General features: G+C 61.7%; 195 protein-coding genes and 1 other RNA gene. 85 read left to right on the top strand and 111 right to left on the bottom strand.

The annotated features are described in order from the left end of the window. Nucleotides 1–10 precede the first annotated feature (10 nt). Genes HX814_RS09450 through HX814_RS09440 form a run of 3 tightly spaced genes read right to left on the bottom strand, consistent with a single transcriptional unit; the run spans nucleotide 11 to nucleotide 2,546 of the window. Nucleotides 11–913: a transporter substrate-binding domain-containing protein gene (locus tag HX814_RS09450; protein WP_087693232.1), complete on the bottom strand. Its 903-nt coding sequence runs from the start codon at nucleotides 911–913 to the stop codon at nucleotides 11–13. Between the two features lie 27 nt (nucleotides 914–940). Then, on the bottom strand, nucleotides 941–1,294 hold the full coding sequence (locus tag HX814_RS09445) for a RidA family protein (RefSeq protein WP_177009105.1): 354 nt from the start codon (nucleotides 1,292–1,294) through the stop codon (nucleotides 941–943). Nucleotides 1,295–1,304: 10 nt separating this feature from the next. Further along, nucleotides 1,305–2,546 carry a D-amino acid dehydrogenase gene (locus HX814_RS09440; protein WP_177009104.1) on the bottom strand — a complete coding sequence of 414 codons (1,242 nt, stop codon included), beginning with the start codon at nucleotides 2,544–2,546 and terminating at the stop codon, nucleotides 1,305–1,307. 108 nt (nucleotides 2,547–2,654) lie between these two features. On the opposite strand from HX814_RS09440, the gene HX814_RS09435 reads away from it, so the two are divergent. Beyond that, on the top strand, nucleotides 2,655–3,557 hold the full coding sequence (locus tag HX814_RS09435; protein WP_003216829.1) for a LysR family transcriptional regulator: 903 nt from the start codon (nucleotides 2,655–2,657) through the stop codon (nucleotides 3,555–3,557). On the opposite strand, the gene HX814_RS09430 is transcribed toward HX814_RS09435, so the two are convergent. Continuing rightward, nucleotides 3,552–4,169 (bottom strand): hemolysin III family protein, encoded by a 618-nt coding sequence (locus HX814_RS09430; protein ID WP_008434116.1) that lies wholly within the window; start codon nucleotides 4,167–4,169, stop codon nucleotides 3,552–3,554. The two genes, HX814_RS09435 and HX814_RS09430, sit on opposite strands and share 6 nt — an antisense overlap. A gap of 235 nt (nucleotides 4,170–4,404) precedes the next feature. Between HX814_RS09430 and HX814_RS09425 the strand changes: the two genes are divergently transcribed. From HX814_RS09425 to HX814_RS09415, 3 genes are read left to right on the top strand one after another with little or no spacing between them, the layout of a single operon-like run. Then, a complete protein-coding gene (locus tag HX814_RS09425; protein ID WP_003216826.1) occupies nucleotides 4,405–4,971 on the top strand; it encodes a chromate transporter in 567 nt (188 codons plus the stop codon). Next, a complete protein-coding gene (locus HX814_RS09420; protein ID WP_177009103.1) occupies nucleotides 4,971–5,513 on the top strand; it encodes a chromate transporter in 543 nt (180 codons plus the stop codon). Before HX814_RS09425 ends, HX814_RS09420 begins: the two co-directional genes overlap by 1 nt. 37 nt (nucleotides 5,514–5,550) lie before the next feature. After that, nucleotides 5,551–6,465 (top strand): LysR substrate-binding domain-containing protein, encoded by a 915-nt coding sequence (locus HX814_RS09415; protein ID WP_003216822.1) that lies wholly within the window; start codon nucleotides 5,551–5,553, stop codon nucleotides 6,463–6,465. Between the two features lie 156 nt (nucleotides 6,466–6,621). On the opposite strand, the gene madM is transcribed toward HX814_RS09415, so the two are convergent. The 18 genes from madM to pilG form a co-directional block, all read right to left on the bottom strand. After that, complete coding sequence (gene madM, locus HX814_RS09410) at nucleotides 6,622–7,386, bottom strand: malonate transporter subunit MadM (RefSeq protein ID WP_003216820.1); 765 nt, start codon at nucleotides 7,384–7,386, stop codon at nucleotides 6,622–6,624. 1 nt (nucleotide 7,387) lies between these two features. Continuing rightward, complete coding sequence (madL, locus tag HX814_RS09405; RefSeq protein WP_003216818.1) at nucleotides 7,388–7,801, bottom strand: malonate transporter subunit MadL; 414 nt, start codon at nucleotides 7,799–7,801, stop codon at nucleotides 7,388–7,390. A 246-nt stretch (nucleotides 7,802–8,047) separates the two neighbouring features. Continuing rightward, nucleotides 8,048–8,953 (bottom strand): malonate decarboxylase subunit epsilon, encoded by a 906-nt coding sequence (gene mdcH / locus HX814_RS09400; protein WP_177009102.1) that lies wholly within the window; start codon nucleotides 8,951–8,953, stop codon nucleotides 8,048–8,050. After that, a complete protein-coding gene (locus HX814_RS09395; RefSeq protein ID WP_102604129.1) occupies nucleotides 8,950–9,546 on the bottom strand; it encodes a malonate decarboxylase holo-ACP synthase in 597 nt (198 codons plus the stop codon). The genes mdcH and HX814_RS09395 overlap by 4 nt, the downstream gene beginning before the upstream one ends. Next, complete coding sequence (mdcE, locus tag HX814_RS09390) at nucleotides 9,540–10,316, bottom strand: biotin-independent malonate decarboxylase subunit gamma (RefSeq protein ID WP_177009101.1); 777 nt, start codon at nucleotides 10,314–10,316, stop codon at nucleotides 9,540–9,542. The genes HX814_RS09395 and mdcE overlap by 7 nt, the downstream gene beginning before the upstream one ends. Beyond that, nucleotides 10,313–11,155, bottom strand: coding sequence for a biotin-independent malonate decarboxylase subunit beta (locus HX814_RS09385; RefSeq protein WP_102370090.1), 843 nt, complete (start codon nucleotides 11,153–11,155; stop codon nucleotides 10,313–10,315). Before HX814_RS09385 ends, mdcE begins: the two co-directional genes overlap by 4 nt. Next, the gene (locus tag HX814_RS09380; RefSeq protein ID WP_003216806.1) at nucleotides 11,148–11,447 is read right to left on the bottom strand and encodes a malonate decarboxylase subunit delta; all 300 of its coding nucleotides are present in this window, start codon (nucleotides 11,445–11,447) and stop codon (nucleotides 11,148–11,150) included. Before HX814_RS09380 ends, HX814_RS09385 begins: the two co-directional genes overlap by 8 nt. Beyond that, nucleotides 11,447–12,295, bottom strand: coding sequence for a triphosphoribosyl-dephospho-CoA synthase (locus tag HX814_RS09375; RefSeq protein ID WP_008434131.1), 849 nt, complete (start codon nucleotides 12,293–12,295; stop codon nucleotides 11,447–11,449). The genes HX814_RS09380 and HX814_RS09375 overlap by 1 nt, the downstream gene beginning before the upstream one ends. Beyond that, the gene (gene mdcA, locus HX814_RS09370; RefSeq protein ID WP_023659312.1) at nucleotides 12,296–13,966 is read right to left on the bottom strand and encodes a malonate decarboxylase subunit alpha; all 1,671 of its coding nucleotides are present in this window, start codon (nucleotides 13,964–13,966) and stop codon (nucleotides 12,296–12,298) included. Nucleotides 13,967–14,293: 327 nt separating this feature from the next. Beyond that, the gene (locus tag HX814_RS09365; protein WP_003216800.1) at nucleotides 14,294–14,722 is read right to left on the bottom strand and encodes a hypothetical protein; all 429 of its coding nucleotides are present in this window, start codon (nucleotides 14,720–14,722) and stop codon (nucleotides 14,294–14,296) included. Next, nucleotides 14,685–15,314 (bottom strand): nucleotidyltransferase domain-containing protein, encoded by a 630-nt coding sequence (locus tag HX814_RS09360; RefSeq protein WP_003216798.1) that lies wholly within the window; start codon nucleotides 15,312–15,314, stop codon nucleotides 14,685–14,687. The genes HX814_RS09365 and HX814_RS09360 overlap by 38 nt, the downstream gene beginning before the upstream one ends. A gap of 62 nt (nucleotides 15,315–15,376) precedes the next feature. Continuing rightward, a complete protein-coding gene (locus tag HX814_RS09355; protein ID WP_177009100.1) occupies nucleotides 15,377–15,703 on the bottom strand; it encodes a DUF6124 family protein in 327 nt (108 codons plus the stop codon). A gap of 495 nt (nucleotides 15,704–16,198) precedes the next feature. Next, a complete protein-coding gene (locus HX814_RS09350) occupies nucleotides 16,199–16,654 on the bottom strand; it encodes a chemotaxis protein CheW (RefSeq protein WP_003213725.1) in 456 nt (151 codons plus the stop codon). After that, complete coding sequence (locus tag HX814_RS09345; protein WP_177009099.1) at nucleotides 16,647–22,487, bottom strand: Hpt domain-containing protein; 5,841 nt, start codon at nucleotides 22,485–22,487, stop codon at nucleotides 16,647–16,649. Before HX814_RS09345 ends, HX814_RS09350 begins: the two co-directional genes overlap by 8 nt. A 198-nt stretch (nucleotides 22,488–22,685) precedes the next feature. After that, a complete protein-coding gene (locus tag HX814_RS09340) occupies nucleotides 22,686–24,737 on the bottom strand; it encodes a methyl-accepting chemotaxis protein (RefSeq protein ID WP_008434142.1) in 2,052 nt (683 codons plus the stop codon). Further along, entirely contained in the window at nucleotides 24,734–25,258 is a 525-nt protein-coding gene (locus HX814_RS09335) for a chemotaxis protein CheW (protein WP_003213731.1), read from the bottom strand. The genes HX814_RS09340 and HX814_RS09335 overlap by 4 nt, the downstream gene beginning before the upstream one ends. 12 nt (nucleotides 25,259–25,270) lie before the next feature. Beyond that, a complete protein-coding gene (pilH, locus tag HX814_RS09330; RefSeq protein WP_003213734.1) occupies nucleotides 25,271–25,636 on the bottom strand; it encodes a twitching motility response regulator PilH in 366 nt (121 codons plus the stop codon). 47 nt (nucleotides 25,637–25,683) lie between these two features. Further along, nucleotides 25,684–26,091: a twitching motility response regulator PilG gene (gene pilG / locus HX814_RS09325; protein ID WP_003213736.1), complete on the bottom strand. Its 408-nt coding sequence runs from the start codon at nucleotides 26,089–26,091 to the stop codon at nucleotides 25,684–25,686. A gap of 239 nt (nucleotides 26,092–26,330) precedes the next feature. On the opposite strand from pilG, the gene gshB reads away from it, so the two are divergent. The 7 genes from gshB to HX814_RS09290 all read left to right on the top strand — a co-directional run bounded on the left by gshB (nucleotide 26,331) and on the right by HX814_RS09290 (nucleotide 32,211). Next, on the top strand, nucleotides 26,331–27,284 hold the full coding sequence (gene gshB, locus HX814_RS09320; protein WP_003213738.1) for a glutathione synthase: 954 nt from the start codon (nucleotides 26,331–26,333) through the stop codon (nucleotides 27,282–27,284). A gap of 77 nt (nucleotides 27,285–27,361) precedes the next feature. Continuing rightward, entirely contained in the window at nucleotides 27,362–28,261 is a 900-nt protein-coding gene (locus HX814_RS09315) for an energy transducer TonB (protein ID WP_003213740.1), read from the top strand. 67 nt (nucleotides 28,262–28,328) lie between these two features. After that, a complete protein-coding gene (locus tag HX814_RS09310) occupies nucleotides 28,329–28,898 on the top strand; it encodes a YqgE/AlgH family protein (RefSeq protein WP_003213742.1) in 570 nt (189 codons plus the stop codon). Beyond that, nucleotides 28,898–29,335 (top strand): Holliday junction resolvase RuvX, encoded by a 438-nt coding sequence (gene ruvX / locus HX814_RS09305; protein WP_003213744.1) that lies wholly within the window; start codon nucleotides 28,898–28,900, stop codon nucleotides 29,333–29,335. The genes HX814_RS09310 and ruvX overlap by 1 nt, the downstream gene beginning before the upstream one ends. Before the next feature lie 72 nt (nucleotides 29,336–29,407). Then, nucleotides 29,408–29,914, top strand: a complete 507-nt coding sequence (gene pyrR / locus HX814_RS09300; RefSeq protein WP_003213746.1) for a bifunctional pyr operon transcriptional regulator/uracil phosphoribosyltransferase PyrR — start codon at nucleotides 29,408–29,410, stop codon at nucleotides 29,912–29,914. A gap of 24 nt (nucleotides 29,915–29,938) precedes the next feature. Next, the gene (locus HX814_RS09295; protein WP_003213748.1) at nucleotides 29,939–30,943 is read left to right on the top strand and encodes an aspartate carbamoyltransferase catalytic subunit; all 1,005 of its coding nucleotides are present in this window, start codon (nucleotides 29,939–29,941) and stop codon (nucleotides 30,941–30,943) included. Then, a complete protein-coding gene (locus HX814_RS09290) occupies nucleotides 30,940–32,211 on the top strand; it encodes a dihydroorotase (protein ID WP_003213750.1) in 1,272 nt (423 codons plus the stop codon). The genes HX814_RS09295 and HX814_RS09290 overlap by 4 nt, the downstream gene beginning before the upstream one ends. Before the next feature lie 134 nt (nucleotides 32,212–32,345). Here the strand turns inward: HX814_RS09290 and HX814_RS09285 are convergent, their stop codons facing one another. After that, nucleotides 32,346–32,774, bottom strand: a complete 429-nt coding sequence (locus HX814_RS09285; protein WP_003213752.1) for a TM2 domain-containing protein — start codon at nucleotides 32,772–32,774, stop codon at nucleotides 32,346–32,348. 250 nt (nucleotides 32,775–33,024) lie between these two features. Between HX814_RS09285 and HX814_RS09280 the strand changes: the two genes are divergently transcribed. Then, nucleotides 33,025–33,660, top strand: a complete 636-nt coding sequence (locus tag HX814_RS09280) for a C40 family peptidase (protein WP_023659314.1) — start codon at nucleotides 33,025–33,027, stop codon at nucleotides 33,658–33,660. A 131-nt stretch (nucleotides 33,661–33,791) separates the two neighbouring features. Here the strand turns inward: HX814_RS09280 and HX814_RS09275 are convergent, their stop codons facing one another. Further along, entirely contained in the window at nucleotides 33,792–34,826 is a 1,035-nt protein-coding gene (locus HX814_RS09275; RefSeq protein ID WP_177009098.1) for a type IV pilus twitching motility protein PilT, read from the bottom strand. A 57-nt stretch (nucleotides 34,827–34,883) separates the two neighbouring features. On the opposite strand from HX814_RS09275, the gene HX814_RS09270 reads away from it, so the two are divergent. From HX814_RS09270 to HX814_RS09230, 9 genes are all read left to right on the top strand, one after another. Then, on the top strand, nucleotides 34,884–35,570 hold the full coding sequence (locus HX814_RS09270; RefSeq protein WP_008434154.1) for a YggS family pyridoxal phosphate-dependent enzyme: 687 nt from the start codon (nucleotides 34,884–34,886) through the stop codon (nucleotides 35,568–35,570). A gap of 33 nt (nucleotides 35,571–35,603) precedes the next feature. Further along, nucleotides 35,604–36,422 carry a pyrroline-5-carboxylate reductase gene (gene proC, locus HX814_RS09265; RefSeq protein WP_177009097.1) on the top strand — a complete coding sequence of 273 codons (819 nt, stop codon included), beginning with the start codon at nucleotides 35,604–35,606 and terminating at the stop codon, nucleotides 36,420–36,422. A 24-nt stretch (nucleotides 36,423–36,446) separates the two neighbouring features. Then, complete coding sequence (locus HX814_RS09260; protein ID WP_003213764.1) at nucleotides 36,447–37,034, top strand: YggT family protein; 588 nt, start codon at nucleotides 36,447–36,449, stop codon at nucleotides 37,032–37,034. A 230-nt stretch (nucleotides 37,035–37,264) separates the two neighbouring features. Next, on the top strand, nucleotides 37,265–38,404 hold the full coding sequence (locus HX814_RS09255) for a homoserine O-acetyltransferase (RefSeq protein WP_177009096.1): 1,140 nt from the start codon (nucleotides 37,265–37,267) through the stop codon (nucleotides 38,402–38,404). 7 nt (nucleotides 38,405–38,411) lie between these two features. Beyond that, the gene (gene metW / locus HX814_RS09250; RefSeq protein WP_003213768.1) at nucleotides 38,412–39,032 is read left to right on the top strand and encodes a methionine biosynthesis protein MetW; all 621 of its coding nucleotides are present in this window, start codon (nucleotides 38,412–38,414) and stop codon (nucleotides 39,030–39,032) included. A 21-nt stretch (nucleotides 39,033–39,053) separates the two neighbouring features. Then, on the top strand, nucleotides 39,054–39,488 hold the full coding sequence (locus HX814_RS09245) for a DUF4426 domain-containing protein (RefSeq protein ID WP_003213770.1): 435 nt from the start codon (nucleotides 39,054–39,056) through the stop codon (nucleotides 39,486–39,488). Further along, entirely contained in the window at nucleotides 39,485–40,081 is a 597-nt protein-coding gene (rdgB, locus tag HX814_RS09240; RefSeq protein WP_008434161.1) for an RdgB/HAM1 family non-canonical purine NTP pyrophosphatase, read from the top strand. Before HX814_RS09245 ends, rdgB begins: the two co-directional genes overlap by 4 nt. Next, entirely contained in the window at nucleotides 40,078–41,280 is a 1,203-nt protein-coding gene (gene hemW / locus HX814_RS09235; RefSeq protein WP_256343980.1) for a radical SAM family heme chaperone HemW, read from the top strand. Before rdgB ends, hemW begins: the two co-directional genes overlap by 4 nt. Before the next feature lie 19 nt (nucleotides 41,281–41,299). Next, nucleotides 41,300–41,623: a DUF3392 domain-containing protein gene (locus HX814_RS09230; protein WP_003213776.1), complete on the top strand. Its 324-nt coding sequence runs from the start codon at nucleotides 41,300–41,302 to the stop codon at nucleotides 41,621–41,623. Between the two features lie 143 nt (nucleotides 41,624–41,766). Here HX814_RS09230 and trmB read toward each other — a convergent pair whose 3' ends face one another. The 4 genes from trmB to HX814_RS09210 form a co-directional block, all read right to left on the bottom strand. Continuing rightward, nucleotides 41,767–42,492: a tRNA (guanosine(46)-N7)-methyltransferase TrmB gene (gene trmB / locus HX814_RS09225; protein WP_003213778.1), complete on the bottom strand. Its 726-nt coding sequence runs from the start codon at nucleotides 42,490–42,492 to the stop codon at nucleotides 41,767–41,769. A 9-nt stretch (nucleotides 42,493–42,501) separates the two neighbouring features. Beyond that, the gene (locus HX814_RS09220) at nucleotides 42,502–43,296 is read right to left on the bottom strand and encodes a thiazole synthase (RefSeq protein WP_093204048.1); all 795 of its coding nucleotides are present in this window, start codon (nucleotides 43,294–43,296) and stop codon (nucleotides 42,502–42,504) included. Between the two features lie 65 nt (nucleotides 43,297–43,361). Continuing rightward, nucleotides 43,362–43,562, bottom strand: coding sequence for a sulfur carrier protein ThiS (gene thiS, locus HX814_RS09215; protein ID WP_008434168.1), 201 nt, complete (start codon nucleotides 43,560–43,562; stop codon nucleotides 43,362–43,364). Nucleotides 43,563–43,633: 71 nt separating this feature from the next. After that, nucleotides 43,634–44,011, bottom strand: coding sequence for a DUF423 domain-containing protein (locus tag HX814_RS09210; RefSeq protein WP_003213781.1), 378 nt, complete (start codon nucleotides 44,009–44,011; stop codon nucleotides 43,634–43,636). Nucleotides 44,012–44,085: 74 nt separating this feature from the next. On the opposite strand from HX814_RS09210, the gene mtgA reads away from it, so the two are divergent. Beyond that, nucleotides 44,086–44,808, top strand: coding sequence for a monofunctional biosynthetic peptidoglycan transglycosylase (mtgA, locus tag HX814_RS09205; RefSeq protein ID WP_087693250.1), 723 nt, complete (start codon nucleotides 44,086–44,088; stop codon nucleotides 44,806–44,808). Between the two features lie 135 nt (nucleotides 44,809–44,943). Here the strand turns inward: mtgA and rpoH are convergent, their stop codons facing one another. The 4 genes from rpoH to ftsY all read right to left on the bottom strand — a co-directional run bounded on the left by rpoH (nucleotide 44,944) and on the right by ftsY (nucleotide 49,030). Next, entirely contained in the window at nucleotides 44,944–45,798 is an 855-nt protein-coding gene (gene rpoH / locus HX814_RS09200; RefSeq protein ID WP_003176698.1) for an RNA polymerase sigma factor RpoH, read from the bottom strand. A gap of 129 nt (nucleotides 45,799–45,927) precedes the next feature. Then, complete coding sequence (ftsX, locus tag HX814_RS09195; protein ID WP_003213783.1) at nucleotides 45,928–46,950, bottom strand: permease-like cell division protein FtsX; 1,023 nt, start codon at nucleotides 46,948–46,950, stop codon at nucleotides 45,928–45,930. Next, nucleotides 46,947–47,618, bottom strand: a complete 672-nt coding sequence (gene ftsE / locus HX814_RS09190; protein WP_003213784.1) for a cell division ATP-binding protein FtsE — start codon at nucleotides 47,616–47,618, stop codon at nucleotides 46,947–46,949. The genes ftsX and ftsE overlap by 4 nt, the downstream gene beginning before the upstream one ends. Continuing rightward, nucleotides 47,615–49,030 carry a signal recognition particle-docking protein FtsY gene (gene ftsY / locus HX814_RS09185; RefSeq protein WP_102370103.1) on the bottom strand — a complete coding sequence of 472 codons (1,416 nt, stop codon included), beginning with the start codon at nucleotides 49,028–49,030 and terminating at the stop codon, nucleotides 47,615–47,617. The genes ftsE and ftsY overlap by 4 nt, the downstream gene beginning before the upstream one ends. A gap of 232 nt (nucleotides 49,031–49,262) precedes the next feature. Between ftsY and HX814_RS09180 the strand changes: the two genes are divergently transcribed. From HX814_RS09180 to HX814_RS09165, 4 genes are all read left to right on the top strand, one after another. Further along, nucleotides 49,263–50,618 carry a pitrilysin family protein gene (locus HX814_RS09180; protein WP_003213786.1) on the top strand — a complete coding sequence of 452 codons (1,356 nt, stop codon included), beginning with the start codon at nucleotides 49,263–49,265 and terminating at the stop codon, nucleotides 50,616–50,618. Continuing rightward, nucleotides 50,611–52,101: a pitrilysin family protein gene (locus HX814_RS09175; protein WP_177009094.1), complete on the top strand. Its 1,491-nt coding sequence runs from the start codon at nucleotides 50,611–50,613 to the stop codon at nucleotides 52,099–52,101. Before HX814_RS09180 ends, HX814_RS09175 begins: the two co-directional genes overlap by 8 nt. After that, nucleotides 52,101–52,706 carry a 16S rRNA (guanine(966)-N(2))-methyltransferase RsmD gene (gene rsmD, locus HX814_RS09170; protein WP_003213788.1) on the top strand — a complete coding sequence of 202 codons (606 nt, stop codon included), beginning with the start codon at nucleotides 52,101–52,103 and terminating at the stop codon, nucleotides 52,704–52,706. The genes HX814_RS09175 and rsmD overlap by 1 nt, the downstream gene beginning before the upstream one ends. A gap of 130 nt (nucleotides 52,707–52,836) precedes the next feature. After that, nucleotides 52,837–53,832 carry a hydrolase gene (locus HX814_RS09165; protein WP_177009093.1) on the top strand — a complete coding sequence of 332 codons (996 nt, stop codon included), beginning with the start codon at nucleotides 52,837–52,839 and terminating at the stop codon, nucleotides 53,830–53,832. A gap of 47 nt (nucleotides 53,833–53,879) precedes the next feature. Here HX814_RS09165 and HX814_RS09160 read toward each other — a convergent pair whose 3' ends face one another. Beyond that, nucleotides 53,880–54,734: a sulfurtransferase gene (locus HX814_RS09160; protein WP_008438971.1), complete on the bottom strand. Its 855-nt coding sequence runs from the start codon at nucleotides 54,732–54,734 to the stop codon at nucleotides 53,880–53,882. A gap of 39 nt (nucleotides 54,735–54,773) precedes the next feature. Continuing rightward, complete coding sequence (locus tag HX814_RS09155) at nucleotides 54,774–55,445, bottom strand: TetR/AcrR family transcriptional regulator (RefSeq protein ID WP_003213791.1); 672 nt, start codon at nucleotides 55,443–55,445, stop codon at nucleotides 54,774–54,776. 146 nt (nucleotides 55,446–55,591) lie between these two features. On the opposite strand from HX814_RS09155, the gene HX814_RS09150 reads away from it, so the two are divergent. The 5 genes from HX814_RS09150 (at nucleotide 55,592) to HX814_RS09130 (ending at nucleotide 60,251) form a co-directional block, all read left to right on the top strand. Beyond that, nucleotides 55,592–57,019, top strand: a complete 1,428-nt coding sequence (locus tag HX814_RS09150; protein ID WP_003213793.1) for a coniferyl aldehyde dehydrogenase — start codon at nucleotides 55,592–55,594, stop codon at nucleotides 57,017–57,019. 28 nt (nucleotides 57,020–57,047) lie between these two features. Further along, nucleotides 57,048–57,593 (top strand): twin-arginine translocation pathway signal protein, encoded by a 546-nt coding sequence (locus HX814_RS09145; RefSeq protein WP_177009092.1) that lies wholly within the window; start codon nucleotides 57,048–57,050, stop codon nucleotides 57,591–57,593. A gap of 33 nt (nucleotides 57,594–57,626) precedes the next feature. After that, entirely contained in the window at nucleotides 57,627–59,222 is a 1,596-nt protein-coding gene (locus tag HX814_RS09140) for a GMC family oxidoreductase (protein WP_003213795.1), read from the top strand. A 114-nt stretch (nucleotides 59,223–59,336) separates the two neighbouring features. Continuing rightward, nucleotides 59,337–59,816, top strand: coding sequence for a pantetheine-phosphate adenylyltransferase (coaD, locus tag HX814_RS09135; protein ID WP_003176711.1), 480 nt, complete (start codon nucleotides 59,337–59,339; stop codon nucleotides 59,814–59,816). Nucleotides 59,817–59,999: 183 nt separating this feature from the next. After that, the gene (locus HX814_RS09130; protein ID WP_003213796.1) at nucleotides 60,000–60,251 is read left to right on the top strand and encodes a YfhL family 4Fe-4S dicluster ferredoxin; all 252 of its coding nucleotides are present in this window, start codon (nucleotides 60,000–60,002) and stop codon (nucleotides 60,249–60,251) included. Nucleotides 60,252–60,384: 133 nt separating this feature from the next. Here the strand turns inward: HX814_RS09130 and mutM are convergent, their stop codons facing one another. Together mutM and HX814_RS09120 are read right to left on the bottom strand one after the other, a co-directional pair. Further along, entirely contained in the window at nucleotides 60,385–61,197 is an 813-nt protein-coding gene (mutM, locus tag HX814_RS09125; RefSeq protein WP_008438968.1) for a bifunctional DNA-formamidopyrimidine glycosylase/DNA-(apurinic or apyrimidinic site) lyase, read from the bottom strand. Nucleotides 61,198–61,218: 21 nt separating this feature from the next. Continuing rightward, complete coding sequence (locus tag HX814_RS09120) at nucleotides 61,219–62,031, bottom strand: HDOD domain-containing protein (protein WP_177009126.1); 813 nt, start codon at nucleotides 62,029–62,031, stop codon at nucleotides 61,219–61,221. A gap of 313 nt (nucleotides 62,032–62,344) precedes the next feature. Between HX814_RS09120 and HX814_RS09115 the strand changes: the two genes are divergently transcribed. The 4 genes from HX814_RS09115 to ilvD all read left to right on the top strand — a co-directional run bounded on the left by HX814_RS09115 (nucleotide 62,345) and on the right by ilvD (nucleotide 67,819). Continuing rightward, nucleotides 62,345–63,541, top strand: a complete 1,197-nt coding sequence (locus HX814_RS09115; RefSeq protein WP_003213799.1) for a class I SAM-dependent rRNA methyltransferase — start codon at nucleotides 62,345–62,347, stop codon at nucleotides 63,539–63,541. Nucleotides 63,542–63,773: 232 nt separating this feature from the next. Then, complete coding sequence (locus HX814_RS09110) at nucleotides 63,774–64,970, top strand: MFS transporter (protein WP_003213800.1); 1,197 nt, start codon at nucleotides 63,774–63,776, stop codon at nucleotides 64,968–64,970. Between the two features lie 218 nt (nucleotides 64,971–65,188). After that, nucleotides 65,189–65,647 carry a transposase gene (locus tag HX814_RS09105; protein ID WP_003213801.1) on the top strand — a complete coding sequence of 153 codons (459 nt, stop codon included), beginning with the start codon at nucleotides 65,189–65,191 and terminating at the stop codon, nucleotides 65,645–65,647. Nucleotides 65,648–65,977: 330 nt separating this feature from the next. Continuing rightward, entirely contained in the window at nucleotides 65,978–67,819 is a 1,842-nt protein-coding gene (gene ilvD, locus HX814_RS09100; protein ID WP_134327477.1) for a dihydroxy-acid dehydratase, read from the top strand. A 193-nt stretch (nucleotides 67,820–68,012) separates the two neighbouring features. On the opposite strand, the gene HX814_RS09095 is transcribed toward ilvD, so the two are convergent. Further along, complete coding sequence (locus HX814_RS09095) at nucleotides 68,013–69,071, bottom strand: phosphorylcholine phosphatase (RefSeq protein ID WP_003213803.1); 1,059 nt, start codon at nucleotides 69,069–69,071, stop codon at nucleotides 68,013–68,015. A gap of 241 nt (nucleotides 69,072–69,312) precedes the next feature. On the opposite strand from HX814_RS09095, the gene HX814_RS09090 reads away from it, so the two are divergent. Further along, nucleotides 69,313–70,704: an L-cystine transporter gene (locus HX814_RS09090; RefSeq protein ID WP_003213804.1), complete on the top strand. Its 1,392-nt coding sequence runs from the start codon at nucleotides 69,313–69,315 to the stop codon at nucleotides 70,702–70,704. A 94-nt stretch (nucleotides 70,705–70,798) separates the two neighbouring features. On the opposite strand, the gene HX814_RS09085 is transcribed toward HX814_RS09090, so the two are convergent. After that, the gene (locus HX814_RS09085; RefSeq protein ID WP_177009091.1) at nucleotides 70,799–71,311 is read right to left on the bottom strand and encodes a dihydrofolate reductase; all 513 of its coding nucleotides are present in this window, start codon (nucleotides 71,309–71,311) and stop codon (nucleotides 70,799–70,801) included. Between the two features lie 90 nt (nucleotides 71,312–71,401). On the opposite strand from HX814_RS09085, the gene HX814_RS09080 reads away from it, so the two are divergent. Together HX814_RS09080 and HX814_RS09075 are read left to right on the top strand one after the other, a co-directional pair. Then, entirely contained in the window at nucleotides 71,402–72,781 is a 1,380-nt protein-coding gene (locus HX814_RS09080) for a DUF2868 domain-containing protein (RefSeq protein ID WP_177009090.1), read from the top strand. After that, entirely contained in the window at nucleotides 72,774–74,147 is a 1,374-nt protein-coding gene (locus tag HX814_RS09075; protein WP_003213808.1) for a DUF3482 domain-containing protein, read from the top strand. The genes HX814_RS09080 and HX814_RS09075 overlap by 8 nt, the downstream gene beginning before the upstream one ends. Here the strand turns inward: HX814_RS09075 and HX814_RS09070 are convergent. The 7 genes from HX814_RS09070 to HX814_RS09040 form a co-directional block, all read right to left on the bottom strand. Next, entirely contained in the window at nucleotides 74,144–74,698 is a 555-nt protein-coding gene (locus HX814_RS09070; protein WP_003213809.1) for a phosphonate degradation HD-domain oxygenase, read from the bottom strand. The two genes, HX814_RS09075 and HX814_RS09070, sit on opposite strands and share 4 nt — an antisense overlap. Continuing rightward, on the bottom strand, nucleotides 74,698–75,822 hold the full coding sequence (locus tag HX814_RS09065; protein ID WP_177009089.1) for a TIGR03364 family FAD-dependent oxidoreductase: 1,125 nt from the start codon (nucleotides 75,820–75,822) through the stop codon (nucleotides 74,698–74,700). Before HX814_RS09065 ends, HX814_RS09070 begins: the two co-directional genes overlap by 1 nt. A 125-nt stretch (nucleotides 75,823–75,947) precedes the next feature. Continuing rightward, nucleotides 75,948–76,964, bottom strand: a complete 1,017-nt coding sequence (locus HX814_RS09060) for a putative 2-aminoethylphosphonate ABC transporter substrate-binding protein (protein ID WP_177009088.1) — start codon at nucleotides 76,962–76,964, stop codon at nucleotides 75,948–75,950. Nucleotides 76,965–76,987: 23 nt separating this feature from the next. Next, nucleotides 76,988–78,712, bottom strand: a complete 1,725-nt coding sequence (locus HX814_RS09055) for a putative 2-aminoethylphosphonate ABC transporter permease subunit (protein WP_177009087.1) — start codon at nucleotides 78,710–78,712, stop codon at nucleotides 76,988–76,990. A 1-nt stretch (nucleotide 78,713) separates the two neighbouring features. After that, entirely contained in the window at nucleotides 78,714–79,778 is a 1,065-nt protein-coding gene (locus HX814_RS09050) for a putative 2-aminoethylphosphonate ABC transporter ATP-binding protein (RefSeq protein WP_023659299.1), read from the bottom strand. 225 nt (nucleotides 79,779–80,003) lie between these two features. Beyond that, complete coding sequence (locus tag HX814_RS09045) at nucleotides 80,004–80,867, bottom strand: LysR family transcriptional regulator (protein ID WP_008438952.1); 864 nt, start codon at nucleotides 80,865–80,867, stop codon at nucleotides 80,004–80,006. A 16-nt stretch (nucleotides 80,868–80,883) separates the two neighbouring features. Then, nucleotides 80,884–83,154, bottom strand: a complete 2,271-nt coding sequence (locus HX814_RS09040; RefSeq protein WP_177009086.1) for a heavy metal translocating P-type ATPase — start codon at nucleotides 83,152–83,154, stop codon at nucleotides 80,884–80,886. 85 nt (nucleotides 83,155–83,239) lie between these two features. Between HX814_RS09040 and cadR the strand changes: the two genes are divergently transcribed. After that, nucleotides 83,240–83,689 (top strand): Cd(II)/Pb(II)-responsive transcriptional regulator, encoded by a 450-nt coding sequence (gene cadR, locus HX814_RS09035; RefSeq protein WP_003213819.1) that lies wholly within the window; start codon nucleotides 83,240–83,242, stop codon nucleotides 83,687–83,689. 124 nt (nucleotides 83,690–83,813) lie between these two features. On the opposite strand, the gene HX814_RS09030 is transcribed toward cadR, so the two are convergent. From HX814_RS09030 to HX814_RS09020, 3 genes are all read right to left on the bottom strand, one after another. Continuing rightward, nucleotides 83,814–84,647: a thymidylate synthase gene (locus tag HX814_RS09030; protein ID WP_008438950.1), complete on the bottom strand. Its 834-nt coding sequence runs from the start codon at nucleotides 84,645–84,647 to the stop codon at nucleotides 83,814–83,816. A gap of 51 nt (nucleotides 84,648–84,698) precedes the next feature. After that, nucleotides 84,699–85,511 carry a prolipoprotein diacylglyceryl transferase gene (lgt, locus tag HX814_RS09025; protein WP_003213823.1) on the bottom strand — a complete coding sequence of 271 codons (813 nt, stop codon included), beginning with the start codon at nucleotides 85,509–85,511 and terminating at the stop codon, nucleotides 84,699–84,701. Between the two features lie 66 nt (nucleotides 85,512–85,577). Then, on the bottom strand, nucleotides 85,578–86,360 hold the full coding sequence (locus HX814_RS09020) for a sulfite exporter TauE/SafE family protein (RefSeq protein ID WP_003213825.1): 783 nt from the start codon (nucleotides 86,358–86,360) through the stop codon (nucleotides 85,578–85,580). Nucleotides 86,361–86,449: 89 nt separating this feature from the next. Between HX814_RS09020 and HX814_RS09015 the strand changes: the two genes are divergently transcribed. Next, on the top strand, nucleotides 86,450–87,196 hold the full coding sequence (locus tag HX814_RS09015) for an NRDE family protein (RefSeq protein WP_003213826.1): 747 nt from the start codon (nucleotides 86,450–86,452) through the stop codon (nucleotides 87,194–87,196). A gap of 137 nt (nucleotides 87,197–87,333) precedes the next feature. Here HX814_RS09015 and ptsP read toward each other — a convergent pair whose 3' ends face one another. Together ptsP and HX814_RS09005 are read right to left on the bottom strand one after the other, a co-directional pair. Further along, nucleotides 87,334–89,613 (bottom strand): phosphoenolpyruvate--protein phosphotransferase, encoded by a 2,280-nt coding sequence (gene ptsP, locus HX814_RS09010; protein ID WP_003213828.1) that lies wholly within the window; start codon nucleotides 89,611–89,613, stop codon nucleotides 87,334–87,336. 22 nt (nucleotides 89,614–89,635) lie between these two features. Further along, nucleotides 89,636–90,115 carry an RNA pyrophosphohydrolase gene (locus HX814_RS09005; protein WP_003176750.1) on the bottom strand — a complete coding sequence of 160 codons (480 nt, stop codon included), beginning with the start codon at nucleotides 90,113–90,115 and terminating at the stop codon, nucleotides 89,636–89,638. 143 nt (nucleotides 90,116–90,258) lie between these two features. Between HX814_RS09005 and HX814_RS09000 the strand changes: the two genes are divergently transcribed. Beyond that, complete coding sequence (locus tag HX814_RS09000) at nucleotides 90,259–90,915, top strand: HAD family phosphatase (RefSeq protein WP_177009085.1); 657 nt, start codon at nucleotides 90,259–90,261, stop codon at nucleotides 90,913–90,915. A 106-nt stretch (nucleotides 90,916–91,021) separates the two neighbouring features. Here HX814_RS09000 and HX814_RS08995 read toward each other — a convergent pair whose 3' ends face one another. Together HX814_RS08995 and ilvA are read right to left on the bottom strand one after the other, a co-directional pair. Next, nucleotides 91,022–91,435 (bottom strand): DUF2269 family protein, encoded by a 414-nt coding sequence (locus HX814_RS08995; protein WP_102370118.1) that lies wholly within the window; start codon nucleotides 91,433–91,435, stop codon nucleotides 91,022–91,024. A 40-nt stretch (nucleotides 91,436–91,475) separates the two neighbouring features. Beyond that, nucleotides 91,476–92,990, bottom strand: coding sequence for a threonine ammonia-lyase, biosynthetic (gene ilvA / locus HX814_RS08990; protein WP_003213834.1), 1,515 nt, complete (start codon nucleotides 92,988–92,990; stop codon nucleotides 91,476–91,478). A 136-nt stretch (nucleotides 92,991–93,126) separates the two neighbouring features. Here ilvA and rpiA point away from each other — a divergent pair, with 136 nt between their 5' ends. Continuing rightward, the gene (rpiA, locus tag HX814_RS08985) at nucleotides 93,127–93,798 is read left to right on the top strand and encodes a ribose-5-phosphate isomerase RpiA (protein WP_003213836.1); all 672 of its coding nucleotides are present in this window, start codon (nucleotides 93,127–93,129) and stop codon (nucleotides 93,796–93,798) included. Between the two features lie 118 nt (nucleotides 93,799–93,916). On the opposite strand, the gene HX814_RS08980 is transcribed toward rpiA, so the two are convergent. From HX814_RS08980 to HX814_RS08965, 4 genes are all read right to left on the bottom strand, one after another. Beyond that, nucleotides 93,917–94,831: an SdiA-regulated domain-containing protein gene (locus HX814_RS08980; RefSeq protein ID WP_003213837.1), complete on the bottom strand. Its 915-nt coding sequence runs from the start codon at nucleotides 94,829–94,831 to the stop codon at nucleotides 93,917–93,919. A gap of 117 nt (nucleotides 94,832–94,948) precedes the next feature. Next, on the bottom strand, nucleotides 94,949–95,878 hold the full coding sequence (locus HX814_RS08975) for an SdiA-regulated domain-containing protein (RefSeq protein WP_134327490.1): 930 nt from the start codon (nucleotides 95,876–95,878) through the stop codon (nucleotides 94,949–94,951). 246 nt (nucleotides 95,879–96,124) lie between these two features. Further along, a complete protein-coding gene (locus HX814_RS08970; protein WP_003213842.1) occupies nucleotides 96,125–96,790 on the bottom strand; it encodes a fumarylacetoacetate hydrolase family protein in 666 nt (221 codons plus the stop codon). A gap of 22 nt (nucleotides 96,791–96,812) precedes the next feature. Beyond that, nucleotides 96,813–98,207, bottom strand: a complete 1,395-nt coding sequence (locus HX814_RS08965) for an FAD-binding oxidoreductase (RefSeq protein WP_003213844.1) — start codon at nucleotides 98,205–98,207, stop codon at nucleotides 96,813–96,815. Nucleotides 98,208–98,411: 204 nt separating this feature from the next. Here HX814_RS08965 and serA point away from each other — a divergent pair, with 204 nt between their 5' ends. After that, the gene (gene serA, locus HX814_RS08960) at nucleotides 98,412–99,641 is read left to right on the top strand and encodes a phosphoglycerate dehydrogenase (protein ID WP_177009084.1); all 1,230 of its coding nucleotides are present in this window, start codon (nucleotides 98,412–98,414) and stop codon (nucleotides 99,639–99,641) included. Between the two features lie 61 nt (nucleotides 99,642–99,702). Here the strand turns inward: serA and HX814_RS08955 are convergent, their stop codons facing one another. Then, nucleotides 99,703–100,143, bottom strand: a complete 441-nt coding sequence (locus HX814_RS08955) for a DUF4399 domain-containing protein (RefSeq protein ID WP_003213848.1) — start codon at nucleotides 100,141–100,143, stop codon at nucleotides 99,703–99,705. Between the two features lie 134 nt (nucleotides 100,144–100,277). Here HX814_RS08955 and HX814_RS08950 point away from each other — a divergent pair, with 134 nt between their 5' ends. Continuing rightward, nucleotides 100,278–101,057 (top strand): transporter substrate-binding domain-containing protein, encoded by a 780-nt coding sequence (locus tag HX814_RS08950; protein ID WP_003213851.1) that lies wholly within the window; start codon nucleotides 100,278–100,280, stop codon nucleotides 101,055–101,057. A 109-nt stretch (nucleotides 101,058–101,166) separates the two neighbouring features. On the opposite strand, the gene HX814_RS08945 is transcribed toward HX814_RS08950, so the two are convergent. Further along, nucleotides 101,167–101,661: a DUF523 domain-containing protein gene (locus HX814_RS08945; protein ID WP_043226180.1), complete on the bottom strand. Its 495-nt coding sequence runs from the start codon at nucleotides 101,659–101,661 to the stop codon at nucleotides 101,167–101,169. Nucleotides 101,662–101,663: 2 nt separating this feature from the next. After that, nucleotides 101,664–102,296, bottom strand: coding sequence for a 2OG-Fe(II) oxygenase (locus HX814_RS08940; protein WP_003213854.1), 633 nt, complete (start codon nucleotides 102,294–102,296; stop codon nucleotides 101,664–101,666). A 131-nt stretch (nucleotides 102,297–102,427) separates the two neighbouring features. On the opposite strand from HX814_RS08940, the gene HX814_RS08935 reads away from it, so the two are divergent. Continuing rightward, the gene (locus HX814_RS08935; protein ID WP_008438922.1) at nucleotides 102,428–103,180 is read left to right on the top strand and encodes a DUF2059 domain-containing protein; all 753 of its coding nucleotides are present in this window, start codon (nucleotides 102,428–102,430) and stop codon (nucleotides 103,178–103,180) included. Between the two features lie 104 nt (nucleotides 103,181–103,284). Here the strand turns inward: HX814_RS08935 and HX814_RS08930 are convergent, their stop codons facing one another. Further along, a complete protein-coding gene (locus tag HX814_RS08930) occupies nucleotides 103,285–104,226 on the bottom strand; it encodes an alpha/beta hydrolase (protein ID WP_134327491.1) in 942 nt (313 codons plus the stop codon). A gap of 111 nt (nucleotides 104,227–104,337) precedes the next feature. On the opposite strand from HX814_RS08930, the gene HX814_RS08925 reads away from it, so the two are divergent. The 4 genes from HX814_RS08925 to HX814_RS08910 all read left to right on the top strand — a co-directional run bounded on the left by HX814_RS08925 (nucleotide 104,338) and on the right by HX814_RS08910 (nucleotide 107,022). Beyond that, the gene (locus HX814_RS08925) at nucleotides 104,338–104,922 is read left to right on the top strand and encodes a DUF6436 domain-containing protein (RefSeq protein WP_003213861.1); all 585 of its coding nucleotides are present in this window, start codon (nucleotides 104,338–104,340) and stop codon (nucleotides 104,920–104,922) included. Nucleotides 104,923–105,029: 107 nt separating this feature from the next. Continuing rightward, nucleotides 105,030–105,386, top strand: a complete 357-nt coding sequence (locus tag HX814_RS08920) for an EamA family transporter (protein WP_003213864.1) — start codon at nucleotides 105,030–105,032, stop codon at nucleotides 105,384–105,386. Then, the gene (locus tag HX814_RS08915; RefSeq protein ID WP_003213866.1) at nucleotides 105,386–105,799 is read left to right on the top strand and encodes a multidrug efflux SMR transporter; all 414 of its coding nucleotides are present in this window, start codon (nucleotides 105,386–105,388) and stop codon (nucleotides 105,797–105,799) included. The genes HX814_RS08920 and HX814_RS08915 overlap by 1 nt, the downstream gene beginning before the upstream one ends. Further along, a complete protein-coding gene (locus HX814_RS08910) occupies nucleotides 105,796–107,022 on the top strand; it encodes a DegT/DnrJ/EryC1/StrS family aminotransferase (protein ID WP_177009083.1) in 1,227 nt (408 codons plus the stop codon). Before HX814_RS08915 ends, HX814_RS08910 begins: the two co-directional genes overlap by 4 nt. Here the strand turns inward: HX814_RS08910 and HX814_RS08905 are convergent. Next, a complete protein-coding gene (locus HX814_RS08905; protein WP_003213870.1) occupies nucleotides 107,019–107,894 on the bottom strand; it encodes a hypothetical protein in 876 nt (291 codons plus the stop codon). The genes HX814_RS08910 and HX814_RS08905 overlap by 4 nt on opposite strands. Then, on the bottom strand, nucleotides 107,891–108,976 hold the full coding sequence (locus tag HX814_RS08900) for a GNAT family N-acetyltransferase (protein WP_177009082.1): 1,086 nt from the start codon (nucleotides 108,974–108,976) through the stop codon (nucleotides 107,891–107,893). Before HX814_RS08900 ends, HX814_RS08905 begins: the two co-directional genes overlap by 4 nt. A 239-nt stretch (nucleotides 108,977–109,215) precedes the next feature. On the opposite strand from HX814_RS08900, the gene HX814_RS08895 reads away from it, so the two are divergent. Then, entirely contained in the window at nucleotides 109,216–111,579 is a 2,364-nt protein-coding gene (locus tag HX814_RS08895; RefSeq protein WP_177009081.1) for a penicillin acylase family protein, read from the top strand. Nucleotides 111,580–111,710: 131 nt separating this feature from the next. Here HX814_RS08895 and HX814_RS08890 read toward each other — a convergent pair whose 3' ends face one another. Beyond that, on the bottom strand, nucleotides 111,711–112,613 hold the full coding sequence (locus HX814_RS08890) for an AraC family transcriptional regulator (protein ID WP_177009080.1): 903 nt from the start codon (nucleotides 112,611–112,613) through the stop codon (nucleotides 111,711–111,713). Nucleotides 112,614–112,712: 99 nt separating this feature from the next. On the opposite strand from HX814_RS08890, the gene HX814_RS08885 reads away from it, so the two are divergent. Next, nucleotides 112,713–113,066, top strand: a complete 354-nt coding sequence (locus tag HX814_RS08885) for a carboxymuconolactone decarboxylase family protein (RefSeq protein ID WP_008438910.1) — start codon at nucleotides 112,713–112,715, stop codon at nucleotides 113,064–113,066. Here the strand turns inward: HX814_RS08885 and HX814_RS08880 are convergent. Further along, nucleotides 113,044–114,009 (bottom strand): GlxA family transcriptional regulator, encoded by a 966-nt coding sequence (locus tag HX814_RS08880; RefSeq protein WP_177009079.1) that lies wholly within the window; start codon nucleotides 114,007–114,009, stop codon nucleotides 113,044–113,046. The two genes, HX814_RS08885 and HX814_RS08880, sit on opposite strands and share 23 nt — an antisense overlap. Nucleotides 114,010–114,276: 267 nt before the next feature. Between HX814_RS08880 and HX814_RS08875 the strand changes: the two genes are divergently transcribed. Continuing rightward, a complete protein-coding gene (locus HX814_RS08875) occupies nucleotides 114,277–114,918 on the top strand; it encodes an HD domain-containing protein (RefSeq protein ID WP_003213877.1) in 642 nt (213 codons plus the stop codon). 144 nt (nucleotides 114,919–115,062) lie between these two features. Here the strand turns inward: HX814_RS08875 and HX814_RS08870 are convergent, their stop codons facing one another. The 8 genes from HX814_RS08870 to HX814_RS08835 form a co-directional block, all read right to left on the bottom strand. Continuing rightward, nucleotides 115,063–115,950 (bottom strand): ABC transporter permease subunit, encoded by an 888-nt coding sequence (locus HX814_RS08870; protein ID WP_008438909.1) that lies wholly within the window; start codon nucleotides 115,948–115,950, stop codon nucleotides 115,063–115,065. After that, the gene (locus tag HX814_RS08865; RefSeq protein ID WP_003213882.1) at nucleotides 115,947–116,867 is read right to left on the bottom strand and encodes an ABC transporter permease subunit; all 921 of its coding nucleotides are present in this window, start codon (nucleotides 116,865–116,867) and stop codon (nucleotides 115,947–115,949) included. Before HX814_RS08865 ends, HX814_RS08870 begins: the two co-directional genes overlap by 4 nt. Next, on the bottom strand, nucleotides 116,864–118,006 hold the full coding sequence (locus HX814_RS08860) for an ABC transporter ATP-binding protein (RefSeq protein ID WP_003195240.1): 1,143 nt from the start codon (nucleotides 118,004–118,006) through the stop codon (nucleotides 116,864–116,866). Before HX814_RS08860 ends, HX814_RS08865 begins: the two co-directional genes overlap by 4 nt. 75 nt (nucleotides 118,007–118,081) lie before the next feature. Beyond that, nucleotides 118,082–119,176 (bottom strand): polyamine ABC transporter substrate-binding protein, encoded by a 1,095-nt coding sequence (locus tag HX814_RS08855; protein ID WP_102370128.1) that lies wholly within the window; start codon nucleotides 119,174–119,176, stop codon nucleotides 118,082–118,084. Between the two features lie 165 nt (nucleotides 119,177–119,341). After that, the gene (locus tag HX814_RS08850; protein WP_177009125.1) at nucleotides 119,342–120,436 is read right to left on the bottom strand and encodes a polyamine ABC transporter substrate-binding protein; all 1,095 of its coding nucleotides are present in this window, start codon (nucleotides 120,434–120,436) and stop codon (nucleotides 119,342–119,344) included. A gap of 207 nt (nucleotides 120,437–120,643) precedes the next feature. Beyond that, nucleotides 120,644–122,008, bottom strand: coding sequence for an aspartate aminotransferase family protein (locus tag HX814_RS08845; RefSeq protein ID WP_003213889.1), 1,365 nt, complete (start codon nucleotides 122,006–122,008; stop codon nucleotides 120,644–120,646). Between the two features lie 58 nt (nucleotides 122,009–122,066). Further along, on the bottom strand, nucleotides 122,067–123,425 hold the full coding sequence (locus tag HX814_RS08840; RefSeq protein ID WP_003213891.1) for a glutamine synthetase family protein: 1,359 nt from the start codon (nucleotides 123,423–123,425) through the stop codon (nucleotides 122,067–122,069). A gap of 39 nt (nucleotides 123,426–123,464) precedes the next feature. Next, entirely contained in the window at nucleotides 123,465–124,244 is a 780-nt protein-coding gene (locus HX814_RS08835; RefSeq protein ID WP_003213893.1) for a gamma-glutamyl-gamma-aminobutyrate hydrolase family protein, read from the bottom strand. A gap of 278 nt (nucleotides 124,245–124,522) precedes the next feature. Between HX814_RS08835 and HX814_RS08830 the strand changes: the two genes are divergently transcribed. Continuing rightward, entirely contained in the window at nucleotides 124,523–125,899 is a 1,377-nt protein-coding gene (locus HX814_RS08830) for a glutamine synthetase family protein (RefSeq protein WP_003213894.1), read from the top strand. A 252-nt stretch (nucleotides 125,900–126,151) separates the two neighbouring features. Beyond that, on the top strand, nucleotides 126,152–126,790 hold the full coding sequence (locus tag HX814_RS08825) for a TetR/AcrR family transcriptional regulator (RefSeq protein ID WP_003213896.1): 639 nt from the start codon (nucleotides 126,152–126,154) through the stop codon (nucleotides 126,788–126,790). A gap of 171 nt (nucleotides 126,791–126,961) precedes the next feature. Here HX814_RS08825 and HX814_RS08820 read toward each other — a convergent pair whose 3' ends face one another. From HX814_RS08820 to argE, 10 genes are all read right to left on the bottom strand, one after another. Then, nucleotides 126,962–127,177 carry a molybdopterin-binding protein gene (locus tag HX814_RS08820; protein WP_003213899.1) on the bottom strand — a complete coding sequence of 72 codons (216 nt, stop codon included), beginning with the start codon at nucleotides 127,175–127,177 and terminating at the stop codon, nucleotides 126,962–126,964. A 29-nt stretch (nucleotides 127,178–127,206) separates the two neighbouring features. Next, entirely contained in the window at nucleotides 127,207–128,013 is an 807-nt protein-coding gene (gene ssuB, locus HX814_RS08815) for an aliphatic sulfonates ABC transporter ATP-binding protein (protein WP_003213901.1), read from the bottom strand. After that, nucleotides 128,010–128,798 (bottom strand): aliphatic sulfonate ABC transporter permease SsuC, encoded by a 789-nt coding sequence (gene ssuC / locus HX814_RS08810; protein WP_008438905.1) that lies wholly within the window; start codon nucleotides 128,796–128,798, stop codon nucleotides 128,010–128,012. The genes ssuB and ssuC overlap by 4 nt, the downstream gene beginning before the upstream one ends. A 9-nt stretch (nucleotides 128,799–128,807) precedes the next feature. Continuing rightward, nucleotides 128,808–129,956: an FMNH2-dependent alkanesulfonate monooxygenase gene (ssuD, locus tag HX814_RS08805; RefSeq protein WP_003213905.1), complete on the bottom strand. Its 1,149-nt coding sequence runs from the start codon at nucleotides 129,954–129,956 to the stop codon at nucleotides 128,808–128,810. A 25-nt stretch (nucleotides 129,957–129,981) separates the two neighbouring features. Continuing rightward, entirely contained in the window at nucleotides 129,982–130,950 is a 969-nt protein-coding gene (locus HX814_RS08800) for a sulfonate ABC transporter substrate-binding protein (protein ID WP_003213907.1), read from the bottom strand. Nucleotides 130,951–131,058: 108 nt separating this feature from the next. Next, nucleotides 131,059–131,652: an NADPH-dependent FMN reductase gene (gene ssuE / locus HX814_RS08795; RefSeq protein ID WP_177009078.1), complete on the bottom strand. Its 594-nt coding sequence runs from the start codon at nucleotides 131,650–131,652 to the stop codon at nucleotides 131,059–131,061. 317 nt (nucleotides 131,653–131,969) lie between these two features. After that, nucleotides 131,970–132,608, bottom strand: a complete 639-nt coding sequence (locus HX814_RS08790) for a peroxiredoxin (protein WP_003213910.1) — start codon at nucleotides 132,606–132,608, stop codon at nucleotides 131,970–131,972. 273 nt (nucleotides 132,609–132,881) lie between these two features. After that, the gene (locus tag HX814_RS08785) at nucleotides 132,882–134,240 is read right to left on the bottom strand and encodes an OprD family porin (RefSeq protein WP_003213912.1); all 1,359 of its coding nucleotides are present in this window, start codon (nucleotides 134,238–134,240) and stop codon (nucleotides 132,882–132,884) included. A gap of 593 nt (nucleotides 134,241–134,833) precedes the next feature. Then, nucleotides 134,834–136,132: an amino-acid N-acetyltransferase gene (gene argA, locus HX814_RS08780; protein WP_010167865.1), complete on the bottom strand. Its 1,299-nt coding sequence runs from the start codon at nucleotides 136,130–136,132 to the stop codon at nucleotides 134,834–134,836. Between the two features lie 136 nt (nucleotides 136,133–136,268). After that, the gene (gene argE, locus HX814_RS08775; protein ID WP_003213916.1) at nucleotides 136,269–137,417 is read right to left on the bottom strand and encodes an acetylornithine deacetylase; all 1,149 of its coding nucleotides are present in this window, start codon (nucleotides 137,415–137,417) and stop codon (nucleotides 136,269–136,271) included. A 158-nt stretch (nucleotides 137,418–137,575) separates the two neighbouring features. Here argE and HX814_RS08770 point away from each other — a divergent pair, with 158 nt between their 5' ends. After that, nucleotides 137,576–138,943 (top strand): inorganic triphosphatase, encoded by a 1,368-nt coding sequence (locus HX814_RS08770; protein WP_008438903.1) that lies wholly within the window; start codon nucleotides 137,576–137,578, stop codon nucleotides 138,941–138,943. A 57-nt stretch (nucleotides 138,944–139,000) separates the two neighbouring features. Here HX814_RS08770 and HX814_RS08765 read toward each other — a convergent pair whose 3' ends face one another. Next, the gene (locus tag HX814_RS08765) at nucleotides 139,001–139,471 is read right to left on the bottom strand and encodes an Lrp/AsnC family transcriptional regulator (RefSeq protein ID WP_003213920.1); all 471 of its coding nucleotides are present in this window, start codon (nucleotides 139,469–139,471) and stop codon (nucleotides 139,001–139,003) included. 127 nt (nucleotides 139,472–139,598) lie between these two features. On the opposite strand from HX814_RS08765, the gene HX814_RS08760 reads away from it, so the two are divergent. The 7 genes from HX814_RS08760 (at nucleotide 139,599) to HX814_RS08730 (ending at nucleotide 145,679) form a co-directional block, all read left to right on the top strand. Beyond that, a complete protein-coding gene (locus HX814_RS08760) occupies nucleotides 139,599–139,937 on the top strand; it encodes a hypothetical protein (protein WP_102604088.1) in 339 nt (112 codons plus the stop codon). An 84-nt stretch (nucleotides 139,938–140,021) separates the two neighbouring features. Further along, nucleotides 140,022–141,725: a GspE/PulE family protein gene (locus HX814_RS08755; protein WP_177009077.1), complete on the top strand. Its 1,704-nt coding sequence runs from the start codon at nucleotides 140,022–140,024 to the stop codon at nucleotides 141,723–141,725. A gap of 56 nt (nucleotides 141,726–141,781) precedes the next feature. Then, nucleotides 141,782–142,702 carry an SPFH domain-containing protein gene (locus tag HX814_RS08750; RefSeq protein WP_003213925.1) on the top strand — a complete coding sequence of 307 codons (921 nt, stop codon included), beginning with the start codon at nucleotides 141,782–141,784 and terminating at the stop codon, nucleotides 142,700–142,702. A 10-nt stretch (nucleotides 142,703–142,712) separates the two neighbouring features. Next, on the top strand, nucleotides 142,713–143,159 hold the full coding sequence (locus tag HX814_RS08745) for an NfeD family protein (protein WP_008438897.1): 447 nt from the start codon (nucleotides 142,713–142,715) through the stop codon (nucleotides 143,157–143,159). A 69-nt stretch (nucleotides 143,160–143,228) separates the two neighbouring features. Next, nucleotides 143,229–143,546, top strand: coding sequence for a DUF2388 domain-containing protein (locus HX814_RS08740; protein WP_008438896.1), 318 nt, complete (start codon nucleotides 143,229–143,231; stop codon nucleotides 143,544–143,546). A 160-nt stretch (nucleotides 143,547–143,706) separates the two neighbouring features. Beyond that, nucleotides 143,707–144,378 (top strand): outer membrane protein, encoded by a 672-nt coding sequence (locus HX814_RS08735; protein ID WP_087693280.1) that lies wholly within the window; start codon nucleotides 143,707–143,709, stop codon nucleotides 144,376–144,378. A gap of 158 nt (nucleotides 144,379–144,536) precedes the next feature. Beyond that, on the top strand, nucleotides 144,537–145,679 hold the full coding sequence (locus tag HX814_RS08730; protein ID WP_177009076.1) for a DegT/DnrJ/EryC1/StrS aminotransferase family protein: 1,143 nt from the start codon (nucleotides 144,537–144,539) through the stop codon (nucleotides 145,677–145,679). Nucleotides 145,680–145,718: 39 nt separating this feature from the next. Here the strand turns inward: HX814_RS08730 and gcvH are convergent, their stop codons facing one another. The 9 genes from gcvH to HX814_RS08685 form a co-directional block, all read right to left on the bottom strand. Further along, entirely contained in the window at nucleotides 145,719–146,102 is a 384-nt protein-coding gene (gcvH, locus tag HX814_RS08725; RefSeq protein WP_087693282.1) for a glycine cleavage system protein GcvH, read from the bottom strand. Between the two features lie 51 nt (nucleotides 146,103–146,153). Further along, a complete protein-coding gene (gcvT, locus tag HX814_RS08720) occupies nucleotides 146,154–147,236 on the bottom strand; it encodes a glycine cleavage system aminomethyltransferase GcvT (protein WP_003213938.1) in 1,083 nt (360 codons plus the stop codon). 156 nt (nucleotides 147,237–147,392) lie between these two features. Then, a complete protein-coding gene (locus HX814_RS08715; protein WP_003213940.1) occupies nucleotides 147,393–149,009 on the bottom strand; it encodes an iron ABC transporter permease in 1,617 nt (538 codons plus the stop codon). Nucleotides 149,010–149,206: 197 nt separating this feature from the next. After that, a complete protein-coding gene (locus HX814_RS08710; protein WP_008438892.1) occupies nucleotides 149,207–150,211 on the bottom strand; it encodes an extracellular solute-binding protein in 1,005 nt (334 codons plus the stop codon). A 95-nt stretch (nucleotides 150,212–150,306) separates the two neighbouring features. After that, nucleotides 150,307–151,524, bottom strand: a complete 1,218-nt coding sequence (locus HX814_RS08705) for a 2-octaprenyl-3-methyl-6-methoxy-1,4-benzoquinol hydroxylase (RefSeq protein ID WP_177009124.1) — start codon at nucleotides 151,522–151,524, stop codon at nucleotides 150,307–150,309. A 9-nt stretch (nucleotides 151,525–151,533) separates the two neighbouring features. Continuing rightward, complete coding sequence (locus HX814_RS08700; protein WP_003213946.1) at nucleotides 151,534–152,019, bottom strand: DUF4442 domain-containing protein; 486 nt, start codon at nucleotides 152,017–152,019, stop codon at nucleotides 151,534–151,536. Then, nucleotides 152,012–153,199, bottom strand: coding sequence for a 2-octaprenyl-6-methoxyphenyl hydroxylase (gene ubiH / locus HX814_RS08695; RefSeq protein WP_177015410.1), 1,188 nt, complete (start codon nucleotides 153,197–153,199; stop codon nucleotides 152,012–152,014). Before ubiH ends, HX814_RS08700 begins: the two co-directional genes overlap by 8 nt. Further along, on the bottom strand, nucleotides 153,196–154,518 hold the full coding sequence (gene pepP, locus HX814_RS08690; protein ID WP_102370134.1) for a Xaa-Pro aminopeptidase: 1,323 nt from the start codon (nucleotides 154,516–154,518) through the stop codon (nucleotides 153,196–153,198). Before pepP ends, ubiH begins: the two co-directional genes overlap by 4 nt. A 20-nt stretch (nucleotides 154,519–154,538) precedes the next feature. Then, the gene (locus HX814_RS08685; RefSeq protein ID WP_003213952.1) at nucleotides 154,539–155,096 is read right to left on the bottom strand and encodes a YecA family protein; all 558 of its coding nucleotides are present in this window, start codon (nucleotides 155,094–155,096) and stop codon (nucleotides 154,539–154,541) included. Between the two features lie 139 nt (nucleotides 155,097–155,235). On the opposite strand from HX814_RS08685, the gene HX814_RS08680 reads away from it, so the two are divergent. The 4 genes from HX814_RS08680 to HX814_RS08665 all read left to right on the top strand — a co-directional run bounded on the left by HX814_RS08680 (nucleotide 155,236) and on the right by HX814_RS08665 (nucleotide 156,654). Next, a complete protein-coding gene (locus tag HX814_RS08680; RefSeq protein WP_003213954.1) occupies nucleotides 155,236–155,445 on the top strand; it encodes a TIGR02449 family protein in 210 nt (69 codons plus the stop codon). Then, a complete protein-coding gene (locus HX814_RS08675; RefSeq protein WP_003213956.1) occupies nucleotides 155,442–155,759 on the top strand; it encodes a cell division protein ZapA in 318 nt (105 codons plus the stop codon). Before HX814_RS08680 ends, HX814_RS08675 begins: the two co-directional genes overlap by 4 nt. A 30-nt stretch (nucleotides 155,760–155,789) precedes the next feature. Beyond that, a non-coding RNA gene (gene ssrS, locus HX814_RS08670) (6S RNA) lies at nucleotides 155,790–155,968 on the top strand. A gap of 56 nt (nucleotides 155,969–156,024) precedes the next feature. Next, complete coding sequence (locus tag HX814_RS08665) at nucleotides 156,025–156,654, top strand: 5-formyltetrahydrofolate cyclo-ligase (RefSeq protein ID WP_087693301.1); 630 nt, start codon at nucleotides 156,025–156,027, stop codon at nucleotides 156,652–156,654. A gap of 7 nt (nucleotides 156,655–156,661) precedes the next feature. On the opposite strand, the gene HX814_RS08660 is transcribed toward HX814_RS08665, so the two are convergent. Further along, nucleotides 156,662–156,811 (bottom strand): hypothetical protein, encoded by a 150-nt coding sequence (locus tag HX814_RS08660; RefSeq protein WP_003213959.1) that lies wholly within the window; start codon nucleotides 156,809–156,811, stop codon nucleotides 156,662–156,664. Nucleotides 156,812–157,007: 196 nt separating this feature from the next. Between HX814_RS08660 and HX814_RS08655 the strand changes: the two genes are divergently transcribed. The 4 genes from HX814_RS08655 (at nucleotide 157,008) to HX814_RS08640 (ending at nucleotide 162,400) form a co-directional block, all read left to right on the top strand. Beyond that, nucleotides 157,008–157,457, top strand: a complete 450-nt coding sequence (locus tag HX814_RS08655; RefSeq protein WP_003213961.1) for an EVE domain-containing protein — start codon at nucleotides 157,008–157,010, stop codon at nucleotides 157,455–157,457. Between the two features lie 140 nt (nucleotides 157,458–157,597). Beyond that, a complete protein-coding gene (locus HX814_RS08650; protein ID WP_003213963.1) occupies nucleotides 157,598–158,563 on the top strand; it encodes an HlyD family secretion protein in 966 nt (321 codons plus the stop codon). Continuing rightward, nucleotides 158,560–161,280: a ribosome-associated ATPase/putative transporter RbbA gene (gene rbbA / locus HX814_RS08645; RefSeq protein ID WP_177009074.1), complete on the top strand. Its 2,721-nt coding sequence runs from the start codon at nucleotides 158,560–158,562 to the stop codon at nucleotides 161,278–161,280. The genes HX814_RS08650 and rbbA overlap by 4 nt, the downstream gene beginning before the upstream one ends. A 1-nt stretch (nucleotide 161,281) precedes the next feature. Then, nucleotides 161,282–162,400 (top strand): ABC transporter permease, encoded by a 1,119-nt coding sequence (locus tag HX814_RS08640; protein WP_003213965.1) that lies wholly within the window; start codon nucleotides 161,282–161,284, stop codon nucleotides 162,398–162,400. Between the two features lie 118 nt (nucleotides 162,401–162,518). Here HX814_RS08640 and HX814_RS08635 read toward each other — a convergent pair whose 3' ends face one another. Next, nucleotides 162,519–162,926: a flagellar basal body-associated protein FliL gene (locus tag HX814_RS08635; protein ID WP_003213967.1), complete on the bottom strand. Its 408-nt coding sequence runs from the start codon at nucleotides 162,924–162,926 to the stop codon at nucleotides 162,519–162,521. Nucleotides 162,927–163,075: 149 nt separating this feature from the next. Here HX814_RS08635 and HX814_RS08630 point away from each other — a divergent pair, with 149 nt between their 5' ends. The 3 genes from HX814_RS08630 to glpT all read left to right on the top strand — a co-directional run bounded on the left by HX814_RS08630 (nucleotide 163,076) and on the right by glpT (nucleotide 166,305). After that, entirely contained in the window at nucleotides 163,076–164,053 is a 978-nt protein-coding gene (locus tag HX814_RS08630; RefSeq protein ID WP_003213968.1) for an NADPH:quinone oxidoreductase family protein, read from the top strand. Nucleotides 164,054–164,129: 76 nt separating this feature from the next. After that, nucleotides 164,130–164,747 (top strand): flagellar basal body-associated protein FliL, encoded by a 618-nt coding sequence (locus HX814_RS08625; RefSeq protein WP_177009073.1) that lies wholly within the window; start codon nucleotides 164,130–164,132, stop codon nucleotides 164,745–164,747. A gap of 220 nt (nucleotides 164,748–164,967) precedes the next feature. Then, a complete protein-coding gene (gene glpT / locus HX814_RS08620; protein ID WP_003213972.1) occupies nucleotides 164,968–166,305 on the top strand; it encodes a glycerol-3-phosphate transporter in 1,338 nt (445 codons plus the stop codon). On the opposite strand, the gene HX814_RS08615 is transcribed toward glpT, so the two are convergent. Next, on the bottom strand, nucleotides 166,302–166,955 hold the full coding sequence (locus tag HX814_RS08615) for a gamma-glutamylcyclotransferase (protein ID WP_003213974.1): 654 nt from the start codon (nucleotides 166,953–166,955) through the stop codon (nucleotides 166,302–166,304). The two genes, glpT and HX814_RS08615, sit on opposite strands and share 4 nt — an antisense overlap. 40 nt (nucleotides 166,956–166,995) lie before the next feature. Further along, complete coding sequence (locus HX814_RS08610; protein ID WP_008438880.1) at nucleotides 166,996–169,389, bottom strand: TonB-dependent siderophore receptor; 2,394 nt, start codon at nucleotides 169,387–169,389, stop codon at nucleotides 166,996–166,998. A gap of 329 nt (nucleotides 169,390–169,718) precedes the next feature. Between HX814_RS08610 and HX814_RS08605 the strand changes: the two genes are divergently transcribed. Next, on the top strand, nucleotides 169,719–170,195 hold the full coding sequence (locus HX814_RS08605) for a sn-glycerol-3-phosphate transporter (RefSeq protein WP_177009072.1): 477 nt from the start codon (nucleotides 169,719–169,721) through the stop codon (nucleotides 170,193–170,195). 150 nt (nucleotides 170,196–170,345) lie between these two features. Here HX814_RS08605 and HX814_RS08600 read toward each other — a convergent pair whose 3' ends face one another. The 6 genes from HX814_RS08600 to HX814_RS08575 form a co-directional block, all read right to left on the bottom strand. Continuing rightward, nucleotides 170,346–171,314: a CDP-6-deoxy-delta-3,4-glucoseen reductase gene (locus HX814_RS08600; protein WP_003213981.1), complete on the bottom strand. Its 969-nt coding sequence runs from the start codon at nucleotides 171,312–171,314 to the stop codon at nucleotides 170,346–170,348. Beyond that, nucleotides 171,314–172,780: a 4-hydroxy-3-polyprenylbenzoate decarboxylase gene (gene ubiD, locus HX814_RS08595; protein WP_008438879.1), complete on the bottom strand. Its 1,467-nt coding sequence runs from the start codon at nucleotides 172,778–172,780 to the stop codon at nucleotides 171,314–171,316. The genes HX814_RS08600 and ubiD overlap by 1 nt, the downstream gene beginning before the upstream one ends. 89 nt (nucleotides 172,781–172,869) lie before the next feature. Then, entirely contained in the window at nucleotides 172,870–174,855 is a 1,986-nt protein-coding gene (locus HX814_RS08590) for an acyltransferase family protein (RefSeq protein WP_177009070.1), read from the bottom strand. 156 nt (nucleotides 174,856–175,011) lie between these two features. Continuing rightward, nucleotides 175,012–176,271: a transcription termination factor Rho gene (gene rho, locus HX814_RS08585; RefSeq protein WP_008438874.1), complete on the bottom strand. Its 1,260-nt coding sequence runs from the start codon at nucleotides 176,269–176,271 to the stop codon at nucleotides 175,012–175,014. 234 nt (nucleotides 176,272–176,505) lie between these two features. Beyond that, complete coding sequence (gene trxA / locus HX814_RS08580) at nucleotides 176,506–176,835, bottom strand: thioredoxin TrxA (protein WP_003213989.1); 330 nt, start codon at nucleotides 176,833–176,835, stop codon at nucleotides 176,506–176,508. A 121-nt stretch (nucleotides 176,836–176,956) separates the two neighbouring features. After that, nucleotides 176,957–177,652, bottom strand: coding sequence for a FadR/GntR family transcriptional regulator (locus HX814_RS08575; RefSeq protein WP_003213991.1), 696 nt, complete (start codon nucleotides 177,650–177,652; stop codon nucleotides 176,957–176,959). Nucleotides 177,653–177,907: 255 nt separating this feature from the next. Here HX814_RS08575 and HX814_RS08570 point away from each other — a divergent pair, with 255 nt between their 5' ends. The 4 genes from HX814_RS08570 to HX814_RS08555 are packed head-to-tail and all read left to right on the top strand — an operon-like array spanning nucleotide 177,908 to nucleotide 180,755. Beyond that, the gene (locus HX814_RS08570) at nucleotides 177,908–178,693 is read left to right on the top strand and encodes a transporter substrate-binding domain-containing protein (RefSeq protein WP_003213993.1); all 786 of its coding nucleotides are present in this window, start codon (nucleotides 177,908–177,910) and stop codon (nucleotides 178,691–178,693) included. Between the two features lie 22 nt (nucleotides 178,694–178,715). Continuing rightward, a complete protein-coding gene (locus HX814_RS08565) occupies nucleotides 178,716–179,384 on the top strand; it encodes an amino acid ABC transporter permease (protein WP_003213995.1) in 669 nt (222 codons plus the stop codon). Continuing rightward, nucleotides 179,381–180,031 carry an amino acid ABC transporter permease gene (locus tag HX814_RS08560; protein WP_177009069.1) on the top strand — a complete coding sequence of 217 codons (651 nt, stop codon included), beginning with the start codon at nucleotides 179,381–179,383 and terminating at the stop codon, nucleotides 180,029–180,031. Before HX814_RS08565 ends, HX814_RS08560 begins: the two co-directional genes overlap by 4 nt. Next, complete coding sequence (locus HX814_RS08555; protein WP_003213999.1) at nucleotides 180,018–180,755, top strand: amino acid ABC transporter ATP-binding protein; 738 nt, start codon at nucleotides 180,018–180,020, stop codon at nucleotides 180,753–180,755. Before HX814_RS08560 ends, HX814_RS08555 begins: the two co-directional genes overlap by 14 nt. Before the next feature lie 4 nt (nucleotides 180,756–180,759). Here HX814_RS08555 and HX814_RS08550 read toward each other — a convergent pair whose 3' ends face one another. From HX814_RS08550 to HX814_RS08535, 4 genes are all read right to left on the bottom strand, one after another. Then, the gene (locus HX814_RS08550; protein ID WP_177009068.1) at nucleotides 180,760–181,350 is read right to left on the bottom strand and encodes a hypothetical protein; all 591 of its coding nucleotides are present in this window, start codon (nucleotides 181,348–181,350) and stop codon (nucleotides 180,760–180,762) included. Further along, nucleotides 181,316–183,820, bottom strand: coding sequence for a fimbria/pilus outer membrane usher protein (locus tag HX814_RS08545; protein ID WP_256343978.1), 2,505 nt, complete (start codon nucleotides 183,818–183,820; stop codon nucleotides 181,316–181,318). Before HX814_RS08545 ends, HX814_RS08550 begins: the two co-directional genes overlap by 35 nt. A 7-nt stretch (nucleotides 183,821–183,827) precedes the next feature. Continuing rightward, nucleotides 183,828–184,544: a fimbria/pilus chaperone family protein gene (locus HX814_RS08540; RefSeq protein WP_218173584.1), complete on the bottom strand. Its 717-nt coding sequence runs from the start codon at nucleotides 184,542–184,544 to the stop codon at nucleotides 183,828–183,830. Between the two features lie 120 nt (nucleotides 184,545–184,664). Next, complete coding sequence (locus HX814_RS08535; protein WP_008438866.1) at nucleotides 184,665–185,324, bottom strand: DUF1120 domain-containing protein; 660 nt, start codon at nucleotides 185,322–185,324, stop codon at nucleotides 184,665–184,667. Nucleotides 185,325–185,796: 472 nt separating this feature from the next. Between HX814_RS08535 and ppx the strand changes: the two genes are divergently transcribed. Beyond that, nucleotides 185,797–187,299: an exopolyphosphatase gene (gene ppx, locus HX814_RS08530; protein ID WP_003214007.1), complete on the top strand. Its 1,503-nt coding sequence runs from the start codon at nucleotides 185,797–185,799 to the stop codon at nucleotides 187,297–187,299. A 186-nt stretch (nucleotides 187,300–187,485) separates the two neighbouring features. On the opposite strand, the gene ppk1 is transcribed toward ppx, so the two are convergent. Beyond that, the gene (ppk1, locus tag HX814_RS08525) at nucleotides 187,486–189,714 is read right to left on the bottom strand and encodes a polyphosphate kinase 1 (protein ID WP_003214009.1); all 2,229 of its coding nucleotides are present in this window, start codon (nucleotides 189,712–189,714) and stop codon (nucleotides 187,486–187,488) included. An 18-nt stretch (nucleotides 189,715–189,732) separates the two neighbouring features. Next, nucleotides 189,733–190,746, bottom strand: coding sequence for a porphobilinogen synthase (hemB, locus tag HX814_RS08520; RefSeq protein WP_003214011.1), 1,014 nt, complete (start codon nucleotides 190,744–190,746; stop codon nucleotides 189,733–189,735). Between the two features lie 229 nt (nucleotides 190,747–190,975). Between hemB and HX814_RS08515 the strand changes: the two genes are divergently transcribed. Beyond that, on the top strand, nucleotides 190,976–191,614 hold the full coding sequence (locus HX814_RS08515) for a DedA family protein (RefSeq protein WP_177009066.1): 639 nt from the start codon (nucleotides 190,976–190,978) through the stop codon (nucleotides 191,612–191,614). Here HX814_RS08515 and HX814_RS08510 read toward each other — a convergent pair. Further along, entirely contained in the window at nucleotides 191,595–192,830 is a 1,236-nt protein-coding gene (locus tag HX814_RS08510; protein ID WP_010167970.1) for a sterol desaturase family protein, read from the bottom strand. The genes HX814_RS08515 and HX814_RS08510 overlap by 20 nt on opposite strands. 115 nt (nucleotides 192,831–192,945) lie before the next feature. On the opposite strand from HX814_RS08510, the gene elbB reads away from it, so the two are divergent. Beyond that, on the top strand, nucleotides 192,946–193,611 hold the full coding sequence (gene elbB, locus HX814_RS08505; RefSeq protein WP_003214018.1) for an isoprenoid biosynthesis glyoxalase ElbB: 666 nt from the start codon (nucleotides 192,946–192,948) through the stop codon (nucleotides 193,609–193,611). Here the strand turns inward: elbB and HX814_RS08500 are convergent. Continuing rightward, nucleotides 193,608–194,060, bottom strand: a complete 453-nt coding sequence (locus tag HX814_RS08500) for a YaiI/YqxD family protein (protein WP_003214020.1) — start codon at nucleotides 194,058–194,060, stop codon at nucleotides 193,608–193,610. The genes elbB and HX814_RS08500 overlap by 4 nt on opposite strands. 2 nt (nucleotides 194,061–194,062) lie before the next feature. Then, the gene (locus HX814_RS08495) at nucleotides 194,063–195,958 is read right to left on the bottom strand and encodes a cytochrome c/FTR1 family iron permease (RefSeq protein WP_177015409.1); all 1,896 of its coding nucleotides are present in this window, start codon (nucleotides 195,956–195,958) and stop codon (nucleotides 194,063–194,065) included. 306 nt (nucleotides 195,959–196,264) lie between these two features. Here HX814_RS08495 and HX814_RS08490 point away from each other — a divergent pair, with 306 nt between their 5' ends. Genes HX814_RS08490 through HX814_RS08475 form a run of 4 tightly spaced genes read left to right on the top strand, consistent with a single transcriptional unit; the run spans nucleotide 196,265 to nucleotide 199,414 of the window. Continuing rightward, complete coding sequence (locus HX814_RS08490; RefSeq protein WP_003214023.1) at nucleotides 196,265–197,662, top strand: COG3014 family protein; 1,398 nt, start codon at nucleotides 196,265–196,267, stop codon at nucleotides 197,660–197,662. A 10-nt stretch (nucleotides 197,663–197,672) separates the two neighbouring features. Further along, on the top strand, nucleotides 197,673–198,044 hold the full coding sequence (locus HX814_RS08485) for a YcfL family protein (protein ID WP_008439304.1): 372 nt from the start codon (nucleotides 197,673–197,675) through the stop codon (nucleotides 198,042–198,044). 35 nt (nucleotides 198,045–198,079) lie between these two features. Further along, nucleotides 198,080–198,667, top strand: a complete 588-nt coding sequence (lpoB, locus tag HX814_RS08480) for a penicillin-binding protein activator LpoB (protein WP_003214026.1) — start codon at nucleotides 198,080–198,082, stop codon at nucleotides 198,665–198,667. Between the two features lie 3 nt (nucleotides 198,668–198,670). Next, nucleotides 198,671–199,414 carry a penicillin-binding protein activator LpoB gene (locus HX814_RS08475; protein ID WP_087693297.1) on the top strand — a complete coding sequence of 248 codons (744 nt, stop codon included), beginning with the start codon at nucleotides 198,671–198,673 and terminating at the stop codon, nucleotides 199,412–199,414. Nucleotides 199,415–199,428: the final 14 nt, after the last annotated feature.

Genomic DNA, 199,428 nt, shown 5'->3' with positions numbered 1-199,428 from the left:
TTGCACTCCGCTACTCCACCGGGTCACTCACAGGCGTCGCAATAATCGCCTTCAATTCACTGGTCATCGGGAATTCCAGGTTCAAGCCCTTGGGCGGGATCGGCTGCTCAAACCAGCGCTGGTAAATCCCGTTGATCTCCCCCGAGCTGTACAGCCCGGCCAGGGTCTCATTGACCACCGCGAGAAACTGCGGGTCGTCCTTGCGCACCATGCAGCTGTAGATTTCCCGCGACTGTTCTTCCCCGACCACCACCCACTTGTGCGGGTCCCTCGCCTTGGCGCGCTCGCCGTAGAGCAACGCGTCATCCATGTAGAACGCCGCCGCCCGGCCGGATTGCAGCATCTGGAAGGCTTCGCCGTGGTCCTTGGCGCTGATCACCGACATGTTCAGTTTGTGATCGACGTTGTAGCTCTTGAGGAACCGCTCGTTGGTGGTACCGGCGGTGGTTACCACGTTCTTGCCTTGCAGGTCGGCGAAGCTTTTGATGCCGCTATCGTTGGCGGTCAGCAACTGGCCCTTCACGTAGATAAACCCGTAGGAAAACGCTACCTGCTTCTGCCGCTCGGCGGTCACGCCGGTGGAACCGCATTCCAGGTCCACGGTGCCGTTTTGCACCAGGGCTATGCGGGTCTGGGAAGTCACCAGGTTGTACTTCACGTTGAGCTTCGGCACACCGGTTTTCTGCTGGATACGCTCGACGATCTTGTTCGCCAGCTCCACCGAATAGCCCATGGGCTTGCCGCTGTGATCCCCCACATAGGAAAACGGCACCGAGGCATCGCGGTAGCCGAGGGTGATGCTCCTGGCATTGGCGATCTTGCTCAGCGTGCCGTCCAAGGGGGCCTCGGTGGCATGGGCCTGAGCCCCCAACAACAGCCCCAGGGTGCAGCCGATCAACGTGATTTTTTGCATTGTTATTCTCCGTTGTTGGTTAAAGGTTCAGGTACGGCGCACTGCAATGACACTGATCTCGACCAGCACGTCCGGTCGCGCCAACTGCGCCTGCAACGTGGTACGCGTCGGTGCCTGCCCCGGCGATAGCCAGGCGGACCAGACTTCATTCATCGGCGCAAAACCCTCCTGGATATTGTTCAGGTAGATGGTCGCATTCAGCAGATGATCCTTGTCGCTGCCGGCCTCGGCCAGCAGCGCATCAATCCTGGCCAGCACCTGTTCGGTCTGGGTCTTCACATCGCGGCCTTCGCCCGGCACCTGGCCGGACAGGAACACCAAATTCTGAAAAACCACGGCGCCAGACAAGCGGCTGTTGCTGTTGATTCGGGTGATGGTCATCGAAATATCCTCAAGCGGCACGGGGCGCGAAGCCCTGCATATCAATGGAAGTGGTGTGCCGGCCAATCAACTCGGCCAGTACCTGGCCGCTGCCGCAAGCCAGGGTAAACCCGAGGGCGCCGTGGCCGAGGTTAAGCCACAGGTTGCTGTAGGCGCTGGCACCAATCAACGGCACGCCGGTCGGCGTGGCCGGGCGCATACCGGCCCATTCGACCGCGTGCTGGTAGTCACCGGCCAGCGGGAACGTCTCAAGTGCCTGGCGTTTAATCAGCGCCAGGCGCTTGGGTTCCAGGCGGGTGTCGAAGCCGACAATATCCACCATCGCCGCCACCCGCAGTTGCTCACCGATGCGCGCGTAGACGATCTTGCGGTCGTAATCGGTGATGCTGATGTTCGGCGCCTGATGCTGCGCGCCAATCGGCACGCTCAGGCTGTAACCCTTGAGGGGATACAGCGGCAGTGACATACCCGGCAAGGCCAGCTCGGGGCTGCGGTGCCCGGCGGCCAGCACCAGGTGCTGCACCGGCAAGACTTCACTGCCCATTTCGATAGCCTGCACGGCGCCTGCGCGGTGACGAATCGCCGTCACCTTGCGCCCCAACAGGAACGTGCAACGCCCCGACGCTTCAAGGCGCGCCGCCAGTTGTTGGCAGAACCCATGGCAGTCGCCGACCTCCTCATTGGGCGTATAGATGCCGCCGGCAAAACTGGCGCTGTCCAGGGTCGGTTCCAGCCGTGCGCAGTCCGCCGCCGAGAGCACTTGCTGTTGCAGCGGGTCGGTCACTTTATTCAAGGCGCGTTCATAGCTGTCGAGGCTGCGAAAGGTCACCAGCTTGCCGTTGCGCCGCCAGTGGAAACCGCCCAGTTGGTCTTCTTCACGCCAGCGTTGCAGGGTGCCCTGGCTCAAGGACGCCAGGCGCAGCAGGTGGGCCGCATTGCGCTGGTTCACCGAGCCACGGCAGGCGCCCAGGAACGAGGCCATCCAGCGCCACTGCGCCGGGTCCATGCGCGGGCGCAGCTTCAGCGGCGAGTCACCGCGCAGCATCCAGCCGATGGCTTGCAACGGTACGCCCTTGTCGGCCAACGGCGCGACATAGCGGTAGGACAGTTGCCCGCCGTTGGCGAAGCTGGTCTCGCTGCCCAGGGTTTCCCGGGCTTCGACCACCGTCACCTGCATGCCGGCACGCACCAGCGCGTAGGCACTCGCCAGGCCGATAACCCCGCCACCGATGATGCAAACCTGCTGAGCCATGTGCGTCCCTTAACCGTGCGATGTCAGGCTTGAAGGTTAGAGGCAGGTGACAGCGGCGGGACAATGAATAAAGATGGGTCACCCATAAACAAAGGTTATGGACTGCCCATGCGCTTGCGTCATATCGAAATCTTCCAGGCCATCCGCCAGACCGGTTCCATCAGCGCCGCCGCCCAGTTGCTGCATGTCTCGCAGCCGGCGGTGAGCAAGGTGCTGCAGCACGCCGAGTTGCAGTTGGGGTTCCCGCTGTTCCTGCGTATACGTGGCAAGTTGCAGCCGACGCCGGAAGCGTTGGCGCTGGAACGCGAAGTCGACAAGGTCACCGAAAGCCTGCAAGGCGTGCGGCGCCTGGCGCAGAACCTGCGCCGCGAGCCGGGCCAGAGCCTGCGTATCGGCGCAACACCCGCGCTGGCCTTGTCGTTGCTGCCGCCGGCCATCCGCGAATGGACCCAACGCTACCCGGACATCGCCTGCGAGCTGTCCAGCGCCCACAGCCGCGAGCTGGTACAAAACCTGTTGATGCGTGAGGTCGACGTGGCGCTGACCCTGCAACCGCCCGATCACCCGGGCCTGACCGCCCAGGCCCTGGCCCACGGCGTGCTGGTGGCGTTGGCGCCGCAGGGTTACTGGAAGGAAAACGAGCTGGGCAAACCGTTGCCGCTGATGGCCCTGGCGGGCGCGCCGTTGATTGGCCTGTCCAGCGCCGACCCGTTGTCGGCGAAGCTGGACAGCTACCTGGAAGCGGTCGACCCGCCGCCACGGGTCAGCATCGCGGTGCAGACCTATTCCCTGGCCAGGGCCATGGTCGAATCCGGCGCCGGGCTGGCGGTGATTGATCCGTTCACCGCCCTCGGCGCATCACCGGCCACTACTTGCATTCGCCCCCTTGCGCCGCCGCTGCCAATCACCTTGTACGCCCTGACCCGCGCCGACGAACCGCCGCCGCATATGCTGGCGAGCCTGTTGGAGATCTTCGGCAGCCGGGCCCAGGAGCAATTGGACCGGCTATAACACGTACCCCATGATCGCTACGAAATGCAGCAGGCTGCCGCCAATCACGAACAAATGCCAGATCCCGTGGGAGTGCCGCAAGCGGTCCTCCAGGGCAAAGAAAATAATGCCCACGGTGTACAGCACCCCGCCCGACGCCAGCCAGGCAAACCCGGTAGGCCCCAGCGCAGCAATCAGCGGCTTGACCGCCACCAGCACGATCCAGCCCATCACGGCGTAGATCACGATCGACAGGATCCGCGCCTCGGAGCGTGGCTTGATCTCCTGCAGGATGCCGATCACCGCCAGCCCCCACACAATCCCGAACAGCGTCCAGCCCCACGGCCCGCGCAACGTCACCAGGCAAAACGGCGTGTAACTGCCGGCAATCAGCAGGTAGATCGAAAAGTGATCCACCTTCTGCATGATCGCTTTCTTGCGCCCGCGCACGCTGTGGTAAACGGTGGACGCGCTGTACAACACCAGCAATGTGAAACCGTAGATCGCTACGCTGACAATCTTCCAGGGGCTGCCGTCCATACCGGCCACCACCAACATCCATACCGCACCCACAAAAGCCGCAACCGCCCCGAGCAAGTGGCTCCAGGCGTTGAATCGTTCCCCGTGATACATGTGTCACTCACCTCGAATAACGGTTATCACCTCGACCATTCTGACGTCACCCACCCAATATCAGGTAACAACCTTTCTTCATTTGCCCAAATACACATGCCGATGGATGATTCGCTTCATCCTGTGGGAGCTGGCTTGCCGGCGATAGCGGTGTATCAGCAGCAGATGCATGTCTGACCCACCGCTATCGCAGGCAAGCCAGCTCCTACATAAAAGCCCCTCATCGGTAACGCCCATGCCCGACCTCGAACCTGCCCAGCCCCACCCGAGTCTGTGGCAATTGTTTTACAACTTCGCCATGGTCGGCCTGTTCGGCTTTGGCGGCGTGATGCCCTGGGCGCGGCAGATGATGGTCGACCGCAGGCAGTGGGTCAGCGAACAAGGCTTCAACGAGTTGCTGACCACCGGCCAATTCTTTCCCGGGCCGAATATCGCCAACGTCGGCATCATCTACGGTCGGCGCCTGCACGGTTTGCCGGGTGCGGTTGTGACCGTGGTCGGCCTGTATCTGTTCCCCTCGCTGATCACCGTGCTGGCCGGCTTCGCCTATGCCAAATGGTGGAGCCATGACGTGGTGCAGCAGATCTTCGGCGCGGTGATGCCGATCGCCACCGGGCTGATGCTCGGCACCACCTTGCGCCTGCTCAAGGCCATGCCGCGGACCCTGGCCAACTACAGCGCGTTCGTCCTGACCTTCGTATTGATGGCGGTGCTGGTGCTGCCGTTGTGGATGGTCCTGCTGATCTGCATTCCCAGTTCGTTGGCCTTGAGCTTCATGGGCAAGCAGAAGGTGGCCGGCTGATGCAGAGCGTGCTGTTTCACCTGATGATCCAATGCGCGCTGTGGTCGCTGATGGCGATTGGCGGCAACACCGTGGCCCTGAGCGATATCCACCGCTACACCGTCACCGACATGAACTGGATCACCGACGCCCAGTTCGTCGCCTTCTTCGCGCTGTCCCAGGCATTGCCCGGGCCCAATGGCATGTTCCTGGTATTTATCGGCCAGCAAGCCGCCGGGTTGCCCGGCGCCCTGGTGGCCCTGACCGCCAAGCTGGTGCCCTGCTCGGTACTCACCTACCTCGGCGCCGGCTGGCTGGAAAAACACACCAAGACCCCGTGGGTGCAGCGGGTCAAAGGCAGCCTGCTGCCGATCTCCATCGGGCTGATCCTGGCCGCCAGCTACATCCTGATGAACAGCCTGGAAAACAACGCCACCAGCCTGGTACTGACCCTGGCCAGCGCTGCCGTGGTGTATTACACAAGGCTCAACGCAATCTGGCTGATCATCCTCGGCGTGGTGTTGGGCCTGTGCAGCGCATGGCTGGGAGTGAACTGGTTTTAGGGGCACAATCGACGGCATTCGAACAAGAGTCACGCCCATGCTGATCGACGAAGAGTTCACCCTCAAGAAGCTGGAAATCTTCCTGGCGTTCATGCGCACCGGCAACCTGGCGCGGGCGGCGGCTGAATTGCAGACCAGCAACGTCAGCGTGCACCGGGCGATCCACTCCCTGGAAAACGCCCTGCGCTGCCCGCTGTTCAAGCACGAAGGGCGCAACCTCACGCCGCTGGAAAGCGCCTATGTGCTGGAAGAGCGCGCGCAGAAGCTGGTGCAGGATGTGGTCGACAGCGTGCGGGTCACCCGCGAGGCCGCCGGCTTTTCCGCCGAGCGCTTCAAGCTGGGCTCGCTGTATTCGCTGACGGTGAAGACCGTGCCGCAGTTGATCATGGGGCTGAAGATTCGCCGCAGCGAGCTGAATATCGACCTGATCCTCGGCTCGAATTTCGACCTGCTGTACAAGCTGAAGAACATGGAAGTCGACGCGATCCTGATCTCCCTCGACGAACACGCCAACGATCCGGACTGCGAGCAGATCGCGCTGTTTTCCGACGACATCTTCCTCGCCACCCCAGCCGATTCACCCTTCGACCGCGAACAGGAAATCGACCTGGCGGACGTGCGCGACGCCACCTTCATCACCCTCACCCAAGGCTTCGCCACCCATCAGGATGGCAACCGCGTATTCAAGCAGGCAGGGTTCGAGCCGAAGGTGGCGATGCAGGTCAACGACATCTTCACCCTGCTGAGCATGGTCAGCTCGGGGGTGGGTTATGCGCTGCTGCCGGGGCGGATTGCGGCGGTGTATGAGAACCGGGTGAAGCTGATTCCCCTGCAACCGCGCTACCGTTTGCAGCAGCACATTGGCGTGGTGTTTCTGAAAGCAAAGGAGCGCGACCCGAACCTGCTCGCGCTGTTGGCGGAGTGCCGGATGTATGCGAACCGCCAAACCTGACAATGATCCCCTGTGGCGAGGGAGCTTGCTCCCGCTCGGCTGCGCAGCAGTCGTAAAATCAGCGCCCGCGTTGTTTCAGGAAGAATGCATTGGGACCGCTTCGCGCTCCAGCGGGAGCAAGCTCCCTCGCCACAAAAGCGGTCGACACATCTCGGGTCAGCCGACGATCCCGCGCACGATGAAGTACAGCACCGACGGCCCCAGCAAACACCCAAGTCCGGTGTGAAAGGTGGCGGTCAGTGCGCCATACGGCACCAACCGCCGGTCCGTCGCCGCCAGGCCTGCCGTCACGCCGCTCACCGTACCGGCCAGGCCGCCAAACACCATCGCCGAGCGCGGGTTATCCAGGCCCATCCAGCGTGCCGCCATGGGCGTGCCCACCATCACCAGGATCGCCTTGATCAACCCAGTCGCGATGGACAGCGCCACCACATCCGAGCTTGCACCCAACGCCGCCCCGGTCACCGGCCCGACGATGTAAGTCACCGCGCCCGCGCCGATGGTGGTCATGCTGATCGCATCGCGATAACCAAACGCCCAGGCGATACTCGCGCCCACAATAAACGGCAACACCGTGCCCAACAGCAAGGCAATTGCACCAATCAAGCCGGCCTTGCGCGCCTCGGTGGCCTGTACTTCAAACGCCGTGGCCACGATGGCAAAGTCCCGCAGCATGGCGCCGCCCATCAAGCCGATCCCGGAAAACAGCGCCACGTCCGCCAGGCCTTTCTGCCCGCCGGTCAAGGTGCCGCCCACCCAGGCCAGCACCAGCCCGATCACAATCGCGATGGCTGAGCCGTGGATGCGCCCGAAGGTCAGGCGCTTGGACAGCACCACCGAAATCCACATCACCACGCCAACAAATGCAAAGGCGGTGACCAGGCCGTTATTTGCCAGGCCTTTCTCGATGAGTTCCCACATATCAGCGACCTCCCGCGACAGGTGCAGCCGCAATCAGCGGCTCTTCATCGGGCAGCGGTTCGCCCTTGTGCGTGCGGCTGATCAAGGCAATCGTGCAACCGCACACCACTACCGAACCAATCGCCGCCAGCACCGCCACCGGGCCGCCGTGCAGCGCGGTCACCACGTTCTGTTGCGCCGCCATCGCCACCACCACCGGGATGTACATGGCACCCCAGAAGCCGACACCCATCTCGCATTCCTTGGTCATGCCGCCGTGTTTGTGCATCCACAACCGTGCGCAGATCAGCAGGATCATCGCGATCCCCACCCCGCCCACGTTGGATTTGACTCCCAGCAACACGCCGAGCATGTCGCCCAGAATCACGCCGGCCAACATGCAGATCGCCAGCAACGCCACACCGTAAATAATCATGATGGTTGTCCTCAAAGTGCTTCATCGAAATTGTTGTTTTTGTGCTTCGAAAGCCTTGGGCGGCAATGCCGATCCGATAAAGATGAATACCGTACCTGTGGCGAGGGAGCTTGCTCCCGTTGGGCTGCGTAGCGGCCCTGAAATCCTCGGAGCGCTGCGCACTCCAACGGGAGCAAGCTCCCTCGCCACAGGTCATTGGTGACCCGCTCTATCTCTTGACCGACCAGCATCAACCTTGGTGGAGCTCTATCGGTGATGATTTCCCTCCTCTCGCAGCAAGGCCTGCAAGGTGTCCAGGCGGGCGCCTTCGAAGGCGATGACGGTGCCTTGCTCGAACACCCGGCGCGCGAGGCCCGTGAGCACGGCACCGGGAGGCAGTTCGATATGCAGGCGCACACCGCGCTCGAAGGCGCTTTGCACGGTGCCGCGCCAGTCGACGATGCGGCACATGTTGAAGGCGAGGTCGTCGCGCAGGTGTTCGCTGTTGTGGATCGGCCGGGCGCGGGTGCTGCTCAGGTAGGTGATGCTCGGCGGTTTCAGTGTCACTTGGGCGAATGCTTCGGCCAGGGCCTCGGCGGGTTTTTCCAGCAGTACGCAATGAGACGGCACGCTGACGGCCAGGCGTTTGGCGACGCCGTTGCCGCGCACCAGATTGGCGACCGCCTTCATGGCCTCATCGCTGCCGGCGATGACCGTCTGGTTGTCGGCATTGATATTGGCCAGGTAAACCGGGGTTTGCGGGCTGTGGACCTGAGCAAGCAAGGCTTCGACGGTGGACAGGTCCGGGCCGATAAGGGCGGTCATGCCGTAGCCGTGGGGATACGCGTGTTGCATCAATTCGCCGCGCAGGCTGACGAGTTTCAACGCGTCGGCAAAGTCCAGGGAGCCAGCAATTACAGCGGCTGGATAGGCGCCGATGGACAGGCCGGCGACGTAATCGGGGGTGTGTTCCAGCAAACGCGCACTGACCACACCGGCAATCAACAGGCAGAGCTGCACGGCACGGGTCGAGGCCAGCGCTTCGGCAGAATCCAGGGTAAGCACATCCTCATTGAGGGCAGCACTGGCTTCGTCCAGCACCGCACGCGGCAGTTGCTGGAGCATGCCGGGACGCTGGGCGCCCTGCCCCGGGAATGCCAGGAGGCTGCTCATGCCAAGGCCTGCCACGGGTCGAGCACCAACTGCGCGCCACCGGCATTTTTCAGCAGCACGCGACGCGAACCACCGGCCCATTCACGCAACGCGACCGCGCCAAAAGGCGTTTGCAGTTGCAGGTCCACGGCGCACACCGCCGTATCCAGTATCGCCAGCAGGTCCTCTGCATCGCTGCGTTCAAGGCGCTCGGGCGTGCGCAGAATCAAATCCAGATCGCTCTTGGCATGCAACGCTTCGACGCCGCTGGCCAACTCGAAACCCGCACTGCCGGTGACGCCCCAACTCTCTCCCGCCAGCACCGGTCGCAACTGAGCGAGGGCCTGCAACGCCGGCAAATCCCTTGGCGAGATCACACCGCGCAGGTCTTCCGGCACCACGCGCCGCTGCACCGCCGCCATCGGCATCACGGCGGCGAAGCGCTGCTCGCGCAAGCGCCCGCGTACCCCCACCGCTACCTGGCCCGGCGACGCGACGGCACGCCGCACCACCACCGGATGCCCAGCGGCCAATGCTTCCAGCACCCAGGCCGGCGCATCAGCGGGCGCATGCGCCGGGGTCATGCCCCAGAGCAAGTCGTGAGCGTTCACCATTGCTCCCGCAGCAGTTGGCGCACGTGGCTGGAGGCCGCGCGGTTAGTGGCGCCCAGGCGACCGCTCAGGTCCCGACCGCCGGCCTGCACATCCTTGATCGCCTGCACCAGGCAATCGCTGACCCGCGCCACATCTTCGGTGGTGGGCTGCTCGATCTGGCTGACCGACAAGGTCTCCCAGAGCAAGCCGAGGCTGGCATAGCTGTCGATGTCATAGGCCATCGGCGGCACGCTGGCGGCCAGGGTTTCAAGCTCTTCAACACTGCGCAGGGTTACCCGCGCCGCCGAAGCCTTGCCCATGGCATGCACCATCACGCCAGGGTCGCGCAGGGCAATCAGGCGGTTGGCCTGGTAACCATGGGCGAGGAAGGCGCCGGACATCGCCTTGCCCACCAGCAGCGCGATCACCGGGTGACCGGCCAGGCGGGCACGGGCGTAGCTGTCGGCAGCGGCGGCCAATGCCTGGTGAATGCCCAAGGCCTCTTCGCGACGACCGTAGGCCTGGCTCGGCACATCCACGATGGCAATCAGCGGACGCTTGTCGCCGGTGTTGATCGCCTCATCAACGGCCTTGGCCAAGCCCCAGCCTTCCAGCAAACCGACTTCACCGTTGCGAGCGCGAGGGAAGCGGTTTTGTGGGTCGGTGACCACCGCGATAAAGCGCACTGGCTGATCACCGAGCACACCGTCGGCAACTTTCAGCGAGTTCGGCAAACCGCTCACTGGCGCTGCGTCGCCGCTCAATGCGTTGAACCACTGCAAACCTCTCATGAGCGTTCTCCCTGATACAGATCGCGAACCGTCGCCGGGTCGATTTGCGGTTCGGCGTTCAGTGCGGCCAGGCGTTCCAGATAGTGATCAACCTGACGGCTGCGCTGGTTTTCCGGCAAGCCTTGTTGCAGCAGCTCAGTGATCTGCTGCTGAATCTGCGCCACGTCGTCGGCCACATACCGGTCGGCCAAGCCACTGTTGAAACGCTGCTCACCGCCGGTCAGGCTCCAGATGAAGGGCCGGTCACGGGAGTCGTATTCTTCAAGGCCGGCTTCCTGCTCGATCACCTGCGGGCCGTTCAGGCCAAGGCGCGCCTCACGGGTCACCAGCAGATAACTGCACAAGCCTGCCGCGATGGACATGCCGCCAAAGCAACCGACGCTGCCCGCCACCACGCCGATCACCGGCTGGTACTGGCGCAGGTCGACAATCGCTGCGTGGATATCGGCGATGGCAGCCAAGCCCAGGTTGGCTTCCTGCAAGCGCACGCCGCCGGTTTCCAGCAGCAGGATGGCGCGCGTCGGGATGCCGTTGCGGTTGTCTTCAGCAGCCAACTCCAGTGCACCGGCCATCTTCGCGCCGCCGACTTCACCGAGACTGCCGCCCTGGAAATTGCCTTCGATGGCCGCGATGACCACCGGCAAGCCGGCGATGCTGCCCTTGGCGATCACCACGCCGTCATCTGCCTGCGGCACCACGCCCTGGCGGCTCAGCCACGGCGACATGACGCGCTGGAACGGGTCTATCAGTTCGCGATAGCTGCCCGCGTCGAGCAAGGCCTTGGCCCGTTGCCGGGCGCCGAGTTCGACGAAGCTGTGTTTGTTCAGCAAGTCAGTCATGACCGATCTCCTCGAAGCCTTGCTCCAGGCGCAAGCGCACCACGCCGGGTGTGGCGCCGAAGTCGTGGATATCGATGTTCAATGCGGGGGGTGTCTGTTCCTGGAAGATCCGTTCAAACAGGTGCTGCCAACGTAGCTGCGCACCATTGACCGAGGTTTGCACCTGAATCGTCAAGGTGCCGGCGGTGCCCGGTTCCAGCAGCACTTCGAGGTCACCGGAGCCGACGCAACCCACCAGCGCGCGGCCCTTGGCAGGCTGCCCGGCGGGGAATTCAAAGGATAAGGTTTCCATCACAGCGCTCCGTCGAGGCGGTCGATAAACAGGCAGGCGGCCAACAGGTCGGCGGCGCCACCGGGGGAGGCATTCAGCGCCAGCAGTTGCTGGTCCAGCTCATGCAGTTGGCGGCGGCCGGCGAGGCTTGCGCTGCCGCCGGCGTCCAGTACCGCTTGGGCGCCCTGCTGCATGGCCTGCAAGCCTTCAGGACCGGCGCGGTAGAGCACGCAGGTGTCGGCCAGGTCGGTCATGATCGCCAGCAAGGCGTCGAGGCGCGCGTTCTGTTCGCCGTGTTGCTGCAGGCGGCTTTTCTTCAGTTGGGGCAGGCCGCGTTGCAGCACCGACGGGAAGCCCAGTTGCGCCTCTTCGCGAGCACCGCGTGCGCCGTAGCGTTGTGCGACCTGGGCGCCGTGGCTCAGCGGCTGCGGTGCGTAACGGTCGTTGAGCAAGGCCAGGCGGGCGGCGCGCAACGTCACCGCGCTGGCAGTGCAGGATTCCGGTTGCAGTGCGGCGGCGGCGACTAACAGGCCGAGGGCCCAGATCGCGCCGCGATGGGTATTTACGCCGCTGGTGGTGACGAGCATCGCCTGTTCACCTTCGCGACCGATGCGCCCGAGGGCTTCACGCAGGGGCAAACCGACTTCGCCAAATTCGACAGCGGCCTCGGCCATTTCCTTGAACGCCGGCCACAGCGACAGCGCCGAGGCGTGCATCAAGCCGAGGTGCAAATCGGTATGGGCGCCGTTGCCGCGACGGTCTACCAGGGCGGGTTTCGGCGACAGGTCCGCCTCATCGATCAACGCGTCGACGGCCATGTCGGCCAGGCGTTCGGCCAGTGTCAGGTCGTGCAGTTTGAGTGCGTGCATTTACCAGCTCCTGAACTTGGCGGGCGGGTTGTACAAGCCACCGGACCACTCCACCAGATCGGCCACGCTCTTGGCGGCCAGCAGCTCGCGGGTGGCATCGGTGCGGCGGATGCCGAGGTCTTCGGGCAGCGCAATCAAGCCTTCGCGACGCATGCGTGCGGTGTCCTTGGGGTTGTGGCGCAAGCCGATGGCGGTCACCCCGGCCACGGCGGCGATCATCGCCTGGCGCTCTTCCAGGGAACGGGCCTTGTACAGGTAGGCGATGCCTTCTTCGGTGAGCAGGTGCGTGACGTCATCGCCGTAGATCATGATCGGCGCCAGGGGCATGCCGCTTTTGCGGGCGACTTCCACCGCGTCGAGGGTTTCGACAAAGGTGGGTTTGCCGCCTTCCTGGAAGGTCTCGACCATCTGCACCACGAGCTTTTTGCCGCGTTCGAGCAAGGCTTCCGGGGCGTCGTCGTGGCGCATGTCGAGCCAGGCGGGTGTGCCGTGGCGGCGACCGCGTGGGTCATGGCCCATGTTCGGCGCACCGCCAAAGCCGGCGAGGCGGCCACGGGTGACGGTGGAGGAATGCCCGTCCCCATCGACCTGTAAGGTGGCGCCGATAAACAGGTCCACCGCGTATTGGCCGGCCAGTTGGCAGAACATCCGGTTGGAACGCAGCGAGCCGTCGCGACCCGTGAAGAACACATCCGGCCGGGCGGCGATGTAGTTCTCCATGCCCAGTTCGGTGCCGAAGCAATGAACGCTTTCGACCCAGCCGCTTTCGATGGCCGGGATCAGGGTTGGGTGCGGGTTGAGGGTCCAGTTGCGACAGATCTTGCCCTTCAGGCCCAGGGATTCACCGTAGGTCGGCAGGATCAATTCGATGGCGGCGGTGTTGAAACCGATGCCATGGTTCAGCGACTGAACGTTGTGTTTTTCATAGATGCCGCGGATCGCCATCATCGCCATCAACACATGCACGGGCTTGATGTGGCGTGGGTCGCGGGTGAACAGCGGTTCGATGTAGAAGGGCTTGTCAGCGACCACTACGAAATCGACCCAGCTCGCGGGGATGTCGACGCGCGGCAGGTCGGTGACGTCATCCACCAGTTGGTTGACCTGGACGATGACGATGCCATCGCTGAAGGCGGCCGGCTCGATCAGCGCGGGTGTGTCTTCGGTGCTCGGGCCGGTGTAGATATTGCCGGCGCGGTCGGCCATGAAGCCGGCCGACAGGACCACGTTGGGGATCAGGTCCACCACCAGCCGTGCGTAGAGTTCGATGTAGGTGTGGATCGCGCCGATTTCCAACAGGCCGTCTTCCAGCAACTGGCTGATGCGCAGGGACTGGGTGCCGGCAAAGGAGAAATCCAGCTTGCGGGCGATGCCCTTTTCAAACAGGTCCAGGTGCTCGGAGCGGCCGACGCTGGGCATGATCATGTGCAGGTCGTGGAGCTTGGCTGGGTCGGCCTTGGCCAGGGAGCGCGAGAGGAAATCGGCCTGCTTCTGGTTGTTGCCCTCCAGCACCACGCGGTCGCCGGGGAGGATCAGGGCTTCCAGGGCTTCGACAATGCGCTCGCTGGGGAGCACGGCGCCATCGGCGAAGGATCGCACCAATGCGAGGCGGCGCTGCTTCTCATCGCGCCGCCGCGTCCAGCGCGAGTCGGGGGAAGTTGTTGTTGTCATGGTCGCTCCACGGGATTTGCTGTCGTGGGCTGTACCTTAGGAGGGTATTGGGGGGGCATCAATCAAGCTGGGCGGTGAACCGTTACGATTGGAGTAATGGTTCATTAGCAAACGCTGAGGCTCGGGCTCAACACAGTTCAAATGTGGGAGCGGGCTTGCTCGCGAATGCGGTGGGTCAGTTGATAAATCGGGTACTGACACACCGCATTCGCGAGCAAGCCCGCTCCCACATTTGCTCAGCGCTGTTCGGGAGAACGTGCGCAGAAGTCCCAAAATGGGAACGATCAGTCCCTTTTTGGGACTGATCTCGCTTTATCACCCAAGCCGCTATTTCTGGTTAGTCACCCACTGTTCGACCTCCTTCAATAGCGCTTGAGTATGCGCAATCAGTTGCTCCAACAACCCCTCATCCTCATCCATATACCCTTCATATTCCGCCAGGTTGCGGCGCTCGTGGCATAGCGCAAACAGTCTTACCTGAACCTTGTTGGCTGCGGTGGTATGAAGCAGGCATTGGAACACCAGATAGCGCTTGTCCGAGCGATAGCCGTGCAAGCGCAAGGCTGTGAGGGCGATTGCGTGGGCCGCGTTGTAAGCCAAATCAAAACGGCTGGCGAAAGATAATTGCGGGGTTTTGGCGTCCTTCAATCGATCACGGGCAGAGCGCATCAACCCATCACATTCCGTGCGATCCGGCGGCTCAGCCTTCAAGCCACCACTACGTTGCAGGTTCTCCAGGTTTGCCTTGCTGTCCATCCTTGGACTCCACGGGGTTTTCCCCAATCAGGTTGATCTTGTCCTGCTCCGCCACCCGCTGCACAAAACTATGACCGGCATTCCATTTGCCGATCCAGTCTTCGGGGGTATAGAGCGTCGGGTTGATGGTGCGGCCCAGTTGCTCTTCCAGCGGCATGAGCTGCTCCATGACTTCACTGTAGTTGAGGCTTTCGCCGATCAGCATCAGATCTATGTCACTGGATGAGTGCGCCTCGCCCTTGGCGATGGAACCGTAGATAAATGCCCACTTCAGTTGCGTGGCAAATGGAGCCAGTGCGTTTCGCAATGGCTCATCCAGGCTCAGGGTCTTGCGCACGATGGCCAACAGCTCCGAGTAAACGGGGCACTGCGGGTTGGCCTGGTAGTGGGTTTGGTTGCCCTGGCGCGTCACCGTCAGGATGCCTGCCAACTGCAAACGCTCCAGCTCGCGGGTCAGGCTGCCCTTGCCCACCTTTGCCCAGCGGGCGATTTCATTGGTGAAGAAGCTATGGTCGGGCTTGCCAAAGAGCAAACCCAAGACTTTCTGCTGAGTCACGGTGAATAGCGCAGTGCTAAGGGGCAGGGTTTGCATGGCAGCGACCGAAGAGTCCCAAAAAGGGAACGATAGGTCCCTTTTTGGGAACGATCAAGTTTTTAGGCTGTGCAAGAAGGAGCAACCTGCTCCAGTGCCTGATCAACCAGTAACTGCCCCAGCTCACTCATCTGCTGAATGGCCAGCACAACGCCGCGCTGGGAACCTTCCAATTCAAAGGCCAGGTTGGAAGTCAGGGCGTTGAGTGAGGCAAAGGTTTCAGAAGCGTTGGCCAGCAGGGCTTCGGTGGATTGAGAGGGGGTGACGGTAAAGAGTGAAGATGAAGCCGAAGGCGGAAAGTAATGATCCATGGCACGCTCGGCGGCGGCCTGGAGTTTGCGGTGTTCGATTTCAGCGCTGTGGGGCGGATTGGGGGTAGGTTTGAACATGATGTGCAGCTCCGATATGTATTAGGGAAGCTGACACCATCCGCTTGCACGCGAATAAGGTGGCAGCTGTGCGCAGGTGTGCAAGACCGGGCATATCGGACCCCGGCAGACCCCAAGGGATCTCCCACGCACAGCCGCCATAAGAAATACAGCAGGCATAAAAAACGCCCGTTGAATGGCTATGGGCGTTGGTGCGCCGACATGTAACCGGACTTGCACGTCCGTGTCACCGTTTTTTGCGATGACGGACGAAGACTAGGCGCGATCGCAGGGCACAACAAGTTCATGCACAGCGCGAGAGGTTGCAGGAAAAATCCGAAGTCAGTGATAAACAATGTGGCGAGGGAGCTTGCTCCCGCTGGGCTGCGCAGCAGCCCCAATAACTGCGCCGCATTCCTCCAGGTAATACACGCTGCAGGTTTTGGGGCCGCTTCGCAGCCCAGCGGGAGCAAGCTCCCTCGCCACAAGGGTCATCGTTGGGGTTGGGAAATGCGTTCAGGCCAATCCGGCTTCGACCAACAACGCCTCCAACCCCATCAAATCCGGCACCCTGGCCACATGCTCCCCCACCTGCACCGCCGCCAACTCCAGCGGGCACAACGGCACGTCCACATAACTCAACTGGCTATCGAGCTTGTACGAACGCGGAATCCCCTGGATCACCAACGCAATAAACTTCAACGTCGGCCGTCCTCCGAGGGTGTTCAACACCACAATCCGCGCCCGCTCTCCCACCACGCCCGACTCGCCACACGCGGCCTCAAAGCTGATCAACGGCAACTGCCGATCCCGCCAGGTAACCTGCCGCAAATACCACGGCGGCGCATCACTGGCCGGTTCGCCGCGCTGGAAGTCGATCAGCTCGGCCACGGCGACGTTGGGCAACAACAGGTGACGGTCGGCCAATGGCAGCAGCAAGCCGGTGAGTTGAGTTGCGCGGTGATCAAGCACGGGACTTGCTCCAGTAAGCGATGCTTTCCAGCAGCACCGACTCTTGATAAGGCTTGCCGAGGTAGTCGTTGACGCCAATCGCCATCGCACGATCACGGTGTTTTTGCCCGGTGCGGGAGGTGATCATGATGATGGGCATGCGCATCAGCCGCGGGTCGTCGCGCACCTGGATGGCCACTTCGAAGCCGTCCATGCGCGGCATTTCGATGTCGAGCAGCATCAGGTCCGGGGTGTGCTCTTCCAGCACGGCCATGGCGTCGATGCCGTCCTTGGCGGTGAGCACGTTCATGCCGTTGCGCTCCAGCAGGCGGCTGGTGACTTTGCGCACGGTGACCGAGTCGTCCACCACCAGCACCAGCAGCGGGCGCTTTTTCAGCGGGTCGTTGAGGATCAACGGAGCGTCCGCCGCCTGGGCCGGCAACGCCGGTGGCCGGGCGCGGATATGCGCCATCAGGTCGATGATCAGCACCACGCGGCCATCGCCAAGGATGGTTGCGCCAGACACGCCCTTCACCCCGGCAAACTGCGGCCCCAGGCCCTTGACCACGATCTCCCGGGTGCCGGCCATGGCGTCCACTTGCACCGCCACGCGCCGTTCGTTGCATTGCACCAGCAGCACCGGCAGCGGCTGGTACTGGCCCAGCAGGTTCGGCCGGCCGACGGTGTGCAGCAGGTCGCCGAGGTAGAACAGTTCGTAGCGTTGGCCGGCGTATTCGTAGCGCGGCGGGTCCTGCTGATAGTGCCCTTCCAGCTCATGGGGCATGACCCGCACCAGCCCTTCGATGGTGTTCAGCGGGATCGCGTATTGATCGTCGGCACACTGCACCATCATCGCCCGGTTGACCGACACGGTGAACGGCAGGCGAATGCGAAAGTGCACGCCCTCTCCCGGCGTCGAGTCGATGACCATCGAGCCGCCCAGCTGGCGCACTTCTTCATGCACCACGTCCATGCCCACGCCACGCCCGGAAATCTGGGTGATTTTTTCGGCAGTGGAAAACCCCGGTTGCAGGATGAACTGCAACACGTCGCGGTCGCTGATTTCCAGGTTGGGGTCGAGCAAACCGCGCTTGATCGCCTTGCGCCGAACCGCTTCAAGCGGCACGCCGGCGCCGTCGTCGCGCATGTCGAAAACGATGTCGCCGCCTTCGTGGGTCAGGTCCAGGGTGATCCGGCCTTTTTCAGGCTTGCCCGCCAGCAACCGCGCATCGCGGGATTCCAGGCCGTGGTCGACGGCGTTGCGCAGCATGTGTTCCAGCGGCGCGACCATGCGCTCCAGCACGTTGCGGTCCATCTCGCCTTCGGCATTGCCGACGATAAATTCCACGTCCTTGCCCAGCTCGCCCGCCACCTGCCGCACGATGCGTTTAAGCCGTGGCAGCATGCGTTCGAAGGGCACCATGCGCGTGCGCATCAGGCCTTCCTGCAACTCGGTGTTGATGCGCGCCTGTTGCTGCAGCAGGTTGTGGGCGTCCTGGTTGCGGCGGTCGAGGGTTTCCTTGAGGTCGAGCAGGTCGGAAGCCGATTCGAACAAGGCCCGGGACAGTTGTTGCAACTGGGAATGGCGGTCCATTTCCAGCGGGTCGAATTCTTCGTAGCCCAGGCGTTCGGCCTCGGCCTGCTGGCGGCTGAGGATGCGGCCCTGGGTCTCGGTGTCGAGGCGGCGCAGTTGATCGCGCATACGCTCGATGGTGGTTTCCACCTCGTTGAGGGCAACGCTCGCATCGTTGACCTGCTGCTCGATACGCCCACGGAAGATCGAAGTTTCACCCGCCAGGTTGACCAGGTCATCCAGCAAGTCGGCAGAGATCTTCACCATGTCGGCGGCCGGGTCGCTGGCCGGCACCGCCTCGGTTTTGGTTGCCGTCAACGCCACCGGTGCGTCCGTCACTTCAGCCGGACGCACCAGGCTCTTGATGCGCTCGATCAGCAGGTCCACCGAGCCCACCGGCATTCCCGCCGCCACCGCATCGATCATCTGCGCCAGGCGGTCGTGGCAGCCTTGCAGCAAGGCGAACAGCTCCGCCGAGGGCGCCAGCAAACCTGCCGACAAGCCCTCATAGAGAAACTCCAACTCATGGGCCAGGTCGCCAATCGGGCCGATCTCGACCATGCGAGCGCCGCCCTTGAGGGTGTGCAGGTCGCGCAGCAGTGTCTCGACTTCCTGGCGATTTTTCGGCTCGGCCTGCCAGCGCAACAGCGCGGCGCCGGAGCTGTCGAGGATGTCGGCGGCCTCTTCGAGAAAGATATCCAGCAGCTCGGGATCACTGCCCGGCGTCTCGACTTCGGCGGCCGCTGCGGGCGCCGCTTGTCCAGTGCCTTGGCGCAACTCACGCAAGTGGCTGATCAGGTCGGAGGAGTCGCTCAACGGTTGCTGGTGTTGCAGTTGCTCAAGCAACAGCGCCAGCCGCTCATGACTGGCCATCAACACATTGGCGAGCTCGCTGGAATAGCTATAGCGCCGGTCCACCAAACCTTCGTAAAGGTTTTCCAGCTCAAGGGCCAGGTCGCCCACCGCGCCGATTTCAGCCATGCGCGCGCCACCCTTGAGGGTGTGCAAATCCCGCTGCAACGATGACAGCGGCGCTGCGTTATCCGGGTCCAGCAGCCAGCGTTTCAAGGACTGGCCGGCGCTGTCGAGGATGTCCACCGCTTCCTCAAGGAAGATCTCGACGATTTCGTCATCCACCGCGAAGCTCTGGTCGAGCTTCGCCGTAGCGGCGCCCAGCTCGGAGATGCTCAGCGCGCGGCTGCCATCGGTCTTGATCAGGCCGGTGGCGGACGGGTCGAGGCCTTCATCCAGCAGCTCGCGCAGGGCGCGTACCCGGGCCGGCGCCGCGCTGATTTCCTGGCCGGCGGCCAGTTGGTCGAGCATGTTGATCAGGGCTTCGTGGGCCTGTTCGGCCTCGTGGAAGAAGCGCTCGCTGACCGCCAGGCTGCTTTCTTCCACTGCGCCGTAGAGGTCGAGCAAGGCTTCGCACAATTCGTCCATCGGGTGCAGGTCGGCGAGGTGCGCGCCTTCGCCGAGGGTGGTCAGTTCGTCCAGCAGCGCGCTCAGTTCCTGGCGTTCGCCGGGGTGCTGTTGCCAGCGGCGCAGCAGGCTTTCGGCGTCCAGCAGGATGTCCATGCCCTGGGCCAGGAAGTTGGCGATCAACTGCGGGTCGCGCTTGATCCGCAGGCCGGTGTTGGGCGCATTCAGCAAGGCTTCAAGCTGGCTGTTCAGCAGGTTTTGCGTGCGCTCGATCAGCCCTGCTGCACCATTGATGGCCGCGTGAGGGTCACTGTCCAGCTGGCGCACGCCGCGCTGGAACAACGCCTCGGCCTCCAGCAGCAATTCGATTTCATCCAGGTCCAGCGGCAGGCGGTGGGCCTTGTATTCGCGGGTCAGGTGATCCAGCGGGCGCGCCAGTTCGGCGATGGGCAACACACCGGCCATATAGGCGCTGCCTTTGAGGGTGTGCAGTGCGCGTTGCAGTTCATCACTGACTTGCAGCGGCAGGTGCTCGGTGGCCTGTTGCAGGAAGTGGTTGAGGCTGTCGAGGTGGCTCTGGGCTTCGTTGCGGAAGATTTCCAGCAACTGCGGGTCCAGGGCGGCCGGGTCTGTGGCCGACGGTTCGACACGGCTGGCCAGGGCGTGCGCGCGTGCCGCCAGTTCGTCTACGTCATCACGCTGGCGCTGGGCATCGTCGGCAAAATCGGTGATCAGCTCCGGCAGCAATTCCAACACGTCATCCAGCACCGCTTGCACATCCGGGCCCGGCGCGACGCTGCGTTCCAGCACGCGGTTGAGCAGGTTTTCCACGGCCCAGGCCAGCTCCGCCAACACCAGGGCGCGCACCATGCGGCCACTGCCTTTCAAGGTGTGGAAGGCGCGGCGCATTTCGCTCAGGGTGGCCTTGTCTTCCAGGCTGGCGGTGCCGGCGGGCACATAGCGATGCAGCACATCGAGGACTTCGGCGATTTCTTCGAGGAAGACTTCCCGCAGTTCATCATCGATGGCTTCTTCACCGGCGGGCGGCGGCAGCAGGCTGCCGGGACGCTGGAGTGCCGGCGGGTTGAGGCGCGAGGTGGGGCTGGCCAACGCATCGGCGAGGAACGGGGTTTGCTCCGTGGGCGTATCACCCTGCTCAAGCAGTGCCTGGCGCCAGGGTTTCTCGGCCGGCAAATAGCCCAGCGCGGCCAGGCCTTCAGCGGCGACTTCCAGCACCCGTTCGCCCGGGGCGTCGTGGTCCTGGAGCATGCGTTCCAGGTAGTACTCGAGGCTGGTGAGCACGTCGGCAAAATGCTCAAGCTGCGCCTCGGAAGGCGCGGCGTCGCCGACCATCAGTTGCTCGTTGACGTAGTCATTGCAGCCACGCATCAGGCTCGCCGCACGGGGCAGCGGAATCATCGCCAGCGCGCCGCGCACCTGGGTCAGCAACTCGGGCAGCGACTCCAGGCGCTGGCGGTCCCAATGGGCCTCAATGCAGTCGATCACCAGCTCTTTGGCCTGGGTCAGGCACTGGCAGGATTCGCGGATGACGAGGTGGTGGATCTGCGTCAGGTCGGTGGTAGGCAGGCGGCTTTCTTCGCGGCGTTCCGGCTCGACAGTGCCGACCATCCCGGCCAGCGTGGCCTCGACGTAGAGCAACGCACCGGCAACGTCCATCAATACCGCATCGTTGGGTTCGCGCTGCCCCTGGGCCAGGCCGAGTACCACCGCCAGTTGGTCGATGATCACTTTGCGCGGCTGGCCGAAGCCCAATACGGCGAGGGTATCGGCGATCTGCCGCAGCGGCGCCAGCAACGCCTCAAGGTCCGAGGCGTGCTGACGGTCGCTGCGTACGAACAGGTCCAGGCGTTCCTTGACCCGCACCAGCTCCTCGCACAACGCGCCGAGCACCGAGCCCATCGCGTCGCGGTCCGGGCCGGCCAGGCGGGCGCGTTCGGCGTCCACCACGGCGCTGTCGGGCAAAGCTTCATCGAGGCCATATCGTTCTTTCAAACTTTGCATCCGTGGAGTCGGTCGGGTGACTTTGGCGACGTAGAACAACAGGCTCTTGAGCAGCTCATCCGGGGCCGGGGTGTTGATGCCGTTGATGCCCTGGATCAGCAGGCGCTTGAGTTGCTTGTCGCAGGCCTTGAGCAAACTGCGCAACGCCGGGCTGTTGGCAACCACGCCAATGAGCATGCCTTCCACCAGCGCCGAGGTCACCTGCCACAACGGTAACAGCGGCGCACCATGGCACAGGGCTTCGAGGCGGGCGAAGACCCGCGCCATGTCTTCCAGGTTGCTGGGGCCGTGGTCTTCGCGCAGCAAACCGACCAGCGCCTGTTGCAGCATCTGCCGCCACTGGCGCAGCAGCTCGGGGAAATCCTCTGGCGTGCGCTGGGCCAGGGCGTCTTCGGGCAGCGGCGGGATCACCAGCAGTTGCGGGCTGAACAGGCTGGTTTCCGAGAGCAGGCTTTCGCCGCGCACGCTGCGCAGGTCGTTGAGCAGCGGCAGCACCACCAGGGGCAGGTCGCGTCGGGCGCTGTGTACGCGGTCGAGGTACAGCGGCAGTTGGCCAAGGCCCTGTTGCAGCAGGCGAATGCCTTCGTCGCGCTGGCTGACGCTCGCGCCTTGCAGGGCGAGGGCCAGTTGTTCCATTTCTTCAGCGAACAGGGCCGCGCCGTAGAACTCGACCATCAACAGGCTGCCATGCACCTGATGGATGCATTCCAGGCACTGGCCGATGGCCTCGCTGCTGCTTTCTTCAACATAGGCGTCCAGCGCCGAGCGGGCCTGTTTCAGGGTTTCGGCAATTTCGCCCTTGACCCATTCGAGGGCCACGTAGTCGTGCCGATCAACCATAACCGCTCCCGTCTGAATTCATGAGTTGCTGGTAGTGCTGGGTCATGCGTACACCGATCTCAAAACAAAGGAGATCAACTGTGGGAGCGGGCTTGCTCGCGAATGCGGTGGGTCAGACAAAGCGTCGGCGACTGACACACCGCATTCGCGAGCAAGCCCGCTCCCACATGGGCTCGGTGGGGTTCTTGAGGGCGCATTTCACTCATCCACCCGCTTCGCCGCCGGCAAGGTGAACCCCGACACCGACCGCCGCAACTGACTGGCCATTTTTGCCAGGTTGCCGATGCTCTCGGCAGTGGCCGTAGAGCCCGACGAAGTCTGAGTGGTGATCTGCTGGATCACGTTCATCGTCAGGGAAATCTGCCCTGCCGACGACGTCTGCTGCTGCGCCGCGTTGGAGATACTCTGGATCAGCGCCGCCAGGGTTTTCGACACGCCTTCGATCTCTTCCAGCGCAACCCCGGCGTCCTGGGCCAGCCGCGCACCGCGCACCACTTCGGTGGTGGTCTGCTCCATGGAAATCACGGCTTCGTTGGTATCCGTCTGGATCGCCCGCACCAGGGTTTCGATCTGCCGGGTCGCCGCCGAAGAACGCTCAGCCAGGCGCTGTACCTCATCGGCCACCACCGCAAAACCACGCCCGGCATCACCGGCCATGCTCGCCTGGATCGCGGCGTTGAGCGCGAGGATGTTGGTCTGCTCGGCGATGTCATCGATCAGGCTGACGATGTCGCCAATTTCCTGGGACGATTCCCCCAGGCGCTTGATGCGCTTGGCGGTGTCCTGGATCTGTTCGCGAATGTTGTCCATGCCGTGGATGGTGTTGTGCACCACCTCGTTGCCCTTGTTGGCAATCTCTACCGAACGCTCGGCCACTGCCGAAGATTCGGCGGCGTTGGCCGACACCTGGTCGATGGACTGGGCCATCTGGTTGATCGCCGTGGACGCTTCGGCAATCTGCTGTGCCTGATGCTCCGACGCTTGGGCCAGGTGCATGGCGGTGGCCTGGGTGTCCTGCACCGCACCAGCCACCTGGCCGGCAGTGAGGTTGATGGTGGCCACCAGGTCGCGCAGTTGGTCCACGGAATAGTTGATGGAGTCGGCAATGGTGCCGGTGAAGTCTTCGGTGACCGAGGCGGTGACGGTCAGGTCGCCGTCGGCCAAGTCTTCAATCTCATCCAGCAGGCGCATGATCGCGTTCTGGTTGCGCTCGTTCTTCTCGGCGGTTTCCCGCAACTGGCGGTTGGTCTCGCGGACCATCACCAGGCCGATCAGGATGATCGAGGCCAGCGCCAGCAAGCCCAGCACGTAGCCGCCGATGGTGTCGAAAGTGCGCCCGTCCGCGAGGTTTTCAAAGCCGGTGGCCAGGTGCGAGGCTTCGTCCAGCAGGGTTTGCGACAGGTTGAAGATATTGCTCGCCGAGGCGCGCACCTGGAACAGCTGCGGCGAGGTTTCGAGGATTTCGTCCACGGAGCCCGAGACGAATTCGAACAGCTCGGAAATCTCCGCCAACCGGGCGCGGGCGTCGTGGTCTTCAACCTGGGTGATGCGCAGCCCGGGATTGCCGTTGAGCATGCCGCTGAGCACCACGCCGAAACGGTTGGCATCGCGGCCGAAGGCATCGGCGGCCTGCACGGCAGTCTCGTCCCCCGCCAGCACGGTGTTCACCGCCCCCAGGATGCGTTCGGCCAGCAATGACTGGCGCTGGGCCAACGCTACCTGGCTGGCCGGTGCGCCGCGTTGCAGCAGAATATCGACAACCTTTTCCGACTCCATCTGCAACTGCGGAACGGTTTCCGCCAGGGTCGCGGCCACTTGATGCAACGACAGCACCGTTTGCTCGCTGGCCAGAATCGCATCGGCGTTTTTCAGCAGCGCTTCCCAGTCGGTCTGCACGGCGCGCATTTCTGCACGCACGGCGGTGGGTGCAGCGGGCAGGCCGGTGGCCGGGTCGCCTTTTTTCAGGTAACCCCAGCGCTGGGCAAAATCGTTGCGCGCATCCCCCAGCAGCTTGAACGCCGCCGCCTTGCCGGCGGCAGCCTCGGTGGCGTTCTTGGCGATGCGCTGGGACAGCACCCGCAGCTCACCGGCGTGGCCGATGTACTGTTTGTCGTAGGTGGACTGGGTGTTGAGGTACGCGAAGTTGGCGAACAGCAGCATGATGAACACGATCAGCGCGATAAACAGCACGATGATCTGCGAGCGGCTGCGGGAGGCTTCCTGGGGTTTGACCGGGGTGACGGTACTCATGCGGCGACATCCATGAAACCTGGAGCCTGGGCCAGGGCGAAGGGGCTGAAGACCTGCCACAGCTGGTCGCCGTCGAACTGGCCCTGGATAAACGGCGCGCCGCCTGCGGTGCTCGTCGACAACGCGTCTTGTGCGAAATGCTGCATGCCCACCACCTCGTCCACCAACAGGCCGACAAACACGTCCTGATACTCCACCACCAGCACCCGCCGTTGTTTGCGCGCCACTGACAGCTCAAGGCCAAGGAAACCGCCCAGGTCCATCACCGGCAGCAAGCGCCCGCGCAGGTTGGCCACGCCCTTGATCCACGGCTTGACCCCGGGCATCAAGGTACAGCGCGGTTCGTGCAGCACTTCCGCCACCTCGCCCATGGGCGCCACGTACCAGTGTTCGCCCAGGCGAAACCCGATCCCGCTCCAGCTGAGCAGCCGGGTTTCCTGGGACGGCAGGTCGGCAGCCAGCAAGCGGCAGCGGCGGTCGATGTCCAGCAGCAGCTCGAAGGCGGTTTGCGACTCGGTCATGGGAACGTGCCGTCAGCCGGCCAGCACCTTGTTCAGGGTGGCGATCAGGGTTTCTTCGTCCACGGGCTTGGTCAGGTAATCCTTGGCGCCCTGGCGCTCGCCCCAGATCTTGTCGGTTTCCTGATCCTTGGTGGTGATGATGATCACCGGGATGTGGCTGGTCTCGGCATCCTTGGTCAACTGACGAGTGGCCTGGAAGCCATTGAGGCCCGGCATCACGATATCCATCAGCACCGCATCCGGCTTTTCCTGACGGGCCAGCGCAACGCCATCGCCGCCGTTCTGGGCCTTGAGGACGGTGTGACCGTGCTTTTCGAGCATTTCGGTCAGTTTGTACATTTCAGTCGGCGAATCGTCGACGATCAGAACACGTGCCATGGTTTTCCCCACTTATCTAGTAGACGCAAGCCCTCGTGGGGCCCCCGTCAGTGTGCTTGTTCTACTGCGGCGAAGCCCGGTACATAGGCCTTGATCGCGCTCAGCAGTTCTTCCTTGCTGAAAGGCTTGGTCAAAAACTGATCAGAGCCGACGATGCGCCCCTTGGCCTTGTCGAACAGACCATCCTTGGAGGACAGCATGATTACCGGGATCGACTTGAACGCCGGGTTGTTCTTCACCAGCGCGCAGGTCTGATAGCCATCCAGGCGCGGCATCATGATGTCGACAAAGATAATGTGTGGATGATGGTCAACAATCTTGGCCAGGGCATCGAAACCGTCGATGGCCGTGATGACGTCGCACCCTACGTTCTTCAACAGTGTTTCGGCCGTGCGGCGAATCGTTTTCGAATCGTCGATCACCATCACTTTCAAGGCGTTGGAATGCTGTTCCATATCTGCTCTACCATCGCCACAGCGAATAGGTTTTCGGTGTGTACTGCCTGATGTTGCACAGGACGAGCGCCAAAAGCCTCGGAATTCAAGGGCTGATGTGCCATGGCAGCCTTTTTAGCACAGTCTCAGAACGCAATCTATCGGCCGACCCGCGTGGTGGTTTTTCCTTGACCCACAACAGCCGCAGCGCCACTCTGACGCCACTTTTATGCGCCCTTATTTGCTAGAGGAAATCCCCCATGAGCGTTCGCGTCGGCATTGTCATGGACCCTATCGCCAGCATTTCCTATAAAAAGGACAGCTCGCTGGCCATGCTGCTGGCCGCCCAGGCCCGCGGCTGGAGCCTGTTCTATATGGAGCAGCCGGACCTTTACCAGGGCGACGGTGAAGCGCGGGCGCGGATGCGTCCCCTGCAGGTGTTTGCCAACCCCGAGAAGTGGTTCGAGCTGCAAGACGAAATCGACAGCCCCCTGAGCGACCTCGACGTGATCCTGATGCGCAAGGATCCGCCGTTCGACATGGAGTTCGTCTACTCCACCTACCTGCTGGAGCAGGCCGAGCGCGCGGGCGTGCTGATCGTCAACAAGCCCCAGAGCCTGCGCGACTGCAATGAAAAGCTGTTCGCCACGCTGTTCCCGCAGTGCACGCCGCCGACCGTGGTCAGCCGCCGCGCCGATGTGCTGCGCGAATTCGCCGCCAAGCACGGCGATGTGATCCTCAAGCCGCTGGACGGCATGGGCGGTACCTCGATCTTCCGCCACCGCGCCGGCGACCCGAACCTGTCGGTGATCCTGGAGACCCTGACTGCGCTGGGCACCCAGCAGATCATGGGCCAGGCCTACATTCCGGCGATCAAGGACGGCGACAAGCGCATCCTGATGATCGACGGCGAGCCGGTGCCTTACTGCCTGGCGCGCATTCCGGCCGCCGGCGAGACCCGCGGCAACCTGGCCGCCGGTGGCCGGGGTGAAGCCCGCCCGCTGACGGACAAGGATCGCTGGATTGCAGCCCAAGTCGGCCCGACCCTGCGCGAAAAAGGCTTGCTGTTCGTAGGCCTGGACGTAATCGGCGAGAACCTCACCGAAATCAACGTCACCAGCCCGACCTGTATTCGCGAGATCGACAACGCATTTGGCACGAACATCGGCGAAATGCTGATGGCTGCGATTGCCGCCAAGCTACAAGCCAAGTGACATAGAACAGCCGGACACAAACCAACATTGCGTTATCATGCGCCACCTGTGAAACGCGCGATGTTGGTTTTCTTGTCATGACGCTCCCGTCCGATCTGCCCCCCGAACTCTCCCACAGCGGCGTGCGCCCGGCTGATCGGCTCGGATTTACCCTGTTTCTGGCGGCGTTGATTCACCTGGCGTTGATCCTCGGCCTGGGTTTCACCTTTGCCGAACCCAAGCAGATCACCAAGACCCTGGAAATCACCCTCGCCACGTTCAAAAGCGAAAAGAAGCCCGAAAAAGCCGACTTTCTCGCCCAGGACAATCAGCAAGGCAGCGGCACCCTCGACAAGAAGGCCGTGCCCAAGACCACTGAAGTCGCGCCATTCCAGGACAACAAGGTCAATAAGGTCACGCCACCGCCGGCGCCCAAGCCGGAGGTGAAACAGGCCGCCCCCAAGGCGGCGGTCACCACCGTGGCGCCCAAGCCGCAAAAAGCCCCGACCCAGCGCGAAAAGGCCAAGACCGAACCCACGCCTGCCCCGCCGGCCCCGACTTTTGACAGCTCGCAACTCTCCAGTGAGATCTCCAGCCTGGAAGCCGAACTGGCCCACGAACAACAGCTGTACGCCAAGCGCCCGCGGATCTACCGCCTCAACGCCGCCTCCACCATGCGCGACAAAGGCGCCTGGTATAAGGATGAGTGGCGCAAGAAGGTCGAGCGCATCGGCAACCTGAACTACCCGGACGAAGCCCGTCGCCAGCAGATCTACGGCAATTTGCGACTGCTGGTGTCGATCAACCGCGACGGCACCTTGTACGAGGTGCAGGTGCTGGAGTCCTCCGGCCAACCGCTGCTGGACCAGGCAGCGCAACGCATCGTGCGGCTGGCGGCGCCTTTTGCGCCGTTTACCGGGGACCTGAACGACATCGATCGCCTGGAAATCATTCGCACCTGGCGCTTTGCCAAGGGTGATCGGCTGTCGAGCAATTGATGCTGGCGGTGATTTCCTGCGCATCCTCAGCTTGTCAGTTCGCCCCTCCAACGCCACACTAGCGGACATGAAAAATGTCAGCCCGACCTACCTCAAGCACCAATTCCTGATCGCCATGCCCCATATGGCCGACCCGAACTTTGCGCAAACCTTGACCTACATCGTCGAGCACACCGCCAATGGTGCGATGGGGTTGGTGGTCAACCGCCCGCAAGACCTGAACTTGGCCGATATCCTCGAGCAACTGCGCCCGGACATCGACCCACCCGCCAGCTGCCAGCACGTACCGATCTACATCGGCGGGCCGGTGCAGACGGACCGGGGTTTTGTGCTGCACCCCACCGGGCCGAAATTCCAGGCGACCGTGGACCTTGAAGGGTTGTCCCTGTCCACGTCCCAGGACGTCCTGTTCGCGATTGCCGACGGCGTAGGGCCTGATCAAAGTGTGATCACCCTCGGCTACGCCGGCTGGGAAGCCGGGCAACTGGAGGCGGAGCTGGCGAGCAATGCCTGGCTGACCTGCCCGTTCGATGCCGACATCCTGTTCAACACCCCCAGCGAACTGCGCCTGGAAGCGGCCGCCGCCAAGCTGCGGATCAACCTCAGCCTGCTGACCAGCCAGGCGGGGCACGCCTGATGGCCTTGCGTCTGATCCTCGGTTTCGACTACGGCACCAAACAGATCGGCGTCGCCGTCGGCCAGGTGATTACCGGCCAGGCCCGCGAGCTGTGCACCCTGAAGGCCCAGAACGGCGTGCCAGACTGGAACCAGGTCGAAGCCCTGATCAAGGAGTGGAAGCCCGACGCCGTGGTGGTCGGCCTGCCGCTGAACATGGACGGCACCCCGAGCGAGATGTGCCTGCGGGCCGAAAAGTTCGCCCGCCGCCTGAACGGCCGCTACAACCTGCCCTTCTATACCCACGACGAACGCCTGACCACGTTCGAAGCCAAGGGCGAGCGTCGCGACCGTGGCGGGCAGAAAGGCAGTTACCGCGACAACCCGGTGGATGCCATCGCCGCGGCCCTGCTGTTGCAGGGCTGGCTGGATGAAAACACCGCTTTATTTGAATCCTGACTGACGCGGCTTGCCGCGTCTTCTTACGTTTGAGCCCGGACCTTGCCTGCGCGAGGCCTAGAAGGAGCACCCATGAGCCTGCCCAATCCCGCCGACCTGATCAGCCAGATGGCGATCCGCCTCAAGGCGCACCTGGAACACCGTGCCATCAGCGAGCCGCGCTTTATCGGCATCCGCACCGGTGGCGTCTGGGTGGCCCAGGCGCTGCTGGAAGAACTGGGCAGCGACTCGCCCCTGGGCACCCTGGACGTGTCTTTCTACCGTGACGACTTCAGCCAGAACGGCCTGCACCCGCAAGTGCGCCCCTCGGCCCTGCCCTTCGAGATCGAAGGCCAGCACCTGGTGCTGATCGATGACGTGCTGATGAGCGGTCGCACCATACGTGCCGCGATGAACGAACTGTTCGACTACGGCCGCCCGGCCAGCGTGACCCTGGTCTGCCTGCTGGACCTGGACGCCGGCGAATTGCCGATCAGCCCGGACGTGGTCGGCGCCACCCTGTCCCTGGAAGCCCACCAGCGGGTAAAATTGTCCGGTCCCACGCCGCTCGAACTCGAACTGCAAGACCTTGCCCTTTAAACCGCCTTGTAAAGAGTCCCCGCGATGACGCCTCTAGATGCCAAGCGCCCGCTGCAGCTCAATGCTCAGGGCCAGCTGCAACACTTCCTGTCCCTCGACGGCTTGCCCCGCGAACTGCTCACCGAAATCCTCGACACGGCCGACTCGTTTCTCGAAGTCGGCGGCCGGGCGGTGAAGAAAGTCCCGTTGCTGCGCGGCAAGACCATCTGCAACGTGTTCTTCGAGAACTCGACCCGCACCCGCACCACCTTTGAACTGGCGGCCCAACGCCTGTCGGCTGACGTGATCACGCTGAACGTGTCCACCTCGTCGGCGAGCAAGGGCGAAACCCTGCTCGACACCCTGCGCAACCTGGAAGCCATGGCCGCCGACATGTTCGTGGTGCGCCACGGCGATTCCGGTGCTGCGCACTTCATCGCCGAGCACGTGTGCCCGAATGTGGCGATCATCAACGGCGGCGACGGCCGTCACGCCCACCCGACCCAGGGCATGCTCGACATGCTGACCATCCGGCGGCACAAGGGCAGCTTTGAAAACCTCTCGGTGGCCATTGTCGGCGACATCCTGCACTCGCGGGTTGCACGCTCGAACATGCTGGCCCTGAAAACCCTGGGTTGCCCGGACATCCGCGTGATCGCCCCCAAGACCCTGCTGCCGATCGGTATCGAGCAGTACGGCGTGAAGGTCTACACCGACATGGCCGAAGGCCTGAAGGATGTGGACGTGGTGATCATGCTGCGCTTGCAGCGCGAGCGTATGGCGGGCGGCCTGCTGCCGAGCGAAGGCGAGTTCTATCGCCTGTTCGGCCTGACCACCGCACGCCTGGCCGGCGCCAAGCCGGACGCCATCGTGATGCACCCGGGGCCAATCAACCGTGGCGTGGAGATTGAGTCGGCGGTGGCCGATGGCGCGCAGTCGGTGATTCTCAACCAGGTCACGTACGGCATCGCCATCCGCATGGCGGTGTTGTCCATGGCCATGAGCGGGCAAACCGCGCAACGTCAATTCGAGCAGGAGAACGCCCAGTGAAGCTCAGCATTCTCGGCGCCCGAGTCATCGATCCGGCCAGCGGCCTGGATCAAGTCACCGATCTGCACCTGGAAGCCGGCAAGATCATTGCCATCGGCGCCGCACCCGCAGGCTTCAGCGCCAGCGAAACTATCGACGCCAAAGGCCTGATCGCCGCGCCTGGCCTGGTTGACCTGAACGTCGCCCTGCGTGAGCCGGGCTACAGCCGCAAGGGCAACATCACCAGCGAAACCCGCGCCGCCGCTGCCGGTGGCGTGACCAGCCTGTGCTGCCCGCCCCACACCAAACCGGTGCTGGACACCTCGGCGGTGACCGAACTGATCCTCGACCGCGCCCGCGAAGCCGGCAACTGCAAAGTGTTCCCCATCGGCGCCCTGAGCAAAGGCCTGGACGGCGAACAACTGGCCGAGCTGATCGCCCTGCGCGACGCAGGCTGCGTGGCCTTCGGCAACGGCCTGGAGAGCTTTCGCAGCACCCGCACCCTGTGCCGTGCGCTGGAATATGCGGCGACTTTCGACCTGACCGTGATTTTCCACTCCCAGGACCGTGACCTGGCCGAAGGCGGCCTGGCCCACGAAGGCGCCACCGCGAGCTTCCTCGGCCTGCCGGGCATCCCGGAAACCGCCGAGACCGTGGCCCTGGCCCGCGACCTGCTGCTGGTGGAACAAAGCGGCGTACGCGCGCACTTCAGCCAGCTGACCAGCGCTCGCGGCGTGGCCCTGATCGCTCAGGCCCAAGCCCGCGGATTGCCGGTGACGGCGGATGTGGCGCTGTATCAGCTGATTCTGACGGATGAGGCGCTGATCGACTTCTCCAGCCTGTATCACGTGCAGCCGCCACTGCGTACCCGCGCTGACCGTGACGGTTTGCGGGCGGCGGTGAAGTCCGGGGTGGTTTCGGCGATCTCCAGCCATCACCAGCCCCACGAGCGGGATGCCAAGCTGGCGCCGTTCGGCGCGACGGAGCCAGGCATCAGCAGCGTCGAGCTGTTGCTGCCGCTGGCAATGACGTTGGTGGAAGATGGTTTGCTGGACCTGCCGACCCTGCTGGCGCGTCTCAGTGCGGGCCCTGCCGAGGCGCTGCGCCTGCCGGCGGGCAAGCTGGCGGTGGGCTCGGCGGCGGACCTGGTGCTGTTTGATCCGGCCAGCTCCACGATTGCCGGGGAACACTGGCTGTCCAAGGGTGAAAACTGCCCATTCATCGGCCATAGCCTGCCGGCGACTGTGCGTTACACGCTGGTGGATGGGCGGATCAGCTACCAGGCTTGAATCCAATCCAGAGTGGGCACAGTAAATGTGGGAGCGGGCTTGCTCGCGAAAGCGGTGGGTCAGTCAATAGAGATGTCGACTGACACATCGCATTCGCGAGCAAGCCCGCTCCCACATTTGGATCTTCACACATCTTATCGGCCGCCGTTGCGCTCGGCATTGCGGATCGAAATCTGCGTATTCAGCGTCCAGAAGTCATACAGCACCCCGATCAGGAACAAGCCCCCGGTCAGCAGGTAAATGATCCCGCTGATCCATTTGCCCTGATACATGCGGTGCAAACCGAACACACCCAGGAACGCCAACAGAATCCAGGCCACGTTGTACTCGATCGGCCCGGCGGTAAATCGCAGGTCCGCTTCGCGGTCCATTGCCGGAATCAGGAACAAGTCGATCAACCAGCCAATCCCGAACAAACCGAAGGTGAAAAACCAGATCGTCCCGGTCACCGGCTTGCCGTAATAAAAGCGGTGAGCACCGGTAAAACCGAAAATCCAAAGCAGGTAGCCGATCACCTTGCTGTGGGTGTCTTGTTGCGAAACATCCTGTCGATAGGTGTTCATGGAGTACCTCTTTAGCCTCGATAGATAAATATTTCTGGTTTCTTTGTGACTTTTTTACGGGCGCCCGACATGCGGCAAATGGTATCTTCGCTTCCCTCAAAGCCTTATACCGCCTGACTTGTGTAGGACAATCGCGGCAATTCGTCACGGTTTTCCTGAATTTGACCCCAGGGTTCAGTCGACAAACGGCCTTAGCACGACACAAAAAGCTGTTATAAAGTTGCGCGCAAACCAAAAAGAGCCACGCCTAATGCGACCATTTTTCAAGACATGGCTAACCATTTGCCTATTAATGCCACTGGCCGCCCACGCCACCAATCGTGAGCAACGACTTCCCAACGTTAACGGTTTCACCCCTAAAGTTCACGCCACCACCAGCTCCGCCAAATCGGTAAAGCTGACCGTGAAGCGCCCGACTCAACTGAGCAAGGCCCACGGTAATGCAGCGCCAGGGCTGATGGCCGTCAACACCAAGCAAAGCAGCAACGTCCTCAGCCGTGCCGTCAACGTGCTCGGTACTCCTTATCGTTGGGGCGGCAGCAGTCCAAGTAAAGGGTTCGACTGCAGTGGTTTGGTGAAATATGCGTTTAACGACGTAAAAGCCGTGGATTTGCCGCGCACTTCCAACGCCATGGCCGCCGGCCACGGGCTGAAGGTTGAGCGCAAGGATTTGAAACCGGGTGACCTGCTGTTCTTCAAACTGAAGAGCCGCCAGGTGAACCACGTTGCCATCTACCTGGGCAACGACCGTTTCATCCACGCACCGCGTCGTGGCAAGTCCGTGAGCATCGATACGCTGAAGAAGCCGTTCTGGGACAAGAACTACGTGATTGCCAAGCGTGTCCTGCCTAAAGAACAGAACAACCTGCGGATTGTGCAGCGCTAATTGATCGTTCCCACGCTTGATCGTTCCCACGCTCTGCGTGGGAATGCCTCACTGGACGCTCCGCGTCCGCTCTTGTGACGCAGAGCGTCACGGGCTGCGTTCCCACGCGGAGCGTGGGAACGATCATGATCTTAAATATCCCCAGGCACCCTCGCCTTCTCCCGGGCATGTTCCCGGCTGATCAGCCCCTGGCTGACCAACGCCTTCAAACTCATGTCCAGCGTCGTCATCCCCAGCGCCCCGCCGGTCTGGATCGCCGAATACATCTGCGCCACCTTGTCCTCGCGGATCAAATTACGAATCGCCGGTGTGCCGAGCATGATTTCGTGAGCCGCCACCCGCCCGCCGCCGACCTTCTTCACCAGCACCTGAGAGACCACCGCCTGCAATGACTCCGAGAGCATCGAGCGGACCATGGTCTTTTCCCCCGCCGGAAACACATCCACCACCCGGTCCACGGTTTTAGCCGCCGACGTGGTGTGCAACGTGCCAAACACCAGATGCCCGGTTTCCGCCGCCGTCAGCGCGAGCCGAATGGTTTCCAGGTCCCGCAATTCGCCAACCAGGATCACATCCGGGTCCTCCCGCAATGCCGAACGCAGGGCAGCCGAGAAGCTGTGGGTATCGCGATGCACCTGTCGCTGGTTGATCAGGGCATTTTTCGGGTGGTGGATAAACTCGATCGGGTCTTCAAGGGTGAGGATGTGCTGACGGCGATGGGTGTTGAGGTAATCAATCATCGCCGCCAGGGTCGTGGACTTGCCGGAACCGGTCGGCCCGGTGACCAGTACCAGCCCCCGTGGCAGGTCTGCGATGCGCCGGAACACCTCGCCCAACCCCAGGTGTTCCAGGCTCTGCACCGTTGAGGGGATGGTACGAAACACCGCGCCCATGCCCCGGTGCTGCTGGAACACATTCACCCGAAACCGCGCCACCTCGGGCAACTCGAAGGCAAAATCCGTTTCAAGAGATGTTTCGAAATCCTTTTGCTGGTGATTGTTCAGCAAAGGGCTGAGCAACGCCGCCACTTGCACCGGCGCAAGTACAGGCCAATCGAGTGGCCAGACCTCGCCATCCACTCGCAGCATCGGCGCCAACCCCGCCGACAGATGCAGGTCGGAGGCCCGCAGGCGTACGCCGGCGGCCAGCAGTTCAGTGATATCCATAGGGCTTTCCATTTCCAGTAGAATGCCGCGGACTCCATATCCACGGGCGCAACTTGAATGTCGACCATAGCAGACAACATCGGCCTGGTTTCCGAGCGGATCCGGGCAGCCGCCGAGGCCGCGCAGCGCGACGCAGGCAGCGTGCACCTGCTGGCCGTGAGCAAGACCAAACCCGCACAGGCCGTGCGCGAAGCCTATGCCGCCGGGATGCGTGACTTTGGCGAGAACTATCTGCAGGAAGCCCTGGGCAAACAGGCCGAATTAACCGACCTGCCCTTGAGTTGGCACTTCATCGGCCCCATTCAATCGAACAAGACTCGTGCGATCGCCGAGAATTTCGCCTGGGTGCATTCCGTGGACCGCCTGAAAATCGCACAACGCCTGTCCGAACAACGCCCGGCTGACCTGCCGCCGCTGAATATCTGCATCCAGGTCAACGTCAGTGGCGAAGCCAGCAAGTCCGGCTGTACACCCGCCGACCTGCCCGCCCTGGCCGAAGCCATCAGCGCCCTGCCGCGCCTGAAGCTGCGCGGCCTGATGGCGATTCCCGAGCCGACCGACGACCGTGCAGAGCAAGACGCAGCCTTCGCCACCGTGCGCGACCTGCAAGCGAGCCTCGACCTGGGGCTCGACACACTTTCCATGGGCATGAGCCATGACCTTGAGTCGGCCATCGCCCAAGGGGCCACCTGGGTGCGGATCGGTACCGCCCTGTTTGGTGCCCGCGACTATGGCCAGCCGTGAAATGGCTGACTTCCATCTGAGTAAGGACCTGTCATGAGCAACACGCGTATTGCCTTTATCGGCGCCGGCAACATGGCGGCCAGCCTGATCGGCGGCCTGCGGGCCAAGGGCCTGGAAGCACAACAGATTCGCGCCAGCGACCCGGGCGCCGACACCCGCGCCCGCGTCAGCGCCGAGCACGGCATCGACACCTTCGCCGACAACGCAGAAGCGATTGAAGGCGTGGACGTGGTAGTGCTGGCGGTCAAGCCACAAGCCATGAAAGCCGTGTGCGAAAGCCTGCGCCCAAGCCTCAAGCCCCATCAACTGGTGGTGTCCATCGCCGCCGGCATCACCTGTGCCAGCATGAACAACTGGCTCGGCGCCCAGCCGATTGTGCGTTGCATGCCCAACACCCCGGCGCTGCTGCGCAAGGGCGTGAGCGGCTTGTACGCCACGTCCGAAGTCACTGCCCAACAGCGCGACCAGGCACAAGAGCTGCTGTCCGCCGTAGGTCTCGCCGTGTGGCTGGAACAAGAGCAGCAACTGGACGCCGTCACCGCCGTCTCCGGCAGTGGCCCGGCGTATTTCTTCCTGCTGATCGAGGCCATGACCGCCGCTGGCGTGAAACTCGGCCTGCCGCAGGAAGTCGCCGAGCAACTGGCCGAGCAGACCGCACTGGGCGCCGCGCAGATGGCCGTGACCAGCGATGTCGACGCGGCCGAGTTGCGCCGTCGCGTGACCTCGCCGGGCGGCACGACCCAGGCGGCAATCGAATCATTCCAGGCCGGGGGCTTTGAAGCCCTGGTGGAAAAAGCACTGGGTGCCGCAGCACATCGTTCGGCCGAAATGGCCGAGCAGCTGGGCAAATAGTCGTCCCCCACATAGGAATCAAACATGCTCGGAATCAATGACGCTGCCATTTTCATCATCCAGACCCTGGGCAGCCTGTACCTGCTGATCGTGCTGATGCGTTTTATCCTGCAACTGGTGCGGGCGAACTTCTACAACCCGCTGTGCCAGTTCGTGGTAAAAGCCACGCAGCCGCTGCTCAAGCCTCTGCGCCGGGTGATCCCGAGCCTGTTCGGCCTGGACATGTCGTCGCTGGTATTGGCGCTGCTGCTGCAGATCCTGCTGTTCGCGGTCATCCTGCTGCTCAATGGCTATCAGGCCACCACGCTGCTGTTGCTGCCGTGGGCCTTGATCGGGATCTTCTCGCTGTTCCTGAAGATCATTTTCTGGTCGATGATCATCAGCGTGATCCTGTCCTGGGTCGCTCCGGGCAGCCGCAGCCCGGGTGCCGAACTGGTGGCACAGATCACTGAGCCGGTGCTGGCACCGTTCCGTCGCCTGGTACCTAACCTGGGTGGCCTGGACATCTCGCCGATCTTCGCGTTTATCGCGATCCAGTTGCTGCAAAGCTGGGTGATTCCACGTTTGGCGTTCTATGCATTCATGCCCAAAGAACTGTTCGGTCTGATCTGACGACAATGTGGCGAGGGAGCTTGCTCCCGCTGGGCTGCGCAGCAGCCCCAAAACGGCCGACCGCGTTGCATATACAAAATCGCGGCAACCGGACCGGGACCGCTTCGCGCTCCAGCGGGAGCAAGCTTCCTCGCCACAAAAAGCCTTAAAAACACCAGCCGCAGGCCTTTGCTTGCCGCTGGGTGCAGCGGTCTTTAGACTTACGCCTCATTTAAACGAGAGCAGGGTCGATGCCAACTGCCTTCCCCCCCGATTCTGTTGGACTGGTCGTGCCCCAATTGGCGCACTTCAGCGAACCGCTGGCCCTGGCCTGCGGCCGTTCGCTGCCCGCCTACGACCTGATCTATGAAACCTACGGCCAACTGAACGCTACGGCCAGCAACGCCGTGCTGATCTGCCACGCCCTGTCCGGCCACCACCACGCTGCGGGTTTCCACAGCATGGACGAGCGCAAGCCCGGCTGGTGGGACAGCTGCATCGGCCCCGGCAAGCCCATCGACACCAACAAGTTCTTCGTGGTCAGCCTGAACAACCTCGGCGGCTGCAACGGCTCCACCGGCCCCAGCAGCCTCAACCCGGAAACCGGCAAGCCGTTTGGCGCCGATTTCCCGGTGCTGACCGTGGAAGACTGGGTGCACAGCCAGGCGCGCCTGGCCGACGTACTGGGCATCGCCCAATGGGCCGCCGTGATCGGCGGCAGCCTGGGCGGCATGCAGGCCCTGCAATGGACCATCACCTACCCGGACCGCGTGCGCCATTGCCTGGCCATCGCCTCGGCCCCCAAGCTGTCGGCGCAGAACATCGCCTTCAACGAAGTGGCGCGCCAGGCGATCCTGACCGACCCCGAGTTCCACGGCGGCTCGTTCCAGGAAGCGGGCGTGATCCCCAAGCGCGGGCTGATGCTCGCGCGCATGGTCGGGCACATCACCTACCTGTCGGATGACTCCATGGGCGAAAAATTCGGCCGTGGCCTCAAGAGCGAAAAGCTCAACTACGACTTCCACAGCGTCGAATTCCAGGTCGAGAGCTACCTGCGTTATCAGGGCGAGGAGTTTTCCGGGCGTTTCGACGCCAACACCTACCTGCTGATGACCAAGGCCCTGGACTACTTCGACCCGGCGGCGAATTTCGACGATGACCTGGCGCGCACCTTCGAGGCGGCCACCGCCAAGTTCTGCGTGATGTCGTTCACCACCGACTGGCGCTTTTCCCCGGCCCGCTCGCGGGAATTGGTGGATGCGCTGATGGCCGCCAAGAAAGACGTCTGCTACCTGGAGATCGACGCACCGCAAGGCCACGACGCCTTCCTGATACCGATCCCGCGTTACTTGCAGGCCTTTAGCAATTACATGAACCGAATAGCACTGTGAGAACGCCATGAGAGCCGACCTGGAAATCATCCAAGACTGGATCCCCGCCGGCAGCCGCGTGCTCGACTTGGGTTGCGGCGATGGCGAACTGCTGAGCTGGCTGCGCGACAACAAGCAAGTCACCGGCTATGGCCTGGAAAACGACCCGGACAACATCGCCCAGTGCGTGGCCAAGGGCATCAACGTGATCGAGCAGGACCTGGACAAGGGCCTCGGCAACTTTGCCAGCAACAGCTTCGACATCGTGGTCATGACCCAGGCCCTGCAAGCCGTGCACTACCCGGACCGGATCCTCGACGAAATGTTGCGCGTCGGCCGCCAGTGCATCATTACTTTCCCCAATTTCGGCCACTGGCGCTGCCGCTGGTACCTGGCCACCAAGGGCCGCATGCCCGTGTCGGACTTCCTGCCGTACACCTGGTACAACACGCCCAACATCCACTTCTGCACCTTTGAAGACTTCGAAGCGCTGTGCGGCGAGCGCGAAGCCAAAGTCATCAACCGCCTTGCCGTCGATCAACAGCATCGTCACGGCTGGGCGAGTAAGCTATGGCCCAACCTGCTGGGTGAGATCGGGATCTACCGGGTCAGCAGCCCGGGCCTGACGGACCACCAGATTGCCGTCTAACCATTTTCAAGGAGGACGATCATGAGTCGCCTGGCTGTTTTTCTACTCACCGCGTGCCTGAGCGTCAGCGCTATGGCGGCGGATGTTATCGATGGTAATCGTCAGAAAGAATTCGGCGATATCACGGTGCACTACAACACCCTGACCACCAGCTTCCTGACGCCGGAAATGGCTCAGGAAGCCGGGATCGTACGCAGCAAAGAGCTGGGCATGATCAATGTGTTCGTAAACAAGGGCGTCGAATCGATAGACGCCACCGTTACCGGCACAATCAAGGATCTGGGCGGCAAGAGCGAGATGCTGACGTTCAAGAAAATCACCCAGAAAGGTTCTACGCTTTACGTCGCCCAGTACCCGGTGCCGCAGCAGGAAACCAAGATTTTCACCATCAACGTTGAAACCGGTGGCAAAGCCCACGGTTTCAGTTTCAACCAGGAACTGTTTCCGGCGCAATGATGAACCTTACTCAACTCGTACTGGCCAGCCATAACGCCGGCAAGCTCAAAGAACTCCAGGCCATGCTCGGCGACTCGGTGCAACTGCGCTCGATTGGCGAGTTCAGCCAGGTAGAGCCGGAAGAGACCGGCCTGTCGTTTGTCGAGAACGCCATCCTCAAGGCCCGCAACGCCGCGCGTATTTCCGGCCTGCCGGCACTGGCTGACGATTCGGGCCTGGCCGTGGACTTCCTGGGCGGTGCGCCTGGCATCTACTCGGCACGTTACGCCGACGGTAAAGGCGATGCGGCCAACAACGCCAAGCTGCTGGACGCCCTCAAGGACGTGCCCGACGCGATGCGCGGCGCGCAGTTCGTCTGCGTGCTGGCCCTGGTGCGTCACGCCGATGATCCATTGCCGATCCTCTGCGAAGGCTTGTGGCACGGTCGCATCCTGCATGCGGCCAGCGGCGAGCACGGTTTCGGTTATGACCCGTTGTTCTGGGTGCCGGAGCGCAATGTCTCCAGCGCCGAATTGAGCCCGGCCGACAAGAACCAGATCAGCCACCGCGCCCGCGCAATGGATTTGCTGCGCCAGCGCCTGGGCCTGAAATGACTCAGAACACCTCCGCGCAGCCACTGATTCTCGGTGGCGCGCAAACACCTCGGGCGGCCCTGCCTCACCTGCCGCCCCTGGCGCTGTATATCCACATCCCGTGGTGCGTGCGCAAATGCCCCTATTGCGACTTCAACTCCCACACCGCCAGCAAGGTGCTGCCGGAGGAAGAGTACGTCGACGCGTTGCTGGCCGACCTCGATCAGGACCTGCACGCGGTGTATGGCCGTGAGCTGAGTTCGATCTTTTTCGGCGGCGGCACCCCAAGCCTGTTCAGCGCCGTTGCCCTGGGCCGGTTGCTCAAGGGCGTGGAAGCGCGCATCCCGTTTGCCGGCGATATCGAGATCACCCTGGAAGCCAACCCCGGTACCTTCGAGCAAGAGAAGTTCGTGGCGTACCGCAAGCTGGGGATCAATCGGCTGTCGATTGGCATCCAGAGTTTCCAGCAGGAAAAACTCGAAGCCCTGGGCCGCATCCACAACGGTGACGAAGCCGTGCGTGCCGCCGGCATGGCGCGCCAGGCCGGGTTCGACAACTTCAACCTGGACTTGATGCACGGTTTGCCCGATCAGTCCCTGGAGGACGCCCTGGGTGACCTGCGCCAGGCCATTGCCCTAAAGCCCACGCATCTGTCCTGGTATCAACTGACCCTGGAACCCAACACCGTGTTCTGGAACCAGCCGCCCGTGCTGCCGGAAGACGACACCCTGTGGGACATCCAGGAAGCCGGCCAGGCGCTGCTCGCCGAACACGGTTACGCCCAGTACGAAGTCTCGGCCTACGCCCAACCGGGACGGCCGGCGCGGCATAACCTGAACTACTGGAGCTTTGGCGATTTTATCGGCATCGGCGCCGGTGCCCACGGCAAGCTCAGCCATCCGGATGGGCGCATCGTGCGCACCTGGAAAACCCGGGCACCGAAGGACTACCTCAACCCGGCGAAAAACTACCAGGCCGGCGCGAAAGAACTGACCAACGAAGAGTTACCGTTCGAGTTCCTGATGAACGCCCTGCGCCTCACCGACGGCGTCGAAGCCAGGCTTTACGCCGAGCGTACCGGCCTCGAACTGGCCAGCCTCGATGAAGCTCGCCGCGAGGCAGAACAAAGTGGCCTGATGCAGGTCGAACCGTCACGCCTGGCGGCCACCGACCGCGGGCAACTCTTTCTCAATGACCTGCTGCAGAAGTTTTTGAGCTGATTGCTCTTAAGGAAATCGAATGGATCTGGTACTCGACCTGCTCGCCACCGTATCCCGCTGGAGCCGTAGCAACCTGTCGGAAATCTCCCTGGCGTTGGTAGGCTGCCTGCTGGTGCTGTTTGGCGCCGACATCAAGGGCTGGGTCGAAGCACGGCTGGGCAGCATCGCGGGTGCGCTGCGCGTGCCGCTGATGGCGCTGGTGTGCATGATCGGCAGCGGCGCTGCGCTGATCTATGCCACGCCGTGGATTGTTCGCGGGTTGAGCCAGTTCAACAACTACAGCCTGGCGCCGGTGTTGTTGGTGGTGCTGGTGTTGATTGGGGTGGTGGCGGATCGCCGCTGACCTTAAGCGCGGCACAAAACAAATGTGGGAGCGGGCTTGCTCGCGAATGCGGTGTGTCAGTCAGCGTAAATGTCGACTGATCTACCGCATTCGCGAGCAAGCCCGCTCCCACATTTTTTACTGCATTTCAAGCCTGGGACTTATCAGTCCACTTTCTCGAACTTCAAATCCCAAACCCCATGCCCGAGTCGCTCGCCGCGACGTTCGAACTTGGTGATCGGCCGCTCGGCCGGGCGCGGGACGCATTTGCCATCTTCCGCCAGGTTGCGGTAGCCAGGGGCGACGTTCATTACTTCCAGCATGTACTCGGCATACGGTTCCCAGTCGGTGGCCATGTGCAGGATGCCGCCCACTTTCAGCTTGCTGCGCACCAGTTCCGCGAAGGAAGCCTGGACGATGCGGCGCTTGTGGTGGCGGCTCTTGTGCCATGGGTCCGGGAAGAACAGCATCAGGCGGTCGAGGCTGTTGTCGGCGATGCAGCGGTTGAGCACTTCGATCGCATCGCAGTCGTAGACCCGCAGGTTGGTCAGGCCCTGAGTCAGCACGCCGTTCAGCAGCGCGCCAACACCCGGACGGTGTACTTCAACCCCGATAAAATCCTGCTCCGGCGAAGCCGCGGCCATTTCCAGCAGGGAATGGCCCATGCCGAAGCCAATCTCCAGGGAGCGTGGTGCCGAGCGGCCAAACACCTGGTCGTAATCCACCGGCGCGTCTGCCAGCGGCAGGACGAACAGCGGCGTGCCCTGCTCCAGGCCCTTTTGCTGGCCCTCGGTCATGCGACCGGCGCGCATCACAAAACTCTTGATGCGGCGGTGCTTGGACTCGTCGCCTTCTTCCAGGGTGTTCGGCGTTTCGTTTGATTCAGTCATCAATGGCTCTTACTTGATCAGACCATCCAGCGGCGAGGAGGCGCTGGCGTAAAGTTTTTTCGGCATGCGCCCGGCGAGGTACGCCAGGCGGCCGGCGACGATTGCGTGTTGCATGGCTTCGGCCATCATGATCGGCTGCTGGGCATGGGCGATGGCCGAGTTCATCAGCACCGCATCGCAACCCAGTTCCATGGCGATGGTGGCGTCGGAGGCAGTGCCCACGCCCGCATCCACCAGCACCGGGATCTTGGCTTCTTCAAGGATGATCTGCAGGTTGTACGGATTGCAGATACCCAGGCCGGAACCGATCAGACCGGCCAGCGGCATCACCGCGATGCAGCCGATTTCGGCCAGTTGGCGGGCGATGATCGGGTCGTCGCTGGTGTAGACCATCACGTCGAAACCTTCCTTGACCAGGGTCTCGGCGGCCTTGAGGGTTTCGATCACGTTGGGGAACAGGGTTTTCTGGTCGGCCAGCACTTCCAGCTTCACCAGGTTGTGGCCGTCGAGCAGCTCACGGGCCAGGCGGCAGGTGCGCACGGCTTCGATGGCGTCGTAGCAACCGGCGGTGTTCGGCAGGAAGGTGTAGCGATCCGGCGACAGCACTTCGAGCAGGTTCGGCTCGCCCTCGATCTGGCCGAGGTTGGTGCGGCGCACGGCGAAAGTAACGATCTCGGCGCCCGAGGCTTCGATGGCCAGGCGGGTTTCTTCCATGTCGCGGTACTTGCCGGTGCCGACCAGCAGACGCGACTGGAAGGTACGACCGGCCAGGACGAAAGGCTTGTCGCTACGAACGATGCTCATGGGAAATCCTCGAGTTGGGGTGAGGTTCTGCAGAATGCGGGTTGGCGCCCTGGAGCGCCGGACGGCTAGCCGCCGCCGATGGCGTGGACCACTTCGACCTGGTCACCCTCGGTGAGCGCGGTCTCGACGTGCTGGCTACGCGGGACGATATCCTGGTTGAGCTCCACTGCGACGCGGCGTCCGGTCAAGTCCAGACGGGTCAGCAGGGCCGCAACGGTTTCACCGTCGGGCAGTTCAAAGGGTTCGCCGTTCAACTGAATGCGCATGCCACGGGCCGCCATCGTTTTTAGGGGCCAGCATTCTAGCGTGATTGACGTTGCTGGCCCAAGCCCCTTGGTCAGGCAGCCTGTAGACGCCACGCCGCCAAACCGAGGAAGAACCAGCCCAGCAGGAACGCCAGGCCACCAAACGGGGTGATGATGCCGAGCTTGCTGATGCCGGTCATGGTCAGCACATACAGGCTGCCGGAGAACAGCAGGATGCCCACGGCAAAGGACACCCCCGCCCACGTCACCAGCCTGCCCGGGATGTGCGCCGCCAACAGTGCCACGCCGAACAGCGCCAGGGTGTGCACCAACTGGTAGGTCACGCCGGTGTGGAAAATCGCCAGGTACTCGGCGCTCAGGCGGTTTTTCAGGCCGTGGGCGGCAAACGCGCCCAGGGCGACGCCGGTGAAACCGAAAAAGGCAGCCAGCATCAGAAAGCCACGCAACATGAGGAACTCCAGTCAGACTCAGGGGGCAGGGTCTGTATAATGGCCCGCTCAACGGGTTCGGCCAAGCCATCTCTATGCTGCGTCTCCTCTTCAAGCGTTTTCTCAAAGCCCTCAAGTGGTTTGCCATCGGCAGCGTGCTGCTGGTGCTGCTGTTCCGTTTCGTGCCACCACCGGGCACTGCGCTGATGGTTGAGCGCAAGGTCGAGTCCTGGGTCGACGGCGAGCCGATTGACGTACAGCGCACGTGGGTGCCGTGGGATCAGATCTCCGACGAACTTAAAGTGGCGGTGATGGCCGGCGAAGACCAGCGCTTCCCGCAACATTGGGGTTTTGATTTCGGCGCGATCCAGGCGGCATTGCAGCATAACGAGCGCGGCGGCTCGATTCGCGGCGCCAGCACCTTGAGCCAGCAGGTGTCGAAGAATCTGTTTTTGTGGACCGGCCGCAGCTATTTCCGCAAGGGCCTGGAAGCCTGGTTTACCGGGCTGATCGAGATTCTCTGGCCCAAGCAGCGAATTCTTGAGGTGTACCTCAACAGCGTGGAATGGGATGAAGGCGTGTTCGGCGCCGAAGCGGCGGCGCGGCATCACTTTGGGGTGAGTGCCAAGGCGCTGACCCGCCAGCAGGCCAGCTACCTGGCGGCGGTGTTGCCTAACCCGCGGGTGTGGAGTGCCAGCCATCCAACGTCGTATGTCGCGCGACGGGCGGCGTGGATTCGGCAGCAGATGAGTCAGTTGGGTGGCGACAGCTATTTGAATGAGCTGAACAACTCGCGCAAGGCGCCCTGGGCTGACTGACACCCCACAAAACAAAAGTGGGAGCGGGCTTGCTCGCGAAAGCGGTGTGCCAGTCAATACCTTAGGTGACTGGTCCACCGCTTTCGCGAGCAAGCCCGCTCCCACATTTCGATCGCGCTGTCCTAGCTACCTGTGTCAGGCGGCGATCGACAGTTTCAGCTTGTTCATCGCACTCTTCTCGAGCTGACGAATCCGCTCGGCCGACACGTTGTACTTCTGCGCCAGGTCGTGCAGCGTGGCTTTTTCTTCTGCCAACCAGCGCTGGTAGAGAATGTCACGGCTGCGGTCGTCCAGCACTTCCAGCGCTTCGTGCAGGTTGTGATTGGAGTTGTCGCTCCAGTCGGCATCTTCCAGCTGACGCGCCGGGTCGTACCGGTGGTCTTCCAGATAGTTGGCCGGCGATTGGAAGGCGCTGTCGTCGTCCGCTTCGGCGGCCGGGTCGAAGGCCATGTCATGGCCGGTCAGGCGACTTTCCATCTCGCGCACTTCACGTGGCTCTACGCCGAGGCTTTCGGCCACGCGATGCACTTCTTCGTTGTTCAGCCACGCCAGGCGTTTCTTCTGGCTGCGCAGGTTGAAGAACAGTTTGCGCTGGGCCTTGGTGGTCGCGACTTTCACGATGCGCCAGTTGCGCAGGATGAATTCGTGAATTTCCGCCTTGATCCAGTGCACAGCAAACGACACCAGGCGCACACCCATTTCCGGGTTGAAGCGCTTCACAGCTTTCATCAGGCCAACGTTGCCTTCCTGAATCAGGTCAGCCTGGGCCAGGCCGTAGCCGCTATAGCTACGGGCGATATGTACGACAAAACGCAGGTGGGCGAGCACCATCTGCCGAGCCGCCCCCAAATCCTGCTCATAGTAGAGACTCTCGGCCAGTTCACGCTCCTGCTCGGGCGTCAGCAATGGAATGCTGTTGACCGTGTGCACATAGGCCTCCAGGTTCGCACCCGGGACCAGAGCATAAGCAGGTTGCAAAGAAGTGGTCATACGAAAAAACCTCCGACTCACATAACTCGTGCAGTTCAGCACTGCGAAAATTGACCGGGAACCGTAGGACAAGTTCCCTAAACCACTGATACGGTCAATACAAACGAAACCACATTACCCTGACATTAACTACTTCGGTGCCAGCTCACGTAAATGCCGTGCGACCGCAATCCAAGCACCGATATACCCCAAGAGCACTGCCCCAAGCAACAATGACAGACCATCGGCTGCCGGCACGCCGGCCAGGGCAAAATCGCTGCCGTACAAACCGGCAAGCCCCACCACCGCATCGTTCAGCCAGTTCAGGCCAAAAGCCAGTACGCCCCAGGACAAAATTCCCGCACCGAAGCCATACAGCGCGCCCATGTACAGAAAAGGCCGACGCACATAGCTGTCCGTGCCGCCGACGAGTTTAATCACTTCTATCTCGGTGCGGCGGTTTTCAATATGAAGACGAATGGTATTGCCTATCACCAAAAGTAATGCAGACACCAGCAACACCGTCAGGCCGAACACAAACCGGTCGCCCAGCTTGAGAATCGCGGCCAACCGCTCTACCCAGACTAGATCAAGTTGTGCCTGTTGGACCTTCGGCAGCTCTGCGAGTTTTTGTCGCAGGGCTTCCAGGGTGGTCTTGTCGACCTCGTTCGGGGTGACCAGCACCACGCCCGGCAGCGGGTTTTGCGGCAACTCCTTGAGCGCCTCGCCCAGGCCGGACTGTTGCTGGAACTCTTCCAGGGCTTGATCGCGGCTGATGTACTCAGCCTCGGCCACACCCGGAATGCCCTTGATCTGGTCGCGCAGGGACTCACCGTCCTGGGCGCTGGCATCCAGGTTCAGGTACAGGGAAATCTGCGCCGCCCGCTGCCACGAACCGCCAAGGCGCTCGACATTGTTCAGCAGCAATGACAAGCCCATGGGCAGGCTCAAGGCCACGGCCATGACCAGGCAGGTAAAAAAGCTGCCGATCGGCTGCTTGCCGAGGCGGCGCAGGCTGTCTACCAGGCTGGCACGGTGGCTTTCGATCCAGGCATGCACCAGGGTGCCGAAATCCGGGCCATCGTCTTCGTCGCGTTTTTTCTTCTGTGGCTGCGGGTCGGCCGCCTTTGGCGCGACGCGCTCGGAAACCTTCGGGCTGCGTGTTGCACTCATACCCCAGCCTCCCCGTCACCGATCAGGCGGCCGCGTTGCAGGGTCAGCATGCGGTGGCGCATGCGGGCGATCAGCGCCAAGTCGTGACTGGCGATCAGCACGCTGGTGCCCAGGCGGTTGATGTCTTCGAACACGCCCATGATTTCTGCGGCCAGGCGCGGGTCGAGGTTACCGGTGGGTTCGTCCGCCAGCAGCAAGGCCGGGCGATGGACGATGGCGCGGGCGATGCCGACGCGCTGTTGCTGGCCGGTGGACAGGTCGCCTGGGTACAGGTCGGTCTTGTCCGACAGCGCCACGCGTTCCAGGGCCGAATCCACGCGCTTGACGATTTCGGCCTTGGACAGACCGAGAATCTGCAACGGCAAGGCGATGTTGTTGAACACCGTGCGATCGAACAGCAACTGGTGGTTCTGGAACACCACGCCGATCTGCCGGCGCAGGAATGGAATCTGTGCGTTGCTGATGGTTGCCAGGTCCTGGCCCGCCAGCAGCAGTTTGCCGGTGGTTGGGCGCTCCATGGCCAGCAGCAGGCGCAACAAGGTACTTTTACCGGCACCCGAATGGCCGGTCACAAACAAGAATTCGCCGCGACGCACCCGGAAACTCAGCTCATGCAAGCCGACATGCCCGTTGGCGTAGCGTTTACCGACCTGTTCGAAACGAATCATGAACGCTCCCGCTCGGCAAACAGTGCCTGTACAAAGGGTTCGGCTTCAAAAGTGCGCAGGTCGTCGATGCCTTCACCGACGCCGATGTAACGAATCGGCAACCCGAACTGCTTGGCCAGGGCGAAGATCACACCGCCCTTGGCCGTGCCGTCGAGCTTAGTCAATGCCAGGCCGGTCAGTTGGACCGTCTGGTGGAATTGTTTGGCCTGGCTGATGGCGTTCTGGCCGGTACCGGCGTCCAGCACCAGCAACACCTCGTGGGGCGCGTCGGCGTCGAGCTTGCCGATCACGCGGCGAACTTTCTTCAGCTCTTCCATCAGATTGTCTTTGGTGTGCAGGCGACCGGCGGTATCGGCGATCAGCACATCAATGTTGCGCGCCTTGGCGGCCTGCACCGCATCGAAGATCACCGAGGCCGAATCGGCGCCGGTGTGCTGGGCGATGACCGGGATCTTGTTGCGCTCGCCCCAGACCTGCAATTGCTCCACGGCGGCGGCACGGAAGGTGTCACCGGCGGCGAGCATGACTTTCTTGCCTTCCAGTTGCAGCTTCTTCGCCAACTTGCCGATGGTGGTGGTCTTGCCGGCGCCGTTGACGCCAACCACCAGGATCACAAACGGCTTTTTCTGCGTATCGATGATCAGCGGCGCTTCCACCGGCTTGAGCATGTTGGCCAGCTCGGCCTGCAGCGACTTGTAGAGCGCATCGGCGTCGGTCAGCTGCTTGCGCGCGACCTTCTGGGTCAGGCTCTGGATGATCACGGCGGTGGCTTCGACGCCCACGTCGGCGGTCAGCAGGCGGGTTTCGATGTCCTCCAGCAGCTCGTCATCGATGGTCTTTTTGCCGAGAAACAGGCTGGCCATGCCTTCGCCGATGCTGGCGCTGGTCTTGCTCAGGCCTTGCTTGAGGCGGGCAAAGAAACCGGTCTTGCCGGTTTCGGCAGGAACAGCAGGCTCTTCGATGACTGCTGGCGCGGCGACCGCGACCGGAACAGGTTCGGCGACCACCGGTGCAGGCACCTCAACCACTGGCGGCGCCTGGACCACAACGGGCACAGGCTCCACGAGGGCCGGAATCGGCGGCGTCACATGCGCGGCCTGCTCGTCTTCAACCAGTGCTACGGGCTCTTCTGCCACCGGCAACACCAGCCATGGCTTGTGCTCTGGCTCTGGCTCTGGCGCAGGTTCTGGCTCAACCACCGGCTGCAACACCGGCTCGGCCATCGGCAACACCACCGGGGCCGGTGTTTCGGCAACCGGTTCGGCTTCTACTATGGATTCGGGGATCGGTTCAGCTTGAACCTGCGGCTGTTCGACGACGGTTTCCTGCGGCTTTTTGCGCAGCCATCCGAACAGGCCTTTTTTCTCGCCAGCCGCAGCTGGGGTCTTCTTGTCGTCGTTGGAACCAAACATGGAGACGGCTATCTCAAGGTAGCGACGCGCCAGGGGGCGTGCCGGTAAATAAAATTCGATGCGTAACAGACTGTTTTTTAGCCAGCTCGTTCATGCGCAACATTTTGTAAGGCCTAAATAGAGCCTTAACAAGACAGCCATAGTGGCCGTCCCTAGGTCGGACCAGTATCCTAGCACCTCCTCGCCCGCCGACGCTAAGACCAAGCGGGCAGCCCAACAGGTTTAAAAACGAATGAATGCTCTAGCCCGCCGCGCCGCAGGCCTGCTGCTCAGCACAGTTTGTCTGCCCCTTTCAGCTTTGGCTGCCGACCCACAACCCACCCACGAATTCACCCTGGACAACGGCCTCAAGGTCGTCGTGCGCGAAGACCATCGCGCCCCGGTGGTGGTTTCGCAGGTCTGGTACAAGGTTGGCTCCAGCTACGAAACCCCGGGCCAGACCGGTTTGTCCCACGCCCTGGAACACATGATGTTCAAGGGCAGCGCCAAGGTCGGCCCCGGCGAGGCTTCGTTGATCCTGCGTGACCTGGGCGCGGAAGAAAACGCCTTCACCAGCGACGACTACACCGCCTACTACCAAGTGCTGGCCCGTGACCGCCTGGGCGTCGCCTTCGAGCTGGAAGCCGACCGCATGGCCAGCCTGCGCCTGCCGGCCGACGAATTCAGCCGCGAGATCGAGGTGATCAAGGAAGAGCGCCGGATGCGCACCGACGACAACCCGATGTCCAAGGCCTATGAGCGCTTCAAGGCCATGGCCTACCCGGCCAGCGGCTACCACACGCCGACCATCGGCTGGATGGCCGACCTGGACCGCATGAAGGTTGAAGAGCTGCGCCACTGGTACCAATCCTGGTACGTGCCGAACAACGCCACCCTGGTAGTGGTGGGCGACGTAACCCCGGATGAAGTCAAAACCCTGGCCCAGCGCTATTTCGGCCCGATCCCCAAGCGCGACGTTCCCCCGGCGAAAATCCCGCTGGAGCTGGCCGAGCCCGGTGAACGCCTGCTGACTATGCATGTACAGACCAAACTGCCGAGCGTGATCCTTGGTTTCAACGTGCCGAGCCTGGCCACCGCTGAAGACAAACGCTCGGTCAACGCCCTGCGCCTGATCTCGGCCCTGCTGGACGGCGGCTATAGCGCGCGCATCTCGACACAACTGGAGCGCGGCGAAGAGCTGGTGTCCGGCGGCTCGTCGAGCTACGACGCCTACACCCGCGGTGACAGCCTGTTCACCCTGACTGCCACACCGAACCTGCAAAAGAAAAAGACCGTGGCCCAGGCTGAAGCCGGCCTTTGGCGCCTGCTGGATGAGCTGAAGGCCAAGCCACCGAGCGCTGAAGAACTGGAGCGTATCCGCGCCCAGGTCATCGCCGGCGTGGTTTACCAGCGCGACTCGATTACCAGCCAGGCCACTGCCATCGGCTCCCTGGAGACGGTGGGCCTGTCCTGGAAACTCATGGACACCGAGCTGGCCGAGCTGCAAAGCGTCACCGCCGAAGATATCCAGAAAGCTGCACGCACCTATTTCACCCGCGAACGTCTCAGCGTCGCCCATGTCTTGCCTGAGGAGACCGCTCATGAGTGAACGTAAAAACAACCGCCTGGTGCTGCCCGGCCTGATCGTGGTGACTTTGGCTGCGGCCTGCGCGGTGTACTTGCTGCGCCCCAGCGAATCCGTCGCCAGCCAGGCGCTGGAGCAGGCCAAGTCCGCCAACAAGCTGCAATCCCTGGCCGAGCTGGACGACAAGGCGCCGACCAACCGCAAGCTCGACGTGCAAACCTGGACCACCGCCGAAGGCGCCAAGGTGCTGTTCGTCGAAGCCCATGAACTGCCGATGTTCGACATGCGCATCCTGTTCGCCGCCGGCAGCAACCAGGACGGCGCAACATCAGGCCTGGCGCTGTTGACCAACGCAATGCTCAACGAAGGCGTGCCGGGCAAGGACGTCAGCCAGATTGCCGCCGGTTTCGACGGCCTGGGTGCTGATTTCAGCAATGGCGCCTACCGCGACATGGCGCTGGTTTCCCTGCGCAGCCTGAGCGCCAGCGACAAGCGTGACGCCGCCCTGTCACTGTTTGACGACGTGATCGGCAAGCCGACCTTCCCGGCAGACTCTCTGGCGCGGATCAAGAACCAGCTGCTGGCGGGCTTCGAGTACCAGAAACAGAACCCCGGCAAACTGGCGAGCATCGAGCTGTTCAAGCAGCTCTATGGCGACCACCCTTACGCCCATCCGAGCGAAGGCAACGCCGAGAGCGTGCCGAAGGTGACTCTCGCGCAATTGAAGGACTTCCACGCCAAGGCCTACGCCGCCGGCAACGCAGTGATTTCCGTAGTCGGCGATCTGACCCGCGCCGAAGCCGAAGCCATGACCGCCAAGGTTTCCGCGTCCCTGCCAAAAGGCCCGGCGCTGACGAAAATCGCCCAACCGGTCGAGCCCAAGGCTGGCACCACGCACATCGAGTTCCCGTCCAAGCAGACAACCCTGCTGCTGGCGCAACTGGGTATCGACCGTGCCGACCCGGATTACGCCGCGCTGTCACTGGGTAACCAGATTCTCGGCGGCGGTGGCTTCGGCACCCGTTTGATGAGCGAAGTGCGCGAGAAACGCGGCCTGACCTACGGCGTATACTCCGGCTTCTCGCCGATGCAGGTACGCGGCCCGTTCATGATCAACCTGCAAACCCGCGCCGAAATGAGCGCCGGCACGCTGCGATTGGTGCAGGACGTACTCGCCGACTACCTCAAGACCGGCCCGACACAGAAAGAACTCGATGACGCCAAGCGCGAACTGGCCGGCAGCTTCCCGCTGTCCACCGCGAGCAACGCCGATATCGTCGGGCAGCTGGGCGCCATGGGTTTCTACAACCTGCCGCTGAGCTACCTGGAAGATTTCATGAAACAATCCCAGGCGCTGACCGTTGACCAGGTCAAAGCTGCTTTGAACAAACATTTGAGTGCCGACAAGATGGTCATCGTGACCGCCGGCCCGACGATTGCGCAAAAGCCACTACCGCCCCCCACTGATAAACCCGCCGAGCAACCGCTCGGGGTTCCGGAGCATTAATGGCCCGTCCATCCCGTCCCAAAAAACCTGTCCACAACGTTCACAACGGTGTGGGCCAACTGCGCATCATCGGCGGAGAGTGGGGCAGCCGTAAGCTGAGCTTCCCTGATGTCGTGGGCCTGCGCCCGACGCCAGACCGCGTGCGTGAAACCCTGTTCAACTGGCTCGCGCCGTATATCGCCGGGGCCAAGGTGCTGGACCCGTTCGCGGGTAGCGGCGCGCTGTTCCTGGAGTCGCTGTCCCGTGGCGCGGCGCTGGGCCAGGCGCTGGATGCCAGCAATGTGGCGGTCGCCAGCCTCAAGGAACACCTGGGCACGCTGCGTTGCACCACAGGGCAAGTGCAGACGGCTGACGCGTTGCGCTACCTGGAAACCCAGGAAGCCCGTGAGTTTGACGTGGTGTTTCTTGATCCGCCGTTTAATCAGAACCTGCTGCCGACCGTTTGCGCGTTGCTGGAAGAGCGCCAGTGGTTGGCACCGGATGCCTGGATCTACACTGAAAGCGAAACCGCACCGTCCACACTCGGTCTGCCGGGCACCTGGCGCCTGCACCGCGAGCAGAAATCCGGGCGGGTGTATTACGCGTTGTGGCAACGCACCGTGTAGGAGCGAGCTTGCTCGCGAAGATCGTTAACGATGACGCGGGAAACCAGGGGAACGCGGTGATCTTGAGTTTTTCGCGAGCAAGCTCGCTCCTACAATGATTGGAGCAAGCCCATTCGGCACCGAGAATTTCATGACTCCGCTCCTCGACCGCTTCTCCCCCGCCTTCGGCCTCGGCAACCCGCACCTGCAAACGTTGTGGGGACCGCTGTGGCGCAAAACCACGCACATCGAACGCCAGCGCGAACGGCTGTGGCTGGCAGACGGCGATTTTCTCGACCTCGACTGGCATGGGCCCCATGACGCAACCACCCCGCTGGTGCTGGTACTGCACGGGCTGACCGGCTCGTCCAACTCCCCTTACGTCGCCGGCCTGCAAAAAGCCCTCGCAACCCAAGGCTGGGCCAGCGTCGCGCTGAACTGGCGTGGCTGCTCCGGCGAACCCAACCTGCTTGCCCGCAGCTACCATTCCGGCGCCAGTGAAGACCTGGCCGAAACCATCGCTCACCTGCGGGCCAAGCGCCCGTTGGCGCCGCTGTATGCGGTGGGGTATTCACTGGGCGGGAATGTGCTGCTCAAGTACTTGGGCGAAACCGGCGAAGCCTGCGGGCTGCAAGGCGCGGCCGCCGTGTCGGTACCGTTTCGCCTGGATCAGTGCGCCGATCGCATTGGCCTGGGCTTTTCTCGGGTTTATCAGAAGCATTTCATGCGCGAAATGCTGGCCTATATCCGCGTCAAACAAAGCCGGTTTCTCAAGGATGGCCGCGAGGCAGGCCTGAAAACCCTCGCCGACCTGGGCTCGCTGGAGAAGATGCGCACGTTCTGGGACTTTGACGGCCGCGTCACCGCGCCGCTGCACGGGTTCCTCAGTGCCGAGGACTACTACCGCCGCGCCTCCAGCCGCTATTACCTCGGGGGCATTCGCACACCAACCCTGATCATCCAGGCCGCGGACGACCCGTTCGTGTTCGCCCACAGCCTGCCCGAGGCCAGCGAACTGTCGGATTGCACCGAGTTCGAACTGCTGGCCAAGGGCGGGCATGTCGGGTTTGTGGACGGCTCACTGAAACAGCCAACTTACTACCTGGAACGGCGAATCCCGGAGTGGCTACTGACACAACGCCGATAAAAATGTGGGAGCTCCCACACTTTGGATCAGACCGGGTCAGGCAGACCTCAGTCGCCTGTTGCAACTTCCCGCTTTGGATCAGTGATCCACTCGCTCCACGACCCCGCGTACAACTTGCCCAACGGGTAACCCGCCAGGCACAGCGCAAACAGGTTGTGGCAGGCAGTCACGCCGGAGCCGCAGTAGGCCACCAGGTCATCCGGCGAGCGGCCTTGCAGCTTGGCGGCGAAGCGTTGCTTGAGCTGGTCCGCCGGCAGGAAACGGCCGTCGCTGCCCAGGTTTTCATTGAATGCGGCACATTGCGCGCCGGGGATATGCCCGGCAACCGGGTCGATCGGCTCTACTTCACCACGAAAACGCGGCTGGGCGCGGGCGTCGATCAGGGTCAGGCCGGGCTGGCCAAGGCGTTTCTGCAGGTGTTCGGCGTCCAGTTGCAAGTGGTTGTCCGGCGTGCCGCTGAAGGTGCCGGGCTCGATCACCGGCGCATCCAGGCTCAGCGGGAAGCCCGCCGCGTGCCAGGCTTTCAGGCCGCCATCGAGGATGAACACGCCGTCGCGCTTGCCCAGCCAGGCCAGCAGCCACCAGGCACGGGCGGCATAGGCACCCGGGCCGTCGTCATACAAAACGATATCGCTGTCGGCGTTAACGCCCCATGCCCGCAGTTGCCGGATAAACGCATCCGGCGCCGGCAACGGATGGCGACCGGTCACGCCCTTGATTATCGGCCCGCTGAGGTGGCGTTCCAGATCGGCATACTGCGCCCCTTCGATATGCCCTTCGGCGTAGCTGCACAGGCCGTAGTCCGGGTCTTCCAGGGCAAAACGGCAATCGAGGATCACCAGCCCGCCGGACTTCTGGCGCTCGGCCAGTTGCTGGGGGCTGATCAGTTGGGCAAGCGGCATGACTGACTCCTGTGGCTAGGTTAGCGTTCGGGAAACATCCTACTTCACTTCTTCCAGCGCCTGATTCAACGGCACGTAAAACTCTTTGAACAGTGCATCCACCGCGTCCTTGGCCTTGGGGGTGATAAACCCGGCTTCCAGCACCAGCACCTGGTACACACCGCGCTTGATGGCCTCAGCGCTCAGGTGCGTGGACTTTTCATTGGTGGTGCACAGGAAGCGCACCCATGAGGTGAGGATGATCCAGGCGTTGAGGGTCAGGGCTTCGGTTTGCACCGGGTCCATGTTCAGGATGCCGGCATCGACAAACCCCTGGTAGATGGCTGCGCCCTGGATCAGGCAACGCTGGGAGAACCGCCGATAGCCGGTGGCCAGCTCCGGGTCGCTTTCCAGCAGGTGTTCGAGGTCACGGTGCAGGAAGCGGTAGCGCCACATGCCGGCCAGCACCGCCTGCAGGTAGAAGCGCTTGTCTTCCACGGTCACCGCACGGCCCTGGGGCGGGCGCAGGAAACTGTCCACCAACGCTTCGTACTCACGAAACAGCACCGCGATAATCGCCTGCTTGTTGGGGAAGTGGTAGTACAGGTTGCCCGGGGAAATTTCCATATGGGCGGCGATATGGTTGGTGCTGACACTGCGCTCGCCCTGCTGGTTAAACAGCTCCAGGCTGGTTTGCACAATGCGCTCGCTGGTCTTTACTCGTGGTGCCATGGGAAATCAACTTCTAGACCCGTGATGGCGGCATCTTACGGACTATCCTTGTCCGGATAAATCGGCACGTTGTGCAATGTTATTTGACAATTTAGAGCAATGACTCTAAAAACTGAAGCATTCCAATAACAATCGGGAACTTCGCCATGTCTGCCAACGTTGCCTACCTGCAAGATTCCCAGGCGCTGGACCAGCTCCAGGAACTGTTCGACGCCCAGCGCCAAGCCTACGCCGCCAACCCGATGCCGCCGGCCGCCCAGCGCCAGCAATGGCTCAAGGCCTTACGCGAGCTGCTGAGTGACGAGCGCCAGGCGCTGATCAACGCCATCAGCAGTGATTTCAGCCACCGCAGCGCCGACGAAACCCTGTTCGCCGAACTGATGCCCAGCCTGCATGGCATTCACTACGCCAGCAAACACCTCAAGGGCTGGATGAAACCTTCCCGCCGCGCTGTAGGCATTGCCTTCCAGCCCGCGTCCGCCAAGGTCATCTATCAACCCCTGGGTGTGGTCGGGGTGATCGTGCCCTGGAACTACCCGTTGTACCTAGCCATCGGCCCGCTGGTGGGTGCATTGGCGGCCGGCAACCGGGTGATGCTCAAGCTCAGCGAATCCACCCCCGCCACCGGCCAGTTGCTCAAGGCGCTGCTGGCGAAGATCTTCCCCGAGGACTTGGTGTGCGTGGTGCTCGGCGAGGCTGAAGTGGGCATGGCGTTTTCCAAGCTGCGCTTCGACCACCTGCTGTTCACCGGCGCCACCAGCATCGGCAAGCACGTGATGCGCGCGGCGGCCGAACACCTGACGCCGGTCACCCTGGAACTGGGCGGCAAATCACCGGCGATTGTTTCCGCCGACGTGCCGCTCAAGGACGCCGCCGAACGCATCGCCTTCGGCAAGGCGCTGAATGCCGGGCAAACCTGCGTGGCGCCGGACTATGTGCTGGTGCCGGAAGACCGTGTAGACGGCTTCGTCGAGGCCTACAGCAAGGCGGTCCGCGGGTTCTATCCGACCCTGGCCGACAACCCGGACTACACCGCCATCATCAACGAACGACAGTTGGCCCGGCTCAACGGCTACGTGAAAGACGCCACCGACAAGGGTGCCACCCTGGTCCCGCTGTACGACCAGGGCCAGGACCGCCGCATGGCCCACAGCCTGCTGCTGAATGTCAGCGACGAGATGACCGTGATGCAGGACGAAATCTTCGGCCCGGTGCTGCCGATCGTGCCGTATCGCGGCCTCGACCAGGCCTTTGCCTACATCAATCAGCGCCCTCGCCCACTGGCGCTGTATTACTTCGGCTACAACAAGGCGGAACAGAACCGCGTACTGCACGAAACCCATTCCGGCGGCGTGTGCCTGAACGACACGTTGCTGCACGTAGCCCAGGACGACATGCCCTTCGGCGGCATCGGCCCGTCGGGCATGGGCCATTACCACGGCCATGAAGGTTTCCTGACCTTCAGCAAGGCCAAGGGCGTGCTGATCAAGCAACGCCTGAACGCGGCCAAGCTGATTTACCCGCCCTATGGCAAATCCATCCAGAAGTTGATCCAGAAGCTGTTCGTCCGCTAACAAACCCATCACCGGGATAACAATAAGAATGAACCCTAGCCTGACTGAATCACCCGCGCTGTCACGGCGCGGCGTCTTGAAACTCGGCCTGTGCGCCAGCGCCTTCCTGGCCACCGCCGGGCTGGGCGCCAGCCTCAGCGGCTGCTCCAGCAGCACCCCGGCCAGCGGCTTTGCGATGTTGCGCAGCAGTGACCTGCCGTTTTTGCGGGCAGTGATTCCGGTGCTGCTGGAGGGCGTGGCCAGCGCCGAGATAGTGGTGGCCGGCATCGACGACACCCTGAAAAAGCTCGACTTCAGCCTGCAACACCTGTCGCCCGAGATGTTCAAGCTGACCCAGCAACTGTTCGACGTATTGGGCATGGCCGTCACCCGTGGGCCGCTGACCGGGGTGTGGGGCAGCTGGGAAAACGCCAGCGGCGAACAGATCCGCAACTTCCTGCACCGTTGGGAAAACAGCTACCTGAACCTGCTGCGCATGGGCCAGGGCTCGTTGCTCAAGCTGGTGATCATGGCCTGGTATTTCCGCCCCGAGTCCTGGGCGCATTGCGGCTACCCCGGCCCACCGAAAATCTGATCTGCATCCCGATAAAAACAAGAGACGACCCTGATGCCCGTACCTGATCTGTTCCGCGATGGCATGGCCCGCGGCTGGAAGACCCACAATGGCGCCGCCCTCGACCAGGACCTGACCCTGGAAGCCGACGTCGCGATCATCGGCAGCGGCGCCGGCGGCGGCACCACCGCCGAAATCCTCAGCGCCGCCGGCTACAAGGTGCTGTTGATCGAAGAAGGCCCGTTGAAGACCAGCAACGACTTCAAGCTGCTGGAGGACGAGGCCTACGCCAGCCTGTATCAGGAAGGCATCGGGCGCATGAGCAAGGACGGCGCCATCACCATCCTGCAGGGCCGAGCGGTCGGCGGCACCACGCTGATCAACTGGACCTCCAGCTTCCGCACCCCGGACCCGACCCTCGCCCACTGGGCCAGCGAATACGCGGTCAAGGGCCACAGCAGCGCCGAGATGGCGCCCTGGTTCGAAAAAATGGAACAACGCCTGGGCATCGCGCCTTGGGCCATGCCACCGAATGCCAACAATGACGTGATCCGCAAGGGCTGCGAAAAGCTTGGCTACAGCTGGCACGTGATCCCGCGCAATGTGCGCGGCTGTTTCAACCTGGGGTATTGCGGCATGGGTTGCCCGGTCAACGCCAAGCAATCAATGCTGGTGACCACCATTCCGTCCACCCTGGAGAAAGGCGGCGAGCTGCTGTACCTGGCCCGCGCCGAACGCCTGAAGTTCAGCGGCGACACCATCACCAGCCTCGAATGCGTGGCCATGGATCAGTATTGCGTGGCACCGACCGGCCGCAAAATCACGGTCAAAGCCAAGCACTACGTACTGGCCGGCGGCGGCATCAACAGCCCGGCGCTGCTGCTTCGTTCCGATGCACCCGACCCCCACTCGCGCCTGGGCAAACGGACCTTTCTGCACCTGGTGAATTTTTCCGCCGGGCTGTTCGACGAGGTGATCAACCCGTTCTACGGGGCGCCGCAGTCGATCTATTCCGACCACTTCCAATGGCAGGACGGCACTACCGGCAAAATGTCCTACAAGCTCGAAGTACCGCCGCTGCATCCGGGCCTCGCCAGTACCTTGCTTGGCGGCTACGGCACGCAGAACGCGCTGGATATGGGCCAACTGCCCAAGACCCACGCAATGCTTGCCCTCTTGCGCGACGGTTTCCACCCCGACAGCCCGGGCGGCACCGTCGAATTGCGCGGCGATGGCACACCGGTGCTCGATTATCAGGTTTCGCCCTACGCCTGGGACGGCCTGCGCCGGGCATTCCACAGCATGGCGGAGATTCAGTTTGCCGGCGGCGCCAAGTCGGTGATGCCGCTGCACGGCGATGCGCGCTACGTGAACACCTTGGCTGAAGCCCGCAGCATGATCGACGGGTTGAACCTCGAATTGCACCGAACCCGGCTCGGCAGCGCTCATGTAATGGGCGGTTGCGCGATGGGGGAAGAACCGAAAAACGCCGTGGCCGACAGCCTTGGGCGCCATCATCAACTGCGCAACTTGTCGATCCACGATGGCTCGCTATTCCCCACCAGTATTGGCGCTAACCCGCAGTTATCGGTGTATGGATTGACGGCGCAACTGGCGACGGCATTGGCCGAACGTCTGAAAACGGCCTGAAAAAACCGGGTATTCGCGGTGTCTATAGTGCTTTCTTCTGAATAAGTTGACTTGGCCGACCGGGATGGCTGCGATACCATCCGGTTCCCCAACGGACTCCGCCAGGACGACGCGATGAACCGAGTGTTGTACCCAGGTACCTTCGACCCAATCACCAAGGGCCATGGCGATCTGGTCGAACGCGCCTCGCGCTTGTTCGACCATGTGATTATCGCGGTCGCTGCCAGCCCCAAGAAAAACCCGCTGTTTCCCCTGGAACAGCGCGTGGAGCTGGCCCGTGAGGTCACCAAGCATCTGCCCAACGTTGAAGTGGTCGGCTTCTCGACGCTGCTGGCGCACTTCGCCAAGGAACAGAACGCCAATGTGTTCCTGCGCGGCCTGCGGGCGGTGTCGGACTTCGAATACGAATTCCAGCTGGCCAACATGAACCGCCAACTGGCGCCGGACGTGGAAAGCCTGTTTCTTACGCCTTCGGAACGTTATTCGTTCATTTCCTCGACGTTGGTCCGGGAAATCGCGGCGTTGGGCGGGGATATCACCAAGTTCGTGCACCCGGCTGTGGCGGATGCTCTCACCCTGCGATTCAAGAAATAATCCCGGACTGCAGGAGCTGGCTTGCCAGCGATCCAGGCGCCACGGTGCAACTGACCCATCGCCATCGCCGGCAAGCCGGCTCCTACTGTCCATCGCTGTGACTCGCACTGCGGGCGCCAATGCGGCACAATTGCGCGCATTAGTTTTCAGATGCCTTGGCTGACAGCCCTGGCAGGAGTTTCCATGTCCCTGATCATCACCGACGATTGCATCAACTGCGACGTCTGCGAACCCGAGTGCCCGAACGCTGCCATTTCCCAGGGTGAAGAGATCTATGTGATCGACCCCAACCTGTGCACCCAGTGTGTCGGCCACTACGACGAACCCCAGTGCCAGCAGGTTTGCCCGGTGGATTGCATTCCGCTGGACGAGGCTCATCCGGAGACGGAAGAGCAACTGATGGAGAAGTACCGGTTGATTACCGGCAAGGCCTAAGTCCCTTGGCGATTCGTTAGGCCCCTTCGCAAGCAAGCCCGCTCCCACATTCGACCGAGTTCCACCTTTGGAATGCAGTCGAATGTGGGAGCGGGCTTGCTCGCGAAGAGGCCATCAGCAGCACCACAAATTGTCAGCTCTGACACTTCGGGCAAAACACACTCGCCCGCTGCCCCAGCATCACGTTGCGCAACTCAGTCCCACAGACCTTGCACGCCTCGCCACCACGGCCATAGACGAACAATTCCTGCTGGAAATACCCCGGCTGCCCGTCGCCGCCGATAAAGTCCCGCAACGTGGTGCCGCCGCGCTCGATGGCCGCCGCCAGGATGCGCTTGATCTCGATCGCCAGCTTCAGGTAACGCCCACGGGAAATGCCCTTGGCTTCCCGGCGCGGATCAATCCCGGCGGCAAACAGCGCTTCCGTCGCATAGATATTGCCTACGCCCACCACCACCGCGTTGTCCATGATGAACGGCTTCACCGCCATCGAGCGTCCACGGGACAGCTGGAATAGCCGCTCGCCGTCGAACAGGTCGGTCAACGGCTCCGGCCCCAGGCGGATCAGCAGCTCGTGGTTCAGCGGGTCGAGGCTCCAGAGCATCGCGCCAAAGCGTCGCGGGTCGGTGTAGCGCAGGGCCAGGCCCGACTCAAGTTCTATATCCACATGCTCATGCTTGGCCGCCGGGCTGCCGGCTTCCACCAGGCGCAAATTGCCCGACATGCCCAAGTGGCTGATCAGCGTGCCGACCTCGGCATTGATCAACAAATACTTGGCCCGCCGCTCCACCAGCACGATGCGTTGCCCGGACAGCCGCACATCCAGGTCTTCCGGGATCGGCCAGCGCAGGCGCCGCTCACGCACCACCACACGGCTGACCCGCTGGCCTTCCAGGTGCGGCGCAATTCCGCGCCGGGTGGTTTCGACTTCCGGTAACTCGGGCATGTGTACCTCTTGGAAAAAGGGTTAGTGCGCGCCCAGCTCGCGGATCGACAACTTCAAACTCTCGAAGTCGTAGTCCGACAGGCCGATATGGTCCAGCACCAGCGGGCCGATGGCGTTCCACTCATGGTCATCCATCTGGTTGCCCAGCACGCGGTACGACGCACAAATGTGCTCGGCCATTTTCAGGATCGCCAGCAGGTTTTTCAGCTGCGGCTTGTGGTTGGACTCGTCGCTGAAAATCGCCAGGGCATTGTGGTGATTGGCGATGGCATCGGTCACATGTTCCGGCAGGCGCCAGGATTTGGCGGTGTAGTAACCCACCACGGCATGGTTGGTGTTGAACGCCTGGTTCTCGGTGTCGACCACACGGCACTCCGGGCCGGCGTTGGCATAGGCCTCTTCCAGCACACTCATGTAGTTCGGGAAACGCTTGAGCATCAACGGCACGCCGCAATCGTGGAACAGCCCCAATGCGTAGGCTTCATCGACCGCCTGGCTGCCGGTGCGCTTGGCCAGGGCCAGGCAGGTCATGGCCACGTCCTGGGCGGTGTCCCAGAAACGGTTGAGGGTGACGATGGTGTCGTCGCTCATCTCGCCCTTGATCGACTGCGCGTTGATCAGGTTGACGATGGAGCGGCTGCCCAGCAGGTTCACCGCGCGCTGGATCGAGACGATCTTGTTGCTCAGACCGTAATACGGCGAATTGACGATCTTCAGCAGCGAGCCGGAGAGGCCCGGGTCCTGGGCGATCAACCGGGCGATCACTTCCAGGTCCGGATCGGGCATGTACTGCTCCATCTGCAAATCCACCATGATTTGCGGTTGAGGCGGCACACTGATGCCTTGGAGGCTCTGTTGGATCTGTTCGGCGGATAGCTCTTGGGACATAGGGGGCACACTCTGGACTAGGCGGCGATTCTAACCTTTATGGCAACCGGGCTGACACCTCAAAAACCCGAACTGAAACCGGACCGAATGTGGGAGCTGGCTTGCCTGCGATGCAGACGGTTCGGTCTTTCAGATAACCGAGGTGATGCTATCGCAGGCAAGCCAGCTCCCACAGGGACATCACAACCCACATGTCCGGCGGCGCCGCCAAGTACTGCACAACACGGTATACTCCCGCTCTTTTTTCCGGAGCGACGTCATGTCCCTGCCAAGCCTGCGTCTCAAAGCCAACGCCGATCGTCGTTTGCGCAACGGCCACCTGTGGGTCTACAGCAACGAAATCGATGTGGCCGCCACACCTCTTCACGGCTTCCAGGCAGGCGACCAGGCGATCCTGGAAGCAGCCGGCGGCAAGACCCTCGGCATCGTGGCCATGAGCCCGAACAACCTGATCTGCGCCCGCCTGCTGTCCCGCGACATCAAGTTGCCGCTGGACAAGTCGCTGCTGGTGCACCGCATCAACGTCGCCCTGTCCCTGCGTGACCGCCTGTTCGACAAGCCGTTCTACCGCCTGGTGTACGGCGATTCCGACTTGTTGCCAGGCCTGGTGGTCGACCGTTTCGGCGACATCCTGGTGGTGCAGATCGCTTCGGCGACCATGGAAGCCCACAAGGAAGACGTGATTGCCGCACTGACCCAAGTGCTCAAGCCAAGCGGCATCCTGTTCAAGAACGACTCCGCCGCGCGTGATGCCGAAGGCCTCAACCGCTACGTCGAAACCGTGTTCGGCCTGGTGCCGGAGTGGGTTGCCCTCGAAGAAAACGGCGTGAAGTTCGAAGCGCCGGTGATCCAGGGCCAGAAGACCGGCTGGTTCTACGACCACCGCATGAACCGCGCCCGCCTGGCCCCGTATGCCAAAGGCAAACGCGTACTCGACCTGTACAGCTACATCGGCGGCTGGGGCGTGCAAGCGGCCGCCTTCGGTGCCAGTGAAGTGTTCTGCGTCGACGCCTCCGCCTTCGCCCTCGACGGCGTGGAGCGCAACGCGGCACTGAACGGCGTTGCCGAGAAAATGACCTGCATCGAAGGCGACGTGTTCGAAGCCCTCAAAGAGCTGAAAGCCAGCGAAGAGCGTTTCGACGTGATCGTCGCCGACCCGCCTGCCTTCATCAAGCGCAAGAAAGACATGAAGAACGGCGAAGGCGCCTACCGCCGCCTGAACGAGCAAGCCATGCGCCTGCTCAGCAAGGACGGCATCCTGGTCAGCGCTTCGTGCTCGATGCACTTGCCGGAAGACGACCTGCAAAACATCCTGCTGACCAGCGCCCGTCACCTGGATCGCAACATCCAGATGCTGGAACGCGGCGGCCAGGGCCCGGACCACCCGGTGCACCCGGCGATTGCCGAGACCCGGTATATCAAGAGCATTACTTGCCGGTTGTTGCCGAATAGCTAACGCCCAATTGGAACCGGATCAACTGTAGGAGCGAGCTTGCTCGCGAAAGACGAATAGACAACACGGGCTACCTGATAGCGCTGCGTTATCGTTGACGTTCTTCGCGAGCAAGCTCGCTCCTACAGCGGCAACACACACCATCATGGGCTTGGCCTCCCACAACACTTTTGATTGAATTCCCCGTTTCGCAGACTAGTATCGGTTTCTGGTTTTACTCCGGAAAATAAAAACAATGTCTGAGTCCTCTTATTCGCCACCCCATGGCGACGTAAAACGCCAACAACGCTCGCGCTTCATCCTCATCACCTGCATCTCGCTGATCAGCTTCTTCCCGATCAATATCCTGCTGCCCTCCTTTCCAGCCCTGGCCGCGAAGTTCGATACCTCAACTGCTGAGGTCGCCTTATCCATCAGCCTGTTCACTCTAGTTTTTGCGATTTCCCAACTGATCGCCGGCCCGCTTTCAGATAAATTCGGGCGCAAGGAAGTGCTGCTGGGGTGCATCGTGGTTTCCACCCTAGGCTCGATCGGCTGCGCACTGGCGGCGAATTACCCGAGTTTCCTGCTGTTTCGCGCCGTCCAGGCCATCGGCTGTGGCTTTTTTGTACTCGGCCATGCGCTGGTTGAAGACCTTTTCGAAGAGCAGGATCGCGCCCGCATCCGCATCTACTACATGACCCTGAGCGGATCGTTCGTTGCGCTGTCGCCGCTGCTCGGCTCCTGGCTGCAAACCACATTTGATTGGCAGGGCAGCTTTTATGGATTTGCGGTGATGGCGCTGGGCATGTTTATCCATGCCTGGCTGATATTGCCGTCCAAGGCGGCCAGCCCTGAAAGAGCCCCTGTTTCGATCATCGCCACGCTGAAATCCATCGCAAGCAACCGGGACTTCATCCGTTACTGGTGGATCGCCGCGTTGGTATTCGCGTGTTACTTCGCCTTGATCAGCGTGACACCGCTGATTTTCATGGATGAGTTGAAGCTGTCCGAATACCAGTACGCGGTAGTGCTGATGGTGTATGGCGTTGCCTACCTGCTGGGCGGCGTTGCAGCAACTGCACTGCAGAAACATATCTCCCTCACGCGACAAATCAACCTCGGGCTGGGCCTGCTGGGGATCGCAGGCGTATTGCTGACGCTGGTGATCAGCTATGAGGCCATGACCACCATCACCCTGCTGATCCCGATGCTGATCAGCGCCCTGGCCGTGACCCTGGTTCGCCCCGCCGCGATTTCCGCGGCCATGTTGCTGTTCTCCAGCAGCGCCGGCACCGCCGCGTCGGCCGGCAACAGCATCATGTTCATCACCGCCGCCGTCAGCAGCGCCGCGCTCGCCCAAGCCGGAGACAACTTGCTGATGACCATCGCCATCAGCTTCATCGTGCTCAGCGTTTGGGGCGTAGTGACGAACATCAGAGTCGGACGCTAACGCTCTCCCACTCCCACTCCCACTGTAGGAGCGAGCTTGCTCGCGAAAAACATATAGGCGACACGGGCCACCTGATAGCGCTGCGTTATCGTTGACGTTCTTCGCGAGCAAGCTCGCTCCTACAGAAGGCATGACATATTCAGAACCAGTGTTTAAACGCCAATAGACACTGTTGCCTCCTACCGTCTCTCTTCTACCCACACGAAGAGGACGAAGGAATGTCCACCCAGCAAAACGCCCATCGGCTGCGTAAAGGCCGCTATTCGGAATCCGGCCGCATTTACCTGCTCACCGCCGTCACCCATCAACGACAGCTGGTCTTCCAGGACTGGCGCATTGGTCGCCTGCTTGTTCGCGAATTCAGAAAGGCTCAGGACGACGGCGAGGCGACCTCACTGGCCTGGGTCGTGATGCCGGACCATTTCCATTGGCTGGTGGAATTGCACAACGGCGATTTGCCGAGACTGATGCGGATTACCAAGTCGCGAAGTGCCCACGCCATTAACAAAGCGAGGAGTTGCCACGGGACACTTTGGCAAAAGGGCTACTTTGATCGGGCGCTACGCCGGGAAGATGACCTGAAAGCAACAGCTCGATACATCGTCGCCAATCCATTAAGAGCAGGGCTGGTTGAGCGTATCGGCGACTATCCGCTCTGGGACGCCATGTGGCTGTGAAATACGCAACCCTGTAGGAGCGAGCTTGCTCGCGAAAAACCAACAGACGACACGGACCACCTGATAGCGCTGCGTTACCGTTGACGTTTTTCGCGAGCAAGCTCGCTCCTACAGGTAGACGGCCATTCCCTCCGGCCGCCAGCGGTGTAGAATCGGACCTATTCATCGCCAGTCATCCCCCGGCGGGTTTATGAGCTCGAGGCCCAAGCAAGCGGCGATCCCGCGACGCGAGTGGCAACTTCCGGACACACGGCCATTTTTCGGGTGTTCCAGTCGTCAATTAGAAGCTCACTCCCCTTTAGTACTTGATTAGCCGCCCGGAGTGCTCCAATGCCTGATTACCGCTCGAAAACATCCACCCACGGCCGCAACATGGCCGGCGCCCGCGCACTGTGGCGCGCCACGGGGATGAAAGATGACGACTTCAAGAAGCCGATCATCGCGATTGCCAACTCGTTCACCCAGTTCGTACCCGGCCACGTCCACCTCAAGGACCTGGGCCAACTGGTCGCCCGCGAGATCGAACGCGCCGGCGGTGTAGCGAAAGAATTCAACACCATCGCCGTGGATGACGGCATCGCCATGGGCCATGACGGCATGCTGTATTCCCTGCCGAGCCGCGAGATCATCGCCGACTCCGTGGAGTACATGGTCAACGCCCACTGCGCCGACGCCATCGTGTGCATCTCCAACTGCGACAAGATCACCCCCGGCATGCTGATGGCCGCCCTGCGCCTGAACATCCCGGTGATCTTCGTCTCCGGCGGCCCGATGGAAGCCGGCAAGACCAAGCTCGCCTCCCACGGCCTCGACCTGGTGGACGCCATGGTCATCGCCGCCGATTCCAGCGCTTCTGACGAGAAGGTTGCGGAATACGAGCGCAGCGCCTGCCCTACCTGCGGTTCGTGCTCCGGCATGTTCACCGCCAACTCGATGAACTGCCTGGTGGAAGCCCTGGGCCTGGCCTTGCCGGGCAACGGCTCGACACTGGCCACCCACAGCGACCGCGAGCAACTGTTCCTGCAGGCCGGCCGCACCATCGTCGAGCTGTGCAAGCGCTACTACACCGAGAACGATGAGTCGGTGTTGCCGCGCAACATCGCCAACTTCAAGGCGTTCGAAAACGCCATGACCCTGGACATCGCCATGGGCGGTTCCACCAACACCATCCTGCACTTGCTGGCCGCCGCGCAAGAAGCCGAGATCGACTTCGACCTGCGGGACATCGACCGCCTGTCGCGCCACGTGCCGCAACTGTGCAAAGTCGCGCCGAACATCCAGAAGTACCACATGGAAGACGTGCACCGCGCCGGCGGGATCTTCTCGATCCTCGGCTCCCTGGCCCGTGGCGGCCTGTTGCACACCGACCTGCCGACCGTGCACAGCAAATCCATCGCCGAAGGCATCGCCAAGTGGGACATCACCCAGACCACTGACGAAGCCGTGCATCACTTCTTCAAGGCCGGCCCGGCCGGCATCCCGACGCAGACCGCGTTCAGCCAGTCGACCCGTTGGGAAACCCTCGACGACGACCGTGAAAACGGCTGCATCCGCAGTGTCGAGCATGCCTATTCGAAAGAGGGCGGCCTGGCCGTGCTGTACGGCAACATCGCGCTGGATGGCTGCGTGGTGAAAACTGCCGGTGTGGACGAGTCGATCCACGTGTTCGAAGGCCGCGCCAAGATCTACGAAAGCCAGGACAGCTCGGTACGCGGCATCCTCGCTGACGAAGTGAAGGAAGGCGACATCGTCATCATCCGTTACGAAGGCCCGAAAGGCGGCCCGGGCATGCAAGAGATGCTGTACCCGACGTCGTACCTGAAATCCAAGGGCCTGGGCAAAGCCTGCGCCTTGCTGACCGACGGCCGTTTCTCCGGCGGGACCTCGGGCCTGTCCATCGGCCACGCTTCGCCGGAAGCTGCTGCGGGCGGCGCCATCGGCCTGGTGCAGGATGGCGACAAGGTGCTGATCGACATTCCGAACCGCTCGATCAACCTGTTGATCAGCGATGAAGAACTGGCGGCACGCCGCATCGAGCAGGACAAGAAAGGCTGGAAGCCGGTGGAGAAGCGTCCGCGCAAAGTCACCACCGCGTTGAAGGCTTATGCCCTGCTGGCCACCAGTGCCGACAAGGGTGCTGTGCGTAACAAGGCGATGCTTGACGGTCTGTAAACCTCGCCCATAAAAATGCCCCGCCATGTGCGGGGCATTTTTTTGCCTGGAGATTATTCCCCAAACAAAGGTGATCAACTGTGGGAGCGGGCTTGCTCGCGAATTGCGGTGTGCCAGTTACTGAATAAGCTGGCTGATCCACCGCCTTCGCGAGCAAGCCCGCTCCCACATTTTTGACCGAGTCCAGCCGTACTTACTGAATCTCGTCCGGCTTGACGATCACCCAGTTTTTATCCGCCGTCACCGGCAACCCTTCCTTGGCCTGGGCCGCAGCGTGCTTGGCCATCATGCCGTTGAGCTGGGTCATGTATTTGTCTTTACGGTTGATCCACAGGTGGATGCCGCCCTTGGCCACGTCCACGTCATGGAACAGCATGTAGCCGTCACTGGTCGGCGTGTCGCCACCGACGATCACCGGTTTTTTCCACTCGTCGATATAGGTCAGGATCGCCGCGTGCTTGCCGGCCATCCAGGTGGCCGGGGTCCACAGGTACGGGGTCAGCTCCAGGCCGAGGTTGGCCTTCTCGTCATACTTGCCGGCGGCAATCTGCTTGCGGGCGGTGGTCAGCTCGCCGGTCTTGCGGTCCTTGAGCAAGGTGCTCACGCCGATGACATTCTCGGGTTTGACGTTGTAGCCGTACTTCGGATCGGCCGCGACCATGCGCACCAGTTCCTCGGACGCGGCGGTCATCACGTAGACCTCGATGCCGTTTTCCATCAGCTTGTTAAACAGCTCAGCCTGGCCGGTGAAGACCTTCGGCGGCTGCACTTCCATGTTCTTGACCACGTCACCGTCGTAATAGGTGACCGGCACCGGCTTGCCCGACGCCATCATCTCGTCGACGTAGCCCTTGAGTTCCTTGAGGGTGAAGCCGGAGAAAATCTGCGCGACCCACGGGTAGCAGACCATGTCGTCGACTTCGCAGAGGCGGTAGTAGTAACTGAACAGGCTTTCCTTGTGGTCGGCGGTGTCTTTGAACGGGATCAGCTTCAGGGAAGGGTCCATGGTGTCGCGGGTAATCAGGCCCTTGTTTTCCAGGTACGGCAGCAATGACTCTTCAAGGTCGTAGCGATAACTGGTGTTGTCCATGTCGAACACCGCGAAGTTGCCCTTGTTGGCATTGGCAGCAATCATCGTGTCCAGTTGCTTGGCGGCAGCCGCCGGCCAGTGTTTCAACTCGGTGGCGGCAAAGGCCTGGCTCGCGAGGCCCAGGCACAGCGCGGCGGCAAACAGTTTCGGCGCTAGCTTCATGTGCGTTTTCTCCCTGAGTGAAAGACATCGACGCTAACAAATCTGTATGACAGTTATCGCCCGAGCGCGACCGCTTTCGTCGTGATCGCGCCAATGCCATACGCCTGCGCGTCACCCGCTTATTCCAAAAACGACAGTCACCATGCGATAACGTTATTAAATCAATATATTTCAAGCTGTTAGGCTTGCCGGTTCGCAATCGCAGGCTCCTGCGATTGGCTGCCTTCTCAACGGAGCTTCAATGAATCTGCCCCTGATTCTCAACTTACTGGTGTTCGTGGCCTTGCTGCTGGGCCTGGCACAAACCCGCCGAACCAACTGGAGCCTCGCCAAGAAGGTGTTGTTTGCGTTGGTACTCGGCGTGATCTTCGGTGTGGTGCTGCACGCGATCTACGGTGCCGGCAACCCGGTGCTCAAGGCCTCGATCGGCTGGTTCGACCTGGTCGGCAACGGTTACGTGCAGTTGCTGCAAATGATCGTGATCCCGCTGGTGTTTGCCTCGATCCTCAGCGCCGTGGCCCGTCTGCATAACGCCTCGTCCCTGGGCAAGATCAGCTTCCTGACCATCGGCACGCTGCTGTTCACCACGGCAATCGCGGCGCTGATCGGTATCGGCCTGACCAACCTGTTCGGCCTCACCGCCGAAGGCCTGGTGGCCGGCACCCAGGAAATGGCGCGCCTGCAAGTGATCCAGAGTGATTACGCGGGCAAGGTCGCCGACCTGAATATCCCGCAACTGCTGCTGTCGTTCATCCCGCAGAACCCGTTCGCCGACCTGGCCCGGGCCAAGCCGACGTCGATCATCAGTGTGGTGATCTTCGCTGCATTCCTTGGGGTTGCCGCGCTGCAACTGCTCAAGGATGACGTGGAAAAAGGCCAGAAAGTCCTCAACGCCATCGACACCCTGCAAGCCTGGGTGATGCGCCTGGTGCGCCTGGTGATGAAACTGACCCCCTACGGCGTATTGGCGCTGATGACCAAAGTGGTCGCCAGCTCCAACCTGCAAGACATCATCAAGCTCGGCAGTTTTGTGGTGGTGTCGTACCTGGCCCTGGGCCTGATGTTTGTGGTGCACGGCCTGCTGCTGTCGCTGGCCGGGATCAACCCGCTGCGGTTCTTCCGCAAGGTCTGGCCGGTACTGACGTTTGCCTTCACCAGCCGCTCCAGCGCCGCGAGCATCCCGCTGAGCATTGAAGCGCAGACCCGTCGCTTGGGGATTCCGCAGTCCATCGCCGGCTTTGCCGCCTCGTTTGGCGCGACGATTGGCCAGAACGGTTGTGCCGGCCTTTATCCGGCGATGCTGGCGGTGATGGTTGCGCCGACCGTGGGTATCAACCCGCTGGACCCGCTGTGGATCGCGACCCTGGTGGCGATTGTGACCTTGAGTTCGGCCGGTGTGGCGGGCGTGGGCGGCGGTGCGACGTTTGCCGCGCTGATCGTGCTGCCGGCGATGGGCTTGCCGGTGTCACTGGTGGCGCTGCTGATTTCGGTTGAGCCGCTGATCGACATGGGCCGTACCGCGTTGAATGTGAACGGTTCGATGACGGCGGGGGCGATTACCAGCCAGATCATGCAGCAGACGGATAAAGAACTGCTCAATGCCGATGAGCATGCGGAATTGGCGCAGGCCTGACAGACCGCTATCGCAGGCAAGCCAGCTCCCACATTTAACCGGTTTTTTCAGTAATACTCGGTCAACTGTGGGAGCTGGCTTGCCTGCGATGCTCTTAGGCTTTTTCCCAGACTTCGAAGTTGTACGCCGGCTTGTCACCCTCAGCCGCATTCTCGACATTCGACACCAGCTTCCACTGGTTCAAATCAAACTCGGGAAACCACGCATCGCCGTCCGGGCTCAACGCCACCCGCGTCAAATACAGGCGATCCGCCTGCTCCAGCCCCTGGGCATACAACTGCGCGCCGCCGATCAGCATCAGCTCATCCACGCCCTGCGCCTTGGCCCATTCCTCAGCCCGCTCCACGGCCGCGTCCAGTGACGGAAAAACTTCCGCACCTTCCAGCGCCCGATCGGTCTGACGGCTGACCACAATGTTCAACCGGCCCGGCAACGGTCGACCCAGGGAATCCCAGGTCTTGCGCCCCATGATGATCGGCTTGCCCAAGGTGGTGGCCTTGAAATATTTGAAATCCCCCGGCAAATGCCAGGGCATGCTGTTGTCGACGCCGATCACACGGTTTTCACCGAGGGCTGCGATCAGGCTTAAAGGGAGAGTTTTTTTCATGGCGACGAGAATACCAGAGGCGCGCGCGGCATACCCCAACCGGCGTTCCAGCGGTTATGCTCCAACCTCACTGGCTCAACAGGACGGCGCGTGACAGCTCTGAATCCCCTGCAAACACTCTGGCTGACCGAAACCGTGCGCTTGCGCGAGGAACACGCCGGCGCCCTGGAAGACCAGGAAGCCAATCGCCTGGCCCGCAGCAGCGGCGGCGACTTGCCCACGCGCATTCAAAACCGCGCACTATGGCTGGCTGAACGCGATGGCCTGACCGCTGCCCTGACCCGCTGGCTGCAAGGCGCGCGCCTGGCGCTGATCCTGCTGGCGGTGGTTGCCATTATCAGCGGTGCCGGCCTGGCGTTTGCCGCGCTGGGCAACGGGCTGGCGCCAGTCAATGTGTTCTGGGCCCTGGGCAGCCTGCTGGGCTTGAACCTGATCCTGTTGTTGAGCTGGGCCCTGGGCCTGCTGTTTGCCGGTGAACACGGCGCCAGCCTCGGCCGCCTGTGGTTATGGCTCAGCGAAAAACTCGCCCGCGACGCCAAGGCCGCGCAACTGGCGCCCGCCCTGCTGCTGTTGCTGCAACGGCGCAAACTCAATCGCTGGGCGGTCGGTGTACTGGTCAACAGCTTGTGGCTGCTGGCCCTGCTCAGCGCCCTGGTGATCCTGCTGACGCTGTTGGCCACCCGGCGCTACGGTTTTGTGTGGGAAACCACCATCCTGCGGGCCGATACCTTTGTCGCCGTGACCCAAGCCCTCGGCGCCCTGCCCGCCTTGCTCGGCTTCAATGTGCCCACTGTCGAGATGATCCGCGCCAGCGGCGATGCCGCCCTGAATATCGAAAGCGCCCGCCAGGCCTGGGCCGCCTGGCTGGTGGGCGTGCTACTGGTGTACGGCATCCTGCCGCGGCTGATCCTCGCGCTGCTGTGCCTGTGGCGCTGGAAACGCGGGCGCGCCGCCCTGAGCCTCGACCTTAACCTGCCCGGCTACAGCCAACTGCGTGAACGTCTGATGCCCAGCAGCGAACGGCTTGGGGTCAACGATGCGGCGCCCGAACAGTTGCACCACGTGACCGGCGGCGTCAGCGAACTGGAAAGCAACGGCGCCCTGCTGGTGGCCATCGAGCTGGACGACCAGCGCCCATGGCCGCCGAAGCTCCCGGCCAGTGTCAAGGACGCCGGCATCCTCGACAGCCGTGAATCCCGCAACAAGCTGCTGGAGCAACTCACCCGCTTCCCGCCCGCACGCCTGGCCATTGCCTGCGACCCGCGGCGCTCGCCGGATCGCGGCAGCCTCGCGCTGATTGCCGAACTGGCCCGCAGCGCCACCGCCACTCGGGTCTGGCTGCTGCAAGCGCCCGCCGGCCAAGCCCTGGATGCTGAGCGCCTGGGTGATTGGCACACGGCCTTGCAACAACTGGAGATACCGTTCGCCGATTGCGCGCCGCTCACTTGGCTGGAGACCGGTCATGACTAAGCCCCTGAAACTTGCGGTGGTCGGCCACACCAACGTCGGTAAGACCTCGTTGCTGCGCACGCTCACGCGAGACGTCGGCTTTGGTGAAGTCTCCCATCGTCCCAGCACCACCCGGCATGTCGAAGGTGCGCGCTTGTCGGTGGACGGCGAAGCCTTGCTGGAGCTGTACGACACGCCGGGCCTGGAAGATGCCATCGCCCTGCTCGATTACCTCGAACGCCTGGACCGCCCCGGCGAACGCCTCGACGGCCCGGCACGGCTGGCGCGTTTTCTGGAAGGCAGCGAGGCCCGGCAACGCTTCGAACAGGAAGCCAAGGTGCTGCGCCAACTGCTCGCCTCCGACGCCGGGCTGTATGTGATAGACGCCCGGGAGCCGGTGCTGGCCAAGTACCGCGATGAGCTGCAAGTGCTGGCCAGCTGTGGCAAGCCGTTGCTGCCGGTGCTCAATTTTGTCAGCAGCGCCGACCACCGCGAGCCGGACTGGCGCGAAGCCCTCGCCCGCCTCGGCCTGCACGCGCTGGTGCGTTTCGACAGCGTCGCGCCGCCGGAAGACGGCGAGCGCCGGCTCTATGAAAGCCTCGCCCTGCTGCTGGAAAACTCCCGTGGGCAACTGGAACGGCTGATCCTTGATCAGGAAGCCCAGCGCCAGGCCCGCCAGCAAAGTGCCGCGCGGCTGATCGCCGAACTGCTGATCGACTGCGCCGCCTGCCGCCGCAGCGTGGTCAGCGAAGCCGAAGTGGAACAGCAGGCCATCAGCGAACTGCGAAAAGCCGTGCGCCAGCGCGAACAGCGTTGCGTGGAAGCCTTGCTCAAGCTGTTCGGCTTCCGCCCGCAGGACGCCGCCGCCAGCGATTTACCGCTGCTGGACGGGCGCTGGGGCGATGACCTGTTCAACCCCGAGACCCTCAAGCAACTGGGCGTGCGGGTCGGTGGCGGTATCGCAGCCGGCGCGGCGGCCGGCGCAGGTGTGGATCTACTCGTAGGCGGCCTGACCCTCGGCGCCGCCGCCCTCGCCGGAGCCATCGCGGGAGGCGCGCTGCAAACTGCCCGCAGTTATGGCAGCCGCCTGCTGGGCAAGATCAAGGGCCAGCGCGAGCTGACCGTCGACGACAGCGTGCTGCGCCTGTTGGCCCTGCGCCAGCGGCAACTGCTCAAGGCCCTGAACCTGCGGGGCCATGCGGCGATCCACAGCATCAAGGTCGACACACCCCAGGACAAGACCTGGCGCGAAGGCAAATTGCCGGAAGCCCTGAACAAGGCCCGCGCCCATCCGCAATGGTCGTCCCTCAACCCGCACCCCAGGTTGAGCCAGGCCGAACGCCAGGAACAGATCGAAGCCCTGGCCCAGCGCCTGGACGAGACCTAAGCCGCCAACAACTGCCGGGCCTTGGATTTCAACACTTCAAGGTCCAGCACCGGCACGTGCATTTCCTTGGCTTGTTCATCCCAGTGACGCATGCGCAGGCTGACGGCACACAACGGGTCCTGCTCAAACGCCCGGGCTTCCTCGGCGGTCATCACGCCGCCCTGGTAACCCAGGGTGCGGCGGCTGGCCTCGCTCAACCGCGCATAGTAGTCCGGCTGGCTGAAGGTCAGGTAACGCTTGGCCTGCACGTGGTATTCCACCAGTTTTGCCAGGCGCTCGCTGAAGCCCGCCCGGCGCAGATAATCGGCGCCCAGCCGTTCATGGCTGACCACACCATAACCGCCCATGTTCTCGCCACCTTGGCCGCAGATATGCCCGATATCGTGGAAGAACGCCGCCAGCACCACTTCATCATCGAAGCCCTCAGCCATGGCCAACTGCGCGGCCTGGGACATGTGTTCGATCTGCGAGACCGGCTCGCCAATGTAATCGGCGGTGCCGTGTTGTTCGTACAGGCCGAAGACCTCGGCGATTGCCTGCTCTGCTGTCATCACGCACTCCCCCACAGCTCAGTGATATTGCGCTCGGCCATCGCCGGCCCGACGCTCATGCCCACGCCGGTGTGCATCAACGCCGCGCTCACCCCCGGCGCCGCCCGCGTGAACGAGAACGGCCCCGGCCCACGGGAACCATAGACGCCCTGCCAGCGCTCCACGACCTGGATCTTGCAGCCCAGGGTATGTTCGGCCAGTTCGATCATCCAGTTGTCCACCTGTTCGGCGTTGAACGGTGAAGGATCGCTGCCGTAATGGTGAGAATCCCCGATGATCAGTTCGCCATAGGGTGTCGGGCTGATCAGCAGGTGAATACCGTTTTCATGCAGGTGCGGTACATCCCGCAGAATTTCGGCCTGTACCGGCGCGGCTTCCGGCAAGTCGGCGAAGGCGCCGTAGTGCACGCAGCTGAGGCCGGTCAGCAGCGCGTGTTGCAGGTTCAACTCCACCACTGGCCGGGCGCGCAGCATTTGCAGGCGGCAGATTTGCGGGTTGAGTTCGCCGATCTGCTCGGCCAGCAGCGTCTGGTAGTCGTGACCGGAGCAGACAATGATCTGCTCGCCGCGAAAGGAGCCGGTAGTGGTGTGCACCTGGCCGGGTTCGATGTCGCGCACCAGGTTGGAGAAATGAAACTCCACGCTCAGTTCGCGGCTGAGGTAGTTGATCAGCGCCGGGATAGCCTCGCGCGAATACAGTTGTTGATCATCCAGGCCGTGAAGCGCAGCGCGGTGATGGGCGAACTGGCCACCGTACAGCTCGTGCAGGGCGGCGCCTTGCAGCAACTTGACGCGATAACCGTGTTCTTGCGCGCGACCGGCGCAGAAGGCTTCAAGCAAGTGCTCTTCGGCTTCGGTGCGGGCGAACAAATAAGAGCCGTTGCGCTTGAGCTGGATGCCGGCGAGTTGCGCCCACTGGCCCCAGATCTCGCGGCTTTCCCGCGCCAGGTCGAGCATGGGCCCCGGCGGCTGGCCGGTGACCAGTGCCTGGCCAAAGTTGCGCACGGAAGCACCCAGCGGTGTGGCGCTACGCTCGAAGACCTTGACCTTGAGGCCGCGTTTGGCGGCCGCATAAGCGTGGGACAGGCCGAGGATGCCGGCGCCGATGATCAGCAGTTGTGTCATGAAGACCTCTCGTTCCCACGCTCCGCGTGGGAATGCATCCTGTGACGCTCCGCGTCACGACTACAAAAGCGGACGCAGAGCGTCCAGAGCAGCGTTCCCACGCAGAGCGTGGGAACGATCGGTGGTTATTGTTTTTCCGACTTGCCGTCATAGCGCTTGCGCCATTCGGTCAGGATGCTGTCGCGGTTTTTCGACGCCCAGGCAAAGTCGTTCTTGATCAGCCGCTGCTCATAGTCAGCCGGCAATTCGGTCTGCGGCTTGGCAATACCCGGCTGAGCCAGTACCGCGAAGTTTTCCTTGTACAGCTCCATCGCCGCGGGACTTGCGGAGAAGTCGGCGAGTTTCTGTGCCGCGTCTGCGTGGGCAGTGCCCTTGATCACGGCAGTGGCTTCGATATCCCAGCCCAGGCCTTCTTTCGGCAGGATGATGTCCAGCGGTGCGCCCTGGCGCTTCAGCTGAACGGCCGGGTATTCGAAGGAAATGCCGATCGGGAATTCGCCCGAGGCGGCCAGCTTGCAGGGCTTTGAACCGGAGTGAACGTACTGGCCGATGTTCTGGTGCAGGTCGTCCATGTACTGCCAGCCCTGCTTCTCGCCGAAGGTCTGCAACCAGGCGCTCACATCCAGGAAACCGGTGCCGGACGAGGCCGGGTTGGGCATCACGATCTTGCCCTTGTACTCAGGCTTGGTCAGGTCCTGCCAGCTCACCGGCTTGCTCAGGCCCTGCTTTTCGGCTTCGACAGTGTTGAAGCAGATGGTCGCAGCCCATACGTCCATGCCGACCCAGGCCGGAGGATTGGCGGCGTCGCGGTAGTTCGCACCGATCTTGCTCAAATCTGCCGGTGCGTAGTTTTGCAGCATGCCCTGCTGATCGAGAATCGCCAGGCTGGAAGCTGCCAGGCCCCAGACCACATCAGCCTGCGGGCGGGCTTTTTCGGCAAGCAGCTTAGCGGTGATGATGCCGGTGGAATCGCGCACCCATTTGATCTCGATGTCCGGGTTAGCCTTTTCGAAGGCTTGTTTGTAAGTCTTCAATTGCTCGGCTTCGAGGGCCGTGTACACGGTCAACTCGGTCTTGGCGGCAAAGGCATTCAGGCTGAACGCAGTGAGCACAGCAGCGGCTAACGCCAGGGGCTTGAACATGGTGCAGTTCCTTTATGGGTGAATTATTGGCCGGGCGCGGTTTGGCGCCAGGCCTGGGAGCGGCGCAACAAGCCGCGTGAGGCCCACGCCAGCAGCAAGGACACGCCCGCCGAGGTGAACAGGATCAGGGTCGACATGGCCGCCGCACCGCCGACGTTGCCGGCGTCGTCCATGTTCAGCACGGCGACGGCGGCGAGAATGGTGTCGGGGCTGTAAAGGAAGATCGCGGCGGAAACGGTGGTCATCGCCGAGACGAACAGGTAGCGCACGATGTCCAGCAGCGCCGGCAGGCAGATCGGCACGGTGACCCGCAGGTAATGGCGGTACAGCGGCGCCTTCAGCGACAGCGCGGCGGCTTCGAATTCCGCGTCCAGTTGGCGCAGGGCCGTGGTGGCGGTCATTTGGGCGGTGGTCAAATAGTGAGCAATGGTGCACACCACCAGCAACGTCATGGTGCCGTAGAGCACATGCAGCGGGTTGCCGTTGAGGTTGAAAAAGAACACGTAGCCCAAGCCGAGCACCAACCCCGGCACCGCCATCGGCACGAAGCTGAGCATGCGCAGCGCCAGGTTCAGGCCCTTCTGGCCCCTGGTCTTTTCCATCAGGTAGGCGCCGGTGAAGATCAGCACGCTGCCGATCAACGCGGTGCACAGGGCCATGGTGATGCTGTTGCGGTAGGCCAGCCAGCCGCCGCCGGCCGTGTCTTCGAACTGGTAGTGGGCCAAGGACAGCGACAGGTTGTAGGGCCAGAATTTCACCAGGGATGAGTAGACCGCCATGCCGAACACCAGCAGCAGTATCGCGCAGATCAGCAGGACGATGGCCAGGTAGCAGCCATCCCGCAGTTTCGACGGCGCCGGCTGGAACACCTGGGCGCGGCCGCTCATGGAGTCGCCGTGACGACGGCGTAGCCAGGCGTCGACACCGAAGCTGAACAGTGCCGGCAGCAGCAGGACCATGCCGATCAAGGCACCGCGGCCGAATTGCTGCTGGCCGACCACAGCTTTGTAGGCTTCCAGCGCCAGTACTTGATAGTCGCCACCGACTACCACGGGCACGCCAAAGTCAGTGATGGTCAGAGTGAACACCAGGCAAAACGCGGCAAACACGGCCTGGCGCGTCGCCGGCCAGGTGATGCTGCGAAACGCCCGGGCGGGACTCGCGCCCATGCTCGATGCGGCGTCAAACAAACGTGCATCCGCCAGGGAAAGCGCCGACAACAGGATCATCAAGGCATGGGGAAAGGTGTAGATCACTTCGCCGAGGACGATGCCCCAGAAGCCATAGATGTTGTCCGACAGCAGCCCGCGCAGCATGCCCTGGTTACCGAATAGGTAGACCAGCGCAATCCCGGGCAGCATCGACGGCGCCATCAACGGCAGCAGCGACATGCCACGCCAGATCGCCTTGCCGGGAATCAGCGTGCGTTGCAGCGCGTAGGCAAACAGGTAAGCCAGCGGTACGACGATGACCGCCACGCTGCCGGAAACCTTCAGGCTGTTACCCAGCAACCAGTGGAAGTTATCGCTGGTGACCAACTCCCGCGCCGCCACCAGGCCACCGCCCTGCCCGGCTTCACTGCTGAAGCCGCGCCAGAAGATCGCCAGCAGCGGCAGCAGTACCGCAACGCCCAGCAGGCACAGCCATAACAGCTTGCCGCCGACCACAAAAATACGGTCGCCGACTTCGGCACGGGAAACCTGACGAGCCACGTTATCGGGTATCGGCAGAGTCATATCGCGGGCCATCTCAGGCAAACACCTGCAGGCTGCGCGGGGGCAGCGCGACCCAGATGTCCTGGGCGCCAAGGCGCGGCATGGCTTCCGGGGCCAATTCGGCCAGCAGCGGATGGCCGGGCAGTTGGTCCAGCTCAAAGCTCATGCGGCAGCGGTTGCCGAGGAAAGTGATCTCGCGGACCTTGGCCGGGAACAGGTTTTCTTCATGCACCGGCGGGTTGACGCTGATGGCTTCCGGGCGGCAGAACAGACGGCCCGATTTCGCGACGCCTGCGTTGTCCGCCAGGCGCATATTCATGCCGCCAACCTGAGCGTGGCTGGCGCTGTTGCGACTGAACGGCAGCCAGTTGCCCTGGCCGACAAACTCGGCCACAAACGGTGTGGCCGGGCGGTCGTAGATTTCCTGGGGCGTGGCGTACTGCTCGACCTTGCCGTTGTTCATCACGGCAATGCGGTCGGCCATCAGCATGGCCTCGTCCTGGTTGTGGGTGACCATCAGGGTGGTGATGCCCAAGCGGCGCTGCAATTGGCGCAGCTCGGTGCACAGATGCTCGCGCACCCGGGCGTCGAGGGCCGACATGGGTTCGTCCAGCAACAACAAGGACGGCGCCGGCGCCAGGGCGCGAGCCAGTGCCACACGCTGTTGTTGGCCGCCGGAAAGTTGGCCGGGGTATTTCTTTTCGCTGCCCACCAAACCCACCAGTTCGAGCATCTGCCCGACACGCTTGCGCACTTCATCACGGCCACTGCCGGTGAGGCCGTAGCCGATGTTCGCTTCCACGGTGAGATTGGGAAACAGCGCGTAGGACTGGAACAGAATGCCGTAGTCCCGAGCCTGGGGTGCCAGTAGGGAAACATCGCGGTCGCCGAGGTACAACTCGCCGCTGTCCTGGCGCTCCAGGCCGGCGATGCAGCGTAGCAAGGTGGTCTTGCCGCAGCCCGACGGGCCCAGCAGGCACACCAGTTCGCCAGCGGCGACGTCCAGGGACACGTTATCCAGCGCGGTGAAGGCGCCGAAGCGTTTCTGTACACCGCGCACCTTCATTGGCGCGCCGGGATTAGTCATGGCTGTGTTCATGGAGGCACCTCATCAAACTGATGAAGATCATCCTAGGCAGGCAATGCGTCCCTCTTGTGGCAGAAAGGCAAAACGTGGCGATAGTGGTATTGGTGGATTTGGGTTGTGCCAACAGATTGTTCCTACGCTCTGCGTGGGAATACATCCTGTGACGCTCCGCGTCACGACCTTAAGAGCGGACGCGGAGCGTCCAGGCCAGCATTCCCACGCAGAGCGTGGGAACGATCAGAGCGGCGACATTTCCTGCGCCAACCCCAGGAACGCCGCCGGCAACCGGGCGCCCTTTCGCTCTTTGAGGCAGTACAAATACTCGGGAATCTGCGGCGCATTTTCGATGGTCAGCACGCGCAATTGCGGGTCGTGGGGCACTTCCTGGCGGGCAATGATGCTGATGCCGATATTGCGCAGCACTGCCTCACGGATCGATTCCCGGCTGCCGATCTCCAGCAACGGCCCGTAACTCACGCCGGCGCCCTGCAACATCTCTTCGGTCAATCGACGGGTGGTCGACCCCGGCTCGCGCATCAGCAAGGTATGCCCGGCCAGCGCGGTCAGCGGTACATGTTCAAGTACCGCCAGCGGATGATTGCGATGCACCGCCAGCACCAGCGGGTCCATGCCCAGTACCCGCCGGATCAGGCGCGGGTCTTCAAGCAATTGGGACGAGGCGGCGACGTCGACGCGGTAGTCATCCAGCGCTTCCAGCACCTGCTGGGAGTTGCCGATCTCCACCGAAACCTCGACCTGCGGCAGCCGCTCGCGGAAGGTCTTAACCAGGTCGAGGATGTAATAAGGTGCCGTCGCGGCAATCCTCAAGGCCCCTTGTACCTGGCCACTGTTGCGCAGGAAAAACTCGATGTCCGCTTCCTGCTGCAACAGCGCCTTGACCATCGGCAACAGCCGCGCGCCTTCGTCGCTGACGGTCAGGCGGCGCCCGCCACGGTAGAACAATTCCACCGAGTACTGGCTTTCCAGGTGACGAATCTGGGTGGTCACCGTGGGCTGGCTGAGCCCGAGCTTTTTCGCCGCCTGGGTAATGCTGCCCAGGCGGGCGACCATGTAAAACGCCTTCAGCTCGGCACTCAGCACACCACCCTCTCATCGACTATTTGCGCAGCAGGCGCAGACCATTGAATACCACCAGCAGGCTCACGCCCATGTCGGCGAACACCGCCATCCACATGGTGGCCATCCCAAGGAAGGTCACCGCCAGGAAGATCGCCTTGATCACCAGGGCCAGGGCAATGTTCTGCTTGAGGATACTCGACGTGCGCCGCGACAGTTGAATGAATGCCGGAATCTTGCGCAGGTCGTCGTCCATCAGCGCCACGTCGGCGGTCTCGATGGCGGTGTCGGTACCGGCCGCGGCCATGGCAAACCCGATCTCGGAACGGGCCAGCGCCGGGGCGTCGTTGATGCCGTCGCCGACCATGCCCACCCGGTGGCCCTTGGCGTAGAGCGCTTCGATGGCTTGCAGTTTGTCGGTGGGCAACAGGTCGCCCTGGGCCTGGTCGATGCCGACCTGATCGGCGATTGCCTTGGCGGTGTGGGTGTTGTCGCCAGTGAGCATCAGGGTCTTGATGCCCAGGTCATGCAACTGCTGGATGGCTTCGCGGCTGGTGTCTTTCACGGTGTCGGCCACCGCGAACAGCGCCAGCGGGCCGGATTTATCCAGCAGCAGGACCACGGACTTGCCTTGTTTTTCCAGGGCGAAGAGTTTTTCTTCAAGGGCCGGCGAGCACAGGTTCAGCTCTTCCACCAGACGGTGATTGCCCAGGTAATAGATCTCTCCATTGATCTCGCCCTTCACACCGCGCCCGGTCAGGGCCTCGAAGTTATCCACAGTGTGCACGGTGAGGTTTTTGTCCACAGCCGCGTTGGCGATGGCCAGGGACACCGGATGATCGGAGCGCCCGGCCAGGCTCGCGGCCAGGGCCGGTGCGCTGTCTTCCATGTTCGGGAACAGCGCCAGGTAATCGGTTTGCACCGGCTTGCCGTGGGTGATGGTGCCGGTCTTGTCGAGGGCCAGGTAGTCGAGTTTGTAGCCACCCTCCAGGTACACACCGCCCTTGATCAGGATGCCTTTGCGCGCCGCGGCGGCCAGGCCGCTGACGATGGTCACCGGGGTGGAAATCACCAGTGCACATGGGCACGCGACCACCAGCAGTACCAGTGCGCGGTAGACCCATTCAAACCACACACCGCCCATGAAGAGCGGCGGGATCAACGCCACACCCAGGGCAAAGATGAACACCGCCGGGGTGTAGACCTTGGCGAAGGTGTCGACAAAACGCTGGGTTGGCGCGCGGGCGCCCTGGGCCTGTTCCACGGCGTGGATGATCCGCGCCAGGGTGGAGTTGTTGGCGGCTGCAGTGACTTTGTATTCCAGGGAGCCGGCCTGGTTGATGGTGCCGGCGAAGACTTTGTCGCCCACGGTCTTTTCGATCGGCAGGCTTTCACCGGTAATCGGCGCCTGGTCGATGGTGGACTGGCCGGAGGTGACTTCACCGTCCAGGCCAATGCGCTCGCCGGGACGAACCCGCACGATGGCGCCCAGTTCAATGACTTTAACCTCCTGTTCAACCCAACTGCCATCTGCCTGACGGACCGTGGCCTGTTCCGGCGTCATCTGCATCAAGCCGCTGATGGCGTTACGTGCGCGGTCCAGGGACTTGGCCTCGATCAACTCGGCCACGGTGAACAGGAACATCACCATCGCCGCTTCCGGCCACTGGCCGATCAGGATCGCGCCGGTGACGGCGATGCTCATCAGGGCGTTGATGTTCAGGTTGAGGTTTTTCAGGGCGATCCAGCCCTTTTTGTAGGTGGTGAGGCCGCCGCTGAAGATCGAGATCAGCGCGACCAGGGCAATCACCCACGTCGGGGCTGCGTTGGTGAAGTGCAGCACTTCAGCACCCAGCGCGCCCACGCCGGACACAGCCAGCGGCCACCAGTGCTTCTTCGCCGGCGGCTCAGCCGGGGCGACGCCTTCTTCGATGGGGTCCGCCTGCATGCCCAGGGACTTGATGGCGTCGATGATCGGCGCGGTAGTTGGCAGGTCGTGGGTGACGCCCAGAATGCGGTTGATCAGGTTGAATTCCAGCTGCTGCACACCCGCAAGCTTGCCCAGTTTGTTCTGGATCAGCGTCTGCTCGGTGGGGCAGTCCATGGCTTCGATGCGGAAGGTGCTCAGCCGCGAGCCCGCTGTCGGGGCTTCGGTCAGCTTCACCAGCGCCGGCGCGGCCTTGCTGGAACAGCAGGAATCGCCATGGCTGCCATGGTCGTGCTTCTGCACAGGTTTGAGCTTGGGGCCGTGATCGTGCGCGTGGTCATGATCATGGTCGTGCTTGTGCGGGGTGTGGATGGAATCGCTCATTCTGTCGCGTCCGTAAAGGTGCCTGTTGCCAAGTAAAGACCCTGTAGCCACTATAGGGTCAAGCATCCTTTAGGAGATTGCTGCGATGAAGATCGGCGAATTGGCAAAATTGACGGATTGCCAGGTGGAAACCATCCGTTATTACGAGAAAGAAGGCCTGCTGCCGCCGCCTGCGCGCAGTGACGGTAATTACCGGCTGTACACCCAGGCGCACACCGAACGGCTGGTGTTTATCCGCAACTGCCGCAGCCTGGACATGACCCTTGAGGAAATTCGCAGCCTGCTGGGCCTGCGTGACAGTCCTCAGGACCAGTGCGAAAGCGTGAATGCATTGATTGACGAGCATATCCACCACGTCAAGGCGCGGATCGACGGGCTTATGGCGTTGCAGGAACAGTTGCTCGACCTGCGCCAGCGCTGTGGCGGCGGGCCGGATCTGGATCAGTGCGGGATTTTGCAGCGGCTGGAAGTCAGCGGGAGTGTCGCGGCCAGCGAGGCTGAGCCCTCACATGTGGGCAGAAGCCACGGGCATTGAATGTGTACACAAAAAAATGTGGGAGCGGGCTTGCTCGCGAAAGCGGTGTGTCAGCCACTGAATGTGTTTCTGATACACCGTATTCGCGAGCAAGCCCGCTCCCACATTTGGACCGAGATCGCTTTTAGATCGCTACATCGGCCTTGATGCTCGGATCAGCGTCATAGCCCACGATTTCAAAGTCTTCGAATTTGTAATCGTAGATCGACGCGGGTTTGCGCTTGATCACCAGTTCCGGCAGCTTCTTCGGCGTGCGCGCCAGCTGGGTCTGGATCTGTTCCATATGGTTGCTGTAGGCATGGGTGTCGCCCGTGGTGACGATGATCTCGTGAGGGATCAGGTCGCACTGCTGGGCCAGCATATGGGTCAGTAGCGCCAGGGCCGCGGTGTTGTACGGCAGGCCGAGGAATACATCTGAGCTGCGGATGTACAACTGCATCGACAGATGACCGTCATGCACAAACGCCTGGTACAGCAGGTGGCAAGGTGGCAGCGCTTGCTTGCCGTCCCGGGCGTTCTGCTGCGGGCTTTTGGTCTCGTCCGGCAGGTACTCGACGTTCCAGCCGTGGAACAGGATGCGGCGGCTGTTGGGGTTGGTCTTCAGCGTCTCGACCATGTAGTCGATCTGGTTGATCTTGCCGCCGTCCTTGGTGGGCCAGGCGGTCCACTGCTCGCCGTACACCGGGCCCAGGTCGCCGTCTTCGGTGGCCCATTCGTCCCAGATTTTTACGCCATTCTCGTTCAGCCACTTGATGTTGGTGTTGCCACTCAACATCCAGATCAATTCGTTGGCGATGCTTTTGAAGTGAAGCTTCTTGGTGGTCAGCAGCGGGAAGCCGTCGGCCAAGCTATGCCGAAACTGACGGGCAAACACGGCCTTGGTGCCGGTGCCGGTGCGGTCGCCCTTGGTCAGGCCATTGGTCACGACATCGTTCAGTAGTTCGAGATATTGCTTCATGTGTATACCTGTATCGTTGAAGCCGGGACCCTCGGGCCCCGGCGTTCGAATTTAAAGCGCGGTGTTCTTGATGCCTTGCGGGCGATTGTAAGCCCACCACAGCAGGCCCAGGCCGGCGATGATCATCGGCAGGCTGAGAATCTGACCCATGGTCACCCAGCCCCACGCCAGGTAGCCCAGTTGCGCATCCGGCACCCGTACGAACTCGACGATAAAGCGGAAGATCCCGTAGAACAACGCGAACATCCCCGAAACGGCCATGGTCGGGCGTGGCTTGCGCGAGAAGATATAGAGGATCAGGAACAGCGCCACGCCTTCCAGGGCGAACTGGTACAGCTGCGACGGATGACGCGGCAATTGCGCCGGGTCGCTGAACGGCGGGAACACCATGGCCCACGGCACGTCAGTCGGCTTGCCCCACAGTTCGGCGTTGATGAAGTTGCCGATGCGCCCGGCACCCAGGCCAATCGGCACGAACGGCGCGACGAAGTCCATCAACTGGAAGAACGACTTACCGTTACGCCGGCCAAACCACCAGGCGGCGATCATCACCCCCACAAACCCGCCGTGGAACGCCATGCCGCCCTTCCACACCTCGAAGATCAGCGTCGGGTTGGCGATGTAGGCTGGCAGGTCGTAGAACAGCACATACCCCAGGCGTCCGCCGACGATGACCCCCATCGACATCCAGAACACCATGTCGGAGAGCTTCTCCTTGGTCCAGGTCGGGTCGAAACGGTTCAGGCGCCGGGAAGCCAGCAGCCAGGCACCGCCGATGCCGATCAGGTACATCAACCCGTACCAGTGGATTTGCAGCGGACCGATGGCCACGGCCACCGGGTTGATCTGCGGGTAAGGCAGCATTGCGACTCCTCGTTAAATCAATAGTCATGGCGCATCGGACCATGCCGGTGCGCGATTAAGCCTGCGTTACAACAAAAAATTCAAACCCACGCAAAACAGCAAGCCGGCGAACAGCCGCTTGAGCAAGCGCGGCGACAACCGATGCGCCAGGCGCGCACCGAAACGGGCCGCCACCATGCTGGTCAGGGCGATGCCCAGCAGCGCCGGCAAATACACAAAGCCGAGACTATGATCGGGCAGCAGCGGATCATGCCAGCCCAGAATCATGAAACTTAACGCACTGGCCAGGGCGATCGGCAAGCCGCAGGCCGACGAAGTGGCCACTGCCTGCTGCATCGGCACGCTGCGCCAGGTCAGGAACGGCACGGTCAACGAACCGCCGCCGGTGCCGAAAATTGCCGACGACCAGCCGATCACGCCACCCGCCAGGGTCAGGCCAAGCTTGCCCGGCACCTGGCGGCTGGCCTTGGGCTTGAGCTCCAGAGTCATCTGCACGGCGATCACCAGGGCGAACACACCGATGATCTTCTGTAGATGCGGCCCGGAGATCGCCTCGGCGGTCAGCGCGCCAACGCCCGCGCCCAGCAGGATACCCACGGCCATCCATACGAAGATCGGCCAGCGCACGGCGCCGCGCCGATGATGCTCACGCACCGCATTCACCGACGTGAAGATAATAGACGCCAGGGACGTGCCGACAGCGAGGTGGGTCAGCACCGCGGGATCGAAGCCCTGCAAGGTGAAGCTGAACACCAGCACCGGCACAATAATGATGCCGCCGCCCACGCCGAACAGCCCGGCGAGCATGCCCGCGCAGGATCCCAGCAGCAAATACAGCAGAAATTCCATGGGAGCCCCCGAAAACAGACCGGCATGTTAACGGATGCAAAGCACAGGGTTCTATGGGTAGAGTGGGCAAAACACAAAGGGATCGCCTTATGTGCCTGATTGTTTTCGCCTGGCGGCCGGGCCACGCCCAGCCGCTGATCGTCGCGGCCAACCGTGATGAATTTTATGCCCGGCCCAGTTTGCCGTTGGCCCAGTGGCTGGATGCGCCCCATGTTTACGCGGGCAGGGACCAGGAAGCGGGCGGGACCTGGCTGGGAGTTGGCGCAGACGGGCGCTTTGCGGCGCTGACCAATATCCGTGACCCGCACCAGCCGCCGGCGCGCAAGTCGCGGGGTGAGTTGGTGGCGCGCTTTCTCAGCGGTTCGCTGTCGATTGACGACTATTTGGCCGACGTTAATGGCAGATCGATTGAATATGCCGGGTTTAACCTGCTGGTCGGGACGCGGGACGAGCTTTGGCATTACAACGCCAAGGAATCTGCGCCGACACCATTGGTGGCGGGGGTTTATGGGTTATCCAATGCAGGGCTGGATACGCCGTGGCCGAAGTTGTTGAAGGCCAAGGCGGCGCTGACAGAAGTGCTGGACGATCCGCAGCCTGAAGCCTTGCTGGGGATTTTGAGCGACCCGCAGACCGCGCCGTTTGCTGACTTGCCGGACACCGGCGTGGGCTTGGCGACGGAGAGTCTGTTGTCGAGCGTGTTTATTGCCAGCCCCAGCTACGGGACGCGGGCGAGCACGGCGCTGATTGTGAATGCCGACGGGACGCGGCATATCGTGGAGCGCAGTTTTGGGCCCTATGGCGGACAGTTGGGTGAAGTTGAACTCAAAATCTGAACCTCACGCAAACCAAATGTGGGAGCGGGCTTGCTCGCGAAGGCGGCGTGTCAGCCAATACATAAGCTGACTGATGCACCGCTTTCGCGAGCAAGCCCGCTCCCACATTTCGATTGGGGACAGGCTCTGAAATCCGGTTAGAGGCTCTTTGCAGACGCCGGGTTGATCATCCGCGCCAACCCAAGGTTCTTCAGCGCCAATTGCAGCGAGCTGTGGATAACTTGCGGGTTGTCGATAGTCATCAACTCCGCCAGCAGCTCCTTGGCCCGGCTCAGGTTGATCTGGCGCAGCATCCATTTCACCTTCGGCAAGTTGGTGGCGTTCATCGACAGGCTGTCAAAGCCCATCGCCATCAACAGCACAGCCGCCGCCGGGTCACCGGCCATCTCGCCGCAGATACTCACCTGCTTGCCTTCGGCATGGGCATCGCGCACCACGTTCTGCAAGGCTTGCAGCACCGCCGGGTGCAGGTAGTCGTAGAGGTCGGCCACCCGCGGGTTGTTGCGGTCCACGGCCAGCAGGTACTGGGTCAGGTCGTTGGAGCCCACCGACAGGAAGTCCACCTGCCGCGCCAGCTCCTTGGCCTGGTACACCGCCGCCGGAATCTCGATCATCACGCCAATCGGCGGCATCGGCACGTCGGCGCCTTCGTCGCGCACTTCGCCCCAGGCCCGGTGGATCAGGTGCAGGGCTTCTTCCAGCTCGTGGGTGCCGGAGATCATCGGGAGCAGGATGCGCAGGTTGTTCAGGCCTTCGCTGGCCTTGAGCATCGCGCGGGTCTGGACGAGGAAAATTTCAGGATGGTCGAGGGTAACGCGAATACCGCGCCAGCCAAGGAAAGGGTTGTCTTCCTTGATGGGGAAATACGACAGTGACTTGTCGCCGCCAATGTCCAGGCTGCGCATGGTCACCGGTAACGGATGGAAGGCGGACAATTGCTCGCGATAAATCGCCAGCTGCTCCTTCTCACTCGGAAAACGCTGGTTGATCATGAACGGCACTTCGGTGCGGTACAGGCCCACCCCTTCGGCGCCGCGCTGTTGTGCACGTGCCACGTCCGCCAGCAGGCCGGTGTTGACCAGCAGCGGTACGCGGTGGCCGTCGAGGGTCACGCACGGCAGTTCCCGCAGGGCGTCGAGGCCCTGGGACAGTTGGCGTTCTTCTTCCACCACTTCGGCGTATTGCTTGCGCAGCACTTCGCTGGGGTTGGTGTAGACCTCGCCGTGGTAGCCGTCGACGATCATTTCGATGCCGTCGACCTTGGAATACGGCAGGTCCACCAGACCCATCACCGTCGGAATGCCCATGGCCCGAGCCAGGATCGCGACGTGGGAGTTGCCCGAACCCAGTACCGAGACCAGGCCCACCAGTTTGCCTTCCGGCACTTCGCCGAGCATGGTGGCGGTCAGTTCTTCACTGATCAGGATGGTGTTGTCGGGGTACACCAACGTGGTCGAGCGCTCTTCCTGCAGGTAGGCCAGCAGACGGCGACCGAGGTCCTTCACGTCCGAGGCGCGCTCGCGCAGGTAGGCGTCGTCCATCAATTCAAAACGGTTGACGTGATCGGTGACCACCTGGCGCAGCGCGCCCTGGGCCCACTGGCCGGTCTTGATCACGTCCTTGACTTCGCTGCCCAGGGACGCGTCGTCGAGCATCATCAGGTACACGTCGAACAACGCCCGCTCTTCAGGCCGCAGCTGGGTGGCCAGCTTGGTCGAGAGGGTGCGCATGTCATTGCGCACGCCTTCGAGGGCGGTCTTGAACAGGATGATTTCAGCGTCGATGTCGGTGACGGTCTTGTCCGGCACCACGTCCAGGTCGGCGGGCGGCAGCATGACCACGGCGGTACCGACAGCAGCACCCGGCGAACCCGGCACGCCGACGAACTTGGCTTCCTGGATGCCCTTGCCCTGGCGCCCAAGGCCGCGAATCGAACCGGTGGCCTCGGCGTGGGCGATAACCCCGGCGAGCTGCGCGCTCATGGTCACAAGGAAGGCTTCTTCACCTTCGTCGAACTGGCGGCGTTCTTTCTGCTGGATGACCAACACGCCGACAACGCGGCGGTGGTGAATGATCGGCGCACCGAGGAACGAGGCGTAGCGCTCTTCACCGGTTTCGGCAAAGTAGCGATAACGCGGGTGATCGGCCGCGTTTTCGAGGTTCAGGGGTTCTTCACGCGTCCCCACCAGGCCCACCAGACCTTCATTGGGCGCCATGCTGACCTTGCCGATGGAGCGCTTGTTCAAGCCCTCGGTGGCCATCAGGACAAAACGGTTGGTCTCGGGGTCCAGCAGGTAAACCGAGCAGACCTGGCTGCCCATGGCTTCCTTGACGCGCAACACAATAATCCCCAACGCCGCCTTGAGATCCTTGGCGGAGTTAACTTCCTGGACGATCTTGCGCAGCGTATTGAGCATGGCTCGGGGTCGAACTCCGTCGTCAGTCGCGCGCTAAAAGGCGCGGGGCAAGCTCTTTAAGAGCGCGACGATAAACCTCGCGCTTGAATGTCACCACCTGGCCCAACGGATACCAATAACTGACCCAGCGCCAGCCATCGAACTCCGGTTTACCGGTCAAATCCATCCGCACCCGCTGCTCGTTGGAGATCAGGCGCAGGAGAAACCATTTCTGTTTCTGGCCGATGCACAGCGGTTGGCTGTGGGTACGCACCAGACGTTGCGGCAAACGATAGCGCAACCAGCCTCGGGTGCAGGCCAGAATTTGCACATCTTCACGTTCAAGGCCTACTTCTTCGTTCAACTCACGGTACAAGGCGTCTTCAGGGGTTTCGTCGGGGTTGATTCCGCCTTGAGGAAACTGCCAGGCATCTTGGTTGATACGGCGAGCCCATAGCACCTGTCCGGCATCATTCGTAAGAATAATCCCGACATTAGGACGGAAACCATCGGGGTCGATCACGGCAACAACCTCGCAAACGCATGTCACCGCATTGTTCCACAAAGATTGATACAGCGGCAACGAGGCTGCTTACCTTATGTGCACTCTTGTGAAAAGACCGTATTCTGGACGCCTTTTTACAGACTTTTCAGCGAGTAACTGCAATGCGCCTGGCTTTATTCGACTTGGACAACACGCTTTTGGGGGGTGACAGCGATCACGCCTGGGGCGATTACCTCTGTGAACGCGGGATTCTCGACGCGGTGGCCTACAAGGCCCGCAACGACGAGTTCTACCAGGACTACCTGGCCGGCAAGCTGGATAACGCCGAGTACCTGAACTTCTGCCTGGAAATCCTCGGCCGCACCGAGATGGCCCAGCTGGATGAATGGCATCGCGACTACATGCGCGACTGCATCGAGCCGATCATGCTGCCCAAGGCGGTTGAGTTGCTGGCCAAGCACCGGGCGGCGGGCGACAAGCTGGTGATCATCACCGCGACCAACCGTTTTGTGACTGCGCCGATTGCCGAGCGGTTGGGGGTTGAAACCCTGATTGCGACGGAATGCGAGATGCAGGATGGCCGTTACACCGGGCGCAGTACGGATATCCCGTGCTTTCGCGAAGGCAAGGTGACGCGCTTGAATCGCTGGCTGGAAGAGACCGGGTATAACCTGGAGGACAGCTACTTCTATAGCGACTCGATGAATGACCTGCCGCTGCTGGAGCAGGTGACCCACCCGGTGGCAGTGGATCCGGATCCGAATCTACGGGCTGAAGCCGAGAAGCGTGGCTGGCCGGTGATCACCCTGCGCGGCTAAAGATCGTTCCCACGCTCCGCGTGGGAATGCATCACTGGACGCTCTGCGTCCGCTCTTGGGACGCGGAGCGTCCCGGGCGGCGTTACCACGCGGAGCGTGGGAACGATCATACGGGTTTCGCACCCATTAACCCGGCAATCGCCACAAACCCCACCAGGCTCACCACCGCCAGCGCCACGGTAAAGTTCAAACTCCCCGCCCCGCCCAGCCGCAGTCGATTAAGCCGCACCACCAGCCAGAACCAGCTCAGCGCCGCCACGGTGTAGATCACGCTGGAACCCAGGATCCAGGTTTGCCCCAGCGGCCAGCCGATCAGGTGCGCCAGCCACCAGCCGGTGAACGGCATGCTCACCACGCAAATGCCCATCAACAACCACACAAACACCCACGGCCGCTGCACGGTATAGGCCGGCCCCGCGCTGCGTTTGCGCCAGGCCAGCACTGCCAGGGCGAGGCCGCTGAGCAGCAGCAACACCGTGGCCGCGATGTGGATAACTTTAAGGGTGGTCAGCGTTTCCATGTTCTCGATTCCTTGAAGGCCGCCCAGTCAGCGTAGTCGCTCAACCGAGGAACAGCTGGTAGGCCGGGTTATCACTTTCATCCCAGTACGGGTAGCCAATGGCCTCCAGCGCCGCCGGCACCAGGTGACGCTCGTCCGCCGGTACTTGCAGGCCCGCCACCACGCGCCCATCGGCGGCGCCGTGGTTGCGATAGTGGAACATCGAGATGTTCCAGCGCCCGCCCAATTTGTTAAGGAAGTTGAACAGTGCCCCCGGACGTTCCGGGAATTCGAAGCGGAACACCACCTCGTCGCTGACGTGCGCCGCATGGCCACCGACCATATGGCGGATGTGCAGCTTGGCCAGTTCGTTTTCCGTCAGGTCCAGCACCGGAAAACCCTGGCTGGTGAGGCTGGCGATCAGCGCACTGCGCGGGTCGTTTTCCGGGTGGGTCTGCACGCCGACAAAAATGTGCGCCTCGCGACCAGAGTGGTAGCGGTAGTTGAATTCGGTGATCTGGCGCTTGCCCACGGCCTCGCAGAAGGCCTTGAAGCTGCCCGGCTTCTCGGGGATGGTCACGGCGATGATGGCTTCGCGGCCTTCACCCAGCTCGGCGCGCTCGGCCACATGGCGCAGGCGGTCGAAGTTGACGTTGGCCCCGGAATCGATGGCCACCAGGGTTTGCCCGGTGATGCCACGGGTCTCGACGTATTTCTTGATACCCGCCACGCCCAGGGCGCCAGCCGGCTCCGTGATGGAGCGGGTGTCGTCGTAGATGTCCTTGATCGCCGCGCAGATTTCATCGGTGCTGACGGTAATCACTTCATCCACGTAATCCTTGCAGATGTCGAAGGTGTGCTGGCCGATCTGCGCCACCGCCACGCCGTCGGCGAAGATGCCCACAGTCGGCAATACCACGCGCTCGCCCGCCGCCATGGCGGCTTGCAGGCAGTTGGAGTCGTCCGGCTCGACGCCGATGATCTTGATTTCGGGCCGCAGGTATTTCACGTAGGCCGCGATACCGGCAATCAGGCCGCCGCCGCCCACCGGGACGAAAATCGCGTCCAACGGCCCCGGGTGCTGGCGCAGGATCTCCATCGCCACGGTGCCCTGCCCGGCAATGGTGTGCGGATCATCGTAGGGGTGAATGTAGACGTAGCCTTTTTCGTCGACCAGCTTCAGCGAATACGCCAGGGCTTCCGGGAAAGAATCCCCATGCAGCACCACTTTGCCGCCACGGGAACGCACGCCTTCGACCTTGATCTCGGGGGTGGTCTTGGGCATCACGATGGTGGCCTTGACCCCCAGCACCTTGGCCGCCAGGGCCAGGCCCTGGGCATGGTTGCCCGCCGAAGCGGTGACTACGCCGCGCGCACGTTCTTCGGCGCTCAGTTGGGTCAGCTTGTTATAGGCACCGCGAATCTTGAACGAGAACACCGGCTGCAAGTCTTCGCGCTTGAGCCAGACCTTGTTGCCCAGCCGCTCGGAGAGCTGGCGGGCGGTCTGCAGCGGGGTTTCTACGGCAACGTCGTAAACGCGCGAGGTGAGGATCTTTTTGACGTACTGTTCAAGCATCGGAAAGCATCACTGGGCGGGTTGGGCAGGGCCAAGGAGTCTAACCCAGCGTTTGGCCGGGCGACCACACGAAAACCGAGGTTTTGTTGGGTTATACTCGCGCCCCTCTTTACTCCCCGCCCGTTCCGGAGCCCGCATGACCCAGGATCAACTCAAACAGGCAGTGGCCCAGGCCGCCGTCGATTTAATCCTTCCTAAACTCGACGATAAAAGCATCGTCGGTGTCGGCACCGGTTCCACCGCCAATTGCTTTATCGATGCGCTGGCCCTGCACAAGGGCGCGTTCGACGGCGCGGTTGCCAGCTCCGAAGCCACCGCTGCGCGGCTCAAGGGCCACGGTATTCCGGTGTACGAGCTGAACACCGTCAGCGACCTGGAGTTCTACGTCGACGGCGCCGATGAAAGCGACGCACACCTGAACCTGATCAAGGGCGGCGGCGCAGCCCTGACCCGCGAGAAGATCGTCGCGGCCGTGGCCAAGACCTTCATCTGCATCGCCGACGCCAGCAAACTGGTGCCGGTACTCGGCGCGTTCCCGCTGCCGGTGGAAGTGATCCCGATGGCCCGCAGCCACGTGGCCCGCGAACTGGTGAAACTGGGCGGCGACCCGGTGTACCGCGAAGGCGTGCTGACCGACAACGGCAACATCATCATCGACGTGTTCAACATGCAGATCACCAACCCGGTGGAACTGGAGCGCCAGATCAACGCGATCGTCGGCGTCGTCACCAACGGTTTGTTCGCGGCCCGTCCGGCTGACGTATTGCTGCTGGGCACCGCGGAAGGCGTGAAAACCCTTAAGGCGTAATGCAAAACCCCTGTGGGAGCGGGCTTGCTCGCGAATGCGCAGTGTCAGTCACCGAATATGGCGCCTGATACACCGCATTCGCGAGCAAGCCCGCTCCCACATTTGTTCTGCACATGACTCAAGACTTGGTTTTTTTGAATACATAGAAAAGATTGGGCTCACTGACCATGTACAACGTGCCGTCGTTGTCCATGGCGATCCCCTCGGCCTGAGGCACGCGCTGCTTCAGGCCATGGCGCCCCTTGAGCAGCGACAGGCTGCTCAGGGGGCGACCGTCGATATCCAGTTCCAGCACCAAAAATGACTCATCCGACAGCGCCAGCAGATGACCGCTGCGCTCGTCGTATTGCAGGCTCGACAGGTCGCGCACAAACAACCCGGCATCGCGCTTGGGGTTGTTGATCACGTGCACCGAATAGGTTTTTTCCGGTTTGAAATGCGGAAAGCCGTGGACCTCGTAGATCAGCATCGGGTCGCGTTCCTTGGCCACAAACAGGCGCTTGCCCACCGAGTCATAGGCCAGGCCTTCGAAGCCCTTGTTGCCGCCTAGGTGCACGCCGAGGGTCATTTGCTCGGCGTCGGCGGCATCGAGGAATTGGGTGTCGTCATCCACGTGGACCTTGATCAGCCGCTGCTGGCGTTCGTCGCTGATCACGTAGGTGTTGTCGCTGATGTACTCCACGGCCTCGGCATCGCCAAACCCCACCAGCGCAATGCGCCGCAGGATTTTGCCGTCCAGGGACAGTTCGACCAGCTCAGCGTTCTTGTTGGTCACGGTAAACAGGCTGTTGCGCACCGGATCAAAGGTCAGTGCCGAGACATCATCGTTGAGGCCGTCGATCACCTGCGCCTCCAGGGCCACCCGGTAATCCCCAAGGCCAATGGAGTGCTCCCCGGCGGGATTGCGCCAGGATTGCCAGTTGAACCAGGCACGCTCGAACAGGCGCAATTGCTGGGCAACCACACCGCACGCCACCAGGGCGATCAGGATCAGGATAAAAAAAGCAGGTTTGGGGCGGGCAAGTCGACGCATCGGGCGGGGCTCAGAGTAAAAACTGGCGAATGAATATCACGGTCGCCTGAATTTAAACTTAAACGCCCCGGGTGTCTGGCTTATGCCGCAGATAGAGAAAAATCTGACGTAATCGAACTACTGCGCCTGCTTCTCGAAGCGATAGAACAGGTTCGGCTCGCTGACCATATACAGCGTGCCGTTCTCGTCCATGGTCACGCCTTCGGCACGCGGGATGGTCTTTTTCAAGCCATTGAAGCCACCCAGCAAGGTCATGAAGCTGACCTGCTCGCCCTTCTCGTCCAGTTCCAGCAACAGATGGGAGTCCGCCGACAGCGCCAGCAGGTGGCCGGTACGCGGGTCGACGGTCAGCGCCGACAGGTTGCGCATGTCCAGTTCAGTGCTGGCGAGCTTTTGCTTGGCGCCGGAGAGGGTCTGGCTGCCGTCGCTTTTCCAGGTGAACAGGGCCGGTGGGCGTTCTTCGCCGAGGATCAGCTGTTGGTTGCGCTTGTCCCAGGTGACCGCCTCAAAGGCTTTGTTCTGGTCCTTGGACGGGCCCAGGTCATAGGACGGGAAGTCGGCTTTGTTCAACTGCTGGGTCTGCGGGTCGACCTTGACGATGGTCAGGCTGTGCTGGCGCTCATCGACCACGGCCATCAGGCCGTTTTCCATCATGGTCACGCCTTCCGGGTTGTTCCAGCCGTTGAGCGGCATCTTGCGCAGCACGTCGCCTTGCAGGGTCAGTTCAACCAGGAACGGGTTCTTGCCCATCACCGAGAACAGGGTCTTGGTCAGCGGGTTGTAGGTGAGGTCCGAGGCTTCGTCCTTCTCCATGCCGGGCAGCAGCTTGGCGTCGATCACCGCGTGGTAGTCCGGGAGCCAGACGCTTTCCAGGCGCTCGGCCGGGGTTTCGAAGCCCTCCGCCACCCACAACACACCACGGTCGTCCCAGTGCATCGCCCAGGCCACGCCGTAAATGATCGCGCCGGCGAGGAACAGCCAGGAATACCAGCGCATGGCAAGGCGTGAACGAAACGTGGGTTTTACGGATGGGAGAGGCACGGCCATTACGCTTTCCAGAAAGTCAGCTTTAGGGGATAGCACAGGATCAAAAGGTCCGCGCGCAGGAGGCTGAGGATTATCCGGATGGGGTGTGAAAAAAATGCAAAAACACGATTGGGTGGCAGTACACAGATCAAATGTGGGAGCGGGCTTGCTCGCGAATGCGGAGTATCAGTCACTGAATCTGTCACTGATACACCGCTTTCGCGAGCAAGCCCGCTCCCACATTTTTGACCGCGTTTCGCCAGGTATTCAGCGAACGCTGCTTTCGAAGCGGCTCACACCCGGCAATTCCAGCACCAGCTCGTCACCCACATTCAGCGGGCCCACGCCTGCCGGCGTACCGGTGAGGATCACATCCCCGGCCTGCAACGAGAAGCAGCCGGCCATGTACTGGATCATCGGGATGATCGGGTTGAGCATGATCGCGCTGTTGCCGTCCTGGCGCACTTCGCCGTTGATGGTCAGGCGGATGCCGATATCCGTCACATCCGGGAAAGTGCTGCCGACCACGAACGGGGCAATCACCGCCGCACCGTCAAACGACTTGGCGATTTCCCACGGCAGGCCCTTGGCTTTCAGCTCGGCCTGTTTGTCCCGCAGGGTCAGGTCCAGGGCCGGGGCGAAGCCGGAGATGGCGTCCAGCACTTCCTCGCGGCTCGGTTTGGCCGACAACGGCTTGCCGATCAACACCGCGATTTCCGCTTCGTAATGCACCGAACCGCGCTCGGTAGGGATGGCAAAACCGCCTTCCAGTGCCACTACGCAACTGCCGGGCTTGATAAACAGCAGCGGCTCGGTCGGTACCGGGTTATCCAGTTCCTTGGCGTGTTCGGCGTAGTTACGCCCGATGCACACCACCTTCCCCAGGGGAAAGTGAATATTGGTGCCGTCGACATACTTGTGCTGGTAGCTCATGGACCGACTCCTTCAGGGACTGTTAAACAGCGAAAATCTTGCCCGGGTTCATGATCCCGTTCGGGTCGAACACCGCTTTCACTGCCTTCATGTATTCAATTTCAACCGGCGAGCGGCTGTAGGTCAGGTAATCGCGCTTGGTCATGCCCACGCCGTGTTCGGCGGAGATCGAGCCGTTGTACTTCTGTACGGTCTCGAACACCCACTTGTTGACGGTGGCGCACTTGGCGAAGAACTCGTCCTTGCTCAGGTTTTCCGGCTTGAGGATATTCAGGTGCAGGTTGCCGTCCCCGATGTGGCCGAACCAGACGATTTCGAAGTCCGGGTAGTGTTCGCCGACGATCGCGTCGATTTCCTTCAGGAAGGCCGGTACTTTCGACACAGTCACCGAAATGTCGTTCTTGTACGGCGTCCAGTGAGAGATGGTCTCGGAGATGTACTCGCGCAGCTTCCACAGGTTGTGCAGTTGGGTTTCGCTCTGGCTCATCACGCCGTCCAGCACCCAGCCCTGCTCGACGCAGTGTTCGAACGTGGCCAGGGCATCGTTGGCCACTTCTTCGGTGGTCGCTTCAAATTCCAGCAGCGCGTAGAACGGGCAGTCGGACTCGAACGGCGCTGGCACGTCGCCGCGACCGAGGACTTTGGCCAGGGCCTTGTCGGAAAAGAATTCGAAGGCGGTCAGGTCCAGCTTGCTCTGGAAGGCGTGCAGCACCGGCATGATCGAGTCGAAGTCGGTGGTGCCGAGCACCATCGCGGTAAGGTTTTTCGGCGCACGGTCCAGGCGCATGGTCGCTTCGACCACAAACCCCAGGGTGCCTTCAGCGCCGATGAACAGCTGGCGCATGTCGTAGCCGGTGGCGTTCTTGATCAGGTCTTTGTTCAGTTCCAGCAGGTCGCCCTTGCCGGTGACGACTTTCATACCGGCGACCCAGTTACGGGTCATGCCGTAGCGAATGACCTTGATCCCGCCGGCATTGGTGCCGATATTGCCGCCAATCTGGCTGGAACCCGACGAGGCGAAATCCACCGGGTAGTACAGGCCTTTTTCTTCGGCGACGTTCTGCAATTGCTTGGTGACCACGCCCGGCTGGCACACGGCGGTGCGGTCGGTGAGGTTCACGTCGAGGATCTGGTTCATATAGTCGAACGACACAACCACTTCGCCATTCGCAGCGACGGCAGCGGCCGACAGGCCGGTACGGCCACCGGACGGCACCAGCGCGACCTTGTGCTCATTGGCCCAACGGACGATGGCCTGCACCTGCTCGGTGGTCTTCGGGAAGACGATGGCCACCGGGGCCGGCGCGAAATGCTTGGTCCAGTCCTTGCCATAAGCCTCAAGGGAGTCAGCATCGGTCAGGACCTTGCCAGGCTCAACCAGGGTCTTCAGCTCATCAATCAGGGCAGGATGGGTCATCGACAGAACTCTCGAACAATTCATGGTCATCCTGAGAACGCTTCACGTCGCAGGAATGGGTGTTTAGCGGGGCACGTATGCTAGCATACCGCCCCCGCAGGATAGTGCCCAAGGGCGTTCTGCGGTGACGGCTTTCCTGCCGTCCGGGTCAGCTTACGTGATCCGATTCCCTGCCATTTTTCTCCGGGATACAGGTTTACGCAGATGAGCAAGACTTCTCTCGATAAGAGCAAGATCAAGTTCCTTCTTCTGGAAGGCGTCCACCCATCGGCCGTCGAAGTCCTGAAGGCCGCCGGGTACACCAGCATTGAGTACATCACCAGTTCTCTGCCGGAAGCCCAGCTCAAGGAAAAGATCGCCGACGCGCACTTTATCGGCATTCGCTCCCGCACTCAGCTGACCGAAGAGGTCTTCGATCACGCCAAGAAGTTGGTAGCTGTCGGCTGTTTCTGCATCGGCACCAACCAGGTCGACCTCAACGCAGCGCGCGAGCGCGGCATCGCGGTGTTCAACGCACCGTACTCCAACACCCGCTCCGTTGCTGAGCTGGTATTGGCCGAGGCGATCCTGTTGCTGCGCGGTATTCCCGAGAAGAACGCTTCCTGCCACCGTGGCGGCTGGATCAAGAGCGCAGCCAACTCCTTCGAAATCCGCGGCAAGAAGCTGGGTATCGTCGGTTACGGCTCGATCGGCACGCAGTTGTCGGTACTGGCCGAAGGCCTGGGCATGCAGGTGTTCTTCTACGACACCCTGACCAAGCTGCCATTGGGTAACGCCACCCAGGTGTCGAGCCTGACCGAGCTGCTGGGCATGTCCGACATCGTGACCCTGCACGTACCGGAAACCGCTGAGACCCAGTGGATGATCGGCGAGAAGGAAATCCGCGCCATCAAGAAGGGCGGGATCCTGATCAACGCTGCACGCGGCACCGTGGTCGAGCTGGACGCCCTGGCCGACGCGATCAAGGACAAGCACCTGATCGGCGCCGCCATCGACGTGTTCCCGGTAGAGCCGCGCTCTAACGACGACATCTTCGAAAGCCCGCTGCGTGGCCTGGACAACGTGATCCTGACCCCGCACATCGGCGGCTCCACCGCTGAAGCCCAAGCCAACATCGGCCTGGAAGTGTCGGAGAAACTGGTCAAGTACAGCGACAACGGTACGTCGGTGTCCTCGGTCAACTTCCCGGAAGTGGCTCTGCCGGCTCACCCTGGCAAGCACCGTCTGCTGCACATCCACCAGAACATCCCTGGCGTGATGATGGAGATCAACAAGGTCTTCGCGGAAAACGGCATCAACATTTCCGGTCAGTTCCTGCAGACCAACGAGAAAGTCGGCTACGTGGTTATCGACGTAGACGCCGAGTATTCGGACCTGGCGCAAGAGAAGCTGCAGCACATCAACGGCACTATCCGTAGCCGCGTGTTGTTCTAATCGTTAAACGCGCATAAAAAAGGGAGACCCTCGGGTCTCCCTTTTTTTGTCTGAACAAATCTTACTTGACGTTAACCGTGATGACTTTCGAGGCTACAGTCGGGTTGAACTGCATGTGCAGTTTGTCGCCGGCTACCAGTTGCAGCGTGTGCTTGCCTGGGGTGAGGGTCAGCTCGGTTTCGGTCTGTGCCTTGCCGTAGTGGATCACGGTATCGGTGGCCGGGATCGGCACGCTGGCATCCGGCAATTCTTTCTGGTCGATCAGCAGGTGGTGGTGGCCGGTGCCCGGGTCCTGGCTGGTGGCCGGGGCCAGTTTCAGTCCTTCCATGCCGAATTTCACGGTGAAGGTTTTATCGACGGTGGCGCCATCTTTGGGCGACACGATGAACACTTTGGCACCTTCTGGTGGAGCGCTGCGCGGGATGCCATCAGCAGCGGTCGCCAGCATCGAAGCGCCCAGCAATAGGCTGGCCAGGGTTGCACGGGTCAAAAAGGCTTTCATTCACTTCTCCAGTTTTTCCGGGAAATCTGTAGGGTTATGACAACTTCGCGACAAATTGCTGTCCAAGGCATTCAACACCATAGCAAAGCGAGCCTGAACAACGCTTCGCTCATTCGAATTCTTTAGGAGCGACCATGCGTTTCCTGCCTGGCCTGTTACTTTTACTGCCCCTTGCAAGCCCCTTGGCCCATGCCGAACTGATCGACGATGTATTTGACCGCGGGGAACTGCGCATCGCAATGGAAGCCAACACCCCGCCCTTCAACTTCAAGGAAGGCGACAAACTCACCGGTTTTGAAGTGGAGCTGGGTGAGTTGCTGGCCAAGGAAATGGACGTACGCCCCTCCTTTATCACCGTCGATGCCGCCGAGTTGCTGCCCGGCGTGGAAAGCGCCAAGTACGACGTGGCCATCAACCATATCGCTATGACTCCTGAACTGGCGGATCGTTTCGACTTCAGCGAGCCCTACAGCTACTCCAGCGCACAGCTGATCGTGCGCAAGCAGGAACAGCGCCCGTTGGGCAGCTTTGCGGCGCTCAAGGGCAAGGCGTTGGGCGTGGCCCAGGGCAGCCAGTTTGTGGAGCAGGCGCGCACCGCCGAGGGCGTTGATTTGCGCAGCTATGCCGATGCCAGGCAGCCGATCAAGGACGTTGCCGATCAACAGATCGATGCCGCCATCAGTGATCGGCTGCTGATTCCCTACGCGATTCGCGACAGCCAGCTGCCAGTGAAGGAAGGCGCAGACGTCGGCCCGACGCTAAGCCTGGCGATTCCGTTCCAGAAGGGTAACCCGGCGTTCAAGGCCAGCCTGGACAAGGCCCTGCAACGAGTGAAGGCCGATGGCCGGCTGGCGGCGCTGTCGGAGAAGTGGTTCGGGATGGATGCGAGCAAGCCGGTGAAAAAGGCCGAATAAACGACTCGGTCAATGTGGGAGCGGGCTTGCTCGCGAATGCGGTGGCTCGGCTTGAGCATCGGGTGACTGACACTGCGCTTTCGCGAGCAAGCCCGCCCCACATGTTGATCTATGTCGGGCTTGAGCATTTTGCCAGGGCCACTGCCGCTTCAGGCAACTCCAGCTCACTGAACACCAGTACCCCATGGCGCTTGAGCAACGCCGCCGTCACGCCTTCGCCGGTGACCTTTACGCCGGTGAAGGTACCGTCATAGGTCAGCAGATTGCCGCACGACGGGCTGTTGGCCTTGAGTACGGCGACGCGGATATTGTGACGCTGTACCAGCGCCAATGCCTGGCGGGCGCCATCGAGGAAGGCTTCGCTGAAGTCTTCCCCCTGGGCCGTCAGCACCTGGGCGCGGCCTTCCCAGACGTCAATCCCCTGCCCGCCCGGGATTTCGGCAGACGGCCGTGGCGTCGGCAAGCCACCCGCCACTTCCGGGCACACGGCAACCACCCGGCCTTCGGCCTGCCACGCGGCCAGTTGGTCGAAAGGCCCGCTGGCCCCTCCGTCGTAGCGTACCCGGTGCCCCAGCAGGCAGCGGCTGACCAGAATTTTTTGCATCATCAAAACGGCTCGTTGCCCCGCCGGCGAAACCAGCCGGTGAGGGACAGGCGTTCGCGGGTGGCGGGCATGACTTCATGGGGGATTTCCCCCGACAGGAATACCACCAGGCAACCGCCGGTGGGCACCACATCGTATTCGACGTCGCCCTTGAGGTACATGCGCAACTGGCCGCCATGTTCCGGCAGCCAGGCGTTGTTCAAGTAGATCACTGCCGACACCATGCGCCGGTCGTCATCGCGAAAACGGTCCACATGCTTGAGGTAAAACGCCCCCGGCGGGTACATCGCGAAGTGGCTTTCGAAGTCTTCCAGGCCCAGGAACAGGCCACGGTTCATCGCCACCCGCAGGCTGTCCATCAGCTCCAGGTAGTTATCGCAGGCCACAACCTCGCCCGGCTCCAGCCACTGGATATGGTCACCCCGGATGCCCTCGCGAATCTCCTGGGACGGCCCCCGTCCGACCGCCGCGGGCGCCAATTCACCTTCGGCGGCGCGTTTTTGGCACTCAGCCGCCAGTTCGAGGGTCAGAGCCTCGGGCAGGAAGATATTCTGCTGCGACCAGCCTTGTGCGGCCAGGTCATCGACAATGCGTAACAGCAGCGGGTGATCGGAGGGTATGGGCATGGCGCGCATAGTATCCATACGCCTGTGAATCCGACAGAGCCGCCGAGCGTCTGAATACACTTTAGTCAGGTGACCGATAGGATTTCTCGACAAATCCTACGCCCGACACGGACAATAGTGGCCGACTGACAGGAGTCCATATGCGTCGTTTGTTTTTTTCCTTGCTGATGTTCTGCGTTTTGCCCGCCTGGGCAGACAGCCATGACCAGTTGTACAAGGTCGCCGGCTGGGCAGACCAGCGCGCGCATTTTAATGACGCCCTCAGTGCCGCCCAGCAACGCTACCGCAACAGCCTGCCGCCGGCGGTGTATCAGGCGCTGGTGGACAACAGCAATAAACGCTTCGCGCCCCAGTCGGTAGACCAGCGCGCCGAAGCGCAACTGCGCAAGAATTTGGCGGACCCTAAGCCGGCACTGGCCTTCTTCCAGTCGCCGCTGGGCCGCAAGATTGTCGCCGCCGAGTTGCTCGCCACCCGCCGCGATCAACTGGCGAAGAACGCCCAGGGCTTGCCGCACATGGAAGCCGATGCCACCCGCAGCCTGATCATCGGCCACCTGGCCCAGGCCCTGCCTGCGCGGGAAGCCGGGGCTGAAGTCAGCCTGGCGATTGCCGGCGTGGCGGCCGACAGCTTGAGCCAGATGATCCCCGGGCTGTTGGGCGGCGGCCAGGCGCAGGGCATGTTGAACGGCCAGCGTGAGCGCCTGATGCAGCAGATTGGCAATGATCTGAACAACACGCTGTTGTACGTCTACCGGGATTTGTCCGACCCGGAGCTGGAAGAGTTCGCGACGTTCGCGGAGTCGCCGGAGGGCAAGGCGTACTACAAGGCGGCACTGGCGGCGATTCGCGCCGGGCTGGCGGTCGGCCAAAGCACCTCGAGCCTGGCGCAGTAACCCTGTGGGAGCGGGCTTGCTCGCGAAGACGGTGTGCCAGTCACTGGTTATGCTAACTGATCGACCGCCTTCGCGAGCAAGCCCGCTCCCACATTTGGATTGCGTTATTTCAGGTGGTCGGTGAGAAACCTGAAGTATTGCTGCCGAATCTCCGGAATCTCATTCGCCAAGTGATGCCTGCCACGCGGCAGCATCAACACCTCCGGTTGGTCGAACTTGCTGCGCAGCACCTTCAGGTTGTGCTGCCAGTCCACCGTCATGTCTTCCTCACCCTGCACGATCAACGGCCGCCGCGTGCTGCGTGGCGCCGCTTCAACACGTTTGATCCAGCGCGCCAGGGCGCCCACCCAGGCAGTCGGCAACTGCCGTGGCTGCAACGGGTCGGCCTCCAGGAACGGCTTGAACTGCGGGTCGTTGGTGTTATCGCTGAAGCGCCGGGCAATGCCTTTGACGAACGGCCGGAGCAGGTAATAGCTGAGCTGCGACCAACCCCAGGCGCGGGGCCGCACCAGCGGTGACAACAGGAACGTCTTGCCCTGGGCCGGGCTGTCGACGCCATGGCTAAGCAGGTGATCCACCACAATCGCGCCGCCGGTGCTTTGCCCGAACAAGTGCCACGGCTGCGGCAATTGCAGCGCCCTGGCCTGTTCAAACAACGCCTGCACCACGTCCTGGTACACCGCAAAGTCATCAATGCTGGCCCGCTCGCCGCTGGACAGGCCATGGCCCGGCAAGTCGCAGGCGATCACCACAAAACCCTGGTCCAGCGCCCAGTCCACGGCATGCCGGTACAGACCCATATGGTCGTAGAAGCCATGGAACAGGAACATCGTGGCCACCGGCACCGGTGGCCACCACACCTGGCAGACCACGTCGAACCCATCCACCGCAAACCGCCCCAGGCGGCTTGTCGCGGGCACCTTGCGGGCAGCGAGGTCCAGGCCGTAGAAGCGCTGGTAGACCCGGGCCTCGGCTGAAAGCGGCTGCGCGTCCACCAGTGGGCGCAAGCTTTCGCGTAGATGATCAGGGTCAAACGTAACGGGCATAAGAACTTCCAGACTGTGGCTTCAACGCATTGAACAGATGAATATCGAGCCGCGATATTCATCTGTCAGGGCAAGCATGGCAAGCTACGCGTCCTCCGAGGATTGATCCAAATGCGACAGCCCTACCGCACCACCCTCTTCGCCAGCCTGATCGTGATCATTTGCGCCGGGGTGTTGTGGGCGGCGTATGACTGGTTCCAGGGACGCTACCTGCGGGCATTCAGTGAGCATACGGCGGTGTTTTCCGGTGACAGCCTGAGCCTGCCGGCCGAGCTTGCCGGCCCGGGCCCGATCCGCCTGGTGCACTTCTGGGACCCCGCCTGCCCGTGCAATGTCGGCAACCAGCAGCACCTTGGCGAGTTGATCGAGCAGTACGCCCCCCAGGGCGTGGAGTTCTATTCCCTGCAGAAAGCCGGCAGCCACGGGCAGTTGCCCGCCACCCTGGGCTCGATGAAGGCCCTCAAGGCCGTGCCCGGTGCCCAGCATCTGCCGGCCAGCCCTGCCGTGGGCATCTGGGACCGCAGCGGCAAGCTGGCGTATTTCGGGCCCTACAGCGAAGGGTTGACGTGTAACTCCAGCAACAGCTTTATCGAGCCGATCCTGCAAGCCCTCGAAGGTGGACGCGAGGTCAACGCGACCCACACCCTGGCGGTGGGCTGTTATTGCGAGTGGAACGGGGAAACGTCTCCACCCTGACTCGGCAAGCTGAACAGACGCTGTTCGTTCGACAAACTCGAACAACTGTATCGGCACGCTCCTGTATCGTAAGCAACTAGCCGTACAAGCAGACGACACGGGAACACATGAGCCAATTAACCATCATCCTCTGGATACTCAACGTCATCGTTGATACGTCCGGCCAGTTGGCGTTCAAAGCCGCAGCCTCAGCCAGCGCCGAGCATGACGGCATGGCCCACTGGCGCCATATGCTCAAGCGTCCGTGGATCTGGCTGGGCATCATCTGCTATGTGTTCGAATTCGTGCTGTGGCTGGCCTTCCTGACACTGGTGCCGTTGTCGGTCGGGGTGATGCTGGGCTCCATCAATATTGTCGTGATCATGATTGCGGGGCGTTTCCTGTTCAAGGAAAGCCTGAGCAAATGGCGGTTGATCGGCATCATGCTGATCGCCTGTGGCGTGACCGTCGTGGGGTTCGAGTAATGAAACGGTTTTATATCCTCGGTTTTCTGTCGCTGATCATTTTCGATACCTTGGCGCAGGTCAGTTTCAAGTTCGCCTCGATTCATGCCGAACCGCTGACGATGGACGCCGCCTGGTTGATCCGCGTGTTCGGTGCGCCATGGATCTACGGCGCATTCGTGGGCTACATCGGCGCGTTTTTCACCTGGATGACGCTGTTGAAATACGCCCCGGTGGGCCCGGCGTTTGCGGCCTCCCACCTGGAGCTGATCAGCGTGACGCTGATCTCCGTGTGGCTGTTCAATGACACCTTGACCCTGCCCAAGGTCGTCGGCGGCGCGCTGATCATTGCGGGCATCCTGTGCCTGGCGCGCAGCGAAGACAAAGAAAGCAAGACCGTCGAGGCCGAACCCTCGCAGACGCTGGCGTCATGACGCCCGTTGTCAGCCAGCGGGAGATTCCGCCAACGGCGGGGCTTCCCCTGCGCTGGCAGGACTTGTTCAACCGCTCGGGCGACCTGGCCCGCGACCTGGCCCGACAGCTCGACATCCCGCTGCCGGCCCTGCCCTGCTCCGGCACCGCCGCGCTGATCATGGCGCTGCGGGTGTTGCAGCAGCGCACGCCGGGGCGCACCGAGCTTATCGTGCCGGCCTATACCTGCCCGCTGGTGGCCCTGGCGGCCCATCACTGCCCGCCTTTGCGCGTGGTGGCGTGCGATCTGCAGCCCGGCAGCATCGACCTGGACGAACACCAGCTGGCGCAGCTGTGCAACCAAAACACCTTGGCGATCGTCGTCACTCACCTGGCCGGGCGTGTGGCGGATGTGGAGGCTGCCAAGCGCATTGCCGAGCCACTCGGCATTGCGGTGATCGAAGACGCCGCCCAAGCCATGGGCGCACTGGATGATGGAAAAAGCGTCGGACTGAAAGGCGACATCGGCTTTTTCAGCATGGCGCTGGGCAAAGGCCTGACGACGGCTGAAGGCGGTGTGTTGTTCAGCCGGGATCCGGCGCTGCATCAGGCGTTGCACCAGCAATGCCGGCAGGACTTGCCCTTCAGCCTGCGCTGGGAAGTGCAACGCAGCGCCGAGCTGTGGGGCTATACCGCGGCGTATCAGCCCCGCGGGCTGAAGTACGTGTACGGCAAACCGCTGCGGGCGGCGCTGGCGCGGGGCGATGAAGTGGCGGCGGTGGGCGATGATTTTTCCGTCAACGATATTCCGTTGCATCGGTTGGGCGGCTATCGCCAGAAGGTCGGCGCCGCAGCCCTGGCACGCTTGCCCGAGCATTTGCAGCAAGGCCGCCTGCGGGCCTTGCGTCGCGTGGCGCAGCTGAGCAGCTTGCCCGGCGTGTCGGTGTTGACCGACAGCCCGAGCCAGCAAGGCACCTGGCCGTTCCTGATGGTGGTGATGCCCAGCGCACAAACCCGCGATACCGCGATGGCGCAGCTGTGGACGGCAGGCCTGGGCGTGACCCGCCTGTTCATCCACGTATTGCCGGGCTACCCGGCACTCACCCCGCTGTTACAGCAAGGCGCCGATATCCCCCGCGCGCAAAGCTTCGCCGCCCAGACACTGTCGATCAGCAATAGCCACTGGCTGACGGACGAGCTGTTCGAGCAAGTGCTGGATCATCTGCGGCGGATTCTTAAACGCTAGGCCCAGCTTTGATCGATACGGGTCAACAAGCGCGCATTCAGCTCATTCTGCTGCTGTTGCCAGATCACCACCTGGTTCTCCGGCAGCTCTTCCTGGCCATCCGACGCACTCAGCCAGCGCTTGAACTTGCTCTGGTAGTGGTAGGCGGACACGTCGCCGGTAATGTCCGCGCCAATAATGCTGCCGTGGCAGGCATCGATCAGCGCATTCAAATGCTTCTCCAGAAACTCGCCCTGGTCCCAGTTGGTATTCACCACCTGCGGGCTCAGCACGTCTTTGTCGATCGAGAGATACACCGGCAGCGAAGGGTCGAGCTGCGCCAGGAACGCGCTCATCAACTCGTCCGCGCTGGTGAATGCACGATTGCTGCGGCCTGCGCCGATCCAGTTCAACCAGCGGGTATCGACGTTGGTGTTCCAGTAGGTCAACTTGCGTTTCACCAGCGGCGACCAGTGATTCTCCCAGGCGTGCTTGAGGGAAATGTCCGGCGAGCCAATGCCCAGCACGTGAACGTGCTCGACCTGCGGCAGGCGGCTGGCCCAGTAGACCCAGGACCCACAATGGATACCAAACGGATAACGCATGTTGTCCGGGTGGTTATCGCAAATGATCAGCTGGATCTTTTGCTGGGTGGGAAGACGGTTCAACAACAGCTGGCTGAGGTGGTGATAATCACCGCTGCCGGTAAACACACAGCCGTAATCGCTGGGCATCTGCGCGTGCAGGGCGCTCTCCAGCTCCTTGAACTGCGCCCAGCGGCAGCCGAAACGGATTTTCTCCTGCCAGGCTTGCAACGGCAGGGTAAGGGCGCCGGGAATGTTATTCACGGCCCCGTCAAAATCGAGGATCAATGCGGGACGGGCCTGGCTCATGCGGTTTGCTCCTGCTGCCACTGGGTATCGCTTTCAAAATGGTGCCGGAAACGGTTCATCACTTTGCGCAGCAGTGGGTTCCTCACCCACACCAGATGGCGGGTAAACGTGAACTTGGCGCCGAGGCTGGATTTGACCTGTGGATCGGTCCATCCCGCGACATAAAACTGCAGGCCCTTTTCCAGGGCGAACTCCAGGTTCACAAACCAGCTGACGAAGTACAGGTTGTGCTCCAGCGCCAGCGGGTAGTTCAGGCCGATGTACTTGTCGAGCAACTTGCCGTCTTGCTGGTAGCACAGGTTATAGCCAACCAGTTCGTCTTCGTCCCAGTAGCAGAACACATGCCCGCCGCTGTCGGCATCGGTGAGCAACTGGATGAAGAATTCGGGCGTGAGCAGGTCGAAGTGGATTTCGCTCTGTGCGTACACCGCCTTGTACAGCCGATACAGTTCCTGCTGCCATTGCTCATCGCTGAAGCGGGCATCGCCGGTGTCCAGGATCTCGATGCGCAGCTCGTCACGGCTGCGTAGCTTGCGGCGGATATTGCGGCGACGGCTGTGGGACAACCGCGACAGATACTCATCCGTCGAGCTGAAGTCGATCGGTACATAGGCCAGCGCCTGGCCCTCTACATTGATGAATCCGCGCTGGGTGCAGGCCTCGATCAACGCGTGTGCGTAGCGATTGTCCTCGACACTGAGCAGTGGAGAATCCAGCGGCACATCCTTGACGATGGTGAGTTTGCGTTGCGGCGCACACTCCTGTTGCAGCCATTGCGCCATGTCCTGTGGCGGTACGCTCAGCGGGAACGGGGAATATTCGCTGACCGTGGTGCCGATAAAACAGGTGTCGATATGCAGCCATGACTGCCACAAACGGTACCCCGGCCAACTGCGCAGGCGGCTACGCAGCTCATCGTCGGCGGTGGTCTGCAGGTCGAACCGGGTGAAAAAGTACGGCAGTCCCTGTGCTGACAGCTGGGCAGTGAAGCCCGCCGGAGGGTATCGCAAAAAATTGCTGATCAGCGATGGCGTTTCCATGCAGCAGGCATAAGGCACCTGTGCACGGCTGGGATCTGTCATAAATTGCATTCCGAAAGTGATAGCAAAGGCGCGCCCGGATGACGGGGTGAATCATCGCGCCGCTGGTTTCATGTAACAGAGTAAACATAATACTCCGCCCACCCGCGGCCCACTTCAGAACCCCCACTTCATGCAGCTCAGGTTCAGGGAGCACGAACCCGAGAGCATTTTCCGCAGCGCTCGCCAAACCCACTAAACTGCCCGAATCTTCACGGTGACCGACTAATAAGGGACAACCCATGAAACGCATCCTGACCGCGCTGGCCATCCTGCTCGTAGCCCTTATGGTTGGCGCCGGCTGGTACGTGTACAGCAAGCAGCCGACCCGCCAGGGCACGGTGGAGCTGGCCCATCTGCAAGGTTCGGTCACGGTGCGCTACGACGACCGAGGCGTGCCGCATATCCGCGCCGAGAACGAGACTGACCTGTACCGTGCCCTCGGCTACGTACATGCCCAGGACCGGCTATTCCAGATGGAAATCATGCGGCGCCTGTCCCGTGGCGAGCTGGCCGAGGTGCTGGGGCCCAAGCTGCTGGAGACCGACAAGCTATTTCGCAGCCTGCGCATTCGCGAGCGCGCCTTGAGCTACGTCGAGCACATGGACCATGAGTCTGCGTCCTGGAAGGCCCTGCAAGCCTACCTGGACGGGGTCAACCAGTATCAGGACAGCCACGCCAAACCCATGGAGTTCGACGTACTGGGCATCCCCAAGCGCCCGTTTACCGCCGAAGACACCATCAGCGTCGCCGGCTACCTGGCCTACAGCTTTGCCGCAGCCTTTCGCACCGAACCCTTGCTGACCTACGTACGCGATCAGTTGGGCAACGACTACCTGAAGGTCTTCGACCTCGACTGGCAGCCCAAGGGCGCGCTGAACCTGGCGGCCGGTGACTGGAAAGACCTCGGCGCCATTGCCCAGTTGAGCGAACAGGCCATGGCCGACAACGGCCTGCCGCAGTTCGAAGGCAGCAACGCCTGGGCCATCAGCGGCAGCCGCACCAAGAGCGGCAAGCCGTTGCTGGCGGGTGACCCGCATATCCGTTTCTCGGTGCCGTCGGTGTGGTACGAGGCGCAGCTGTCGGCGCCGGGCTTCGAGCTTTACGGCTATCACAACGCGCTGGTGCCGGTGGCGTTCCTGGGCCACAACAAGGATTTCGGCTGGAGCCTGACCATGTTCCAGAACGATGACCTCGACCTGATCGCCGAGAAGGTCAACCCGGACAACCCCAACCAGGTCTGGTACCACGACAAGTGGGTGGACATGACCAGCAGCGAGCAACAGATCGCGGTCAAGGGCCAGGACCCGGTAACCCTGACCCTGCGCACCTCGCCCCACGGTCCGATCATCAACGACGTGCTCGGCGAGAATGCCGGCAAGACGCCGATTGCCATGTGGTGGGCATTCCTGGATACCGAAAACCCGATCCTCGACGGTTTCTATCAGCTCAACCGTGCCGATACCCTCGCCAAAGCGCGTGCGGCGGCGGCCAAGGTCCAGGCGCCTGGCTTGAACATCGTATGGGCCAATGCCAAGGGCGATATCGGCTGGTGGGCGGCGGCGCAATTGCCGATCCGCCCGGCCGGGGTCAACCCGGGCTTTATCCTCGACGGCAGTACCGCCCAGGCGGACAAGCTCGGTTTCTACCCATTCAGCGCCAACCCCCAGGAAGAAAACCCGGCCCGCGGTTATGTGGTGTCCGCCAATGCCCAGCCGGCGTCACCCACCGGCATGCCGATCCCCGGGTATTACAACCTGGCGGACCGTGGCCAGCAGTTGAACGCGCAACTGAGCGACAACAGCGTGAAATGGGACGTGGACAACAGCCAGGCCTTGCAGCTCGGCACCACCACCGCCTACGGCCCACGGCTGCTGGCACCGCTGCTGCCGGTGCTGCGTGAGGTGGTCAAGGACCCGGCGCAGTTGAAGCTGGTGGAGCAACTGGCAGCCTGGAAAGGCGATTACCCGCTGGACTCCACCAGTGCCACGCTGTTCAACCAGTTCCTGTTCAACCTCACTGACGCGGCGTTCCACCCGAAACTGGGCGATGGGATGTTCAAGACCTTGCTCACCACTCGGGTAGTGGACGCAGCCTTGCCGCGCCTGGCCGCTTCAGCGGATTCGCCGTGGTGGGATGGCCACCGCGCCGAGACCGTCAAGCTTGCCTGGGACAACAGCCTGCAACACCTCAAGGCGACCTTTGGTGAGGATCCATCGCAGTGGCAATGGGGCAAGGCCCACACCCTGACCCACGGCCATCCACTGGGCTCGCAGAAGCCGTTGGACAAGATCGTCAACGTAGGCCCGTTTGCCGCTCCCGGCACCCATGAAGTGCCCAACAACCAATCCGCACAGATCGGCCCGGCGCCGTGGCCGGTGACGTACGGGCCGTCGACCCGGCGCCTGATTGATTTCGCCGATGCCGCCCATGGGCTGACCATCAACCCGGTCGGGCAGAGTGGTGTGCCGTTCGACAAGCACTATTCCGATCAGGCGGAGACGTACATCGAAGGCGGGTATGAGCAGGCGCATTTCAATGATGAGGAAGTGACGGCGAATACTCGTAGTACGCTCAAGCTGTTGCCGGCCCGGACACCGCAATAACTGAAGAAACAAAAAACCAATGTGGGAGCGGGCTTGCTCGCGAATGCGGTGGATCAGTCAATACATCTGGTGACTGACACTCCGCATTCGCGAGCAAGCCCGCTCCCACATTTTGATTTGCGTTGTTGCTTCTAGCGGGTACGCAGCCGCCCCGGCGCCTCACCGTAGGTTTCCTTGAATTTCTTGCTGAACGCCGCCTGGGATTGATACCCCGCCCGAGCGGCAATATCCGTCAGGCTCAGCCGCGACTGATGCAGCAGGTTGAGCGCCAGCTCCATGCGCAACTGCGTCAGCAACACCCACGGCGACACGCCCGCCACTTTGACAAACCCACGCATGAAGGTCGCCCGGGACATCGACGCGGCGCTGGCCAGGCTGTCGATGGTCCACTCATGCCCAGGATCCGCCAGCATCGCCTGCCAGGCCTTGCCCAGGCGTTTGTCGGTCAACAAGGCAAAGGTGCCCGCCACCGGCGCTTGCTGCGTCAGCCATGCCCGCAGGATCAGGGTGAACAACGCCGACGACAGCGCATCAATGAAAAACCGCGCCCCCAGCCGCTGCCCGTCCGCCTCGCTGCGCAACAGTGCGATCAATGCCGCCAGCTGCCCATCGGCCTGCCATTGCCGGCTGGACACCACCAGGTAGTCCGGCAACGCACTGAACAGCAACGACTGGCGGTTGTAGCGAAAGCTGCCGCAGAGCATGTCCACGTCCGGCTGCTCACCGCCCAGGCGATGGATCGGCAGCAAGCCGCCTTCGATCACGGTCTGCGCCACCGGCTTTACCCGCGCGCCCTGGCTGCGCACCAGGTGCGTCGCGCCACCGGGCATCAACAGGATGTCGCCCTCCTCCAACGTCACCTGCTGCCCGCCGGACAATTCGGCGCGGCAGGTGCCCGCCAGCACAATGTGGTACGGCGCCACGCCCAGCGGCTCGGGCTCGTGGTCCATGGCCCAGGCGCCCTGGAACTGGCAACGCAGGTCCAGGCTGCCCCGCAGGTTGGCCAACGCGATGAGGGTGTCGATGGAGTTCATTTGCGAGCATCGGTCAAAAAGGTGAGTGGATCGAACAAAAGCGCCAAACCTGAACCGCGCACACTGGCTTCACACCCAACCCGTTCAGGAGTTAACACGATGTTCAATAACTGGTCCGACTTGCTGCCTACCGTGAAGAAAGCCTTTGGCGCGCTGGGCAAGAGCAACCCGAAGATGGTCAAAGCCTACATGGCGCTGGGGGAAGCAGCCGAGGAAAATGACGTCCTGGATGCCAAGACCCGCGAGCTGATTTCCATCGCCGTGGCCATCACCACCCGCTGTGACGGCTGCATCGGCGTGCATGCCGACGCGGCGATCAAGGCCGGCGCCACCCGCGAAGAAGTGGCCGCGACCCTGGCCACCGCGATCTCGCTGAATGCCGGCGCGGCGTATATCTACTCGCTGCGCGCCCTGGAAGCCTATGACACGCTCAAACCGGCGCCGCAAAATTAAGCCGGAATTGTTGCGGCGTCACGCCCAGCCGGCGATTGAACACACTGCGCATGTGCTGGGCATCGCGAAAGCCGCATTGATACGCCACGGTCTTGAGCGGTGCGTGGGTGCTTTCGAGCATTACCCGCGCCGCATCCACCCGCGCCCGCTCGACGAACTCCGCCGGAGTGATCTGCGCTTCCCGGGCAAATACCCGCGAGAAGTTGCGCGCGCTCATGTTGGCGGCTTTGGCCAGGTCGGCGATGGTCAGGTCGCCCGTCAGGTTGGCCAATACATACAGCTGCACCAGCGCCACCGCCGAGGTGGCTTGCGCGTGGGGTGTCAGGAACGGGCTGAACTGCGACTGCCCGCCGGAACGCTGGGTGAACACCACCAGGCGCTTGGCCACGCTGAGGGCGACTTCCGGGCCGTGGTCCTGGGCCAGCAGGTACAGCGACAGGTCGATGCCCGCCGTCACCCCGGCCGAGGTGTAGAGGTTGCCGTCCTGCACATAGAGGCGGTCGGCTTCGACCTGGGCCGATGGGCACAAGCTGGCCAGATCGGCAGCGTCGCCCCAATGGGTGGTGACGGTGCGCCCGTCCAGCAACCCGGCGCGGGCGAGCATGAAGGCACCGTTGCAGATGGAGCCGAAGCGCTTCGCCCGCGCGCTTGCGTCCCGCAGCCATTGATTGAACACCGGGCCGAAATCCTCGAAGGGCAGCTGCGGCCCGCCGGCCATCAACAGCAAGTCGTAAGGCTCGAGGGCCTCGCTGAAATGCCGGTGTGCCTGCAACGACAAGCCGTTGGAACAGGCCATGTTGCCGTGCCCCAGGCCAATCACCTCCAGCTGGTAATGCGCCTCGGGCGGCAGAAAACGGTTGGCCTCGCAGAACACATCCAGGGGCCCGGTCACGTCCAGTGACTGGACGCCGGGGAAGATCAGGATGGCGACGGTTTTGCCCATGGATAGAAACACCTTTTTCCAACTGAATAAATGCAAAACCCCTGTGGGAGCTGGCTTGCCTGCGATACAGGCGACGCGGTCCATCAGGTATACCGAGGTGATGCTATCGCAGGCAAGCCAGCTCCTACATTTGATCGCGCATAGCCTTGGCGCGATATCGCGGCACATTGGCCGGGATCGCATCCTCGCCGCGATGGCCCCTTCGCGGGCGCGCGACCAGACTGGACTCATCGGCGCCACCCCGGCGCTTTCTTGAGGAGAACGACCATGAGCACCACCATCGCCGGCATCAAGATCCCGGACAGCGCCCTGGCCAAGGCCACCACCGAATACATCCGCGACATCGAATCCGACCTGCTCTACCACCACTCCCGCCGGGTGTTCCTGTTCGGCGCATTGAGCGGCGAGCGCCAGCAGTTGGCCTATAACCCGGAGTTGCTGTACGTCGGCGCGATGTTCCACGACCTGGGCCTGGTGGAAGGTCACCGCAGTGACGACGAACGCTTTGAAGTGGACGGCGCCAACGCGGCGGCGGACTTTCTCAAGCCTTACGGGTTGAGCGATGACGACATCGAACAGGTGTGGTTGTCCATCGCCCTGCACACCACACCGGGGGTGCCCAAGCACTTGCGTCCAACCGTGGCGTTGGTGACCGCGGGCGTGGAAATGGACGTGCTGGGAATGGAGTACGCGGCGTTTACCAGCGTGCAGCGCGAAGCGGTGGTGCATGCGCATCCACGGGGTGAAGGGTTCAAGGAGTGCATCATCTGCGCGTTTGCCGACGGCCTGCGCCATCGCCCGCAGACCACGTTTGGCAACGTGAAGACCGATGTGCTGGTGGATCAGGAGCCGGGGTTCAAGCCGATGAATTTCGTCGAGGTGATTCGCAAGTCGCCTTGGACTGCTTAACCCGAATTGGAATGCAATCAAAATGTGGGAGCGGGCTTGCTCGCAAAGGCAGTGGATCAGTCAATACATCCGGTGACTGACACTGCGCTTTCGCGAGCAAGCCCGCTCCCACATTTTTGATCCGGTTTCTTCAGGGCTACCTGATTAGACCGGTGCTGGAGCCCGACGCGAATCCGCCGGCTTCTCCCAACCATCCGCAGCCGCTTCTTCAATCGCCTGCTGGATCGCTTTCTTGCGGTGCTCTTCCGCACGACGGCTGAAGAACCACACCAGGAAGGTCACGATCGACACCGCCAACAGAATCAGGCTGGCCACGGCGTTGATCTCGGGTTTAACCCCCAGGCGCACCGCCGAGAATACTTCCATCGGCAACGTGGTCGAACCCGGCCCCGACACGAAGCTGGCCAACACCAGGTCATCCAGCGACAGCGCGAACGACATCATGCCGCCCGCCGCCAGCGACGGCGCGATCATCGGGATGGTGATCAGGAAGAACACCTTCCACGGCCGCGCACCCAGGTCCATGGCTGCCTCTTCAATCGACAGGTCCAGCTCACGCAAGCGCGCCGACACCACCACCGCCACATACGCCGAACAGAACGTGGTGTGGGCGATCCAGATGGTCACCAGGCCACGTTCCTGCGGCCAGCCGATCATCTGCGCCATGGCCACGAACAGCAGCAACAGCGACAGGCCGGTGATCACTTCCGGCATCACCAGAGGTGCCGTCACCAGGCCGCCGAACAGCGTGCGGCCCTTGAACTGGCTGATGCGCGTCAGCACGAACGCCGCCAATGTACCGAGTGCCACCGCCGCAATCGCGGTGTAGCAGGCGATTTCCAGGGAGCGACCGACCGAGCCCATCAACTGGGTGTTGTCCAACAGGCCGACGTACCACTTGATCGACCAACCGCCCCACACCGTCACCAGTTTGGATTCGTTGAACGAGTAGATCACCAGGATCAGCATCGGCAGGTAGATGAACAGCAACCCCGCCACCAGCATGAAGCTTGAGAAACTGACGCGCTTCATATCTTGCCCTCCATCTCTTTGGCTTGGCTGCGGTTGAACAGGATGATCGGCACGATCAGGATCGCCAGCATCACCACCGCCAGGGCAGACGCCACCGGCCAGTCACGGTTGTTGAAGAATTCTTGCCACAACACTTTACCGATCATCAGGGTTTCCGGACCGCCCAGCAGTTCCGGGATCACGAACTCGCCCACCACCGGGATAAACACCAGCATGCAGCCGGCGATGATGCCGTTCTTGGACAGCGGCACGGTGATTTTCCAGAAGCTGTTGAAGGTGCTCGAACCCAGGTCCGACGCGGCTTCCAGCAGGCTCTGGTCGTGCTTCACCAGGTTGGCGTACAGCGGCAGGATCATGAACGGCAGGTACGAATAGACCACGCCGATATACACCGCAATGTTGGTGTTGAGAATCTGCAGCGGTTCGTTGATCAACCCGATGGACATCAGGAAGCCGTTGAGCAACCCGTTGTTGCTGAGGATGCCCATCCACGCATAGACCCGGATCAGGATCGCAGTCCAGGTCGGCATCATGATCAGCAGCACCAGCACGGTCTGGATTTCCTTGCGTGCGCTGGCAATGGCGTAGGCCATCGGGTAGCCGATCAGCAGGCAGAGGATGGTGCTGAAAAACGCCATCTTCAGCGAGCCCAGGTACGCCGCGATGTACAACTCGTCATCGCCCAGCATCCCGTAGTTGGCCAGGTTCAGCACCAACTGCAGTTTCTGTTCAACGAAGGTGTAGATCTCGGTGTAAGGCGGGATCGCTACGTCGGCTTCGGCAAAGCTGATCTTCAAGACGATGAAGAACGGCAGCATGAAGAACAGGAACAACCAGAGGAAAGGGATCCCGATGACCACATGCCGGCCACCGGGGGTTATTCGTTGCAGCTGGCGTTTGAACTTCTTCATGTTCATGAGCGAAGTACCACGCCGCTGTCGTCTTCCCACCACACGTACACCTGGTCGCCCCAGGTAGGGCGCTGGCCACGGCGTTCGGCGTTGGCCACGAAGGATTGCACCAGCTTGCCGCTCGGCAATTCGACGTAGAACACCGAATGGCCGCCGAGGTAGGCGATGTCATGCACCTTGCCGCTGGACCAGTTGTGCTCGCAGGTCGGCATTTCGGTGGTCACCAGCAGCTTTTCAGGGCGGATGGCGTAGGTCACCGACTTGTCTTCCACCGAAGTGGCGATGCCGTAGCCGACGTAGATATCGCGGTCCAGGTCCGGGCACTTGAGTACCGCGTGGCCTTCGGCGTCGTCCACCACCTGGGTGTCGAAGATGTTGACGTTGCCGATGAACTCGCACACCAGGCGGCTGGTCGGCGTTTCATAGATGTCGATCGGGCTGCCGATCTGGGCGATCCAGCCCAGGTGCATGATCGCGATGCGCTCGGCCATGGTCATGGCCTCTTCCTGGTCGTGGGTCACCATCACGCAGGTCACGCCCACGCGCTCGATGATCTCCACCAGCTCCAGTTGCATCTGCGAACGCAGCTTCTTGTCGAGTGCGCCCATCGGCTCATCGAGCAGCAGCAGTTTCGGACGCTTGGCCAGGGAACGCGCCAGCGCCACCCGCTGACGCTGGCCGCCGGACAGCTGGTGCGGCTTGCGCTTGGCGTACTGGCTCATCTGCACCAGCTTGAGCATCTCGGCCACACGGGCGTCGACCTCGGCCTTGGGGATCTTGTCCTGCTGCAGGCCAAACGCGATGTTCTGGGCCACGGTCATGTGGGGGAACAAGGCGTAGGACTGGAACATCATGTTGATCGGCCGCTCGTACGGCGGCATGTCGGTGATGTCCACACCGTCGAGGTAAATGCGTCCTTCCGTTGGGCGCTCGAAGCCTGCGAGCATGCGCAGCAAGGTGGATTTGCCCGAACCCGATCCGCCGAGCAAGGCAAAGATTTCGCCTTTCTTGATTTCCAGGGACACATCGTCCACCGCAATCGTCTCGTCGAACTTCTTCGTGACCCGGTCGATTTTGACCAGCACCTTTTTCGGTGTCTGGTCGCCCTCGAGGGCTTTCTTATAGGCGCCGGAGGCAACTGCCATTTACGAAACTCCCAGAATAAAAAGAGTGCAGCTCGCCCAATACGGGCCAGCCTTGGATAGTTTGAGCGTTAAGCCTTACTTGCCCGTCTTGACCTTGGTCCAGCTACGGGTCATCAAACGTTGCACTTTCGGGGGTAGCTCGAAGTTGACAAAAGTCCGGTCGAGAACCGCCTGCGGTGGGTAAACCGCTTCGTCGGTGCGTATCGATTGCTCCATCAGTTTGTCCGCCCCTGGGTTAGGGTTGGCGTAACCGACGTAATCACTGACCTGAGCGATCACTTCAGGTTTCAGCAAATAGTTGATGAAGGCGAGGGCCTCTTTGACGTTGGTGGCATCCTTGGGGATGGCCAGCACGTCGAACCACAGGTTGCCGCCTTCTTTCGGAATCACGTAGGCGATGTTCACGCCTTTGCCCGCCTCGGCCGCACGAGCCTTGGCCTGGAACACATCACCGGAGAAGCCGGCCGCCACGCAGATGTTGCCGTTGGCCAGGTCCGAGATGTATTTGGAAGAATGGAAGTAGGTCACGTAGGGACGCACTTTCAGGAGTTTCTCTTCAGCCTTCTTGTAGTCTTCAGGGTTGGTGCTGTTGGGGTTGAGGCCCATGTAGTTGAGGACCGCCGGCAGCATTTCATCCGCCGAGTCCATGAACGACACACCGCACGTGGCCAGCTTCTTCATGTTTTCCGGCTCGAACAGCACGGCCCAGGAGTCGATCTTGTCGACGCCCAGCACTTCCTTGACCTTGTCGACGTTGTAGCCAATGCCGTTGGTGCCCCACAGATACGGCACGGCGTACTGGTTGCCCGGGTCGTTCTTTTCCAGACGCTTGAGCAGCGCCGGGTCGAGGTTGGCGTAGTGGGTCAGTTGCGACTTGTCGAGCTTCTGGAACGCGCCGGCCTTGATCTGCTTGCCGAGGAAGTGGTTCGACGGCACGACCACGTCATACCCGGTACGCCCGGCGAGCAACTTGCCTTCCAGGGTTTCGTTGGAGTCAAACACGTCGTAGACCGGCTTGATGCCGGTGGCCTTTTCAAAGTTGGCCAGGGTGTCCGGGCCGATGTAGTCCGACCAGTTATAAATATGCACAGTCGGCGCGGCCTGCACGCTGACAGCCAGCGTGATACCTGCACCCACCAGCAAGGCTTTGCGAAATAAAGAAATTGGCAAGTGGAGGTCCTCTTAAATAGTTGGGCCCGAAGTTGTTGCCCGGCAACAAAACCGGCGCGCAACTTACCCTCGATAAACCGATCCGGCAAAACTTTCTGTCATTTAATTGTTTCGCTAACCACCGCGCGCATCGCGGCAGTTAGCAAAACAGGTATCAACGCGGCTTTACTTGCCCGATTTGATTTTGGTCCAGCTGCGGGTCATTTCCCGCTGAGTAGCAGCCGGCAAGTCAGCAATGGCATACAGCTTGGCTTGCACGTCCGCTGGCGGATAAATGCCTGGGTCGCTGGTGATGTCTTTGTCGACCAACGCGGTAGCTTTCTCGTTACCGTTCGGGAAACGTACGCTGTTGGTAATGCCCGCCATGACTTCCGGCTTCAGCAGGTAGTTCATGAACTTGTAGGCAGCGTCGACATTCTCGGCATCTTTAGGGATAGCGACCATGTCATAGAAGCTGCCGGCACCTTCTTTCGGAATGTCATAGGCAACCTTGACCTTGCCACCGGCTTCAGCCGCGCGGGACTTGGCCTGTTGCACGTCACCCGAATAACCCACGGCTACGCAGATGTTGCCGTTGGCCAGGTCGGAGATGTACTTGGACGAGTGGAAGTAGCCGATCGAAGGACGCAGCTTGAGGAACAGGGCCTCGGCTTGCTTGAGGTCTTCCTTCTTCTGGGTGTCGGTCGGCAGGCCCAGGTAATGCAGTGCCACTGGCAGCATTTCGGTTGGCGAATCGAGGAAGCTCACACCGCAGCCTTTGAGCTTGGCGAGGTTTTCCGGCTTGAGGATGGTGTCCCACGAGTCGATCTTGTCGATGCCCAGCGCGGCCTTGACCTTCTCCGGGTTGTAGCCGATGCCGATCGAGCCCCACATGTACGGGAAGGCGTGCTTGTTGTCCGGGTCGCTGATGGACACGGCTTTAAGCAGGGACTTGTTCAGGTTGTCGTAGTTCGACAGCTTGGACTTGTCCAGTTCCTGGTAAACACCGGCCTTGATCTGCTTGGCGAGGAAGTTGTTCGACGGCACGACAATGTCGTAGCCGGACTTGCCTGCCAGCAACTTGGCTTCCAGGGTTTCGTTGGAGTCGAACACGTCATAGACCACCTTGATCCCGGACTCTTTTTCAAAGTTCGCGATGGTGTCCGGTGCGATGTAGTCGGACCAGTTATAAACGTGCAGCACTTTATCGTCGGCGTTTGCCGCGCCTGCCATGGCCCCCATCAGGGACAAGGCCAGGAGGGTCTTGCCAGCGTTCTTCAAACCTAATGCCTTCATTCGGTCATGCTCCAATTTTTTCTTTTTTGGGCCACGTTCGTTCTTTAATTACAACGTGTTTCGCAGCCCGTCTAAGGGCGACAAAACAGGGCGACAGTCTGGCAAGTTCAGGGGCCGGCTTTCAACCAATGCCCCGCTTTTCTAACACCCCAGAAGCAGCGCCCGACAGGCGCTGCGTTCTGAGCCTAGCATTTAGCCCTGCAATGCCGCCAAAGTCAGGTCCAGGCAGTGCCGCGCCTTGGTCACCAACTCGTCTATCTCGGCCTTGCTGATCACCAACGGTGGCGAAATGATCATGGTGTCGCCGACGGCGCGCATGATCAGGCCATTCTCGAAGCAGAACGTGCGGCAGATCATGCCAACACCACGGCCTTCATAACGCTTGCGCGTTGCCTTGTCCTGAACCAGTTCGATGGCACCGAGCATGCCCACACCGCGAACTTCACCCACCAGCGGGTGATCAGCCAGTTCCCTCAAACGCTTTTGCAAATAGGGTGCCGTTTCGTCGTGCACGTGCTTAACAATTTGTTCATCGCGCATGATACGGATGTTTTCCAGGGCTACTGCTGCCGCCACCGGGTGACCGGAATAGGTGAAGCCGTGGTTGAAATCACCGCCTTCGTTCAGCACGGCGACCACTTCGTCGCGCACGATCAGGCCGCCCATCGGGATGTAGCCGGAGGTCAGGCCCTTGGCGATGGTCATCATGTCGGGCTTGAGGCCGTAGAAATCGCTACCGAACCACTCACCGGTGCGGCCAAACCCACAGATCACTTCGTCAGCCACGAACAGGATGTCGTACTTGGCGAGGATTTCCTTGATGCGCGGCCAGTAGCTGTCTGGCGGCACGATCACCCCACCGGCACCCTGGATCGGCTCGGCAATAAAGGCACCGACGTTGTCCACGCCCAGTTCCAGGATCTTCTCTTCCAACTGGTTGGCCGCCCACACGCCGAATTCTTCCGGGCTCATGTCGCCGCCTTCGCCGAACCAGTAAGGCTGGGCGATGTGGACGATGCCCGGGATCGGCAAGTCGCCTTGTTCATGCATATAAGTCATGCCGCCCAGGCTGGCGCCGGCCACGGTTGAACCGTGGTAGCCATTCTTGCGGCTGATGATGGTTTTCTTGTTCGGCTGGCCTTTGATCGCCCAGTAGTGGCGGACCATACGCAGCATGGTGTCGTTGCCTTCGGAGCCGGAGCCGGTGAAGAACACGTGGTTCATGCCCTGCGGGGCGATATCGGAGATGGCTTTGGCCAGTTCCAGCACCGGCGGGTGGGCGGTCTGGAAGAACAGGTTGTAGTAAGGCAGTTCTTTCATCTGCTTGGCGGCCGCATCAGCCAGTTCATCGCGACCGTAACCGATCGCCACGCACCACAGGCCGGCCATGCCGTCGAGAATCTTGTTGCCTTCGCTGTCCCACAGGTAAACGCCGTGGGCTTTGGTGATGATCCGTGGGCCTTTCTCTTTCAATTGCTTGAAGTCGCTGAACGGCGCCAGGTGGTGATCGCTGCTCAAGGCTTGCCATTCACGGGTTTGCGGGTTGTTGCTGGACATACCAATCTCCTAGATGTTTCAGGTGAGGACGCGCCGTTTGAAGGGCGCGCCCGGCGCATCAGACGGCGAAGAGCAGGAATTCCCGCTCCCACGAACTGATCACGCGCTTGAAGTTTTCATGCTCGGCCCGCTTGACCGCGACGTAGCCTGTGATGAATTTGTGACCCAGGTATTTCTCGATGGTCTTGCTGTTTTCCATGCGTTCCAGGGCGTCTTCGATGGTCAGCGGCAGGCGCAGGTTGCGGCGCTCGTAACCACGGCCCACCACCGGTGCGCTTGGGCTGATGCCTTCGACCATGCCGATGTAGCCACACAGCAAGCTGGCGGCAATCGCCAGGTACGGGTTGGCGTCGGCACCGGGCAGGCGGTTTTCCACCCGACGGTTTTGTGGGCCGGCGTCCGGAACCCGCAGGCCAACGGTGCGGTTCTCTTCGCCCCACTCCACGTTGACCGGCGCCGAGGTGTCGGGCAGGAAGCGGCGGAACGAGTTGACGTTAGGGGCGAACAGCGGCAACAGCTCGGGGATGAATTTCTGCAGGCCGCCGATGTGGTGCAGGAACAGCTCGCTCTTGGTCCCGTCTTCATTGGAGAACACGTTCTTGCCGGTGGCGATATCGATGATGCTCTGGTGCAGGTGCATTGCACTGCCGGGCTCGCCGGTCATGGGCTTGGCCATGAAGGTGGCCGCCACGTCGTGCTTGAGCGCCGCTTCGCGCATGGTGCGCTTGAACACCAGGATCTGGTCGGCCAAGGACAGTGCGTCGCCGTGACGGAAGTTGATTTCCATCTGCGCCGTGCCGTCTTCGTGGATCAGCGTGTCGAGGTCCAGTTCCTGCAATTCGCACCAGTCGTAGACGTCTTCGAACAACGGGTCGAATTCGTTGGCCGCTTCTATAGAGAAGGACTGGCGGCCAGTCTCCGGGCGACCGGAGCGGCCAATCGGCGGTTGCAGCGGGAAGTCCGGGTCTTCGCAGCGTTTGGTCAGGTAGAACTCCATCTCCGGCGCCACGATGGGCTGCCAGCCCTTGTCGGCGTAGAGCTTGAGGACTTTCTTGAGCACGTTGCGCGGCGACAGCTCGATCGGGTTGCCTTGCTTGTCGTAGGTGTCGTGGATCACCTGGGCCGTAGGCTCTATGGCCCAGGGCACGAGGTACACCGCGTTCTCGTCCGGGCGGCAGATCATGTCGATGTCGGCCGGGTCGAGCAATTCGTAATAGATGTCGTCTTCGACATAGTCGCCGGTCACGGTCTGCAACAGAACGCTTTCGGGCAGGCGCATGCCTTTTTCGGCGATGAACTTGTTGGTCGGCGAGATCTTGCCCCGGGTGATGCCGGTGAGGTCGCCAATCATGCATTCGACTTCTGTGATCTTGTGGTCTTTCAACCAATCGGTGAGCTGGTCGAGGTTGTTACTCATAAATGCCTCTGGGCTGTGTTTCCTGACATCCATTAAAGGTCAGGCGTAAGTTGACGCAGCATCCGCGTCGCGTTGCATCACCCGCTTTCGACAGGCATTGCCAAATGCCTGGAAGATTGCGAGGTAGTGCGGGTTAGAGCTTACCTGCCATTCGGGGTGCCATTGCACTCCTAAAGCAAAAGCCTTGCCCGCGGGCACTGAAAAGCCTTCGATCAGGCCATCCGGCGCGGTGGCCTCGACCTGGAAACCGGCCGCCAGGCGATCAATGCCCTGTGAATGGATCGAGTTGACCTGGATCGTCGACGGCAAGCCCAGGCTTGCCAATACCCCATTCGGGGAGATGGTTACCGGATGTGCCGGGCCGTACTGGATGTCCAGCGGCTGGGTGTCGTCTTCGCGGTGATCCATCATGCCCGGCACTTCATGAACCTTCTGGTGCAGGCTGCCGCCAAACGCCACGTTCATTTCCTGGAAGCCACGGCAAATCCCCAGTACCGGAACGCCGGCCGCTATGGCTGCACGCAGCAGCGGCAGGGTGGTTTGGTCCCGTGCAGAATCATGAGCAGTCCCGGGCGCGCTGGCCGGACCGTCGTAGTGAAAGGGTTCGATATTGGAAGGTGAGCCGGTAAATAGAATGCCGTCCAGGCCGTCAAGAATATTGGCCGGGTCGAGCAGATCCGCCAGGGACGGAATAATCAACGGCAAGCCCTTGGCAGCGGTGGCCACTGCACGGACGTATTTGTCGCCACTGATGTGATAAGCATGCAGACCGACCTGTTTGGAGCAGGCGGTGACGCCGATTAACGGCAGGCGAGACATGAAGCACCCCGGTATTATTGCTGTTATGGGTTTGAATCGAGCTTAGCCTTGTTCATTTTTTTACACAACACCCCCGTAAAAAATACAACACGGCCCGCTCAAACGTGCTGGTTCCAAGAGCCCCAATCCCAAAAAATCGCCCCAAAAAGCCCCAAAAAAGCCCTCACGGCGCTTTTTTAGGGCAAAAAAGGCCTCGCTTGACTTCGGCATGCCGTTCGGGTTGACTGAAACCCGAAGAGATCAATGATTGATATTTTTAACAACAAAGGTGTTGCATCATGTCGGTACCCCCGCGTGCCGTTCAGCTTAACGAAGCGAACGCGTTCCTTAAGGATCATCCTGAGGTTCTGTACGTAGACCTTCTAATTGCGGATATGAATGGTGTGGTGCGCGGCAAGCGCATCGAACGCACCAGCCTCCACAAGGTTTACGAGAAGGGCATTAACCTGCCTGCCTCTCTATTTGCTCTGGATATCAACGGCTCAACGGTGGAAAGCACCGGCCTGGGTCTGGACATCGGTGATGCTGACCGAATCTGTTATCCAATCCCCGACACCCTGTGCAATGAACCCTGGCAAAAGCGCCCAACCGCGCAACTGCTGATGACCATGCACGAACTCGAAGGTGAACCTTTCTTCGCCGATCCTCGCGAAGTACTCCGCCAAGTTGTAAGCAAATTTGACGACCTCGGTCTGACCATCTGCGCCGCGTTCGAGCTGGAGTTCTACCTGATTGACCAGGAGAACGTGAATGGCCGGCCACAACCGCCCCGCTCGCCGATCTCCGGCAAACGCCCGCACTCGACACAGGTCTACCTGATCGACGACCTCGACGAATACGTCGACTGCCTCCAGGACATTCTGGAAGGTGCAAAAGAGCAAGGCATCCCTGCCGACGCCATCGTCAAGGAAAGTGCCCCGGCGCAGTTCGAAGTGAACCTGCACCACGTTGCCGACCCTATAAAGGCCTGCGACTACGCGGTACTGCTCAAGCGCTTGATCAAGAACATCGCCTACGACCATGAGATGGACACCACCTTCATGGCCAAGCCTTACCCGGGCCAGGCAGGCAACGGCTTACACGTACACATTTCGATCCTGGACAAGGACGGCAAGAACATCTTTGCCAGCGAGGATCCCGAGCAGAACGCCGCATTGCGTCACGCGATCGGCGGTGTGCTGGAGACCCTACCCGCCCAAATGGCGTTCCTGTGCCCTAACGTCAACTCCTACCGTCGTTTCGGCGCACAGTTCTACGTGCCGAACTCGCCGTGCTGGGGCCTGGATAATCGCACCGTGGCGATTCGCGTACCGACCGGCTCGTCCGACGCCGTACGTATCGAACACCGTGTGGCCGGCGCCGACGCCAACCCTTACCTGCTGATGGCTTCGGTCCTGGCGGGCGTGCATCACGGCCTGACCAACAAGATCGAGCCTGGCGCACCGGTGGAAGGCAACAGCTACGAGCAGAACGAACAGAGCCTGCCGAACAACCTGCGTGATGCACTGCGCGAGTTGGACGACAGCGAAGTGATGGCCAAGTACATCGATCCTAAATACATCGATATCTTCGTCGCCTGTAAGGAAAGTGAGCTGGAGGAGTTCGAACACTCCATCTCCGACCTTGAGTACAACTGGTACCTGCATACCGTGTAAGCGGTTGCCGGGCTAAAAAGAACGCCGCAGGCCTTTGGCCTACGGCGTTTTTTTATGGCCGTTGTGGCGAGGGAGCTTGCTCCCGCCGGGCTGCGAAGCGGCCCCAATAAGAACACCGGGTTCTTTCAGGCGGAACCGAGGTGCAGGTCTTGGGCCTGCTGCGCAGTCCAGCGGGAGCAAGCTCCCTCGCCACAGGGTATGGATCATCCAGTGGCTCTGCGTACAATGCCCGCTGCCCTGTAGGAGACTTCAATGAATCGCCCTGCCACTCCTCGCAAACCCCGCGCCCGCAGCCAGGCCCGGATCGACGCGATCCTCGATGCCGCCCGCACCTTGCTGGCCGCCGAAGGCGTGGCCAGCCTGTCGATCTACAGCGTGGCCGAGCGGGCGCAGATTCCACCGTCATCGGTGTATCACTTCTTCGCCAGCGTGCCGGCGTTGCTGGAGGCGCTGACCGCTGACGTCCATGCGGCCTTTCGCGCGGCCATTCAGGCGCCCATCGATCATGATTCACTCAAGCACTGGCGCGACCTGTCCTGCGTGGTGGAGCAGCGCATGCTCAGCATCTACAGCAACGACGCCGCCGCCCGCCAATTGATCCTGGCCCAGCACGGGTTGACCGAAGTGACACAGGCCGACCGCCAGCACGACCTGGAGCTGGGAAACCTGATGTTTGAGGTGTTCAACCGGCACTTTGAGGTGCCGAGCCTGCCCGCCGATGTCGACGTGTTTGCCCTGGCCCTGGAACTGAGCGACCGGGTCTACGCGCGCTCGGTGCATCAGCATGGGCAAATCACCCCGCGCATGGCCGAGGAAGGCATGCGGGTGTTTGATGCGTATGTGGGGCTTTATCTGCCGGCGTTCTTGCCCAAGCGGGTGGCTGCGCTCTGATTTTTTGTTGCCTGTCCGGGCCTCTTCGCGAGCAAGCCCGCTCCCACATTCGACCGTATTCCAAAGGTAGAACTCGGTCAAATGTGGGAGCGGGCTTGCTCGCGAAAGCAATCTTGAGAACGACAAAAACCCCGACAGGCTTTCACCTTCGGGGTTTGTGCGAACCATTGATCACAACTTGGCGATCGACACCTCGGTGGATTTCACGAAGGCAATCACTTCACTGCCGATCACCAGTTCCAGCTCTTTCACCGAGCGGGTGGTGATCACGGAAGTGACGATACCGGACGCGGTCTGTACGTCGATTTCCGACAGCACGTCGCCTTCGACGATTTCCTTGATGGTGCCTTTGAACTGGTTACGCACGTTGATGGCTTTGATAGTCATGGTCGTTCTTCCTGTGTAAGACAAGTGAGTTATTGAGCCCAACGCAATTGCGTAGGCAGCGGTGAAACAGGTTCGGGTTCCGGCGGGGTGCCGGGCAGCGACAACACACGGTTAAGCACTTCGGTTTCCAGCGCCGCCAGGCGGTGGGAGCCACGTACCCGCGGACGTGGGAGTTCCACGTGCAGGTCGAGGCCGATTTCGCCGTCTTCGATCAAAATCACCCGGTCGGCAATGGCCACGGCTTCGCTGACGTCGTGGGTCACCAGCAACACGGTGAAGCCGTGCTTCTGCCAGAGGTTCTCGATCAGTTGCTGCATCTCGATCCGGGTCAGGGCATCCAGCGCCCCCAGCGGTTCGTCCAGCAGCAACAGGCGCGGTTGGTGGATCAGGGCGCGGGCCAGGGCCACGCGCTGCTTCTGGCCACCGGACAACGCCGCCGGCCACTCATTGGCGCGCTCGGCCAGGCCGACCGCTTCCAGCGCTTCCAGTGCCTGCGGGCGCCAGTTGCCCTTGAGGCCAAGGCCCACGTTGTCGATGATCTTTTTCCACGGCAGCAGGCGCGCTTCCTGGAACATCAACCGCGTGTCTTCAATCGCTTCGCTCAGCGGCGCGGAGCCGGCGAGCAGTTCGCCACCGCTGGCTTTGTCCAGCCCGGCCAGCAGGCGCAGCAAGGTACTTTTGCCGCAGCCACTGCGGCCCACGACCGCCACGAATTGACCGGCAGGAATATGCAGGTCGATTTCCTTCAGCACTTCCCGCGAACCGAAAGCCTTGCGCAACTTGCGCACTGCCAGGGGAATGCCCCGCAGCAGGCGTGGAGGTTGTTGAGCGGTCATGCCGCACCTCCTTTATTCACTTGATAAGCCGGGTGCCAGCGCAGCCAGACTCGCTCCAGGCCTCGCGCCGCCAGGTCTGCCAGCTTGCCGAGGACCGCGTAAAGCACGATCGCCAGAACCACCACGTCGGTCTGCAGGAATTCCCGGGCGTTCATCGCCAGGTAGCCGATACCGGAACTGGCGGAGATGGTTTCCGCGACGATCAACGTCAGCCACATAAAGCCCAGCGCGAAGCGCACGCCCACCAGAATCGAAGGCAAGGCGCCCGGCAAAATCACTTGGCGAAACAGGCTGAAACCGGACAGGCCATAACTGCGGGCCATTTCCACCAGCGCCGGGTCGACGTTGCGGATGCCGTGGTAAGTATTGAGATAGATCGGGAACAGCGTGCCTAGGGCGACCAGGAATATCTTCGCCGTCTCGTCGATGCCGAACCACAGGATCACCAGCGGGATCAGCGCCAGGTGCGGCACGTTGCGGATCATCTGCACCGAGCTGTCCAGCAGGCGTTCACCCCAGGTCGACAGGCCGGTAATAAAACCCAGGGTCAGGCCGATGCTGCCGCCGATCACAAAGCCCAGGCCCGCACGCCAGCCGCTGATGGCCAGGTGGGTCCAGATTTCGCCGCTGCGCACCAGGCTGACACCCGCTTCGATCACCGCGCTGGGTGCCGGCAGAATGCGCGTCGACAACCAGCCGGCCGAGACGGACAGCTGCCATACCGCCAGCAACAGGATCGGCAGCGCCCAGGGCGCCAATCGATGACTTAACTTTTCAAGGTTCATGGCGGCGCCTCAGCTCTGGGACGCAGCTTTGGGAAGAATGTCGTTGGCGACCATTTCGCCGAACGGGCTGACGTACCCGGCGCCTTTCGGCAGCTCGGGACGCTCGATGTCCAGGTGCGGGAATAGCAGCTCAGCCACGCGATACGACTCTTCCAGATGTGGGTACCCGGAGAAGATAAAGGTGTCGATACCGAGGTCCGCGTATTCCTTCACCCGCGCGGCCACGGTCGGGCCATCGCCCACGAGTGCCGTGCCGGCGCCACCGCGTACCAGGCCTACGCCCGCCCACAGGTTGGGGCTGACTTCCAGGTTGTCGCGACTGCCGCCGTGCAAGGCGGCCATGCGTTGCTGGCCTACGGAATCAAAGCGCGACAACGACGCCTGGGCGCGGGCGATGGTTTCATCGTCCACATGGGAGATCAGTTTGTCGGCGGCCTGCCAGGCTTCGGCGTTGGTTTCACGCACGATCACATGCAGGCGAATGCCGAAGCGCAGGGTACGCCCGAGCTTGGCGGCCTTGGCGCGAACCTGTGCAATCTTTTCCGCCACCGCGGCCGGTGGCTCGCCCCAGGTCAGGACCATTTCCACTTGTTCGGCTGCCAGGTCCTGGGCCGCTTCGGAGGAGCCACCGAAATACAGCGGCGGGCGCGGTTGCTGGATCGGCGGATAGAGCAACTTGGCGCCTTTGACGCTGATGTGCTGGCCGTCGTAATCGACGGTCTCGCCTTCCAGTACGCGGCGCCAGATGCGGGTGAACTCCACCGACGCCTGGTAACGCTCTTCATGGCTCAGGAACAAACCGTCGCCGGCCAATTCATCCGGGTCTCCACCGGTCACCAGGTTGAACAACGCGCGGCCGCCGGACAGACGATCCAGGGTCGCGGCCTGACGCGCAGCCACCGTCGGGGAAATGATCCCGGGGCGCAGCGCGACAAGGAATTTCAAGCGTTGGGTCACCGGGATCAGCGACGCCGCCACCAGCCACGAATCCTCGCAGGAGCGGCCGGTGGGGATCAGTACCCCGCCGAAGCCAAGGCGGTCGGCCGCCTGGGCCACTTGCTGCAGATAACCGTGGTCTACGGCGCGAGCGCCTTCGGCGGTGCCAAGGTAATGGCCGTCGCCGTGGGTAGGCAGAAACCAGAAAATATTGAGGCTCATGGAGTTGTCTCCTGAAGAAGTCGGATTACGGCGCTTTGGCAACGGCGGCAGGTGGTGTCCAGATCACGTCCTTGATGCTCAAGGGTTTGGGGATCAATTTGAGTTGGTAGAAGCTGTCGGCGATTTTCTGCTGCGCCGCGATCACTTCAGGCGTCAGGAACTGCGCACCGTAGCCCTGGCGTTTTACCGAGGTCAGGGTGATGTCGGCCGGCAGGCCCAGCAGCGGAGCAACTTGTTCGGTGACTTGTTCCGGGTTGGCCTTGGACCATTCGCCCACGGCGCGGACTTCTTCCACCAGCGTCTTGATCACTTCAGGGTGTTTTTCGGCGTACGGCTTGGTGGCCAGGTAGAACTGATGGTTGTCGGCAATGCCGGTGCCGTCACGCAGGGTGCGGGCTTGCAGTTGCTTCTCGGCGGCTGCCTGGTACGGGTCCCAGATCACCCAGGCATCGACGCTGCCGCGCTCGAACGCGGCGCGGGCATCGGCGGGCGGCAGGAACACGGTCTGCACGTCGGTGTATTTCAGGCCGGCATCTTCCAGGGCACGTACCAGCAGGTAATGCACGTTGGAGCCTTTATTGAGGACAACTTTCTTGCCCTTGAGGTCTTGCACCGATTTGATCGGCGAGTCTTTCGGCACCAGGATCGCTTCGCTGGTAGGCGCCGGCGGTTCATAGGCGACGTAGAGCAGATCGGCACCGGCAGCCTGGGCGAACACTGGCGGGGTTTCACCCGTCACGCCGAAGTCGATGGAGCCTACGTTCAATCCTTCCAGCAGCTGCGGGCCGCCGGGAAACTCAGTCCACTGCACTTGCACGCCCTGCTCGGCCAGGCGCTTTTCCAGCGAGCCCTTGGCCTTGAGCAGCACCAGGGTGCCGTATTTCTGATAGCCGATCCGCAAGGTTTCGGCGGCCTGGGCTTGAACGATGGCGCCGAAGGACACAGCCGCAGCAAACAGTGCGACCAGACCACGACGCAAGATGACAGTGCGCATGGCGCTCTCTCCAAATATACGATTAGGGGGTTGGCTGCACCTGCTTGGCCGTTGGCGGCTGAGTAAGGTGAGTAGTACTTGTCGAATTCAGGTAAAGCTGGGTAAGGCTTAAATGCTCCAGCGAGCACTCAACAAACGTTCATTCAACACATTGGGGTCAAGGGGTTTCGGGCGGCGGGCCATGGCGCTGTAGAACGTCTCCAAAGCCTCGCTCAAGCGTTGTTCCAGCACCGGCACCAGTTGCGCCTGGGCGCTGCCTTCGCCGTAGGCGATCTGGCTGTCTTCGGCGAAAATCCCGTGGAGCAATTCCTGGGCTTTCAATGCCGACAGCACCGGCTTCAGCGCGTAGTCCACCGCGAGCATGTGGGCGATGCTGCCGCCGGTGGCCATCGGCAACACTATTTTGTGGGCCAGGGCGCGTTCAGGCAGCAGGTCGAGGATGGTTTTCAGCGCGCCGGAAAACGAAGCCTTGTACACCGGCGTGGCGATCACCAGGCCATCGGCGTTCGCCACTTGCTGCAACAGGTCGATGATTTTCGGGCTATCGAACCGCGCGTGCAGCAAGTCTTCGGCCGGGAAGTCCCGTACCTGATAACTCACCACTTCCACGCCTTGTTGCTGCAACCAGTTGCGGGTGTGATCCAGCAAGACCCCGGACCGGGAACGTTGGCTGGGGCTACCACCAAGTGTTACGACCAGCATGTAGGAAATTCCTTTGGAAAGTGTCGGCGGTTCGCTATGTGGCGATGGCGCCAAGATGGGACAGACCATATCAGCCAATTTATATATCTATAAATCTTATTTTTTCATTTGTTTATTCTTTAAATGCATATGCTGCCGACTAAATCTCAGGCATAAAAAAAGGCCGTCGAAACGGCCTTAAAACCCCTGCTATGTGAGACTTGAAATGCGCGCAAGTGTGGGAGCGGGCTTGCTCGCGAAAGCGGTGTGTCATTCAAAGATGCATCAACTGACAGTGCGCATTCGCGAGCAAGCCCGCTCCCACATGTGGTTGTGTGTCAGCGATTCGGTTGAGGGGTGAGCCGCAGGTACGGCTTCACCGCCCGGTAACCCTTCGGAAAGCGTTTCTTGATCTCTTCCTCGTCCTTGAGCGACGGGACTATCACCACTTCGTCACCGTCCTGCCAGTTGGCCGGGGTCGCGACTTTGTGGTTGTCGGTCAGTTGCAGCGAGTCGATTACCCGCAGGATTTCGTGGAAGTTGCGACCGGTGCTGGCCGGGTAGGTGATGGTCAGGCGAATCTTTTTGTTCGGATCAATCACGAACAGCGAACGCACGGTAAGGGTGTCACTGGCATTCGGGTGGATCAGGTCGTACAGGTCGGAGACCTTGCGGTCAGCGTCGGCCAGGATCGGGAAGTTGACGATGGTGTTCTGGGTTTCGTTGATGTCTTCGATCCACTTGTGGTGGGAGTCCACCGGGTCCACCGACAGCGCAATGGCCTTGACGCCTCGCTTGGCGAATTCATCCTTGAGCTTGGCGGTGAAACCCAGCTCGGTGGTGCACACCGGGGTGAAGTCCGCCGGGTGGGAAAACAGCACGCCCCAGCTATCGCCCAGCCACTCGTGGAAGCGAATCTTGCCGGCGCTGGAATCCTGTTCAAAGTCGGGGGCGATGTCGCCCAGTCTGAGGCTCATGGTGTGGCTCCTGATGAGTGCTTATGGAGCCCACTGTGCCTGTGTCGCGGATTATTTAAAAAGAATAAATATCGATTTATCTAGACGATAAAGGAATATTAAAAATCTGTTCATTGGACTTGGCAACGGGCGTGGATCAACATCCGCTTCAAGGTTCGAGAAGGCCTTGAGACGCTGTACAAAGAGGGGTTCAGGACGGGCTTGCGGGGGTTGAGCCCGGCTTGAAAAGTAAAGCACCCTGCCCGGCATTGCGCCGGGCAAGGTTTTACGCTCTTACTTGAACGCGTAGGTGTAGCTGAGGATTACGCGGTTTTCGTCCTGGGAACGGGTGTTCGCCAGGTCGGTACGCCACATCGCGTTTTTCCAGGCAACGCCCAGGTTTTTCAGCGGACCTTCTGGAACAACGTAAGCCAGGGTCAGGTCGCGTTCCCACTCGTTACGCTCGCCGACGGTGGTGTCGATGTTGCTACCTTTGAGGTAAACCACACCGGCAGTCAGGCCAGGTACGCCGATCTTGGCGAAGTCATAGGCGTAGCGAGCTTGCCAGGTACGTTCGCCAGCACGGGCAAACTTCTGGATTTGCATGTCGGTGATGGTGCTGTTCGACGAGCCGTCACCTTGGTTCAGCCAAGGGAAGTCGCTGTCGCCCTTGGTGTACTGGTAGCCAGCACCGAAGGTGTGACCGGCAACCGAGTACAGCGCCAGGTAGCTGTACAGGTCGTTGTCGACCTTACCTTTGACCTTGGTGGCGTTGGTCGGATGATCCGAGTAGTAGCCGGAGGTGTAGTAACCGGCAGTATCACCGTTGGCACCGTTGTCACGGCTGCGGTAGTAGCGCAGGTCACTTTTCAGGACGCCAGGACCGATCGCCCAGTTGTGGACCAGGCCCAGGAAGTTCTGAGAGTAGAAATCCTTCAGCTCGCCGAAGTAGTACGAAGCGGTCAGGTCTTTGTTGATTTTGTAGTCAGCACCGGCGTAGTAGAACTTGTTGACGAAGTTACCAGCGTCGTAGTTCGAGCTGCCGTTGGCACCGGCCAGGGACAGACCTTCATTGTTGCTGGAGTTACGGCCTTTGGAGTGCTCGATCTGACCAGCAGTCAGGGTCAGGTCCTTGAACTCGTTCGAAGAGATCTCGCCGCCCTGGAAGGTTTGTGGCAACAGACGACCGTCGTTGGTCTTGATCACCGGGTTGTTCGGCTGCAAGGTACCGATCTTCAGCACGGTTTGGGAGATCTTGACCTTACCGGTCACGCCCAGGCTGGCGAAATCGTGAACGGCCTTGTTGCCATCACTTGGGAACACGGTGCCGCCGGAAGCAGTACCAGTGTAGTTACCGTGATCAGCGCGGCTGGAATCCAGACGCACGCCGTACAGGCCGATGGCGTCAAGACCGAAGCCCACAGTACCTTGGGTAAAACCCGAGATGAAACGCAGGTCGAAACCCTGACCCCATTCAGCGTTTTTGCTGCGGGTGTTCGAGGTAGCCGATGGCTTCAGATCGCGGTTGTCGGTGTTGATGTAAAAGTTACGTACGCCCAGCGTGATCTTGCTGTCATCGATAAAACCAGCGGCGCCTGCTTGTTGGGCGATTGCCCCCAAAGCTACGGCCAACGCCAATGTTGACTTCTTCATGTACCGCTCCTCTCATTTCTAATTTTTGTATTTCTTAGGTCTCGGGTCTGACGCCCTCGATCCACAGATGCGCGATTAGCACCGGATAGTGACTGACAAGTCAATCGTAACCTTGTGTGTCTACTACTTTCGTCTAACCGCAGTTAATTTGGTCCTTGCAGGGTAATGAGTTTTTCATACACCCAAAAAGAATTGTTTCGTCCTTTTTCATACCATTCAGGAATAACGCTTTCCATGGGACGGTCAAGCCGACAGGCGATGCCGCTCCATAAGCGTTTTCCGAAAGAGTATGTCTTTGCGCTTTTTTAGATCGTTTTGTGTTGACCAAACGGGGTCATACGTCACTCACGATCAAAAACGCGACGCCATCATGGCCAAACGCACATCATTCCGTCAATTTGTTACAGTTTTTGTATCGATGAAACTTTTCTGCCGTCCCAGCAATCCACCTCACCGTACCCGGTGATAATGTCACTTTGATGTCAGTTATATGTATAAATTGGCAAACCCTGTGTTCAGGGCCGATGCGTCCGCCGAGGAGCACGACTCGCCAAAGTGACAGGCGAGAGGATTGCCCCCTCGCCCCTTCAGGCTTACAACGCCTTTTCGAAAATCTTCGAATTACGCTGATAGTTGTATAACGACGCCCGCGCCGACGGCAGGCGATCCACCGTGCTCGGCACAAAACCACGCTCGCGGAACCAGTGGGCGGTACGGGTCGTCAGCACGAACAGTGTCTTCAAACCCTGGGCCCGGGCACGGGTCTCGATGCGCTCCAGCAGTTCGTCACCGCGACCGCCATGGCGGTATTCCGGGTTCACGGCCAGGCACGCCAGCTCCCCTGCGTCGGAGTCGGCGATCTGATACAGCGCCGCACAGGCGATGATCATGCCTTCACGTTCCACCACGCTGAACTGCTCGATTTCCCGCTCCAGCACTTCCCGGGAACGACGCACCAGAATCCCCTGCTCTTCCAGCGGGCTGATCAGGTCCAGCAACCCGCCGACGTCTTCAATCGCCGCTTCGCGCACCAGTTCGAACTGTTCCTGGGCCACCAGCGTACCGCCGCCGTCCCGGGTGAACAGCTCGGTCAGCAAAGCACCATCTTCGGCATAACTGACAATGTGGCTGCGGCCTACGCCGCCACGGCAAGCTTCAGCCGCCGCGTCCAGCAGCTCAGCCTGGTAGTTGCTGCCCAAGCGTTGCAGGTGCGCAGGCACCTGTTGCGGCCGCAACTCACGCACCAGGCGGCCGTGCTCGTCGATCAGACCGAGATCGGCACCGAACAGCAGCAACTTGTCCGCGCCCAGGTCGATGGCCGCGCGGGTGGCGACGTCTTCACAGGCGAGGTTGAAGATTTCGCCGGTAGGCGAGTAGCCCAGCGGCGACAGCAGCACGATGGAGCGCTCGTCCAGCAGGCGGTTGATGCCCTTGCGGTCGACCCGGCGCACTTCGCCGGTGTGGTGATAGTCGACGCCTTCAAGTACACCGATCGGGCGCGCCGTCACCAGGTTGCCGCTGGCCACCCGCAGGCGCGAGCCCTGCATCGGCGAAGAGGCCATGTCCATCGACAAGCGCGCTTCGATAGCAATGCGCAGATGGCCGACCGCATCGATCACGCACTCCAGGGTTGCGGCATCGGTGATGCGCAAGCCTTCGTGGTAAGCCGGGGTCAGGCCGCGGGCGGCGAGGCGGGTTTCAATTTGCGGGCGCGAACCGTGGACCAGCACCAGTCGCACGCCCAGGCTGTGGAGCAGCACCAGGTCGTGGACGATATTGCCGAAGTTCGGGTGCTCTACACCATCGCCCGGCAGCATGACGACAAAAGTGCAATCCCGGTGGGCATTGATGTAAGGCGAAGCGTGACGAAGCCAATTGACGTATTCGGGCATAAAAACCTGGGCCTGTAATAAAAAGCAGCCAAAAAAGGATGAATCGCAAAAACGCACAGCGGGCTGTTGGTTATCGTCGGAACAGGCTTGGCGACACGCTCGCTCTCCTTCTATGTACGGATGGGCAGGGGTTAATTTATGCAGGTGTCAGGCAGTAATGTTGAATCAGTTCACGCAATAGACGCACTGTAGGCGTCAAGCGTGACATTTCAAGGTACTCGCCTGGCTGGTGGGCGCAGGCGATATCGCCAGGGCCAAGCACCAGGGTCTCGCAACCAAGGCGCTGAAGATAAGGCGCTTCGGTGCCGAACGCCACTGCTTCGGCGCGATGACCGGTAAGTCGTTCAGCTACCCGCACCAACTCTGCATCCTCGGCCTGCTCGAACGGCGGCACTTCGGGGAACAGCGGCGCATAGTCGATCTTCACCTGATGGCGCTCGGCCAAGGGTTCAAGCTTCTGCCGGATGGCAGCGCGCAGCACCTGGGGATCCATGCCCGGCAGGGGCCGCAGGTCGAATTCCAGGGAGCATTGGCCGCAGATGCGGTTGGGGTTGTCGCCACCGTGGATGCAGCCGAAGTTCATGGTCGGCTGCGGCACGCTGAACTGCGGATTGCGGTATTCGCGCTGCCAGGCCAGGCGCAGGCCACGCAGTTCGCCAATGGCGTCGTGCATGGCTTCGAGGGCGCTGTGGCCCAGGCTTGGGTCCGACGAATGGCCGCTGCGCCCGAGGATATCGATGCGCTCCATCATTACGCCCTTGTGCAAGCGGATGGGTTTGAGGCCGGTGGGTTCACCGATCACCGCCGCACGGCCCAAGGGACGACCCGCCTCGGCCAGTGCACGAGCACCGGCCATGGAGCTTTCTTCATCGCAGGTAGCAAGAATCAGCAGCGGCTGCTTGAAAGGCTGGTCGAGCAACGGCTGGACGGCTTCGATCACCAGGGCGAAAAAGCCCTTCATGTCACAGCTGCCCAGTCCTACCCAGCGGCCGTCGACTTCCGTCAGCTTGAGCGGATCGGTCTGCCATAGGGCGCCGTCGTACGGCACGGTGTCACTGTGGCCCGCCAGCACCAGGCCGCCAGGGCCGGTGCCGAAACTGGCTAGCAGGTTGAATTTACCGGGGCTGACCTGCTGGATGTCGCAGGCAAAGCCCAGGTCTGCAAGCCAGGTGGCGAGCAAATCGATGACCGGGCGGTTGGATTGGTCGAGAGAGGCCTGGGTACAACTGACCGAAGGCGCGGCAATCAGCGCGGCGAATTGTTCTTTCATGGACGGTAAAGGCATGCGCTGTCTCTCAACTTCCCGGACGAACCCCATCATAGAGCTATCTGAGTGACACAATAAACCGTTGCGGCACGTTGCCGGGCTCAGTCCTGTACACTGCACGACCTTGGCAGCCACTCTTTTCCCCGGCTGCGCTCCCGATCCTGGATTTTCCGGCCATGCAGAAAGAAACCGAAATCAAGCTCCGTGTCAGCCGCGAAACCCTCGCCGCGCTGCGTGAGCACCCGTTACTGAAAAAACGCAACAAAAGTGGCTGGGAACGCCGTGAGTTGATGAACCAGTACTTCGACACCCCGGAACGCGACCTGGCCCAGGCCAAAGTGGCCCTGCGCCTGCGCAAAGACGGCGACGAAGTGATCCAGACCCTCAAGACCCGTGGCCAGAGCGTCGCCGGCTTGTCGGAACGCAATGAGTACAACTGGGACCTGGCCAAAGCCAAGCTCGACGTGAAGAAACTCGACGGCGAATGCTGGCCCGAGCAACTGGCCGAGCTGGACAAAAAGACCCTCAAGCCGATCTTCACCACCGATTTCGTCCGCGAACGCGCTGAAATCGCCTGGGGCCGCGGCAAGGCCAAGGTGGTGATCGAAGCCGCCCTGGACCTGGGCCACGTGGTTGCCGGCAAGCAGAAAGAAGAAATCTGCGAGCTGGAACTGGAACTGCGCGAAGGCGACCCGGCCGCCCTGCTGGAGCTGGCCGCTGAACTGGCCGCGACCCTGGCGCTGATGCCGTGCGATATCAGCAAGGCCGAGCGTGGCTATCGCCTGTTCGACGCCAACAGCTACTCCCTGAGCCTGCCGGCACCGCTGCTGCACGCCGAAATGCCGCTGGACGACGCATTTGCTGCCGTCATGTGGCATCTGTTGGGCAGCAGCCAGCGCCTGGCCGAACAATACCGCTTCAACGGCCACTGGCGCCTGCTGCAGGACTGGGTGGAAAACCTCGGCGAACTGCGGGCCCTGCTCGGCAGCCTCGGCCAGGCCGCACCGCGTCAGTCCACCAGCGAATTGCGCGCCGCACTGGACGCCTTGCTGGAAGACTGGCGTCCGCTGGTCCAGGCCGGTGACGACGATGAAGACATCCGCAAGGCCGCGCCGGAGCAGTTCGCCGAAGAACTGGAAGACGTGCGCTGGGGTTTGTTCTCCCTGACCACTTCCCGCTGGCTGCTGGCCCGCACCTGGGCCGCGGATCGCAACGTGCGTGGCAATCGCCAGGGCGCTGCACAGCTGGCCAACTGGCTGCCGCGCCTGCTGGCCGATGACGCCGTTGCCCTGCAACTGCCGCGCTACCAGCAACAGCCGGAAGACCTGGCCGAGCAACTGCCGCGTATCGAACGCATCCTGGCCTGGCTGCACCATGCACGCCAGGTGCTGGATATCGCCGAGCTGGACCGTTTGTATGGCGAGCTGAACAAGCTGGCGCACCTGGCCAACCAGCCGATCACCGATGAGTCGCTGGATGCGCGGATGCATCAGGCGATTGCGGTGTATCAGAATCGCGCCTGGAAAACCCTGCTGCGCCTGTAAAACCCTTATGGCGAGGGAGCTTGCTCCCTCGCCACTAAAGTCAGGCCATGGCAACTATCAGCGCAACACCGGCAAACTCGTGGTGGACTTGATCTCCGACAAGGCCACTATCGAGTTGACCTCCTGAATCCCCGGCACCATCGACAGCTTCTCAAAGAAAAACCGCTCATACGCCTCGATGTCCGACGTGACGATCCGCAGTAAAAAGTCCACCGCCCCCATCAGCACATAACATTCCAGCACTTGCGGAAAACCGCGAATCGCCTCGGTGAATTCAGTGAAGTTGGAACGGCCGTGGGCGTTGAGTTTCACCTCGGCAAAAATCTGCGTATTAAGGCCGATTTTCTTGCGATCCAGCAGGGTGACCTGGCCGCGAATCACACCCTCCTCTTTCAGCCGCTGAATCCGGCGCCAGCACGGCGACTGCGACAGGCCGACCTGTTCGGCGATCTGCGCGCTGGAGAGCGAAGCGTCTTCCTGCAACAGCGCGAGAATGCGCCGGTCGTACACGTCCAATTCAGCGTGCATAAAAATACCCATTAATCATGATTTAAAGAATTACATGATTCTCTTATAAGCCAATACAGGCTGTTTTAGATAAGAAATCTCCGGCGACGAATGCAAAAATTTCTCCAGTCGAATCCGGAGAATCATCATGCACGTCGTCGAAGCCTCCCATCCCGCCCAACGCGTTGACGCCTGGGCCGTCAGCAATGCCCACTGCCAGGCGCACTATCAAATCCTCGCCGAGGCTGAACCCGACGTGTTGTGCCGGGTGCTCAACTATTTTGCCCTGCAGTTCCTGGTGCCACGTCAGGTGAGCGTGCAGCGTGAAGACGACCTGCTGGCGATCGATATCGTGATGGATGGCCTGAGCTGGCACCGGGCCCAGGTGATCGGCGAAAAACTTCGTAACCTGATCAGTGTGTGCTCGCTGGAGCTGCGCCCGGCAGATGCTGCGCGGCCTCTGGCGGTTCAGGCGGCCGCTCAGTAAAAGCCTGCAATAAACCCCGGAGGCCGAAGCGCAAAGCGTGACTAGCCTGAGGACTACGCCTAATCGTTGCCCAGGAACGTCACCATGTCCGTTGCGCCAAATCCGCAGGATCGCTGGCTGGAAATCCATCAGTTGTTGCCTGCCCTGATCGACCAGGGCCTGGTGCCCGCCGACCTGGCTCTACCGGCGAACAGTGGGCTGCATCCCCTGGAATGCATTGCCAGCCAGGGGCCGTCTCTGGAAATGCTGACCGAATGGCTCGCCCGCCACTGCGGCCAGCCCTACCTGCGTATCGACCCGTTGAAAATCGACGTCGCGGCGGTGGTGCCGCTGATGTCCTATGCCTTTGCCCAGCGCCACAAGATCCTGGCCGTTGCGGTCGACGCCCACAGCGTTACCGTCGCCAGTGCCCAGCCTTACGTGTGCAGTTGGGAAGCCGGCCTGGCTCAGGTGTTGAAGCGCTCCATCAAGCGGGTGCTGGCCAATCCCCAGAAGATCCAGCGCTGCACCGTGGAGTTTTACCGACTGGCGAAATCGGTCAGCGGCGCCATTGATCAAAAAACCTCCGGCGCGCCGAATATCGAACAACTGCTCAATCTCGGCGCCAGCGACCAGGAGCCCGACGCCAACGACGCGCACATCGTCAACATCGTCGACTGGCTGTTGCAGTACGCCTTTGGCCAGCGGGCCAGTGATATCCATATCGAACCCGGACGCGATCAGGGGCGCGTGCGTTTTCGCATCGACGGGCTGCTGCATGACGTCTATCAATTCCCATCCCAGGTGACGATGGCGGTGGTCAGCCGCCTGAAAAGCCTGGGCCGGATGAACGTGGCGGAAAAACGCAAACCCCAGGACGGCCGGGTGAAGACCAAAAGCCCCACGGGCGGGGAAGTGGAGCTGCGCCTGTCGACCTTGCCCATAGCCTTCGGCGAAAAGCTGGTGATGCGAATTTTTGACCCGCAGGTGCTGCACAAGGATTTCCAGCAACTGGGACTTTCCAGCGACGATCTGCAACGCTGGCAATCCATGACCGGCCAGGCCAACGGCATCATCCTGGTCACCGGCCCTACCGGTTCCGGCAAGACCAGCACGCTGTACACCACGCTCAAGCAATTGGCCACTCGCGAGGTCAACCTGTGCACCGTCGAAGACCCGATCGAGATGGTGGAGCCGGCCTTCAACCAGATGCAGGTGCAGCACAACATCGACCTGACCTTCGCCAGCGGCATCCGCGCCCTGATGCGCCAGGACCCGGACATCATCATGATCGGCGAGATTCGCGACCTGGAAACCGCAGAAATGGCGATCCAGGCCGCCCTGACCGGGCATCTGGTGCTGTCGACGTTGCACACCAACGATGCGCCCGGCGCCATCAGCCGCTTGCTGGAACTGGGCATTCCCCATTACCTGATCAATGCCACGCTGCTGGGGGTGATGGCCCAGCGCCTGGTCAGGCTGTTGTGCCCGCACTGCAAGCGGCAAGCCGGGCAGGTCCATCAGGCAGTGGGTTGCGGCGAGTGCCGGGAAAGTGGCTATCGGGGTCGAGCCGGGGTCTACGAGATCATGCTGATGAACGATCGCCTCAAGGCCCTGGTCAGCCCGGGCACCGACCTCCAGGCCCTGCGTCTGGCGGCCCTTGACCAGGGAATGTGCAGCTTGCGGTCCGCCGGTATGCGCAAGGTAATGGCAGGACTGACAACACTTGAAGAGGTACTGCGAGTGACGCCTGGGGATTCAGAAACAAATCCTTTGATCGATGGCGCGGTAATCCGTCCTTATCCGTGACAACACCGTTACAATCGGAAAAACCTCGCTTCACCGTCACCAGACAAGGAATCGTTATGCAGATCGGAACCGTACTGCTTCTTTTTGTAGGCTTGGCCGTCGCCATCCTTTTCATGGGTTTCAAGGTGGTCCCGCAGGGTTACCAGTGGACAGTCGAGCGCTTCGGCCGCTACACCAACACCCTCAAGCCCGGCCTGAACATCATCATTCCGGTCATGGACCGCATCGGTCGCAAGATCAACGTGATGGAAAGCGTGCTGGATATCCCACCCCAGGAAGTCATCACCGCTGACAACGCCACGGTGCAGATCGACGCCGTGTGCTTCTTCCAGGTGGTCAATACCGCCCAGGCTGCCTACGAGGTGAACAACCTCGAACACGCCATCCGCAACCTGTTGCAAACCAACATCCGTACCGTGCTCGGCTCCATGGAGCTGGATGCGATGCTCAGCCAGCGTGACGGCATCAACGAAAAACTGCTGCGCACCGTCGACGAAGCCACCGCACCGTGGGGCATCAAGATCACCCGGATCGAGATCAAGGACATCAGCCCGCCTGCCGACCTGATGGCCGCCATGTCCGGCCAGATGAAGGCCGAGCGGATCAAGCGTGCGCAGATCCTCGAGGCCGAAGGCCTGCGAGCCTCCGCGATCCTGACCGCCGAAGGCAAGAAGCAGGCGCAGATCCTGGAGGCCGAAGGTGGTCGTCAGGCCGCCTTCCTGGAATCCGAAGCCCGCGAACGTCAGGCCGAGGCCGAAGCCCGCGCCACTCAAGTGGTATCGGAAGCCATCGCCACCGGTAACGTGCAGGCCATCAACTACTTCGTCGCCCAGAAATACATCGACGCACTGGGCAAGCTGGCCTCGGCCAACAACAGCAAGGTGATCCTGATGCCGCTGGAAGCCAGCCAGGTGATTGGCGCAGTCGGCGGCATCGGCGAAATCGTCAAGGCAACCTTCGACAACAAGAAAGCCTGAGGCACGCACCATGTGGGAATTCCTGCAGCACCTGTCGTTTTGGGACTGGCTGGCACTGGGCACGGTGCTGTTGATCCTTGAAGTGTTCGGTGCCGGTGGTTATCTGCTGTGGATGGGCATCGCCGCGGCAGCCGTGGGCGTGATCAAGTTCCTGGTGCCGAGCCTGGGGCTGGAGTGGCAACTGCTGCTGTTCGCAGTGCTGTCGATCCTCACGGCGGTGTACTGGTGGCGACGCCAGCGCAGCAGCGCCAAGGTCAGCGACCAGCCGGGGCTGAACATGCGCGGCTCCGAGTTGATCGGTCGCACCTTTGTGGTGCATCAGGCCATCGTCGAGGGCCGTGGCAAGATCAAGGTGGGTGACGGTGTGTGGATGGCATCCGGGCCGGACGCGCCGGCTGGGGCACACGTACGTGTCATTGGTCAGGAAGGCGTGATTTTGCAGGTTGAAACTGTTTAGTCATCCATGGAACTCGGCTGGGCTATCTACAATCAAACTGTTCAGATAACCCAGTCGGAGTCACCCATCATGCGTCTAAAATATGCTGTCGCAACCCTCGCTGTGCTTTCCCTTCCTGTCGGTTCAGCCATGGCCGACAGCTTCTGGCGTAATGTCATCTCATCGGGTGCCACGACCGGCTCGACGTACCTGACCTTCAAGGACCACAAAATGGTAGTCGCCGCCCAGGACGACGCCGGTAGCTTCGTCGCCAGTGACGGCAACATCCGTGGCCCATACCTGGAAGCTGCGATGCAGAAAGTCCGCGCCGATAACCCTGGCCTCAAGGCCACGGATATGGACCTGGCGAACGCAATCCTGGCAAAAAACGCCATTGCTTCCGAGTAATACCGCCGCATAAAAAATGCCGTTCCTCGAGAGCGGCATTTTTTTGCCCTGATTTCCTACGCCAGACGCTGGCGATTCCGCATCTGAACAGGAAAAGTCCTGTCGAGTTGCAGGCGCGCCCGGCAACAAGCTATCGATTCCCTTCAGACTGAGTGAATCGATGACCATGCAAAAACTCTCCTACGCCCTGCTGCTCGCCGCGGTTGCCACGCCTTATGCCCAGGCAGAAAGCTGGTACGGGTCGGCAAAGCTCAACAGCGCCCGGCAGAATCTCTCAAGCTCACTGCTGACCAGCCCACGCGTAACCCACCGGGTAGAAGCCCCCGACAGCAGCAAGACGTTCACCGGCTCATTCGCCGTGGGCTATGCCTTTGCCGATGGCTGGCGCCTGGAGGGGGAATACACGATGCCCAGCCACTCGACCTTCAAATCCCATTGGGCACCGTTCAATGCCAACGTCAACAGCCTGCGCACCGACAGCCAGCGCCTGATGCTCAACGGTTATAAAAACATCCCGATGAATGAATGGCTGTCGTTCTACGGTATGGCGGGAGTCGGCGTGGCCCAGGTTGACGCCGAGGGTTACCAGACCAACGACACCCGCCGTTTCGCCAGCAATCGCCAATACAACTTCGCCTACAGCGTTGGCCTGGGGCTGGATGCCAAGGTCAGCGAAACCCTGACCCTGGGTACCGGCTGGCGTTACGTGGACATGGGCGGGATCGAGACCGGCTACAACACGTTCGCCAATCGGATAAACGCCCGGGACGAACAGCTCAAAGGCAAGCTCAAAGAGCAGAACGTGTTTCTTGAGGCACGCGTTGCCTTCTGACACCGATGCTGAAATGCCGCTCCCGAGGCGGCATTTTTTGTTTCAGGCGGGACGATTCATTCACAGACGACAGGCTATATTCAGTCGAGCCGTGCAACCATGCCCGGCATTGATATGCTTTTTTCTCATCGCCTTCTGAAACGGATGCCTTCAACGTCATGAGCCAACTGCCCTTTCTGCCGTTCTCCAAGCCCACCATTGATGAAGCCACCATCTCGGCGGTAGGCGACGTACTGCGCTCCGGCTGGATCACCAGCGGGCCGAAAGTGCAGGCGTTCGAGGCGCAGTTGTCGGAATATTTTGGGGGGCGCCCGGTGCGTACCTTCAACTCGGGCACCTGCACCATGGAGATTGCCTTGCGCATCGCCGGTATCGGGCCTGGTGACGAAGTCATCACCACCCCGATTTCGTGGGTAGCCACGGCCAACGTGATTCTGGAAGTCGGTGCCACGCCGGTGTTCGCCGACATCGACCCGGTGACCCGCAATATCGACCTGGCCCAGGTGGAAGCCGCGATCACACCGCGCACCAAGGCAATCATCCCGGTATACCTGGCGGGCCTGCCGTTGGACATGCCATTGCTCTACGCGCTGGCCAACAAGTACAACCTGCGCATCGTCGAAGATGCAGCCCAGGCCCTGGGTTCCAGCTGGGATGGCCAACGCATTGGCGCTACCGGCGATTTCGTATCGTTCAGCTTCCAGGCGAACAAGAACATCACCTCGTCCGAAGGCGGCTGCCTGGTATTGAACAACGCTGAAGAAGCGCGCCTGGCGGAAAAATATCGCCTGCAGGGCGTGACCCGCACCGGCTTCGATGGCCTGGACGTGGATGTGTTGGGCGGCAAGTTCAACATGACCGACATCGCAGCCGCCATCGGCCTGGGCCAGTTTGCCCATATCGAGAAGATCACTGCCCATCGCCAGGAACTGGCACGGCACTATTTCGAATGCTTCGGCAGTGATTTTGAAGCGCAGTACGGTGCGCAATTGCCACCGGCAGACCTCGAAAACAGCAACTGGCACCTGTTCCAGCTGGTACTGCCGGAGCGCCAGGACGGCCTGCCCGCACGCGCCACGTTCATGGAGCAGATGCAGGCCCATGGCGTCGGCATTGGCTATCACTACCCGCCGATCCACCTGCTGAGCTTGTACAAGGCACAGGGATTCAAGGAAGGCATGTTCCCGGTAGCGGAAAAAGTGGGGCGTTTGATTGTGTCGTTGCCGATGTTCACGGCGATGACGAAGGCGGACGTAGAGCGTTCGGTAGCGGCGGTAAAAGCAGTATTGAAACGCGGATAAAACCTTTGCGGGAGCCGATTGCCGGCTCCCGCAGCGGGATCACTCGCCGATGGCAGCCTTGTAGCCGGCAGCGTCCAGCAATTTTTTCAGTTCATCCGGGTTGCTTGGCTTGAGCTTGAAGATCCAGGCGCCGTAAGGGTCGGAGTTCAACAGCTCTGGCTCACCGCTCAAGGCGTCGTTCACCGCGATCACTTCGCCAGCAATTGGCGAGTAGATATCCGAAGCGGCTTTCACCGATTCAACCACGCCGGCCTGGTCAGCCGCCTTGAACACGTTGCCGACTTCGGTCAACTCAACGAACACTACATCCCCCAATGCTTCCTGGGCATGGTCCGAGATCCCGACGGTCACGGTGCCGTCAGCTTCCAGACGGGCCCATTCGTGACTTTCGGCAAAACGCAGGTCGGCAGGGATATCGCTCATAGTCTGTGTCCTCAAGGAAAAATGTCAGCGGCCATTGGCCCGCCGGAAAAGTTAGATCAATGTTTTGCCATGGCGCACGAACGTCGGTTTGACCACCCGAACCGGGTACCACTTGCCGCGGATTTCCACCTCGGCCCGGTCAGCAGTCGCCGACGGCACACGCGCCAGGGCAATGGATTTGCTTAGCGTAGGAGAGAAACTACCACTGGTGATCTCTCCTTCGCCAACATTGGCGATACGAACCACCTGGTGAGCGCGTAAAACCCCGCGCTCTTCCAGCACCAGGCCGACCAGCTTGGACTTCACACCCGCAGCCTTTTCGGCTTCCAGGGCGGCGCGACCGATGAAATCGCGCTCGGCCGGCTCCCAGGCGATGCTCCAGGCCATGTTGGCTGCCAGGGGCGAGACGTCCTGGTGAATATCCTGACCGTAAAGGTTCATGCCGGCCTCGAGGCGCAGCGTGTCGCGGGCGCCGAGGCCGATGGGCGAAATGCCTGCGCCTACCAGGTCGTTGAAGAACGCCGGGGCCTGATCGGCCGGCAGGACAATTTCAAGACCGTCTTCGCCGGTGTAACCGGTGCGCGCGATAAACCAGTCGCCGTCAGCCAGGCCTTCAAAGGGCTTGAGCTGATGGATCAGGGTGGCGCGGGACTGGGTCACCAGTTCAGCGATCTTTTGCCGGGCATGGGGGCCTTGAATGGCGAGCATGGCCAATTCGGGCCGCTCGCGGAGCTGGGCCTGATAGCTGCCGAGCCGAGCCTGCATCCAGGCCATGTCCTGGTCACGGGTGGCGGCGTTGACCACCAGCCGGTAACCGCCCTCGGTACGGTAGACGATCATGTCGTCCACCACGCCGCCCTGCTCGTTGAGCATGGCGCTGTATAACGCGCGGCCGCAGCCGTGCAATCGGTCAACATCATTGGCCAGCAAATGCTGGAGCCATTCCTTGGCCTGGGGGCCTGTGATATCGATCACGGTCATATGGGATACATCAAACACCCCGCAGTCGCGTCGCACCTGATGGTGCTCCTCAACCTGCGAGCCGTAGTGCAAAGGCATATCCCAACCGCCAAAATCGACCATTTTCGCGCCAAGGGCGAGATGCAGGTCATACAGAGGCGTGCGCTGTCCCATGGGTTTCTCCTTCCGGGCGTGGCGAAGGTGCGGACGGTCGCCGTTCGGGCCACACGCCTTGAAATACAAGGCCTGTAGCCGCGTTCAGCAACCCGATCTGAAAGATCGACCGCACCGAATGCCGCGCATTGTAGCCTCAAGCCGTAGGACTGGCACCTAACCGATTCGTCGCGCCGAACGTCGGATCAACCCGATGACCGGTAACAGCCCCACCAATACCAGGGTCAGGGCCGGCAGCGAAGCCCGCGCCCACTCCCCTTCGCTGGTCATCTCGAAAATCCGCACCGCCAGCGTGTCCCAGCCGAACGGGCGCATCAGCAGGGTCGCCGGCATTTCCTTGAGCACATCGACAAACACCAGCAGCGCCGCGCTCAGGGTGCCCGGCAGCAAAAGTGGCAGATACACTTTGCAAAACAGTCGCGGCCCGCTGACCCCAAGACTGCGGGCGGCTTCCGGCAAGGATGGACGGATTCGCGCCAGGCTGTTTTCCAGCGGCCCGTAGGCCACCGCAATGAAGCGCACCAGATACGCCAGCAGCAAGGCCGACAAACTGCCCAGTAACAGCGGTTTGCCGGCGCCCCCCAGCCAGCCGGAGACCGGGATCACCAGTTCACGATCCAGGTAGCTGAACGCCAACATGATCGACACCGCCAGCACCGAGCCCGGCAGCGCGTAACCCACGTTGGCCAGGCTGATGCCGGAGCGGATGGCGCGGGTGGGCGCCAGGCGATGGGCGAACGCCAGCACCAGGGCCACGCTGACGGTGATCAGGGCAGCCATACCGCCCAGGTAGAGGGTATGGACGATCAAACCGGCGTAGCGCTCGTCCAGGTCGAAACGGCCACGCTGCCAGAACCAGGCCACCAGTTGCAGCATCGGGATCACGAACGCGCAGGCGAACACCAATCCGCACCAACCGCTGGCCAACGCCGCCTTGAACCCGCGCAGATGGTAAAGCGCCTTGCCGCGAGGTCGCTCGTTGCTCGGCCGGCTGGCGCCCCGGGCACGGCGTTCGCCGTACAGCACCAGCATCACCACCAACAGCAACAGGCTGGCCAGTTGCGCGGCACTGGAGAGGCTGAAAAAGCCGTACCAGGTCTTGTAGATGGCGGTGGTAAAGGTGTCGAAGTTGAACACCGAGACGGCACCGAAATCCGCCAGGGTTTCCATCAGCGCGAGGGCCACGCCCGCACCGATGGCGGGACGCGCCATGGGCAGGGCCACCCGCCAGAACGCTTGCCACGGCGACTGCCCCAAGACACGCGCCGCTTCCATCAGGCCTTTGCCCTGGGCGAGGAACGCGGTGCGTGCCAGCAGATAAACATAGGGGTAGAACACCAGCACCAGCACGATGATCACACCGCTGGTCGAGCGCACACGCGGCAGGCGCAAGCCTGTACCAAACCATTCGCGCAGCAGGGTTTGCACCGGGCCGGAGAAGTCCAGCAGGCCGACGAAGACGAAGGCGAGCACATAGGCGGGAATCGCGAAGGGCAGCATCAACGCCCAGTCCAGCCAGCGCCGGCCGGGGAATTCGCAGAGGCTGGTCAGCCAGGCCAGGCTGACGCCCAGCAGCGTGACGCCCACACCGACGCCCAGCACCAGGGTCAAGGTGTTGCCCAGCAGGCGTGGCATCTGGGTTTCCCACAGGTGGGACCAGATCTGGTGGTCGATGGTCTGCCACGACAGCAACAGCACGCTCAACGGCAGCAGCACCAGGGCGGCGACGGTGAAGACCGGCAGGTACCAGCGGCGTTGGGCGGGATGGGCCAAAGGTTAATTCTCAGAGAATGAATAGCTTGAAGCCAGCGCTAACCAATGTGGGAGCGGGCTTGCGTGGGAGCGGGCTTGCTCGCGAAAGCGGCGTGTCAGTCAACGCATATGTGACTGATACACCCTCTTCGCGAGCAAGCCCGCTCCCACACAAGCCCGCCCCCACATTTAGATCGGCGGCGCCTTGCAAATTGTATCTAGTTCCAGCCAGCGCGATCCATTAAGCGAATCGCCTCAGCCTGACGCTTGCCCGCCACTTCCACCGGCAATGTGTCAGCTACAAACTTGCCCCAGGTCGCCACTTCCGCCGACGGCGGCACCGCCGGGTTGGCCGGGAATTCCTGGTTCACATCCGCAAAGATCTTCTGCGCTTCCGGCGTGGTCATCCACTCCACCAGCGCCTTGGCTGCTTCCGGGTGCGGTGCATGCTTGGTCAGGCCGATGCCCGACAGGTTGACGTGCACCCCGCGGTCGCCCTGGTTCGGCCAGAACAACTTCACCGCCAGGTCCGGCTTCTGCTTGTGCAGGCGGCCGTAGTAGTAGGTGTTCACGATGCCCACGTCACACTGCCCGGCGTTGATCGCTTCCAGCACGGCAATGTCATCGGAGAACACGTCGGTGGACAGGTTGTTGACCCAGCCCTTGACGATTTCTTCGGTCTTGGCCGCGCCGTGGGTTTCGATCAGGGTGGCGGTCAGCGACTGGTTGTAGACCTTCTTCGCGGTGCGCAGGCACAGGCGGCCTTCCCACTGCTTGTCGGCCAGGGCTTCGTAGGTGGTCAGGTCGCCCGGTTTCACGCGATCGGTGGAGTAGGCGATGGTCCGCGCTCGCAGGCTCAGGCCGGTCCAGGCATGGGCCGAAGAACGGTATTGAAGGGGAATATTCTTGTCGATCACCGCAGAGGTGAACGGCTGCAGGATGCCCATCTGCTCGGCCTGCCAGAGGTTGCCGGCGTCGACGGTGAGCAGCAGGTCGGCGGTGGCGTTTTCACCTTCGGCCTTGATGCGCTGCATCAGCGGCGCTTCCTTGTCGGTGATGAACTTCACCTGCACGCCGGTCTTCTTGGTGTAGGCGTCGAACACCGGCTTGATCAGTTCGTCGATGCGCGAGGAGTAGACCACGACCTCATCGGCCGCCTGCACGGTGGTGCTGCCGATAAGAGTGAGTGCCAGGGCAGTCAGGAGGCGCTTGGGTGCCAGCATGGGTGCGGTCTCTCATTTGCAAAAAGAGCGCAAATGATAAAGACTCACATTTGGTAACGCTCAACGGAGCCGTTACCAGATGTTGCACAGCACCCTCAGGCCTTGGCCAGCGCCGGCAAATCCCCGGTCAAACCCAATGCCTGACGCACAAACAACGCCTTGGCCTCCGGCATCTGCTCAACCACCTTCAGCCCTGCATTACGCAGCCAGCGCAACGGCAGTTGATCGGCCTGGAACAACCGCTCAAAGCCTTCCATCGCCGCCATCAGCGCCAGGTTGTGGGGCATGCGCCGACGCTCGTAACGGCTGAGCACCTTCACATCCGCCAGGCGCTCGCCGCGCTCGTTGGCCGCCAGCAGCACCTCGGCGAGCACCGCCGCATCGAGGAAGCCCAGGTTCACGCCCTGCCCCGCCAGCGGATGAATGACGTGGGCCGCGTCGCCAATCAATGCCAGGCCTTCGGCCACGTAACGTTTGGCGTGGCGCTGACGCAACGGCACGCACAGCCGTGGATCGGCGCTTATCACGCTGCCCAGGCGGCCTTCGAAGGCATTTTCCAGTTCACGGCAGAAGCTTTCATCGTCCAGCGCCATCAAGCGCTCGGACTCACTCGGGGTGGTCGACCAGACGATCGAACACCAGTCTTCCTGCCCGTCCCGCACCAGCGGCAGGAATGCCAGCGGGCCATTGTCGGTAAAACGCTGCCAGGCCGTCTTTTGATGCACCTGGCTGCTGCGCACACTGGTGACGATGGCGTTGTGCAAATAATCCCACTCACGGGTAGCAGTGCCGGTCAGGCGACGTACTGCCGAGTTGGCACCGTCCGCCGCGACCACCAGTGGCGCGCGCAAGGTGCGGCCATCGGCGAGGGTCAGCAGCCAGTCATCGCCGGAGCGGCGCATCTGTTCCAGGCGCGCATTGGCCAGCAGGCCGAGGTCGCAGTCGTGCAGGCGGTCGAGCAAGGCGTCCTGGACCACACGGTTTTCGACGATATGCCCCAGCACCTCGGCATGCACGCTGGCCGCCGAGAAGTGGATCTGCCCGGTGCCGCTGCCGTCCCACACCTGCATCTCGCCGTACGGGCTGGCACGTCGCTCGACAATCCCGTCCCACACGCCAAGGCGCTCGAGGATACGCTGGCTGGCGGCCGACAAGGCGCTCACCCGCGGTTCGAACGCAGCATGAGGGTCGAACGGCTTGACACTCAGCGGGCTGCCGTCGAGCAGCAGCACCTGCAGGCCACTGCCCTGCAACGCCAGCGCCAGGGCGCTTCCGACCATTCCGGCCCCGACAATCAGCACATCTGCGCGCATGTCCATGCTTTAAGCCTGTCTCGATTGCAGCTTGCGCCGCACGTAAAGGGTTTTGTCGACCCGCGCCACCAGGGTGCCGGAGCCGTCATGAATCTGTACCTTGAGCTGCGGTAAATACTTGTCGCCGCTGGCGGTGTGCTGGCGAATCTCGTCCAGCAACGCCTGGTCGATGGAAAATTCGGCGAACACCGGGCCTTTGCCCGGCGAGATAAAGTCGATAGCGGCAGCCTTGTCCCAGACAATGTAGTCGCGGCCCAGGTTCTCCATCAGCATCAGCATGTAGAACGGGTCGACCATCGAATACAGGCTGCCGCCAAACTGCGTGCCGACGTAGTTGCGGTTGTACCAGCCCAGGCCCATGCGCACCTTGACCTCGCGGAAATCGCTGCCGATGTGCAACACCCGAACTCCGGCCCCGAGGTACGGCGGGTACAGAGTCATGATCCAGCGCAACAGCCGCGCCTTGCCCAGGCGTCGGGTCAGCCACTCACGCATCGGGACGGGTACCCAGGCCCATGGCCTGGCGCGCGAACCAGCGCTTGGCCGGCGGCAGCAAGTCGAGGCCCAGCAAGCCCATGTTGCGGCCCAGCGCGACCAACGGTTGCGCACTGCCAAACAGGCGGGTGACCTGATCGGAGAAGCCGACGGTGAGCTTCTGGTCCATGCGCTGACGCTCGCGGTACGCCTGCAGTGTCGCCAGGTCGCCCGGAATCACCGGCCCGGCCAGCAGCGCCTCGGCCAACGCGTAGGCATCCCGCAGGGACAGGTTGAAGCCCTGACCGGCAATCGGGTGCAGGCTGTGGGCGGCATTGCCAAGTACGGCCAGATGAGAGCGCACTTGTTCTTCCGCTTCCACGAGCGTCAGCGGGTACAGGTGGCGCGCACCGACTTGCTTGAGGGTGCCCAGGCGGTAGCCGAACACGCCCTGCAGTTCACTCAGGAAGCTGCGTTCGTCCAGCTCGGCCAGGCGCTTGGCGTCCATGCCGATGCGGGTCCAGACCAGCGCGCAGCGGTTGTCCGGCAACGGCAGCAAGGCCACCGGGCCTTCGTCGGTGAACCGCTCGAACGCCTCGCCGTTGTGGGCCTCGCTTGGGGTGATGTTGGCGATCAGGGCGCTCTGGTTGTACGGCCGCTTTTTAACGCCGATGCCCAGTTGCTCGCGCAAACCTGAGCGACCGCCATCGGCCAGCACCGCGAGGTCGCACTCCAGCACGGTTTCGTCATTGAGGGTCAGGCGGTAGCCATCGGCAAGCGGCTCCATGCGCGTAACTTCCGCCGGGCAACGCCAACTGACCACGTCCTTGTCCAGCCCTTGCCACAGGCATTGGCCCAGCCAGGCGTTTTCCACCACGTAGCCAAGCGCCGGCACGCCCTCTTCCATGGCCGACAGGCGCGCGGTAGAGAAGCGGCCACGGTCCGACACATGAATCTGTTTGATCGGCTCGGCGCGGCGAGAGATTTCCTGCCACACGCCCAACCGTTGATAGATCTGCCGCGCGCCAAAGGACAGCGCTGAAGAACGCGCGTCATAGCTCGGCTGGTAGCTGTCGCCGGGGGCAAACGGCTCGATCAGCACGATCTTCCAGCCCCGGGCCTTGGCTCCGGCCTGCAAGGCCAATGCGAGGCTGGCACCCACCAGGCCGCCGCCGATAATCGCCAGGTTGACCCGGCTCATCGGGCGCTCGCCATCAATGCTTCGATCTCGGCGACGGACTTGGGCACGCCACCGGTCAGAATTTCACAGCCTTGCTTGGTCACCACCACGTCGTCCTCGATGCGTACGCCAATGCCACGCCATTTCTTCGCCACGTTCTGGTTGTCCGGCGAGATGTAAATCCCCGGCTCCACGGTCAGTGCCATGCCGACTTCCAGCACCCGCCACTCGCCGCCGACCTTGTATTCGCCGACATCGTGCACATCCATCCCCAGCCAGTGGCCGGCGCGGTGCATGTAGAAGGCTTTATAGGCTTCACTGGCGATCAGTTCGTCGACATCACCCTGCAACAATCCCAGCTTCACCAGCCCGGCAGTGATCACTTGCACCGTCGCCTCGTGGGCCTGGTTCCAATGCTTGTTCGGGGCGATTTCAGCAAAGGCGGCCTCCTGGGAAGCCAGCACGATTTCATAAATCGCCTTCTGCTCGGCGGAAAACTTGCCGCTCACCGGCCAGGTGCGGGTGATGTCGCTGGCGTAGCAGTCGATCTCGCAGCCGGCGTCGATCAGCACCAGATCGCCATCCTTGAGCACCGCGTCATTCTGCTGGTAGTGCAGGATGCAGCTGTTGCGCCCCGAGGCGACGATGGAACCATAGGCCGGCATCTTCGCCCCGCCCTTGCGAAACTCGTAATCGAGCTCCGCTTCCAGGCTGAACTCATGCAACCCGGCGCGGCTGGCCTGCATCGCCCGTACATGGGCCGCGCAGGAAATCCGTGCCGCCTCGCGCATCACCTTCACTTCTGCCGCCGATTTATACAGGCGCATGTCATGAAGCAGATGATCCAGGGCAACAAATTCGTTCGGTGGCTGGGCGCCGAGGTGCGCTTTAGAGCGGATCACGTTGATCCACTCCATCAGGTGCCGGTCGAATTCGGCATTGCTGCCCATGGCCGAATACACCCGGTCGCGGCCTTCGATCAGGCCGGGCAGGATGTCGTCGATATCGGTAATCGGGAAGGCGTCATCGGCGCCAAAATCGCGAATCGCGCCTTCGGTGCCCGCTCGCAGGCCGTCCCACAGTTCGCGCTCGGCATTGCGTTCGCGGCAGAACAGCACGTACTCGCCGTGCTGGCGGCCGGGCATCAGCACAATCACCGCTTCCGGTTCGGGGAAGCCGCTCAAGTACTGGAAGTCGCTGTCCTGGCGGTAGACGTGCTCGACGTCACGGTTGCGGATGGCTACCGCGGCCGCCGGCAGGATGGCGATGCTGTTGGGTTCCATCTGCGCCATGAGCGCCTTGCGGCGCCGGGTGTATTCCGCTTTGGGGATATGGATCATGGGCAGAAGGGCTTCCTTTCTTAGTGCAGCGACGGCTTGGGTGCAGCGGGCTCAGCCGATTTACGGGTCTCGGTGAACAGCAGCAGCGGCGCGACGCGCAGGTATTCCATGACTTCCATGTAGTCGCTTTCGCCGTCTTCGGACTCTTCCAGGGCGTCTTGCACCTGAGAGATGGCGGCCAGGTCCTGCAGCACTTCCTGGGCATCGGTGCTCAGGTCGAGGCCGCCGGCGTTCACGCCGAAACCGTGGAGGAAGCCTTGGCACCATTGGCCCAACGCGGCGGCGCGCTCGGTGAGCGGCGCGTCATCGGTAGGCAGCAGCAGGACGACGGTGACGTCATCACCGGTCAGCTCGCCTTTAACCATCTCTTGCAGGCCGATGAGCGCATTGCGCACGTTTTCGGTAGGCTCGGTTTCCAGCAGCTCGGCGACGTCGGCCAGCCAGTTGTCGGCATCAAAGCCGACACCGGTGCAGCTGCGGCCCAGCAGCACGCCGTGCAGTTCGGCAGGCGAGCAAGGATGACCGCTGGAACTCAGCAGTTTGGAAAAAGCATCGTACGGGGAGTTCTGAATGGGCATGGTGAGCTAGGCGCCAGACGGCGCAATGTCTAGAATGAAGCGCTGTATCCTAGCATCGGCAGACGTACCAAGACTATCGAGGGCGTCAGATCGTTTATCCAGCAGTTGCCATTCATCAGACAAAATCCAGTGGAACCCAATGGAAGACACCGACCTGCAAGCGCTGATGGCCAGACTCGAGCTGCTAATTAACCGGGTCGAGCAACTTAAGAGCCAAAACGGACTCCTATTAGCTCAGGAAAAGACCTGGCGCGAGGAACGCGCTCACCTCATTGAAAAAAACGAAATCGCCCGGCGTAAGGTCGAATCGATGATTTCGCGCCTGAAGGCCCTGGAGCAAGACTCATGAGTTCAAGCAATAGCGTCACCGTGCAGATTCTCGACAAAGAATATTCGATCATCTGCCCCCAGGAAGAACGCAGCAACCTGGTGAGCGCTGCCCGCTACCTGGACGGCAAGATGCGCGAAATCCGCAGCAGCGGCAAAGTCATCGGCGCCGATCGCATCGCCGTGATGGCCGCACTGAACATTACCCACGATCTGCTGCATAAGCAGGAACGGCCTGACGTGCAGGCCAGTGGCTCGACGCGCGAGCAGGTGCGCGACCTGCTGGAGCGGGTCGATCTGGTACTTTCTACCGATCCAGAGCCACCCAAGGGCTGATTGCGGCGTCGGTTTCGGGTATACTCGCCCCACTCCCTGGCGTGCTTGCCAGTCGGCGATGTCCCTGAGCCGATTCGCACTACCCTGGAAGTTACACGTTGGGCTGGTGTGCATGTCCGCTAGACGGAAAGCCTTAAAGCCTACTGTTTCTTCCACCTTGAACTTTCGGGTTCAAGGGCTAAGTCGACAGCGGTTCTGTCGGGGAGCCTGATTCCCAAATCCAATGCCAGTCCCAGGACTGGCATTGTTTTATGAGCCGAAAACCATGACCGAACCTGCGCCGCTTTCCCGCCCGCAACTTCGACGCATGCTGCGCAAAGCCCGCCGCGCCCTGACGCCAAGCGAGCAACGCCAGGCCGCCCTGGGCCTGTATCGGCAACTGGCACAGCACCCGCTGTTTCGCCGGGCCAAACACCTATCCTTATATCTACCGACGGACGGTGAAATCGATCCGCGCCTGCTGCTGCGCGCTGCACAGCGCCGGGGCAAGGCGACGTACCTGCCGGTGCTCAGTGCATGGCCGCGAACCAAGATGGTGTTCCAGCGAGTGCGCCCCGGCGAAAAGCTGAGGCCCAACCGTTTTCGCATCCTCGAGCCCCAGGTAAATGCCGGCCGGCAACGCAAGGTCTGGGCGCTGGACCTGGTGCTGCTGCCACTGGTTGGCTTTGATGATGTGGGCGGACGGTTGGGCATGGGCGGCGGGTTTTATGACCGCAGCCTGGCCTACATGGCCCGCCGGAAATCCTGGCGCAAGCCGACGCTGTTGGGCCTGGCCCATGAATGCCAGAAGGTCGAACGATTGGCACAGGCAAGCTGGGATGTACCGCTTGAGGGCACAGTCACCGATAAGGATTGGTATATAGCAGAGACGCTACTGGAATCAGCAGCGCCTTGAAGACGGGTCAGCGTTTGAACGGTTGCGGCTGTTGCTGTGCGAGTTCAATCGGTGCGTCAGTCTTGTTCGACCACAAGCTCTGCGCATAGCCGGTGGTCACAACGCCCAGGCCGAACAAAATAACCAAAATCCATAGTAAATCCGGTTTGCGTTTCATCGATTGCCCCCCTTCAGGCATCTTGCACACGATGACAGCAACGTTCCATTAGTAGTCCGTGCCAGCTGCGTCAAGCTCAAAACCCCGGCATTCTGCGTTAACGTGAACCAACACGCAAACCTTGACGCCAACCGACTGTCGGTTTGTCATAAAATTGCAGGACAACTTTCCCAATCGACTTTTGAGGAGCGAAAACATGGCCTATTGGCTGATGAAATCCGAGCCCGATGAACTGTCCATCAAGGGCCTGGAAAAGCTCGGCGAGGCCCGGTGGGACGGGGTGCGCAACTACCAGGCGCGGAACTTCCTGCGGGCGATGGCGGTGGGTGACCAGTTCTTCTTCTACCACTCCAGCTGCCCGGAACCGGGGATTGCCGGCATCGGTAAAATCGTCGAGGCAGCCTACCCGGACCCGACCGCGCTGGAGCCCGACAGTCATTATTTCGACGCCAAGGCCAGCCCTGAAAAAAACCCGTGGAGCGCGATCAATGTTGCCCACGTCGAGACCTTTGCGAAGGTCCTGGGGCTGGGCTATCTGAAACAGCAAACCGCCCTCGCCGAGTTGCCCCTGGTGCAAAAAGGCAGCCGCCTTTCGGTGATGCCGGTCACCGCCGAGCAATGGGCCGCCGTACTCGGCCTGCGCTGAAACAGCAGAACCCTGCGGTCACGCCCATGGCGCATGCATCTGCGCGCCAACCGGGTTAGGCTGGCGCTTCATTTGACCCGCATCAAGGGCCTCCGGGCAGGATCGGTCAAACTAGGACGCTAACGCCGCAGGATGCACCCATGTCGACGAACCACCGTACCTCCCATCTTTTCGCCATTCCATTGATTGTCTTGCTGCTGGCCGCCGGCGGCTTCGGCTATTGGCAATCCACCCAGGACCGCCTGCCCGAAGGCTTGAGCATGGGCAATGGCCGGCTGGAATCGACTGAAGTGCAGATCGCCGCCAAGATCCCCGGTCGCCTCGCCGAAGTGCGGGTGGACGAAGGCGACAAGGTGCTCAAGGGCCAACTGCTGGCGCGCATGGACACCCGCACCCTGGAAGCCCAGCGCGCCCAGGCCGAAGCCGAAGTGCTGCGGGCCAGGGAGAATTTCGCTGCTGCCGAAGCCAATGTGCAACTGCGCCGGAGCGAACAACTGCTGGCCAGCCAGGAACTCAAGCGCACCCAGGAGCTGTACAAGCGCGGCTTCGCCAGCGGCCAGCTGATCGACCAGCAGCAGGCCCGGCAAAACACCGGCAACGCTGCCGTGGTCGCCGCCCAGGCCCAGGTCAATTCGGTAAAGGCCGCCATCGGCGCCGCCCAGGCTCAGGTCGCCCAGCTCACCAGTGAAATCGAAGACAGCAGCCTGCGGGCGCCTATCGACGGCATCATCCAGCTACGCCTGGCCGAACCCGGCGAAGTGCTCGGCGCGGGTGGCCGCGTGTTGCTGCTGATCGACCCCAACGACCAATACATGAACCTGTATCTGCCCGCTTCGGTAACCGGCGCCCTGACCGTCGGCAGTGAGGCGCGGATCGTCCTCGACGCCCTGCCGAAGCAACCGCTGCCGGCGAAAATCAGCTTCGTCGCCGCCAAGTCGCAGTTCACCCCCAAGGAAGTGGAAACCCGCGACGAACGCCAGAAGCTGGTGTTCCGGGTCAAGCTGCGGCTGACCCAACCAAGCGCCGTGCCCCAAGCCAAACCGGGCATGCCCGGCGCCGGCTATGTGCGCACCGCTGACCTGGACTGGCCGGCCAACCTGCAATGAGCGGCCTGGCGCTGCACGCCACGGGGATCAACCATCGCTACGGCAAGCAACAGGCGCTGATCGACATCGCCTTCAGCCTGCCTGCCGGCACACGCTGCGGCCTGATCGGCCCGGACGGCGCCGGCAAGTCGAGCCTGCTGGGTTTGATCGCCGGGGTTAAAAAGCTTCAACAGGGCGAACTGGAAGTACTCGGTGGCGCCATCGAAGACCGCCGCCACCGCAACAGCCTGTACCCGCGCATCGCCTTTATGCCCCAGGGCCTGGGCGGCAACCTGTACCCCGAGCTGTCCATCAGCGAAAACATCCGGTTCTTCGCCACGCTGTTCGGCCTGTCGAAAGCCGATTGCGAACAGCGCATGCACAACCTGCTGCTGGCCACCGACCTCGCGCGTTTCGCCGAGCGCCCCGCCGGCAAGCTCTCCGGCGGCATGAAGCAGAAGCTCGGCCTGTGCTGTGCGCTGATCCACGACCCGGACCTGTTGATCCTCGACGAACCCACCACCGGGGTCGACCCATTGTCCCGTCGGCGCTTCTGGGAACTGGTGGAAACCGTACGCAGCGAACGCCCGCAGCTCACACTGCTGGTGGCCACCGCCTACATGGAAGAAGCCGAGCAGTTCGAGCATTGCCTGATGCTCGACCGCGGCAAGCTGATCGCCGACGGCCTGAGCAGCGAACTCGCCGCCGCGACGCCCAGCGGCAAACTGGACGAAGCCTTCACCCATTTCCAGGGCGACAGTGCCCATAACAACGAGCCGCTGGTGATTCCGCCCCGGCAAAGCGACAACACCGACATCGCCATCGAAGCCCACGACCTGACCCTGCGCTTCGGCGACTTCACGGCAGTCAACAAGGTCAGCTTCGCCATTGGCCGGGGCGAGATCTTTGGTTTCCTCGGCTCCAACGGCTGCGGCAAGACCACCACCATGAAAGTCCTCACCGGGTTGATGCCCGCCACCGAGGGCACCGCCACCCTGCTGGGCAACCCGGTCAACGCCAAGGACCTGGCCACCCGCAAGCGCGTGGGTTTCATGTCGCAAAGCTTCTCGCTGTACGGCGAACTCAGCGTGCGCCAGAACCTGGTGCTGCATGCGCAGTTGTTCGACCTGCCCAAGGCCGAGAGCGGCCAGCGCATCGACGAGTTGATCAAGCGTTTTGACCTGGGCGACGTTGCCGAGCAGCCGTCCGGCGAGTTGCCGCTGGGCCTGCGCCAGCGCTTGTCCCTGGCGGTGGCGGTGCTGCACCGCCCGGAAGTGCTGATCCTCGATGAGCCGACCTCGGGCGTCGACCCGGCCGCGCGGGATGACTTCTGGCGGCTGCTGATCGAACTGTCCCGGGAACAGGGCGTGACGATCTTCCTGTCCACCCACTTCATGAACGAAGCCCAGCGCTGCGACCGCATCTCGCTGATGCACGCGGGCAAGGTGCTGGCCTGCGACACGCCGGACGCGCTGCAACAGCAGTTCCACGGCGAAACCCTGGAAGCGGCGTTCGTCACCTGCCTCGAACAGGCCCAAGGCGCGCCCGAAGCGGCCACCGCGCCCTCCGAAACCGTCAGCGAACCCATGGCCCCACCCGTCAGCAAACACGGGTTCAGCGTCGCCCGCCTGTTGGCCGTGGCCAGCCGCGAAGGCAAGGAACTGCTGCGGGACAAAGTGCGCATGGCCTTCGCCCTGTTGGGGGCGATTTTCATGATGGTGATCTTCGGCTACGGCATATCCCTGGACGTGGAGAAGCTCGCCTTCGCCGTCTACGACCAGGACCAGACGCCGCAAAGCCGCGCCTATCTGGAGGCCTTTCGCAGTTCGCGCTATTTCGCCGAACAGCCGCCGATCACTGACTCCAACGAACTGCACAAACGCCTGCAACGCTCGGAAATCAAACTGGCGCTGGAGATTCCGCCAGGGTTCGGCCGCGATCTCTACGCCGGCCGCCAACCCGCCGTGGCCGCCTGGCTCGATGGCGGCATGCCGTTCCGTGCGGAAACCAGCCGCAATTATGTCGAGGCCGTGCACCAGGCCAACCTCCAACAACTGGCCGAACTGAACAGCACACCATTGAATCAGCAAGCCGCCGCCAAACTGGAAACCCGCTTTCGCTACAACCAGGACGTGGTCAGCGTGAACGCTATCGGTCCCGGCGTGATGGCGCTGATCCTCGCGTTTATCCCGGCGATGCTCACGGCCCTGGGGATCGTGCGCGAGAAGGAACTGGGCTCCATCACCAACTTCTACGCCACACCCCTGACCCGCCTGGAATTCCTGTTGGGCAAGCAGGCGCCGTACCTGGCCGTGAGCCTGATCAACCTGGGCCTGCTGGTGGCGATGAACCGCTGGCTGTTCGGCGTGCCGTTCAAGGGCAGCGGCGTGACCCTGGCTTTCGGCGGCCTGCTGTATGTGCTGGCCACCACCAGCATGGGCCTGCTGATTTCCGCGTTCACCCGCACCCAGATCGCAGCGATCCTGGGCACCATGATCATCACCAGCCTGCCGACCATCCAGTTCTCCGGGCTGATCGTGCCGCGCTCGTCCCTGGAAGGCGCCGCCGCGTTGATGGGCATGTTGTTCCCGGCGGGCTACTTCCTCGACATTGCAGTGGGCACCTTTACCAAGGCCCTGGACCTGCGTCAGCTATGGCCACAGTGCCTGGCGCTGTTCGGGTTTTTCCTGGGGTTCACCGGGCTTAGCCTGATCATGCTCAAGAAGCAGGAGGCCTGAGATGCACAAGTTCGCCCATATCCTGCGCCTCGGCATCAAGGAACTGACCAGCCTGCGCCACGACAGCGTGTTGCTGCTGTTCCTGTTCTACGCCTTTACCGTCGCCATCTATATGCCCGCCGCCGGCTCGGTGATCGGCGTGCACAACGCCAGCGTGGCCTTTGTGGATGAAGACCACAGCGCGCTTTCCCGGCAACTGGCCGAAGCGCTGCAACCGCCGGAATTCCAGGCGGCGGTGCCGTTGCCGTACGACCAACTGGACAAGGTGATGGACAGCGGCCAGTACACCTTCGTGATCAACGTGCCGGCGAATTTCCAGGCCGACCTGTTGGCCGGGCGCCAGCCGGGGGTGCAGGTCAACGTCGATGCCACGGCCATGAGCCAGGCATTCATGGGTGCCGGGTATATCGGGCGGATTTTCCAGCGGGAATTGCTGACCTATGGCAACCAGGCCGATGCCGCCCAAAAGGCGCCGGCGCTGCTGACCACCCGGGCGCTGTTCAATACCAACCTGGAAGGCGGCTGGTTTCTGGCGGTGATCCAGATCGTCAACAACATCACCATCCTCGCCATCGTGCTGACCGGCACCGCGCTGCTGCGTGAGCGCGAACACGGCACCCTCGACCATTTGCTGGTGCTGCCGCTGACTGCGCTGGAAATCATGCTGGCGAAAATCTGGAGCAACATGCTGGTGGTGGTGCTGTGCACCTGGCTGTCGCTGGAAGTGGTGGTGAAAGGCTTGCTCGGCGTGCCGCTGGCCGGGTCGCTGACTTTGTTTTTGCTGGTGACGGCGCTGTACCTGTTTGCCAGTACTGCCCTCGGCATCTTCCTCGCCACCCTCGCCCGCTCGACGCCGCAGTTTGGCCTGCTGGCGATCCCGGTGATTATCCCGATGCTGCTGTTGTCCGGCGGCAGCACGCCGCTGGACAGCATGCCGCAGTGGTTGCAATGGGTGATGCAGGGCTCGCCGTCGACGCACTTTGTGAGCCTGAGTGCGGCGATTCTGTTCCGGGATGCGGGTGTGAATGTGGTGTGGCCGGACTTGCTGGCGCTGGCGGGGATCGGGTTGCTGTTCTTTGCGGTGGCGTTGGCGCGGTTCAGGAAGAGCCTGGCTTCCTGAGGTGCCTGTCAGGACCTCTTCGCGAGCAAGCCCGCTCCCACATTCAACCGCATTCTCATGTTAGAACTCGGTCAAGTGTGGGAGCGGGCTTGCTCGCGAAGGGCGCGAAGCGACCGGCTTACTGGATGATCAGGTTGTTGAACAACAGATCCTCAACCTGCGGCTTGCCGGTTTCGTCGTTCATTACTTGCTGGGTCTGCTTCAGGGCTTCCTGGCGCAGTTTTTCCTTCCCATCAACGCTGCTCATGGTGTCGTTGGTCTGCTGGGTAAACAGCGCCACCAACTGGTTGCGAATCAGCGCGTCGTTGGCTTTCACGGCAGCGGCTGCCTCGGGACCGGTGACCCGCAGGGCGATATCCGCCTTGAACACCCGCAGCTTCGCGGTGCCATCCAGGCCGTAGTTACCGACAAACGGCGGGCTCAGGCTGATATAGCTGACCTTCGGCGCTTCGCCTTCTTTGGCTTCTTCGGCCAGGGCTGCCGTCGGCAGTGTCAGGGCCAGCATCAACAGGATCCACGCTTTCACAGTTCATTCCTCAATTCGGTTGCCCAGTAGCATAACGCTAGCAGCCCTGAGCACAAGCTTATGGCGACTTATCAGGCCGGGGCATGCTCGTTGACCCGTCGCCCTGCCCACCTACACTTATCGGCCAACACGCCAAAAGGAATAGTCCGATGAAAGCTGTGCTGTGCAAAGCCTTCGGCCCCGCCGAAAACCTGGTGCTGGAAGACGTCGAAAGCCCGGCGATCAAGAAGAACGAAATCCTGTTGGACGTGCATGCGGCCGGGGTCAATTTCCCGGACACCCTGATCATCGAGGGCAAGTACCAGTTCAAGCCGCCCTTCCCGTTTTCGCCAGGCGGTGAAGCGGCAGGCGTGATCAGCCAAGTCGGTGAGAACGTCAGCCACCTGAAGGTCGGTGACCGGGTGATGGCCCTGACCGGCTGGGGCAGCTTCGCCGAGCAGGTCGCGGTGCCGGGCTACAACGTGCTGCCGATCCCGCCGAGCATGGACTTCAACACCGCCGCCGCCTTCAGCATGACCTACGGCACGTCGATGCACGCCCTAAAGCAACGGGCCAACCTGCAACCCGGGGAAACCCTGCTGGTGCTCGGTGCCTCCGGCGGCGTCGGCCTGGCTGCGGTGGAAATCGGCAAGGCCATGGGCGCCCGGGTGATCGCCGCGGCCAGCAGCGCCGACAAGCTGGCGGTGGCCAAGGCTGCCGGTGCCGATGAGTTGATCAACTACAGCGAAGCCAGCCTCAAGGACGAGATCAAACGCCTTACCGGCGGCAACGGCGTGGATGTGATCTACGACCCGGTGGGCGGCGACCTGTTTGACCAGGCCATTCGCGGCATCGCCTGGAATGGCCGGCTGCTGGTGGTGGGCTTTGCCAGCGGGCGCATTCCTGAGTTGCCAGTAAACCTGGCGCTGCTCAAGGGCGCGGCGGTGGTCGGGGTGTTCTGGGGTTCGTTTGCCCAGCGCCAGCCGCAAGACAATGCCGCCAACTTCCAGCAACTGTTCGGCTGGTTCGCCGAGGGCAAGTTGAAGCCGCTGGTGTCCCAGGTGTACCCGCTGGAGCAGGCGGCGCAGGCGATCAACGACCTCGGCCAGCGCAAGGCTGTGGGCAAGGTCGTGGTGCAGCTACGCTGACTATTGTTTCATTTTGTCCGCGGAGTGCCTGGGCCCATGATCGGCCGAGGCACTCACTCACTGGCAGGAATGAATAATGGTCACACCGCTGCGCGCGCTGTTTCTGGGGTTGTTGATGATGGTGTCGGCTCACGCCTTTGCCCATAAAGAGGGCAAGGATGTACGCGGGCTGAACAACGTGACGGTGCTGATCGTGCGCCATGCGGAAAAACCCGATGAAGGTCCGTTGCTGAGCCCCAAGGGCGAACAGCGGGCGGCGGCCTACGCCAGCTATTTCGACCCGCTGCTGTTGAACGGCATCTCCGTGGTGCCCCAGCGGCTGATCGCTACCAGCGACAGCAAGGAAAGCTCTCGCCCGCGCCTGACCCTGACACCCCTGGCCCAGCGCCTGCAGCTCCCGCTTGAAACCCCCTACTCAGACGATCAAGTCGGCAAGCTGGTGAAGTTCCTGCGCAAGTCCAACCAGGCGCAGACCGTGTTGATCGCCTGGCATCACGGGCATATCGACAAGTTGATCGAGGCCTTCGGCGGTGACGGCGCGGCGCTGACCGGGATGAAGAAATGGCCGGAAAATGTGTATGACTGGCTGATCGTGTTGCGCTTCGACGACCAGGGTCAACTGGTGGAATCCCGCAGCCAGAAGATCCAGGAACACCTGCTTCCAGGTGATATCGCAGCCGCCAACGGCAACTGAACCGAATCACTGCCTGTGGTGAGGGAGCTTGCTCCCTCACCACAGCTTCTTGGCATCCCCTCCTGAAAACGTCCCTCACTTGCCTCTAAGCGACATGTTCGTAAAAGAACATGCAATTGCACTCAATTCCTATGCCCGCAGATAAGAGGCGGTGCTATTTTCGGTAACGAAACTGTAACATTCGCATCCGCAGTCAAAACAAGAAATCTGGAGCTCTTGAATGTTTGCTTTCTTCCGTCCTGCCGCACATCAGGCGCCCCTGCCTGAAGAAAAAATAGACAGCACGTACCGACGCCTGCGCTGGCAGATCTTCGCCGGTATTTTCTTCGGTTACGCCGGGTACTACCTGCTGCGCAAGAACTTCTCCCTGGCCATGCCGTACCTGATCGACGAGGGTTACACCCGTGGCCAGCTGGGCCTGGCAATGTCGGCGATCGCAATTGCCTACGGCCTGTCCAAGTTCCTCATGGGCCTGGTGTCCGACCGCTCCAACCCGCGCTACTTCCTGCCCTTCGGCCTGTTGGTGTCCGCCGGGGTGATGTTCATTTTCGGTTTCGCACCTTGGGCTACCTCCAGCGTGACCATGATGTTCATTCTGCTGTTCATCAACGGCTGGGCCCAGGGCATGGGCTGGCCGCCAAGTGGGCGGACCATGGTGCACTGGTGGTCGCAGAAAGAACGTGGCGGTGTGGTTTCCGTATGGAACGTGGCGCATAACGTCGGCGGCGGCTTGATCGGCCCGCTGTTCCTGCTGGGCATGGCCTGGTTCAACGACTGGCACGCGGCGTTCTACGTCCCGGCCACCGTGGCCCTGCTGGTGGCGGCATTTGCCTTCATCACCATGCGCGACACCCCGCAATCGGTGGGCCTGCCGCCTATCGAGCAATACAAGAACGACTACCCGGAAGGCTACGACGCCAGCCACGAAGACGAATTCAGCGCCAAGGAAATCTTCGTCAAGTACGTGCTGCGCAACAAAATGCTCTGGTACATCGCCTTCGCCAACGTCTTCGTCTACCTGCTGCGCTACGGCGTGCTGGACTGGGCGCCGACGTACCTCAAGGAAGCCAAGCACTTCGACGTGGATAAAACCTCGTGGGCGTACTTCTTCTACGAGTGGGCGGGCATTCCGGGCACGCTGCTGTGCGGCTGGATGTCGGACAAGATCTTCCGTGGCAACCGTGGCCTGACCGGCATTGTGTTCATGGGCCTGGTCACCGTGGCGACCCTGGTTTACTGGCTCAACCCGCCGGGCAACCCGATGATCGACATGATCGCGCTGTTCTCCATCGGCTTCCTGATCTACGGTCCGGTGATGCTGATCGGCCTGCAGGCGCTGGAACTGGCACCGAAAAAAGCCGCCGGTACCGCAGCGGGCTTTACGGGCTTGTTCGGTTACCTGGGTGGTTCAGTGGCAGCGAGTGCGGCCATGGGCTACACCGTTGACCATTTCGGCTGGGACGGTGGTTTCGTATTGCTGATCGGCGCGTGCCTGCTGGCCATCGCGTTCCTGATCCCCACCTTGTGGCACACCAATAGCGTCAGTGCCGCACGTTAATCGTCGGAACAGCCTTTGGAACACCGCTTGAGCCGCGCCTCCAGATTCTTGTCTGGCATGGCGTGGCTACGCAGGGCGTTGACGGTCTGCTCGACATAATCGCGAGTAGTGCCGTAACGCCCGCAAGCGCTTTGCAACACGTGATTCAGCACGATGTCGGGCAAATTGCCGGCATAACTGGGCAGATGCCGCTCCAGGACAAATCCCAATGCCTGCACCTGGCTGCCATCTTCCAGACGACAGCTGAGCCAGTGCGGCCGGTACGAGGGGTACGGCATCTCGCGCTGCCACAGGGCATAGAGCGAGGCCTCCAGTTGATCTTCCGGCAAGCGGTAGGCAAACCCGCTGCACGAGCCGCCGCGATCCAGGCCAAACACCAACCCCGGTATTTCCGGCGTGCCCCGGTGCTCATGAGACCACAGGTACAAGCCCCGGTGATAACCGTGGACCCGCGCCCGCATCCGCTGTGTCGACGAACATTCAGGCCGCCAGATCAGCGAACCGTAAGCGAATAGCCAGACCGGCCCACCCTTGTGCAGCGCCATGGTGGCTTGCATCGAGCTCATCAACTGTTCGTGAGTGAGTTGCGGCCCCAGATCGAGCCGCGGAGGGTAAGCCAATTGCAAAAGATCAGATTCAATGGCGGTCATGGCAGATCGCTTAGGTCTCCTTTGTTGTTACGAGAAGCTGTTACCAGTTGTAAGCAACTTTACCGTAATAGAACGCGCCGCTGTAACCGTACGGCGAAAAAGTGCTATAGGCCAGATTGCCACCACTGCTGGCGTAGGCATTGAGTTTTTCCGGGTATTTGTCGGTGACGTTGTCGCCGCCAACGGTGAAGGTCCAGTTTTTCAGCTTGTAGTCGGCTGACAGATCCAACAGCCAGGCGGCCTTGAAGCTCTGGTCGTTGGTCGGGTCGGCCTGGTAGCTGGTGAATGAACCATAGCGCACCAAATTACTGTGCAGCGCCCAGTTGCCGAAACTCAGGTCGTTGCCCAGGCTCAGCTTGTGCTGTGGCGTGGTATCGCCCAGCAGGCCGATGCGCTCGCGACGGTCCACCCGAACCAGGCTCGCGCCCAGGCTATCCAGTACGGACGGGTTGGCTTTTACGTCGGTGACCTTGGTGTGGTTGTAGTTGTAGCCCACGGTGCTGTTCCAGCGCACACCGTTGTCCAGTTGGTAGCGATAGTTGGCCACCAGGTCGACGCCATTGGTGGTGGTGTCGGTGGCGTTGGTGAAGTAGCGCACCGTGGTGTAGTTGATGTTGCCGACGCCATTGGCCTGCAGATACGCGAGCGCAGCCGGGTTCTTGCTCAGGTCCAGGTTGGAGGACAGGCTGATGCGGTCGCTGATGTCGATACGGTAGACATCGGCGGTCACGGTCAGGTTGTCGGTCGGCTCCAGCACCAGGCCGAGACTGTAGTTGCGGGACTTCTCGGCTTTCAGGTCTTCAGCGCCGAGCAGGCGCGCCACCTGGCTGTTGGCCGGGAAGGTGCCGGCTTCCTGGATGGTGTTGCCGATCAGTTGCGACGAGGTGTAGGCGAAGTTTTGCTGTGCCAGGGACGGCGCACGGAAACCGTTGGATACACTGCCGCGCAAGGCCACTTGCGGGGTGAAGTCGTAGCGCGCCGAGAGCGAGCCGCTGACGTTGGAGCCAAAATCACTGTAGTCCTCGTGACGCACGGCGGCGGAGGCACTGAGTTTTTCGGTGAAGTTGGTTTCCAGGTCCAGGTACTGCGCCCAGTTGTGGCGCGTGCTGGTGCCGGCGTCGGAATCACGGAAGCCGCCCAGGCCCGAGCTGCCGGTCTGGTAGTAGGACGCCGGGTCGCCCGCCTTGATCTGGTAACCCTGGTCCAGGTATTCGCCGCCAAACGCCACCGACACTGGATACGGCAACCAGCCCAGGCTGAATTCCCGCGACAGGTCCAGGCTGAGTTGCTTCTGGTCATTGACCAACGTGCCGTTGTCGAACTTGCGCGGCGTGGCCAGGCCCAGCGAGGTGTTGATGGTTTCGGTACCGATCTGGTACTGGTTCTTGCCGTAGTTGACCGACACATCGTAGTGCCAGTCATAGGCCAACAAGCCGCGCAGGCCGACCGCCAGGGACGTGTCTTCCACGTCACCGCGAATCAACGGCAGGTAACCATTGGGGTTGAGCGCAGGAATGTTGTTGCTCGCGTTACTGGCCCGGTAGAACGCCGCCGTCTCGCCGCGGGTCTTGCTGTAGCCGCCAAACGCATAGAACTCGGCCGCATCGCTGAAGGAATATTCCGAGTTGAGAAACAGCTTGCCCTGGTCAGTGGCCGGCTCGCCCTGGCGGAACACCCGCTGGCCGTAGGTCGTCGAACCAACGCTGCCCGGACGCAGGTCCTTGCCGGCGCGGTTGGTGTAATCGTTGTCGGCGCCTTCGGCAGAGATGTTGATAAACCCGTTATCGCCCAGCGCCACACCGGTGTTGCCGCTGAGGTTGCGCTGGATACCGTCGCCCTTCTTGTACTCACCAAACTTGCTGGTGATCGAGCCGCCGTGGTCGTCATGCTTGAGGATCACGTTGATCACCCCGGCAATCGCATCGGAGCCGTAGCGGGCCGATGCGCCGTCACGCAGCACCTCGATATGGTCGACCGCCGACAACGGGATCGCATTCAAATCCGCCGGCGCCGAGCCACGCCCAACCGCACCGCCGAGATTGACGAAGGCACTGGTGTGGCGGCGCTTGCCGTTGACCAGCACCAACACCTGGTCAGGTGACAGGCCACGCAGCTGCGCCGGGCGCACCAGTTCGGCACCGTCTACCAGGCTCGGGCGTGGAAAGTTGATGGAAGGAATCAATCGGGCCAACACCGCGCCCAACTCATCAGAGCCGGTGCTGCGCAAGGTGTCGCCGGAAATCACATCGATAGGTGACAACGAGGCACTGGCGGTGCGCTCTTGGGCGCGGGTGCCGGTGACAATGACTGTATCGAGTTTGGGTACATCGGCAGTGGCCGTTTCGGCGGATGCCACTGGACTGAATCCCACAGCGGTCAGCAAATTAGCCGACAAAATCGCCGTGTACAGCAGGTGCTGCTTGTTGCTCCCCATACCGCTCCCCTTGGAATCAAAAGCCAGAACGTCAATGCTCTGAGCTCGTACGATCGATCCGTGTGGCGGACGGTGGCGGTCATTTATTGGTTATTGGCAGAAAGTCGGTAGTCCGTTGGCATATAGCTTAATGATATTTATGTAACAAATTAAATACCTTTAAAGAATAAGCGAATGCATAAGCCCAGGCCGCTCCGCTCATCAGGATTGGCTGCCTCAATCCCTGTAGTTTCAGCGCAGGTTCAGCCTGGGGGCACGCTGAGCCTTCAAAATAGGCGCCTGTCACGACCCACCTGGCCGCCAACCGAATCGACTACCGAGGTCACTCCATGAAATACCGACTGCCCAGCCTGTTGTTCCTGGCACAGGCCACCACCGCCCTGGCGGCGGAAGTGCCGACCCAGGACGAAAAAGGCTTCTGGTATGCCCAGACGAGCGTCTACACCCGGCATTTTGCGCCGGACAAGGACCACAACAACAACCAGGACTTGATCGGCCTGGAGCGCAATGAAGCGTCAGGCCTGGTGTATGGCGGGGCGACGTTTCGCAACTCGTTCAGCCAGCGTTCGTACTACGCCTATGCCGGCAAACGCTACGACATGCCCGATTACCCGGTGTACTTGAAGCTGACAGGGGGTTTGATCCAGGGCTATCGCGGCAAGTACCGCGACAAGATTCCGCTGAATGGACTGGGGGTAGCGCCGGTGATCATCCCCTCGGTGGGCACCCACTACGGGCCGGTCGCCGCCGAGCTGGTGTTGCTCGGGTTCAATGCGGCGATGGTGACCACGGGCGTTCGTTTCTGATCGAGCCGCTGAAGGGCTTCTGTGGCGAGGGAGCTTGCTCCCGCTGGGTCGCGAAGCGGCCCTGAAGTTCATGCGATCTTAAAGATAGAACCCAGCGACTGTTTCGGGGCTGCTGCGCAGCCCAGCGGGAGCAAGCTCCCTCGCCACATGTTACGGGCGAGGTGCGTAGGCAAATACGTCAGCACGCATCTGGTGTGCATCCATGCCGGCCTCGACCAGCGCATCCAGGGTGCCGTAGATCATCGCCGGTGAACCGCTGGCGTAGACATGCACGGCCTTGAGGTCGCTGATGTCTTCGCACACCGCTTCATGCAACAGCCCGCAGCGCCCTTCCCAGCCACACAGGTCGCTGACCACTTTGTGCAGGAATAGGTTGGGCAGTTGCAGCCACTGGTCCCAGTGCTCGATGTCGTAGAAGTCTTCCGGTCGACGTACACCCCAATACAGATGCACCGGGTGCTTGAAGCCACTGGCGCGACAGTGTTCGATCAGGCTATGCATCTGGGCCATGCCGGTGCCGGCGGCGATCAGCACCAGCGGCCCGTCGGGCAGTTCCGCCAGGTGGGTGTCGCCAAACGGCATTTCGATGCGGGCCATCTGGTTGCGCTGCAACTGCTCCAGCAGGCTGCGGGCGCTGTCTTCCCGGGCCAGCACGTGCAATTCCAGCTCGCGCCCGGCGTGGGGCGCCGAGGCCAGGGAGAATGCCGACTTCTCGCCGTTTTCCCGCTCGATCATCAGGTATTGCCCGGCGTGGTAGCGTACCGCCTTGCCGGCCGGAGCCCGCAGGCGCACGCGCCAGACGTCACCGCCCACCTCGACGCATTCACTCAGTTGGCAAGACAGTTTGCGCACCGGCAATTCTCCCGGCGCCAGCACGCCATCCCACAACACAATGCAATCTTCCAGCGGTTCGGCAATGCAGGTATAGAACTCGCCATGGTCACGCACCTCACCGGCTTGCTGCACCCGGCCTTCCACCAGCAGCGCCGCGCACACGTGGCACACGCCATTGCGGCAGGCCTGGGGGCAATCGTAGCCCAGGCGGCGCGCGCCCTCGAGGATCCGCTCGCCGGGCGTCAGTTCAAGTACCGCACCGGAAGGCTGCAGGGTTACACGCATCAATCTATTCCTAATTCTTTCCAGAGCGCATCGACACGGGCTGTGACCGCTTCGTCCTTGACGATCACGCGGCCCCATTCGCGGGTGGTTTCACCCGGCCATTTATGGGTGGCGTCCAGGCCCATTTTCGAGCCGAGGCCCGATACCGGGGAAGCAAAGTCGAGGTAGTCGATCGGCGTGTTGTCGATCATCACCGTGTCGCGCTTGGGGTCCATGCGCGTGGTAATGGCCCAGATCACGTCGTTCCAGTCCCGGGCGTTGATGTCGTCGTCGGTGACAATAACGAACTTGGTGTACATGAACTGTCGCAAAAACGACCACACACCCAGCATTACCCGCTTGGCGTGGCCGGGGTACGACTTCTTCATCGTCACGATGGCCATGCGATACGAGCAGCCTTCGGGCGGCAGGTAGAAATCAGTGATTTCCGGAAACTGCTTTTGCAGGATCGGCACAAACACTTCGTTCAACGCCACGCCGAGGATCGCCGGCTCATCCGGCGGGCGGCCGGTGTAGGTGCTGTGGTAGATCGGCTTGATCCGGTGGGTGATGCGCTCGACGGTGAACACCGGGAAGCTGTCGACTTCGTTGTAGTAGCCGGTGTGGTCGCCGTAGGGGCCTTCATCGGCCATCTCGCCCGGGTGAATCACGCCTTCGAGGATGATTTCGGCGGTGGCCGGCACTTGCAGGTCGTTACCGCGGCATTTCACCAGCTCAGTGCGATTGCCGCGCAACAGGCCCGCGAAAGCGTACTCGGACAGGCTGTCGGGCACCGGCGTGACGGCGCCGAGGATGGTCGCCGGGTCGGCGCCCAGGGCCACGGAAACAGGGAATGGCTGGCCGGGATGCTTTTCGCACCACTCACGGAAATCCAGGGCGCCGCCACGGTGGCTCAGCCAGCGCATGATGACCTTGTTGCGGCCGATCACTTGCTGACGGTAGATGCCGAGGTTCTGGCGGTCCTTGTTCGGGCCCTTGGTGACGGTCAGGCCCCAGGTGATCAGCGGGCCGACGTCGCCAGGCCAGCAGGTCTGCACGGGGAGCATGCCGAGGTCGACATCCTCGCCTTCGATCACCACTTCCTGGCAAACCGCGTCTTTCACGACCTTGGGGGCCATGGCGATGATCTTGCGGAAGATGGGCAGCTTCGACCAGGCGTCCTTGAGCCCCTTGGGTGGCTCGGGTTCCTTGAGGAAGGCCAGCAGCTTGCCGATCTCGCGCAGTTCGCTGACCGACTCGGCGCCCATGCCAAACGCCACGCGGTCGGGGGTGCCGAACAGGTTGCCGAGCACCGGGATATCAAAGCCCACCGGGTTTTCGAACAGCAGCGCCGGGCCCTTGTTGCGCAAGGTGCGGTCGCAAATCTCAGTCATCTCCAGGACCGGGGAAATCGGCACCTGGATACGTTTCAACTCTCCGCGCTGCTCAAGTTGCTGCACGAAATCCCGAAGATCCTTGAATTTCATTAACCATGCCACCCGTAAAATAGGCGTACATCCTACCTGCTCTTACGGTCGCTGGCAGCTTATTGAGCAGCATTGCCGACGACACAGACTCAAAGAGCCGATGCCTGGGTTTCATCGCGCAAGGCTTTGAACAAGGGTTCAAGAAACGCCTCGACATACCGCGAACCAACCGCCGAGAGGTGATTGTCGTCGGTGTACAGCGACTGACCGTCCAGTTCCACCCGGCACCAGTCATTCGCACTGCATAACTTGGGCGCCGGATCCATTACCTTTACCCCGGGATCAGCCGCCGCCATGCGCTCGAATACGCTGCTGATATAGGCCTGGCGCTGGAGGTGCTCATCCAGGGGCATGCCTTCTTTGTCGGTGGGCCGGCCGAGCATCGCCAGGCGACTCAGGCGGTAAGGCGGACTGAATTCCTGCAGGGGGACTTCCTTGACCAGCCACACCCGATGACCGCTGGCGCGCAATTGCTGCACAAGGGCGCCCAGACTTTCAGCGAAGCGCCGCTCGGCGAAGGCGCGGTCATAGGTTCCGGTCGCCGGGTCCAGCAACGAAGCCTCGGTATCACCATCGCGCTGCCCATAGACATACAGGCTCCAGCGCGCCACCAGCACCACGTCGCTAAAGGTTTCCTTGCCGAGCAGTTGCGTGACCTGCTGGTTAAAGGCCAGGCAGCCCGGAACGCTTTCCTTGCGATTAAACGGCAGGCAACCGGCATAACCTGCCTGCGTGACGCTGACACCGTACTTGCTGGCGCCGTCTCGCAACGCCGGAACCAGCGCCGTGGCATGGCTATCGCCCCAGACCAGCGCGCGCGTCGGCGCGGACTGAGGCCCGAAATGACAAAATCCATGGTGGCGATTTTTCCCACCATCCACCAGGCAGGCCATAAGGTCCGGGCTCCACTCGCGCGCCTGGGCAAATTGCAGCGCCTCGGGCGACAGGCGCCAAGGCAAGCCCTTCGTCATGACCAGGCCTTTGCCGAGCAGTCCCACCCCAAGCAGCGCGATACCCGCCGCCACCAGGATTTGCTTGCGCCCTGCCAACAGCCGACGTTCACGGAACGGCGCCTCGACAAACCGCCAGGACGCATAACCCAACACCAGGCTCAACACAAACAGTGCACCAAGCTCCCACGGGCCCAGCCCGTCGACACTGGCGTACTTGCCAAACACGTACACCGGCCAGTGCCACAGGTACCAGGAGTAGGAGATCAGGCCAATCCCCACCAGCAAGCGGCTACCCAGCAGCTTGCTCGTCAGGGTAGTTTGCTGGCCGTTGGCCCAAATCAGGCAGACCACGCCCACCACCGGCAACAGCGCTGCGGCGCCGGGAAACGGCGTGCTCGGGTCATACGCGAAGACCGCCAGCAGGATCAGGCCGAGGCCGGCAAGGCTGACGGCCTGCGCCAACGCCGGGCTGGCGCGGTACTCGCGTACCGGCATTACCGCCAGCATTGCGCCCGCCAACAGCTCCCAGGCACGCATCTGCAGCAGGAAAAAGGCTCGTTCCGGAGCGTGGGCCACCGCCCATGTACTCATGCCGAATGACACCAGCAACAACACGAACAGCGCCGTGCGCCAATATTTGAGCCGGCTCGACAGCAGTGTCAGAAGCAGTGGGAAGAGGATGTAGAACTGTTCTTCAACCGACAATGACCAGGTATGCAGCAACGGTTTGATATCGGAGGCCACATCAAAGTAACCGTCCTGACGCATGAAAAACAGGTTGGAGATAAACACCACCTGGTTATGTATCGAGCGCCCCAACTCGCTGTAATCCTTTGGCGCCAGCAGGAACCAGCCCACCACCAGCGCGCCGAGCATCATCACGAACAGTGCCGGCAGGATACGCCGCGCTCGCCTGGCCCAGAAGCTGACAAAACTGAAACGGCCGGCCTCACGCTCGCGCCAGATGATCGAGGTGATCAAGTAGCCGGAGATCACGAAAAACACGTCGACGCCGACAAAGCCGCCGGTAAAGCCCGGTACACCAAAATGAAACAGCACAACAGCGAGCACAGCTATGGCACGCAGGCCGTCAATGTCCCTGCGATAAGCGAGAATGGTCATAAAATCTTGTAATTTGCCTGATCGGATGGACAGCGAGTGTAGTAACACACGCGAATTTGTTTCTAAACAGACACACACTAAAGCCAAAACTCCTTTTCCAGAAACAAAAAAAATGGCGCCCCATGGGGCGCCATCCTTTTTGACCGAAGCGTCGTGTTACTTGCGCTTCATCGACAGGAAGAACTCGTCGTTGGTCTTGGTGGTTTTCAGCTTGTCGATCAGGAACTCGATGGCCGCAACTTCGTCCATGGGGTGCAGCAGCTTGCGCAGGATCCACATGCGCTGCAGTTCGTCATCGGCGGTCAGCAACTCTTCGCGGCGCGTGCCGGAACGGTTGATGTTGATGGCCGGGAACACCCGCTTCTCGGCGATACGACGGTCCAAAGGCAGTTCCATGTTGCCGGTACCTTTGAACTCTTCGTAGATCACTTCATCCATCTTCGAACCGGTTTCAACCAGTGCGGTGGCGATGATGGTCAGCGAGCCGCCTTCTTCGATGTTCCGCGCAGCGCCGAAGAAACGTTTCGGTTTCTCCAGGGCGTGGGCATCGACACCACCGGTGAGCACCTTGCCGGAGCTTGGGATCACGGTGTTGTAGGCACGGGCCAGACGGGTGATGGAGTCGAGCAGGATCACCACGTCTTTCTTGTGTTCGACCAGGCGCTTGGCCTTCTCGATCACCATTTCGGCAACCTGCACGTGGCGGGTTGGCGGCTCATCGAACGTCGAGGCAACCACTTCGCCGCGCACGGTGCGCTGCATTTCGGTTACTTCTTCCGGACGCTCATCGATCAGCAACACGATCAGGTGAACTTCAGGGTTATTACGGGCGATGTTCGCTGCGATGTTCTGCAGCATGATGGTCTTGCCGGCTTTCGGCGGGGCCACGATCAGGCCGCGCTGGCCTTTGCCGATCGGGGCACACAGGTCGATGACACGACCGGTCAAGTCTTCGGTGGAACCGTTGCCGGCTTCCATCTTCATGCGCACGGTCGGGAACAGCGGCGTCAGGTTCTCGAAGAGAATCTTGTTTTTCGCGTTCTCGGGACGATCGTAGTTGATCGTGTCGACCTTGAGCAGGGCGAAATAACGCTCGCCTTCCTTTGGAGGGCGGATCTTGCCAACGATGGTGTCACCGGTGCGCAAGTTGAAGCGACGGATCTGGCTCGGCGAGACGTAGATATCGTCTGGGCCGGCGAGATAGGAAGCGTCTGCAGAGCGGAGGAAGCCGAAGCCGTCCTGGAGAATCTCCAGCACGCCATCACCGGAGATTTCCTCGCCGCTTTTCGCGTGCTTTTTCAGCAGGGAGAAAATCACGTCCTGCTTGCGCGAACGGGCCATATTTTCTATGCCCATCTGTTCGGCCAATTCGAGCAGTTCGGTAATCGGCTTTTGCTTGAGTTCAGTCAGATTCATATAGGAATGACGTAATCATTTATGGAGGGGGGGAAATTAAGCTTTTGGCTTAATGAGGCCGCGCCGCAGAGAAGGCGACAGGATCGCGTACTAATCGAAAAGGAGAGCGTCGGCGACGGCTTGCAGGGGGCAGTGGAGAAACCAGTGCGGGGCCGAATGTACCACCTGAGTTTCAGAGCGTCTAGCCCTGTTTCACGAAAAAGCCCCGCAAATTGCGGGGCTTTTTGAGGACGCTTAGATATTGGCGTCGAGGAAAGCTTGCAGCTGGGACTTCGACAGCGCGCCGACCTTGGTGGCCTCGACGTTGCCGTTCTTGAACAGCATCAGGGTCGGGATACCACGCACGCCGTGCTTGGCCGGAGTTTCCTGGTTGTCGTCGATGTTCAGCTTGGCAATGGTCAACTTGCCTTCGTAAGTGGTGGCAATGTCGTCCAGGACCGGAGCGATCATTTTGCAAGGACCGCACCACTCAGCCCAGTAGTCAACCAGCACCGGGCCCTGGGCCTTCAGTACTTCGGCCTCGAAGGTCGCGTCGGTGACGTGCTTGATAAGATCGTTGCTCATGGATGTCTCCGGGTTGTAAGCAAAAAAAACGTTGCCCATCATAGCCGCCCTTCCCGCGTTCAGGAAGCTGCAGCTGATTGACTCTTCCTATGATGGCGCATGAGTTTGGGTATAGCCCAACTCATGGAGTTACGGGAGTGATGAAGGCAATCCCTGTACGCAACGCCGCGTTACGCACATGTTCCTGCATGCTTTTCTGCGCCGCCCCGCTGGCGCGTCGGGCCAGGGCACGGAGGACCTTGCGGTGCTCCTGCCAGGTCTCCATGGCCCGCTCCGGCCGGATGAACGGTAGTTTCTGGCTCTCCAGGAACACCTCGGCACTGGCGCTGAGGATGCTCACCATCGCCTGATTGCCGCTGGCCAGCAGGATGCGCCGGTGGAATTCGAAGTCCAGCCGGGCGGCTGCCTCGAAATCACCGGCCTTCAGCTCCTTGCGCATCGCCTCGACGTTATCTTCCAGGATGTCCAACTCCCCGGTGGTCAGCGTCACCGCCGCCAGCCCCGCCGCAAAACCTTCCAGGGCGTAGCGCAGTTGAAAGATATCCAGCGGCGTCGCCTGTGCCGTAAACGGCCAGGCCAACCCCGGCAGCTCTTCGGCCGCTTGCACGAACACGCCTTTGCCCGGCTGCACACTTACCACGCCCAAGGCACTGAGGGACGACAAGGCTTCACGCAAAGAGGCCCGGCTCACGCCCAATTGCAGCGCCAGGTCGCGCTGGGAGGGCAACGCATCACCCGGCCCGAAGCCCTCGTCAGCGATCAATTTGCGGATGGCCTGTAGCGCCACTTCCGGTACGGCTTGGGCGATGGAATTCATAAGAAACTCAGGTTTCCAGTCAACTGAGCGGCTAGTTGTAAAGCTATTCGCAGCACCCGGCAAGCCACGCCCCAAAGGGGCTCGCGCGGTTTTGACGGCGCTCGAAAAGGGTGCAGAAAACCCAGTAACTGTTCAGACCAGTAAGACCGCCAAGACTCAACAGCCACCGGCTCTGGCGCGAAATACGGCGGTGCTGGCATGGGCTGTGCACTGGCAAAAACCGGAAAATCCTTTCGTCCTTTTCGGAGAGTCGCCATGACCAAGCGTTGCAGCGCCCTGCTCACTGCCCTGTTTGCCAGCCTGATGCTGAGCCAGGCGCCCGCCCAGGCCAACGGTCTGGACGATATCGTCGCCCGTGGCACCCTCAAGGTGGCCGTGCCCCAGGATTTCCCGCCGTTCGGCTCGGTCGGCCCGGACATGAAGCCCCGCGGCCTGGACATCGACACCGCAAAGCTTTTGGCCGACCAGCTCAAGGTCAAGCTTGAACTGACCCCAGTCAACAGCACCAACCGCATCCCGTTCCTCACCACCGGCAAGGTCGACCTGGTGATTTCCAGCCTGGGCAAGAACGCCGAGCGCGAGAAGGTCATCGACTTCTCCAAGGCCTACGCGCCCTTCTACCTCGCCGTATTCGGCCCTCCCGATGCGCCGATCAGCACCGTTGACGACCTCAAGGGCAAAACCATCAGCGTGACCCGTGGCGCCATCGAAGACATCGAGCTGACCGCCGTGGCGCCTAAAGAGGCGACGATCAAGCGCTTTGAAGACAACAACTCGACCATCGCCGCCTACCTCGCCGGCCAGGTGGACCTGATCGCCAGCGGCAACGTGGTGATGGTGGCCATCAGCGAACGCAACCCCAAGCGCGTGCCGGCACTGAAAGTGAAGCTCAAGGACTCGCCGGTGTACGTGGGCGTGAACAAGAACGAGCCGGCGCTGCTGGACAAGGTGAACCAGATCCTGGTCGCGGCCAAGGCCGACGGCAGCCTGGAAAAGAATGCATTGCAGTGGCTCAAAGAGCCGCTGCCGGCTGATCTCTGAGCGCGGTAACGAGGGTTAGCCTATGGCCTATCAATTCGACTTTGTGCCGGTCCTGGCCAATACCGATCTGTTGCTGCGCGGCGCGCTGTTCACACTTGAACTGACCGCCATCGGTGCAGTACTGGGCGTGGCGCTGGGAATCGTCGGCGCCGTGGTGCGGGCGTGGAAGATCCAGCCGTTCAGTTGGATCTTCGGCGTGTACGTCGAGTTGATCCGCAACACGCCGTTCCTGGTGCAGTTGTTTTTCATCTTCTTCGGCCTGCCGTCCCTCGGCCTGAAAATCACCGAATGGCAGGCGGCAGTGCTGGCGATGGTGATCAACCTGGGGGCGTACTCCACCGAGATCATCCGCGCCGGGATCCAGGCGATCCCCCGCGGGCAACTGGAAGCGGCGGCCGCGCTGGCGATGACACGTTTCGAGGCGTTCCGCCATGTGGTGTTGCTGCCCGCGCTGGGCAAGGTCTGGCCGGCCCTGAGCAGCCAGATCATCATCGTGATGCTCGGCTCGGCGGTCTGCTCGCAGATCGCCACCGAGGAACTGAGCTTTGCCGCCAACTTTATCCAGTCGCGCAACTTCCGCGCCTTTGAAACCTATGCGCTGACGACCCTGGTCTACCTGTGCATGGCGCTGATGATCCGCCAATTGCTGAACTGGATCGGCCGGCGCTATGTCATGAGGAACGCCCGATGAGTGATTTTTCGTTCTGGGACATCGTGCGCAACCTGCTCACCGGTTTGCAGTGGACCTTGCTGCTGTCGCTGGTGGCGTTCATCGGCGGCGGCGTGATCGGCTTGCTGGTGATGACTATGCGCATCAGCAACAAGGCTTTCCCGCGCAATGTCGCCCGCACCTATATCGAACTGTTCCAGGGCACGCCGCTGTTGATGCAACTGTTCCTGGTGTTCTTCGGCATCGCCTTGCTCGGCGTGGACATTTCGCCCTGGCTGGCGGCGGCGATTGCCTTGACCCTGTTCACCAGCGCCTACCTGGCCGAAATCTGGCGTGGCTGCGTCGACTCCATCGCCCACGGCCAATGGGAGGCGTCCGCGAGCCTGGCCCTGAACCCGCTGGAGCAATTGCGCTATGTGATCCTGCCCCAGGCCCTGCGCATTGCCGTGGCACCAACCGTGGGTTTCTCGGTGCAAGTGGTCAAGGGCACCGCCGTGACCTCGATCATCGGCTTCACCGAGCTGACCAAGACCGGCGGCATGCTCGCCAACGCTACCTTCGAACCCTTCATGGTCTATGGCCTGGTGGCGCTGGGTTACTTCCTGCTCTGCTACCCCTTGTCCCTCAGTGCGCGCTACCTGGAAAGGAGACTGCATGCCTCTGCTTAGAATTTCCGCCCTGCATAAGTATTACGGCGATCACCACGTCCTCAAGGGCATCGACCTGAGTGTCGAAGAAGGCCAGGTGGTGGCGATCATCGGTCGCAGCGGCTCGGGCAAATCCACCCTGCTGCGCACCCTCAATGGCCTGGAGTCGATCAACGACGGCGTGATCGAGGTCGACGGCGAATACCTCGACGCCGCCCGCGCCGACCTGCGCACCCTGCGGCAGAAAGTCGGCATGGTGTTCCAGCAGTTCAACCTGTTCCCACACCTGACGGTGGGCGAAAACGTCATGCTTGCGCCGCAAGTGGTGCAGAAAGTGCCGAAAGCCAAGGCCGCACAATTGGCGCGACAGATGCTCGAGCGCGTTGGGCTGGGGGAGAAGTTCGACGCGTTCCCCGATCGTTTGTCCGGCGGCCAGCAGCAGCGGGTAGCAATCGCCCGGGCTCTGGCGATGTCGCCCAAAGTGCTGCTGTGCGATGAAATCACCTCGGCCCTGGACCCGGAGCTGGTCAACGAAGTGCTCAGCGTAGTGCGCCAACTGGCCAAGGATGGCATGACACTGATCATGGTCACCCATGAGATGCGTTTTGCCCGGGAAGTGGGTGACAAGCTGGTGTTCATGCACCAGGGCAAGGTGCATGAAGTGGGCGACCCGAAAATCCTGTTTGCCAATCCGCAGACCGCCGAGCTGGCCAACTTCATCGGTTCGGTGGAGCGCACGGACTGAGGCATCAGGCCCCGGGCGCCCACTCAAAACCGCCCTGCCCCTCAAATGTCGTTTCATCCCTGACGGCCAGCAAAGCAGCAGGCAGGAAGGTCTCGACGTTGACCAGGGCGGTGAAGCGGCGCCCATGCACCGGCATACCCGCTACGTGTGCAACAAGCCTATGGCCCGGCAGCAATCGTCCGGTCGCCGGCTCTTCAGACAGGTGCGGCATTACCAGCTCAACGGATTTTCCATCGACTTGAGCGGACTGCAGGCTCAGGGTGAAATGCCCCTGTCGCCCAAACCGAAAGCCCTGCTGGTTGGCGGGTACGCCCGTAAAGCGCAGCGCCATGGATACCGGCACCTCACAGGCCATGCTCAGGCGAAGCGTGCGCTTGCCCAGCGCGATCTGTGGGTGGCCCCGCTCGGCTTGGCGAACCAGACCGTAATCAACCCGGGGCTGGCTCAAGGACACCTGGCAGTTATCTGCCCGCGCCTCATTGGCCAACACCACGACAAACAGCAGCAGGTAAAGGATAAGCCCATGACGCAGGCGTCCACCGTCAAAAGGCCCCACCGGCTCAGAGGGTACGGCAGAGCGCCGAACCTGTTTCATAGAATTTGTCGTCATTGGATTCTGGCTCAAGGTTCAGTTGCAACAAGCAGGTGCTTGAATCTGGCAAGGAGATGTTCAGCGCTCGCGACTCATCCAGGCTGTTTAGGAAGACCATGCCCTCGCCCACGACGCTGGTCAGGAAAGCATTGTTGCTGTCGAGAACCGAGGCTCCCTGGGGCAAGGGTTGGCCGTGCGCGTCACGGACCTCAAGCAATACACGGCGCACTTTCACTACTTCGAAATCGATCGTGTTGAAAGAACCGCGTCCGGCCGCAAGGACCTTGGTGCCGTTTTTCAGGTCGATGCGCTTGGGCAGGGATTGGGTTTGCACCTCGACATTGCTGCTGCGGTAGGCAGGCAGGCTGGCGATCACCGCCTGCCCGCGGTAGTCAGTCCAGACCGGCCCCTGCGGCGTCGAAACCTTGGCTGCCCCGACATTACCCACCGAGACAATTCCAAAGGTGTCCTGGACGGCATAGGGCGAGAACGTCATGCCTCTGTCGTGGGCCACCACGCCGCCCTGCAATTGGCCGTTATACCCGGTGCTCAATGAATCATGTCGCACACCCAACCCTATCTGGGTGTAACGCGGCATGGCATTCACGCGGGCGTGAACAGCCTGTGTACGGCTCGCCTGCTCACGCGCACCCCCCACTTCATAGTTCACATAGTCGTTGACCCGATCGCTGAAGGCGGTCCCAAGATCGAACCTGTCGCCCCGCCGACTGGCATACGAGGTGACGCGGCGATCCCCACCGAACGGCACGGTGACCTGCAACCGAAGCGAAAGCCCCTTATCCGACACATCGCTGCGCTCATCTCGAACGGTGTTCTTGACCTTGCGCGGTCGAGAGCCGCCCACCCGGGAATCCGCAATCAAAGCCACCTGGGTGCCATTGAACTGCTGGTTCCATGAGGCAAAGACGTGTTCGGCGGAGCGATCATCAAATTGCGAGCTGCGGGAATAACTGACGGAAAAGCCTCCCAGGGACGGGTCGACCCAACTCAAACCTACCGTGTATTGGTCCTTGAAGCGGGCATCCCGCTGGTCACGCCGCGTCGACTGCCCCACTTCCAGTACTTCGCGATAATCCCGCGTCTGGGTAGTGGCACTCGACGTCATTTCAATGCCGGCGAACAGCGGACTTCCCACGGTGACTGAGCTGCGAGCCCCGGTAACTTCGTCCCGGCCATCGCGAGACAGGTTCTGGCGCACGCCAACCGAAAGGTGCTGGAAAAAAACACTGCTCCACACGCCACCCGCCGCCTGGTATTCGTCGGTACTCAACAGGCCGAATCCCAGTGACGAGTTGCGCCCCAATCCCCAGGTCCCACTGCCCATCGCCACGACCGGAGGCTCCCCGGCACCCGGATTTGCCCCGCGCACCTTGCCCAGGGAGAAGTAATAACCGGGCTCTATCGGTACCGCCCCCGCAAAGGACGCGGCAGGGACGGTGAACCCATGCCTGCCACCGCGAGTGCCAATGACACTGACCTCAAGATCGCTGGTGCCATTGAGTATGGGTAATCCGGTCAACGTGAACGGGCCTTCCGGTACCAGTGTGGTATGGATCAACACCCCGGCCTGGCGCACCTCGACCCGGGATGGGCTCTGGGCCAAACCTTCGACCACCACGCTGCTGCCACCCGGGCTGCGCGATTGGCCATCCGGCGAGAGCTGGAAACCCGACAGCTGTAACCCACCGAACACCGGGTTGTTGCTGGAAATCTGCCCGACCTGGAAGGTCGACTTCAGGGGCGCGAAATCGCGTTGGGCGTAGGCATTCACATGCTCGCTGCTGCGCTTGCCGTTATCGGAGACAAAGAATTGGCGGCTTCGGACGATCCAGTTGCCGATATTGAATCCCGCCTCGGTGTAGGCCGAAACCGAGCGGGAAGAGCCGCTGTTGAAGCGCTCTTCGAACCCCTGAACATCGTAATTGAACAAGGCTGCCGTGCCGCCCTGGGAGAAACTGCCCACATCCCATTCGGCCTCGCGCATTGACTGAGTAGGCACCACCAGCGATACCTCATCGCTGCCGGGGCGCAACTTGACGATGGTCGCGGGGTAAGCACCGAGAAAGTCATGACACGCCTGATCGGGCGCGATACCTGGCCGAATAATCGCGGCTGGCAACCGCAACCCGGCCTTGTCCAGCAGGACCGGGGTAAAACACAACTGCCCCTGGTAGTCGAAGCGTGCCTCCACCAGGCCCAATGAGGTGCCGTTGACCTCCAGCCCCACCACGTGCACGCCCTCGCGGAATCGCGCAGCACTGCGAAAATAATGGGCAACCTTCGGGTCGATCCCGTTCGCCGACAAGACCGCCAGATCAAAACCCGATCCGAGCTCCAGCGCGTAGGCGGGAAGGCTCCACAGCGTTGCCAGGCCGATACAAGTCCGGGAAACCGAGGTTCGAATGGGTCGTACAGAGAGGCTCCAATCGTTTGCATGGGTAGCATTTCTCATAGACCGCTCAACCCGCCTCGACAACAACGGAGGCTTCGTAGGCGGTTGCCGAATACCCGTAGACCGTCGCGGGTTGAATCTCGACACCGCTGACCTGGGCCACCGCCTCTTCGATGCGGGTCGATAACACTTCGCCAGGCAGGATATAGGTGCGCGGCAATATCGCCGGGTGCCTCGACGGCAGCAGGTGTACCTCCAGCCCCATCCGGACCACGTAGGCACTGTCGTTATGAACCGTCAGCCGATTTCCCCGCAGCTTCCACTTCAGCAACTTCCATGGCTCCTGATGCCGCGGCAAGCCCTGGGGATGCAGGATCAGCGGTAAGTCCTGTCGAATGGTCACTCCAATAGTCGAGCGCCCTTCGGCGCGCGCCTGCGGAATACCTTCAAAGGTGACGCGCTTCAATCGCTGAGTCTTGAGCGGCTGCTTCAAGGTACTGATAAACCGCACAAGTTGTGTTTCGCCCGGTTCGACACGGGCGATAGGAGGCGTAACGATCAAGAGTGTCTCCGGATCTTCCGGGACGTTTTGAATGACTGTGTGAAGTAAAGCAGGGCCAGCGTCCGTATTTTTTACGTTGATCGTCGCTTCACCGTTCTCTTCATAAAGAATAACAACGGATGTTTCCGGCTCCATCCCATCCGCTCTTACACTGCCAGAAACTAAAAAATAAAGATTCGCACACCAGAACAGAGCATTAACTGCATTTAAAAGACGACTCATCGAACTCTACCCGCAACCAGATAACGCACCGTTGACAATCACGAAATACCTATACGCATATAAAGAGCCAGCACGAAGCCACGCGCGACCGCCTGCTAAATGCTGGCCGTGTTTATAGAGTTAGATTCGAGTTACTACCAAAGTAGCAGCTCCATTCAATTGAATATCCCTGCTGAGATCCAGTGCATCGCCGCGATTGATCACAGCCTTGACTACGAGAGTGCCGGTAACGGAAGAGACCGCGGCTGGAGTTGTGTTGTTATTACGGCTCCAGGAGTGCTGGTAAGGAGATTTTTCGACCTTGCCGTCACTGGTGCTCCAGGCACCGCCGGAGCTTGTCCTTCTAAGCGGGTACAGCGTAGCGCCGACAGTGGTCAAGGTGGCGAGCCTGATCGAATAGCCACCGGTATTCCTGGTTCCGACCGCGCCAAGGCCAAAGTTGTGGTTGTCGGTGAAGCCGGTTCCCAGGATCCCCCTTACGACACTGTTTGTTTGTGAGTCAGTAACGGACAGTGCCATCTGGGCAGCCGCCGCACCACAGTTGACGTTTAACGGCAGCGACTTTTCCGGCAGAGGATAGAAAGAGGTCAGCGGAATGCTCGACGCATTGATCGTACCGTAATCAACGGTGCCACCTGTGGCGCCGAGGTTTACCGTGCATGCAGCTGGTTTAATGGTTCCGGTGACTCTCAGGTTCCCGGCACCACTTGTATTTGCTTGAGTACCCATGCTTACCGCCAGGCCAACGACCACTATTGCCAAACCAAATGTTCTGTTCATGTTCATCCTGTCACTGAAGTTCTCAGGTGCATGTGGTTCGCCGGGCTATTCCATGCCCAACTGCTATCAACCTTGATAGGCAAACTACAAATAGTTAACACCACGGCTTAATTGCCGAGTGACAGTCTCTCTCGTAAACACCCGAAGAAAGAATGAGACGACGCCTGAACTAGTGTCAGAGCGGTAAAAAAACAATGTCCCCTTAGATCATCCTTGCAGTAGTCCTGACTTAATTATCGACTGGAACAAATAACCCAGCCATGTAGGCATATTCAGGAAGCCTATTAAAGCTGGAGATTTCCGTTACTCCACTTGCCCTACGGAACAATCGCCAGGCGCATCAAGAATCGCCCTACATATCCTGCAGATTTTCCTCCAAGACACCGATGAGCGAATTCCGGAAGCACTACGCGTTGGCGTCAGCGGTTGATCGTGGCACGATGGCGAGGTTATCGACCGAGACCCCTTAACCATGCCGCAATCCCAAGCCAAGAATCTGTCCCTGATCGCCGCCATCGACCTGGGCTCCAACAGCTTCCACATGGTCGTGGCCAAGGCCCAGAACGGCGAAATCCGCATCCTTGAGCGGCTCGGCGAGAAAGTGCAACTGGCTGCCGGGATCGACGACGAGCGTCAGCTCAATGAAGAATCCATGCAGCGCGGGCTCGATTGCCTGAAGCGCTTTGCCCAACTGATCAACGGCATGCCCCCGGGCGCCGTACGGATCGTCGGCACCAACGCCCTGCGGGAAGCCCGCAACCGGGGCGAGTTCATCCGTCGCGCCGAGGAGATCCTCGGGCACCCGGTAGAGGTCATCTCCGGCCGCGAGGAAGCGCGCCTGATCTACCTCGGCGTGTCCCACACCCTGGCCGACACTCCGGGCAAGCGCCTGGTGGCCGACATCGGCGGTGGCAGTACCGAATTCATTATTGGCCAGCGCTTCGAGCCGCTGCTGCGCGAAAGCCTGCAAATGGGCTGCGTCAGCTACACCCAGCGCTATTTCAAGGACGGCAAGATCACCCCGGCCCGCTACGCCCAGGCTTATACGGCGGCGCGGCTGGAGATCATGAGCATCGAGCACGCCCTGCACCGCCTGACCTGGGATGAGGCCATCGGTTCGTCCGGCACCATCCGCGCCATCGGCCTGGCCCTCAAGGCCGGCGGCCATGGCACTGGCGAGGTCAACGCCGAAGGCCTGGCCTGGCTCAAGCGCAAGCTGTTCAAGCTGGGGGATGCCGAGAAGATCGACTTCGAAGGCATCAAGCCTGATCGCCGCACCATTTTCCCGGCGGGCCTGGCGATTCTCGAAGCGATTTTCGACGCCCTCGAACTGCAACGCATGGATCACTGCGATGGCGCCCTGCGTGAAGGGGTGCTCTACGACCTGCTGGGCCGTCATCATCATGAAGACGTCCGTGAGCGCACCCTCAGCTCGTTGATGGAGCGTTACCACGTCGACCTGGAACAGGCGGCGCGGGTTGAACGCAAGGCGCTGCATGCTTTCGACCAGGTCGCAGCGGATTGGGACCTGGAAGACGGCGTGTGGCGTGAACTGCTGGGCTGGGCGGCCAAGGTCCATGAAGTGGGGCTGGACATCGCCCACTACCATTACCACAAGCACGGCGCCTACCTGATCGAGCACTCGGACCTGGCGGGTTTCTCCCGTGAAGACCAGCAGATGCTCGCGCTGCTGGTACGCGGCCACCGCCGCAACATCCCCCGGGACAAGTTTGCCGAGTTCGGTGCCGAGGGCATCAAGCTGATTCGCCTGTGCGCGCTGCTGCGGTTTGCGATCCTGTTCCACCACATCCGTGGTACCCAGGAAATGCCGCAAGTGGTCCTGCGGGCCAATGCCGACAGCCTGGACGTGGTATTCCCGAAGAACTGGCTGGATGAAAACCAGCTGACCCAGGCGGATTTCGCCCAGGAAGCCGAGTGGCTGACGCGGGTTGGGTTCACGCTGAACGTGCGCTGATATGAGTGAGTGACGCGGAGCGTCACAGGATGTATTCCCACGCAGAGCGTGGGAACAATCCAACGCCACAAAACAAATGTGGGAGCGGGCTTGCTCGCGAAGGCGGAGTGTCAGTCAACAGATTCATCGACTGATCCACCGCTTTCGCGAGCAAGCCCGCTCCCACATTTTTGACCGCGTCGTTTTTTAGTTCACCGTCAGAATCGGGCTGCCCAGCTTCTCCAGCAACGTCGCCTGGGCGCTGCGCGGGTTCTGGTTGCCGGTCGGGGTGTTGCGCACGTAGCGCCCGTCCGACTGCAGGCTCCAGCTGTGGGTGTTATCGGTGAGATAACTTTCCAGCTCCTTCTTGACCCGCATGATCAGTTTCTTGCCTTCCACCGGGAAGCAGGTCTCCACGCGTTTGTCGAGGTTGCGCTCCATCCAGTCGGCACTGGAGAGGAACATCTGCTCCTCGCCGCCATTGAGGAAGTAGAACACCCGCGTGTGCTCCAGGAAGCGCCCGATGATCGAACGCACGTGGATGTTATGGGAGACCCCGGCGATGCCCGGCCGCAGGCAGCACATGCCACGCACCACCAAATCGATACGCACACCCGACTGGCTGGCCTTGTACAGCGCGCGGATGATCTTCGGATCGGTCAGCGAGTTGAACTTGGCGATGATGTGCGCCGGCTTGCCTTCGAGGGCGAACTGGGTCTCGCGGGCAATCATGTCGAGCATGCCCTTCTTCAGGGTGAACGGCGCGTGCAGCAGTTTCTTCATGCGCAGGGTCTTGCCCATGCCGATCAACTGGCTGAACAGCTTGCCGACGTCTTCACACAAGGCATCGTCAGAGGTCAGCAAGCTGTAGTCGGTGTAGAGCTTGGCGTTGCCGGCGTGGTAGTTGCCGGTGCCCAAGTGGGCGTAGCGCACGATCTCACCGGCTTCGCGGCGCAGGATCAGCATCATCTTGGCGTGGGTCTTGAAGCCGACCACGCCGTAGATCACCACCGCACCGGCGGCTTGCAGACGGCTGGCCAGTTGCAGGTTGGACTCTTCGTCGAACCGCGCCCGCAGTTCAATCACCGCCGTCACTTCCTTGCCGTTACGCGCGGCGTCTACCAGCGCATCGACGATTTCGGAGTTGGCGCCGGAGCGGTACAGGGTTTGGCGCACAGCCAGCACGTGCGGGTCCTTGGCGGCCTGGCGCAGCAGGTCGACCACCGGGGTGAAGGACTCGAACGGGTGCAGCAGCAGAATGTCCTGCTTGCTCACCACACTGAAGATGTTCTCGCTGTTTTGCAGCAGTTTCGGGATCTGCGGGGTGAACGGCGTGTATTGCAGCTCCGGGTGGCTGTCCAGGCCAGTAATGCTGAACAGACGCGTCAGGTTCACCGGGCCATTGACCTGGTACAGCTCGGTCTCACTCAGGTTGAACTGCTTGAGCAGGTAGTCGGACAGGTGTTTCGGGCAGGTGTCCGCCACTTCCAGGCGCACCGCATCACCGTAGCGACGGGAGAACAGCTCGCCGCGCAGGGCACGGGCCAAGTCTTCGACGTCTTCGGAGTCCAGCGCCAGGTCGGCGTTACGGGTCAGGCGGAACTGGTAGCAGCCCTTGACCTTCATGCCCTGGAACAGGTCATCGGCGTGGGCGTGGATCATCGACGAAAGGAATACATAGTTATCGCCAGCGCCCCCCACCTCTTCCGGTACCTTGATGATCCGTGGCAGCAAGCGCGGCGCCGGGATGATCGCAAGGCCGGAATCGCGACCGAAGGCGTCGATACCTTCCAGCTCGACGATGAAGTTCAGGCTCTTGTTCACCAGCAACGGGAACGGGTGCGTCGGGTCGAGACCGATAGGGGTGATGATCGGCGAGATTTCGTCGCGGAAGTAGCGGCGTACCCAGGTTTTGATCTTGGTGGTCCAGTGCCGGCGCCGGATGAAGCGCACGTGATGCTTTTCCAGTTCCGGCAGCAGGATGTCATTGAGGATCGCGTATTGGCGGTCCACGTGGCCGTGTACCAGCTCGCTGATGCGGGCCAGGGCCTGATGCGGTTGCAGGCCGTCGGCACCGGCTTGTTCACGGGCGAACGTGATCTGCTTCTTCAGGCCGGCGACACGGATCTCGAAGAACTCGTCCAGGTTGCTGGAGAAGATCAGCAGGAATTTCAACCGCTCCAGCAATGGGTAGGACTCATCCAGCGCCTGTTCCAGCACGCGGATGTTGAATTGCAGTTGTGACAGCTCGCGATGGATGTACAGGCTGCTGTCATCCAGGTTGGTAACCGCAACCACCGGTACCGGCGCGGCAGCGGGCGCTTCGGCCACCACGGCAGGCGGGGCCGGCTCCAGCTCCGGCGGGGTCTCGGTAGCTTGTTCGACCACCGGGTGAGCGTCTTTTACGGCAACTTCTGTGAGTCCTTCGGTATTCATCGAGTGTTCCTGTGAGGGCTAGTGTTGCTCTCTAAGCAATTGGGCGGCGCGGGCGGCGAAGTAAGTCAGGATGCCATCAGCACCCGCGCGTTTAAAGGCAGTCAGGGATTCAAGGATCACCCCTTCACTCAACCAACCATTCTGGATCGCGGCCATGTGCATGGCGTATTCACCGCTGACCTGATAGACAAAGGTCGGCACCTTGAATTCCTCTTTGACCCGATAAAGGATGTCGAGGTACGGCATCCCGGGCTTGACCATCACCATGTCGGCGCCTTCGGCCAGGTCCGCGGCCACTTCGTGCAGGGCTTCGTGGCTGTTGGCCGGGTCCATCTGGTACGAGGCCTTGTTGGCCTTGCCCAGGTTCAGCGCCGAACCCACCGCATCGCGGAACGGGCCGTAATAGGCGCTGGCGTACTTGGCCGAGTAGGCCATGATGCGCACGTTGACGTGTCCGGCCAGTTCCAGGGCTTCGCGAATCGCCTGGATGCGACCGTCCATCATGTCCGAGGGGGCCACCACCTGGGCGCCCGCTGCGGCGTGGGACAAGGCCTGTTTTACCAGCGCATCAACGGTGATGTCGTTCTGAACATAGCCTTCTTCGTCGAGAATGCCATCCTGCCCGTGGGTGGTGAACGGGTCCAGCGCCACATCGGTAATCACCCCCAGCTCCGGAAAGCGTTCACGCAAGGCGCGGGTGGCGCGCTGGGCGATGCCGTCGGGGTTCCAGGCTTCGGCGGCGTCCAGTGACTTCAGCCCAGACGGCGTGACCGGGAACAGCGCCAGCGCCGGAATCCCCAGTTCAACCCAGCTCGCGGCCTCTTCGAGCAGCAAATCAATGGTCAAGCGCTCCACGCCCGGCATCGACGCCACCGCTTCCCGACGATTTTCACCGTCCAGCACAAACACCGGCAGGATCAGATCATTCACCGTCAGCACGTTTTCACGCACCAGGCGCCGGGAAAAATCATCACGACGGTTGCGACGCAGACGAGTGGCGGGAAACAGGCGGTTGGCGGGGGTAAAGCTCACGGCAGACTCCTGAGCCCGGCTTGACGGGCGAGCGTGACAGTTATAAGCGGCCATTATGACGAAGGAATTACAGTTGTGGTTAGCTCATGCGCCGTAAGGCAACCGGCGTGCGACCTGTAGTCGCATTCGTCGTTTATGTAGGAATTGTTCACTTCGTGACACATCTCGATACTTTCATGAATGTTCACGAAGGCGTAGGCTGCGCGTTCATTTCGCCAGCACCCAGACCATGCTTCAACAATTTCTGCATGACTTCGGCTACTTTGCGCTGTTCCTAGGCACCTTCTTCGAAGGCGAAACCATCCTGGTTCTCGCAGGCTTCCTGGCGTTCCGTGGATACATGGATATCAACCTGGTGGTGGTCGTTGCCTTTTTCGGCAGCTACGCCGGCGACCAGTTGTGGTACTTCCTGGGACGCAAGCACGGCCGCAAACTGTTGGCGCGCAAGCCGCGCTGGCAACTGCTGGGCGACAAGGCCCTGGAGCATATCCGCAAGCACCCGGACATCTGGGTGCTGAGCTTCCGCTTTGTCTACGGTTTGCGCACGGTGATGCCGGTGGCCATTGGTTTGTCGGGCTACCCGCCGGGCCGCTATCTGTTGCTGAACGGGATCGGCGCCGCCGTGTGGGCCGCTGCGCTGGGCGCTGCGGCTTACCATTTCGGCGCGGTACTGGAAGGCATGCTGGGCAGCGTCAAGAAATACGAGCTGTGGGTGCTGGGCGCACTGCTGGTGCTGGGCCTGGGCTTGTGGATCCGCCGGCGCATCAAGAACGCCCGCCTGACCCGCGAAGCCTGTGCCGCTGAGAAGGTTCGCCTGGCGGCAGACACAGCTGCAAAAACCGAAAAGCCTACGACGCCAGTCGAGTAAGCCGGTCTCTGCAACAGTAGAGGCCGATGCCGCTGAGCAAGCTGTAACTGACCAGGCCCAGCCAGCCCAACGAGCTGGCCGGCCACAGCCCCACCAGCGGCGCCAGCCAAACCAGCGGCACATTCAGTGCCAGGCGCACCAGCTCAGCCTTCAACGCCCACGGGCGATTCTCCAGCGCCACCCCCAGGGTGAACAACCCCAATGCCATCGCGCTCCAGCCCAACACCAGGGCAGCGGTCGGCAAGCCCTCGCCGAAATTCATCAGGTAGCTGCCAAAACCCACGTACGCGGCAAACTGCAGCGCGATGTAAATCTGTTGGCGCCCATCCAGCGGCACCTCGAACTTGCGGAACTGGCTCAAGTCCGGCTTGGCCATCGGGTACTTTGCCGCCACATCCGCCGGGCGCCAACCGGTGCGCATGAACCAGATCCGCAGCTTGTCCCACCCACTTTCGGTGCGCCGTGCATCACTCCACAGCTGCGCATAAAACTGCAGGTTGGCCCACAGCGGGTTCCAACTGGCCAAGGGCGTGGTCACGCCAAAGATTACCGGCTCGTTATCGTCTTCTTCCTGGAAGGAGCCAAACAGGCGGTCCCAAATAATGAACACCCCGCCGTAGTTGCGATCCATGTAGAGAGCGTTCTGTGCATGGTGGGCCCGATGATTGGATGGCGTGACGAAGAACCACTCGTACCAGCCGAGCTTCGGCACATGCCGCGTATGCACCCAGAATTGATACAGCAGGTTGAGGGACGCCACGCTGATAAACACCACCAGCGGCACGCCCAACACGGCCAGCGGCAAGTAGAAGATCCAGCTCAGCAGGAAGCCGGTGCTGGTCTGGCGCAAGGCGGTGCTGAGATTGTAGTCCTCGCTCTGGTGATGCACGGAATGCGCGGCCCAGAGGATGTTGCGCTCATGGCCCATGCGATGCAGCCAGTAGTAGCAGAAGTCATAGAACACAAAGGCGAACACCCAGGTCCAGACGCTCTGGGCCGACAGCTCGATGATCGCCAGGTGCTTGAGGGCGAAGGCATAGGTGAGGATGCCCACCCCTTTGGTCAGCAGCCCCGTGGTGGTGGACAGCACGCCGGTGCTGAGGCTGTTGATGGCGTCGGCCACCCGGTAGTTGCGTTGGCCGCGCCGGTAGTCGGCCAGCAGCTCGACCACGATCAAGGCAATGAAAAACGGTACCGCGTAAGGGACGAAGTCCATGGGCAAGTCCGGTCAATTATTGTTACATCTAGAGTAGGTGTAGCGGCTGGATATCCCATTGGCAATGAGTGACAAATGAGTAGACATTTAACGCCATGAATCAGGAGAAATGCCCATGAGCAAAAAGATTGCAGTGATCCTTTCCGGCTGTGGCGTGTACGACGGTGCCGAGGTTCATGAAAGCGTGATCACCCTGCTGCGCCTGGACCAGCGCGGCGCCGAGGTGCAGTGTTTTGCGCCGAACATTGCCCAGTTGCATGTGATCAACCACCTGACGGGCGAGGAGATGCCCGAGTCGCGCAATGTGCTGGTGGAGTCGGCGCGCATTGCCCGTGGCGAGGTGAAGGACATTCGTGAGGCCAACGCCGAGGATTTCGACGCACTGATCGTGCCCGGGGGGTTTGGCGCGGCGAAGAACCTGTCGAACTTTGCCGTGGAAGGCGCCGGGTGCAGCGTCAACCCGCAGGTGCTGGAACTGGCCGAGGCGTTTGCCGAAGCGGGCAAGCCCGTCGGGCTGATCTGCATCTCGCCGGCGCTGGCAGCGAAGATCTATGGCCCAGGCGTGACCTGCACCATCGGCAATGACGCCGACACCGCAGCCGCCATGGACAAGATGGGCGCCACCCACCAGGAATGCGCGGTCGACGACATCGTCGAAGACAAGGCGCGCAAGCTGGTGAGTACCCCGGCCTACATGCTGGGCAAACGCATCAGCGAAGTGGCGTCAGGCATCAACAAGCTGGTGGACCGGGTGCTGGAACTCACCCACGAGAACGATTAGGCCTTCATCAGCCGGGTCAGAATCCGATCCAGCGAATTGGCAAACGCCTGCTTGTCCTTGTCCCCATGGGGCGGCGGGCCACCGCCCATCTGCCCCTGCTCCCGCAGATCGGTGAACAGGTTACGCACCGCCAGCCGCTCGCTCATGTTCTGCGGGCTGAACTCCTTGCCTCGTGGGTCGAGCGCAGCCACGCCATTCTTCACCAAGCGGTCGGCCAACGGCACATCGCTGCAGATCACCAGGTCACCGGGCACGGCGTGCTCCACCAGGTAGTCATCGGCCGCGTCCGGGCCGCTGGGCACCACGATCAACTTCACGCACGAGAAGCTCGGCTTGATCTGGCTCTGCCCGGCCACCAGCACCACTTCGAACTGGCGCTTGAGGGCGAACTTCACCACCTGATCCTTGGCCGCCCGGGGGCAGGCGTCTGCATCGATCCACACGCGCATGGTTAAGCCACCACCCGGCGCTTTTCAGCGAGCCGGCTGCGACCGTACAGCACCACAATCGCCAGAATCGCCACAGCCTGGGCGCTCAGGGAATAGGCATCGGCGTGAATGCCCAGCCAGTCGAAGTCAAAGAACGCGACCGGCCGGGTGCCGAAGATCCCGGCTTCCTGCAACGCCTTGACGCCATGCCCGGCGAATACCACCGACAGCGCGCACAGCAACGCCGCGTTTATGCCGAAGAACAGCGCCAGCGGCAGTTTCGCCGAGCCCCGCAGAATCACCCAGGCCAGGCCCACCAACAGCACCAGCGCCGTGGCGCCACCGGCCAATACCGCGTTGTGCCCGGCAGGGCCGGCCTGCAACCACAGGGTTTCGTAGAACAGGATCACTTCGAACAGCTCGCGGTACACCGAGAAGAACGCCAGCATCGCAAAACCGAAGCGCCCGCCACCGCCCACCAGGCTGCTCTTGATGTAGTCCTGCCAGGCGGCCGCGTGACGGCGGTCGTGCATCCACACCCCGAGCCACAGCACCATCACGCTGGCAAACAGCGCCGTGCAGCCTTCCAGCAACTCGCGCTGGGCGCCGCTGACGTCGATCACATAAGCCGCCAACGCCCACGTCGCCAAGCCGGCCAACAGCGCCAGGCCCCAGCCGACGTTGACGCTGCGCACCGCCGATTGCTGGCCGGTGTTGCGCAGGAACGCGAGAATCGCCGCCAACACCAGGATCGCTTCCAGGCCTTCGCGCAGCAGGATCAGCAAACCGGAGATGTAGCTCAGGGACCAGCTCAAGCCATCGCTGCCCAGCAGGCCGGCGGACTCGGTGAGCTTGCCCTTGGCCACATCCAGGCGCTGCTGCACTTGCTCGATCGGCAAGCCGTCCTGCAATGACTGCCGGTAGGCCATCAGGGCCTTTTCGGTGTCCTTGCGCACGTTGGCATCAACGTTATCGAGGGAGCTTTCAACCAGCTCGAAACCTTCCAGGTAGGCGGCTACCGACAGGTCGTAGGCCTGCTCGTGCTCGCCATTGCGGAACGCGGCGAGGCTTTTGTCGAGGGTGGCCGCGGTGTAATCAAGCAACTGCGCCGGGCCACGCTTGACCTGCGGCGGTTGGGCGCGCTGGGCGCGGAAGGTGGCAACTGCGCCGGGACCTTCGGCAGCCAGCACTTCGTTGGGGGTCTGGCGCGCGAGGTCGGCGAGGTTGAAGGACTTTTCACTGTTCGCGGCAGCCGGGTCGGCGGTGAAGCCGGCGATATAGGTCGCCAGGTCCCAGCGCTGGCGGTCGTCCAGTTGATCGGCAAACGACGGCATGTCGGTGCCTTCCACGCCCAGACCCAGGGTGTTGTAGATCGCGTAGAGGCTCAAGCGATCGAGGCGTGCAGCGTCCCGCAGGTTGGCGGGCGGCGGCGTCATGCCCACGCTTGCGGGGCCATCGCCGGCGCCTGTGGCGCCGTGGCACACCGAGCAGTTCTGCGCGTACAGCGGCGCACCGCGCGTCGGATCGGGGGTAATGGCCGGGGCCTGGCTGACTTCATAGGCCACTGCCAACTTGGCGCCCAATTGCCGGGCCTGGTGCGCAACCACCGCGCCGTCCTGATGGGCCGTTACGGCGGCCAGCAGTTCATCCACGCCTTTGATCAGTTCGGCGCGCTCGGGCTTTTCCGGTAGATCGGCCACCAGCCCCTGCAACACCCCGAGAAACTCTACCTGTTCACGGTATTCGGAATCATCGATAATCTTGCCCGCCTCCACTGTCGGGGGGTAGTCCGCACCGATGTAGTCCAGTAAATGCAGGGCTTGGGGCGCGCCCTCGGCAGTTGCAGCCAGCAGGTTGAAACTGCACGACATCAACGCCGGCAGCACCAGCCAGGCAAGAAAACGGAAGGGGGCAATCATGAATGGATCTCAAAGGGAAATACGAAGTAACACATTGTCAAACCTTAAGGGGTTTGACTCAAGGCGTTAGTGATTCGGGGATGGGGATAACGACACTTAGGTAGTGGCATCCGAGCTAAAAATCGGATCCAAAAGGCCATTGTTTTGCCAGTAATGCAGCTTATAATGCCGCGCCTTCGTTATTTCGAAATGGCATTTCAGCTCCTCTTTTTATGAGGAATTGGCAGGATGCAACGCCTTCCTGCCATTGGTGATTCGGCCCGACCAGCACATTCGGCCGTTTACGTTCAGGGAAGAAGCTCTTCGATGGCATCTCGCGCCTTTACCTCGCTCGCGCTCGCGGCAGTGACCTTGCTGTCCGGTTGTTCGATGTTTCGCAGCTACGACACCGAGCTGCAAGCCACCAATCAGCAGTTGGCCACCGGCAACGTCGACGCCGCGCTGACGCTGCTTGAGAAGAACAACACCGGCGACGACAAGGACCTTCTCTACTACTTCGAAAAGGGTGAGTTGCTGCGCGCCAAGGGCGACCTGACCGGCAGCCAGGTCGCCTGGCGCAGCGCCGACCTGCAAGTCTACAAGTGGGAAGAGTCGGTCAAGTTCGACACCGACAAGTACCTCGCGCAGTTCGGCGCCTTCCTGGTCAATGACAAGGTCCGCCGTTACGAAGGCTACGACTACGAAAAGGTCATGCTGACCACCCAGATGGCCCTCAACCTGCTGGCGCTGAATGACTTCGACGGTGCCCGCACCGAGATCAAGAAGACCCACGAACGCGAAGCGGTGATTGCCGACCTGCGGGACAAGGAATACCTCAAGAGCGAAAACGAGGCCGAGCGCCAGGGCATCGCAACCCAGTTCAAGGACCTGCGCGGCTACCCGGTGGAAAGCCTCAACGCCCCTGAAGTGGTAGGCCTGAAGAACAGCTACCAGAGCGCGTTCAGCCACTATCTGGCCGGCTTCGTCTACGAAGCCCTGGGCGAAAAAGACCTGGCCGCACCGGGTTATCGCAAGGCCGCCGAACTGCGCCCCAACACACCACTGCTGGAACAGGCCCTGCTCGACCTGGACAAATCCAAGGTCGGTGCGGACGAGACTGACGTGCTGATCGTGGTGCAAAGCGGCCTGGCGCCGGCCCGCGACTCGATTCGCCTGCCGTTGCCGATCCCCATCGACGGCCACCTGGTGATCACGCCACTGTCGTTCCCGGTGATCAAGCCCGACACCTCGACCGCGCCCTTCGCCCAGATCGGTGTCGACGGCCGGCAACAGAACCTCACTGCCCTCAACAGCACCACCGCCATGTCCCGCCGCGCCCTGCGGGATGACATGCCGGGGATCATCCTGCGCACCACCGTGCGCGCCGTCACTCGCGGCATCACCCAGAACAACCTGAACAAGACCAACCCGATGGCGGGCCTGGTACTCGGTATTGCCTCGGCCGTCACCGAAGGCGCCGACACCCGCACCTGGCGCACCCTGCCGGACATGACCCAGGTGACACGCCTGCGCCTCAAGCACGGCGAGCATCAGGTCAGCCTGCCCAACGCCCTGGGCGGCACGCTGGTGACGGTCAAGGCCGATCAACGCTACCAGGTGATCACCCTGCGCGTGGTCGGCAACCAGGTCTTCGCCGGCGGTCTTGCAGCCCACGTGGTGCAGAACAATCCGCCCCAGGCCGTCGCCACTCTCAAACAACCTTAAGGAGCACGCTATGCGTCATTTCATCCTCGGCGCCCTGGCGCTGGTCCTGCTGGCCGGTTGCGCCACCCCGCCACCGCCGGAACCCGGAAGCGCCGCGAGCAAGATCGTGGTGATGGGCAAGTTCAAGGGCATCGCCGTCGGCGCCATCCGGGTCGCCCGGGAAAACGGCTTCCTGACCGCCAAGGTGCAGTTGAGCAACATCACCAGCAGCAACCAGATGATGTATTACCGCTTCGCCTGGCTGGGTGCCGACGGTTTCCCGGTGGGTGATGAAGAGACCTGGAAGGTGCTGAACCTCTACGCAAACCAGGCGACCTTCCTGCCGGCCATCGCCAACCTGCCCCAGGCTGCCGACTTCCGCCTTGAAGTGAAGACGCCTTGATCCACCCACTCATTCAGTTTCAGAGAGACATCCCCATGTTTGCACGCTTCTCGTTCCTCGCCGTGGTGGCCGTCCTGGCCAGCGGCTGCGCCAACACCTCGCCAGTCCTGGGCGGTAAAAACATCAGCTACGGCGACAGCAAGGCCGTGGAACTGGTGACCAACGAGTTCGGCTCCACCGACCTGCAGATGATCGCCGAAAGCATGACCCGCTCCCTGGCCCAGTCCGGCATCCTGCAAGGCCGCCCGGTGGTGCAGGTGTATGACGTGAAGAACAAGACCAGCGAGTACATCGATACCCGCGAGATCACCACGTCGATCAAGACCCAGCTGATGAAGACCGGCACCGCCCGCTTCGCCAGCGACAACACTGACATGCAAAGCCAGGTCGACCAGCTGAAGCTGCAGAACCAGAGCGGCCTGTATAAGAAGTCGACCGTCAGCAAGACCGGCAACATGGTCGCCGCCAAGTACCGCCTGGAAGGCTCCATCAGCTCCATCGTCAAGCGCAGCTCGGACTACAAGGACGTGTTCTACAAGTTCAGCCTGCAACTGGTCGACGTCGAAAGCGGCCTGGCCGAATGGATGGACGAAAAAGAAATCCGCAAGACCACGGAGCGCTAAGCAATGCGTGCATGGATCGGCATGATCGGCCTGCTGTGCGCCTTTGGCGCCTCGGCCGCACCGAAGATCGCGGTAACCGACCTGGCCTACGAGGCTCGCGTGGAGGAGTACATCCACCAGGTCGCGGCCAGCAATAATTTCCAGGCCAGCGCCTACAACGCCAGCGGCGCCTCGAGCTACAGCGAATACGAAAGTCGTACCAGCTACATCGAGCAGACCGAGCTGCGCAAGTTCAGCGGCGACATCAAGGGGGAAATCCTCAAGTCGCGGCAGTTCCAGCTGGTGCAGGGCACGCCTTACACCGCGGACGCCAAGGGCGATGTGTATGACGTGATCAAGCGGATCAAGGCCGGTAACTTCAAGGGTGCGGACTACGTGCTGTTCGGCACCTTGTCGGACATCGACTTCACCCAGGACATCAACGCGCTGGACCACACCAACAGCTACTCGGCGGTGCTGGGCCTGACGCTGGTGGCGGATTTCAGCCTGATCAACACCCGCACCTTTGAGATCACCTCGGCGTTTACCGCCATGGGCGAAGGCCAGGACACCAAGCTGGTGAACAACCGTGACGTGCGCGTGAGCCTGAACCGGCCTCGCGTGGTGCGGGAAGTGTCGAAGGCGTTGGGCGAGGATGTGGCGCGGCAGTTGGCCGAACAACTCGGCGGTGGTTATCAGGAAGCACCTGGACAGCCTGCATTGCGCAATAACCTGCCACGGGATGAAGCGCCGAAGATCCTGCGCTGAACGAAAATCCCGCT

The sequence above is a fragment of the Pseudomonas sp. C8002 genome (assembly GCF_013385765.1).
Taxonomy (GTDB): Bacteria; Pseudomonadota; Gammaproteobacteria; order Pseudomonadales; family Pseudomonadaceae; genus Aquipseudomonas.
This window is presented reverse-complemented; position numbering and strand designations above follow the sequence as displayed.

Excerpts from the sequence above, each read along its gene's own strand:
- HX814_RS09450 (WP_087693232.1), bottom strand. The coding sequence starts at position 913 with ATGCAAAAAATCACGTTGATCGGCTGCACCCTGGGGCTGTTGTTGGGG.
- HX814_RS09445 (WP_177009105.1), bottom strand. The coding sequence starts at position 1,294 with ATGACCATCACCCGAATCAACAGCAACAGCCGCTTGTCTGGCGCCGTG.
- HX814_RS09440 (WP_177009104.1), bottom strand. The coding sequence starts at position 2,546 with ATGGCTCAGCAGGTTTGCATCATCGGTGGCGGGGTTATCGGCCTGGCG.
- HX814_RS09435 (WP_003216829.1), top strand. The coding sequence starts at position 2,655 with ATGCGCTTGCGTCATATCGAAATCTTCCAGGCCATCCGCCAGACCGGT.
- HX814_RS09430 (WP_008434116.1), bottom strand. The coding sequence starts at position 4,169 with ATGTATCACGGGGAACGATTCAACGCCTGGAGCCACTTGCTCGGGGCG.
- HX814_RS09425 (WP_003216826.1), top strand. The coding sequence starts at position 4,405 with ATGCCCGACCTCGAACCTGCCCAGCCCCACCCGAGTCTGTGGCAATTG.
- HX814_RS09420 (WP_177009103.1), top strand. The coding sequence starts at position 4,971 with ATGCAGAGCGTGCTGTTTCACCTGATGATCCAATGCGCGCTGTGGTCG.
- HX814_RS09415 (WP_003216822.1), top strand. The coding sequence starts at position 5,551 with ATGCTGATCGACGAAGAGTTCACCCTCAAGAAGCTGGAAATCTTCCTG.
- madM (WP_003216820.1), bottom strand. The coding sequence starts at position 7,386 with ATGTGGGAACTCATCGAGAAAGGCCTGGCAAATAACGGCCTGGTCACC.
- madL (WP_003216818.1), bottom strand. The coding sequence starts at position 7,801 with ATGATTATTTACGGTGTGGCGTTGCTGGCGATCTGCATGTTGGCCGGC.
- mdcH (WP_177009102.1), bottom strand. The coding sequence starts at position 8,953 with ATGAGCAGCCTCCTGGCATTCCCGGGGCAGGGCGCCCAGCGTCCCGGC.
- HX814_RS09395 (WP_102604129.1), bottom strand. The coding sequence starts at position 9,546 with ATGGTGAACGCTCACGACTTGCTCTGGGGCATGACCCCGGCGCATGCG.
- mdcE (WP_177009101.1), bottom strand. The coding sequence starts at position 10,316 with ATGAGAGGTTTGCAGTGGTTCAACGCATTGAGCGGCGACGCAGCGCCA.
- HX814_RS09385 (WP_102370090.1), bottom strand. The coding sequence starts at position 11,155 with ATGACTGACTTGCTGAACAAACACAGCTTCGTCGAACTCGGCGCCCGG.
- HX814_RS09380 (WP_003216806.1), bottom strand. The coding sequence starts at position 11,447 with ATGGAAACCTTATCCTTTGAATTCCCCGCCGGGCAGCCTGCCAAGGGC.
- HX814_RS09375 (WP_008434131.1), bottom strand. The coding sequence starts at position 12,295 with ATGCACGCACTCAAACTGCACGACCTGACACTGGCCGAACGCCTGGCC.
- mdcA (WP_023659312.1), bottom strand. The coding sequence starts at position 13,966 with ATGACAACAACAACTTCCCCCGACTCGCGCTGGACGCGGCGGCGCGAT.
- HX814_RS09365 (WP_003216800.1), bottom strand. The coding sequence starts at position 14,722 with ATGGACAGCAAGGCAAACCTGGAGAACCTGCAACGTAGTGGTGGCTTG.
- HX814_RS09360 (WP_003216798.1), bottom strand. The coding sequence starts at position 15,314 with ATGCAAACCCTGCCCCTTAGCACTGCGCTATTCACCGTGACTCAGCAG.
- HX814_RS09355 (WP_177009100.1), bottom strand. The coding sequence starts at position 15,703 with ATGTTCAAACCTACCCCCAATCCGCCCCACAGCGCTGAAATCGAACAC.
- HX814_RS09345 (WP_177009099.1), bottom strand. The coding sequence starts at position 22,487 with ATGGTTGATCGGCACGACTACGTGGCCCTCGAATGGGTCAAGGGCGAA.
- HX814_RS09340 (WP_008434142.1), bottom strand. The coding sequence starts at position 24,737 with ATGAGTACCGTCACCCCGGTCAAACCCCAGGAAGCCTCCCGCAGCCGC.
- HX814_RS09335 (WP_003213731.1), bottom strand. The coding sequence starts at position 25,258 with ATGACCGAGTCGCAAACCGCCTTCGAGCTGCTGCTGGACATCGACCGC.
- pilH (WP_003213734.1), bottom strand. The coding sequence starts at position 25,636 with ATGGCACGTGTTCTGATCGTCGACGATTCGCCGACTGAAATGTACAAA.
- pilG (WP_003213736.1), bottom strand. The coding sequence starts at position 26,091 with ATGGAACAGCATTCCAACGCCTTGAAAGTGATGGTGATCGACGATTCG.
- gshB (WP_003213738.1), top strand. The coding sequence starts at position 26,331 with ATGAGCGTTCGCGTCGGCATTGTCATGGACCCTATCGCCAGCATTTCC.
- HX814_RS09315 (WP_003213740.1), top strand. The coding sequence starts at position 27,362 with ATGACGCTCCCGTCCGATCTGCCCCCCGAACTCTCCCACAGCGGCGTG.
- HX814_RS09310 (WP_003213742.1), top strand. The coding sequence starts at position 28,329 with ATGAAAAATGTCAGCCCGACCTACCTCAAGCACCAATTCCTGATCGCC.
- ruvX (WP_003213744.1), top strand. The coding sequence starts at position 28,898 with ATGGCCTTGCGTCTGATCCTCGGTTTCGACTACGGCACCAAACAGATC.
- pyrR (WP_003213746.1), top strand. The coding sequence starts at position 29,408 with ATGAGCCTGCCCAATCCCGCCGACCTGATCAGCCAGATGGCGATCCGC.
- HX814_RS09295 (WP_003213748.1), top strand. The coding sequence starts at position 29,939 with ATGACGCCTCTAGATGCCAAGCGCCCGCTGCAGCTCAATGCTCAGGGC.
- HX814_RS09285 (WP_003213752.1), bottom strand. The coding sequence starts at position 32,774 with ATGAACACCTATCGACAGGATGTTTCGCAACAAGACACCCACAGCAAG.
- HX814_RS09280 (WP_023659314.1), top strand. The coding sequence starts at position 33,025 with ATGCGACCATTTTTCAAGACATGGCTAACCATTTGCCTATTAATGCCA.
- HX814_RS09275 (WP_177009098.1), bottom strand. The coding sequence starts at position 34,826 with ATGGATATCACTGAACTGCTGGCCGCCGGCGTACGCCTGCGGGCCTCC.
- HX814_RS09270 (WP_008434154.1), top strand. The coding sequence starts at position 34,884 with ATGTCGACCATAGCAGACAACATCGGCCTGGTTTCCGAGCGGATCCGG.
- proC (WP_177009097.1), top strand. The coding sequence starts at position 35,604 with ATGAGCAACACGCGTATTGCCTTTATCGGCGCCGGCAACATGGCGGCC.
- HX814_RS09260 (WP_003213764.1), top strand. The coding sequence starts at position 36,447 with ATGCTCGGAATCAATGACGCTGCCATTTTCATCATCCAGACCCTGGGC.
- HX814_RS09255 (WP_177009096.1), top strand. The coding sequence starts at position 37,265 with ATGCCAACTGCCTTCCCCCCCGATTCTGTTGGACTGGTCGTGCCCCAA.
- metW (WP_003213768.1), top strand. The coding sequence starts at position 38,412 with ATGAGAGCCGACCTGGAAATCATCCAAGACTGGATCCCCGCCGGCAGC.
- HX814_RS09245 (WP_003213770.1), top strand. The coding sequence starts at position 39,054 with ATGAGTCGCCTGGCTGTTTTTCTACTCACCGCGTGCCTGAGCGTCAGC.
- rdgB (WP_008434161.1), top strand. The coding sequence starts at position 39,485 with ATGATGAACCTTACTCAACTCGTACTGGCCAGCCATAACGCCGGCAAG.
- hemW (WP_256343980.1), top strand. The coding sequence starts at position 40,078 with ATGACTCAGAACACCTCCGCGCAGCCACTGATTCTCGGTGGCGCGCAA.
- HX814_RS09230 (WP_003213776.1), top strand. The coding sequence starts at position 41,300 with ATGGATCTGGTACTCGACCTGCTCGCCACCGTATCCCGCTGGAGCCGT.
- trmB (WP_003213778.1), bottom strand. The coding sequence starts at position 42,492 with ATGACTGAATCAAACGAAACGCCGAACACCCTGGAAGAAGGCGACGAG.
- HX814_RS09220 (WP_093204048.1), bottom strand. The coding sequence starts at position 43,296 with ATGAGCATCGTTCGTAGCGACAAGCCTTTCGTCCTGGCCGGTCGTACC.
- thiS (WP_008434168.1), bottom strand. The coding sequence starts at position 43,562 with ATGCGCATTCAGTTGAACGGCGAACCCTTTGAACTGCCCGACGGTGAA.
- HX814_RS09210 (WP_003213781.1), bottom strand. The coding sequence starts at position 44,011 with ATGTTGCGTGGCTTTCTGATGCTGGCTGCCTTTTTCGGTTTCACCGGC.
- mtgA (WP_087693250.1), top strand. The coding sequence starts at position 44,086 with ATGCTGCGTCTCCTCTTCAAGCGTTTTCTCAAAGCCCTCAAGTGGTTT.
- rpoH (WP_003176698.1), bottom strand. The coding sequence starts at position 45,798 with ATGACCACTTCTTTGCAACCTGCTTATGCTCTGGTCCCGGGTGCGAAC.
- ftsX (WP_003213783.1), bottom strand. The coding sequence starts at position 46,950 with ATGAGTGCAACACGCAGCCCGAAGGTTTCCGAGCGCGTCGCGCCAAAG.
- ftsE (WP_003213784.1), bottom strand. The coding sequence starts at position 47,618 with ATGATTCGTTTCGAACAGGTCGGTAAACGCTACGCCAACGGGCATGTC.
- ftsY (WP_102370103.1), bottom strand. The coding sequence starts at position 49,030 with ATGTTTGGTTCCAACGACGACAAGAAGACCCCAGCTGCGGCTGGCGAG.
- HX814_RS09180 (WP_003213786.1), top strand. The coding sequence starts at position 49,263 with ATGAATGCTCTAGCCCGCCGCGCCGCAGGCCTGCTGCTCAGCACAGTT.
- HX814_RS09175 (WP_177009094.1), top strand. The coding sequence starts at position 50,611 with ATGAGTGAACGTAAAAACAACCGCCTGGTGCTGCCCGGCCTGATCGTG.
- rsmD (WP_003213788.1), top strand. The coding sequence starts at position 52,101 with ATGGCCCGTCCATCCCGTCCCAAAAAACCTGTCCACAACGTTCACAAC.
- HX814_RS09165 (WP_177009093.1), top strand. The coding sequence starts at position 52,837 with ATGACTCCGCTCCTCGACCGCTTCTCCCCCGCCTTCGGCCTCGGCAAC.
- HX814_RS09160 (WP_008438971.1), bottom strand. The coding sequence starts at position 54,734 with ATGCCGCTTGCCCAACTGATCAGCCCCCAGCAACTGGCCGAGCGCCAG.
- HX814_RS09155 (WP_003213791.1), bottom strand. The coding sequence starts at position 55,445 with ATGGCACCACGAGTAAAGACCAGCGAGCGCATTGTGCAAACCAGCCTG.
- HX814_RS09150 (WP_003213793.1), top strand. The coding sequence starts at position 55,592 with ATGTCTGCCAACGTTGCCTACCTGCAAGATTCCCAGGCGCTGGACCAG.
- HX814_RS09145 (WP_177009092.1), top strand. The coding sequence starts at position 57,048 with ATGAACCCTAGCCTGACTGAATCACCCGCGCTGTCACGGCGCGGCGTC.
- HX814_RS09140 (WP_003213795.1), top strand. The coding sequence starts at position 57,627 with ATGCCCGTACCTGATCTGTTCCGCGATGGCATGGCCCGCGGCTGGAAG.
- coaD (WP_003176711.1), top strand. The coding sequence starts at position 59,337 with ATGAACCGAGTGTTGTACCCAGGTACCTTCGACCCAATCACCAAGGGC.
- HX814_RS09130 (WP_003213796.1), top strand. The coding sequence starts at position 60,000 with ATGTCCCTGATCATCACCGACGATTGCATCAACTGCGACGTCTGCGAA.
- mutM (WP_008438968.1), bottom strand. The coding sequence starts at position 61,197 with ATGCCCGAGTTACCGGAAGTCGAAACCACCCGGCGCGGAATTGCGCCG.
- HX814_RS09115 (WP_003213799.1), top strand. The coding sequence starts at position 62,345 with ATGTCCCTGCCAAGCCTGCGTCTCAAAGCCAACGCCGATCGTCGTTTG.
- HX814_RS09110 (WP_003213800.1), top strand. The coding sequence starts at position 63,774 with ATGTCTGAGTCCTCTTATTCGCCACCCCATGGCGACGTAAAACGCCAA.
- HX814_RS09105 (WP_003213801.1), top strand. The coding sequence starts at position 65,189 with ATGTCCACCCAGCAAAACGCCCATCGGCTGCGTAAAGGCCGCTATTCG.
- ilvD (WP_134327477.1), top strand. The coding sequence starts at position 65,978 with ATGCCTGATTACCGCTCGAAAACATCCACCCACGGCCGCAACATGGCC.
- HX814_RS09095 (WP_003213803.1), bottom strand. The coding sequence starts at position 69,071 with ATGAAGCTAGCGCCGAAACTGTTTGCCGCCGCGCTGTGCCTGGGCCTC.
- HX814_RS09090 (WP_003213804.1), top strand. The coding sequence starts at position 69,313 with ATGAATCTGCCCCTGATTCTCAACTTACTGGTGTTCGTGGCCTTGCTG.
- HX814_RS09085 (WP_177009091.1), bottom strand. The coding sequence starts at position 71,311 with ATGAAAAAAACTCTCCCTTTAAGCCTGATCGCAGCCCTCGGTGAAAAC.
- HX814_RS09075 (WP_003213808.1), top strand. The coding sequence starts at position 72,774 with ATGACTAAGCCCCTGAAACTTGCGGTGGTCGGCCACACCAACGTCGGT.
- HX814_RS09070 (WP_003213809.1), bottom strand. The coding sequence starts at position 74,698 with ATGACAGCAGAGCAGGCAATCGCCGAGGTCTTCGGCCTGTACGAACAA.
- HX814_RS09065 (WP_177009089.1), bottom strand. The coding sequence starts at position 75,822 with ATGACACAACTGCTGATCATCGGCGCCGGCATCCTCGGCCTGTCCCAC.
- HX814_RS09060 (WP_177009088.1), bottom strand. The coding sequence starts at position 76,964 with ATGTTCAAGCCCCTGGCGTTAGCCGCTGCTGTGCTCACTGCGTTCAGC.
- HX814_RS09055 (WP_177009087.1), bottom strand. The coding sequence starts at position 78,712 with ATGGCCCGCGATATGACTCTGCCGATACCCGATAACGTGGCTCGTCAG.
- HX814_RS09050 (WP_023659299.1), bottom strand. The coding sequence starts at position 79,778 with ATGAACACAGCCATGACTAATCCCGGCGCGCCAATGAAGGTGCGCGGT.
- HX814_RS09040 (WP_177009086.1), bottom strand. The coding sequence starts at position 83,154 with ATGAGCGATTCCATCCACACCCCGCACAAGCACGACCATGATCATGAC.
- cadR (WP_003213819.1), top strand. The coding sequence starts at position 83,240 with ATGAAGATCGGCGAATTGGCAAAATTGACGGATTGCCAGGTGGAAACC.
- HX814_RS09030 (WP_008438950.1), bottom strand. The coding sequence starts at position 84,647 with ATGAAGCAATATCTCGAACTACTGAACGATGTCGTGACCAATGGCCTG.
- lgt (WP_003213823.1), bottom strand. The coding sequence starts at position 85,511 with ATGCTGCCTTACCCGCAGATCAACCCGGTGGCCGTGGCCATCGGTCCG.
- HX814_RS09020 (WP_003213825.1), bottom strand. The coding sequence starts at position 86,360 with ATGGAATTTCTGCTGTATTTGCTGCTGGGATCCTGCGCGGGCATGCTC.
- HX814_RS09015 (WP_003213826.1), top strand. The coding sequence starts at position 86,450 with ATGTGCCTGATTGTTTTCGCCTGGCGGCCGGGCCACGCCCAGCCGCTG.
- ptsP (WP_003213828.1), bottom strand. The coding sequence starts at position 89,613 with ATGCTCAATACGCTGCGCAAGATCGTCCAGGAAGTTAACTCCGCCAAG.
- HX814_RS09000 (WP_177009085.1), top strand. The coding sequence starts at position 90,259 with ATGCGCCTGGCTTTATTCGACTTGGACAACACGCTTTTGGGGGGTGAC.
- HX814_RS08995 (WP_102370118.1), bottom strand. The coding sequence starts at position 91,435 with ATGGAAACGCTGACCACCCTTAAAGTTATCCACATCGCGGCCACGGTG.
- ilvA (WP_003213834.1), bottom strand. The coding sequence starts at position 92,990 with ATGCTTGAACAGTACGTCAAAAAGATCCTCACCTCGCGCGTTTACGAC.
- rpiA (WP_003213836.1), top strand. The coding sequence starts at position 93,127 with ATGACCCAGGATCAACTCAAACAGGCAGTGGCCCAGGCCGCCGTCGAT.
- HX814_RS08980 (WP_003213837.1), bottom strand. The coding sequence starts at position 94,831 with ATGCGTCGACTTGCCCGCCCCAAACCTGCTTTTTTTATCCTGATCCTG.
- HX814_RS08975 (WP_134327490.1), bottom strand. The coding sequence starts at position 95,878 with ATGGCCGTGCCTCTCCCATCCGTAAAACCCACGTTTCGTTCACGCCTT.
- HX814_RS08970 (WP_003213842.1), bottom strand. The coding sequence starts at position 96,790 with ATGAGCTACCAGCACAAGTATGTCGACGGCACCAATATTCACTTTCCC.
- HX814_RS08965 (WP_003213844.1), bottom strand. The coding sequence starts at position 98,207 with ATGACCCATCCTGCCCTGATTGATGAGCTGAAGACCCTGGTTGAGCCT.
- serA (WP_177009084.1), top strand. The coding sequence starts at position 98,412 with ATGAGCAAGACTTCTCTCGATAAGAGCAAGATCAAGTTCCTTCTTCTG.
- HX814_RS08955 (WP_003213848.1), bottom strand. The coding sequence starts at position 100,143 with ATGAAAGCCTTTTTGACCCGTGCAACCCTGGCCAGCCTATTGCTGGGC.
- HX814_RS08950 (WP_003213851.1), top strand. The coding sequence starts at position 100,278 with ATGCGTTTCCTGCCTGGCCTGTTACTTTTACTGCCCCTTGCAAGCCCC.
- HX814_RS08945 (WP_043226180.1), bottom strand. The coding sequence starts at position 101,661 with ATGCAAAAAATTCTGGTCAGCCGCTGCCTGCTGGGGCACCGGGTACGC.
- HX814_RS08940 (WP_003213854.1), bottom strand. The coding sequence starts at position 102,296 with ATGCGCGCCATGCCCATACCCTCCGATCACCCGCTGCTGTTACGCATT.
- HX814_RS08935 (WP_008438922.1), top strand. The coding sequence starts at position 102,428 with ATGCGTCGTTTGTTTTTTTCCTTGCTGATGTTCTGCGTTTTGCCCGCC.
- HX814_RS08930 (WP_134327491.1), bottom strand. The coding sequence starts at position 104,226 with ATGCCCGTTACGTTTGACCCTGATCATCTACGCGAAAGCTTGCGCCCA.
- HX814_RS08925 (WP_003213861.1), top strand. The coding sequence starts at position 104,338 with ATGCGACAGCCCTACCGCACCACCCTCTTCGCCAGCCTGATCGTGATC.
- HX814_RS08920 (WP_003213864.1), top strand. The coding sequence starts at position 105,030 with ATGAGCCAATTAACCATCATCCTCTGGATACTCAACGTCATCGTTGAT.
- HX814_RS08915 (WP_003213866.1), top strand. The coding sequence starts at position 105,386 with ATGAAACGGTTTTATATCCTCGGTTTTCTGTCGCTGATCATTTTCGAT.
- HX814_RS08910 (WP_177009083.1), top strand. The coding sequence starts at position 105,796 with ATGACGCCCGTTGTCAGCCAGCGGGAGATTCCGCCAACGGCGGGGCTT.
- HX814_RS08905 (WP_003213870.1), bottom strand. The coding sequence starts at position 107,894 with ATGAGCCAGGCCCGTCCCGCATTGATCCTCGATTTTGACGGGGCCGTG.
- HX814_RS08900 (WP_177009082.1), bottom strand. The coding sequence starts at position 108,976 with ATGACAGATCCCAGCCGTGCACAGGTGCCTTATGCCTGCTGCATGGAA.
- HX814_RS08895 (WP_177009081.1), top strand. The coding sequence starts at position 109,216 with ATGAAACGCATCCTGACCGCGCTGGCCATCCTGCTCGTAGCCCTTATG.
- HX814_RS08890 (WP_177009080.1), bottom strand. The coding sequence starts at position 112,613 with ATGAACTCCATCGACACCCTCATCGCGTTGGCCAACCTGCGGGGCAGC.
- HX814_RS08885 (WP_008438910.1), top strand. The coding sequence starts at position 112,713 with ATGTTCAATAACTGGTCCGACTTGCTGCCTACCGTGAAGAAAGCCTTT.
- HX814_RS08880 (WP_177009079.1), bottom strand. The coding sequence starts at position 114,009 with ATGGGCAAAACCGTCGCCATCCTGATCTTCCCCGGCGTCCAGTCACTG.
- HX814_RS08875 (WP_003213877.1), top strand. The coding sequence starts at position 114,277 with ATGAGCACCACCATCGCCGGCATCAAGATCCCGGACAGCGCCCTGGCC.
- HX814_RS08870 (WP_008438909.1), bottom strand. The coding sequence starts at position 115,950 with ATGAAGCGCGTCAGTTTCTCAAGCTTCATGCTGGTGGCGGGGTTGCTG.
- HX814_RS08865 (WP_003213882.1), bottom strand. The coding sequence starts at position 116,867 with ATGAACATGAAGAAGTTCAAACGCCAGCTGCAACGAATAACCCCCGGT.
- HX814_RS08860 (WP_003195240.1), bottom strand. The coding sequence starts at position 118,006 with ATGGCAGTTGCCTCCGGCGCCTATAAGAAAGCCCTCGAGGGCGACCAG.
- HX814_RS08845 (WP_003213889.1), bottom strand. The coding sequence starts at position 122,008 with ATGTCCAGCAACAACCCGCAAACCCGTGAATGGCAAGCCTTGAGCAGC.
- HX814_RS08840 (WP_003213891.1), bottom strand. The coding sequence starts at position 123,425 with ATGAGTAACAACCTCGACCAGCTCACCGATTGGTTGAAAGACCACAAG.
- HX814_RS08835 (WP_003213893.1), bottom strand. The coding sequence starts at position 124,244 with ATGTCTCGCCTGCCGTTAATCGGCGTCACCGCCTGCTCCAAACAGGTC.
- HX814_RS08830 (WP_003213894.1), top strand. The coding sequence starts at position 124,523 with ATGTCGGTACCCCCGCGTGCCGTTCAGCTTAACGAAGCGAACGCGTTC.
- HX814_RS08825 (WP_003213896.1), top strand. The coding sequence starts at position 126,152 with ATGAATCGCCCTGCCACTCCTCGCAAACCCCGCGCCCGCAGCCAGGCC.
- HX814_RS08820 (WP_003213899.1), bottom strand. The coding sequence starts at position 127,177 with ATGACTATCAAAGCCATCAACGTGCGTAACCAGTTCAAAGGCACCATC.
- ssuB (WP_003213901.1), bottom strand. The coding sequence starts at position 128,013 with ATGACCGCTCAACAACCTCCACGCCTGCTGCGGGGCATTCCCCTGGCA.
- ssuC (WP_008438905.1), bottom strand. The coding sequence starts at position 128,798 with ATGAACCTTGAAAAGTTAAGTCATCGATTGGCGCCCTGGGCGCTGCCG.
- ssuD (WP_003213905.1), bottom strand. The coding sequence starts at position 129,956 with ATGAGCCTCAATATTTTCTGGTTTCTGCCTACCCACGGCGACGGCCAT.
- HX814_RS08800 (WP_003213907.1), bottom strand. The coding sequence starts at position 130,950 with ATGCGCACTGTCATCTTGCGTCGTGGTCTGGTCGCACTGTTTGCTGCG.
- ssuE (WP_177009078.1), bottom strand. The coding sequence starts at position 131,652 with ATGCTGGTCGTAACACTTGGTGGTAGCCCCAGCCAACGTTCCCGGTCC.
- HX814_RS08790 (WP_003213910.1), bottom strand. The coding sequence starts at position 132,608 with ATGAGCCTCAGACTGGGCGACATCGCCCCCGACTTTGAACAGGATTCC.
- HX814_RS08785 (WP_003213912.1), bottom strand. The coding sequence starts at position 134,240 with ATGAAGAAGTCAACATTGGCGTTGGCCGTAGCTTTGGGGGCAATCGCC.
- argA (WP_010167865.1), bottom strand. The coding sequence starts at position 136,132 with ATGCCCGAATACGTCAATTGGCTTCGTCACGCTTCGCCTTACATCAAT.
- argE (WP_003213916.1), bottom strand. The coding sequence starts at position 137,417 with ATGCCTTTACCGTCCATGAAAGAACAATTCGCCGCGCTGATTGCCGCG.
- HX814_RS08770 (WP_008438903.1), top strand. The coding sequence starts at position 137,576 with ATGCAGAAAGAAACCGAAATCAAGCTCCGTGTCAGCCGCGAAACCCTC.
- HX814_RS08765 (WP_003213920.1), bottom strand. The coding sequence starts at position 139,471 with ATGCACGCTGAATTGGACGTGTACGACCGGCGCATTCTCGCGCTGTTG.
- HX814_RS08760 (WP_102604088.1), top strand. The coding sequence starts at position 139,599 with ATGCACGTCGTCGAAGCCTCCCATCCCGCCCAACGCGTTGACGCCTGG.
- HX814_RS08755 (WP_177009077.1), top strand. The coding sequence starts at position 140,022 with ATGTCCGTTGCGCCAAATCCGCAGGATCGCTGGCTGGAAATCCATCAG.
- HX814_RS08750 (WP_003213925.1), top strand. The coding sequence starts at position 141,782 with ATGCAGATCGGAACCGTACTGCTTCTTTTTGTAGGCTTGGCCGTCGCC.
- HX814_RS08745 (WP_008438897.1), top strand. The coding sequence starts at position 142,713 with ATGTGGGAATTCCTGCAGCACCTGTCGTTTTGGGACTGGCTGGCACTG.
- HX814_RS08740 (WP_008438896.1), top strand. The coding sequence starts at position 143,229 with ATGCGTCTAAAATATGCTGTCGCAACCCTCGCTGTGCTTTCCCTTCCT.
- HX814_RS08735 (WP_087693280.1), top strand. The coding sequence starts at position 143,707 with ATGACCATGCAAAAACTCTCCTACGCCCTGCTGCTCGCCGCGGTTGCC.
- HX814_RS08730 (WP_177009076.1), top strand. The coding sequence starts at position 144,537 with ATGAGCCAACTGCCCTTTCTGCCGTTCTCCAAGCCCACCATTGATGAA.
- gcvH (WP_087693282.1), bottom strand. The coding sequence starts at position 146,102 with ATGAGCGATATCCCTGCCGACCTGCGTTTTGCCGAAAGTCACGAATGG.
- gcvT (WP_003213938.1), bottom strand. The coding sequence starts at position 147,236 with ATGGGACAGCGCACGCCTCTGTATGACCTGCATCTCGCCCTTGGCGCG.
- HX814_RS08710 (WP_008438892.1), bottom strand. The coding sequence starts at position 150,211 with ATGCTGGCACCCAAGCGCCTCCTGACTGCCCTGGCACTCACTCTTATC.
- HX814_RS08705 (WP_177009124.1), bottom strand. The coding sequence starts at position 151,524 with ATGCGCGCAGATGTGCTGATTGTCGGGGCCGGAATGGTCGGAAGCGCC.
- HX814_RS08700 (WP_003213946.1), bottom strand. The coding sequence starts at position 152,019 with ATGCGTGAGTGGCTGACCCGACGCCTGGGCAAGGCGCGGCTGTTGCGC.
- ubiH (WP_177015410.1), bottom strand. The coding sequence starts at position 153,199 with ATGAGCCGGGTCAACCTGGCGATTATCGGCGGCGGCCTGGTGGGTGCC.
- pepP (WP_102370134.1), bottom strand. The coding sequence starts at position 154,518 with ATGATCCATATCCCCAAAGCGGAATACACCCGGCGCCGCAAGGCGCTC.
- HX814_RS08685 (WP_003213952.1), bottom strand. The coding sequence starts at position 155,096 with ATGCCCATTCAGAACTCCCCGTACGATGCTTTTTCCAAACTGCTGAGT.
- HX814_RS08680 (WP_003213954.1), top strand. The coding sequence starts at position 155,236 with ATGGAAGACACCGACCTGCAAGCGCTGATGGCCAGACTCGAGCTGCTA.
- HX814_RS08675 (WP_003213956.1), top strand. The coding sequence starts at position 155,442 with ATGAGTTCAAGCAATAGCGTCACCGTGCAGATTCTCGACAAAGAATAT.
- HX814_RS08665 (WP_087693301.1), top strand. The coding sequence starts at position 156,025 with ATGACCGAACCTGCGCCGCTTTCCCGCCCGCAACTTCGACGCATGCTG.
- HX814_RS08660 (WP_003213959.1), bottom strand. The coding sequence starts at position 156,811 with ATGAAACGCAAACCGGATTTACTATGGATTTTGGTTATTTTGTTCGGC.
- HX814_RS08655 (WP_003213961.1), top strand. The coding sequence starts at position 157,008 with ATGGCCTATTGGCTGATGAAATCCGAGCCCGATGAACTGTCCATCAAG.
- HX814_RS08650 (WP_003213963.1), top strand. The coding sequence starts at position 157,598 with ATGTCGACGAACCACCGTACCTCCCATCTTTTCGCCATTCCATTGATT.
- rbbA (WP_177009074.1), top strand. The coding sequence starts at position 158,560 with ATGAGCGGCCTGGCGCTGCACGCCACGGGGATCAACCATCGCTACGGC.
- HX814_RS08640 (WP_003213965.1), top strand. The coding sequence starts at position 161,282 with ATGCACAAGTTCGCCCATATCCTGCGCCTCGGCATCAAGGAACTGACC.
- HX814_RS08630 (WP_003213968.1), top strand. The coding sequence starts at position 163,076 with ATGAAAGCTGTGCTGTGCAAAGCCTTCGGCCCCGCCGAAAACCTGGTG.
- HX814_RS08625 (WP_177009073.1), top strand. The coding sequence starts at position 164,130 with ATGGTCACACCGCTGCGCGCGCTGTTTCTGGGGTTGTTGATGATGGTG.
- glpT (WP_003213972.1), top strand. The coding sequence starts at position 164,968 with ATGTTTGCTTTCTTCCGTCCTGCCGCACATCAGGCGCCCCTGCCTGAA.
- HX814_RS08615 (WP_003213974.1), bottom strand. The coding sequence starts at position 166,955 with ATGACCGCCATTGAATCTGATCTTTTGCAATTGGCTTACCCTCCGCGG.
- HX814_RS08610 (WP_008438880.1), bottom strand. The coding sequence starts at position 169,389 with ATGGGGAGCAACAAGCAGCACCTGCTGTACACGGCGATTTTGTCGGCT.
- HX814_RS08605 (WP_177009072.1), top strand. The coding sequence starts at position 169,719 with ATGAAATACCGACTGCCCAGCCTGTTGTTCCTGGCACAGGCCACCACC.
- HX814_RS08600 (WP_003213981.1), bottom strand. The coding sequence starts at position 171,314 with ATGCGTGTAACCCTGCAGCCTTCCGGTGCGGTACTTGAACTGACGCCC.
- ubiD (WP_008438879.1), bottom strand. The coding sequence starts at position 172,780 with ATGAAATTCAAGGATCTTCGGGATTTCGTGCAGCAACTTGAGCAGCGC.
- HX814_RS08590 (WP_177009070.1), bottom strand. The coding sequence starts at position 174,855 with ATGACCATTCTCGCTTATCGCAGGGACATTGACGGCCTGCGTGCCATA.
- rho (WP_008438874.1), bottom strand. The coding sequence starts at position 176,271 with ATGAATCTGACTGAACTCAAGCAAAAGCCGATTACCGAACTGCTCGAA.
- trxA (WP_003213989.1), bottom strand. The coding sequence starts at position 176,835 with ATGAGCAACGATCTTATCAAGCACGTCACCGACGCGACCTTCGAGGCC.
- HX814_RS08575 (WP_003213991.1), bottom strand. The coding sequence starts at position 177,652 with ATGAATTCCATCGCCCAAGCCGTACCGGAAGTGGCGCTACAGGCCATC.
- HX814_RS08570 (WP_003213993.1), top strand. The coding sequence starts at position 177,908 with ATGACCAAGCGTTGCAGCGCCCTGCTCACTGCCCTGTTTGCCAGCCTG.
- HX814_RS08565 (WP_003213995.1), top strand. The coding sequence starts at position 178,716 with ATGGCCTATCAATTCGACTTTGTGCCGGTCCTGGCCAATACCGATCTG.
- HX814_RS08560 (WP_177009069.1), top strand. The coding sequence starts at position 179,381 with ATGAGTGATTTTTCGTTCTGGGACATCGTGCGCAACCTGCTCACCGGT.
- HX814_RS08555 (WP_003213999.1), top strand. The coding sequence starts at position 180,018 with ATGCCTCTGCTTAGAATTTCCGCCCTGCATAAGTATTACGGCGATCAC.
- HX814_RS08550 (WP_177009068.1), bottom strand. The coding sequence starts at position 181,350 with ATGAAACAGGTTCGGCGCTCTGCCGTACCCTCTGAGCCGGTGGGGCCT.
- HX814_RS08545 (WP_256343978.1), bottom strand. The coding sequence starts at position 183,820 with ATGAGAAATGCTACCCATGCAAACGATTGGAGCCTCTCTGTACGACCC.
- HX814_RS08540 (WP_218173584.1), bottom strand. The coding sequence starts at position 184,544 with ATGAGTCGTCTTTTAAATGCAGTTAATGCTCTGTTCTGGTGTGCGAAT.
- HX814_RS08535 (WP_008438866.1), bottom strand. The coding sequence starts at position 185,324 with ATGAACAGAACATTTGGTTTGGCAATAGTGGTCGTTGGCCTGGCGGTA.
- ppx (WP_003214007.1), top strand. The coding sequence starts at position 185,797 with ATGCCGCAATCCCAAGCCAAGAATCTGTCCCTGATCGCCGCCATCGAC.
- ppk1 (WP_003214009.1), bottom strand. The coding sequence starts at position 189,714 with ATGAATACCGAAGGACTCACAGAAGTTGCCGTAAAAGACGCTCACCCG.
- HX814_RS08515 (WP_177009066.1), top strand. The coding sequence starts at position 190,976 with ATGCTTCAACAATTTCTGCATGACTTCGGCTACTTTGCGCTGTTCCTA.
- HX814_RS08510 (WP_010167970.1), bottom strand. The coding sequence starts at position 192,830 with ATGGACTTCGTCCCTTACGCGGTACCGTTTTTCATTGCCTTGATCGTG.
- elbB (WP_003214018.1), top strand. The coding sequence starts at position 192,946 with ATGAGCAAAAAGATTGCAGTGATCCTTTCCGGCTGTGGCGTGTACGAC.
- HX814_RS08500 (WP_003214020.1), bottom strand. The coding sequence starts at position 194,060 with ATGCGCGTGTGGATCGATGCAGACGCCTGCCCCCGGGCGGCCAAGGAT.
- HX814_RS08495 (WP_177015409.1), bottom strand. The coding sequence starts at position 195,958 with ATGATTGCCCCCTTCCGTTTTCTTGCCTGGCTGGTGCTGCCGGCGTTG.
- HX814_RS08490 (WP_003214023.1), top strand. The coding sequence starts at position 196,265 with ATGGCATCTCGCGCCTTTACCTCGCTCGCGCTCGCGGCAGTGACCTTG.
- HX814_RS08485 (WP_008439304.1), top strand. The coding sequence starts at position 197,673 with ATGCGTCATTTCATCCTCGGCGCCCTGGCGCTGGTCCTGCTGGCCGGT.
- lpoB (WP_003214026.1), top strand. The coding sequence starts at position 198,080 with ATGTTTGCACGCTTCTCGTTCCTCGCCGTGGTGGCCGTCCTGGCCAGC.
- HX814_RS08475 (WP_087693297.1), top strand. The coding sequence starts at position 198,671 with ATGCGTGCATGGATCGGCATGATCGGCCTGCTGTGCGCCTTTGGCGCC.